At 64.8% G+C, this 226,166-nt stretch carries 213 protein-coding genes and 3 tRNA genes (2 of these 216 only partly in view); 141 read left to right on the top strand and 75 right to left on the bottom strand.

Features of this window, described 5'->3' with window-relative positions:
- A protein-coding gene (locus AXZ77_RS16295; protein ID WP_098411960.1) for a calcium-binding protein crosses the window boundary here: on the bottom strand, positions 1-601 show its 5' portion. Its footprint begins 338 nt before the window's first position; only the first 601 of its 939 coding nucleotides appear in the window; it begins with the start codon at positions 599-601; its stop codon lies off the left edge, out of view.
- Positions 602-734: 133 nt separating this feature from the next.
- A complete protein-coding gene (locus tag AXZ77_RS16290) occupies positions 735-1,481 on the bottom strand; it encodes an N-formylglutamate amidohydrolase (protein WP_098411959.1) in 747 nt (248 codons plus the stop codon).
- A gap of 136 nt (positions 1,482-1,617) precedes the next feature.
- On the opposite strand from AXZ77_RS16290, the gene pyk reads away from it, so the two are divergent.
- The 5 genes from pyk (at position 1,618) to pheS (ending at position 5,544) form a co-directional block, all read left to right on the top strand.
- Positions 1,618-3,063: a pyruvate kinase gene (gene pyk, locus AXZ77_RS16285; RefSeq protein WP_098411958.1), complete on the top strand. Its 1,446-nt coding sequence runs from the start codon at positions 1,618-1,620 to the stop codon at positions 3,061-3,063.
- Between the two features lie 37 nt (positions 3,064-3,100).
- Positions 3,101-3,343 (top strand): hypothetical protein, encoded by a 243-nt coding sequence (locus AXZ77_RS16280; RefSeq protein ID WP_255266520.1) that lies wholly within the window; start codon positions 3,101-3,103, stop codon positions 3,341-3,343.
- 143 nt (positions 3,344-3,486) lie between these two features.
- Complete coding sequence (rpmI, locus tag AXZ77_RS16275; RefSeq protein ID WP_078542184.1) at positions 3,487-3,687, top strand: 50S ribosomal protein L35; 201 nt, start codon at positions 3,487-3,489, stop codon at positions 3,685-3,687.
- Between the two features lie 18 nt (positions 3,688-3,705).
- Positions 3,706-4,071 carry a 50S ribosomal protein L20 gene (gene rplT / locus AXZ77_RS16270; RefSeq protein WP_078522551.1) on the top strand — a complete coding sequence of 122 codons (366 nt, stop codon included), beginning with the start codon at positions 3,706-3,708 and terminating at the stop codon, positions 4,069-4,071.
- A 399-nt stretch (positions 4,072-4,470) separates the two neighbouring features.
- A complete protein-coding gene (gene pheS, locus AXZ77_RS16265; protein ID WP_098411957.1) occupies positions 4,471-5,544 on the top strand; it encodes a phenylalanine--tRNA ligase subunit alpha in 1,074 nt (357 codons plus the stop codon).
- 119 nt (positions 5,545-5,663) lie between these two features.
- On the opposite strand, the gene AXZ77_RS16260 is transcribed toward pheS, so the two are convergent.
- Positions 5,664-6,458 carry a CatB-related O-acetyltransferase gene (locus AXZ77_RS16260; RefSeq protein ID WP_218000495.1) on the bottom strand — a complete coding sequence of 265 codons (795 nt, stop codon included), beginning with the start codon at positions 6,456-6,458 and terminating at the stop codon, positions 5,664-5,666.
- Between the two features lie 152 nt (positions 6,459-6,610).
- Here AXZ77_RS16260 and AXZ77_RS16255 point away from each other — a divergent pair, with 152 nt between their 5' ends.
- The 4 genes from AXZ77_RS16255 (at position 6,611) to AXZ77_RS16240 (ending at position 11,690) form a co-directional block, all read left to right on the top strand.
- Positions 6,611-7,018, top strand: coding sequence for an ASCH domain-containing protein (locus AXZ77_RS16255; protein ID WP_098411956.1), 408 nt, complete (start codon positions 6,611-6,613; stop codon positions 7,016-7,018).
- Positions 7,005-7,298 (top strand): YrhK family protein, encoded by a 294-nt coding sequence (locus tag AXZ77_RS16250; RefSeq protein ID WP_098411955.1) that lies wholly within the window; start codon positions 7,005-7,007, stop codon positions 7,296-7,298. Before AXZ77_RS16255 ends, AXZ77_RS16250 begins: the two co-directional genes overlap by 14 nt.
- A gap of 10 nt (positions 7,299-7,308) precedes the next feature.
- Positions 7,309-9,717, top strand: coding sequence for a phenylalanine--tRNA ligase subunit beta (gene pheT, locus AXZ77_RS16245; RefSeq protein WP_098411954.1), 2,409 nt, complete (start codon positions 7,309-7,311; stop codon positions 9,715-9,717).
- Positions 9,718-10,067: 350 nt separating this feature from the next.
- Positions 10,068-11,690 carry a GMC family oxidoreductase gene (locus tag AXZ77_RS16240; RefSeq protein WP_098411953.1) on the top strand — a complete coding sequence of 541 codons (1,623 nt, stop codon included), beginning with the start codon at positions 10,068-10,070 and terminating at the stop codon, positions 11,688-11,690.
- Here the strand turns inward: AXZ77_RS16240 and AXZ77_RS16235 are convergent.
- Genes AXZ77_RS16235 through AXZ77_RS16225 form a run of 3 tightly spaced genes read right to left on the bottom strand, consistent with a single transcriptional unit; the run spans position 11,666 to position 13,228 of the window.
- Complete coding sequence (locus tag AXZ77_RS16235; protein ID WP_078548890.1) at positions 11,666-12,052, bottom strand: GFA family protein; 387 nt, start codon at positions 12,050-12,052, stop codon at positions 11,666-11,668. The genes AXZ77_RS16240 and AXZ77_RS16235 overlap by 25 nt on opposite strands.
- Positions 12,052-12,780, bottom strand: a complete 729-nt coding sequence (locus AXZ77_RS16230; protein ID WP_098411952.1) for a rhomboid family intramembrane serine protease — start codon at positions 12,778-12,780, stop codon at positions 12,052-12,054. Before AXZ77_RS16230 ends, AXZ77_RS16235 begins: the two co-directional genes overlap by 1 nt.
- 40 nt (positions 12,781-12,820) lie before the next feature.
- Complete coding sequence (locus tag AXZ77_RS16225; RefSeq protein WP_165756996.1) at positions 12,821-13,228, bottom strand: META domain-containing protein; 408 nt, start codon at positions 13,226-13,228, stop codon at positions 12,821-12,823.
- 167 nt (positions 13,229-13,395) lie between these two features.
- On the opposite strand from AXZ77_RS16225, the gene AXZ77_RS16220 reads away from it, so the two are divergent.
- Both AXZ77_RS16220 and AXZ77_RS16215 read left to right on the top strand, forming a co-directional pair.
- Entirely contained in the window at positions 13,396-15,363 is a 1,968-nt protein-coding gene (locus tag AXZ77_RS16220) for a heme lyase CcmF/NrfE family subunit (RefSeq protein WP_098411951.1), read from the top strand.
- Between the two features lie 3 nt (positions 15,364-15,366).
- Positions 15,367-15,843, top strand: a complete 477-nt coding sequence (locus AXZ77_RS16215; RefSeq protein ID WP_078604793.1) for a cytochrome c-type biogenesis protein — start codon at positions 15,367-15,369, stop codon at positions 15,841-15,843.
- A 329-nt stretch (positions 15,844-16,172) separates the two neighbouring features.
- On the opposite strand, the gene AXZ77_RS16210 is transcribed toward AXZ77_RS16215, so the two are convergent.
- Positions 16,173-17,627 carry an NAD-dependent succinate-semialdehyde dehydrogenase gene (locus tag AXZ77_RS16210; protein ID WP_098411950.1) on the bottom strand — a complete coding sequence of 485 codons (1,455 nt, stop codon included), beginning with the start codon at positions 17,625-17,627 and terminating at the stop codon, positions 16,173-16,175.
- 1 nt (position 17,628) lies between these two features.
- A complete protein-coding gene (locus AXZ77_RS16205; protein WP_098411949.1) occupies positions 17,629-18,903 on the bottom strand; it encodes a 4-aminobutyrate--2-oxoglutarate transaminase in 1,275 nt (424 codons plus the stop codon).
- 158 nt (positions 18,904-19,061) lie between these two features.
- Between AXZ77_RS16205 and AXZ77_RS16200 the strand changes: the two genes are divergently transcribed.
- On the top strand, positions 19,062-19,646 hold the full coding sequence (locus AXZ77_RS16200) for a cupin domain-containing protein (RefSeq protein WP_078569857.1): 585 nt from the start codon (positions 19,062-19,064) through the stop codon (positions 19,644-19,646).
- 9 nt (positions 19,647-19,655) lie between these two features.
- Here AXZ77_RS16200 and AXZ77_RS16195 read toward each other — a convergent pair whose 3' ends face one another.
- The gene (locus tag AXZ77_RS16195) at positions 19,656-20,612 is read right to left on the bottom strand and encodes a LysR family transcriptional regulator (RefSeq protein ID WP_098411948.1); all 957 of its coding nucleotides are present in this window, start codon (positions 20,610-20,612) and stop codon (positions 19,656-19,658) included.
- A gap of 156 nt (positions 20,613-20,768) precedes the next feature.
- Between AXZ77_RS16195 and AXZ77_RS16190 the strand changes: the two genes are divergently transcribed.
- The 14 genes from AXZ77_RS16190 to AXZ77_RS16125 all read left to right on the top strand — a co-directional run bounded on the left by AXZ77_RS16190 (position 20,769) and on the right by AXZ77_RS16125 (position 34,885).
- Positions 20,769-21,557 (top strand): transporter substrate-binding domain-containing protein, encoded by a 789-nt coding sequence (locus tag AXZ77_RS16190; RefSeq protein ID WP_098411947.1) that lies wholly within the window; start codon positions 20,769-20,771, stop codon positions 21,555-21,557.
- Positions 21,558-21,686: 129 nt separating this feature from the next.
- Positions 21,687-22,334 carry an amino acid ABC transporter permease gene (locus AXZ77_RS16185; protein WP_098411946.1) on the top strand — a complete coding sequence of 216 codons (648 nt, stop codon included), beginning with the start codon at positions 21,687-21,689 and terminating at the stop codon, positions 22,332-22,334.
- Positions 22,335-22,381: 47 nt separating this feature from the next.
- Positions 22,382-23,038, top strand: coding sequence for an amino acid ABC transporter permease (locus AXZ77_RS16180; protein ID WP_098411945.1), 657 nt, complete (start codon positions 22,382-22,384; stop codon positions 23,036-23,038).
- 16 nt (positions 23,039-23,054) lie between these two features.
- Entirely contained in the window at positions 23,055-23,825 is a 771-nt protein-coding gene (locus tag AXZ77_RS16175; RefSeq protein ID WP_098411944.1) for an amino acid ABC transporter ATP-binding protein, read from the top strand.
- On the top strand, positions 23,822-25,180 hold the full coding sequence (locus AXZ77_RS16170; RefSeq protein WP_098411943.1) for an aspartate aminotransferase family protein: 1,359 nt from the start codon (positions 23,822-23,824) through the stop codon (positions 25,178-25,180). Before AXZ77_RS16175 ends, AXZ77_RS16170 begins: the two co-directional genes overlap by 4 nt.
- Entirely contained in the window at positions 25,177-25,869 is a 693-nt protein-coding gene (locus AXZ77_RS16165; protein ID WP_078542167.1) for a CoA transferase subunit A, read from the top strand. The genes AXZ77_RS16170 and AXZ77_RS16165 overlap by 4 nt, the downstream gene beginning before the upstream one ends.
- Positions 25,856-26,509, top strand: a complete 654-nt coding sequence (locus tag AXZ77_RS16160; RefSeq protein WP_218000494.1) for a 3-oxoacid CoA-transferase subunit B — start codon at positions 25,856-25,858, stop codon at positions 26,507-26,509. Before AXZ77_RS16165 ends, AXZ77_RS16160 begins: the two co-directional genes overlap by 14 nt.
- 8 nt (positions 26,510-26,517) lie before the next feature.
- Positions 26,518-27,810: an ArgE/DapE family deacylase gene (locus tag AXZ77_RS16155; RefSeq protein WP_098411941.1), complete on the top strand. Its 1,293-nt coding sequence runs from the start codon at positions 26,518-26,520 to the stop codon at positions 27,808-27,810.
- 8 nt (positions 27,811-27,818) lie between these two features.
- A complete protein-coding gene (locus AXZ77_RS16150) occupies positions 27,819-28,994 on the top strand; it encodes an acetyl-CoA C-acyltransferase (protein ID WP_098411940.1) in 1,176 nt (391 codons plus the stop codon).
- Positions 28,995-29,096: 102 nt separating this feature from the next.
- Positions 29,097-29,873: an enoyl-CoA hydratase-related protein gene (locus AXZ77_RS16145; protein WP_098411939.1), complete on the top strand. Its 777-nt coding sequence runs from the start codon at positions 29,097-29,099 to the stop codon at positions 29,871-29,873.
- Positions 29,874-29,924: 51 nt separating this feature from the next.
- Positions 29,925-30,006, top strand: a tRNA-Leu gene (locus AXZ77_RS16140).
- Between the two features lie 127 nt (positions 30,007-30,133).
- Positions 30,134-31,915, top strand: coding sequence for an ABC transporter transmembrane domain-containing protein (locus tag AXZ77_RS16135; protein WP_098411938.1), 1,782 nt, complete (start codon positions 30,134-30,136; stop codon positions 31,913-31,915).
- A 170-nt stretch (positions 31,916-32,085) separates the two neighbouring features.
- The gene (locus AXZ77_RS16130) at positions 32,086-33,975 is read left to right on the top strand and encodes an acyl-CoA synthetase (RefSeq protein ID WP_098411937.1); all 1,890 of its coding nucleotides are present in this window, start codon (positions 32,086-32,088) and stop codon (positions 33,973-33,975) included.
- 193 nt (positions 33,976-34,168) lie between these two features.
- Entirely contained in the window at positions 34,169-34,885 is a 717-nt protein-coding gene (locus AXZ77_RS16125) for a PEP-CTERM sorting domain-containing protein (protein WP_141536296.1), read from the top strand.
- A gap of 370 nt (positions 34,886-35,255) precedes the next feature.
- Here the strand turns inward: AXZ77_RS16125 and AXZ77_RS16120 are convergent, their stop codons facing one another.
- Positions 35,256-36,065, bottom strand: a complete 810-nt coding sequence (locus AXZ77_RS16120) for a division plane positioning ATPase MipZ (RefSeq protein WP_078522580.1) — start codon at positions 36,063-36,065, stop codon at positions 35,256-35,258.
- 581 nt (positions 36,066-36,646) lie between these two features.
- Entirely contained in the window at positions 36,647-38,302 is a 1,656-nt protein-coding gene (ettA, locus tag AXZ77_RS16115) for an energy-dependent translational throttle protein EttA (protein ID WP_098411935.1), read from the bottom strand.
- Between the two features lie 282 nt (positions 38,303-38,584).
- Between ettA and AXZ77_RS16110 the strand changes: the two genes are divergently transcribed.
- From AXZ77_RS16110 to AXZ77_RS16100, 3 genes are all read left to right on the top strand, one after another.
- Positions 38,585-38,917 (top strand): hypothetical protein, encoded by a 333-nt coding sequence (locus tag AXZ77_RS16110; protein WP_098411934.1) that lies wholly within the window; start codon positions 38,585-38,587, stop codon positions 38,915-38,917.
- 276 nt (positions 38,918-39,193) lie between these two features.
- Positions 39,194-39,745, top strand: coding sequence for a hypothetical protein (locus AXZ77_RS16105; protein WP_098411933.1), 552 nt, complete (start codon positions 39,194-39,196; stop codon positions 39,743-39,745).
- Positions 39,746-39,857: 112 nt separating this feature from the next.
- Positions 39,858-40,619, top strand: coding sequence for an ion channel (locus tag AXZ77_RS16100; RefSeq protein ID WP_083078451.1), 762 nt, complete (start codon positions 39,858-39,860; stop codon positions 40,617-40,619).
- A gap of 3 nt (positions 40,620-40,622) precedes the next feature.
- Here AXZ77_RS16100 and AXZ77_RS16095 read toward each other — a convergent pair whose 3' ends face one another.
- Both AXZ77_RS16095 and rimO read right to left on the bottom strand, forming a co-directional pair.
- A complete protein-coding gene (locus AXZ77_RS16095) occupies positions 40,623-41,093 on the bottom strand; it encodes a CAP domain-containing protein (protein ID WP_098411932.1) in 471 nt (156 codons plus the stop codon).
- Entirely contained in the window at positions 41,090-42,475 is a 1,386-nt protein-coding gene (rimO, locus tag AXZ77_RS16090; protein WP_098411931.1) for a 30S ribosomal protein S12 methylthiotransferase RimO, read from the bottom strand. The genes AXZ77_RS16095 and rimO overlap by 4 nt, the downstream gene beginning before the upstream one ends.
- A 234-nt stretch (positions 42,476-42,709) precedes the next feature.
- On the opposite strand from rimO, the gene AXZ77_RS16085 reads away from it, so the two are divergent.
- Positions 42,710-43,960, top strand: coding sequence for an OmpP1/FadL family transporter (locus AXZ77_RS16085; protein ID WP_098411930.1), 1,251 nt, complete (start codon positions 42,710-42,712; stop codon positions 43,958-43,960).
- Positions 43,961-44,030: 70 nt separating this feature from the next.
- Here AXZ77_RS16085 and AXZ77_RS16080 read toward each other — a convergent pair whose 3' ends face one another.
- Complete coding sequence (locus tag AXZ77_RS16080) at positions 44,031-44,633, bottom strand: GcrA family cell cycle regulator (protein WP_078542153.1); 603 nt, start codon at positions 44,631-44,633, stop codon at positions 44,031-44,033.
- Positions 44,634-44,853: 220 nt separating this feature from the next.
- On the opposite strand from AXZ77_RS16080, the gene AXZ77_RS16075 reads away from it, so the two are divergent.
- A complete protein-coding gene (locus tag AXZ77_RS16075) occupies positions 44,854-45,648 on the top strand; it encodes an ABC transporter permease (protein ID WP_098411929.1) in 795 nt (264 codons plus the stop codon).
- A gap of 26 nt (positions 45,649-45,674) precedes the next feature.
- Here the strand turns inward: AXZ77_RS16075 and trpA are convergent, their stop codons facing one another.
- Together trpA and AXZ77_RS16065 are read right to left on the bottom strand one after the other, a co-directional pair.
- Positions 45,675-46,466, bottom strand: coding sequence for a tryptophan synthase subunit alpha (gene trpA, locus AXZ77_RS16070; protein ID WP_078522591.1), 792 nt, complete (start codon positions 46,464-46,466; stop codon positions 45,675-45,677).
- 104 nt (positions 46,467-46,570) lie between these two features.
- Positions 46,571-46,987: a VOC family protein gene (locus AXZ77_RS16065; protein ID WP_098411928.1), complete on the bottom strand. Its 417-nt coding sequence runs from the start codon at positions 46,985-46,987 to the stop codon at positions 46,571-46,573.
- A 115-nt stretch (positions 46,988-47,102) separates the two neighbouring features.
- On the opposite strand from AXZ77_RS16065, the gene ychF reads away from it, so the two are divergent.
- Positions 47,103-48,200 carry a redox-regulated ATPase YchF gene (gene ychF / locus AXZ77_RS16060; protein ID WP_078600446.1) on the top strand — a complete coding sequence of 366 codons (1,098 nt, stop codon included), beginning with the start codon at positions 47,103-47,105 and terminating at the stop codon, positions 48,198-48,200.
- Positions 48,201-48,216: 16 nt separating this feature from the next.
- Here ychF and AXZ77_RS16055 read toward each other — a convergent pair whose 3' ends face one another.
- Together AXZ77_RS16055 and AXZ77_RS16050 are read right to left on the bottom strand one after the other, a co-directional pair.
- Positions 48,217-48,705, bottom strand: coding sequence for a cupin domain-containing protein (locus AXZ77_RS16055; protein ID WP_098411927.1), 489 nt, complete (start codon positions 48,703-48,705; stop codon positions 48,217-48,219).
- 53 nt (positions 48,706-48,758) lie between these two features.
- Positions 48,759-50,381 carry an acyl-CoA dehydrogenase family protein gene (locus AXZ77_RS16050; RefSeq protein WP_098411926.1) on the bottom strand — a complete coding sequence of 541 codons (1,623 nt, stop codon included), beginning with the start codon at positions 50,379-50,381 and terminating at the stop codon, positions 48,759-48,761.
- 120 nt (positions 50,382-50,501) lie between these two features.
- Between AXZ77_RS16050 and msrB the strand changes: the two genes are divergently transcribed.
- From msrB to AXZ77_RS16025, 5 genes are all read left to right on the top strand, one after another.
- Entirely contained in the window at positions 50,502-50,942 is a 441-nt protein-coding gene (gene msrB, locus AXZ77_RS16045; RefSeq protein ID WP_098411925.1) for a peptide-methionine (R)-S-oxide reductase MsrB, read from the top strand.
- Positions 50,943-51,039: 97 nt separating this feature from the next.
- The gene (locus AXZ77_RS16040) at positions 51,040-52,086 is read left to right on the top strand and encodes an aldo/keto reductase (protein WP_098411924.1); all 1,047 of its coding nucleotides are present in this window, start codon (positions 51,040-51,042) and stop codon (positions 52,084-52,086) included.
- Positions 52,086-52,436, top strand: a complete 351-nt coding sequence (locus AXZ77_RS16035; RefSeq protein ID WP_098411923.1) for a hypothetical protein — start codon at positions 52,086-52,088, stop codon at positions 52,434-52,436. Before AXZ77_RS16040 ends, AXZ77_RS16035 begins: the two co-directional genes overlap by 1 nt.
- A complete protein-coding gene (locus AXZ77_RS16030; RefSeq protein ID WP_176536061.1) occupies positions 52,424-52,939 on the top strand; it encodes a lipocalin family protein in 516 nt (171 codons plus the stop codon). The genes AXZ77_RS16035 and AXZ77_RS16030 overlap by 13 nt, the downstream gene beginning before the upstream one ends.
- Positions 52,936-53,838 (top strand): DMT family transporter, encoded by a 903-nt coding sequence (locus AXZ77_RS16025; RefSeq protein WP_255266519.1) that lies wholly within the window; start codon positions 52,936-52,938, stop codon positions 53,836-53,838. Before AXZ77_RS16030 ends, AXZ77_RS16025 begins: the two co-directional genes overlap by 4 nt.
- Here AXZ77_RS16025 and AXZ77_RS16020 read toward each other — a convergent pair.
- Complete coding sequence (locus AXZ77_RS16020) at positions 53,835-54,542, bottom strand: NUDIX hydrolase (RefSeq protein WP_098411921.1); 708 nt, start codon at positions 54,540-54,542, stop codon at positions 53,835-53,837. The genes AXZ77_RS16025 and AXZ77_RS16020 overlap by 4 nt on opposite strands.
- A complete protein-coding gene (locus AXZ77_RS16015) occupies positions 54,535-54,936 on the bottom strand; it encodes a DUF983 domain-containing protein (RefSeq protein WP_098411920.1) in 402 nt (133 codons plus the stop codon). Before AXZ77_RS16015 ends, AXZ77_RS16020 begins: the two co-directional genes overlap by 8 nt.
- 188 nt (positions 54,937-55,124) lie before the next feature.
- Between AXZ77_RS16015 and AXZ77_RS16010 the strand changes: the two genes are divergently transcribed.
- From AXZ77_RS16010 to AXZ77_RS15995, 4 genes are all read left to right on the top strand, one after another.
- Complete coding sequence (locus AXZ77_RS16010; RefSeq protein WP_098411919.1) at positions 55,125-55,967, top strand: EF-hand domain-containing protein; 843 nt, start codon at positions 55,125-55,127, stop codon at positions 55,965-55,967.
- 94 nt (positions 55,968-56,061) lie between these two features.
- Positions 56,062-56,646 carry an RNA polymerase sigma factor gene (locus AXZ77_RS16005; protein ID WP_075774043.1) on the top strand — a complete coding sequence of 195 codons (585 nt, stop codon included), beginning with the start codon at positions 56,062-56,064 and terminating at the stop codon, positions 56,644-56,646.
- Positions 56,639-57,061, top strand: a complete 423-nt coding sequence (locus AXZ77_RS16000) for a dihydroorotate dehydrogenase (protein ID WP_141536294.1) — start codon at positions 56,639-56,641, stop codon at positions 57,059-57,061. The genes AXZ77_RS16005 and AXZ77_RS16000 overlap by 8 nt, the downstream gene beginning before the upstream one ends.
- Positions 57,061-57,567, top strand: coding sequence for a periplasmic heavy metal sensor (locus tag AXZ77_RS15995; RefSeq protein ID WP_098411917.1), 507 nt, complete (start codon positions 57,061-57,063; stop codon positions 57,565-57,567). The genes AXZ77_RS16000 and AXZ77_RS15995 overlap by 1 nt, the downstream gene beginning before the upstream one ends.
- A 110-nt stretch (positions 57,568-57,677) precedes the next feature.
- Here the strand turns inward: AXZ77_RS15995 and AXZ77_RS15990 are convergent, their stop codons facing one another.
- The gene (locus AXZ77_RS15990) at positions 57,678-59,072 is read right to left on the bottom strand and encodes a diguanylate cyclase (RefSeq protein ID WP_098411916.1); all 1,395 of its coding nucleotides are present in this window, start codon (positions 59,070-59,072) and stop codon (positions 57,678-57,680) included.
- A 143-nt stretch (positions 59,073-59,215) separates the two neighbouring features.
- Between AXZ77_RS15990 and AXZ77_RS15985 the strand changes: the two genes are divergently transcribed.
- From AXZ77_RS15985 to dacB, 7 genes are read left to right on the top strand one after another with little or no spacing between them, the layout of a single operon-like run.
- Entirely contained in the window at positions 59,216-59,494 is a 279-nt protein-coding gene (locus tag AXZ77_RS15985; RefSeq protein ID WP_078542139.1) for a DUF3572 domain-containing protein, read from the top strand.
- A 45-nt stretch (positions 59,495-59,539) separates the two neighbouring features.
- A complete protein-coding gene (locus tag AXZ77_RS15980; RefSeq protein WP_098411915.1) occupies positions 59,540-60,244 on the top strand; it encodes an HAD family hydrolase in 705 nt (234 codons plus the stop codon).
- Between the two features lie 51 nt (positions 60,245-60,295).
- Positions 60,296-62,029: a DUF4153 domain-containing protein gene (locus tag AXZ77_RS15975; RefSeq protein WP_098411914.1), complete on the top strand. Its 1,734-nt coding sequence runs from the start codon at positions 60,296-60,298 to the stop codon at positions 62,027-62,029.
- A gap of 60 nt (positions 62,030-62,089) precedes the next feature.
- The gene (locus AXZ77_RS15970) at positions 62,090-62,701 is read left to right on the top strand and encodes a heme NO-binding domain-containing protein (protein ID WP_098411913.1); all 612 of its coding nucleotides are present in this window, start codon (positions 62,090-62,092) and stop codon (positions 62,699-62,701) included.
- Complete coding sequence (locus AXZ77_RS15965) at positions 62,701-63,924, top strand: GGDEF domain-containing protein (protein WP_098411912.1); 1,224 nt, start codon at positions 62,701-62,703, stop codon at positions 63,922-63,924. Before AXZ77_RS15970 ends, AXZ77_RS15965 begins: the two co-directional genes overlap by 1 nt.
- A 50-nt stretch (positions 63,925-63,974) precedes the next feature.
- Complete coding sequence (locus AXZ77_RS15960; RefSeq protein ID WP_098411911.1) at positions 63,975-64,592, top strand: nicotinate-nucleotide adenylyltransferase; 618 nt, start codon at positions 63,975-63,977, stop codon at positions 64,590-64,592.
- 51 nt (positions 64,593-64,643) lie between these two features.
- The gene (gene dacB / locus AXZ77_RS15955) at positions 64,644-66,071 is read left to right on the top strand and encodes a D-alanyl-D-alanine carboxypeptidase/D-alanyl-D-alanine-endopeptidase (RefSeq protein WP_098411910.1); all 1,428 of its coding nucleotides are present in this window, start codon (positions 64,644-64,646) and stop codon (positions 66,069-66,071) included.
- Between the two features lie 63 nt (positions 66,072-66,134).
- Here dacB and AXZ77_RS15950 read toward each other — a convergent pair whose 3' ends face one another.
- Complete coding sequence (locus tag AXZ77_RS15950) at positions 66,135-66,557, bottom strand: tellurite resistance TerB family protein (RefSeq protein WP_098411909.1); 423 nt, start codon at positions 66,555-66,557, stop codon at positions 66,135-66,137.
- A 105-nt stretch (positions 66,558-66,662) separates the two neighbouring features.
- Here AXZ77_RS15950 and AXZ77_RS15945 point away from each other — a divergent pair, with 105 nt between their 5' ends.
- Positions 66,663-68,309, top strand: a complete 1,647-nt coding sequence (locus tag AXZ77_RS15945; protein WP_098411908.1) for a lysine--tRNA ligase — start codon at positions 66,663-66,665, stop codon at positions 68,307-68,309.
- Here the strand turns inward: AXZ77_RS15945 and AXZ77_RS15940 are convergent.
- Positions 68,306-69,160, bottom strand: a complete 855-nt coding sequence (locus AXZ77_RS15940; RefSeq protein WP_098411907.1) for a CHAD domain-containing protein — start codon at positions 69,158-69,160, stop codon at positions 68,306-68,308. The two genes, AXZ77_RS15945 and AXZ77_RS15940, sit on opposite strands and share 4 nt — an antisense overlap.
- A gap of 253 nt (positions 69,161-69,413) precedes the next feature.
- Here AXZ77_RS15940 and AXZ77_RS15935 point away from each other — a divergent pair, with 253 nt between their 5' ends.
- Positions 69,414-71,705, top strand: a complete 2,292-nt coding sequence (locus tag AXZ77_RS15935) for a glycosyl hydrolase family 28-related protein (RefSeq protein ID WP_098411906.1) — start codon at positions 69,414-69,416, stop codon at positions 71,703-71,705.
- Positions 71,706-71,789: 84 nt separating this feature from the next.
- Here the strand turns inward: AXZ77_RS15935 and AXZ77_RS15930 are convergent, their stop codons facing one another.
- The gene (locus AXZ77_RS15930; protein WP_098411905.1) at positions 71,790-72,287 is read right to left on the bottom strand and encodes a HugZ family protein; all 498 of its coding nucleotides are present in this window, start codon (positions 72,285-72,287) and stop codon (positions 71,790-71,792) included.
- A 423-nt stretch (positions 72,288-72,710) separates the two neighbouring features.
- On the opposite strand from AXZ77_RS15930, the gene acs reads away from it, so the two are divergent.
- From acs to AXZ77_RS15890, 8 genes are all read left to right on the top strand, one after another.
- Positions 72,711-74,678, top strand: coding sequence for an acetate--CoA ligase (gene acs, locus AXZ77_RS15925; protein WP_078569896.1), 1,968 nt, complete (start codon positions 72,711-72,713; stop codon positions 74,676-74,678).
- On the top strand, positions 74,675-75,370 hold the full coding sequence (locus tag AXZ77_RS15920) for an adenylate kinase (RefSeq protein ID WP_078522620.1): 696 nt from the start codon (positions 74,675-74,677) through the stop codon (positions 75,368-75,370). The genes acs and AXZ77_RS15920 overlap by 4 nt, the downstream gene beginning before the upstream one ends.
- Before the next feature lie 63 nt (positions 75,371-75,433).
- On the top strand, positions 75,434-75,691 hold the full coding sequence (locus AXZ77_RS15915) for a DUF4212 domain-containing protein (RefSeq protein WP_075774060.1): 258 nt from the start codon (positions 75,434-75,436) through the stop codon (positions 75,689-75,691).
- 21 nt (positions 75,692-75,712) lie between these two features.
- Positions 75,713-77,452 carry a sodium:solute symporter family protein gene (locus AXZ77_RS15910; RefSeq protein ID WP_098411904.1) on the top strand — a complete coding sequence of 580 codons (1,740 nt, stop codon included), beginning with the start codon at positions 75,713-75,715 and terminating at the stop codon, positions 77,450-77,452.
- A 94-nt stretch (positions 77,453-77,546) separates the two neighbouring features.
- The gene (locus AXZ77_RS15905; RefSeq protein ID WP_098411903.1) at positions 77,547-79,376 is read left to right on the top strand and encodes a DUF294 nucleotidyltransferase-like domain-containing protein; all 1,830 of its coding nucleotides are present in this window, start codon (positions 77,547-77,549) and stop codon (positions 79,374-79,376) included.
- A gap of 9 nt (positions 79,377-79,385) precedes the next feature.
- Positions 79,386-79,922 carry a hypothetical protein gene (locus AXZ77_RS15900; protein WP_078548720.1) on the top strand — a complete coding sequence of 179 codons (537 nt, stop codon included), beginning with the start codon at positions 79,386-79,388 and terminating at the stop codon, positions 79,920-79,922.
- A 4-nt stretch (positions 79,923-79,926) separates the two neighbouring features.
- Entirely contained in the window at positions 79,927-80,316 is a 390-nt protein-coding gene (locus AXZ77_RS15895) for a response regulator transcription factor (protein WP_078522624.1), read from the top strand.
- Positions 80,316-82,412 carry an exonuclease domain-containing protein gene (locus AXZ77_RS15890; RefSeq protein WP_098411902.1) on the top strand — a complete coding sequence of 699 codons (2,097 nt, stop codon included), beginning with the start codon at positions 80,316-80,318 and terminating at the stop codon, positions 82,410-82,412. Before AXZ77_RS15895 ends, AXZ77_RS15890 begins: the two co-directional genes overlap by 1 nt.
- Positions 82,413-82,596: 184 nt before the next feature.
- Here AXZ77_RS15890 and arsC read toward each other — a convergent pair whose 3' ends face one another.
- Genes arsC through AXZ77_RS15875 form a run of 3 tightly spaced genes read right to left on the bottom strand, consistent with a single transcriptional unit; the run spans position 82,597 to position 84,313 of the window.
- Complete coding sequence (arsC, locus tag AXZ77_RS15885; RefSeq protein ID WP_098411901.1) at positions 82,597-82,926, bottom strand: arsenate reductase (glutaredoxin); 330 nt, start codon at positions 82,924-82,926, stop codon at positions 82,597-82,599.
- Positions 82,917-83,969 carry a quinone-dependent dihydroorotate dehydrogenase gene (locus tag AXZ77_RS15880; protein WP_098412584.1) on the bottom strand — a complete coding sequence of 351 codons (1,053 nt, stop codon included), beginning with the start codon at positions 83,967-83,969 and terminating at the stop codon, positions 82,917-82,919. Before AXZ77_RS15880 ends, arsC begins: the two co-directional genes overlap by 10 nt.
- Before the next feature lie 5 nt (positions 83,970-83,974).
- Entirely contained in the window at positions 83,975-84,313 is a 339-nt protein-coding gene (locus AXZ77_RS15875; protein WP_078600405.1) for a DUF952 domain-containing protein, read from the bottom strand.
- A 79-nt stretch (positions 84,314-84,392) separates the two neighbouring features.
- Between AXZ77_RS15875 and AXZ77_RS15870 the strand changes: the two genes are divergently transcribed.
- Together AXZ77_RS15870 and AXZ77_RS15865 are read left to right on the top strand one after the other, a co-directional pair.
- The gene (locus tag AXZ77_RS15870) at positions 84,393-85,061 is read left to right on the top strand and encodes an SOS response-associated peptidase (protein ID WP_098411900.1); all 669 of its coding nucleotides are present in this window, start codon (positions 84,393-84,395) and stop codon (positions 85,059-85,061) included.
- 36 nt (positions 85,062-85,097) lie between these two features.
- Positions 85,098-85,171: transfer RNA gene (locus AXZ77_RS15865), tRNA-Gly, on the top strand.
- A gap of 106 nt (positions 85,172-85,277) precedes the next feature.
- Here the strand turns inward: AXZ77_RS15865 and hemP are convergent.
- The 3 genes from hemP to AXZ77_RS15855 all read right to left on the bottom strand — a co-directional run bounded on the left by hemP (position 85,278) and on the right by AXZ77_RS15855 (position 86,652).
- Complete coding sequence (gene hemP, locus AXZ77_RS15860; protein ID WP_075774069.1) at positions 85,278-85,427, bottom strand: hemin uptake protein HemP; 150 nt, start codon at positions 85,425-85,427, stop codon at positions 85,278-85,280.
- The gene (locus AXZ77_RS19635) at positions 85,424-85,591 is read right to left on the bottom strand and encodes a hypothetical protein (RefSeq protein ID WP_158522126.1); all 168 of its coding nucleotides are present in this window, start codon (positions 85,589-85,591) and stop codon (positions 85,424-85,426) included. Before AXZ77_RS19635 ends, hemP begins: the two co-directional genes overlap by 4 nt.
- Before the next feature lie 176 nt (positions 85,592-85,767).
- On the bottom strand, positions 85,768-86,652 hold the full coding sequence (locus AXZ77_RS15855) for a glycosyltransferase family 2 protein (RefSeq protein WP_098411899.1): 885 nt from the start codon (positions 86,650-86,652) through the stop codon (positions 85,768-85,770).
- 151 nt (positions 86,653-86,803) lie between these two features.
- Between AXZ77_RS15855 and miaB the strand changes: the two genes are divergently transcribed.
- Positions 86,804-88,126 carry a tRNA (N6-isopentenyl adenosine(37)-C2)-methylthiotransferase MiaB gene (gene miaB, locus AXZ77_RS15850; protein WP_098411898.1) on the top strand — a complete coding sequence of 441 codons (1,323 nt, stop codon included), beginning with the start codon at positions 86,804-86,806 and terminating at the stop codon, positions 88,124-88,126.
- 76 nt (positions 88,127-88,202) lie between these two features.
- Here the strand turns inward: miaB and AXZ77_RS15845 are convergent, their stop codons facing one another.
- On the bottom strand, positions 88,203-88,571 hold the full coding sequence (locus AXZ77_RS15845; RefSeq protein ID WP_098411897.1) for a hypothetical protein: 369 nt from the start codon (positions 88,569-88,571) through the stop codon (positions 88,203-88,205).
- Positions 88,572-89,082: 511 nt separating this feature from the next.
- Between AXZ77_RS15845 and AXZ77_RS15840 the strand changes: the two genes are divergently transcribed.
- Entirely contained in the window at positions 89,083-90,093 is a 1,011-nt protein-coding gene (locus AXZ77_RS15840; RefSeq protein WP_176536060.1) for a PhoH family protein, read from the top strand.
- Positions 90,094-90,408: 315 nt separating this feature from the next.
- Here the strand turns inward: AXZ77_RS15840 and AXZ77_RS15835 are convergent, their stop codons facing one another.
- The gene (locus AXZ77_RS15835) at positions 90,409-90,657 is read right to left on the bottom strand and encodes an accessory factor UbiK family protein (protein ID WP_098412583.1); all 249 of its coding nucleotides are present in this window, start codon (positions 90,655-90,657) and stop codon (positions 90,409-90,411) included.
- Positions 90,658-90,780: 123 nt separating this feature from the next.
- Between AXZ77_RS15835 and lgt the strand changes: the two genes are divergently transcribed.
- The 5 genes from lgt (at position 90,781) to AXZ77_RS15815 (ending at position 94,994) form a co-directional block, all read left to right on the top strand.
- The gene (gene lgt, locus AXZ77_RS15830; protein WP_098411895.1) at positions 90,781-91,686 is read left to right on the top strand and encodes a prolipoprotein diacylglyceryl transferase; all 906 of its coding nucleotides are present in this window, start codon (positions 90,781-90,783) and stop codon (positions 91,684-91,686) included.
- Positions 91,683-92,765, top strand: a complete 1,083-nt coding sequence (locus AXZ77_RS15825; protein ID WP_098411894.1) for a class I SAM-dependent methyltransferase — start codon at positions 91,683-91,685, stop codon at positions 92,763-92,765. Before lgt ends, AXZ77_RS15825 begins: the two co-directional genes overlap by 4 nt.
- A 25-nt stretch (positions 92,766-92,790) precedes the next feature.
- A complete protein-coding gene (gene pgeF, locus AXZ77_RS15820) occupies positions 92,791-93,543 on the top strand; it encodes a peptidoglycan editing factor PgeF (RefSeq protein ID WP_098412582.1) in 753 nt (250 codons plus the stop codon).
- Between the two features lie 181 nt (positions 93,544-93,724).
- Positions 93,725-93,880, top strand: coding sequence for a hypothetical protein (locus tag AXZ77_RS19630; protein WP_176536059.1), 156 nt, complete (start codon positions 93,725-93,727; stop codon positions 93,878-93,880).
- Positions 93,881-94,319: 439 nt separating this feature from the next.
- Positions 94,320-94,994, top strand: a complete 675-nt coding sequence (locus tag AXZ77_RS15815) for a Hint domain-containing protein (RefSeq protein ID WP_176536058.1) — start codon at positions 94,320-94,322, stop codon at positions 94,992-94,994.
- Positions 94,995-95,120: 126 nt separating this feature from the next.
- Here AXZ77_RS15815 and AXZ77_RS15810 read toward each other — a convergent pair whose 3' ends face one another.
- On the bottom strand, positions 95,121-96,938 hold the full coding sequence (locus AXZ77_RS15810; protein ID WP_078542116.1) for a M3 family oligoendopeptidase: 1,818 nt from the start codon (positions 96,936-96,938) through the stop codon (positions 95,121-95,123).
- 218 nt (positions 96,939-97,156) lie between these two features.
- Here AXZ77_RS15810 and AXZ77_RS15805 point away from each other — a divergent pair, with 218 nt between their 5' ends.
- Genes AXZ77_RS15805 through AXZ77_RS15790 form a run of 4 tightly spaced genes read left to right on the top strand, consistent with a single transcriptional unit; the run spans position 97,157 to position 101,103 of the window.
- A complete protein-coding gene (locus AXZ77_RS15805) occupies positions 97,157-98,569 on the top strand; it encodes a circularly permuted type 2 ATP-grasp protein (protein ID WP_098411892.1) in 1,413 nt (470 codons plus the stop codon).
- Positions 98,570-98,573: 4 nt separating this feature from the next.
- Positions 98,574-99,536, top strand: coding sequence for an alpha-E domain-containing protein (locus tag AXZ77_RS15800; protein WP_098411891.1), 963 nt, complete (start codon positions 98,574-98,576; stop codon positions 99,534-99,536).
- Positions 99,533-100,345 (top strand): transglutaminase family protein, encoded by an 813-nt coding sequence (locus AXZ77_RS15795; RefSeq protein WP_098411890.1) that lies wholly within the window; start codon positions 99,533-99,535, stop codon positions 100,343-100,345. Before AXZ77_RS15800 ends, AXZ77_RS15795 begins: the two co-directional genes overlap by 4 nt.
- A gap of 32 nt (positions 100,346-100,377) precedes the next feature.
- Positions 100,378-101,103 carry a peptidase gene (locus AXZ77_RS15790; protein WP_098411889.1) on the top strand — a complete coding sequence of 242 codons (726 nt, stop codon included), beginning with the start codon at positions 100,378-100,380 and terminating at the stop codon, positions 101,101-101,103.
- Here AXZ77_RS15790 and AXZ77_RS15785 read toward each other — a convergent pair.
- Both AXZ77_RS15785 and AXZ77_RS15780 read right to left on the bottom strand, forming a co-directional pair.
- A complete protein-coding gene (locus AXZ77_RS15785) occupies positions 101,084-102,067 on the bottom strand; it encodes an alpha/beta hydrolase (protein ID WP_098411888.1) in 984 nt (327 codons plus the stop codon). The two genes, AXZ77_RS15790 and AXZ77_RS15785, sit on opposite strands and share 20 nt — an antisense overlap.
- Entirely contained in the window at positions 102,067-102,354 is a 288-nt protein-coding gene (locus AXZ77_RS15780) for an SCP2 sterol-binding domain-containing protein (RefSeq protein WP_098411887.1), read from the bottom strand. Before AXZ77_RS15780 ends, AXZ77_RS15785 begins: the two co-directional genes overlap by 1 nt.
- 134 nt (positions 102,355-102,488) lie before the next feature.
- On the opposite strand from AXZ77_RS15780, the gene AXZ77_RS15775 reads away from it, so the two are divergent.
- The 5 genes from AXZ77_RS15775 to AXZ77_RS15755 all read left to right on the top strand — a co-directional run bounded on the left by AXZ77_RS15775 (position 102,489) and on the right by AXZ77_RS15755 (position 107,416).
- Positions 102,489-102,992: a tetratricopeptide repeat protein gene (locus AXZ77_RS15775; protein ID WP_246831868.1), complete on the top strand. Its 504-nt coding sequence runs from the start codon at positions 102,489-102,491 to the stop codon at positions 102,990-102,992.
- A gap of 19 nt (positions 102,993-103,011) precedes the next feature.
- Positions 103,012-105,846, top strand: a complete 2,835-nt coding sequence (locus AXZ77_RS15770; protein WP_098411886.1) for a helicase-related protein — start codon at positions 103,012-103,014, stop codon at positions 105,844-105,846.
- A 9-nt stretch (positions 105,847-105,855) separates the two neighbouring features.
- Positions 105,856-106,146 carry an RNA-binding S4 domain-containing protein gene (locus tag AXZ77_RS15765; RefSeq protein ID WP_098411885.1) on the top strand — a complete coding sequence of 97 codons (291 nt, stop codon included), beginning with the start codon at positions 105,856-105,858 and terminating at the stop codon, positions 106,144-106,146.
- 101 nt (positions 106,147-106,247) lie between these two features.
- Positions 106,248-106,586: a ferredoxin FdxA gene (fdxA, locus tag AXZ77_RS15760; protein WP_078520521.1), complete on the top strand. Its 339-nt coding sequence runs from the start codon at positions 106,248-106,250 to the stop codon at positions 106,584-106,586.
- Positions 106,587-106,906: 320 nt separating this feature from the next.
- Positions 106,907-107,416, top strand: a complete 510-nt coding sequence (locus tag AXZ77_RS15755; RefSeq protein WP_075774088.1) for a CarD family transcriptional regulator — start codon at positions 106,907-106,909, stop codon at positions 107,414-107,416.
- 79 nt (positions 107,417-107,495) lie between these two features.
- On the opposite strand, the gene AXZ77_RS15750 is transcribed toward AXZ77_RS15755, so the two are convergent.
- The 4 genes from AXZ77_RS15750 to AXZ77_RS15735 all read right to left on the bottom strand — a co-directional run bounded on the left by AXZ77_RS15750 (position 107,496) and on the right by AXZ77_RS15735 (position 115,398).
- Positions 107,496-109,388: a monovalent cation:proton antiporter-2 (CPA2) family protein gene (locus tag AXZ77_RS15750; protein ID WP_098411884.1), complete on the bottom strand. Its 1,893-nt coding sequence runs from the start codon at positions 109,386-109,388 to the stop codon at positions 107,496-107,498.
- 121 nt (positions 109,389-109,509) lie between these two features.
- Positions 109,510-112,791 carry a hypothetical protein gene (locus AXZ77_RS15745; protein ID WP_098411883.1) on the bottom strand — a complete coding sequence of 1,094 codons (3,282 nt, stop codon included), beginning with the start codon at positions 112,789-112,791 and terminating at the stop codon, positions 109,510-109,512.
- Positions 112,792-113,011: 220 nt separating this feature from the next.
- Entirely contained in the window at positions 113,012-114,295 is a 1,284-nt protein-coding gene (locus tag AXZ77_RS15740) for an O-acetylhomoserine aminocarboxypropyltransferase/cysteine synthase family protein (protein ID WP_078520518.1), read from the bottom strand.
- A 98-nt stretch (positions 114,296-114,393) separates the two neighbouring features.
- On the bottom strand, positions 114,394-115,398 hold the full coding sequence (locus AXZ77_RS15735; protein WP_098411882.1) for a hypothetical protein: 1,005 nt from the start codon (positions 115,396-115,398) through the stop codon (positions 114,394-114,396).
- Between the two features lie 56 nt (positions 115,399-115,454).
- Between AXZ77_RS15735 and AXZ77_RS15730 the strand changes: the two genes are divergently transcribed.
- On the top strand, positions 115,455-115,871 hold the full coding sequence (locus AXZ77_RS15730; RefSeq protein ID WP_255266518.1) for a hypothetical protein: 417 nt from the start codon (positions 115,455-115,457) through the stop codon (positions 115,869-115,871).
- Positions 115,872-115,949: 78 nt separating this feature from the next.
- On the opposite strand, the gene AXZ77_RS15725 is transcribed toward AXZ77_RS15730, so the two are convergent.
- A tRNA-Tyr gene (locus AXZ77_RS15725) sits at positions 115,950-116,033 on the bottom strand.
- 128 nt (positions 116,034-116,161) lie between these two features.
- Between AXZ77_RS15725 and rlmB the strand changes: the two genes are divergently transcribed.
- From rlmB to AXZ77_RS15695, 6 genes are all read left to right on the top strand, one after another.
- Positions 116,162-116,935: a 23S rRNA (guanosine(2251)-2'-O)-methyltransferase RlmB gene (rlmB, locus tag AXZ77_RS15720; RefSeq protein WP_098411881.1), complete on the top strand. Its 774-nt coding sequence runs from the start codon at positions 116,162-116,164 to the stop codon at positions 116,933-116,935.
- A gap of 193 nt (positions 116,936-117,128) precedes the next feature.
- Positions 117,129-117,548 carry a CoA-binding protein gene (locus AXZ77_RS15715; protein ID WP_098411880.1) on the top strand — a complete coding sequence of 140 codons (420 nt, stop codon included), beginning with the start codon at positions 117,129-117,131 and terminating at the stop codon, positions 117,546-117,548.
- A 186-nt stretch (positions 117,549-117,734) separates the two neighbouring features.
- Positions 117,735-118,433, top strand: coding sequence for a type 1 glutamine amidotransferase (locus tag AXZ77_RS15710; protein WP_098411879.1), 699 nt, complete (start codon positions 117,735-117,737; stop codon positions 118,431-118,433).
- Between the two features lie 12 nt (positions 118,434-118,445).
- Positions 118,446-119,801 (top strand): glutamine synthetase family protein, encoded by a 1,356-nt coding sequence (locus AXZ77_RS15705; protein WP_098412580.1) that lies wholly within the window; start codon positions 118,446-118,448, stop codon positions 119,799-119,801.
- 4 nt (positions 119,802-119,805) lie between these two features.
- Positions 119,806-121,107: an FAD-binding oxidoreductase gene (locus tag AXZ77_RS15700; RefSeq protein WP_098411878.1), complete on the top strand. Its 1,302-nt coding sequence runs from the start codon at positions 119,806-119,808 to the stop codon at positions 121,105-121,107.
- Between the two features lie 91 nt (positions 121,108-121,198).
- The gene (locus AXZ77_RS15695) at positions 121,199-122,383 is read left to right on the top strand and encodes a DegT/DnrJ/EryC1/StrS aminotransferase family protein (RefSeq protein ID WP_098411877.1); all 1,185 of its coding nucleotides are present in this window, start codon (positions 121,199-121,201) and stop codon (positions 122,381-122,383) included.
- 180 nt (positions 122,384-122,563) lie between these two features.
- Here the strand turns inward: AXZ77_RS15695 and AXZ77_RS15690 are convergent, their stop codons facing one another.
- The 3 genes from AXZ77_RS15690 to trpS all read right to left on the bottom strand — a co-directional run bounded on the left by AXZ77_RS15690 (position 122,564) and on the right by trpS (position 126,656).
- The gene (locus tag AXZ77_RS15690) at positions 122,564-124,144 is read right to left on the bottom strand and encodes a glycosyltransferase family 39 protein (protein ID WP_176536057.1); all 1,581 of its coding nucleotides are present in this window, start codon (positions 124,142-124,144) and stop codon (positions 122,564-122,566) included.
- 20 nt (positions 124,145-124,164) lie between these two features.
- A complete protein-coding gene (locus AXZ77_RS15685; RefSeq protein ID WP_098411875.1) occupies positions 124,165-125,196 on the bottom strand; it encodes a glycosyltransferase family 2 protein in 1,032 nt (343 codons plus the stop codon).
- Positions 125,197-125,615: 419 nt separating this feature from the next.
- The gene (gene trpS / locus AXZ77_RS15680) at positions 125,616-126,656 is read right to left on the bottom strand and encodes a tryptophan--tRNA ligase (protein ID WP_098411874.1); all 1,041 of its coding nucleotides are present in this window, start codon (positions 126,654-126,656) and stop codon (positions 125,616-125,618) included.
- Between the two features lie 130 nt (positions 126,657-126,786).
- On the opposite strand from trpS, the gene AXZ77_RS15675 reads away from it, so the two are divergent.
- Entirely contained in the window at positions 126,787-127,473 is a 687-nt protein-coding gene (locus tag AXZ77_RS15675) for a rhomboid family intramembrane serine protease (protein ID WP_098411873.1), read from the top strand.
- Positions 127,474-127,646: 173 nt separating this feature from the next.
- On the opposite strand, the gene murJ is transcribed toward AXZ77_RS15675, so the two are convergent.
- From murJ to AXZ77_RS15660, 3 genes are read right to left on the bottom strand one after another with little or no spacing between them, the layout of a single operon-like run.
- Positions 127,647-129,200: a murein biosynthesis integral membrane protein MurJ gene (gene murJ, locus AXZ77_RS15670; RefSeq protein WP_098411872.1), complete on the bottom strand. Its 1,554-nt coding sequence runs from the start codon at positions 129,198-129,200 to the stop codon at positions 127,647-127,649.
- Between the two features lies 1 nt (position 129,201).
- A complete protein-coding gene (locus AXZ77_RS15665) occupies positions 129,202-131,964 on the bottom strand; it encodes a [protein-PII] uridylyltransferase (protein ID WP_098412579.1) in 2,763 nt (920 codons plus the stop codon).
- Between the two features lie 58 nt (positions 131,965-132,022).
- A complete protein-coding gene (locus AXZ77_RS15660; protein ID WP_098411871.1) occupies positions 132,023-133,198 on the bottom strand; it encodes a penicillin-binding protein activator in 1,176 nt (391 codons plus the stop codon).
- 200 nt (positions 133,199-133,398) lie between these two features.
- Here AXZ77_RS15660 and rsmI point away from each other — a divergent pair, with 200 nt between their 5' ends.
- From rsmI to AXZ77_RS15640, 4 genes are all read left to right on the top strand, one after another.
- Positions 133,399-134,238: a 16S rRNA (cytidine(1402)-2'-O)-methyltransferase gene (gene rsmI / locus AXZ77_RS15655; RefSeq protein WP_255266517.1), complete on the top strand. Its 840-nt coding sequence runs from the start codon at positions 133,399-133,401 to the stop codon at positions 134,236-134,238.
- Positions 134,235-134,600 carry a YraN family protein gene (locus AXZ77_RS15650; RefSeq protein ID WP_078548476.1) on the top strand — a complete coding sequence of 122 codons (366 nt, stop codon included), beginning with the start codon at positions 134,235-134,237 and terminating at the stop codon, positions 134,598-134,600. The genes rsmI and AXZ77_RS15650 overlap by 4 nt, the downstream gene beginning before the upstream one ends.
- A gap of 73 nt (positions 134,601-134,673) precedes the next feature.
- Positions 134,674-135,615 (top strand): glutathione synthase, encoded by a 942-nt coding sequence (gene gshB, locus AXZ77_RS15645; protein WP_078542069.1) that lies wholly within the window; start codon positions 134,674-134,676, stop codon positions 135,613-135,615.
- 1 nt (position 135,616) lies between these two features.
- On the top strand, positions 135,617-136,525 hold the full coding sequence (locus AXZ77_RS15640; RefSeq protein WP_098411869.1) for an alpha/beta hydrolase: 909 nt from the start codon (positions 135,617-135,619) through the stop codon (positions 136,523-136,525).
- Here the strand turns inward: AXZ77_RS15640 and AXZ77_RS15635 are convergent.
- A complete protein-coding gene (locus AXZ77_RS15635; RefSeq protein WP_098411868.1) occupies positions 136,506-138,017 on the bottom strand; it encodes a YifB family Mg chelatase-like AAA ATPase in 1,512 nt (503 codons plus the stop codon). The genes AXZ77_RS15640 and AXZ77_RS15635 overlap by 20 nt on opposite strands.
- Positions 138,018-138,486: 469 nt before the next feature.
- On the opposite strand from AXZ77_RS15635, the gene AXZ77_RS15630 reads away from it, so the two are divergent.
- From AXZ77_RS15630 to AXZ77_RS15605, 6 genes are all read left to right on the top strand, one after another.
- A complete protein-coding gene (locus tag AXZ77_RS15630; RefSeq protein ID WP_078520502.1) occupies positions 138,487-139,365 on the top strand; it encodes an RNA polymerase factor sigma-32 in 879 nt (292 codons plus the stop codon).
- The gene (locus AXZ77_RS15625; RefSeq protein ID WP_098411867.1) at positions 139,362-140,174 is read left to right on the top strand and encodes a ChaN family lipoprotein; all 813 of its coding nucleotides are present in this window, start codon (positions 139,362-139,364) and stop codon (positions 140,172-140,174) included. Before AXZ77_RS15630 ends, AXZ77_RS15625 begins: the two co-directional genes overlap by 4 nt.
- A gap of 59 nt (positions 140,175-140,233) precedes the next feature.
- Positions 140,234-141,442, top strand: coding sequence for a bifunctional phosphopantothenoylcysteine decarboxylase/phosphopantothenate--cysteine ligase CoaBC (gene coaBC / locus AXZ77_RS15620; RefSeq protein WP_098411866.1), 1,209 nt, complete (start codon positions 140,234-140,236; stop codon positions 141,440-141,442).
- A 127-nt stretch (positions 141,443-141,569) separates the two neighbouring features.
- Positions 141,570-142,040, top strand: coding sequence for a dUTP diphosphatase (gene dut, locus AXZ77_RS15615; protein ID WP_098411865.1), 471 nt, complete (start codon positions 141,570-141,572; stop codon positions 142,038-142,040).
- 3 nt (positions 142,041-142,043) lie between these two features.
- A complete protein-coding gene (locus AXZ77_RS15610) occupies positions 142,044-143,108 on the top strand; it encodes a HesA/MoeB/ThiF family protein (RefSeq protein ID WP_098411864.1) in 1,065 nt (354 codons plus the stop codon).
- A 37-nt stretch (positions 143,109-143,145) separates the two neighbouring features.
- Positions 143,146-145,167 carry a M3 family metallopeptidase gene (locus tag AXZ77_RS15605; protein WP_098411863.1) on the top strand — a complete coding sequence of 674 codons (2,022 nt, stop codon included), beginning with the start codon at positions 143,146-143,148 and terminating at the stop codon, positions 145,165-145,167.
- Between the two features lie 129 nt (positions 145,168-145,296).
- Here the strand turns inward: AXZ77_RS15605 and AXZ77_RS15600 are convergent, their stop codons facing one another.
- Entirely contained in the window at positions 145,297-146,181 is an 885-nt protein-coding gene (locus tag AXZ77_RS15600; RefSeq protein ID WP_098411862.1) for a cation diffusion facilitator family transporter, read from the bottom strand.
- Between the two features lie 48 nt (positions 146,182-146,229).
- Positions 146,230-146,871, bottom strand: coding sequence for an SH3 domain-containing protein (locus tag AXZ77_RS15595; RefSeq protein WP_098412578.1), 642 nt, complete (start codon positions 146,869-146,871; stop codon positions 146,230-146,232).
- Positions 146,872-147,055: 184 nt separating this feature from the next.
- On the opposite strand from AXZ77_RS15595, the gene AXZ77_RS15590 reads away from it, so the two are divergent.
- Entirely contained in the window at positions 147,056-148,042 is a 987-nt protein-coding gene (locus AXZ77_RS15590; RefSeq protein ID WP_078520495.1) for a D-glycerate dehydrogenase, read from the top strand.
- Between the two features lie 159 nt (positions 148,043-148,201).
- Here the strand turns inward: AXZ77_RS15590 and AXZ77_RS15585 are convergent, their stop codons facing one another.
- Positions 148,202-149,449, bottom strand: coding sequence for a PRC-barrel domain-containing protein (locus AXZ77_RS15585; RefSeq protein WP_098411861.1), 1,248 nt, complete (start codon positions 149,447-149,449; stop codon positions 148,202-148,204).
- 369 nt (positions 149,450-149,818) lie between these two features.
- Between AXZ77_RS15585 and AXZ77_RS15580 the strand changes: the two genes are divergently transcribed.
- From AXZ77_RS15580 to AXZ77_RS15565, 4 genes are all read left to right on the top strand, one after another.
- Positions 149,819-152,320, top strand: coding sequence for an FAD-dependent oxidoreductase (locus AXZ77_RS15580; RefSeq protein WP_098411860.1), 2,502 nt, complete (start codon positions 149,819-149,821; stop codon positions 152,318-152,320).
- Between the two features lie 279 nt (positions 152,321-152,599).
- Positions 152,600-152,944 (top strand): carboxymuconolactone decarboxylase family protein, encoded by a 345-nt coding sequence (locus tag AXZ77_RS15575; RefSeq protein WP_075774118.1) that lies wholly within the window; start codon positions 152,600-152,602, stop codon positions 152,942-152,944.
- Positions 152,945-153,037: 93 nt separating this feature from the next.
- Positions 153,038-153,553 carry a calcium-binding protein gene (locus tag AXZ77_RS15570; protein WP_098411859.1) on the top strand — a complete coding sequence of 172 codons (516 nt, stop codon included), beginning with the start codon at positions 153,038-153,040 and terminating at the stop codon, positions 153,551-153,553.
- Between the two features lie 109 nt (positions 153,554-153,662).
- Positions 153,663-154,493 (top strand): GH25 family lysozyme, encoded by an 831-nt coding sequence (locus AXZ77_RS15565; protein WP_098411858.1) that lies wholly within the window; start codon positions 153,663-153,665, stop codon positions 154,491-154,493.
- A gap of 80 nt (positions 154,494-154,573) precedes the next feature.
- On the opposite strand, the gene AXZ77_RS15560 is transcribed toward AXZ77_RS15565, so the two are convergent.
- From AXZ77_RS15560 to AXZ77_RS15550, 3 genes are all read right to left on the bottom strand, one after another.
- Positions 154,574-155,302 (bottom strand): hypothetical protein, encoded by a 729-nt coding sequence (locus AXZ77_RS15560; RefSeq protein ID WP_098411857.1) that lies wholly within the window; start codon positions 155,300-155,302, stop codon positions 154,574-154,576.
- 143 nt (positions 155,303-155,445) lie between these two features.
- Positions 155,446-158,775 (bottom strand): carbamoyl-phosphate synthase large subunit, encoded by a 3,330-nt coding sequence (carB, locus tag AXZ77_RS15555; protein ID WP_098411856.1) that lies wholly within the window; start codon positions 158,773-158,775, stop codon positions 155,446-155,448.
- Between the two features lie 182 nt (positions 158,776-158,957).
- On the bottom strand, positions 158,958-160,196 hold the full coding sequence (locus AXZ77_RS15550; protein ID WP_098411855.1) for a cyclopropane-fatty-acyl-phospholipid synthase family protein: 1,239 nt from the start codon (positions 160,194-160,196) through the stop codon (positions 158,958-158,960).
- Positions 160,197-160,439: 243 nt separating this feature from the next.
- Between AXZ77_RS15550 and aspS the strand changes: the two genes are divergently transcribed.
- Positions 160,440-162,218 carry an aspartate--tRNA ligase gene (gene aspS, locus AXZ77_RS15545; protein ID WP_098411854.1) on the top strand — a complete coding sequence of 593 codons (1,779 nt, stop codon included), beginning with the start codon at positions 160,440-160,442 and terminating at the stop codon, positions 162,216-162,218.
- 125 nt (positions 162,219-162,343) lie between these two features.
- Here aspS and AXZ77_RS15540 read toward each other — a convergent pair whose 3' ends face one another.
- Positions 162,344-162,820, bottom strand: a complete 477-nt coding sequence (locus AXZ77_RS15540; RefSeq protein ID WP_098411853.1) for a hemerythrin domain-containing protein — start codon at positions 162,818-162,820, stop codon at positions 162,344-162,346.
- A gap of 70 nt (positions 162,821-162,890) precedes the next feature.
- A complete protein-coding gene (locus AXZ77_RS15535) occupies positions 162,891-163,601 on the bottom strand; it encodes a response regulator (RefSeq protein WP_098411852.1) in 711 nt (236 codons plus the stop codon).
- Positions 163,602-163,770: 169 nt separating this feature from the next.
- Here AXZ77_RS15535 and mce point away from each other — a divergent pair, with 169 nt between their 5' ends.
- Genes mce through AXZ77_RS15520 form a run of 3 tightly spaced genes read left to right on the top strand, consistent with a single transcriptional unit; the run spans position 163,771 to position 165,180 of the window.
- A complete protein-coding gene (gene mce, locus AXZ77_RS15530; RefSeq protein WP_078548426.1) occupies positions 163,771-164,175 on the top strand; it encodes a methylmalonyl-CoA epimerase in 405 nt (134 codons plus the stop codon).
- Positions 164,175-164,444, top strand: coding sequence for a DUF1467 family protein (locus AXZ77_RS15525; RefSeq protein WP_083075783.1), 270 nt, complete (start codon positions 164,175-164,177; stop codon positions 164,442-164,444). Before mce ends, AXZ77_RS15525 begins: the two co-directional genes overlap by 1 nt.
- Positions 164,445-164,502: 58 nt before the next feature.
- Entirely contained in the window at positions 164,503-165,180 is a 678-nt protein-coding gene (locus AXZ77_RS15520; protein WP_098411851.1) for a DUF4396 domain-containing protein, read from the top strand.
- Positions 165,181-165,202: 22 nt separating this feature from the next.
- Here the strand turns inward: AXZ77_RS15520 and AXZ77_RS15515 are convergent, their stop codons facing one another.
- Both AXZ77_RS15515 and AXZ77_RS15510 read right to left on the bottom strand, forming a co-directional pair.
- Positions 165,203-165,898: an EI24 domain-containing protein gene (locus AXZ77_RS15515; protein ID WP_078520480.1), complete on the bottom strand. Its 696-nt coding sequence runs from the start codon at positions 165,896-165,898 to the stop codon at positions 165,203-165,205.
- Positions 165,895-166,497, bottom strand: coding sequence for a nitroreductase (locus tag AXZ77_RS15510; RefSeq protein WP_098411850.1), 603 nt, complete (start codon positions 166,495-166,497; stop codon positions 165,895-165,897). The genes AXZ77_RS15515 and AXZ77_RS15510 overlap by 4 nt, the downstream gene beginning before the upstream one ends.
- Positions 166,498-166,605: 108 nt before the next feature.
- Between AXZ77_RS15510 and AXZ77_RS15505 the strand changes: the two genes are divergently transcribed.
- Entirely contained in the window at positions 166,606-166,854 is a 249-nt protein-coding gene (locus AXZ77_RS15505) for a DUF167 domain-containing protein (RefSeq protein ID WP_098411849.1), read from the top strand.
- A gap of 27 nt (positions 166,855-166,881) precedes the next feature.
- On the opposite strand, the gene AXZ77_RS15500 is transcribed toward AXZ77_RS15505, so the two are convergent.
- Positions 166,882-167,148: a hypothetical protein gene (locus AXZ77_RS15500; protein ID WP_098411848.1), complete on the bottom strand. Its 267-nt coding sequence runs from the start codon at positions 167,146-167,148 to the stop codon at positions 166,882-166,884.
- A gap of 142 nt (positions 167,149-167,290) precedes the next feature.
- Here AXZ77_RS15500 and AXZ77_RS15495 point away from each other — a divergent pair, with 142 nt between their 5' ends.
- The 5 genes from AXZ77_RS15495 (at position 167,291) to cysK (ending at position 171,156) form a co-directional block, all read left to right on the top strand.
- Positions 167,291-168,037 (top strand): M48 family metallopeptidase, encoded by a 747-nt coding sequence (locus AXZ77_RS15495; protein WP_176536056.1) that lies wholly within the window; start codon positions 167,291-167,293, stop codon positions 168,035-168,037.
- A 99-nt stretch (positions 168,038-168,136) separates the two neighbouring features.
- Entirely contained in the window at positions 168,137-169,465 is a 1,329-nt protein-coding gene (locus AXZ77_RS15490) for a DUF2254 domain-containing protein (RefSeq protein ID WP_098411846.1), read from the top strand.
- Positions 169,466-169,542: 77 nt separating this feature from the next.
- Positions 169,543-169,836 carry a DUF6455 family protein gene (locus AXZ77_RS15485; RefSeq protein WP_098411845.1) on the top strand — a complete coding sequence of 98 codons (294 nt, stop codon included), beginning with the start codon at positions 169,543-169,545 and terminating at the stop codon, positions 169,834-169,836.
- Positions 169,836-170,096, top strand: a complete 261-nt coding sequence (locus AXZ77_RS15480; RefSeq protein ID WP_098411844.1) for a DUF6455 family protein — start codon at positions 169,836-169,838, stop codon at positions 170,094-170,096. Before AXZ77_RS15485 ends, AXZ77_RS15480 begins: the two co-directional genes overlap by 1 nt.
- Before the next feature lie 94 nt (positions 170,097-170,190).
- On the top strand, positions 170,191-171,156 hold the full coding sequence (gene cysK / locus AXZ77_RS15475) for a cysteine synthase A (RefSeq protein WP_098411843.1): 966 nt from the start codon (positions 170,191-170,193) through the stop codon (positions 171,154-171,156).
- Here cysK and AXZ77_RS15470 read toward each other — a convergent pair.
- Positions 171,111-172,529, bottom strand: coding sequence for a serine hydrolase (locus AXZ77_RS15470; RefSeq protein ID WP_098411842.1), 1,419 nt, complete (start codon positions 172,527-172,529; stop codon positions 171,111-171,113). The two genes, cysK and AXZ77_RS15470, sit on opposite strands and share 46 nt — an antisense overlap.
- Before the next feature lie 257 nt (positions 172,530-172,786).
- On the opposite strand from AXZ77_RS15470, the gene AXZ77_RS15465 reads away from it, so the two are divergent.
- The 20 genes from AXZ77_RS15465 (at position 172,787) to hypE (ending at position 192,582) form a co-directional block, all read left to right on the top strand.
- Positions 172,787-174,178 carry a sensor histidine kinase gene (locus AXZ77_RS15465; RefSeq protein ID WP_098411841.1) on the top strand — a complete coding sequence of 464 codons (1,392 nt, stop codon included), beginning with the start codon at positions 172,787-172,789 and terminating at the stop codon, positions 174,176-174,178.
- Positions 174,175-175,173, top strand: coding sequence for a HupU protein (locus AXZ77_RS15460; protein ID WP_078600169.1), 999 nt, complete (start codon positions 174,175-174,177; stop codon positions 175,171-175,173). Before AXZ77_RS15465 ends, AXZ77_RS15460 begins: the two co-directional genes overlap by 4 nt.
- Positions 175,170-176,597 (top strand): nickel-dependent hydrogenase large subunit, encoded by a 1,428-nt coding sequence (locus tag AXZ77_RS15455; RefSeq protein ID WP_098411840.1) that lies wholly within the window; start codon positions 175,170-175,172, stop codon positions 176,595-176,597. The genes AXZ77_RS15460 and AXZ77_RS15455 overlap by 4 nt, the downstream gene beginning before the upstream one ends.
- A gap of 103 nt (positions 176,598-176,700) precedes the next feature.
- Positions 176,701-178,965, top strand: a complete 2,265-nt coding sequence (gene hypF / locus AXZ77_RS15450) for a carbamoyltransferase HypF (RefSeq protein ID WP_098411839.1) — start codon at positions 176,701-176,703, stop codon at positions 178,963-178,965.
- 225 nt (positions 178,966-179,190) lie between these two features.
- Entirely contained in the window at positions 179,191-180,267 is a 1,077-nt protein-coding gene (locus tag AXZ77_RS15445; protein WP_078600163.1) for a hydrogenase small subunit, read from the top strand.
- Positions 180,268-180,270: 3 nt separating this feature from the next.
- Positions 180,271-182,067: a nickel-dependent hydrogenase large subunit gene (locus tag AXZ77_RS15440; protein WP_038145393.1), complete on the top strand. Its 1,797-nt coding sequence runs from the start codon at positions 180,271-180,273 to the stop codon at positions 182,065-182,067.
- A gap of 14 nt (positions 182,068-182,081) precedes the next feature.
- Positions 182,082-182,267: a hypothetical protein gene (locus AXZ77_RS15435; protein WP_098411838.1), complete on the top strand. Its 186-nt coding sequence runs from the start codon at positions 182,082-182,084 to the stop codon at positions 182,265-182,267.
- 5 nt (positions 182,268-182,272) lie between these two features.
- Entirely contained in the window at positions 182,273-183,049 is a 777-nt protein-coding gene (gene cybH, locus AXZ77_RS15430) for a Ni/Fe-hydrogenase, b-type cytochrome subunit (protein ID WP_078520441.1), read from the top strand.
- Positions 183,050-183,369: 320 nt separating this feature from the next.
- Positions 183,370-184,002: a HyaD/HybD family hydrogenase maturation endopeptidase gene (locus tag AXZ77_RS15425; RefSeq protein WP_098411837.1), complete on the top strand. Its 633-nt coding sequence runs from the start codon at positions 183,370-183,372 to the stop codon at positions 184,000-184,002.
- Complete coding sequence (locus AXZ77_RS15420) at positions 184,002-184,322, top strand: HypC/HybG/HupF family hydrogenase formation chaperone (protein ID WP_098411836.1); 321 nt, start codon at positions 184,002-184,004, stop codon at positions 184,320-184,322. Before AXZ77_RS15425 ends, AXZ77_RS15420 begins: the two co-directional genes overlap by 1 nt.
- 10 nt (positions 184,323-184,332) lie before the next feature.
- Positions 184,333-184,749 (top strand): hydrogenase accessory protein, encoded by a 417-nt coding sequence (locus AXZ77_RS15415; RefSeq protein ID WP_083075898.1) that lies wholly within the window; start codon positions 184,333-184,335, stop codon positions 184,747-184,749.
- A gap of 4 nt (positions 184,750-184,753) precedes the next feature.
- Positions 184,754-185,584 (top strand): hydrogenase expression/formation protein, encoded by an 831-nt coding sequence (locus tag AXZ77_RS15410; RefSeq protein ID WP_098411835.1) that lies wholly within the window; start codon positions 184,754-184,756, stop codon positions 185,582-185,584.
- Positions 185,581-186,420 (top strand): [NiFe]-hydrogenase assembly chaperone HybE, encoded by an 840-nt coding sequence (gene hybE, locus AXZ77_RS15405; RefSeq protein WP_098411834.1) that lies wholly within the window; start codon positions 185,581-185,583, stop codon positions 186,418-186,420. Before AXZ77_RS15410 ends, hybE begins: the two co-directional genes overlap by 4 nt.
- Positions 186,417-187,301 carry a hypothetical protein gene (locus AXZ77_RS15400; protein ID WP_098411833.1) on the top strand — a complete coding sequence of 295 codons (885 nt, stop codon included), beginning with the start codon at positions 186,417-186,419 and terminating at the stop codon, positions 187,299-187,301. The genes hybE and AXZ77_RS15400 overlap by 4 nt, the downstream gene beginning before the upstream one ends.
- The gene (gene hypA / locus AXZ77_RS15395) at positions 187,294-187,635 is read left to right on the top strand and encodes a hydrogenase maturation nickel metallochaperone HypA (RefSeq protein ID WP_078520435.1); all 342 of its coding nucleotides are present in this window, start codon (positions 187,294-187,296) and stop codon (positions 187,633-187,635) included. The genes AXZ77_RS15400 and hypA overlap by 8 nt, the downstream gene beginning before the upstream one ends.
- A complete protein-coding gene (gene hypB / locus AXZ77_RS15390) occupies positions 187,635-188,543 on the top strand; it encodes a hydrogenase nickel incorporation protein HypB (RefSeq protein WP_098411832.1) in 909 nt (302 codons plus the stop codon). The genes hypA and hypB overlap by 1 nt, the downstream gene beginning before the upstream one ends.
- Positions 188,540-190,015, top strand: a complete 1,476-nt coding sequence (locus tag AXZ77_RS15385; protein ID WP_098411831.1) for a sigma-54 dependent transcriptional regulator — start codon at positions 188,540-188,542, stop codon at positions 190,013-190,015. The genes hypB and AXZ77_RS15385 overlap by 4 nt, the downstream gene beginning before the upstream one ends.
- Positions 190,015-190,302: a HypC/HybG/HupF family hydrogenase formation chaperone gene (hypC, locus tag AXZ77_RS15380; RefSeq protein WP_078520432.1), complete on the top strand. Its 288-nt coding sequence runs from the start codon at positions 190,015-190,017 to the stop codon at positions 190,300-190,302. Before AXZ77_RS15385 ends, hypC begins: the two co-directional genes overlap by 1 nt.
- A gap of 5 nt (positions 190,303-190,307) precedes the next feature.
- The gene (gene hypD, locus AXZ77_RS15375; protein WP_098411830.1) at positions 190,308-191,450 is read left to right on the top strand and encodes a hydrogenase formation protein HypD; all 1,143 of its coding nucleotides are present in this window, start codon (positions 190,308-190,310) and stop codon (positions 191,448-191,450) included.
- 112 nt (positions 191,451-191,562) lie between these two features.
- Entirely contained in the window at positions 191,563-192,582 is a 1,020-nt protein-coding gene (hypE, locus tag AXZ77_RS15370) for a hydrogenase expression/formation protein HypE (RefSeq protein ID WP_098411829.1), read from the top strand.
- Here the strand turns inward: hypE and AXZ77_RS15365 are convergent.
- The gene (locus AXZ77_RS15365; RefSeq protein WP_098411828.1) at positions 192,579-194,015 is read right to left on the bottom strand and encodes a PLP-dependent aminotransferase family protein; all 1,437 of its coding nucleotides are present in this window, start codon (positions 194,013-194,015) and stop codon (positions 192,579-192,581) included. The genes hypE and AXZ77_RS15365 overlap by 4 nt on opposite strands.
- A gap of 66 nt (positions 194,016-194,081) precedes the next feature.
- Here AXZ77_RS15365 and AXZ77_RS15360 point away from each other — a divergent pair, with 66 nt between their 5' ends.
- Positions 194,082-194,738, top strand: a complete 657-nt coding sequence (locus tag AXZ77_RS15360) for a pyridoxamine 5'-phosphate oxidase family protein (protein ID WP_176536055.1) — start codon at positions 194,082-194,084, stop codon at positions 194,736-194,738.
- On the opposite strand, the gene AXZ77_RS15355 is transcribed toward AXZ77_RS15360, so the two are convergent.
- Positions 194,735-195,514, bottom strand: a complete 780-nt coding sequence (locus AXZ77_RS15355; RefSeq protein WP_141536293.1) for a lysozyme inhibitor LprI family protein — start codon at positions 195,512-195,514, stop codon at positions 194,735-194,737. The genes AXZ77_RS15360 and AXZ77_RS15355 overlap by 4 nt on opposite strands.
- 315 nt (positions 195,515-195,829) lie before the next feature.
- On the opposite strand from AXZ77_RS15355, the gene AXZ77_RS15350 reads away from it, so the two are divergent.
- Complete coding sequence (locus AXZ77_RS15350; RefSeq protein WP_098411826.1) at positions 195,830-196,816, top strand: hypothetical protein; 987 nt, start codon at positions 195,830-195,832, stop codon at positions 196,814-196,816.
- A 15-nt stretch (positions 196,817-196,831) separates the two neighbouring features.
- On the opposite strand, the gene AXZ77_RS15345 is transcribed toward AXZ77_RS15350, so the two are convergent.
- From AXZ77_RS15345 to AXZ77_RS15330, 4 genes are read right to left on the bottom strand one after another with little or no spacing between them, the layout of a single operon-like run.
- Positions 196,832-197,824 carry an IS1595 family transposase gene (locus AXZ77_RS15345; RefSeq protein WP_176536054.1) on the bottom strand — a complete coding sequence of 331 codons (993 nt, stop codon included), beginning with the start codon at positions 197,822-197,824 and terminating at the stop codon, positions 196,832-196,834.
- Positions 197,825-197,872: 48 nt separating this feature from the next.
- Positions 197,873-198,610 carry a hypothetical protein gene (locus AXZ77_RS15340; protein ID WP_098411824.1) on the bottom strand — a complete coding sequence of 246 codons (738 nt, stop codon included), beginning with the start codon at positions 198,608-198,610 and terminating at the stop codon, positions 197,873-197,875.
- Positions 198,598-199,233, bottom strand: a complete 636-nt coding sequence (locus tag AXZ77_RS15335; RefSeq protein ID WP_141536291.1) for a hypothetical protein — start codon at positions 199,231-199,233, stop codon at positions 198,598-198,600. Before AXZ77_RS15335 ends, AXZ77_RS15340 begins: the two co-directional genes overlap by 13 nt.
- Positions 199,230-199,700, bottom strand: a complete 471-nt coding sequence (locus AXZ77_RS15330; protein ID WP_141536290.1) for a hypothetical protein — start codon at positions 199,698-199,700, stop codon at positions 199,230-199,232. Before AXZ77_RS15330 ends, AXZ77_RS15335 begins: the two co-directional genes overlap by 4 nt.
- A 394-nt stretch (positions 199,701-200,094) precedes the next feature.
- Between AXZ77_RS15330 and ugpB the strand changes: the two genes are divergently transcribed.
- The 4 genes from ugpB (at position 200,095) to AXZ77_RS15310 (ending at position 204,289) form a co-directional block, all read left to right on the top strand.
- The gene (ugpB, locus tag AXZ77_RS15325) at positions 200,095-201,408 is read left to right on the top strand and encodes a sn-glycerol-3-phosphate ABC transporter substrate-binding protein UgpB (protein ID WP_098411821.1); all 1,314 of its coding nucleotides are present in this window, start codon (positions 200,095-200,097) and stop codon (positions 201,406-201,408) included.
- Positions 201,409-201,476: 68 nt separating this feature from the next.
- On the top strand, positions 201,477-202,358 hold the full coding sequence (gene ugpA, locus AXZ77_RS15320; protein ID WP_078520423.1) for a sn-glycerol-3-phosphate ABC transporter permease UgpA: 882 nt from the start codon (positions 201,477-201,479) through the stop codon (positions 202,356-202,358).
- Positions 202,359-202,390: 32 nt separating this feature from the next.
- The gene (gene ugpE, locus AXZ77_RS15315; RefSeq protein ID WP_078601076.1) at positions 202,391-203,227 is read left to right on the top strand and encodes a sn-glycerol-3-phosphate ABC transporter permease UgpE; all 837 of its coding nucleotides are present in this window, start codon (positions 202,391-202,393) and stop codon (positions 203,225-203,227) included.
- A gap of 9 nt (positions 203,228-203,236) precedes the next feature.
- The gene (locus AXZ77_RS15310) at positions 203,237-204,289 is read left to right on the top strand and encodes an ABC transporter ATP-binding protein (RefSeq protein ID WP_098411820.1); all 1,053 of its coding nucleotides are present in this window, start codon (positions 203,237-203,239) and stop codon (positions 204,287-204,289) included.
- Here AXZ77_RS15310 and bhcR read toward each other — a convergent pair.
- The gene (gene bhcR, locus AXZ77_RS15305; protein WP_098411819.1) at positions 204,286-205,086 is read right to left on the bottom strand and encodes an HTH-type transcriptional regulator BhcR; all 801 of its coding nucleotides are present in this window, start codon (positions 205,084-205,086) and stop codon (positions 204,286-204,288) included. The genes AXZ77_RS15310 and bhcR overlap by 4 nt on opposite strands.
- Positions 205,087-205,282: 196 nt before the next feature.
- Between bhcR and bhcA the strand changes: the two genes are divergently transcribed.
- Positions 205,283-206,476, top strand: a complete 1,194-nt coding sequence (gene bhcA / locus AXZ77_RS15300) for an L-aspartate--glyoxylate aminotransferase BhcA (protein WP_098411818.1) — start codon at positions 205,283-205,285, stop codon at positions 206,474-206,476.
- Between the two features lie 6 nt (positions 206,477-206,482).
- Here the strand turns inward: bhcA and argE are convergent, their stop codons facing one another.
- From argE to cysD, 4 genes are all read right to left on the bottom strand, one after another.
- Entirely contained in the window at positions 206,483-207,637 is a 1,155-nt protein-coding gene (gene argE, locus AXZ77_RS15295; RefSeq protein WP_098411817.1) for an acetylornithine deacetylase, read from the bottom strand.
- Positions 207,638-207,641: 4 nt separating this feature from the next.
- Positions 207,642-208,826, bottom strand: coding sequence for a M24 family metallopeptidase (locus AXZ77_RS15290; protein ID WP_098411816.1), 1,185 nt, complete (start codon positions 208,824-208,826; stop codon positions 207,642-207,644).
- Between the two features lie 134 nt (positions 208,827-208,960).
- A complete protein-coding gene (gene cysN / locus AXZ77_RS15285; protein WP_098411815.1) occupies positions 208,961-210,868 on the bottom strand; it encodes a sulfate adenylyltransferase subunit CysN in 1,908 nt (635 codons plus the stop codon).
- 58 nt (positions 210,869-210,926) lie between these two features.
- Positions 210,927-211,862 carry a sulfate adenylyltransferase subunit CysD gene (gene cysD, locus AXZ77_RS15280; RefSeq protein ID WP_255266516.1) on the bottom strand — a complete coding sequence of 312 codons (936 nt, stop codon included), beginning with the start codon at positions 211,860-211,862 and terminating at the stop codon, positions 210,927-210,929.
- A gap of 83 nt (positions 211,863-211,945) precedes the next feature.
- Here cysD and AXZ77_RS15275 point away from each other — a divergent pair, with 83 nt between their 5' ends.
- On the top strand, positions 211,946-212,923 hold the full coding sequence (locus AXZ77_RS15275; protein ID WP_141536289.1) for a helix-turn-helix transcriptional regulator: 978 nt from the start codon (positions 211,946-211,948) through the stop codon (positions 212,921-212,923).
- Here AXZ77_RS15275 and AXZ77_RS15270 read toward each other — a convergent pair.
- The 5 genes from AXZ77_RS15270 to AXZ77_RS15250 form a co-directional block, all read right to left on the bottom strand.
- Positions 212,920-213,669 (bottom strand): sulfite exporter TauE/SafE family protein, encoded by a 750-nt coding sequence (locus tag AXZ77_RS15270; RefSeq protein ID WP_098411812.1) that lies wholly within the window; start codon positions 213,667-213,669, stop codon positions 212,920-212,922. The two genes, AXZ77_RS15275 and AXZ77_RS15270, sit on opposite strands and share 4 nt — an antisense overlap.
- A 12-nt stretch (positions 213,670-213,681) precedes the next feature.
- Positions 213,682-214,674, bottom strand: a complete 993-nt coding sequence (locus tag AXZ77_RS15265; RefSeq protein ID WP_098411811.1) for an MDR family oxidoreductase — start codon at positions 214,672-214,674, stop codon at positions 213,682-213,684.
- 11 nt (positions 214,675-214,685) lie between these two features.
- Entirely contained in the window at positions 214,686-215,327 is a 642-nt protein-coding gene (locus AXZ77_RS15260; protein ID WP_098412576.1) for a TetR/AcrR family transcriptional regulator, read from the bottom strand.
- A gap of 174 nt (positions 215,328-215,501) precedes the next feature.
- Positions 215,502-217,868 carry a Tex family protein gene (locus AXZ77_RS15255; RefSeq protein WP_098411810.1) on the bottom strand — a complete coding sequence of 789 codons (2,367 nt, stop codon included), beginning with the start codon at positions 217,866-217,868 and terminating at the stop codon, positions 215,502-215,504.
- Between the two features lie 99 nt (positions 217,869-217,967).
- The gene (locus tag AXZ77_RS15250; protein ID WP_098411809.1) at positions 217,968-218,138 is read right to left on the bottom strand and encodes a DUF2256 domain-containing protein; all 171 of its coding nucleotides are present in this window, start codon (positions 218,136-218,138) and stop codon (positions 217,968-217,970) included.
- A 443-nt stretch (positions 218,139-218,581) separates the two neighbouring features.
- Here AXZ77_RS15250 and AXZ77_RS15245 point away from each other — a divergent pair, with 443 nt between their 5' ends.
- The 4 genes from AXZ77_RS15245 to AXZ77_RS15230 form a co-directional block, all read left to right on the top strand.
- A complete protein-coding gene (locus tag AXZ77_RS15245) occupies positions 218,582-219,061 on the top strand; it encodes an invasion associated locus B family protein (protein WP_098411808.1) in 480 nt (159 codons plus the stop codon).
- A complete protein-coding gene (locus tag AXZ77_RS15240) occupies positions 219,058-220,623 on the top strand; it encodes a ShlB/FhaC/HecB family hemolysin secretion/activation protein (RefSeq protein ID WP_176536053.1) in 1,566 nt (521 codons plus the stop codon). The genes AXZ77_RS15245 and AXZ77_RS15240 overlap by 4 nt, the downstream gene beginning before the upstream one ends.
- Positions 220,624-220,637: 14 nt before the next feature.
- On the top strand, positions 220,638-221,276 hold the full coding sequence (locus AXZ77_RS15235; RefSeq protein ID WP_098411806.1) for an invasion associated locus B family protein: 639 nt from the start codon (positions 220,638-220,640) through the stop codon (positions 221,274-221,276).
- 147 nt (positions 221,277-221,423) lie between these two features.
- Positions 221,424-226,166, top strand: partial view of a leukotoxin LktA family filamentous adhesin gene (locus AXZ77_RS15230; protein ID WP_176536052.1) — the beginning only. It continues 13,122 nt past the right edge of the window; only the first 4,743 of its 17,865 coding nucleotides appear in the window; it begins with the start codon at positions 221,424-221,426; the stop codon falls past the right edge of the window.

Raw genomic sequence — 226,166 nt, 5'->3', positions numbered from 1 at the left:
GGAGGTAGTCGTTATTCGCGCCGCCATCGAGCAGGTCGGGCGCGCCGTCCTGATCGACGGCATGGAGCTCGTCATCGCCATAGCCGCCATAGAGGTCGTTCGACCCTTCCGCATCGAAGATATAGTCCGCGCCGAGATTGCCGCGCAGCGTGTCGTCGCCCTGGCTGCCGGTGATCGAGTCGTTGCCTGCGCCTGCATCTATATAGTCGTTGCCCGAGCCGCCGACCGCGCCGAAGACGCCGGACGCCTCGAGGGCGTCGAGGAGGTCGCCAAGGCTCGTCGCCTGATCCATCGCCTGCTGGGCCTCCGGCGAGAGGTCGCCGCCGTCGTTGCCATCGCCGAGATAGATGGTGTCGTCGCCCGCGTTCCCCATAACGGAGTCGGTCCCATCGGTGCCACGGATCGTGTCGTCGCCCGACGTGCCTTCGGTCAGCTGATCGGGCTCCGAGATGTCGATCTCCTCGCCAGCGCCGGTGCCGTCTTCTTCCGGGCGCGTCTGGTCCTCTTCGTCACTGTGATCTTTATGGTCGTGGCCGCCGTCATGGCCGACGCCGACAAGCAGCGCCATCGGCAGGAAGGCGAGCAGAAGAGTCGCAAGCATAGGTAATATCCCCCTGAAATCAGGGCCAAATATCCGATGCTCTTAGGAGGTCGTCAATAGAATGTGGCCAGAATGTGGCGGAAGCTGCGCCGCCTGGAAACAATCGCGCGACCGGCGTAATCATTGTCGCCAATCAGAGGCCGCTCTGCTCCAGAACCCGCGTCAGAATCGGTGCGAGGCGGTCGGCCCATGCTGCTTGCTGCTCGGGTGTCGCGATCAGATCGTTGCGCAGCTCGAGCAGCACATTCGGGCGACCATCCGCCAGCGCGTGGCGATCGATCGAGTCGCCTTCCAGATGGCCCAGATAGGGTTGGTTGTCGCCCACGCAGAGATCGCCCTCGGCTTCGAGCGCTGCGATCATCTCATAGGCGAGGCGCGGATCGGCCGGGGCGTGCAGGATGCCGACGTCCCACGGCCGGGGCGGGCGCCCGCGCAGGCGCGGCGTAAAGGAGTGAACCGCGCAGATCACCGTGTCGTCGCGCCGCGCCGCGAGCCGGGCATATTCCGCATGATAGGGGCGATAGAGCCGGTCCAGCCGCCGCTCGACCTCTGCCGCGTCGGCATGGCGGTTCGCGGGGATGATCGTGCCGTCATAAAGCTTCATCACCAGAGTCGGATCGTCTTCGCCCCGGTTCGGGTCGATCACGAGGCGCGAAAAATCGCTCGCGATCATCGGCGAGTCGAGCCGTTCCGCCAGCGCCTCCGACAGCCCCAGTGCACCGACGTCATAGGCGATGTGGCGCGCCATATCCTCGGCGTCGATCCCCAGATCGCCACCACCCACCCAATCGGGCACGGTGTTGCGCGCATGATCGCACGTGACCAGCCAGCGTCCGGTCCGTGCCTCTCCGGTGATCGAAAGGGGCTGTTTTTCGTTCATAGTCTCTTCACGCTTACTCGATATGGCCCAGATAACGGGAAAGATTGCGCCACGCCAGTTGCGGCCCGAGACAAATTGCGCCATACGCTTACTTGGCCCACGAAATGACATCAATTTGAACGGAAAACGAGGACGCATGAGACGCCTTCGCAACGTGAAGATCGTGGCTACGCTGGGCCCTTCTTCCTCGGACTATGACAGCATCAAAGCTCTGTTCGTCGCAGGCGCGGACGTGTTCCGCCTGAACATGAGCCATGGCACCCACGAGGAGCATCGCGCCCGTCACGCCATCATTCGCCAACTCGAAGCCGAGTTCGGCCGCCCGATCGCGATCCTCGCGGATCTTCAGGGCCCGAAATTGCGCGTCGGCACCTTCGCGGCGCATGGGGCGGAGCTGGAGGACGGCGACAAGTTCCGCTTCGATCTCGAGGACAAGCCCGGTGCCACGCATCGCGTGTGCCTGCCGCATCCCGAGATTTTCCAGGCGCTCGAGCCGGGCTCGGAGCTGCTGGTCAATGACGGCAAGATCCGTCTGGTGGTCGACGACTGCGGCGACGATTTCGCGAATTGCACCGTCACCGTGGGCGGTACGATCTCGGACCGCAAGGGCGTGAACGTCCCCGACGTGGTGCTGCCGCTGGCCGCGCTGTCGGAAAAGGACCGCAAGGATCTGGAATTCGCCTGCGAGATGGGCGTCGACTGGCTCGCGCTGAGCTTCGTGCAGCGTCCCGAGGACGTCGAAGAAGCCCGCGAACTGGCCAAGGGGCGCGCGGCGATCCTGTCGAAGATCGAGAAACCCTCGGCGGTGCGCAGCTTCGACGAGATTCTTCAGGCTTCGGACGGGATCATGGTCGCCCGCGGCGATCTGGGCGTGGAGCTGCCCGTTCAGGCCGTCCCGCCGATCCAGAAGCAGCTGATCCGCAAATGCCGCACCTGGGCGAAGCCCGTGATCGTGGCGACGCAGATGCTGGAATCGATGATCGAGAGCCCGATGCCGACCCGCGCAGAGGTCTCCGATGTCGCGACCGCGATCTACGAGGGCGCCGATGCGGTCATGCTGTCCGCGGAATCTGCGGCCGGCAATTACCCGGTCGAAGCGGTCGAGACGATGAACAACGTCGCGATTTCGGTCGAGAAGGACCCGACCTATCGCGAAGTGATCGAAGCGTCGCGTTCCGCTGCGCGCCAGACCGTCGCCGACGGGATCGTGGCCGCTGCGCGCGAGATCGCCGAGACCACCGACATTGCAGCGATTTGCGCCTACACCCAATCGGGCAAGACGATCGCGCTCATCGCGCGCGAGCGTCCGCGCGTGCCGATCATTGCGCTCTCGCCGATCGAGGCGACGCTGCGCCGGGTCACGCTGACCTGGGGCGTGCATGCGGTGCCGTCCGGTGAGCTGGAGCGGTTCAAGCAGGCCGTCGTCAACGCCGCCCGCGCGGCGCGCGACTTCGGCTTTGCCGACGAGACGCAGCAGATCGTCGTCACCGCAGGTGTGCCGTTCAACGTGCAGGGCACCACGAACATCCTGCGCGTCGCACCTTGTGATGAGCGATTGATTTACCGCACTGACCCTGAGTAACCTTCCCTATCAGGGATGGTGAAACTGGGGGCAGGCGATGGATCTTTCTTCGATCGATACCGATCTCCTGCTGACGATCGGGCTGGGGATCGCGATCTTCGCGATCCCGGCCGCGATCTCCGCCTTCTCCGATGGCCGCCCGCCGCGGGCGGCCACCTTCGGGATCGTCGTGGCGGTGGCCTTGATCCTGCTGGCCTTTCTTGCCCGCCCAGGCGGCTACACGCTCGAGATGGTGCCCGAGGCGGTGGCGCGCGTATTGGCCCGCGTGATCAATTACTAGCGTCCCCCTCCGGAACTGCGGCTGATCCGGACTTTTCCCTTGCCAAACCGCCCTGCGGCGTCTAACAGGCCCACTCTGAACCCGCGCGGCCGGCCGAAGTGGCATGCCGAGTCGCGCTTCCACACCCTGCAAAGGAGCTGTAAATGCCCAAGATGAAGACGAAATCCGCTGCCAAGAAGCGGTTCAAGTTCACCGCGACCGGCAAGGTCAAGGTGGGTCCGGCCGGCAAGCGTCACGGCATGATCAAACGCTCGACGAAATTCATCCGCGAAACCTCGGGCACCATGGTGCTCTGCGAGGCGGATACGAAGATCGTCAAGAAATACATGCCCTACAACCGCTGAACTCGGGAGACTTGAACAATGGCACGCGTCAAATCCGGTAAGGTCACCCACGCCGCGCACAAGAAAGTGCTCAAGAAGGCGAAAGGGTATTATTCCTCGCGCTCGCGCAACTTCCGCACTGCGACCCAAGCGGTCGACAAGGCGAACCAATACGCGACCCGCGACCGTAAAGCCCGTAAGCGTAATTTCCGCGCGCTCTGGATCCAGCGTATCAACGCCGCCGTGCGCGCCGTCGATGCCGATCTGAGCTACTCGAAGTTCATCTTCGGCCTCAACCAGGCTGGCATCGAAGTGGACCGCAAGGTTCTCGCCGATCTCGCCGTGCACGAGCCCGAAGCCTTCGGCGCGATCGTCGAGCAGGCGAAAGCCGCCGCCGCCGCGTAATCGGCTTACGACAGAATTCGGGAAGGGCCGCTCCATCGGGGGCGGCCTTTTTCGTTTCGGGTGGCTGGCCGGGGAGGGGGCTCTGCCCCCGCTCGTTTCACGAGCCCCGCGGGATATTTCCACCAAGAGGAAGAAAAAACGCCCGGCTCGGGCCCATCGTCGGGCGGCAGACCGGGCGCTTCTCCTCGAGCGGTCATCGGCGTCCCCGCCTGTACCGCGTCTCCGAGACAATCCGATTCTGGTTAAGGATGTCTTGCGCTTCTTCTCGAGGGAAATATCCCGGGGGAGGCCGCAAGGCCGGGGGCAGCGCCCCCATCCGCCCTTTGCCTGCAAGCGCGAGGTTGCAAAGGCGCGCCGGCGCGGCTAACCCGTGGGCCAAGCAAATTCCCGGGGAATGATATGCAAGAGCTTCGCGATAAATACCTGAGCGCCGTGGCCGATGTGACCGACGAGGCCGCGCTGGAAGAGATCCGTCTGGCCGCCTTGGGCAAGAAGGGCGAGATCAGCCTGAAGATGCGTGAGCTGGGCAAGATGACCCCGGAGGAGCGCCAGACCACGGGCAAGGCGCTCAACGTCCTGAAAGACGAGATCGACGCGGCGCTGCGCGCGAAGAAGGCGGCGCTGGCGGATGCGGCGCTCGATGCGCGGCTGCGCGAGGAATGGCTCGATGTGACGCTGCCGGGCCGTCCGCGGCGTCAGGGCACGATCCACCCGGTCTCTCAGGTGATGGACGAGGTCACCGCGATCTTCGCCGATATGGGCTTTGCGGTCGCCGAAGGCCCGCAGATCGAAGACGACTGGCACAATTTCGACGCGCTCAACATTGCGCCCGAACACCCCGCGCGGCAGGAGCATGACACGTTCTTCATGCATCGCGACGAGGGCGACGACCGCCCGCCGCATGTGCTGCGCACCCATACCTCGCCGGTGCAGATCCGCGCGATGCTGGAGCAGGGCGCGCCGATCCGCGTGATCGCGCCGGGCCGCGTCTACCGCATGGATATGGACCAGACCCACACGCCGATGTTCCATCAGGTCGAAGGTCTGGCGATCGGCAAAGACATCTCGATGGCGAACCTGAAATGGGTGCTCGAAGAGTTCTGCAAGGCCTTCTTCGAGGTGGACGGCGTCGAGCTGCGCTTCCGCGCCTCGCATTTCCCCTTCACGGAGCCGTCCGCCGAGGTCGATATCCGCTGCTCGTGGGAGGGCGGCAGCCTGAAGATCGGCGAGGGCGACGACTGGATGGAGATCCTCGGCTCGGGGATGGTGCATCCCAAAGTGCTGCAATCGGCCGGGATCGACCCGAGCGAATGGCAGGGCTTTGCCTTCGGCATTGGGATCGACCGCCTCGCGATGCTGAAATACGGCATCCCCGACCTGCGGGCGTTCTTCGAGAGCGACCTGCGGTGGCTGAAGCATTACGGGTTTAGCGCGCTGGATCTGCCGACGGTGGCTGGTGGGCTTAGCCGGTGAATTGCACCGTTTCATCTTGAGAGAAACTTGCACCAGCAAGTTATACCCTACGATCTCTTAGAGACGAGAATAGGTTCGGGGCGCGCGAAAACGCGCGCGTCTCGATGGTGAAGTTTTGATTATTGGTTGAAAGCGTGACTGTTCACTGGAGGCCGGAACAGTGCTCCAAACGCATGCTTTGCTTTCTTAATTTTATACGTCGCGTAATGCACCGGAGCTTCCTTGTCGCTTTCGAAAGCTTCGAGAAAATCAAATACGTTAGCTGTAGGCTGTCTTTTCAGGAATGCATGCGGGTATTCCCACCACTTTGACTCGAGCAGTCGCTTAGCTAAATCATCCGAGAACCTCCGCCCCAATGTTTTAGCCGGAACGCCGCCAACGATTTCATATGCGGCTACATCTTTTGTCACTACGGCATTCGCGGCGATTACTGCGCCGTGAGCGATGTAGATACCCGGCATGATCACTGCCCCATCACCAATCCAAACATCAGAGCCGATCACCACCTTTCGGTCGGTATTCCGATACTGGCGAATGCTTTCCGCTTCTTCGCTCGAATACTCCCTCGCTTCGCGGAACAAGCGTGGTGACGTCGATAGCGCGCTTATCGTGTGCCTCCCGGCGCCTATGCTGACCCTTCGGCCCACCGAAGCATAGCGGCCAACAAAGACCTCATTTCTTAGGTAGCTCATATCGTTGATGTAAGAGTATGCACCTATGAACCCAACATGCGGGAGAACGCCTCCGTCCGAATGCCATTTCCCGCCGATACGGCTGCCGGGCTCAAAACTGTAGAATTTTGTACTCGCTTTTGTCTTGTGCCCGAACGTCTTTGCCTTGATGCGGGAGATCGCTTGCGTGTTTTCGATTTGCGTTCCGTTTAAGAAGCTCTCGAGTTTGTCTTGTAAAAGCATCGCCCTAACGCCTCATGAATTCAAATGGCACCTTGTTGCCAATGTTGAAAGCTATTTCAATAATTAAGTGGCTTCTGCAACGAGCTTGCAGGACGCCAGCGAACCGATTGGACTAAACGCTATCCGCTCATCCCGCCAGAACGAAAGACGCCATGCCCAACACCCCCATCACCTTCACCTTCGGCGATAGCCGCGAACTCTGCGACCAGCTCCTCGCCCTGATCCGCCAAGGCAAGAAGACCGCCACCTGTGGCGCGCTCACCTATTTCACCGAAGGGGGCGAGGATATGCCGGTGGTGGGGCGGCGCGATATTGCGCTCGACTGGGACGGCAAACCGGCGGTGATGATCGAGACCGTCGAGGTCACGATCCGGCGCTTTTGCGATGTCGACGCGGATTTCGCGCTGGCCGAGGGGGAGGACGAGACGCTGGAAGGCTGGCGGCAGGGCCATCAGGCCTATTTCGAGCGTAACGGAGGTTTTACTCCCGAGATGGAACTCGTTTGCGAGCGGTTTCGCTTGGTAAAGGATTATCAAGGAGAGACCGATGGCCAAAAGTAACTTCATCTTCGACACCCCATCGCATGAGCAGACCCCCGAGCAGCGCCGCTTCGTCGCCCTCACGGAGATCGCCTATACGGTGGTCGATTTCGGCGCCGCCTTCTGTTTCGTCATCGGCTCGATCTTCTTCTTCTACGAGAGCCTGATGATCCCGGGGACGTGGTTGTTCCTGATCGGGTCGCTCCTTTTCGCCGCAAAACCCTCGATCCGGCTTTGGCGGGAGTTGAAACTCCTTGAGATGGGGGATTACAAGGACCTCGCGCAGCGCAAGCAATCCTGAGGGAAGTCCGATGAAATTCACCCTGTCCTGGCTCAAGGATCATCTCGAGACCGAGGCCACCGTCGATCAGATCGCCGAGGCGCTCACCGATCTGGGTCTTGAAGTCGAGGAAGTCGTCGATCCGGCGGCGAAGCTGGAGACGTTTACGCTCGCGCGTGTGCAGTCCGCCGAGCAGCACCCCGACGCCGATCGTCTGCGGGTCTGCATGGTCGAGACGGATGAGGGTGTGACGCAGATCGTCTGCGGTGCGCCGAATGCGCGGGCCGGGATCACGGTCGTGCTGGCCAAGCCCGGCGATTACGTGCCGGGCATCGACGTGACGCTGTCGGTGGGCAATATCCGCGGGGTGGAGAGCCACGGGATGATGGCCTCCGAACGCGAGCTAGAGCTCTCGGACGAGCATAACGGGATCATCGAACTGCCGTCGGGCGAGGTCGGGCAGAAGTTCACCGACTGGCTGGCTGCGAACCGTCCCGAGGCGGTCGATCCGGTGATCGAGATCGCGATCACGCCGAACCGCCCCGATGCTCTGGGTGTGCGCGGCATCGCGCGCGATCTGGCGGCGCGGGGGCTGGGCAAGCTCAAGCCGCTGGAGATCCCGGCGGTCGAGGGGGCGTTCGATGCGCCCGTGTCCGTCACCATCGACCCGGCGTTGAAGGAAAAGGGCTGCCCGCTATTTGCTGGTCGCGTGATCCGGGGCGTGAAGAACGGGCCGAGCCCGGAATGGCTGCAAAAGCGGCTCAAGGCGATCGGTCTGCGTCCGATCTCGACGCTGGTCGATATCACGAACTACTTCACCTATGACCTGAACCGGCCGCTCCACGTCTTCGACATGAAGAAGGTGGCGGGCAATCTGGTGATCAAGCCGGCTGAGGGCGGCGAGGAATTCCTCGCGCTCGACGAGAAGACCTATACCGTGCGCGCAGGCGACATGGTGATCTGCGACGACAAGGGCGTCGAGAGCCTTGCCGGGATCATGGGTGGCGAGGAGTCCGGGGCCGACGAGGACACGGTCGATGTGTTCCTCGAGAGCGCCTATTGGGACCCGATCACCATCGCGGCGACCGGTCGCGCGCTGAAGATCAACTCGGATGCGCGCTACCGCTTCGAGCGCGGCGTCGATCCGGCCTTCACGCTGCCGGGGCTCGATTTGGCGGCGAAGATGGTCGTCGATCTCTGCGGTGGCGAAGTGTCGGAGCTGGTGATGGACGGCGCGGTGCCCGATGTCAGCCGCGCTTACAAGCTGGACCCGGCACGGGTGATCTCGCTCGTCGGCATGGACATTCCCGAGACCACCCAGCGCGAGACGCTGGAAGCTCTGGGCTTCACGCTCGACGGCGACATGGCGACGCCCCCGACCTGGCGCCCCGACGTGCTGGGCGCGGCCGATCTGGTCGAGGAAGTGGCGCGGATCGCCTCGCTGACGAAGCTGATCGGCAAGCCGATGGGCCGCGAGACGACCGGCGTGCCCGGCGCGATCCTCACCCCGATGCAGCAGCGCGAGCGGATGGCGCGGCGCACGACGGCGGCTTTGGGCTACAATGAATGCGTGACCTACAGCTTCATCGACGAGGCGTCCGCCAAGCTGTTCGGCGGTGGCGCGGATGCGACGAAGCTGGAGAACCCGATCAGCTCGGAGATGACGCATATGCGCCCCGATCTGCTGCCGGGTCTGCTGCAGGCGGCCGCCCGCAATCAGGCGCGCGGTCTGAACGATCTGGCGCTGTTCGAAGTGGGGCCCGCCTTCAACGGCGGCGAGCCGGGCGAGCAGGTTCTGCAGGCGACCGGGCTTCTGGTGGGGCACTCCGCGCCGCGCGATCCCTTCGGCTCGCGCCGTCCGGTGGACCTCTATGATGCGAAGGCCGATGCCGAGGCCGTGCTGGCCGCGGTCGGTGCCCCGGCGCGTGCGCAGATCAACCGCAAGCTCGATGCGTGGTGGCATCCGGGCCGGGCAGGCAATGTGGCGCTTGGTCCGAACCTGCTGGCGACCTTCGGCGAGGTGCATCCCAAGGTGCTGCGCGAACTGGGCGTGAAAGGCCCGGCGGTCGCCTTCACGATCCGGCTGGCAAACATCCCCTTCCCGAAGAAGAAGGGCGCAACGCGGCCCGCGCTGCAGATTTCCGACCTGCAGGCGGTCGAGCGCGATTTCGCCTTCGTCGTCGATGCGAATGTCGAGGCGCTGACGGCCGTGAATGCGGCGATGGGCGCCGACAAGAAGCTGATCGAGAGCGTCAATGTCTTCGACCAGTTCACCGGCGCCAAGGCCGAGGCTCAGATGGGCGCGGGCAAGAAGTCGATCGCGCTGACGGTGCGGATGCAGCCCGCCGACAAGACGCTGACCGATGCCGAGATCGAAGCGGTGAGCAAGAAGATCGTCGAGAAGGTGAGCAAGGCCACCGGCGGCACGCTGCGCAGCTAAGGTTGCCCGCGAGAGAGTTTGGAGCGCCCGGTCGGAGAGACCGGGCGTTTTCTTTTGTGTGCAGCGGAGGGCGGGCGCTGCCCGGGCCGCTTCGCGGCTGATCCGGGTATTCACTCTGGCACGGGCGACCAGCCCGGGCCGCGCCCGAGCCTCCCCACGGGAGGGCGCATTGGCGATGGCATCGTGAGACCGTATGTCTTCCGGGCTTCTCAGATAAACCGCCAAGCCACCTATCTCGCACAGCGCCCACCCGAGGCTCGGGCGCGGCCCTATGCTATCCGACCCAGCGTAATCCTTCCCTATCTTCCGAAACCCGTTAGGCTTTTCGCGAACGAGGGAAGGAGGAGCCCTTGCGTTTCGATTATCTCATTCTGGGCGGCGGCTCGGCGGGGTCGGTGCTGGCGGCGCGGCTGTCGGAGGACCCGACCGTGACCGTCTGTCTCGTCGAGGCGGGCCGCGAGGCGCGCGACATCTTCGTGCGTGCGCCTGCGCTGGTCGCCACGATGGTCGCGGGGCGACCGCCGATCCACAACTGGGCGCTGAGCACCGTGCCGCAGCCGGGGTTGAACGGGCGGCGCGGGTTCCAGCCGCGGGGCCGGGGGCTGGGCGGGTCGTCGGCGATCAACGCGATGCTCTATGCGCGCGGCCAGCCAGAGGATTACGACGGCTGGGCCGAGGCGGGCGCCGAGGGCTGGGACTGGGAGACTGTGAAGCCGTGGTTCCTCGCCTCCGAGCGCAATGCCCGTGGGGCGTCGGACTGGCATGGCGCGGCGGGACCGTTGCAGGTCGGCGACCAGCGGCGGCCACGGGCGATCAGCCGCGCTTTCATCGAGGCCTGCGCGGCCGTGCAATGCCCGCCGAACGAGGATTTCAACGGGCCGCGGCAGGAGGGGGCGGGGCTCTATCAGGTCACGCAGTTCTGGGACGGTCCGCGCAAGGGCGAACGCTGCTCGGCGGCGGCAGCCTATCTGCATCCGGTGATGGCGCGGCCCAATCTGACCGTGCTGACCCGCGCGCGCGCCGAAAAGATCGAGATCGCGGACGGGCGCGCGACGGGGGCAATCGTCCGGCAAGGCCGCAAGCGGATGAAGATCGAGGCGGCGCGCGAGGTGATCGTCTCGGCGGGGGCGTTCGGCTCACCGCAGCTGCTGATGCTGTCAGGGATCGGGCCTGCGGATCATCTGCGCGAGGTCGGGATCGAACCGCGTCTCGATCTGCCGGGCGTGGGGACGAACCTGCAGGATCATCTCGATTACGTCATCAGCTACACTTCGCCCCGGCGGGACGTGGTGGGGCTGAACCCGCGCGGGCTGATGCGGCTGGCGCGGGCGGCGGGCGCGTGGCGCAAGCATGGCGAGGGGCTGTTCGCCTCGCCCATGGCCGAGGGTGGAGCCTTCCTGCGGAGCGATCCGAGCCTCTCCCGGCCCGATCTGCAAATCCATTTCGTCGTGGGCATCGTCGATCAGCATATGCGCAAACCGCATCTGGCCGATGGCTGGTCCGCTCATATCTGTCCGCTGCGGCCTCAGTCACGCGGGACGCTGCGGCTGGCGTCCAACGATCCGCGCGCGGCGCCCTTGATCGACCCGGACTACCTGTCCGATCCGCGCGATGCTGAGCTGCTGCTGAAGGGCGCGCGGCTTCTGGACCGGATCGCCGAGGCGGAGCCGCTTCGCCCGTGGCGGGGGCGCAGGTTCTATCCGCATGACGGGACGGATGAGGGGCTGCTGGCCGATATCCGGGCGCGGGCCGATACGATCTACCATCCGGTCGGCACTTGCGCGATGGGGCAGGGCGACATGTCGGTGGTCGATCCTCAGCTGCGGCTGCGTGGGATCGACGGGCTGCGCGTTGTCGATGCCTCGGTGATGCCGCGGCTGATTTCGGGCAATACCAATGCGCCGACGATCATGATCGCCGAGCGCGCGGCCGCGTTCATTCGAGCGGATCAGTCGGCGCGATCGGTCGGGTGATTGACGCCGTCATTCCACGGCACCGGGTCCAGATCGCGCGGGTTCACCCCTTCCAGACAGGCGGCATTCACGCCGTATTGGTTCGGGTTCGAGCGGCGCTGGTGATGGGTGTAGATGCCGCAGGTTTTGCAGAAGTAATGCTTCGCGGTCATCGTGCCGAATTGGTAGAGCGTCAGGTTGTCCTCGCCCTTCACGATACGGATGCCCGAGAGCGGGGCCGAGACCGCCACCGCGCCGCGCCGACGGCAGAAAGAGCAATCGCAGCGTCGCTTGGTGTTCAGCCCGTCGGAGAGCGTCACCTCCATCTCCACCGCGCCGCAATGGCAGGTCAGGCGGTGGGGCGATTGAATCTCGGGCAGCATCAGCGTCTCCGTGTGACTGTGGGAATATTTGTCTGGCGCTCGCGCGCCTCGGGGAAGGGCGGGTGGCCATGGGTGAGACGCCAGAAGAGCGGCCCGCCAAGGCGATACCACAGCGGCAGCGTCAGAAGCGCGCCCGCCACGAAACCGCCGATATGGGCCATATGTGCCACCCCGCCTGCCGTGCCGCTAGTGACTTCATTGAACAGCTGAATCACGAACCAGAGACCGAGAACCAGCCAGGCAGGCGTGGCCCAGATCTTGAAGAAGACGAGGAAGTAGAACAGCACGTCGATCCGCGCTTTCGGATAGAGCAGCAGATATCCCCCCATCACACCTGCAATCGCCCCCGAGGCGCCCACCATCGGCACGGTCGCATTCGGGTTCGCGGCGATCTGCGCGAAAGCGGCGGCCAGCCCGCAGGCGAGATAGAAGATCAGGAAGAGGCCACGCCCCATCCGGTCTTCGAGATTGTCGCCGAAGACCCAGAGAAACAGCATGTTCCCCGCCAGATGCAGGATGCCCGCATGCAGGAACATATGGGTGAAAAGCCCGTGCCACGCGACGCCATGCGTGATCGCGGCGGGCCAGAGCGCGTTGTCGAGCCAGAGTTCGCGCATATCGCCGCCCCAGGGCGCGGTCATCACATAGACCACGATATTGATCGCGATCAGGGTCCATGTGACCCACGGGGTGCTGTAAGAGGGGTTGTGATCGCGGATCGGGAACATCGCCCGAGAGGGCCACGCCCCGCACCGCCGGTCAAGGCGCTTATTGCGTGGCTTCGATCACCGTGTCGCCCTGCGAGATCAGCTCCAGCCGGTCCTGCGACAGTTTCACCGTATCGACGCGGGCCATGGCCGAGTGGAAGGCCTTCTCGACCCCCATTGCGGGCTCGGGGCACATCATGCGCGTTCCGGCCAGCTCGCCGACGCGCACCCGGCCATCCTTCTCCGAGATCCGGCCGTTATAGTGATTGCAGCCCGCCTTGCCCGCGATAAGGCCCTTTTCGGGATGGGTCAGGGTGACTTCGACGCCGTCGGGCAGGGGCTTGCCGTCGATCGAGACGACTTCCCAGATCGCGTTCGGGGCAATCGCCTCGAGAGGGTCGCCCGGCTCCGACTGGCATCCTGCCACAAGCCCCAAGGCCAGCAGCGGCCCGATCACGATCGCACGCATTTTCAGCATCCCTTCTGGTCTCACGGGCCTTGCTTAGACCTTGAGAATGGGCTGTGCCATTCACGCCCCCGTGAGTGACTGTCGGAAAGTTGCGACATCGGCGCGCATCCTCCTTGGCCCGAAGGCCGTATATCTCTATGCTCTCGCCCCGCGACAGGAGGAGTCCCATGATCAACGAACTCGGGCATTTTGCCCTGATTCTCGCCTTTGCGGTGGCCATCGTGCAGGCCATCGTGCCCATCGTCGGCGCGCAAAAAGGCTGGCGCGGCTGGATGGCAGTGGGCGAACCCGCAGCGACAGCGCAGTTTCTGCTCATCGCGGTGAGCTTCGCGGCGCTGACCCACGCCTTCGTCGTATCGGACTTCTCGCTGAAGCTGGTTTGGGCGAATTCCCATACCGACAAGCCGATGCTCTACAAGATCACCGGCGTGTGGGGGAATCACGAAGGCTCGATGCTTCTGTGGGTGTTGATCCTGTCGCTCTTCGGGGCGGCGGCGGCTGTGTTCGGTGGCGCTTTGCCGCCGCGGCTGCGCGCCCGCGTGCTGAGCGTTCAGGCCTGGATCGGCGTGGCCTTCCTCGGCTTCATCATCTTCACCTCCAACCCGTTCCTGCGTCTCGCAGAGCCGCCGTTCAACGGCGAGGGGATGAACCCGCTCCTGCAGGACCCGGGCTTGGCTTTCCACCCGCCCTTCCTCTATCTAGGCTATGTCGGTCTCTCGATGTCGTTCTCCTTCGCGGTGGCGGCGCTGATCGAGGGCCGGGTCGATGCGACCTGGGCACGCTGGGTGCGCCCGTGGACGCTGGCGGCCTGGATCTTCCTGACCATCGGCATCGCGCTGGGCTCGTGGTGGGCCTATTACGAGCTTGGCTGGGGCGGTTTCTGGTTCTGGGACCCGGTGGAGAACGCCTCCTTCATGCCGTGGCTTCTGGCCGCCGCGCTGCTGCACTCGGCCATCGTGGTCGAGAAGCGCGAGGCGCTGAAGTCGTGGACCATCCTTCTGTCGATCATGGCCTTCGGTTTCTCGCTGATCGGCACTTTCATCGTGCGTTCGGGCGTGATCACCTCGGTGCATAGCTTCGCTTCCGACCCGCAGCGCGGCATCTTCATCCTCGGCATTCTCGCGCTCTTCGTGGGCGGGGCGCTGACGCTCTATGCGTTCCGAGCCACCTCGATGCAGGCCAAGGGCGTGTTCTCGATGCTCTCGCGGGAAACCGCGCTTGTGATCAACAACATCCTGCTGGCGGTCGCGGCGCTGGTGGTCTTCGTGGGCACGGTCTGGCCGCTGGTCGCGGAGATGTTCTTCGGCCGCAAGCTGTCTGTCGGCGCGCCGTTCTTCGATCAGGCTTTCACCCCGTTCATGGTGATCCTCGCCCTGATCCTGCCGATCGGCGCGATGATGCCGTGGAAACGTGCGCGTCTCGGTCGCGTGGTGAAGCCGCTGATCCCGGCCTTCGTGCTCGCGCTGGCTCTGGGCGGGCTCGCCTGGGCGGTCGAGAGCGGCAATTCGCTGCTCGCGCTTGTCGCGGTGTTCCTGGGCAGCTGGCTGGTCTTCGGGGCCATGACCGAGCTGTGGCAGCGTTCGGCGCGCAATTTCGGGCGCCTGACCCGTCTGCCGCGCGCCGATTGGGGCAAGGCTACGGCCCATGCGGGCCTCGGCATCACCTTCATCGGTATCGGTCTTCTGACCGCGGGCCAGATCGAGGATATCCGCGTCGCCAAGATCGGCGAGCCCTTCACCGTCGACGGCTACCAGATCACCTTGAGCGAAGTGCACAAGGAGAAAGGGCCGAACTATATCACGCAGATGGCGACGATGCTGGTCGAGAAGGACGGCAAGAAGATCGCGACGATGCATCCCGAGAAGCGCACCTACCCGGTGCAGCGGATGCCGACGACCGAGGCTGCGATCCACACCACGCCGATGCGCGACATCTACCTCGTGATCGGCGACCCGCAGGATCAGGGTGGCTACGCGGTGCGCACCTATATCAAGCCCTTCGCGGACTGGATCTGGGCGGGCGCGATCATCATGGCGTTGGGCGGGCTGCTGAGCCTGTCGGATCGCCGCTACCGTGTTGCAGCCGGGGCGCGCAAATCGCGTGCTTCCTCGGCGCAAGCGTCTCCGGCGGAGTAAACGATGCTCAGGAAAACCTTCTTTGCCTTGGCGTTGATGCTTTCGGCGCTCCTCTCGATCGGGCCTGCGCTTGCGGTGCAGCCCGACGAGATCCTGAAGGATCCGGCGCTGGAGGCGCGGGCGCGCGAAATCTCCAAGGTGCTGCGCTGCCCGGTCTGCCAGGGCGAGAATATCGACGACTCCAATGCCGAGGTGTCGCGGGATCTGCGGCTGCTGGTGCGCGAGCGCTTGCAGGCGGGCGATACCAATAGCCAGGTGATCGACTACATCACTGCCCGCTATGGCGAATATGTGCTGTTCGAGCCGGAGAAACGCGGGGCGAACCTGCTGCTGTGGTATCTCGGCCCGGGGGCTTTGATCGTCGCGCTGATCGGCGGGTTCTTCTATGTCCGCTCGCGCCGTGCCGCGTCCGAGGGGCCGGCTCAGCCCGATCTCTCCGAGGACGAGCGCAAGCGGCTGAATGAGCTGATGGGGGAGTAGGGGGCGGGGCACCGTTCTCTAGGTTCGGTCCAAGGCCATCCAACGGTCGTGCAGCGCGGCTGCGCCCGGAGCGCGGCGAAGCCGCAGGGCGCGCGCCGGCCCGTCCCGACGGGCTGGCGCATTGGACAGCTTCCGAGACGTTCGAGCGGCGACAGGGCTTGGCAGGCATAAAGCGCCTGCGTCCCGAGGTCTTGAGGCGCCACCCCACGGTCCGCCGCGCGCCCAGCTACTGTCGATGGCGCAGGCGCTCTTCAGGCCTCTGAAAATGAAAGAAGCGGCGGGAAAGCCCGCCGCTTCTTTATTTCGCCCTGATGTCTCAGGTTCAGCGCTTACTCGATCCCGCCGAGGCACATGTATTTCAGCTCGGTGAAATCCTCGATCCCGTATTTCGAGCCTTCGCGGCCGACACCGGATTGCTTGATGCCGCCGAACGGGGCTACCTCGGTCGAGATCAGGCCGGTGTTCACGCCGACGATCCCGGTCTCCATCGCTTCGGCCACACGCCAGACGCGGGCGAGGTCGTTGGCGTAGAAATAGCCCGCCAGCCCGAACTCGGTCGCGTTGGCCATCTCGATCGCCTCGGCCTCGGTCTCGAAACGGATCAGCGGAGCGAGCGGCCCGAAGGTCTCCTCGCGCGCGACCCGCATCTGCTGCGTCACGCCGGTCAGCAGCGTCGGCTCGAAGAAGGTGCGCCCGAGGTTCGAGCGATGCCCGCCCGCAGCGACCTGCGCGCCCTTTTCGGTCGCGTCCGAGATATGCGCCTCGACCTTGGCCAGCGCGTCCGCGTTGATGAGCGGCCCGGTGGTCACGCCCGGCTCGAAGCCGTTGCCCGGCTGCAGGGTCGCAAGCCGCGCGACCAGCTTCTCGGCGAAGGCGTCATAGACACCGGCCTGCACGTAGATCCGGTTCGCGCAGACGCAGGTCTGCCCGTTATTGCGGAACTTCGCGATCATCGCGCCTTCGACCGCCGCATCGAGATCGGCATCGTCGAAGACGAGGAACGGGGCGTTGCCGCCGAGTTCGAGGCTGATCTTCTTCACCGTCTCCGCCCCTTGGCGCATCAGGATCTTGCCCACGCGGGTCGAGCCCGTGAAGGTGATCTTGGCGACCTTGGGGTTGGCGCAAAGCTCTTCGCCCATGCCCGCCGCATCGACGCCGGGGATGATGTTGAAGACACCCGCCGGGATGCCCGCGCGCTCGGCCAGAACGGCCATCGCGAGGGCCGAGAGCGGCGTCAGCTCGGAGGGGCGCCCAACGAAGGTGCAGCCCGCGGCCAACGCCGGGGCCAGCTTGCGTGCGATCATCGCGTTGGGGAAGTTCCACGGCGTGATCGAGCCCACCACGCCCACGGGCTGGCGGATCACGAGGATGCGCTTATCGCGCTGGTGGCCGGGGATGACGTCGCCATAGACGCGCTTGGCCTCTTCGGCGAACCATTCGAGGAAGCTTGCGCCATAGGCGATCTCGCCCTTGGCCTCGGCCAGCGGCTTGCCCATCTCGGCGGTCAGGATCGCGGCGAGGTCGTCCTGATTTTCCATCATCAGGTCGTGGAAGCGGCGCAGGTAGCCCGCGCGCTCCTTGCCGGTGAGCGCGGCCCAGTCCGGTTTCGCGACATGGGCGGCCTCGATCGCGGCGCGCGTGGCGTCCACGTCGAGATCGGCCACCTCGGCGACGGTCTCGCCGGTCGCAGGATCCTGCACGGCGAAGCGTTTCGCGCCCTCGATCCACTCGCCGTTCACATAGGCGCGGGTCTCCAGCAGGCTCGGGTCGTTCAGCTTGAGCATATCAGCCCTCCTTCGCGGCGGTCATCGCCTCTTCGAGGATGTCGAGCGCCTTGGCCATCTGCTCGTCGGGGATGGTGATCGGCGCGAGGAAGCGGATCACGTTGCCATAGACGCCGCAGGTCAGCAGCAGCAGGCCGCGGTTGAGCGCTTCGACACGGATGCGCTGGGTGAGGGCCGCGTCGGGCTTGCCATCCGACATCAGCTCGACCGCGACCATGAAGCCGGGGCCGCGGATCTCGGCGATCTCCGGCATGTTGGCGCGGATCGCCTCCAGGCGCTGCTTGAGGCGCGAGCCGAGCTCGTTGGCGCGGGCGCAGAGGTCTTCCTCCTCGATCACGTCGAGCACCGCGTTCCCGGCTGCGATACCCAGCGGGTTGCCGCCATAGGTGCCGCCCAGACCGCCCGGGTTCGCCGCATCCATGATCTCGGCGCGACCGGTCACCGCCGCGATCGGAAGACCGCCGCCCAGACCCTTTGCCATCGTGGTGACGTCGGCCGCCACGTCGTAGGCGTCCATGGCGAACAGCGTGCCGGTGCGCGCGAAGCCGGTCTGGACCTCGTCGGCAATCATCACGATGCCATGCTCGTCGCAGAAGGCGCGCAGGCGCTTGACGAAATCATGCGGCGCCGGGTTGAAGCCGCCTTCGCCCTGCACCGGCTCGAAGATCACCGCGGCGAGGCGCGTGGGGTCGAGATCGGTTTTGAACAGGCTCTCCATCGCGGCGAAGCTGTCCTCGGTCGACACGCCATGCAGCGCGTTCGGGAAGGGGACGTGGAACACGTCGGGCATCATCGCACCGAAGCCCGCCTTGTAGGGCGCGACCTTGCCGGTGAGCGTCATCGTCATGAAGGTGCGGCCGTGGAAGCCGCCGCTGAACGCGATGACCGCGTTGCGGCCCGTGTAGGAGCGGGCGATCTTGATCGCGTTCTCGACCGACTCGGCACCGGTGGTGACGAAGATCGACTTCTTGTCGAAATCGCCCGGCACCTTTTCGTTGAGCCGCTCGGCGAGGCGCACATAGGGCTCGTAGGGCATCACCTGATGGCAGGTATGGGTGAAGGCGTCGAGCTGGGCTTTCACCGCCTCGATGACTTTCGGGTGGCGGTGGCCGGTGTTCACCACCGCGATCCCGGCGGCGAAATCGATCAGTTCGCGGCCATCGGCATCGGTGACGGTGGCGTTCTCGGCGGAGACGGCGAAGTTCTGGGTCTGCACACCCACGCCCCGGGCAAGGGCGGCGGCGCGGCGGGTCTCGAGGTCGGCATTGCTGGACATGGGCACTCCTCAGGGGCTGGAGAATCACGGAATGATGTGACGCTAGTGTTTAACGGATAACTGTGCAATGTTTAGTTTGTTAAACGCATGGTGAAAGCGCGCGTGCTGGAAATCCGCCCGGCCGCACTCTAGAACAGGCACAGGACAGGAGGCTTGCGGTGAGCGAATTCGACGTGGGCGGACGGCTTCGGGCGATCCGCGAGGACAAGGGATTGTCGCAGCGCGAGCTGGCGCAGCGGTCGGGCGTGACCAACGGGCTGGTCTCGCTGATCGAGCGTAACAAGACCTCTCCCTCGATCACCTCGCTGCGCAAGATTCTCGAAATCCTCGAGACGACGCTGGCGGAGTTCTTCGACAGCGACACGCCCGCCGAGCCAGGCAAGTTCGTCTTCCGGCATTCCGAGCTTACCGAGATCAACCCGGGCCGGATTTACCGCTCGGGTGGCGCGGCGCTCGATGCGCTTTCGCTCAAGCGGGCGGGCAAGTCGGGGCAGACCAATATTCTGCTGCTCTACGAGACCTATGAGCCCGGCGCCGATACCGGGGCGGAGGCCTATGCCCACGAGGGCGAGGAGGGCGGTTTCGTCATCGAGGGCGAGTTGCTGCTGACGGTGGGCGAGACCACCGAGCTGTTGCGCGCGGGCGATGCCTACCTGTTCGACAGCCGCCTGCCGCATCGGTTTCGCAACGTGGCCAAGGCGCGCTGCGTGGTGGTGTCGGCGGCGACCCCGCCAACCTTCTGAGACGCGCGCTCAGTAATAGGTACGCTCGGCCAGATCGCTCTCGGCCATCATCGCATCGCAGGCCGCGAGAAACGCGGCTTCCGCGCTCGACTGCTTCCGCTGCGGGTTGGTGAGCAGGTAGATATTCACCATCGGCAGCCCGTCATAGGGCGGCAACTGGCGCAGCCGACCCGACTCGACATCGCGATGCGCGACATGCAGCGGCAGCGCGCCGATCCCGACGCCGGCCACGATCATCCGGCGCAGCTCGTGCAGGTTCGACGACACCCCGCGCCAACTCGGCGCGAGCTTGGCCCGTGCGCGCAGCAGCGAGACCGGATGCAGCGGGCCGTGCTCGGTCTCGGTCTGGAACGACACCGACTCCTCGCCCTCGAGCTCGGGCAGCGTGATTTCCTCGCGCTCGAAAAGCGGATGGCGCGTGCCGCAGAACAGGCCGAAATATTCCCGGTAGAGCACCTGCGCGCGCAGGTTCTCGGGCGTCTTGTGCAGAAGGCAAATCCCCAGACTTGCCCGATTCTGCTGCACCCGGCTCACCACTTCCTCGCTCTCGGCCACCGAGATCGAGAAGGTCACCTTGGAATGTTCGGTCGCGAAATCATGCAGCACCGCGTCGTAATGATCGGAGATGACATGCGAGGTGGTGGTGATCGCGATATGGCCGCGCAGCTCCTCCGCGCCGGTCTCCAGCAGGGAGGGGATCTGCGATACCGCACCGAAGATCTGGGCGCATTCCTGATAGAGCAGGTTGCCCGCCCTAGTGACCTTGAATTCGTTGGGTTTTCGGATGATAAGCTCGTGGCCGGTGCGTTCCTCCAGCCGCTTGAGGGCAGCCGAAATCGTGGGCTGTTTGAGCCCCAGCAGATAGGCCGCGCGCGAGATGCCCCGCTGTTCCACCACCACCATGAAAGTGCGCAGCAGGTTCCAGTCGAGATGCCAGGGAAACCGTTGTTCGTAGGGCTTGACCATAATTTCAATCTATATTGAAGATTTCCATTATTTATTTGCGCAATACTCTGCGTCATGCAAGCGTTTCGTTCAACGAGGCTCCGGACGGGGCCCTCGCCGTGGCGGGACGTGCCGGTAAACAAGGCCGCCCGCAGTCATGACCAACAGGAGAGATCCATGACCAACCGCAGAACCGTTCTCAAAACCATCCTCGGGGCTGGCTCGCTCGCCGCGACCGGCATCTCGCTGCCCAGCCTCGCCGCGGCTGACGAGCTGGAGAGCCTCAAGGACAAGGGCGTGATCCGGATCGCCATGTCGGGCGCCTACCCGCCCTTCAACTTCATCAACGAAGAAAACCAGGTGGTCGGCTTCGACCCGGCGATCGGCGAAGAGATCGCCAAGCGCATGGGCCTCAAGACCGAGATCATCACCACCGCATGGGACGGGATCATCGGCGGTCTGCTGGCCAACAAATACGATGCGATCGTCGGCTCGATGTCGATCACGCCCGAGCGTGCCAAAGTCGTGGATTTCGTCGGCCCGTACTACCGGATGCGCCGCGGTATCTTCGTCGCGAAGGACAGCAAGATCACCTCGCTCGACGACCTGAAAACGGCGACCGTCGGCGTGACGCTGGGCGAGACGCACGAGCAATGGGCGCGTGATCAAGGCTACAACGTGCGGACCTACAAGGGTCTGCCCGAACTGATGTTGGAGCTCGAGAACAACCGCGTGGACGCGATCGTCAACGACGACATCCCCGTGCTGCTCGCGATCAAGAAGAAAGACTCGGGCATCAAGCAGCTCAAGGTCGATCTCGGCGGCACCGCCGATCAGGCCGGCATCGCGATCCGTCAGGGCAATCCCGAACTGCACAAGGCGATGCAGGACGCGCTCGACGCCATGATGGCGGACGGCACCTACGAGAAGATCGCGATGAAGTGGATCGGCTCGGACATCCGCTGATCCGACCCGCACATTCGCTGCACTCAGGCACGCGCGCCCAGTGACGACGCGCCCCCGCCGCACCTCCCCGCGGCGTGAGGGGCCTCGGCGCGCGTGCCATTTCCGGACCATCGAAGGAAGGGCCCATCTATGGATGTCGCACTGATCCTCAAGATCTACCCGTATTTCCTGCAGGCCGCCTGGGTCACCATCGAGCTTTCGGTGCTGACCACGATCCTCGGGTTGATCTGCGGGGCGCTGGGGGCCTCGGCACGCCTCTCGCGTTTCTCCGTCCTGCGCTTCATCGGGGCGGCCTATGTCAGCTTCTTTCGTGGCACGCCCGCGCTGATCCAGCTGTTCCTGCTCTATTTCGGCGGCCCGCAGATCGGCATCCAGCTCGATGCCTTCCAGGCCGGTGTGATCGGGCTGGGCGTCAATATCGGGGCCTACATGACCGAGACGATGCGCGGGGCTATCATCGCGGTCGACCGGGGCCAGACCGAGGCGGCGCGCACGCTGGGCCTGTCGAAGGCGCAGGCCTTCCGCAAGGTGACGCTGCCGCAGGCGCTGCGCCTGATGATCCGTCCGCTTGGCGTCAACATCAACGCGCAGATCAAGGGCACGGCGCTCGTCTCCGCGATCTCGGTGGTGGAGCTGACCTACACCGCGCAGCGCTACATCGGTTCGACCTACAAGCCGTTCGAGATGTTCCTGCTCGCAGGGGTGCTTTACCTCGTCATCATCACCGCGGTGGGCAAGGGCGTCTCGTTCCTCGACCGCAAGGTGCGCATCCAATGATCCGCGCATCCGCCCCCCTTTCCCGCCCGCATGAGAAGGAGTGAGCCATGGGTCTCGATTTCTCCGTCATCCCGCCTTTCTACGGCACGCTCGCGCTGGGTGTCCTGTGGACCATCGCCATCACCGCCGCGTCGGCTCTGCTGAGCTTCTTCGGGGGTATCCTGCTCGCGGTGATCGCGCTCTACGCGCCTGCCATCATTCGCCTGCCGGTGCGCTTCATCGCCTGGCTCTTCATGGGCACGCCGCTGCTGCTGCAACTCTTCCTGATCTATTTCGGGCTGGTGCAGATCGGCATCGACCTTCCGGCCTTCGTGGCAGGTGTGATCGGCCTTGGCTTCCACTTCGCCGTCTATAACTCCGAGCTGATCCAGACCGCGATGCTCGCGGTGGACAAAGGTCAGATGGAGGCCGCACGGACGCTGGGCCTGTCGCGCAAGCAGGCGCTCATCAAGGTGGTCGTGCCGCAAGCGGTGCGCGACGTGCTGCCGCCCATCGGCAACAACATGATCGCGCTTCTCAAGGACTCGGCGCTGGTCTCGGTGATCGGGGTGTCGGAACTGACGCTCTCGGCGCAGCGCGCCATCGGCCAGACCTACCGCGCCTTCGAGTTCTACGCGGCCGCTGCCGTCCTCTACTACATCATCAATCTCGGCATGGAGGCGGTGATCCGCTGGTTCGAGAACCGCAACCGCCTCTATCGCTGATCCGGGAGATATCGACATGACAGAGACAAAATCCTTCGTCGAAATCCGTCACGCCCAGAAATCCTACGGCACGCTGGAAGTGCTCAAGGACATCTCGCTCAACGTGGAACGCGGCCAGATCGTCGCCATCATCGGCCCCTCGGGCTCGGGGAAATCCACGCTGCTGCGCGCGATCAACGATCTCGATCCGCTCACCGGTGGCGAGGTCTGGCTCGACGGGGTGCAGGTCAACAAGAACCTGCCGCACAATCAATATGAGAAGCACATCAACGCGATGCGTCAGGAAATCGGGATGGTGTTCCAGCACTTCAATCTCTTCCCGCATCTGAGCGTTCGGGACAACGTCACGATGGCGCCGAAGCTGCTCAAGAAGATCTCCGACAAGGAGGCCGACAAGCTTGCCGAAGAGCAGCTCGATCACGTCGGCATGCTGGAGCGGATCGACTATTACCCGGCGCAGCTTTCGGGCGGTCAGAAGCAGCGTGTGGCGATCGCCCGTGCGCTCGCGATGAAGCCGAAGCTGATGCTGTTCGACGAAGCCACCTCGGCGCTCGATCCCGAGCTGGTGGAAGAGGTGAACCTGGTCATGAAGAAGCTCGCGCAAGAGCACATGACCATGATCATCGTCACCCACGAGATGGATTTCGCCGCCTCGGTCTGCGATCGCGTGCTGTTCATGGACAAGGGCGTCGTGGTCGAAGAGGGCCCGCCCGAGCAGGTCTTCAAGAACCCGACCCAGGAACGGACCCGGAATTTCCTGCGCAAACATCTCGAAGGTGCAAAATGACGACTGAAAAGTCTCACCTGTTCTACCAGTCGCGCCAGCCGCGGCCTTTCCTCGAACGCTCCGAGGGAATCTACCACTACGACGAGAACGGGAAACGCTACATCGACGGTTCCTCGGGGGCGATGGTCTCCAATATCGGCCATTCCAATCCGCGCGTGCTGGAGAAGATGAAGGCGCAGATGGACCGTTCGACCTTCGGCTACCGGCTGCATTTCCGCACGCACCCGTCCGAGGATCTCGCCGCACGGGTCGCCGCGCGGATGCCCGAAGGGCTCGACAAGGTGTTCTTCGTCTCCGGCGGCTCCGAGGCCGTCGAGACCGCGATCAAGCTCGCACGGCAATATGCGGTCACGCAGGGTGAGGAGAGCCGCTACAAGGTGATCTCGCGGCTGCCCTCCTATCACGGCGCGACGATGGGCGCGCTGGGCGTCACCGGCAGCCCGCTCTTCACCGGGAAATTCGCGCCGATGTTCACGGAGATGCCGAAAGTTCCGGCGCCGACCTGCTACCTCGACCGCGACAACCTCACCGAGGAAGAGCGCGGCATCAAATATGCCGAGATGCTGCGCGAGAAGATCGAGGCGGAGGGCCCCGAGACGGTGCTCGCCTTCCTGATGGAGCCGGTGGGCGGGGCCTCGACCGGCGCGCTCGTGGCGCCTGACAGCTACTATACCCGCGTGGCCGAGATCTGCCGCGAATACGGCATCCTGCTGATCTACGATGAGGTGATGACCGGGGCCGGGCGCACCGGCAAGTTCCTCGCGGCCGAGCATTGGGGGATCACCCCCGACATCGTCGCGCTCTCGAAAGGGTTCGGGGCGGGCTACGCGCCGCTGGGCGCGGTGGTCGCGCGCAACGACATGGTCGAGGCGCTGCTCGACGCGGGCGGCTTCCTGCACGGCTTCACCTATGCGGGCAACCCGCTGGCCTGCGCGGCCGGTCTCGCGGTGCTCGACGAGATGGAAGAACAGGACCTGATCGGCAATGCCGCGCGGATGGGCGATGTTCTCAAGGCTCGGCTGACCGGTCTGATGGACCGCTATCCCTTCATCGGCGATGTGCGCGGCAAGGGCTTGCTGCTGGCCTTCGAGCTGGTCTCGGACCGCGACACGATGGAGGTCCTGCCGAAAGAGTGGAACGCCCATACCGAGCTGGTCGAACTGGCCTATGAGCGCGGCCTCATCATCTATTCGCGTCGCACGCGGGGCGGCTACGAGGGCGACCATTTCCTCGTCTGCCCGCCGCTGATCGTGACCGAGGCGCAGATCGACGAGATCATGGCGATCCTCATCGACGCGCTCGATGCCTTCGCCGCCAATCACGACCTGCCGGTGGTCGAGGAGGTCAGCGCATGAAGCTGCCCGACAAATCCATCGCGATGGAAGAGGTGGTCGCGCAGATCCCCGATGGCGCCACGGTGCTGGTGGGCGGCTTCGGCGTGCCCGGCACCCCCTTCGCGCTGCTGCGCGAGCTGGCCCGTCAGGGGCAGCGCGACCTCGTTCTGGTCAAGAACGACGCCAACGAGGCGGGCATGGGCATCGACCACCTGATCGCAGGCGGTCAGGTGCGCAAGCTGATCGTCACCCATCTCGGCCTCAACGCCAACGCCATCGCGGCGATGAACGAGGGCCGTATGGAGGTTGAGTTCTGCGCGCAGGGCATCCTCGCCGAACGTATCCGTGCCGGTGGCGCGGGGCTTGGCGCGATCCTGACCGATATCGGCATCGACACCGAATTGGCGCAGGGCAAGCAGGTGGTCGAGATGAATGGCCGCCCGATGCTGGTCGAACCGGCTCTGCGTGGCGATGTGGCGCTGGTCCATGCCGCGCGCGCCGATTGCTTCGGCAACCTCGCCTATGCCGCCACCGCGCGCAATTTCAACCCGCTCATGGCGATGGCCGCGACCCGCGTGATCGCCGAGACCGAAGAGCTTCTGCCGCTGGGCGGGATCGACCCGGACGCGGCCGAGAGCCCCGGCGCTTTCATCGACCACGTCGTGAAACTCGACGAGATTTCCGAGGAGTATGGCATTGTCAGACGCTAGATCCCGCATGGTGGCCCGTGCCGCGCGCGAAATCGCGCCCGGCATGGTCGTGAACCTGGGCATCGGCCTGCCCACCAAGGTGGTCAACCATCTGCCCGCCGACTTCCCCGTCTGCCTGCATTCGGAAAACGGGCTGACCGGGATCGGGCCGACGCTGCCGCTCGAGCGCGCCGACCGCAACCTGATCGACGCGGGCGGGGCCTATGTCTCGACGATCCCCGGCTCGGCCTTTTTCGACAGCGCGGTGAGCTTCGCGCTGGTGCGCTCCGGGCGGCTCGACCTGACGCTGCTGGGCGCCTTCGAGGTCGCGCAGAACGGCGATCTGGCGAACTGGAAGATCCCGGGCAAGTTCTCCCCCGGCGCGGGCGGCGCGATCGAACTGGCGCAGAAGGCGCGCCGGGTCGTCGTGATGACCACCCATTGCGACCGCAAGGGCAATCCGAAGCTGCTCAAGACCTGCTCGCTGCCGCTGACCGCGAAGGCGCGGGTGGCGCGGATCTATACCGACATGGCGGTCGTGGACGTGACCGCGCAGGGCTTCGCGCTGGTCGAACTGGCCGAGGGCATCTCCGAGACGGAGATCCGCGAGGCGACCGGCGCCCCCCTTGCACTGCCGCAAGGCGACATTCCCAGATTCTGAGGCACCACATGGATACCGAGCTGAAAACCCGCATCCTCTCGGCGGTCGACGCCGCATTCGACGACGAGACCGCGTTTCTCTCCGAGCTGACCTCGCACCCGTCCACCCGTGGGCAGGAGCAGAGCGCGCAGGACTTCATGGCCGCCGCCCTCGATGAGCGCGGCTACGAGGTGGACCGCTGGCAGATCGACGTCGACAAGATTCGCGACATGCCCGGTTTCTCGCCGGTGATCGGCGATTACGAGGACGCGGTGAATGTGGTGGGCACCCATCGCAGCCAATCGCAAAAGGGCCGCTCGCTCATCCTCAACGGTCATATCGACGTGGTGCCCGCGGGCCCTCTGGATATGTGGGACGCGCCGCCGTTCGAGCCGCATGTCGCCGATGGCTGGCTTTACGGGCGCGGTGCGGGCGACATGAAGGCGGGGCTGGTGTCGAACCTCTTCGCGCTCGATGCGCTGCGCAAGGCAGGCTTCGCCCCCGGTGCGGACGTGTTCTTCCAATCCGTCGTGGAAGAGGAATGCACCGGCAACGGCGCGCTGGCCTGCCTTGAACGCGGCTACCGCGCCGACGCCGCGCTGATCCCCGAACCGTTCGAGGAAAAGCTGGTCGGCGCGCAACTCGGCGTGGTCTGGGCGCAGGTGCACCTGAAAGGCCTGCCCACGCATGTGGCCTATGCTGGCACTGGCGCCAATGCGATCGAGGCCGCGATCCCGCTGATCGAGGCGCTGCACGGGCTGGAAGAACGCTGGAACGAACCGGGCTGCCGGCATTCCGACTTCGGTCACGTGCATCACCCGATCAACCTCAATATCGGGAAGATCCAGGGCGGCGACTGGGCGTCCTCCGTCCCGGCCTGGTGCATCTTCGACATGCGCATCGCGATCTATCCGGGTCAGGATATCGCCGCCGCGCGCGCCGAGATCACCGAGACCATCATGGATGCCGCGCGCTCCAACGCTTTCCTGAAGAACTCGCTGCCCGAGATCGTCTGGCACGGGTTCATGGCCGAGGGCTACGCGCTTTCCGACGACCACTCCGCCACCGCGAAGGCCGCGATCGGTGCCCTCGAAGGGGCGCATCGCAGCGTCAACGAGAGCGATCTCGACCGCGTGGCGATCACCGCGACCACCGATGCCCGCTTCTTCGGGCTCTATGCCGACACGCCCGCGCTGGTCTACGGGCCGCGCGCCGAGGCGATCCACGGCTTCAACGAGCGCGTCGAGCTGGAAAGCATCCGTCGCATCACCCAGAGCACCGCCCTGTTCATCGCGGACTGGTGCGGGCTCGAAACCATCTGAGGATTCTCATGCGCGACGCTGTCATCGTCTCCACCGCCCGCACGCCTATCGGCAAGGCTTATCGCGGGGCGTTCAACAATCTCGAAGGTCCGGCGCTGGCCGCCCATGCCGTGCGCGCGGCCGTCTCCCGTGCCGGACTTGAGGGCGGCGAGATCGCCGATGCGATCTTCGGCTCCGCCCTCACGCAGGGCTCCACCGGCGTCAACGTCGCGCGTCATATCGCGCAGGCTTCGGGCCTGCCCGACTCCGTGGCGGGTGCCACGCTGGACCGGCAATGCGCCTCGGGCCTCAACGCCATCGCGGCGGCGGCCCATGGCGTGATGACGGGCGAGATGGACGTGGCGCTTGCGGGCGGGCTCGACTCGATCTCACTGGTGCAGAACGAGCATTGGAACGGCTATCGCTATCGCAGCCCCGGTGTGCCCGACGCCTATTACATGTCGATGATCGAGACTGCGGAGGTCGTAGCCGAGCGCTATGGCGTGACCCGCGAGGCGCAGGACATCTACGCGCTGCAAAGTCAGGCCCGCACCGTCGCCGCGCAGGAGGCGGGCCGCTTCGACGCCGAGATCGTTCCGGTCGAGGCGGTGAAACTGGTGAAGGACAAGGCCACGGGCGAGGTCTCGGAGCAGTCGGTGCGGCTCGAGCGCGACGAGTGCAACCGTCCGCAGACCACGCTGGAGGGGCTTCAAGGGCTCAAGCCGGTGCTGGGCCCCGACAAATGCGTGACCGCAGGCAATGCGAGCCAGCTCTCCGACGGCGCGTCCGCCTGCGTGGTGATGTCCGCCGAGGAAGCCGCGCGGCGTGGGCTGGAGCCGCTGGGCGCGTTCCGGGGCATGGCGGTTGCGGGCTGTGCGCCTGACGAGATGGGCATCGGCCCGGTCTTCGCGATCCCGCGCCTGCTGGAGCGCGCGGGGCTCTCCATCGACGATATCGATCTGTGGGAGATCAACGAGGCCTTCGCCTCGCAACTTCTCTATTGCCGCGACCGGTTGGGCATTCCCGACGACAAGCTCAACGTCAATGGCGGCGCGATCTCGATCGGCCACCCCTATGGCATGTCGGGTGCGCGCATGGCGGGCCATATCCTGCTGGAAGGCAAGCGCCGCGGCGCGCGCTACGGTGTCGTGTCGATGTGCATCGGCGGCGGGCAGGGGGCTGCGGGCCTGTTCGAGATCTTCTGAAGAAAACGAGGCGGGCGTCCTTCGTGACGCCCCGTTCCGCTTTCCCTTCGCGTGACCCGCGTTATCGTGGGCGCGCGACAAAGAGGGAGGCGCGTTTTCCAGATGGTGTTCAAGGTTATCCGGTACGAGGTCGAAGAGCAGGTCGCGGTGATCACGCTCAACCGACCCGATGTGATGAACGCGCTCAACGCGCAGATGCGCGCGGAAATCCTCGAGGCGGTGAAACGCGCCGAGGATGAGGCACGGGTGATCGTGCTGACCGGTGCGGGGCGGGCCTTCTGCTCGGGGCAGGATCTGGGCGACGGGGTCGCGGCGGCCGGGCTCGATCTGGAGCGCGTGCTGCGCGATGAATACGAGCCGATGCTCAAGGCGATCTACGAGAGCCCGCTGCCGGTGGTCTCCGCGGTGAACGGACCTGCGGCAGGGGCGGGGGCGAACCTCGCGCTGGCCGCCGACGTGGTCATCGCCTCGGAAGCGGCGAGCTTCATTCAGGCCTTCACGCGGATCGGGCTGATGCCGGATGCGGGCGGCACCTATTGGCTGCCGCGTCAGGTGGGCTTTGCCCGCGCGATGGGCATGGCGCTGTTCGCCGACAAGGTCTCGGCGCGGCAGGCGGCTGGCTGGGGCATGATCTGGGAAGCGATTGCCGAGGTCGATTTCGACCATCACTGGCGCGCCCGTGCGGCGCATCTGGCCAATGGCCCGACGGCGGCCTATCGCGCGGTGAAGCGGTCGCTGCGTGAGGGCTACAGCAATGATCTGTCGACCCAGCTGGAACTGGAAGCGGAGCTGCAGGGCAGCCTCGGCCAGAGCCATGATTTCCGCGAAGGCGTGACCGCGTTCCTCGAGAAGCGCGCGCCGAAATTCGAGGGGCGCTGAGCGCCTCGCGGCCTTGCCAAGTCGCCGCGCCCGCGCTAGCCAGAGCGCGCTGCGGGCGTGGCGAAATGGTAGACGCAGGGGACTTAAAATCCCTTGGGCATTGCCCGTGCCGGTTCGAGTCCGGCCGCCCGTAGCCTTTTCGGCGAAAATGTGAGCTATCGTGAGGCTGTCCGGGCATGGGCGTGCCACCGCTTTGCCAATCGAGGCTTGCCCGCTGACCTCCCGCCCCCTAAACCCTTGAACCAAGCAAGGGAGAATTCATGGCTCGCAGACCGACGGGACCGGCCGATGACCGGCCGAAGACGAAGAAGATCGGCGCGCTCAAGGGGCTCGGCCCCTTCATCGCACCTTACAAGGGACTTGCCTTCGGGGCGTTGCTGGCGCTGATCGCCACCGCTTCGATCTCGCTGATCCTGCCGCTCGCGGTGCGCCGCGTGGTGGACGGGTTCCAGCAAGGCGCGGCGCTGCTCGATCAGTATTTCTTCGCCGCTCTGGTCATCGCGGGGCTGCTCGCGCTCGGGACGGGGCTGCGCTACTACCTCGTGACGCGCTTCGGCGAACGGGTCGTGGCCGATATCCGCAAGGCGGTGTTCGACCGGGTGATCTCGATGAGCCCGGCCTTCTTCGAACGGATCCTGACCGGCGAGATCATCTCGCGCATCACGACCGACACGACGCTGATCCTGTCGGTGATCGGCTCCTCGGTCTCGGTGGCGCTGCGCAACGTGTTGATCCTGATCGGCGGCCTGATCATGCTGCTCTTTACCTCGGCAAAGCTGACCGGGCTGGTGCTTTTGGTCGTGCCGGTGGTCGTGGTCCCGATCGTGGTTCTGGGCCGTCGCCTGCGGGTGCTGGGCCGCGAGAACCAGGACTGGATCGCGAATTCGTCGGGCTCGGCTTCGGAGTCGCTTCTGGCCGCGCAGACCGTGCAGGCCTTCACCCATGAGGCGATCACCCGCGAGAAATTCTCCGACGTCACCGAGAAAGCTTACCAGTCCGCAAAGAAGCGGATCGGCACGCGCGCGGTGATGACCGTGATCGTGATCTTCCTTGTCTTCGCAGGCGTCGTGGGCGTCCTGTGGATCGGCGCGCGCGACGTGCGCGGTGGCGAAATGAGCGTGGGCGAATTGGTGCAATTCGTGATCTACGCGGTGATGGTGGCGGGCTCTGTCGGCGCGCTGTCGGAAATCTGGTCCGAATTGCAGCGGGCCGCAGGCGCGACCGAGCGTCTGGTGGAGCTGCTGCAAAGCGAGGATTCGGTGAAAGACCCCGAGCATCCGGTGCCGCTGCCGCTGCCCGCAACCGGCGCGATCCGGTTCGAGGATGTGAGCTTCCATTACCCGTCGCGGCCGCAGGCCTCGGCGCTCGATCATGTCGATCTCGACATCGCGCCGGGCGAGACGGTGGCGCTGGTCGGCCCTTCGGGCGCGGGCAAGACGACCGTCGTGCAGCTGATCCAGCGGTTCTGGGACCCCGAGACCGGCAAGGTGACGATCGACGGCTACGACCTGCGCGACATGGCGCGGCACGATTTCCGTCAGGCGATCGCGCTGGTGCCGCAGGACCCGGTCGTCTTCGCAGCCTCGGCGCGCGAAAACATCCGCTTCGGCCGTCCCGATGCGAGCGACCGCGAAGTCGAAGAGGCCGCGCGCGCGGCCCATGCCTATGACTTCCTCGAAGCGTTGCCCGAAGGGTTCGACACCTATGTCGGCGAGCGCGGCGTGATGCTTTCGGGCGGTCAGAAGCAGCGTATCGCGATTGCGCGGGCGATCCTGCGCGACGCGCCGATCCTGCTGCTGGACGAGGCGACTTCGGCGCTGGACGCAGCCTCCGAACGCGAAGTGCAGGCGGCCGTCGATCAGCTGGCCAAGACCCGCACCACGGTGATCGTGGCGCACCGTCTGGCCACCGTTAAGAAGGCCGACCGGATCGTCGTCTTCGAGGACGGCAAGATCGTCGCGCAGGGCACGCATGACAGCCTCGTCTCCGAGGGCGGTCTTTATGCCGAACTCGCGAGGCTGCAATTCACCGAAGGGGCGTGACGGGGCGTTCACGCCTTTGCACCTTGAACCCGGACGCTTGTTTCCCCACGTCAGAATTTGCGTGACGTGACGTTTTGGCGGCGGCGTAACTCTTGCCGTGGCGGGCGCTTTTGCCGCATCCTGCGCATGGCCCGTCAGTGGAGGAACGCGGCGGCCCCGGGAGGAGAATAATGCAGAAATTCGCGACAGTTGCCGACCGTGATGCGGTCGAGGCCGAGAAACCCTGGGAGGCGCGCAACCGCCCCGAAACGCTTTACGGCTTTCTGAGCGAGACCGCCAAGGCCCATGGCGATCGGCCGGCCCTGTCATTCCAGATCATGTCCGGCCCGACCGACAAGGCGGAGACGCTGAGCTGGTCGCAATTGCACGGCAAGGTCACGCAGGCGGCGAACCTGCTGCGCCATCTGGGCGTGGGGCCGACCGACACGGTGGCCTATCTGCTGCCGAACTCGCTCGAGACCGCGACGGTGCTTCTGGCGGGCGCGACGGCCGGGATCGTGAATCCGATCAACCCGCTTCTCGACGCCGAGCAGATCGGCGCGATCCTGCGCGAGACGAAGGCGAAGGTTCTGGTGACGCTGAAGGCGTTCCCGAAGACCGACGTGGCGCAGAAGGCGGCTGAAGCCGTGCGGCTTGCGCCCAATGTCGAGGCCGTGCTGGAGGTCGATCTCAATCGCTACCTCTCGCCGCCGAAAAGCTGGATCGTGCCCTTCATTCGCCCCAAGACCGAGGTGAAGCACAACGCGAAGGTGATGAGCTTCAACGGCGAAGCCAGCAAGATGCCCGGCGACCGGCTGATGTTCGACGATCCCAACGAGGATCGCGTCGCAGCCTATTTCCACACCGGCGGCACGACGGGGATGCCCAAGGTCGCGCAGCACAAGTATTCCGGCATGATCTATAACGGCTGGCTCGGCGGGCGGCTCTTGTTCAAGCAAGACGACGTGATGATGTGCCCGCTGCCGCTGTTCCATGTCTTCGCGGCCTATCCGATCCTGATGTCGGCCATCGCGAGTGGCGCGCATGTCATCTTCCCGACCCCTGCGGGCTATCGCGGGGAAGGGGTGTTCGACAATTTCTGGAAGCTGATCGAGCGCTGGCAGGTGACTTTCCTGATCACCGTGCCGACCGCTGTGTCCGCGATGGTGCAGCGCAAGGTCGATGCCGATATCTCCTCGCTGCGGATCGCGCTCTCGGGCTCGGCGCCGCTGCCGATCGAGCTTTACAACCGCTTCAAGGCGGCAACCGGGGTCGAGATCGCGGAAGGCTACGGCCTGACCGAGGCGACCTGTCTGGTGTCGGTCAACCCGGTGGACGGGATGAAGAAGGTGGGCTCCGTCGGGATCCCGATGCCCTATACCCATGTGCGCATTCTCAAGAAGCGCAACGGCACGTTCGACGAATGCGCGCGCGACGAGGTCGGCGAGATCTGCGTCGCCAATCCGGGTGTCTTCGAGGGCTCGACCTATACCGAACCGGACAAGAACCACGACCTGTTCGCCGAGGAGCGTTTCCTGCGTACCGGCGATCTGGGCCGTATCGACGAGGACGGCTATCTCTGGATCACGGGCCGCGCGAAGGACCTGATCATCCGCGGCGGGCACAATCTCGACCCGGCGGAGATCGAGGACGCGTTGCTGAGCCACCCGGCGGTGGCTTTCGCGGGCGCGATCGGCCAGCCTGACAGTTTCGCGGGCGAGCTGCCCTGCGCCTATGTCGAACTGGTGGCCGATGCCGAGGTCACCAACGAGGAGCTGATGGAGCATGCGCGCGCCAATATCCACGAGCGTGCCGCGGTTCCGAAACATCTCGAGGTGATGGACGAGCTGCCGAAGACGGCGGTGGGCAAGATCTTCAAGCCCGACCTGCGCAAGAAGGCGATCATTCGGGTGCTCAATGCCGAGCTGGAGACGGCGGGCATCAAGGCGCATGTCATCTCGGTCACCGAGGACAAGAAGCGCGGTCTGGTGGCGCATCTGGCGACCACGGGAGACTGCGATCAGGATGCGCTGACCCATAAGCTGGGCGAGTTTACCGTGCCGTGGGACTGGGCCCGGTAACCCATCCCCCACATTACTAGCAACAATCGCGCCGCCCTCCGGGGCGGCGTTTCGATTGTGGAGACATCATGGCGGCCCATCGTGAAATTGCCCCGGTGGAGCCCCAGTGCGTCCCGATTCCGATGGTTAATGAAAGGTATCGAAGTCGTCTCCGCATCAAGAACGGGGCGACGCCATCGAGATCGAGCGTGTCATGTTGTTACCGATTGCCAGTTTTGCGAAACGCTGTCTCGCCCTTGTGGTGGCGAGCGTCCTTTATGCCTCTGCCGCGCAGGCGGTGACGGTCGATCTGATCACCAACGGGGATTTCGAGACCGGCGACCTGTCGGGCTGGAGCACCAGCGCGAACAGCGGGGGCGAAACCTTCGAGATCGACCGGGGCAATCGCGGGCATCCGGCACTTGGCGGCGCCTACGACGTGTCCTTCGATCCGCGATATGCGGGCACGGCCTCGCTGACCCAGTATTTCGACGTGCCCGATCAGGTGCTGGCCGCGACGTTCTCGTTCACGGCGCAGATCGGTAACACGTTCTTTTCGACGAACTCGCCGCTGTTCCAGCTTTCGGTCTTCGATAGCCTGAACAATGTGATCTATGCGGCCTACTCGAACTCTTTCAATACGGTCGCGACGCCCGTCAGCCTGGACCTGTCCAGCTTGCTGCAGTCGAACCAGGGCGCGACGCTGGGGCTTCAATTCTCGTTCGAGCCTGCGAGCGGCTTCGTCGGGTTCAGCAGCGATGTGACGCTCGACGATATCGCGATGTTGGTGGAAACGCCCGCCACCGTGCCGCTGCCGGCCTCGGTCTGGATGATGCTGGCGGGGCTGGGACTTTTCGTAGCGCTTGGCTGGTCGCGCAAGACCCGTAATGGCGCGGATATCGCAAACTGCGATGGTCCTATCGCCGCGTAAGAGGCCGTGAAAGCGTCCCGACAACGCCACTGACATATCCACAGTGCGCCACGGAAGCGCCTCAATTGGCCGGAAATCTCGAAGGGTGACGCCAAAACGGCGTCGATACAAAGGAGACACGGAATGCGCTGTCTGACTGCCCTTTTTTGCCTCTTTAAGCGCCGCGAGGATCGGATCGACCTGCGGATGAAAGAACTCGGCTCGTTGCCCGCACCGTGCCGCAGACGCGTATCGCCTTTCGCTGAGATGCCGAAGCCTCAGTAAAAGCACGCGCTTTAGTCAGCCTACCGGTACCAGTAACGAAACGCCCGAGGGTCACTCCCAGCGGGCGTTTGTTTGTCTCAGGGGTCTGTCGCGCCGTGAGAGAGGCTCAGAAGTCGACCGCGACGCCGGGCAGGTCCAGCTCCTTCATCAGGTCGCGCACTTCCTGACGGGCTGCCACATTGGAGATATTGAGGCTCTCGACGCCGAGGTCCTTGAGGTCCAGAAGCGTCAGCCCGCGCGGGAACAGCTCGCGGAAGATCACCCGCTCGGAGAAGCCGGGCGAGACGCGGAAGCCGATGCGCTTCGAGAGCTGCTCCAGTGCCGCGCCCACCTTGCGCTTGTTATGCATTTGCTGAGCGCCCACGCGGTTGCGCAGCACGATCCAGTCGATCGGCTTCAGCCCCGCCTTTGCGCGCAGCTGCCGCGCCGACCAGACCATCTCGGAATAGATCGAGGGGCCGATTACCTTCGAGGTCACCGGATCGATCCGCGCCAGCAGGTCGAAATCGATGAAACTGTCATTGAGCGGCGTGACCAGCGTATCGGCCAGCGAATGCGCGACCTGAGACAGCCGCGTATGCGAGCCGGGGCAGTCGATCAGGATGAAGTCGCAGGACGGCTCCATCTCGGCCACGGCGGTCGACAGCCGGTGGTCATAGGGGTTCTCGCCCGGACCCAGCGTCGAGGCGTCCACCTCGGGCAGTTCGCGATAATCGGGGCAGGGCAGGTCGAGCCCCTCGCGATCCATATAGGCCAGCCGGTTCTCGACATAGCGCCCGAAACTGCGCTGCCGCAGATCGAGATCGAGCGCCCCCACCTTCCATCCCATCCGCGCCAAGGCGGTCGCCACATGCATCGAGGTGGTGGACTTCCCCGACCCACCCTTTTCGTTGCCCATCACGATGATATGCGCCAAGTCCCATCCCCGCTTTGTCTTGTGTCTTGTCCCTTACCAGACACTATAGATGGCAATGGGGAACTGGGGAAGGTGGCGCGCAAGGGGCGAGGTGAGATGAGGCTGGTGTGTGTGGTTTTGGTTGGGGGGTGCAATCAGGCGGCCGAAGCCGCCTGACGCTTACACCAGAAGTGCGATGATTGTCAGGGCGAGAGAAATGGTGCCGATTACATCAGCATATGAAACTCGTCCCTCAATCTTGAATGAAAATCGCATGGGGTATCCCTCGCGCGATGCTCACCCGGGTGAGCGTGAAAAACACGCTCTGCATTTTTATACCGCCCTTTATGGCGGTTTGGCGTGCGTTATGGCCACTCGGCTCGCCAGTTCGACCGCTCCCCGCTCGGATCGTTCACGGCATTGCCGTGAGTTCCGCCGGACGGCCTTAGCGCGGCGCTGCTAGCGCCCCACACAGCCCCGCTAAGGGCTAACCAAGACGGGCATCCACATCGTGTGCGCCACGGTATTGGGTGCCACTAGGTTTAGGCGGAAAATCGATTCGCGCAAGAACAAAAAGTGATCTTGCGCGAACCGTCATTCGCTTACCGGCTGAACTTCTTATACTTCACCCGTTTCGGCTCCACGGCATCCGGACCCAGGCGACGGATCTTGTCTTCCTCGTAATCCTCGAAGTTGCCCTCGAAGAATTCCACATGGGCGTCGCCCTCAAAGGCGAGGATGTGGGTGCAGAGGCGGTCGAGGAAGAAGCGGTCGTGCGAGATGATGATCGCGTTGCCGGCGAAGTCTTCGATCGCGGCTTCCAGCGCCTGCAGGGTTTCGACGTCCAGATCGTTGGTCGGTTCGTCGAGCAGCAGCACGTTGCCGCCTTCTTTCAGCAGCTTGGCCATGTGGACGCGGTTGCGCTCACCACCCGAGAGCAGACCCACCTTCTTCTGCTGGTCGCCGCCCTTGAAGTTGAACGCGCCGCAATAGGCACGGCTGTTGACCTGCGCATCGCCCAGTTCGATCAGCTCGGCCCCGCCGGAGATTTCCTCCCAGACGGTCTTGTTCGCATCCAGCGCGTCGCGCGACTGGTCGACATAGGCCAGCTTGACCGTGTCGCCGACGGTGATCTCGCCGGTGTCAGGCTTGTCCTGACCGGTGATCATGCGGAACAGCGTGGATTTACCGGCGCCGTTCGGGCCGATCACGCCGACGATGGCGCCCGGCGGGATCGAGAAGGACAGGTTCTCGATCAGTTGCTTGTCGCCGTAATGTTTCGAGATGCCCTCGACCTCGATCACCTTGCCCCCCAGACGCGGGCCGTTCGGGATGATGATCTGGGCCTTGCCGACGCGCTCGCGCTCGGACTGGTCCGCCATCTTCTCATAGGCCGAGATACGCGCTTTGGACTTCGCCTGACGCGCTTTGGCGCCGGCGCGGATCCACTGAAGTTCCTTCTCGAGGACTTTCTGCTTGGCCTTGTCCTCGCGGGCTTCCTGCTCGAGGCGCTTGGCTTTCTGCTCCAGCCATGCGGAGTAGTTGCCCTCATAGGGGATGCCGCGGCCGCGCTCGAGTTCGAGGATCCACGAGGTGATGTCGTCGAGGAAGTAACGGTCGTGCGTGACGCAGAGGATCGTGCCCTTGTATTCGATCAGGTGCTTTTGCAGCCAGGCGATGGTTTCCGCGTCGAGGTGGTTGGTCGGTTCGTCGAGCAGCAGCATGTCGGGCGCTTCGAGCAGCAGCTTGCACAGCGCGACCCGGCGGCGCTCACCGCCCGAGAGGGTTTCGACATCGGCCTCGTCGGGCGGGCAGCGCAGGGCTTCCATCGCGACGTCGACCTGGCTGTCCAGATCCCAGAGGTTTTCCGAGTCGATCTCGTCCTGCAGCTGGGCCATCTCCTCGGCGGTCTCGTCCGAGTAGTTCATCGCCAGCTCGTTGAAACGCTCCAGCTTGGCTTTCTTGGCGGCCACGCCTTCCATGACGTTGCCGCGCACGTTCAGCGCCGGGTCCAGATCGGGCTCCTGCGGGAGGTAGCCGACTTTCGCGCCTTTCGCGGCCCAGGCCTCGCCCGAGAAATCCTTGTCGATTCCCGCCATGATGCGCAGCAGCGTGGATTTACCCGCGCCGTTGACGCCCACGACGCCGATCTTCACGCCGGGCAGGAAGGACAGGCGGATGTTTTCGAAGCATTTCTTGCCACCCGGATAGGTCTTCGAGACACCATCCATGTGATAGACATATTGATAGGACGCCATGGTCGACCTCGTTTGGAATAAGGGGTTTGGGCGCCTTCTATGCGGAAAGCCGGCATAGGGAAAGGGGGCGTGGCGGGGGCCTACGGGCGAGCCTGCCGCTTCTGTCGTTTAACTGTCATTTTTCAACGTGCGCAAATGCGCAGAACTGTGTGTGAAAAGTGTGGTTTTCTGCGAATGCGAACGGTCCTAAATCCCCCTCATCGCCGAGGGCACAGACGCTTCCCCCTGTCGCTTCGCTCTCGGTGAGAAGCACAACACGCGTATTCGTATAGGAGAGTAACAATGAAAACGCTGATCACGACTTCGGTCCTCGCCCTCGCCCTGAGCACCTCGCTGGCCGCTGCTGGCGGTGACGGCTACGGCTCCATCGCACCGTCGATGTCGCAAAGCTCCTCGGCCAGCAAAGGCTCGGCTGTTGGTGAAGTGACCCCCGGCAAAGCGCAGATCGCAGCCCAGCTCGGCCTGAACCCGGCTGAATACACCACCGCTGAACTGTTCCGCATCCAGAACGCGCTGCGCAACGGTAACCGCGAAGAGGCGAAATACGTCATCGACCACACCAACCGTCAGCCGGTTGACGTGGCGCCGCAGCCCGTGATGGGCCGTGACGCGTAAGATCGACGCAGTCTTCTGACCGAAAACGGCCCCCTCAGGGGGCCGTTTCTATATCCGGCCCATCGTGCCGGTTTCTTTCGAGAAATACGGTTTCCTTTTGTATTCCAGTCACTTCACGGAATCCGGACTGGATGAGAGTTCCCTGTGTGTATGTGTTTGAGTGAACACGGGGCGGGGCCAAAACGGCCTTTTGTGCGACGGGTGAGGTCATATGTCGGGGTCATCGGCGCCAGATGGTGCCGCTGGAAATTAACCTGCTGATGAAAGGACTTCATCATGACCCGCAATCTTCTGACCACTGCTATCGCAGCCCTCGCACTGACCGCTGGCTCCGCCGGGATCGCCTCGGCCGCCACGACCCAAGCCGGGGCCGACAATGGTACGGATTTGGGTGTCATCGCCCCTTCGATGACGCCGCAACCCCAAGCGTCGTCGATGGTCGTCAACGCCACCAATCAGGGCAAGACCCAGATCGCGGCGCAGCTGCAAACCTTCGCCGGTCTGAACAATGTCGATCCCACGCAATATTCGGTGGGTGAGTTGCAGAAGATGTTGCACGCGGCCCGTAACGGCGATGTCGCCAAGCTCGCCTATTACCGCAGCCACGCGGACCGGCAGTTGGGCGGTCCCGGCCTTGGCGAGACCACGCCGGGCAAGACCCAGATGGCCGAGCAGCTTGGGCTCAACCCAGATGACTACACCGTGGCCCAGCTCCAGCGCATCCAGCATGACGTGCAGCGCGGACGTTACGGCGACGCCAATTACATCGTGACCCAAGGCGCCTCGTCGCAGCCCGCGATGATGCTGTTCGCGCCCAGTGCGCAATGAGCTGATATGAGCTGTCTCCACGAAAAGGGCGGTCCTCCGGGGCCGCCTTTTTCATGCGCTTTGACAGGGCGTTCAAAGCCTGTATCCCTGAGCGAAGACGATGGGAGAGACGATGCTCAAGACGCTGCACCATTACTACGAGGAGGATTCCCGCCGTGCCCATGCGTTTCGCTACGCGCTTCTGGCCTTCGATCTTGCCACGATCCTCTTCGTCATCGTCACCTCCTTCTTCCCGCACACGGTCACGATCGAAGTCATCGATGCGGTGATCGGCGTCGTGATCGTGGCGGATTTCCTCGCCCGCTACGCGATCTCGGACGAGAAGGTCCGCTTCTGGACCCGTGCGGCGACATGGGCGGACATCATCGCGATCGGGTCGTTCCTCGCGCCGATCGCAGGGGAGGGGCTGGGCTTCCTGCGGATCCTGCGGACGTTGCGACTGCTACATACCTATCAGCTCATGGCGCGGCTGCGTCACGACTTCAAATTCTTCCGCCATCATCAAGAAATCATCATCGCCGCCATCAATCTGGGCGTGTTCCTCTTCGTGATGACCGGGCTGATCTATGCCACGCAGGTGCGGATCAATCCGCAGATTTCGAACTATGCCGACGCGCTCTATTTCACCGTGACCACGCTAACCACGACGGGGTTCGGGGACATTACGCCCAAGGGCGAATGGGGGCGGATGATCTCGGTCGCCATCATGATCTTCGGCGTCACGCTGTTCTTGCGGCTCGCGCAGGTGCTGTTCCGACCCACGAAGGTGCGCCATGAATGCCCGACCTGCGGCCTGAGCCTGCACGACGCCGATGCGATCCACTGCAAGCATTGCGGCGAGGTCATCCACATCGACACCGAAGGGCTGACCTGAGCTTCAGCAGGGCTTCGCGAGCACCATCACATACCACGGACCCTTGCCGTCGCGCTGGGGCACGACCGCCACGCCGATATGGGTGATCCCACGCAGCAGGATGTTGCGGCGATGGCCGGGCGAGTGCATCCAGTCGTCGAAGGTGATACGCGGGTTGCGCTGGCCCATCGCGATATTCTCGGCGATCAGGCAGGCGCGGAAGCCTTCGCGTTTGGCCCGGGTCAGCACGTCCGAGCCGTCCGAGCCCTTATGGTCGAAGAAGCCCTTGCGCGCCATGTCGCAGGCCTGCGCCTCGGCAGTGGCGATCAGGCGCGGGTCCATCTCGACCGGGTTCAGCCCGTTCACCTGACGCTGCTGCGAGGCTGCTTTCGCGATCACCCAGCCCAGCCCGTCATTGATGTAGCACCCGTTGGCCTGCGCCGCGACGGGCAGCAGGCCGGCAAGCAATGCGAGCAGAGCGAGTATGCGGATCAAACGAGCCTTCCCCAGAGATCGTATTCCGAGGCCTCATCGACCTCGACCGTCACGATATCACCGGGGCTGAGATTCTCGAAATCCTCATCGATGAAGAGGTTGCCGTCGATCTCGGGCGCGTCCGCCTTAGTGCGGCAGGTGGCGCCTTCGGCATCGACCGCATCGACGATCACCTGCTGGACGCTGCCGACCTTGGCTTGCAGCTTCGCTTCGGAAATCGCCTGCGCCTTCTCCATGAAGCGGTTCCAGCGGTCCTGCTTCACCTCGTCGGGCACGTGATCGGGCAGGGTGTTGGAGCGCGCGCCCTCGACGTTTTCATATTGGAAGCAGCCGACGCGATCGAGCTGCGCCTCGTCCATCCAGTCGAGCAGGTACTGGAACTCGTCCTCGGTCTCGCCGGGATAGCCCACGATGAAGGTCGAGCGCAGCGTGATATCCGGGCAGGCCGCGCGCCATGCCGCGATCTCGTCGAGCGTCTTGGCCGAGGCCGCGGGCCGTGCCATCCGCTTGAGCACATCCGGGTGGGCGTGCTGGAACGGAATGTCGAGGTAGGGCAGTACGCCGCCGCCGTTTTCCTGAGCCTCCGCCATCAGCGGGATCAGGTTGCGCACATGCGGGTAGGGGTAGACGTAATGCAGCCGCACCCACGCGCCGAGCGATCCCAGATCACGCGCGAGATCGGTGATATGCGCGCGGTGGCCCCGCTCTTCGGCATGTTTGATATCGACGCCGTAAGCGGACGTGTCTTGGCTGATCACCAGCAATTCACGCACGCCCGCGCCGACGAGCTTCTCGGCCTCGCGCACGATCGCATGGGCCGGGCGGCTGACGAGGCGGCCGCGCATGTCGGGGATGATGCAGAACTTGCACTTGTGGTTACAGCCTTCGGAAATCTTCAGATAGCTGTAATGGCGTGGCGTCAGCTTCACGCCCGCCGCGGGCAGCAGATCGACGAAAGGATCGGGATCGGGCGGTACGGCGGCATGGACCGCGTCCAGCACCTGCTCGTATTGATGCGGTCCGGTCACGGCGAGCACGGAAGGGTGCGTGCCGGTGATATATTCGGGCTCCGCACCCAGGCAGCCGGTCACGATGACCCGGCCGTTTTCATTCAGCGCCTCGCCGATCGCCTCGAGGCTTTCCGCCTTGGCGCTGTCAAGAAACCCGCAGGTATTCACGATCACCGCATCCGCACCCGCGTAATCGGGCGAGATCGCGTAACCCTCGGCGCGCAGCCGCGTCAGGATGCGTTCGCTGTCGACCAGTGCCTTGGGGCAGCCAAGCGAGACCATCCCGATCAGCGGCTGACCGGGGCGGGGGGCATCCGAGATGCGCGCGCGGGGCGCGAGATCGGGACGCAGGTTCGGAGGGTTTGTGCTCATGGCGCGCGATATAGCCCTTGCAGAGCGTTCCGAAAAGCCCCCCGCGTGACGGACGGCATTCCCATGGCGTGAGGGGCGGATTTCGGCCCGACACACGGCAAACGAGAAAACGCTTGCCAGATCAGGTATATTTAAAGTTGAATATTTGAAGCTGTTTTCGAAACGGCACAGCCGAGGCGTAGGGGGGAAGGGAGAGCCTGCCTGCGCGACAACCGGCTCAGAGGGAGGAATATAATGCAGAAGTTTGGAATACCCCGTTTTGCGGGGGCGGTTTCGTTGTGCCTGGCGTTGGGCGTTCCGGGTGTCGCAAGCGCGACCGAGGGCTACTTCGCCCTTGCCTACGGGCCCGCGCAGCGCGGTGTCGCCGGGGCGGGGGTGGCCTATTCGGTCGACCCTATGTCGGCGGCGATCAACCCCGCGAATATCGCCGATATCGGCCACGCGATGACCTTCGGGCTCGAGGCCTTCTCGCCGCGGCGGGGGTTCGATGCGAACGAGTCCCCCCCTTTGCCCAATGGTGGGGCAGATTCGGGGCATGACTGGTTTGCGATCCCGAATTTCGGCTATAACCGCCCGCTGGAAGGCGGCGGCGCGCTGAACGTCATGGTCTATGGCAATGGCGGGATGAATACGAGCTACCCCGATGTCGCGAACCCGAACTGCGGGGTAGCAACCGGAATTTTCTGCGATGGCAAGGCGGGCGTCGATCTGATGCAGATGTTCGTCTCGGTCGGTTACGGGCGCAAGGACGGAAATCTCAGTTGGGGTGTCGCACCGACCTTTGCCGTGCAGCGCTTCGCGGCACGCGGTATTTCATCTCTCTCGGGAAGCTCGGTCGATCCAACGAATTTCTCGGGCAGAGGCTACGACATCTCCACCGGGTTCGGCCTGCGCGCCGGTCTGAAATACGAGATCTCGCCGCAGGTCACGGTAGGCCTCGCGGGGCAGACCCGCTTCAAGATGTCGAAATTCGACAAATATGCCGGGCTCTTCGAAGATGCGGGCAGCTTCGACATTCCCGCCTCGATCAGCGCGGGCGTCACCTTCAAGCCGCGCAGCGATGTGGCGTTGATGCTCGATTATCAGCGGATCTTCTACAGCAATATCGCTGCGGTCGGAAATTCCAATACCAACGGGCTTTTCGGGGCCAAGGGCGGCGCGGGCTTTGGCTGGGACGATGTGGATGTCGTCCGGATCGGCGCGGAATGGCAGCAGACGCCGGATATGACGTGGCGCGCGGGCTATGCCTACGCGACGAACCCGATCGGCAAGGAAGACGTGATGCTGGGCGTGCTCGCACCCGGTGTGGTCGAGCATCATTTCAGCTTCGGCGGGGCGAAGAAGCTCAACGAGCGCGACACGTTCGATTTCGCGATCAACTATGTCGCGCCGCATAAGGTCAAAGGGCCGGGCATGTTCAATGGCGATGTCGAATTGGACATGCACCAATTCTCGGCCTCGGTCGGCTGGACCCGGCGGTTCTGACCCTCCGGCCATCGACCAAAGAAAAAGGGCGCCTCGCGGGGCGCCCTTTGAAATTGGTATCGCGGTTGCCTCAGCGGCGACGGTCGCGGCGCGAGCTCATCGGCTGGAAGGCGACGCCGACATGGGCCTCGCAATAGGGCTTGCCGGATTGGCTCGGCAGGCCGCAGAACCAGAATTCTTCGGTCGCGGGGTCGCCGATCGGCCATTTGCAGGTGCGCTCGGTCAGTTCCATCAGGCCAAGCTTCTTGGCGTGTTTCTCGACCTCACCGACCTTGGCCAGCGCGGCCGGGTCGATCTCGTTGGCGGAGGGCTGCGGCGGCAGCGGCTGACCGGCGGGGATGATCGCCTTGCGCGCGGGCGCGGCCGACGGGGCTGCGGCCTGAGCGGGCGCGGGGCTTGCCGGTTTCGCGGCGGGCTTGGGCTCGGGCGCCTCGGCTGCGGGCTGCGCGGCGGGCTTCTCTGCCTTCGCCTCGACCTTCTCGGGCTTGGCTTTCGGCTCGGGTTTCGCGGGCTCTGCTGCGCCGCCGGTGCGGTTCGACAGGCCGAGGCGATGCACCTTGCCGATCACCGCGTTGCGCGTCACACCGCCCAGCTCTTTCGCGATCTGGCTGGCCGATTGGCCTTCGGTCCACATCTTCTTGAGCAATTCGACGCGTTCATCGGTCCAGGACATGGGCATCCTTCCTTGGTTTCCTGCAAGTCCGTCTTGCAGGCCATTCCAGTTTCTATCCCTATTTTAGCGGGAGAGCGCAGAGATACAATCGCGAGGCCCGCTTTTCAAGGCCCGCGAGGACGTCCGGAGCAGTGCGCAAGCGGGAAACCAGCTGTGCGCGGGCTGCGTTGAGCTGCGGGCCGCAAGCGTGTAGGGAGCGGGCAACAACGGGAGTATCAGGATGTACGAGATCGGCGTGCGCCGTTTTGGCGCGGTGAACTGGATGGGCCTGCGGATGCTGGGGTGGCGCGAGATTCGCCGCTTTCTCGCGGTCTGGCAGCAGACGGTGCTGGCGCCGCTGATCACCGCCGGTCTGTTCCTGACCGTCTTTGCGCTGGCTTTCGGGCGCAACCGCGCCGATGTTCTGGGCGTCGATTTCCTGCATTTCATCGCGCCGGGCATCCTGATGATGACGGTGATCCAGAACGCTTTCGCCAACACATCTAGCTCGATCGTGATCGCGAAGGTGCAGGGCAATATCGTCGACACGCTGATGCCGCCGCTTGCGCCGTGGGAAATCCTCGTGGGTTATCTAACCGGCGCGGTGGCGCGGGCGCTGATCGTGGCGGTCGTGATCTGGCTCGGGCTGTTTGCCGTGCTGGGGCAGGGGATTGCGCATCCGCTCTGGGCGATTGCGGCGGTTGTGCTCGGCGCGGCCTTCCTTGGCGGTCTGGGCATTCTGGCTGCGGTCTTCGCCGACAAGTTCGACCAGATGGCGGCGATCACCAACTTCATCATCACGCCGCTGTCGTTCCTGTCAGGCACGTTCTACTCGGCCAAGGCGCTGCCGCCGGCGTTCCAGATCCTGACCCATTACAACCCGGTCTTCTACCTGATCGACATGGCACGCTTCGGGTTCCTGGGCGTGTCCGACGCCTCGCCGTGGCACGGGTTGGCCGTGATCTGCGCCGCGCTGGTCGTGGTTCTGGGGCTTGGCTGGTACTGGCTGCGCATCGGCTATCGCATGAAGCCGTGAGCCGCGCTTAAGCGGCGCGTGGCCGTTCAGGCCGAATGCGCGCCGCCCGCGAGGCCCTTCACGAAGTCCAGCACCTCCGCCACCGGCTTGCCCTCCGCGATCTCTTTCACGATGGCCGAGCCCACGACGCAGCCATCGGCCACGCCCGCGATGGTCTTCGCGGCTTCGGGCGTCGTGATGCCGAAGCCCACGATCACCGGCAGATCGGTCTTCGCCTTGATCCGGGCGACTTCCGGGCCGACCTCGGTCGCCTGCGCGGCCTGAGAACCGGTAATCCCCGTCACCGAGACGTAATAGACGAAGCCCGAGGTGTTCTGCAGCACTTTCGGCAGACGCTTGTCATCGGTCGTCGGCGTCGCGAGGCGGATGAAGTTGATCCCGGCGGCCTGCGCGGGGATGCAAAGCTCGACATCTTCCTCGGGCGGCAGGTCGACCACGATCAGCCCGTCGATCCCGGCAGCCTTCGCATCCTCCAAGAAGCGATCGACGCCGCGCGAATAGATCGGGTTGTAATAGCCCATCAGCACGATCGGCGTGGTGTCGTCGGTCTTGCGGAACTCCGCCGCCATATCGAGCGTCTTCTGCAGCGTCTGCCCACCGTCGAGCGCGCGCTGGCCCGCCAGCTGGATCGTCGGACCGTCGGCCATCGGATCGGTGAAGGGCACGCCCAGTTCGATGATGTCGACGCCTGCCGCCGGCAGGCCCTTCATAACCTCGAGCGAGGTTTCCAGATCCGGGTCGCCCGCCATGATGTAGGAGACGAAGGCTTTCTTGCCCTCTTCCTTGAGGCTGGCGAATTTGGCGTCGATGCGAGTCATGGCGTCCCTCCGGCTGGTCCCGAAGCGGTTTGCGCGAAGAGGGCGGGAAAATCAATGCCTCGCGCGCGGTGTAGTGTTGTAGCGACGTCCCAGACGGCCTGCGCCTACATCTTCGAGGGGCCGTTGATCATCCACGCCGTGCCGAAACGGTCGCGCAGCATTCCGAACCCGTCGGCCCAGAACGTGTCGTCGAAAGGCATCATGACCTCCTCGGCCCCATCCATCAGCCGCTCGAAGATCGCCTTCGCGTCCTCCCGGCTGTCCGAGACATGCGAGATCGAGACCGAACTTTGCGGACGATCGCGCCCCTCGGGCCAATCCGAGGCCATCAGCGCGCCGTCGCCGAGCTTGATCAGCGCATGCATGATCCGCGCCTTGCCTGCCTCGCTCATGCCTTCGCTCGCCTCGGGCATGTCGCCATAGCGCATGATGAAGGGCGACTCGGTGCCGAAGAGCTCGGCATAGAAACGCATCGCCTCTTCGCAGTTTCCTTGAAAGTGAATGTAGGGTTCGAAACCCATCGCGGTCGCCTCCCTGAACAAGAAGGCCAGCCTATCACGATTCCGGCCCTCGCGCGCGCTTGCACCGGGGGCGGCCAATGAATAAGAAGCGCGCAGCCACAAACAGGAGGGCGAAATGGGTTTCAAGATGGGTATCGTGGGTCTGCCGAACGTGGGCAAATCCACCCTCTTCAACGCGCTGACCAAAACGGCGGCCGCGCAGGCGGCGAATTTCCCCTTCTGCACGATCGAGCCGAATGTCGGCGAAGTGGCCGTTCCCGATGAGCGGATCGACACGCTGGCGCAGATCGCCGGCTCGAAAGAGGTCATCCCGACCCGCATGACCTTCGTCGATATCGCGGGCCTCGTGAAAGGCGCCTCGAAAGGGGAAGGTCTGGGCAATCAGTTCCTCGCCAATATCCGCGAGGTCGATGCGATCGCCCATGTGCTGCGCTGCTTTGAGGACGGCGATGTGACCCATGTGGAGGGCCGCGTCGATCCGGTGGCAGATGCCGAGACCATCGAGACCGAGCTGATGATCGCCGATCTCGAAAGCCTCGAGAAGCGCATCGCGAACCTCGCCCGCAAGGTGAAATCCGGCGACAAGGAAGCGAAGGAGGCGATGCGTCTTCTCGAGCAGGCGAAGGAAGCACTGGAAGCTGGCCGCCCCGCGCGCACCGTCGAGGTGTCCGAGGACGACCGCAAGGCGTGGAACATGCTGCAGCTGCTGACCGCCAAGCCGGTTCTCTATGTCTGCAATGTCGAGGAAGGCTCCGCCGCGACCGGCAACTCGAAATCCGAGGCCGTGGCGAAGATGGCCGCCGAGCAAGGCGCCGGGACCGTCGTGATCTCGGCCAAGATCGAAGAGGAAATCTCGCAGCTCGACGCCGAGGAAGCCGAGATGTTCCTCGAAGAGATGGGTCTGGAAGAGGCCGGTCTCGACCGCCTGATCCGCGCGGGCTACGACCTGCTCGGCCTGCAGACCTATTTCACCGTCGGCCCGAAGGAGGCCCGCGCCTGGACGATCCGCAAGGGCACGCTGGCCCCGGCGGCGGCGGGCGTCATCCACGGCGATTTCGAGCGCGGCTTCATCCGCGCCGAGACGGTCTCCTACGATGACTACGTCGCCAACAAGGGCGAAGCGGGCGCGAAAGAGGCGGGCAAGTTCCGCGTCGAAGGCAAGACCTACGAAGTGAAAGACGGCGACGTCCTGCACTTCCTGTTCAACGCGTGAACCTCGGCTGGGGGCGTTACTTCTTCGCCCCCGCCGTGACCTCCGTGATCGCGTCGGCATCCACCATCTGCCACGCCATTCCCGCATTGCGGTAAAGCCGTTTACCCAAGTCGGGATAATCGCCGACGTCATGGGCCAAGCGCTGACCCATCACGAGAAGCCGCAACATCTCCGATCCGGTATTCTCGATCGTATGGGCCGCGCCGCCCGCCCGGTAGCCGATGAAATCGCCCGGACCGATCGCGTGACGCTCTTCGCCGATCCGCGCGGTCGCCTCGCCGCTGAGGACGAAGATCGCCTCGTCCTCATGGTGGTGGCGGTGAAACTCGGTACTCTCGCAGCCGGGCTCGACCTCGATGATATGCACCCCGATCCCGGTCAGCCCCGTCGCATCGCCAAGGCTCTTGTTGATCCGCCGCGCATTCGGGTTGAGAAAATGCGTCTTCGCCAGCCCTTCCATCGCCGCGATCTCATCGGCCCGGATCAAATACCGGTCTTCGCTCATCGCGCCCCTCCTTCTCCTTGATCCAAATATCCCCGCCGGAGGCTTCCGCCGTCTCAGCCAGCGATCCGATCCAGAATAGCAGAGACATCGCTGCCCGCCATCGCCCCCGTGGTCCGGCCCGCCTCGCCCGCGAGCCGCGTCGCGACGAAGGCGTCGCTCACCGCCGCAGGTGCATTTCGGATCAGCAGCGACGCGGTCAGGAGCAATGCCAGCCGTTCCGCGAACCAGCGCGCCTCGGCCTCGGGCGGCAGGGCGGGCCAGCGGGCGAGGTGATCGGCCAGCGCCGCGTCATAGCGCGGATCGGTGCCGCGCGCGGCGTCCAGTTCCGCGCGCAGCATCTCCGCCGCCAGCGGCTCCTTGGCCAAGGTCCGCAGGATGTCGAGACAGATCACATTGCCCGAGCCTTCCCAGATGCCGTTCAACGGGGCTTCGCGGTAGAGCATCGGCATCGGCGTGTCCTCGACATATCCAATGCCGCCCAGCACCTCCATCGCCTCGTAGGTCACGATGGGGCAGCGCTTGTTGCCGTAGTATTTCGCGAGCGCCACGCCGATCCGGGCGAAGGCGCGATCCTCGGGGCGCGTGCTGTCGAAGGCCTCCGCCACCCGCATCCCCAGCGTCAGCGCGCCTTCCCAATCCAGCGTCAGATCGGCCAGAACCGCGCGCATCAGCGGCTGATCGATCAGGCGGCGCTGGAAGGCGGAGCGATGTGTCGCCCAGTGATGCGCTCCGGAAATCGCGGCGCGCATCAGGCCCGCAGGGGCCAGCGCCGTGTCGAGCCGGGTGTGATGCACCATCTCGATGATCGTGGCGACGCCCCGACCTTCCTCGCCCAGAAGATCGGCCACAGCGCCCTCATATTCGATCTCGGAGGACGCGTTGGAGCGATTGCCCAGCTTGTCCTTCAGCCGCTGAATACGGATCGCGTTGCGCTCGCCTTCCAGCCATCGCGGCACGAGGAAGCAACTGAGCCCGTTGTCGGTCTGCGCCAGCGTCAGGAACCCGTCCGACATCGGCGCAGAGCAGAACCACTTATGCCCGGTCAGCCGCCAATGCCCGTCGGCGCGCTCGGTTCGCGTGCTGTTGGCACGCACGTCCGAGCCGCCCTGCTTCTCGGTCATCGCCATGCCGAGCGTCGCGCCGGTCTTCTCGCCCACCGGCAGCACGCGGGGGTCATAGCTGCGCGCGGTCAGTTTCGGGCGCCAGAGCGCGGCGGTCTCGGGCGTGGCGTCGAGCGCGGGCACGGCGGCATAGGTCATCGTCATCGGGCAGCAGCTGCCGGGTTCGATCTGGCTTGCGAGATAGACCATCGCGGCATGGGTGGCATGACCGCCCTTCGCGCCCTCCCACGGCAGCGCGGCGTAGCCTGCCCCGATACCTGCCTCCATGAAACGATGATAGGCAGGATGAAAGCGCACCTCGTCGAGCCGCCGCCCGCCCATATCGAAGAGGCGCAGCTCCGGCAGGTAGCGGTTCGCGTCGCGGCCCGCCTCGCGCATCTCCACGGTGCCGAGCGTCTGGCCGTAATCCGACAGCGCCTCGATCTGACCGCCCGCGCGCGAAACCGCCTCGCGCAGCGGCGCGTCCGTGGCGTAGAGATCGACGTCGCCACGTGCGGACGGCTGGTTCTCGACGCGGTGGGTGGGTAGATCGGCGCGGGGATCGGGTGTGGTCATGGTCGGCTCCTCCTGATCCGGATGGTAGGCTTGCGCCGTAGAACATGCGAGCGAAACGCGGCGGCAGGGGTTTTCTAAGCCCGCGCGCCGCCTAGATCAGGCGCGAAAGGGAGACCCATCATGAGCAACTGGCAGAAATCCGACGAGGCGATCGCGAAGCTCACCCCCGAGCAATATCGCGTCACCCAGCAAAACGGCACCGAACGGGCCTTCACCGGCGAATATGACAACCACGCCGCCAAGGGCATCTATGTCGACGTGGTCTCGGGCGAGCCGCTTTTCGCCTCATCGACCAAATACAACGCGGGCTGCGGCTGGCCGTCCTTCACCAAGCCGCTGATCGACGATCATGTCGTGGAATTGACCGATACCAGCCACGGGATGACCCGGGTCGAGGTGCGCTCGAAACATGGTGATAGCCATCTGGGCCATGTCTTCCCCGACGGGCCGCGCGATCAGGGCGGTCTGCGCTATTGCATCAACTCCGCCTCGCTGCGCTTCGTGCCTTACGAGGAGATGGAGGCCGAGGGCTACGGCGACTACATGGACCGGGTCGAGTAAGCACGACGTCAAGCGAAGCACCGGGTCAGGGGCCTTTACCTTCCCGCGGCCCGGTGGCAGGGTCCGCGCAACATCATATGACAAAGGGGGCGCGGGCATGCGCAAGCTGGAACTTGGTCAAAGCGGGATCATGGTGTCCGAGATTTGTCTCGGGACGATGACCTGGGGCAGCCAGAACACCGAGGCCGAGGGCCATGACCAGATAGATTTCGCGCTCGATCGCGGGGTCAATTTCCTCGACACGGCCGAGATGTACCCGGTGAACCCGGTGAAAGCCGAGACGATGGGCCGGACCGAGCAGATCGTGGGCACTTATCTGGCCAAGCGCGGCAAGCGCGACGATCTGGTGGTGGCCACCAAGATCACCGGCGAGGGCTCGAACGCGGTCGAAGGCGGCCCCGAAATCAGCCCGACCCGGATCCGCCAGGCGGTCACGGATTCGCTGACCCGTCTTCAGACGGATTACATCGATGTTTACCAGTTCCACTGGCCCAATCGCGGCTCGTATCACTTCCGCAAGACGTGGCGCTACGATCCGTCGAAGCAGCCCTCGAAGCAGGAGGTGCTCGACGATATGAGCGCCTGTCTCGAGACGCTCGAAGACCTGCGTAAAGAGGGCAAGATCCGCGAATTCGGCCTGTCGAACGAGACTGCATGGGGTACTGCGCAATGGCTGGCGCTGGCCGAGGCGGGCAAAGGGCCGCGCGTGCAGTCGATCCAAAACGAATATTCGCTGATGTGCCGCTACTACGACCTCGATCTGGGGGAGCTGGGCTATCACGAGAAGGTCACGCTGCTGGCCTATTCGCCGCTGGCCGCGGGTATCCTGACGGGCAAATATTCGGGCGACGTAATCCCCGACAACACCCGGCGCTCGCTGGTGAACAATCTCGGCGGGCGGGCCAATCCGCGGGCTTTCGAGATCGCGGATGGCTATGTCGCGCTCGCCAAGGAGTTCGACCTCGATCCGGTGACGATGGCGATTGCGTGGGTGATGAGCCGTCCGTTCCCGGTGATCCCGATCGTCGGCGCGACCTCGGTTGACCAGCTCAAGCCGAACCTCGACGCCGAAGGGGTGGAACTGCCGAAGGAGCTGCTCGACAAGATCGCGGAACTCCACAAGCATTCCCCGATGCCCTACTGATGCGCGGGGCGTCGATCCTTCTATGTGCGGTGCTCGCCTTGGCGGGCTGCCAGCCCTTCGGCCCTGCTGACGGGACCGATACGGCAGAGCAACTGCCGCTGGTCGGGCAGGAGAAGATCGATGCCGGGAAATTCGAATGCGTCGCGCGCGGCGGCAAATGGCTCGCGCGCGACGGGGCGTTCATCTGCGTTAAGATGACCTCCGATAGCGGAAAAAGCTGTCAGGCGGGCAGCGAATGCGAGGGCGAATGCCTCGCGCGCTCGAAAACCTGCGCGCCGGTGACGCCGCTTCTGGGCTGCAACGAGGTGATGAGCGAGGCGGGCTACCCGATGCAGCTATGCGTGCAATGAGCCGGGCGAAGATTGGCGTGCTGGGCGGGATGCTCGCGCTGACCCTCGCGGGCTGCGCGCTGCAACCGCAGACCCAGTCGCTGCTCAAGCCGGGCGCGCTGATTTCTTCGGCGTCGCTCTTCGATCCGCAGCGTTTCGGCGGCGAATGGCATGTCGTTGAAAGCGGCATTCCGGGATGTTCGGGCACGCAGAACTGGGCGTGGGACGGCAAGAGCGCCTACCGGCTGCGCGGCACCAACTGTGCGATCAAGCCTGCCGCCATCGACGAGACCGTGACGCTGACCGGACCGGGCGGGCGGCTGCTGGCGAAGGACGCCTTCGGTGGCGAGCCGATCTGGGTGCTCTGGGTCGATTTCGATTATCGGGTGGCGGTGCTCGGCACGCCTTCGGGCCGTTGGGGGATGATCCTGTCTCGGCAGACCTCGCCACGGCCCGATCTGATCAAGGCGGCGCGCGATGTCATGGATTTCAACGGCTATGACATGACGCGGGTCGGTAAGTGAGCGACGCGCCGGTGCATCTCTGGGTCTGGGTGACGCTGTTCGCGGCGGCCGTTCAGACCATCCGCTTCATGCTGCAAAAGCTGCTGGCGGGGGCGCAGCTCTCGGTGGGCGGCGCGACGTTTTCACGCTTTCTGTTTGGCTTCCCGCTCGCAGCGGTGACGGCGCTGGGCTTTCTGGCTGCGACCGGCACGCCATGGCCGCATCTGAGCGGCCCCTTCTGGGGCTTCGTTATCGCGGGCGGGGCGGCGCAGGTGGCGGCGACCTTCCTGACGGTGGCGCTGTTCGGCTTGCGCAATTTCGCGGTGGGCGTGGCCTTCACCAAGACCGAGACGGTGCAGGTCGCGCTGTTCTCCGCGATCATCCTTGGCGAATTCGTGGGCCCCATCGGCTGGATCGGGATCGCGATCGGACTGGCGGGGGTGCTGTTCCTGACCAAGCCGCCCGAAGGCGGCTTCAACCCGCGTGCGGCGCTCTACGGCGTCGGGGCGGGGGCGCTGTTCGGCCTGTCGTCGATCTTCTATCGCGGCGCGACGCTGGAGTTGGAACCGCTCGACTTCTTCGCCCGCGCCATCGTCGCGCTGGCTTGCGCGACATTCGCGCAATCGCTCGGCATGGGGCTTTACCTGCGACTGCGCGAGCCGGGCGAATTGACCCGCGTGTTCGGCGCGTGGCGGCGCACGGTGCTGGTGGGGATCACCGGCGTTCTGGGCTCGGCGGGCTGGTTCACCGCGTTTTCGCTGCAAAACGCGGCCTTCGTGCGCGCGCTGGGCCAGGTGGAGATCGTCTTCACGCTGCTCGCCTCGGCGCTGGTCTTCCACGAGCGGCTGCACAAGCGCGAAGGGGTGGGCATCGCGCTCGTCGTGGTGTCGCTGATCGTGATCGTGCTGGCCGGACGTTAAAGCCCGATCCGCCGGAACTCCGATCGCGGCCCACGATTGTCGAAGAACGGCACCGAATGCGGCGTGCCAAGCGCGTGTTTGGTGGTGATGAGGGCGGCGATTTCGGCCAGAACCACTTCGGTGATGAAGGGCAGGTTCAGCGCTCGCGCCTCGGGCAGGGGCACCCAATGCAGATGCGAAAGCTCGTCGCAGGCGCGCGAGAAATCGTCGAGATCGCCCTGGATCGCACCCGCATCGATCAGGAAGAACCGCGCATCGAAGCGGCGCGGGCGGCCCGGCGGCGTGATCGCGCGGAACACGAAATGCAGATTGGCCGCCGAGGGCAGAAAGCCCAGATCGGCAAAGCCCTGCCAATCGGTCGGCACCGCGCCGGGCCAGACGGATTTCTCGCCCAGCACCAGTCCGGTCTCTTCCCACAGCTCGCGAAGAGCGGCGGCGGCCAGAGCCGCGCCGATCCCCTCGGGCGCATCGGCCTCGAGCCGCGCGTGATCGGGCGCGGGCAGGGGAGAGGCGAAGGGCACCTCCCAATCCGTGGCGTCGAGCGCGCCGCCCGGAAAGACGTATTTCGACGGCATGAAGGCCGCCCCCGCACCGCGCTGGCCCATCAGCACGCTCGGGGTCGTATTCGCGTCACGGCGCAGGACGATCACGCTGGCCGCGTCACGTAGCGCGGTTTTGTCGGCCGGGGGGCTCGTGTCATTCATGGACGATTTCGCCTTCGCCAAAACCATGCATCCGGCGCGACCATTGGATGCCCACCAGCATCCCCTTCATCAGCGGCAAAAGCACCGCCGAGAGCACCATCGAGCCGATGCCGAAAATCCAGATCATCTCCCACGGGCCGGGGCGGAAGGCGATGAAATAGGCCGCCATCATCGGAATCGCGAGATGGCCGACGATCAGGATCGTCAGATAGGCCGGGCCGTCATCGGCGCGCTGATGCGAGAGGTCCTCGCCGCAGGACGGGCAGGTATCGCGCACTTTGAGATAACTGTGCAAAATCCGCCCCTTGCCGCAAGCCGGGCAGCGGCAGCGCAGGCCCCGCCCGATCGAGCGGCCCAGCGGGCGGTCATCGTGATACTCGTCATGCGACTGCATTGCGCTCTCCCTTGTGGCGGTCTCTCTCCGCCCGTTCGCGGGGCAGTATGGCGGCAGCCGGGGCGGATGGAAAGTCCGGCGGGTCTATCACGGATGCGTGAATTTAGCGACGGAATGCTGCGCATGCGCCGTTTGGACAGACATCGACGGCGCGAGACGTGCCGTGGCAGCGAGAACAGGAGTTTCGAATGAAAGTCATGAACAGGCAGACCCTCGTCGCGGCAATCCTCGCAGGCAGCGCGATCACCCTCGCGATGCCGGTGGTGGCGCAAAACCAGAACGGCAGCCAGATGCAGGGACAGCAGGTCATGCCCGGGAATGGGCCGGGCAACGGACCGGGCAACGGTGCTGGCAATGGCCCCGCCAATGGTATGGGGCAGAACATGCAGCCCGGCGCGATGCGCGATCAAGACGGGCGCGGCTTCGGCTTCGACATCAGCCGCTTCGACACCAATGGCGACGGTCAGGTGACGATGGACGAAATCCAGGCCAAGCGGGCCGCCGACGCTGAGGCGCTCGACGCCAATGGCGACGGGATGATCTCGCAGGAAGAGCTCGTCAATTCCGAGATGGCCAAGGTGAAAGCCCGCATCGAGGCCCGCGTGAAAGCGCGCTTCGCCGCGCAGGACAGCAATGGCGATGGCGAGCTGTCGGCCGCCGAACTGATGGCGCATCCGATGCCGACGCGCATGTTCGACCGGATGGATCGCAACAATGACGGGGCGATCAGTGCCGACGAGATGCAGATGGCCAAACGTTTCATGCAGCGGATGAGCGACCGCCGCGACCATGGCCGGATGGGCAAGGGCGATTACCACGGCCATGACCGCATGGGCAAAGGGGATCGCCATGGCCATGACCGTATGGGGTGGAACGGCGACCGCGACGGCTACGGGCGGATGATGCAAGGTGACGGCCCGATGGGTCAGGGTCCGATGGGCACGCCGCCGATGCAGCCGGGCACCGGGGCTGGCCAAGGTCAAGGTCCGGGCAACGGTCCGGCGGATGGCTCGGGCCGATCCACGAACTGAGTTTCGAGCAGTGAAAAGAGCCGGGGCGCGGCAAAGCGCCCCGGCTGCATGTCAAATTGCATGCGCAGGGAAAGCAGGCTAGGCCTTTGACGGAATGACGATGGCACTGGATGCGATGAACGAGGCTTCGGACGAGGCTCTGTTGGAGCTTTACGCGCAGGGCGACCCGGCGGCGGCGCGGGCATTGACGCTGCGCTTCGGGCCCTTGGCCTACCGGCTCGCCTATCGCTATCTGCGCGATGCGGCCGAGGCCGAGGATGTCGCGCAGGAAGGGCTTTTGCGGCTCTGGAAGATCGCGCCGGAGTGGCGCGCCGGCGAGGCGAAGGTCTCGACATGGCTTTACCGGGTGGTGGCCAACCTCGCGACGGACCGGCTGCGCAAGCGCCGCGGCGTGGGGCTGGATGAAGCGCCCGAGGTGGCCGATGACCGCGCGAGCGCGCTGGACGAGTTGATCGCGCGCGACCGTGTGGCCGCGCTGGAAGCGGCGCTGGAGCAATTGCCGGAACGGCAGCGGATCGCGGTGACACTGCGACATATCGACGGTTTGTCCAATCCCGAGATCGCTGCCGCGATGGAAACTGGCGTCGAGGCCGTAGAAAGTCTGACAGCGCGTGGAAAACGCGCTTTGAGCAAGCTGCTTCGGGGGCAGCGAGAGAAATTGGGGTTTGGCGATGACTGACAAACGCATGGATCGCGAGACGGACGCGTTGGACGACGCGGCGCTGGAGACGCTTTTCGGCGAGGCGCGCGCGGCGGGCGGGCCCGAGCCCGAGGCGGGGTTCCTCGCCCGGGTTCTGGCCGATGCGGAGGCGGAGCAAGCGGAATTTGCACGTTCCGCCCCGGCTGCAGCGCCCGACAGGCCTGACGTCTTGGCCGGTATCTGGGACGCGCTTCGCGGCGCGTTCGGCGGCTGGGCTCCGATGGGCGGTCTGGTCACGGCCGCTCTGGCCGGTGTCTGGATCGGCTTCGTGGGGGCCGACGAGATCGGCGCGCTCAGCCCGTTTTACGCCAGCAGCACGACCGAGAGCCTCGGCACGGTCAACCTGCTGCCCGAGGGCGAAACCTTCGCCTTCGCCGATGAAGGAGGGTTCTGATGTCGGCTGCCGAGACGCGAAATGGCCGGGGATTGCGCTGGGCGCTGATAGGGTCGGCGGTGCTGAACCTGCTTTTGCTGGGGTTCTTCATCGGCGGCTGGATTGCGCATGAGCGGCATCCGCCGCGCCCGGTCGTGGGCGATGTCAGCCTCGGCGCGTTCACCGGGGCGCTGAGTCCGGAAGATCGCGATGCGCTGCGCAAGGCGGCGCAGGCGCGCGGCTCGGAGTTCCGCGATATGCGGCGGCAGGCGCGCAGCGATATGACGGCGCTGATCGCTGCGATCGATGCGGAGCCATGGGACCGCGCGCAGGTGGCCGAGCTGCTCGAGCGGCACAAGGCGCGGACGGTGCAGCGGGTCGATATCGGCGAGCAGCTGATCCTCGACCGGCTCGACGCGATGAGCGCCGAGTCGCGGCACAGCTTTGCCGAGCGTCTTCGCGAGGGGGCTGCGCGGTTCGACAAGCGCAAGAAGGACCGCGAGGACGCCCCAAAGCCCAAGCCGTGAGGTCAGGTGGGTGGGCGCGCCCAAGGGGGCGCGGCCGTTTGCCGTTTGAAAATTCGCCAACCCTCAGTCTGATCACCTGCCCAAGCGCGGCGTGACCCTTCTATTTCGGGTCAGGCCGCGTTTGTGTGCTGGGCGAGGGAGACTTGGTTTCGACCGCTTCCCTTGGCGCAGAGAAGCGCTGCATCGGCTTCGTCGATAAGATGCTGAGGGTCGTCATGGCGTGTGCCGCCGAAGGCGAGGCCGATCGAAATGGTGACCTGCGTCATTTGTCCGTCGGGCAGCGTGATCTTGCTCTGTGCGATTTCGTGCCGGAGCCGTTCCGAGATTCGGCAGCTCTCGACCAGAGAGCTGTCGGGCAGCGCCACGAGAAACTCCTCGCCGCCGATGCGGCCGATGAGATCGACGTCGCGCAGGCTTTGGCGCAGATGGCGGGCGATACTCGCCAGCACTTCGTCGCCCGCGCCGTGGCCATAGGTGTCGTTCACTGATTTGAAACGGTCGAGGTCGAGCAGCATCACCGCATAGCCGTGGCCGGTGCGGCGCGCGCGGTCGGACATGCGCGACAGATGCGCATTCACGTAGCGACGATTATGCAGCCCGGTCAGCGGATCGACCAGCGCAAGACGCAGACCTTCATCGACCGAGAGACGCAACTGATCCGAGAGGCGCTTGCGGCGCAGCTGCGCGCCGATCCGAAGTGCGGCTTCCTTTGCTGCGAGCGGTGTGGACATCTCGGCGGGCAGCAGGTCATCCGCGCCCAGATCGAGCGCGCTGGCTTGCGTCTCGCGCGCGTCGGGTTGGCTGGCGATCAGGATTGCCGCATGGCGTGTTTCCGGATGCGAGCGCAATTCCGACATCAGCCTTAGCCCATCGCCGCGATGCGCGAGGTCCGCGCCGATCACGAATAGATCGGGGGCGCGACGCGTGGGATCGTCGCCGCAGGGCTGATCGTAACTGGTCAGCAGGATCCGATTTGTCGTCAGCAGGGGCGCAAGCGCGGATTTCCAGCGCAGTCCCTCGGACGGGTTGGGCGCGATCAGAGCGATCCGTGCGAGAGGGACGAAGTCGCTCGCGGCTTCTGCGAAGCCGAGTTCCCGGCAGGTCTGCTCGCGCAGCGCCGAATCCTCGTCGCCGACATGGGCGCGTATCAGGCTGCGCAAACGGGCGAGGAGCACAAGTTCGTCGAAGGGTTTGGCCAGCACCTCATTCGCCCCGGCCTGCAGCAGCGTCACGCGCAGCTCCGGCGTGTCGCGCCCCGTCATCGCGATGATCGGGATGCGCCGGGTCCGCGGGTCCGCCCGCAGCCGGGCGATAAGGCCCTCTCCGGTCATGTCGGGCAAGGTGACGTCGAGCAGGATCAGCCCGGGCCGTTGCGCGGCCGCGAGGGCGAGCGCCTCCGCCGCGCTTGCGGCTTGCAGAGTGTTGTAGCGCGCGCCGGTCAGCTTCGCCTTAAGCACAATGCGATTGGTCGCCACATCATCCACGATGAGGATCGATCCCGGCATATAACGCTACTCCTTCAACCTCCGACGCGGTGCGGCTTGCATCGGGCGGTTCCCGACTGCGCCAGCTTCTCATCGCGCCTTTTCTTGACCTTAGCGGTCGATAGGTTAACAAAGCGTTTCCCCCCGGCAGAGAAGGACCCGTCATGCGGCAAGAAAACGCTCATACGCTCGCGTTGCAGACCCTTGGCTGGCTTGCCGGTCGCGAAGATCTGATCGGCGCGTTCCTCGCCAATTCCGGGGCGAGCGTGGACGATTTGCGGGCGCAGGCGAGCGATCCGGACTTCCTCGCAGGGGTTCTCGACCATGTACTGCAGGACGATCAGGTGGTGCTGGATTGCGCGCAGGACCTTGGTGTGCAGCCCGAGGCGCTGATGCAGGCGCGCGCGGTTCTCGGGCGCGGCGATCTGCGCCACTGGACCTGACGCTCAGCTTTAGGCAATCTGCCCGCAAAGGGAGGCAGATCGCAGATGGCAGGCGGCAAGATACGGGCAGTGCTGTTCGACAAGGACGGTACGCTTTTCGACTTCGACGCGACATGGGGCGCGTGGGCGAAGCTGCAGATCGAGGCGTTGGCGAAGGATGCCGAGCAGGCCAGCAGGCTTGCCGCGGCGATCGGGTTCGACCTCGATCGGATAGAATTCGAGCCGCATTCGCCGGTGATCGCGGGCACGGTTCGGGAGGCGGCGGAACTGCTGTTGCCGCATCTTCCGGGACGGTCGCTCGACGATCTGGTGCTCGAACTGGAGCAGGCGGCGCATGACGTGCCACTGGTAGAGCCGGTGCCGCTTGCAGCGCTTCTGTCCGATCTGCGCGGCCGCGGATTGCAGCTGGGCATTTGCACGAACGATGCCGAGTCTTCGGCGCGGGCGCATGCCGCGCAGGCGGGCATCACCGATCTTTTCGACCGGATTATCGGCTATGACAGCGGGCATGGGGCGAAACCCACGGCGCGGCCGCTTCTGGCCTTCGCGGATTCGCTGGGGCTGGACCCGGCCGAGGTCGTGATGGTCGGCGACAGCCAGCATGACCTGCACGCGGCGCGCGCAGCGGGGATGATTGCGATCGGCGTGCTGAGCGGACCGGCGGAGCGGGCCGATCTGGCCCCGCTCGCCGATGCGGTGCTCGATCATATCGGGGGGCTTCCCGACTGGCTCGCACAGCGCGCGGGCTAGCAAGGCGCGTCAGACGCGCGAGGAGCCTCGCGCAAGACTGGAGAGGGACGCATGCAACTACGTTTGCAACATATTCTGCTTGGGCTGCTGGCGGGCATGTTCTTCTGGGCGCTCGATAACCAGTTGCAGCAACGGCTTCCGATTGACGCGCATGGGCAATTCGGCGTGTCGGTTCTGGGCACGGTGTTCTTCGCGACCGCGCTTGCGATGCTGGGCGAGATCGGCTGGCGCAGGGCCTTCGGGGCGGCGGCGCTGATTGCGGTTCCGGTCGCGCTGCTCGGATGGTGGGCGTCGCTTGGCTATGCTGCGAGCGAGACGCTGGCGGGATACATGCCTTACGAGCTGCTCGCGCTCTCCGTTCTGGCGTTGTTGCCGATGCCCTTCGCGATGGCCGTGGCGCAGGGCGGGACGCGCGCCTGGAACGACTATCCGGCGCTGTTCCTGCATGCGTGGAATATCGTGGTGCGCTATGCGGCTGCGTTTATTTTCCTCGGGATGGTCTGGCTCGTGCTGTACCTCTCGGCGCGCCTGCTCGAGAGCGTGGACCTCGATTTCCTGCGCCAGCTTCTGCGGGAGAAGCTGTTCGCCTTTGCCTTGTCGGGCGGCATTCTCGGGCTTGGGCTCGCCGTGGTGACCGAGCTGGAGGAGATGATCTCTCCGACCCTGATCCTGCGGCTTCTGAGGCTGTTGCTGCCCCCCGTTCTGCTGGTCGCGGTGATCTTCGTGGCCGGGTTCATTGCGCGCCGAGGGGAGGTCTCGCTGATCGGGTTCTCGCAGATCGAGACGCTGCTGGCGATGGCCGCGGCGGCGGTGACGCTGATCTCGATCGGCATTGAGCGCGACGATGAAAGTGCCGTCCGGGCGCGGGTCTTGCGCGTGTCGGCTCAAGGCTTGGCGCTGGTGCTGCCCGTGCTGGTCGGGGCGGCGGCCTGGACCGGATGGCAAAGCGTCACCGCGCAAGGCTGGACCCCGGGACGCGTGGCGCAGGCGGTGCTGATCGTGCTTCTGGCGGGCTATGCGCTGGGATATGCCGGGTCGGTGCTGCTGGGGCGCGGATGGATGGCGCGTCTGCGGCGGATCAATATCGCCATGGCGGGTGTCGTCCTGCTTGCCGCTTTGGCATGGCTGACGCCGGTGCTGGATGCGAACGGGGTGGCTGCGCGCTCGCAACTGGCGCTGTATCGCGAGGGGCGCATTACGGCGGGCGCCTTGCCGCTTTACGCTTTGAAGAACCACTGGGGGCTTGCCGGGCAGGCCGCCTTCGCGGAGTTGGAGACGCAAGCCGGTGATGACCGCGCGCTCGCAACGGCCTTGGCGCGTCTGAGCCCGTCTGCGGATGGGGCAGAGGGTGCCAGTGCCGCGCGCGCCCAGCTGCGCCGGGATCTCGTGCTGCCGCCCGGTGCGAAAGTGCCCGAGGATGCGTTGCTCGATGCGATCCGCGCGCGCGCGCCCGAGGTTGCGGCGGGGCTTTGCGCCTCGGCCGAGGGGGCGGCGGCGAATTGCGCCTTGATCGAGGCCGACTTCCTGTCGGATGTGCCCGGTGACGAGGCGATGGTGCTGCTGCATCTGCCTGACCGCGATGCGATCTATGTGCTGCGGCAGTCGAACGGCGCGTGGGATTCGATCGGTTGGGGCAGCGTCGTCGATGCGCAGGGCGAGCCGCGCTTCCGCGTCGATCTGGCCCCTGTCATCACCGCGATCAAGCGCGGTGAGATGCAGCTGGCCCCAAGCGGGATCATGGCGCTTGAGGCCGGTGGGCTGCGTCTTTTGCCGCTGTCGCGCTGAGCCGGGCGAATTTGGAGCTTTGTTAACTTCTGACCGCTAGCGTGGCGGTCAGGAGGACACATGCTCGGCTTGATCAACCGCTCTATCGAGACGTTTTTGACCGACACCCACGGGGCGGCGCTCTGTGCGCGTGTGCGGCGGCGCGCGGATTTGCCGGGCGAGAGCTATGAGCCCCTGCTGCAATATGACGATGCGCAGACCTTGCGGCTGATCGATGCCGCCTGCGACGAGTTGGGGCGGGCACGATCCGAGTTTCTGGAAGACCTTGGGGCGCATCTGTGCAGCCGCGAAGCGGTGCGCCGCCTGTTGCGTTACGGCGGCTGCGATTATCGCGGTTTTCTGAACTCGCTCAACGAGTTGAATGACCGCGCGCGCATGGCGGTTCCCGATCTCAAGCTGCCAGACCTGCATCTGGTCGCAACCCAGCCGGGGCAGTTCCGTCTGCGTGTCGCTGCGGATCTGCCGGGCTGGGGGGCGGTGCTGGCGGGGATCCTGCGTGCGATGGCGGATGACTATGGCAGCCTCGCGCTGATCGACGTGCCGCCGCGTGTCGCCGAGTGCGATCTGCGCGACCCCGACCCGATGGCGGAGACCGTGACGATCCAGCTGCTCGACGCCACCCACGCCGAGGCGCGCCAGTTCGCCCTCGCGCGCATGATTGGTGAGGTGTGATGAGCATGCCGGGCGAGAACACTGTCACGAGACTGGCCGCACAGCCTCCCCCTGATCGGGGCGCGCAAGCCTATTGGCTGACGCTGTTGACCGGGCTCTTGCCGATGTTTCTCTGGCTCGACGAGCGGGCCTGCATCCTTGGGGTCGGGCGCACGTTGCGCAAGGTTCTGGGGGTGCCGGAAGCCCAGATCGTCGGCGCGCCGTTCTCGCGGTTTTTCTCGGTCGCGCGGCGCGGCGGGGCGGTGCGGATGTGCCCGAAAGAGCTGCGCTCAAGTTGCGGGGCTGTTGATTGCGATAGCCAGATCGGGCGCTGCGGGCGCTCCCTCGGGGCTATGACGGCGGAGGAGATGCTGCATGTCACCCTTCGCATGCGCCCACAGGTAAGCCTGCGCGGCGCGCTGGTGAGCCTGCGCGGCGCGCTGGTGAGCCACGCCGGTCCGCCACTTCAGGGAGGGACGCCGACGCTGGCGGGGGGCGATATGCTCCTCAATTTCAGCTTCGGTATTCACCTGCGCGAACTCGTGGCGGAATTCGACCTGACCGAACATGATTTTTCCGCCGCCGATCTCGCGATGGAAATGCTCTATCTGCAGGAAGCGAAATCGCTCGTGCTGGAGGAGTTGCGGGCTCTGACCGGGCGCCTTGATCAGGCGCGCAAAGCGGCGGAAGATCAGGCGTTGAGCGATCCGCTGACGAAACTCGCCAACCGCCGGGCAATGGCGCAGGCGCTTGCGCGGGCCGTCGACCACGCGACAAACGGGCTGGCGAATTTCGCTTTGCTGCAGATCGACCTCGATCACTTCAAGACGATCAATGATACGCAAGGCCATGCGGCGGGCGATTACGTGTTGCAACTGGTGGCCCGCAATCTGTGCGAGAGCGTGCGCGGCGGTGATCTGGTTGCGCGCATAGGTGGCGACGAGTTCCTCGTTCTCTTGCGTGGCGACCCGAGCCGCGCGGAGATCGGTGCGCTCGCCGCACGCATCATCGAACAGCTCGAAGCGCCGAAATGGTATCGGGGGCAGGAATGTCTGGTGTCCGGATCGCTCGGCGCCGTGTCGTCGCGCGACTACGAGAACCTCGAGATCGAGGCGCTGCAGAATGATGTCGACCGGGCGACCTATGCCGCGAAGACCGCAGGGCGCGGATGCCTTCGTTTCGGCTCCGGGCCTGTCGAAAACGTCGAGGATGGGCCGGGGGCCTCACCCGGCTCCGCGCCTTAGCCGCACAAACGCTCTTTTCCTGACCGGTCGCCTTCGGGTAAGGGCAGCGCATGAGACAAGGATTTCCCTACGCCCGCGCCGCACAGCGCATCGGACTTCTGGGCGGGTCGTTCGATCCGGCGCATGAAGGTCACGTCCTGATCACGCGCGAGGCGCTGCGCCGTTTCAATCTCGATCGGGTCTGGTGGATCGTGAGCCCCGGCAACCCGCTCAAGGCGCATGGCCCCGCACCGCTCGATCAGCGGATCGCGAGTGCGCGGGCGAGCCTTGGGGGCGATCCGCGCGTGGTGGTGACTGACCTCGAAGCGCGGCTCGGCACGCGGTACACCGCGGACACGATAACGCGTCTGCGCGCGCTCTATCCCGGCGTGGATTTTGCGTGGCTGATGGGGGCCGATAACCTCGTGCAATTCGACCGCTGGGATCATTGGCGCACGATCGTGGAGAGCGTGCCGGTCGGTGTGCTGGCGCGTCCGGGCTGGCGGATGCCGGGGCGCTGGGCGCGCGCGGCGCGCATTTATGCGGGGGCCGAATTGCCCGCGGTCGCCTCGCAGCGCCTCCTCGACGGTCCTGCGCCGCGCTGGTGCTTCGTCAACATTCCGATGTCCTCTCTTTCCTCCACGGAAATTCGCGAGAAAGGTGACTGGCGAGCATCGACACCCGTTTGAAGACGGTGCGGGGCGCGCTACGCTCGGGGTGACGCCGAGGGAGGAATCGCCATGCCGCTATCGATATCGCGCCGCTTCGCATTGCTGGGTGGCGCCGCGCTTTTCGCCACTCCGAAAACGGGCTTCGGCCAGACGGCTGCGGCAGCCGAATTGGTCCGGATGGCCGGGCTCAGCGGCGATGTGGGCTATGTCGTCGCGGACCTGAAGAGCGGCCAGATCCTCGAACAGCGCAATGCGGGCAAAGCGATGCCGCCCGCCTCCGCGCTCAAGTCGATCACCTCGCTCTATGCGATGGAGCAGCTCGGCGGCGATTTCCGTTTTGGCACGCAGTTGATCGCGACCGGCCCGATCTCTGGCGGGCGCATTCAGGGGGATCTGATCCTCGCGGGCGGGGGCGATCCGACGCTGACGACCGACGATTTGAACGCGATGGCGAAGTCGTTGGCGGCGAAGGGCGTGCAGGGCATCACGGGGCGTTTCCTGACTTGGGCCGGGGCGCTGCCCTACAAGAACGAGATCGCGAATGATCAGCCGATCTTCGCGGGCTACAACCCGTCGATCTCGGGGCTGATGCTGAATTTCAATCGCGTGCATTTCCAATGGCGCCGCTCCGGGGGCGGTTGGGCGCTGAGCATGGATGCGCGCGGGCGCGACGTGCAGCCGCGCGCCTACACCGCGAAAGCCTCGATTGCGAAGCGGTCCTCGCCGACGTTTACCTATTCCGATCGCGGTGGGGTCGAGCATTGGACGGTCGCCTCGGCGGCCTTGGGGCGGGGCGGAAGCCGGTGGTTGCCGGTGCGCCATCCCGCAGCCTATGCAGGCGACGTGTTCCAGACCCTGGCCCGCGCACAGGGCACGCCACTGCCCGCGCCGGAAGAGGTGCGCAACCTGCCCGGCGGCACGGTTCTGGTAAGCCATGGCAGCGATCCGCTGGTGCCTGTTCTGCGCGCGATGATGAAATATTCGACGAATATCACCGCCGAGGCGGTGGGCATGACGGTCAGCAAGCGGTTGGGTGCAGGCAATTCCCTGAAGCAGTCGGGGCAGACGATGACCCAATGGCTGCAGCAGCGCACGGGCGCGCGCTCGGCCCAGTTCACCGACCATTCCGGGCTGCGGGCCGATGCCGAGCTTTCGCCACAGGACATGGTGGCGGCGCTGCGCAATCTTGGCGCGCCGATGGGGCTGCGCGGTTTGATGAAGCCTTTCAAGCTGCGGGATGCGACGGGCAAGCACATGCAAGCCCAGCCATTCCGCGTCGATGCCAAGACCGGGACGCTGAATTTCGTCTCAACTCTGGCGGGCTACATGACCGCGCCGGATGGCACCGAGCTTGTCTTCGCGATCTTCACCGCCGATCTAAACCGGCGTCGTCGTGCGGGTTCCGCGCCACGCCCGCCGCGGCAGGTCCAATGGGTGCGGGCGTCGAAAATCCTGCAAAGCCAGCTGTTGGAGCGTTGGGCCGGGATTTACGGCTGAGGGGTGGCTCCGCCCGGACGGCGGGGCGATCGTCAGGTTTTTCGCCGGGACTCTGGCGTCCGATCAGAGCGTGGCGTGGCGCACCTTCGCACCCCATTCGATGGCGACGGCGTGCAGCCGGTCGATCGCCAACTCGCCGCGGATCTCTTCCAAAAGGCGCAGTTCGGTCTGGCGGATCGTACCGTCGGCGGAGGCCACGTCGCAGGCCAGCGCATAAGCGGTTTCGAAAAGATGCTCGGGCAGCGCGTCGCGGATCAGGCCAAACAGCGCCTCGAGCCCGTCTTCCTCTTCGAACAAAGTGAAGACCGAGCGGGAGACCCGCGAGACGCGGTCGAAATCGTAGCCCGCGAAGATCGGCATGTGGTTCACTATCCGCTCGATTGCGACGAGTTCGGAGGTCGGCACGTCCTCATCGGCGGCGGAAATCGCGACCATCACGGCGACGAGCGCGTCTTGGGGCGAAAGCGAGGCGAGAACGTCGGGCAAGTCGGAGCTCCTTGATAGTGTTCGAGTGCTAATTATTGACTGTCCCCCTCCGCTTCAATAGGTCAGGCGCGACTGGGCGCACGGGGCGCCTTCATGAGGTATGCAATGACGAGCTTGCGTGACGCTGCGATGAAATCCAAGGCCTGGCCCTTCGAGGAAGCCCGCCGGGTGCTCAAGCGTTACGAGAAACGGGACCCGGAGAAGGGTTACGTCCTGTTCGAGACGGGCTATGGGCCGTCGGGTCTGCCGCATATCGGCACGTTTGGCGAAGTTGCGCGCACGACGATGATCCGCCGCGCTTTCGAGGTGATCTCGGATATTCCGACGAAACTTCTGTGCTTCTCGGACGATATGGACGGGATGCGGAAGGTGCCGAGCAACGTCCCCAATCAGGACATGCTGCGCCAGCATGAGCAGAAGCCGCTAACCTCGGTGCCCGATCCGTTCGGCGAGTTCGACAGCTTCGGCAACCACAACAACGCGATGCTGCGCCGCTTCCTCGACACGTTCGGGTTCGAGTATGAATTCGCGAGCGCGACCGATTACTACAAGTCGGGTCGGTTCGACGAGATGCTGATCAAATCGGCTTACGAATACGATCAGATCATGGAAATCATGCTGAAGTCGCTGCGCGAAGAGCGTCAGCAGACCTATTCGTGCTTCCTGCCGATCCATCCCGAGACGGGCCGCGTGCTGTATGTCCCGATGAAGGAGGTCAATGCGCGCGACGGCACCGTGACCTTCGACGACGATGACGGGCGCGAATGGACACTGCCGGTCACGGGCGGCAATGTGAAGCTGCAGTGGAAACCCGATTTCGGGATGCGTTGGGCCGCGCTCGGCGTCGATTTCGAGATGTATGGCAAGGACCATTCGACCAACACGCCGATCTATGACGGCATCTGCCGCGTGCTGGGTGGGCGTGCTCCGGAGCATTTCACCTACGAGCTGTTCCTCGACGCGAATGGCGAGAAGATCTCGAAGTCGAAGGGCAATGGCCTGTCGATCGACGAGTGGCTGACCTATGCGGCGACGGAATCCTTGAGCTACTTCATGTACCTCAAGCCGAAGACCGCGAAGCGGATGCATTTCGACGTGATCCCGAAGGCGGTGGACGAGTATCACCAGCAGCTGCGCGCCTATCCCGATCAGCCGATCGAGCAGCAAGTGAACAACCCGGTCTGGCACATCCACGGCGGCAATCCGCCCGAGAGCCGGATGGTGGTGCCTTTCGCGATGCTGCTCAATCTCGCGAGCGTCGCGGGCGCGACCGAGAAGGAAGGGCTGTGGGGTTTCATCAAGCGCTACGCACCCGAGGCGAGCCCGGAAGGCAATCCCGATCTCGATCAGGCGGCAGGCTTCGCGCTGAAGTATTTCGAGGATTTCGTGAAGCCCACGCTGGTCTTCCGCGCGCCCGACGCGTCCGAACGCGCCGCGCTGGAAGATCTGGCCAAGGCGCTGAAATCGGAAGAGGCTGCGCTCGATCAGATCGCGCGCAAGAACGCGGCGGCAGGCAACGAAGAGCCGCTGCCGGAGGCCGATTTCCACAGCGACGAGTTCCTGCAATCGGTCGTTTTCGCGGTGGGCAAGAACCACGAATTCGCCAACCTGCGCGACTGGTTCAAGGCGCTCTACGAGGTGCTGCTGGGCCAGAGCCAAGGGCCGCGTTTCGGCGGGTTCATCGCGCTTTACGGTGTCGATGAAACGGTCGCCCTGATCGAGCGGGCGCTGGCTGGCGAACTGGTCGACTAAGCTCTCCAGAGATCGAACCAAGCCCCCCAGCGGTCGCAGAGCGGCTCGGGGGGCTCGGCGAATATTCTGGCGCCGAGGGTGAAGGCTTCGGCCTCCAGCCGGGCGGATTCGGTGCGGATCAGTGCAAGCAAAGCCTCGGTCCTTTCGGGGTCGAGATGCTCAGGCACCTTCGTCTCGAGCACATGCAGATCGTGATGGTCGCCGATCAACTCCCCCAAAGTGTCGAGCGCGTCTTCACGCGGATGCAGCATCTCGGGCCAGATCGGGGCGAGCAGGCGGGTGTGATACCAGTGCTGCTTCACCCGCGTCCGCCAATGGTGCAGGTCTAAGCCAGCCCTTGATTTCTGAGCGGTTTTCAGACGCTTGCGGCAATCTTTCAGCGTCGCGTGCAACCCTGCCTCATAGGCGGGCCAGCCCTTTTCGGTGACCTCCCAATCCTTCGCGCGTTTGCGGATTTCCGTGACGCGTTTCGCGAATGTCGAGATGTCGCCTTCCTTTGGGGGCGGGGTCGCGGGCAGCGGGTCGAGCATGGCACGGGCGGCAGACGCACCGTCGAGATCGGGCCCTTCGCGCCCGAGCCGAATTAACGAGGCGCGCATCACCTCGTCGTCGCGCAGGCCGGAAATGCCCCGGGCCGCTTCGGCCAAAGCATCGTTTTCCTTGTGAAAATCGGAGAAATGCGGCGCGAAGAGACGGATCAGGCCGCGGGTCTTCTTGATCGCCTTGCGCAGGGCGTGAACCGAAGGGTCGGATTTTCCGGCCAGTTTGACGGCCGTTCCAAGCTCGCTGCGCGCGATGCGGCGCAGGGCTTTCGTCGGGGTCTTGTCGTCGGGGGATATGGCGTAAACCATCTGCGGCTCCTCTTGGCTGCACACCCGATGTGGCGCGAGGATATGTCAGGCGCATGACGCTGTCACCTGCGAAGCGGGACGGGCACCGGGAAAGCAGGCCGTGACCGGAGGCTGCGCACGGCCCTCTCAGGTCTTCTTTAGCCTTTCCTTCTAGCTCTGTTCGGGCCGAAGCGCGGGCGCTTTCGGTCGGTCCCGGCGCGCAATTGGCACGGCAAGGGGCGCGCGGGTGGGAACATGGACAAGAGGATTGCAGATGAACGTCGCGATTACCGAAGGGCTGGTGCTGACCCCGCCCGCATTCGCCGAAGGGCTGGATCAATGGTCGAGCGAGGATGGCACGCCGGGCTCCACGACCTATGAGAGCACGGGCAATGCCGTGCTGGTTCCGGCGGATGCGGATTTCGGCGGTTGTCTGGAGATGCTCAAGACGCAGACAGTGCAGAAGCTGCGCTACATGGGCGACACGCCGATCCTGCCGGGCACCTATCTGCGCATCCGGGCGCGGGTGAAGGCGGTCAGCGGCAACCTGCCGGAGGTGCGCGTCGCGGGCTATGCGGTAACGGGGTCGGGTGCCCATGTGACCGGTGTGGTCGAAGTCGGCCCGACGGTCGCGCTGCAAAGCTATGGCGCGGTGGTCGAAGTGTCGGCGATCATCGGGACCGGTTCGCGCGACGGTGTCGATATGCCGTGGGGGCTGGATGCGGCTTATGGGCATTTCGGGCTGGACCTGACCGGCGCCAATGGCGGCGTGGTGCGCATCGACGATATCGAGATCGAGGATGTGACCGAGGCCTTCCTGCGCGACCTGATGGGCTGGGTCGATGTGCGCGATTACGGCGCGGTCGGGGATGGCGTCACCGACAATGTCGCGGCGTTCAACGCGGCCGATCAGGCGGCGAACGGGCGCAAGGTTCTCGTCTCGGAGGGGGTGTATTACCTGGGCAGCACGATCTCGATCTCGTCGCCGGTCGAGTTCGTGGGCACGCTTGTGATGCCGGTCGCGGCGAAGCTGGCGCTGATGTCGTCCTTCGACTTTCCGACCTATGCGGCGGCTTTCGGCGATGAGCTGGCGGGCTTCAAGAAGGCGCTGCAGGCGCTGTTCGGCTATACCGATCATAATGTGCTCGACCTGAAAGGGCGCCGCGTCGAGGTGACCGAACCGATCCGCATCGAGGAGATCGCGCCGGACCTTACGAGCTTTTCCAACCGCCGGGTTCTCCAAAACGGGCAGATCAATGTGATCGCGGGCTCTGCCTGGGACGATGAGGTGGTGACGTCGCAGGCGACCTATTCGGTGAGCCAGTCGATGCAGCTGACCTCGGTCGCCAATATCGCGAACATCCCGGTGGGCGCGCGGATCACCGGCACTGGGGTCGGGCGCGAGGTCTATGTGAAGTCGAAGAATATCGGGGCACAGACGCTTTACCTGTCGCAGCCGCTTTACGGTGGGTCTGGCACGCGAACCTACACGTTCACGCGTCATCAATATGTGCTGGATTTTTCCGGGATGGAGAAGCTCGACCGGTTCAACATTGCCAATGTGGAATTCCTCTGCAACGGCGCGGCGAGCTGCATCATGCTGGCGCCTGACGGGCAGATGTTCCAGATCCGCGACAGCTATGTGGTGCGGCCCAAGGATCGGGTGATCACCTCGATCGGGCGCGGCTGTCAGGATCTGCTGATCGACGGTTGTCAGTTCCTGTCGGACGAGATGCTGGTGCCCGCGCAGGATCGCAAGTCTATGGTGCTCAACGTCAATGCCAATGACAGCAAGATCCGCGACTCGCGCTTTGTGCGCTTCGGGACGAGCTTCGTGCTGAATGGCTCGAGGCACCTGATCGTCGGCAATCACTGGTTTCAGGGCGATGAGGAAAGCAACGGCGTGCGCGTGGCGGGGCTGGTCTTCACCCAGACCAATGTGCAGTCGGCGGTGACGGGTAATTACATCGACAACTCGGTGATCGAGTGGACCAACGAGCATGACGCCGAGCCGGATTTCGCGAGCGAATACAGCTTTGGCGGGCTGACGGTGACGGGCAATACCTGTGTGTGCATCAATGTCGCGCCGTGGTTCACGTGGCTCTCGATCAAGCCCTACGGGCCGGGCCATTTCATCCAAGGGCTGAGCGTGACGAATAACGTGTTCAAGTCGCTCAACGGCAGTGTCGACCGGATCGAGAAGATCGACACGAGTTTCGCGGATATCGACCGCTCGCGGGTGCGCAACGTGGTCTTCGAGGCGAATATGTTCAACGCGATCAACGACATCTCGCAGAATCCGGTGATGGTCGAGGTGAACCAGTCCACGGCGCAATCGGTCTGGACGGTGGATGCGAGCGAATACCTGCCGTTCGGGGGCTGGGCGCGCAATGTCCAGAGCCTGATCGCCGAGGGCATGGTGCGCGACGGCTCGGGGGCGCGGATCGAGGCGATGCCCTATGTCGCGGTGGAACAGGGCGCGGCCAAGAACCAGATTACGGTGAACTGGCCGGAGGCGGCGAAGGGCCGGCTGCAGGTCACGCTGCGGATGGATAATCCGATCTGACGGGATGCAAGGGCGGGGTCGATCCGGGCCGGGGCGGGCGGATCGGCAAGGCGGCGCGTGGGGCGAAAGTCCCGCGCGCTGTTTTTATGTCAGGTCTGCGGGCGTCAGGCGAAAGGCGCGGCCGAAGCCGCCATTGAGAGTCGCCGAGGTCGCGCGGAGATCGAAGAAGAAGAAATCGGGCAGGTCGATATAGAGCTTCGATTTCGGATGATCCGAGAGCCAGCGCTCGCGCATCGCCGGGAAGGCGGGGGCGTCGCGGTGGATGGCATGCGCCTCTACCTGCAGCGAGAGGCGGGGATGAGTGAGCGGGTCGCCTTTCGCGCCGGGCTCGCCCAGCAGCAACCCGGCCCGGCGGTCCCGGAGCAGGGCTGTCGTGTGCGCCGCGAGGCTGGAAACGAAGGTTAACAGCTCTCCCTGAGGGCCGGGGCCGAGGGCGACGCGCGTTACGACCGGCGCGCCTGTATCCGGGTCGAGCGTGCCAAGCGCCCCGAACCGGGCTTCACGGATCAGGCTTTGCGCCAAGGCACGGGCCTCGGCATCCGTGGGGCGGATCGGGTTGGTGGTTGGCGTCGGCTGCGGCATGGGTGGCTCCTTCAAGGCGGCGCGATGGTAGGGCGCGGGCCTGCGGGCGACAATCGCCGAAGTTATCCACAGGATGCCGTTACGGCAGGCCGCGCGCCGAATCATTCGGAGCCTCCGATTCGCCTCATCGCGGTTGCGGCATGATTTTAACCGTGCGGTCGATTTTCAAATTCAGTTGGGTCCGAGCGGAAACGCTACAGGCAAGCACTTGAATTAGCTCGCCTATTTTCTGCCTCATTTCCGTGCATTTACAGCGTTAGCGCAATCGGTGTCAAAAAATTTACAGAAATATGTAGTGTATAAAGGGGGTTACATGAATCTTAACCTTTGAGTTACAGTGGCGCGGGGTAGAGGGCCTGCACTATCACGCGGGCGACATGCGGACACGCCGTGCCGCAATGCGAAATTGCTGGGAGGAAGCTCATGACTGCGCAAGACAAGGTGACTCAGGTTCCAGAGGTCAAAGAGGTCCCGCCGGGCTTCGAGAACGCCCATGCCGACGCCGCGAAATATCGCGAGATGTATCAGGAATCGATCACCGATCCGGAGAAGTTCTGGGGCCGCGAGGGCAAGCGCCTCGACTGGATCACGCCGTATACCAAGGTGAAGAACACCGATTTCACCTTCGGCCATGTCGATATCAAATGGTTCGAGGACGGCGTGCTGAACGCCAGCGTGAACTGTATCGACCGTCACCTCGCCACGCGCGGCGACCAGACCGCGATCATCTTCGAGCCCGACGATCCGGAAACCCCGGCGCAGCACATCACCTATAAGGAGCTGTCCGAGAAGGTGAACCGCTTCGCCAACGTGCTTTCGAGCCAGGGCGTGATGCGCGGCGACCGCGTCGTGATCTATCTGCCGATGATCCCGGAAGCGGCTTACGCGATGCTCGCCTGTGCGCGTATCGGCGCGATCCACTCGATCGTCTTCGCGGGCTTCTCGCCCGACGCGCTGGCCAACCGGGTCAACGACTCGGGCGCCAAGGTCGTCATCACCGCCGACACCGCCCCGCGCGGTGGCCGCCGCACGCCGCTCAAGGCGAATGCCGACGCCGCGCTGCTGCACTGCTCGGACAAGGTGCGTTGCCTCGTCGTGAAGCACACTGGCGACCAGACCTCGTGGATCGACGGTCGCGATGTCGACGTGAAGGCGATGATGGAGAACGTCTCGCCCGAATGTCCGCCGCGTCCGATGAATGCGGAAGATCCGCTGTTCATCCTTTACACCTCGGGCTCGACCGGCAAGCCGAAGGGCGTCGTGCATACCACCGGCGGCTATCTCGTCTACGCCGCGATGACGATGCAATACACGTTCGACTACCACGATGGCGACGTGTTCTGGTGCACCGCCGATGTGGGCTGGGTCACCGGCCACAGCTACATCGTCTACGGGCCGCTCGCGAATGGCGCGACCACGATCATGTTCGAAGGCGTGCCGACCTATCCGGATGCGGGCCGGTTCTGGGCCGTATGCGAAAAGCACAAGGTCAACCAGTTCTACACCGCGCCCACCGCGATCCGCTCGCTGATGGGCCAAGGGCCGGAATGGGTCGAGAAATACGATCTGTCCGATCTCAAGGTGCTGGGCTCGGTCGGTGAGCCGATCAACCCCGAAGCCTGGGCCTGGTACGACAAATACGTCGGAAAGGGCAAATGCCCGATCGTCGACACGTTCTGGCAGACCGAGACCGGCGGCCACATGCTGACCCCGCTTCCGGGGGCGACGCCCACGAAGCCCGGCTCGGCGACCCGTCCATTCTTCGGCGTGAAGCCGGTCGTGCTCGATCCGCAGACCGCGGTGAAGCAGGACGAGACCGAGACCGAAGGCGTACTCTGCATCTCGGACAGCTGGCCGGGCCAGATGCGCACCATCTGGGGCGACCACGAGCGTTTCCAGGAGACCTATTTCAGCCAGTACAAGGGCTATTACTTCACCGGTGACGGCTGCCGCCGCGACAGCGATGGCTACTACTGGATCACCGGCCGCGTCGATGACGTGATCAACGTCTCGGGTCACCGCATGGGCACGGCGGAAGTCGAATCCGCGCTGGTCGCGCATCAGGCCGTGGCCGAGGCTGCCGTGGTGGGCTACCCGCACGAGCTGAAGGGTCAGGGCATCTATGCCTATGTCACGCTGATGAACGATGTCGAACCGTCCGATGAGCTTCGCAAGGAGCTCGAGAAGTGGGTCCGCACCGAGATCGGTCCGATCGCCAAGCCCGATATCATCCAATGGGCGCCGGGCCTGCCGAAGACCCGTTCGGGCAAGATCATGCGCCGCATCCTGCGCAAGATCGCCGAGAACGATTTCGGCAGCCTTGGGGACACCTCGACGCTGGCCGATCCGTCGGTCGTCGATGATCTGATCGAAAATCGCGGGAACAAATGATGTCGGACAGCACGACGATGACGCAGACCAAGCCTGCCGTTCTTATCCTTCTCGGCCCTCCGGGTGCGGGCAAGGGCACGCAGGCGCGGATGCTCGAAGAGACCTTCGGCCTCGTGCAGCTCTCGACGGGCGATCTTCTGCGGGCCGCGGTGTCTCAGGGCACCGAGGCCGGTCTCGCCGCGAAAGCGGTGATGGAGGAGGGCGGTCTCGTCTCGGACGAGATCGTTCTGGCGATCCTGCAAGATCGCATGGCTGAACCGGATGTTGCGAAAGGGGTGATCCTCGACGGGTTCCCGCGCACCGCCGGTCAGGCTGCGGCGCTCGACGGTCTTCTGGAGGAGAATGGCCAGTCGGTGACCGCAGCGATCAGTCTGGAGGTCGATGACGAGGCGATGATCGCCCGCGTCGCCGGCCGATACACCTGCGCCAAATGCGGCGAGGGGTATCACGACGAGTTCAAACAGCCCGAAGTTGCGGGTGTTTGCGACAAATGCGGCGGCACGGAATTCAAACGCCGGGCCGACGACAATGCCGAGACGGCGCGCGCGAGGCTGGAGGCCTACCACGCGCAAACGGCACCGCTGATCGCCCATTACAAGGCGCTCGGTGTTCTCGAGGAGATCGACGCGATGGGCTCCATCGACGAGATCGCCTCGGGCCTTGGGTCGATCGTAAAGCGCGTCTCGGCCTGAATTTTGGGGAGGGGCGGGCCCATGAGGGGCCCGTCTGGAGAGAAACTAAAGGGAGTTAGTCTCATGGCGGACAAATCCTCGTCCAACGCCTATTGGAAGGCGAATATCCGGACCATCCAGATTTCTCTGGTGATCTGGTTCATCGTGTCCTTCGGCTTCGGCATCCTGCTGCGCCCGATGCTGGCAGGCATCAAAATTGGTGGCACTGATCTTGGCTTCTGGTTCGCCCAGCAAGGTTCGATCCTCGTGTTCCTGGTGCTCATCTTCACCTATGCGTGGCGGATGAACAAACTGGACCGCGAGCACGGCGTCGAAGAATAATCTCAGGGAGGAGAGAGGGACATGGATCAGTTTACCCTCAACCTGCTGGTGGTCGGCGCGACTTTCGTGCTCTACATCGGCATCGCGATCTGGGCCCGTGCGGGTTCCACGTCGGAATTCTACGCCGCGGGTCGCGGCGTTCACCCGGTCGTCAACGGTATGGCTACGGGCGCTGACTGGATGTCGGCCGCGTCGTTCATCTCGATGGCTGGCCTCATCGCCTTCGGCGGCTACGACACCTCGGTCTACCTGATGGGCTGGACCGGTGGCTACGTGCTTCTGGCCATGCTGCTTGCGCCCTATCTGCGCAAGTTTGGCAAGTTCACCGTGCCGGAATTCATCGGCGACCGTTTCTATTCGCAAACCGCGCGCACCGTGGCCGTTATCTGCCTCATCGTTGCGTCGATCACCTACGTTATCGGTCAGATGACCGGTGTGGGCGTTGCGTTCTCGCGCTTCCTCGAAGTGGACAACACCACCGGCCTGTTCATCGGCGCGGCGATCGTGTTCCTCTACGCGGTTCTGGGCGGCATGAAGGGCATCACCTACACGCAGGTGGCTCAGTACGTCGTGCTGATCATCGCCTACACCATCCCGGCGATCTTCATCTCGCTGCAGCTGACCGGCAACCCGATCCCGGGTCTTGGCCTGTTCTCGAACGACGTCAACACCGGCGCGCCGATCCTGTCGACGCTGAACGACACCGTCGAGGCACTGGGCTTCAAGTCCTACACGGGTCAGCATGACACCACGCTGAACATGTTCCTGTTCACCATGACGCTGATGATCGGTACCGCCGGTCTGCCGCACGTCATCGTGCGCTTCTTCACCGTTCCGAAGGTCGCCGACGCGCGTTCCTCGGCGGGCTGGGCGCTGGTGTTCATCGCGCTTCTCTACCTGACCGCTCCGGCTGTGGGTGCAATGGCGCGTCTGAACCTCGTTTCGACCTTCTACCCGAATGGCGTGACCGAGCCGGCCGTGGAAATGACCGCGATCGAGAACGACCAGAACCTCGCTTGGGTGCGTAACTGGGCCCAGACCGGTCTTCTGTCCTTCGACGACAAGAACGGCGACGGCCGCATCGAGTACAATGCGAGCGACGCAAACGAACTGACCGTGAACCGCGACATCATCACGCTCGCCAACCCCGAGATCGCCAACCTGCCGGGTTGGGTGATCGCGCTGGTGGCGGCCGGTGGTCTGGCTGCGGCTCTGTCGACGGCGGCTGGTCTTCTGATGGCGATCTCGTCGGCGGTCTCGCACGACCTGATCAAGTCGCAGATCAACCCGGGCATCTCGGAAAAAGGCGAGCTTCTGGCCGCCCGTATCTCGATGGCCGTGGCGATCGTCGTGGCGACCTATCTGGGTCTGAACCCGCCCGGCTTCGCGGCACAGACGGTGGCTCTGGCCTTCGGTCTGGCAGCGTCGTCGATCTTCCCGGCACTGATGATGGGCATCTTCACGAAGCGCATCAACAACACCGGGGCTGTTGCAGGTATGCTCACGGGTCTCGCGACCACGCTGATCTACATCTTCCTGCACAAGGGCTGGTTCTTCATCCCGGGCACCAACACGTTCACGGATGCCCAGCCGATGATCCTCTCGATCAAGTCGACCTCCTTCGGGGTGATCGGCGCGGTCCTGAACTTCATCGTGGCCTACTTCGTGTCGAACGCGACCAAGGAGACCCCGGAAGATATCCAGGAACTCGTCGAGTCGATCCGCGTGCCGAAAGGCGCCGGTGCGGCAGTCGACCACTAAGACAGCGGCGCGGGACGGGGGGTAACCTCGTCCCGACCTCTGAATCTTCGGCAGGCGCCCCTCGGGGCGCCGCCACCACCCAAAGGACAAGATCATGGCCGCCGATCTGACCCCGATCCTCGCATTTCTCGAAGGCGTCCACCCTTACGACAATCTGTCGCGCAACGAGCTGGAGCATGTCGCCAGTTCCTTCCGCCGCAGAGAATTGCCCGCAGGCGAAACCGTCTATTCCTATCGCGAGCCGCTCAAGGGCATCTACCTGATCAAGCGCGGAGCGGTCGAAGTCACCGATCAGAACGGGGCGCTGGTCTCGATCCTCGGCGCGCGCAACACCTTTGGCGAGCGCGGGCTGATGCGCGACGGTCTGGCCGCGACCACCGCGCGCACGACCGCCGAGACCGTGCTGCTGGAGCTGCCGGTCGAAGAGTTCCGCGAGCTGTCGCAAAACACCCCCGCCTTCGCGCGCTTCTTCAACCGGGTGCGCGGTGGCGAGACCCGCACCAATTCCATCGCGACGATGAAGATCGCTGACCTGCTGGCGCAGGAGCCGATGGGCTGCGCGCCCGAGACCACCGTGACCGAGGCTGCGCGGCAGATGCGCGATGCGCATATTTCCTCGCTCGGCGTGACCGATGGCGAGGGTGGGCTGTTGGGCATCGTCACGGTGCGCGATCTGTCGAACAAGGTTCTGGCCGAAGGCCGCGCGCCCGATACGCCCGTGGGCGAGGTGATGACGCCCGATCCGGTGACGCTGACCCCCGAGGGGCTGGGCACGGACCTTCTGCATGTCATGCTGGAAAAGCGCGTCGGTCACCTGCCGATCACCGATCGCGGGCGCTTCGTAGGCATGATCACCCAGACCGATCTGACCCGCTTTCAGGCGGTCAGCTCGGCCGTGCTGATCCGCGATGTGGCGGGCGCCGAGACCGTGCCGGAAATGGCCGCCGTCACCGCGCGCATCCCGCAGCTTCTGGTGCAGCTCGTGGGCGGGCATCACGCGCATGAGGTCATCACCCGTCTGATCACCGATATCGCCGATGCGGTCACGCGCCGCCTGCTGAAGATGGCCGAGGAGGCGCTGGGGCCGCCGCCGGTGCCCTATCTGTGGCTGGCCTGCGGCTCGCAGGGGCGCCAAGAGCAGACCGGGGTCTCCGATCAGGACAATTGCCTGATCCTCGATGATGCCGTGACCGAGGCGGATATGGAGTATTTCCGCCAGCTCGCGAAGATCGTCTCGGACGGGCTGGATGCCTGCGGCTACGTCTATTGCCCGGGCGACATGATGGCGACGAACCCGCGCTGGTGTCAGCCGGTCCGCGTCTGGCGGGACTATTTCAACGGCTGGATCGCCAAGCCCAACCCCGAGGCGCAGATGCTCGCCTCGGTGATGTTCGATCTGCGCGCGATCGGCGGCAACGGGGCGGGGCTGTTCCAGCAGTTGCAGGAAGAGACCCTGGCGAAGGCGTCGAAGAACTCGATCTTCGTGGCCCATATGATTGCCAACAGCCTCAAGCATCATCCGCCGCTGGGCCTGATCCGGGGCTTCGCCACGATCCGCTCGGGCGAGCATCGCAACCATATCGACATGAAGCATAACGGCGTGGTCCCGGTGACCGATCTGGCCCGCATCTATGCGCTTCAGGGCCGCTTGCCCGAAGTGAACACCCGCGCCCGTCTGATCGAGGCCGAGCATGCCGGCGTGCTGAGCCATTCCGGCGCGCGCGATCTGGTCGAGGCCTATGACCTGATCGCGTCGATGCGGCTGGAGAACCAGGCGCATCTGGCCCGTTCGGGGCGCAAACCTGACAATTATCTCGCACCGTCGGACCTGTCCGACTTCGAACGCTCCCACCTGCGGGACGCGTTCGTCGTGGTGCGGACCATGCAATCGGCCGCCGGACATGGCAAAGGCGCGATGAGCTGAGGAGAGCTTATGACGAACGATTACATCTCGACCCTTGCTGCCGGCGCGCTTGCCGCTCTCGTGGTCTTCCTGCTCTCTCATCTGAGCAAGAAGTTCCGCGGCGAGAAGCTGCCGAAATGGGTGATGCCCGCAGCGGTCGGGGCGGCGCTTATCGGCTACACGGTCTGGAGCGAGTATTCGTGGTATCCCAAGATGCGCGCGGACATGCCCGACACGGTCGTCGTCTTGCAGAAGATCGACGAAAGCGTCGGCTGGCGGCCCTGGACCTATCTTGTGCCGATGGTCACCCGCTTCATGGCGGTCGATGCGGGCAAAGTGGAGCATCCGGTGGCGGGCAAGCCGGAGCTGGCCGAGACCGATCTGCTGCTGATCGGCCGCTGGCAGAATTTGCAGACGGTGCCGACGGTCTATGACTGCAAGACCGACAGCCGCGCCGATCTGGTGAACGGGGCCACGCTGACGAAAGACGGAGAGCTGTCGGGCGGCGGTTGGCTGAAACTCACGCCCGACGACCCGGGGCTGAAAGCGGTATGCGCAGGAGGATGAGACCATGCCGGGGGGGAGGAAACATCGCGTCCTGATCGTGGAGGATGAGGACAATATCGCCATCGCGCTCGACTATCTGATGAGCCGCGAGGGGTTCGAGCATGACCGGATCGATACCGGGCGCGGCGCGCTGGAGAAAATCCGCGAGACCCGCCCCGATCTGGTGCTCCTTGACGTGATGCTGCCCGAGGTCTCGGGCTACGAGATCTGCGAAGGCGTGCGCGCCGACAAGGGCCTTGGCGATGTGAAGATCCTGATGATGACCGCGCGCGGCTCCGCGATGGAGCGCCGCAAGGGCCTCGCGCTCGGTGCCGACGGTTTCATCGCCAAACCCTTCGAGCTGCGCGAATTGCGCGAGGAGGTCCACCGCATCCTCGACGGGGAGACGGCCTGATGGATCTCACCCGGCTTTCCCTGCGCACCCGGGTGTTTCTGTTCTTCGCCGCCTTGGCGCTCGGCAATCTGGTGGCGCTGGTGGCGGGGCTGTGGTTCGGCTTCTCCCGTCTGGGCGACCCTGAGCTTCTGAATGCTATGGTGATCGGCGGCGCGGTCGCGGGCTTCGTGATCCTCGGGCTGATCGCCTGGATCTGGTTTCTCTTCGACGAGAACGTGGCCAAGCCGATCGAGCGGCTCTCGGGGATGTTGCGCGCCCGCACGACGGCCGAGATCGAGGGCGATATGGACGCCGATATCGCGCGCTATCTGGGCGATCTGGCGCCTGCCGCCGCCTCGGTTACGCGCCACCTGTCGGAGACCCGCAACGCCCTGACCGAAGCCGTGCAGCGCGAGACGACGCGGCTCGCGCAGGAGAAGGAAAGGCTCGAGGCGCTCTTGTCGGATGTGCCGGTGGGCGTGCTGCTCTGCACCGCCGATCATCAGCTGGCTTTCTATAACGGGCAGGCGGTGGAGCTCTTGGGCTCGGCCCATGCGCCGGGGCTGGATCGGCGCGTCTTCGACTATCTCAACCAGCCGCCCATCGCCCATGCCTATGATCGCCTTCTGGCGACGGAAGATCCCGACGCCGCCTCCGACCTGCTCTGCTCGACCAAGGCGGAGGGCCGGGTGCTCGCCGCGCGGATGCGTCTGCTGTCGGAGGGCGAAGATCATCATCTGAGCGCGCGCCCGGGCTATGTGCTGACGCTGCGCGATGTCTCGGGCGACATGGCCTCTCATGCGCAGCGCGAACAGTTGATGGACGAGCTGTTCGACCGCATCCGCCGCCCTGCCGCAGCCCTGCAATCGCTGATCGGGGTGCTGACCGCCGATGACGGCCCCGCGCCGGGCCCCGAGCGGGACCGGGTGCGCGAGGCCGCCAATTCCGAGGCGCATCACCTCTCCGCCGCGATCCATGAATTCTTCGAGCGCCACGAGGCCAACCGCGCCGATTGGTGGCCGCTCGCGATGATCCGCGCCTCCGATCTGGGGCAGGCGGTGGCCGCGCGGGTGGCCGCCGAGGGCGGGGCGATCCTGCCGGTGACCGCAGGGCTGATGCTGCGCTGCGAGGGCTTCGAGATGGTGGCCCTGCTGGCGGGGCTGGTGCGCAAGCTGACGGGGCGCCGCGACTTCCGGCTGGAGATCACCGAGGACGGCCCCGGCGCGCTGATCGCGCTGGAATGGGAAGGCGCGCCGGTGCCTATCGCGGAGCTGGAGGGCTGGCTCGAGCAGCCGCTCGATGTGGGGCTGGAGGACGTCACCGGGCATCGCGTGCTGACCACCCATGCCGCCGAAATCTGGCCCGAGAAGCTGGGCGACACGCGGGCGCGGCTCTGCATCCCGCTGCGCGAGGCGCGCCATGTCACCAAGCGCCCGAAACCGGTGCCGCGCGCGGTGGTCTATGATTTCGACCTGCTCTCGCGCGAGCGCGTGGCCGAGATCGCCGACACGCCGCTGACCGATCTGACCTATGTGGTCTTCGATACCGAGACGACGGGCCTGCTGCCCACCGAGGGCGACGAGATCGTGCAGATCGCCGCCGTGCGCATCGTCAACGGTCGGCGGATCGATACCGAGGTCTTCGACACGCTTGTCGATCCCAAACGCCCGATCCCGCCCGGCTCGACCGAGGTGCATGGCATCTCGAACGCGATGGTCGAAGGCGCGCCTGACATTGCTCAGGTGGGGCGCGATTTCCACCGCTTCGCCGAGGGCGCGGTGCTGATCGCGCATAACGCGCCTTTCGACATGGAATTCCTGCATCGCAAGGAGGTGGCAATCGGCGAACGTTTCGACCATCCGATCCTCGATACGGTGCTGCTGTCGGCGGTGGTGTTTGGGCAATCCGAGAGCCACACGCTCGACGCGCTGACCCATCGCCTCGGTATCACCATCCCCGAGGAAGCGCGCCACACCGCGATCGGAGACACGGTCGCGACGGCGGATGCCTTCCTGAAAATGCTCCCGGCGCTTCAGGCGCGGGGCTTGCGCACCTTCGGCGAATTGGTGGCCGAGCTGCGCAAACACGGGCGGCTGATCAAGGATCTGAACGGGTAGGGGGCGCTGCCTCCCCGTCGCCGTAGGGCGACAAGACTTAAGGGAGAGGGGGCGCTGCCCCCATCTCCTCCGGAGATTCCCCCGTGATATTTTGGCCAAGGCGAAGAAGCTGTTTTGCTTCTCCTTGATTGAAATATCCCGGGGTGAACTCGGCGGAGCCGGAGAGGGGCAGCGCCCCTCAACCTTAAAGGATTTCGAGAACCGTCTCCGGCGGGCGACCGATGCGGGCCGCCGTCTCCGTCAGCACGAGCGGGCGTTCGATCAGTTTCGGATTGGCGCTCAGCGCCGCGAGGATTTCATTCTCATCGGCGTCTTTCGGCAGATCCGTATCCTTCCAGCGGATCATCGCGGCGGCGGGCTGTCCGAGTTTCATCAGCGCGTCCTGCAGCTCGGCCATGGTTGGCGGCGCTTTCTGGTAGTCGCGCACTTCGGGCGTGATCCCGCGCGCTTCGAGCAGCTTCAGCGTCTCGCGCGACTTCGAGCAGCGCGGATTGTGCCAGATCGTTACAGCCATTTGTCCCTCCCGGTGCCGATTGCCTCGGAAGCGCTGGCGAAGCCGTCGCGTTCCAGAAGCCGATCGAGGCCGCGCGCGATATCTGCCGCGAGCGAGAGGCCCGCGAAGACCATTGCGGTATAGAGCTGCACCGCCGAGGCGCCTGCGCGGATTTTCTCGTAGGCCTGCTCGGCAGAGCCCACGCCGCCCACGCCGATCAGCGGCAGCGCACCTGCGGTATGCTGCGACAGCTGCGCCAGAACGCGGGTCGATTTCTCGAACAAAGGCGCGCCTGAGAGGCCGCCCTGATCGGAGGGGTTGGGCGAGGTCAGGCCCTCGCGCGAGAGCGTCGTATTGGTCGCGATGATCCCGTCGATCCCGCTTTCCAGCGCGACTTCGGCGATCTCGGCCAGCTCCTCGGCGCTCAGATCGGGGGCGATTTTCAGGAAGACCGGAATGCGCCGTGCGAGGGTGTCGCGGGTCTCGATCACGCCTGCCAGCAGCGCCGAGAGCGCGGCTTTGCCCTGCAGGTCGCGCAGTTTCTCTGTGTTGGGCGAGGAGACGTTGACCGTCGCGAAATCCAGATGCGGACCGGCATGGGCCAGCACGGTCGCGAAATCTTTCGCGCGGTCGGCGGCATCCTTGTTGGCCCCGAGATTGAGGCCCACCGGAATGCCTTGCGGGCGCTTTGCCAGCCGCTCGGTGATCGGTCCCATGCCCTGATTGTTGAAACCAAAGCGATTGATCGCGGCGCGGTCGGCGGGCAGACGCCAGAGGCGCGGCGGAAGGTTGCCTTCCTGTGCGCGGGGCGTCGCGGCGCCCACTTCGAGAAAGCCGAAGCCTGCGCGCATCAGCTGCGGCACGGCCTCTGCGTTCTTGTCGAAACCTGCGGCGAGACCCACCGGATTGAGAAGCGACATCCCCGCCAGATCGGTCTTCAGCCGCGGCGAAGTGATCGGGCCGGGCAGCGGCGCGAGCCCCATCCGCAATGCGCGCAGCGACAGCCCATGCGCCTTTTCCGGGTCGATCTTGTGAAAAACCGCGAGGCCCGCGCGCTCGATCAGGGTGGTCACGACATTTCCTTCGGGAAGATATGGCCCGCAGCGCCGAGGGGCAGGGCGTGGTCCCAGACGACTTCGCTGAGATGCAGCGGGCGGTAGAGATGCGGGAAGAGCTGATCGCGGCGCGAGGGCTCCCATTTCAGATCTGCGCCCATCGCGGTGGAATCGAAGGCGACCAGCACCAGATCGGATTCGCCCGCGAAATGTTTCGCAGCCGTTTCGACGACCTGATCGGCGGTGGAGAAATGGATATAGCCGTCCGCGAGGTCGACCGGCGCGCCGAGCGTGTGCCCGGCTTCGCGAAATGCATCCCATTCGGGGCGGCGGAGGATTTTGTAAATCAACATGGCTTTCCCTTGCCCGAAAACGCGCCGTCCGGTCAAGCGTGGGGCTTGTGCTGCGCGCGTGGCGGCATAGCTTTGTGCCATGTGCGGACGTATGGCCAACACTCTTCCCGTCGATGCGATGGCGCGTCTGTTCAAGGCGGTGCCGGGCAATGACGTGCCGGGTGGCGAGCGGTTCAACATCTGCCCGACCCAGAGCCTGCCGGTCTGTGTCTCCGGTGAGGGGCAGCGGCAGTTGCGGGCGATGCGCTGGGGCTTCATCCCACATTGGTACAAGACGCCGACGGACGGGCCTTTGCTGATCAATGCGCGGTCCGAGACGGTGGCGGAGAAACCCGCATTCCGCGCGGCGATCCGGTCGCGGCGCTGCCTGATCCCGGCGGACGGGTTTTATGAATGGCATCGCGAGGAGGAGGCGAAGCTACCTTTCTACGTCTCACGCAAGGACGGCGCGCCGATGGTGTTTGGCGGGCTCTGGCAGGATTGGGAGAAGGGCGGCGAGTTGCTGACCACCTGCGCCATCGTGACCTTGCCGGCGGGGCCAACGCTCGCTCCGATTCATCACCGCGAGCCGCTGGTTCTCGAGCAAGCCGATTGGGCGAAATGGCTGGGCGAGGAAGGCCATGGCGCGGCGACCCTGATGCAGCCGAGGCCCGAGGGCATATTGCAGGCGTGGCGCGTGGGGCAGGAGGTCAATTCGAACCGCGCCTCGGGGCCGGGTTTGCGCGAACCGCTTGCCGATCCCGCTTGAATGGTGCGGCGTGGACCGCTAAGGAGAGGCCAGAGCGCGGGTGTAGCTCAATGGTAGAGCCGCAGCCTTCCAAGCTGAAGACGTGGGTTCGATTCCCATCACCCGCTCCATTCCCCCAAGATCACAGCGATACGCGTCTTCGAGACGAAAAATCCGCCCGAGGGGCGATCGGGCGGCTTCAGACGTTCGGGATATGTGGGTGGCGCAGGACTGCGCTCATTTGGTCAGGATCAGCTTGCCCGCCTTGGTGATGCGCAGCGTATAGACCTGACCGTCCAGCACGATATGGGCGAGGTTGCCCTTGCCGGTCAGCACCTCTGCGTCATGGACGGGCAGGGCGTTGGCGAAGCTCTCATTGATGCTCATCTGCGGCCTCCCTCGATCCGGTCGAGCGTCGCTTCGAGCGCGCTCTGGCCCGGGGGGAAGCCGCTGCACAGCGCCTCGACGATGTCGCGCAGGCTCAGCGGCGGATCGATATCAACATGCGTGTCGGCCCGGTATCGGGGGCCGGGGGAAGAGGGGCGTTTCATCTCCGGTCTCCATCTCGCGAAAACGGCTCGTCGGGGATCGACTGGCTGATGAAAATAACCTGAGTGAAATGATCGGAATTGTAAAGGCGATTCTTTTACTAAGGAATTGCACAGGTGACCCTGCACCTGTGCAGACATAGTTCGGGAACCGAAGGGGGATCAGTTGGCGGTGTGGATCAGAACCACTGGCCGGGTTCGATGAGGCCCAGATCCATGAGCTGCTGGCTCGACCAGTTGAAGCGTTCGGAATTGACCCAGGTGAAGCTGTGCACGTCATAGGTCGATCCGGGATTGAACTTCAGCGCTTTCGCGACCCGGAACGAGGCGGTGGCACAGGTCAGGTTATGGTGCCACGGGCAGGAATAGGTGTTGTATTCCTCGTCGTTGAACGTGTGGTCGGGGCGCAGCTTCAGGCCGGGCTTGGCGCGGAACAGGGCGATCCGGTCGATCTTGCGACGCTGGGCGGGGACATGCTCCTCGAAGCGCCACCGCAGCCCGCCGAAGAAATCCAGCTGCCGCTCTTTCGGGTGGTCGTGGTTCTCGGGATCGAGCCGGGCCAGCGCGTAATAGCCTGCCTTGTCGAACATCGCGTTCTCGGTATCGACGCCGTTCGGATGCGCCTCCAGATCGCCGGTATAGAGGTCGATCACATAGCTCAGCATCGAGGCGCGGCGTTCTTCGGTATGAAAGCTCAGAACCTCGCCGATCGAGCGGCTCTCGCAGAAGGGGAAGAACAGGTACTCGGCGTTGAAGCAGTAATAGAGCCACGTTCCCGCAGGCACGGCCGCGATGATCGGGTTGATCGCGAGGGGGGCGGCGTCGCGGCGATTCAGCTCGAAATCGATGCGGTAGATTTTCGTCGGGCTGTCGGCGGCCAGATCGTCCGGCAGGTCCATCGCGGCATGACCCAGAACCAGCAGCACCGGAAACCCGAGGTCGACATGGTGGCGGATCGTGCTCTCCAGCTCGACCCCGTCTTCCGCGAGGATCACGCCGACCGGGCCTTTGGACAGCGCCGCGCTCTTGCGGGTGAGAAAATCGATCAGCGAGGAATATTTCATGCCCGATGCGGCCCTTTCGCGGGGTCTTCGGGCGCAGGATCGGGGAAGGCCCGCATGAAATCAAGCCTTTACGGCCCGCGCCATGCGCGACCTTGCGGGAAAGGGTGATTTGGCTGTATCAGGCCCGCTGGAAAGACGCGCGAGGATTGGCATGAGCGACGCTCCGAAAAAGCTGCATATCAAAACCTATGGCTGTCAGATGAATGTCTATGACAGTGAGCGCATGGCCGAGGCCATGGGCGCCAAGGGCTATGAGCTGACCGACGATGTGGGCGCGGCGGATATGGTGCTGCTCAACACCTGCCATATCCGCGAGAAGGCGGCCGAGAAGGTCTATTCCGATTTGGGCCGTCTGCGTCCTTTCAAGGAGGCCAAGCCCGATCTGAAAATCGGTGTCGCGGGCTGTGTCGCGCAGGCCGAGGGGGACGAGATACTGCGGCGCTCGGATCTGGTGGATCTGGTCGTGGGCTCGCAAAGCTATCACAAGCTGCCCGAACTGGTCGCGCGGACCGATAATGGCGCGCGCCCCGTCGAGACCGAGTTTCCTCTGGAAGACAAGTTCGACCATCTGCCCGCACGCCCCGTGCAGGCGCGCCCGACCGCCTTCCTGACGGTGCAGGAAGGCTGCGACAAGTTCTGCGCCTTCTGCGTGGTGCCTTACACGCGCGGGGCCGAGGTTTCGCGCCCGGCGGACAAGATCCTGCGCGAGGCGCGGGCGCTGGTCGAGAAAGGCGTGCGCGAGATCACGCTGCTGGGTCAGAACGTCAACGCCTATCACGGGGAAGGTGAGGGGGGTGACTGGTCGCTCGCGCGGCTGGCCCGGTCGCTCGCCAAGATCGATGGGCTTGAGCGCATCCGCTACACCACCTCGCACCCGAACGACATGGAAGACGATCTGATCGCGGCCCATGGCGACGAGCCGAAGCTGATGCCCTATCTGCATCTGCCGGTGCAATCGGGCTCGGACAAGATCCTCAAGGCGATGAACCGCAAGCATACGGCGGAGAGCTATATCCGCCTGATCGAGCGCATTCGCGCCGCGCGCCCCGACATCGTGATCTCGGGCGATTTCATCGTGGGCTTCCCCGGCGAGACCGTTCAGGATTTCGAGGACACGATGGCGCTAATCCGCGAGGTCAATTACGGCATGGCCTATTCGTTCAAATACTCGCCGCGCCCGGGCACGCCCGCGGCTGGCGCGAAAGGCGCGGTGCCTGCAGAGGTCGCCGATGCGCGGCTGCAAGAGCTTCAGGCGCTTCTGACCTCGCAACAGCGGGCCTGTCAGGAGAGCATGATCGGGCGCGAAGTGAACGTGCTTTTTGAGAAGCCCGGGCGGCTGGACGGCCAGTGGGTCGGCAAGTCCGATTACCTGCAGGCGGTCCATGTCTCGGGCGAAGGGCTTAGCCCCGGCGTTCTGGCGAAGGTGCGGATCACCGGGACGGCGCCGAATTCGCTGGCGGGCGAGTTGATCTGACCTCTCGTCGCGTTGACGCCTCAAATGAAAAGGGCCGCGTGATCCGCGGCCCTTTTTGATTGGGAAAGCTGGCCGATCAGTTCGGGCCGGGCGGATCGTTCGCGATCGCTTTCAGAAGCTCCTTACGCAGGCCTTCCGGGTTGCCCACGAGGCTCTCGTTCTTGCAGATCTGAGTCGCGAGGCCGTTCGCATCGCCGTAATCGTAGCCGAACGCCACCAGATCATCGACGAAGCTGCCCTGCGGGTGATCCCAGATCGTCTCACGCCACGGACCGCGGAAGCAGTCGATATGAATCTGTTGCTTGCGGGTCGGGCCACAGACGGTCTTGTTGTTGACGTGATCACGCCCGACCGGGCCGGTGTAGCAGCTCGTACCGGCCTGGGCGGCGCCAGCGAATGCCATACCGGTGAGCAGCGCGGCGGCGGTGATTGCAATGGTCTTCATCTCTCGAGACTCTCCTGATCGGGCAGCGGGATTACATACGGCGCTCAGAATCTCTCCGATCCTGGCTCCGTCTGTGCGCAGTTTGCCCTGAACGAACCCAAATTGGCGAGAGTTTGTCGATATTTGCCGGGTTTGTGGGAACAATAGCCAAAAAAGTCGGCGGGTGTTCCGCTTGCTGCGACAGTTCTCGCGCTAGGGTTGTGGGGCGTTTGGCTTTTGCCGCGCGATTCTGCGCCACGGAGGCCCTTTTTTGCAGCCAGCGATTCGGCGGTCATGATGCGGTGCGGCGAAGAGGTGGCATTCTCGATCGGCGTATCGGTGCGCAGCCCCTTGCGAAACCGACTTCGCCTAATAAATAGGCAATGCGGCCAAGCGGAACCGCGCCTGCGTTTTTTGGTTTCAGTTTGATGAAATTCGCCGCCGCGCCTAGGAGGGCGGGAAACCAGTGCTTGCGTGAATCCCCCGAGGCAGGCACCATATCTTTACCAAACCAGCTAAGGAGACTCTGTATTTGGGCTTCAGCGCGATCACACCCCCGCCTCGCTCTCAGGATGCTCACGAGACGCTTCTTGAGTTCCCCAACAACCGGCTGCTGATCGATCTTTGCGGTGAATTCGACCGCAATCTGGCCCAGATAGAGCACAAACTTCAGGTTCATATCCTGCGGCGTGGCAACCAACTGGCCGTGGTGGGCGAGCCCGAAGCGCAATCGCAAGCCGCCGCCGTGCTGCATCAGCTGTATCAACGCCTCGAACAGAACAAGCAGATCGACGCCGAAGAAGTCGATGCGGCGCTGCGCATGGCCGATCTGGGCGGCACCGGGACCACGGTCGACGAGCAGCTCGAGATGTTCGAGGCGGGCAAGTTCGAGATCCGCACCCGCAAGAAGCAGGTCGAGCCGCGCACCGAGGCGCAGAAAGCCTATGTGAAGCATCTCTTCGAGCACGAGCTGGCCTTCGGGATCGGGCCTGCGGGCACCGGCAAGACCTATCTCGCGGTGGCCGTGGGTGTGACCATGCTGATCGGTGGTCATGTCGACAAGATCATCCTGTCGCGTCCGGCCGTCGAGGCGGGCGAGCGTCTGGGCTTCCTGCCCGGCGACATGAAGGACAAGGTCGATCCCTATATGCAGCCGCTCTATGACGCGCTGAACGACTTCCTGCCAGCCAAGCAGCTCGCAAAACTGCTGGAGGAGAAGCGGATCGAGATCGCGCCGCTCGCCTTCATGCGCGGCCGCACGCTGTCGAACGCCTTCGTGGTGCTGGACGAGGCTCAGAACGCCTCGACCATGCAGATGAAGATGTTCCTGACCCGTCTGGGGCAGGGCTCGCGGATGGTCATCACCGGCGACCGCTCTCAGGTAGACCTGCCGCGCGGGATGCCCTCGGGCCTTCAGGATGCGGAGCGCATCCTCGGCCATGTCGAGGGGATCAGCTTCAACTACTTCACCGCGAAAGACGTGGTGCGTCACCCGATGGTCGCGAAGATCATCGACGCCTACGACAAGGCGGAAGGCGAGTAAGGCCGCGAGGCTTTCGACGGAGATTCAATCTGCCCGCGCCTCGGCGCGGGCATTTTGGTTTGTGGTGATGTGTCTGGAAGTCTGACAGAGGGACGCGCCCGAGCCTCGGGTGGGCGCCTTACTCCGCATTGTGGCCGGGCAGTTTATCCCGCAAGCCCGTAAGTCGGATGTGCCCGCGCTGACATCGCCAATGCGCCCTCCCGGGGGGAGGGTCGGGCGCGGCCCGGGGCTGGTCGCCCCGTGCTAAGAGGGCGGCTTTAACGAAAAACGCCCGGCCATTCGGACCGGGCGTTTTCAAATTCCATCGCGAAGAGTTCAGCTCTCGGACTTGCCTTCGAGCGCCTTGATGCGGGCCTTCAGCGCCTCGTTTTCCTCGCGCGCTTTCTGCGCCATCGCACGCACCGCGTCGAATTCCTCGCGGGTCACGAGGTCGCGGTCGGCCAGCCAGCGGTCCATCCAGCTTTTCATCGCCGTCTCGGCCTCGTCCTTCGCGCCTTGGGCCACGCCCATCGCGTTGGTCATCAGCTTGGACATTTCGTCGAACATCTTGTTGGGCGGCTGCATCGGCATCCCCTTGCGGTCAATTTTTGCTTCCCTGTCTATATGGGCCCCGGCGGTCCCGCTGGCAAGGTTGACTTCCCGGCCTGCGCAGGGCTTTCTCGCGGCGATTTCTGACAGGAGACCGCCTTGCTGCCTCTCGCCATTCCCTTCCCCGATTTCGATCCGGTCGCCATCACGATCCCCGGTCTCGGCCTGCCGATCCGCTGGTATGCGCTGGCCTACATCGCGGGGCTGATCGCGGGCTGGCAGATCATCGTGGCGCTTATGAAGCGCGATACGCTCTGGCCTCAGAACCGCTCGCCGATGGAGCACGGCAAGGTCGAGGACCTGCTGACGGCGGTGATCATCGGCGTGGTTCTGGGCGGGCGGCTTGGCTTCATCCTGTTCTATGAACCGGCTTGGTATCTGGCCCATCCGCTCGACATCGTGAAGGTCTGGCAGGGCGGCATGTCCTTCCACGGTGGTTTCTTGGGCACTCTGCTCGCGGGTTGGTGGTTCGCGCGACGGCATGACGTGCCCAAGCTGAAACTGGCCGATGCGATGGCGCTGGTCGCGCCGATCGGGTTGTTCCTCGGGCGGATCGCGAATTTCATCAAGCCGGAGCTTTGGGGGCGTCCCACGGACGTGCCGTGGGGCGTGATCTTCCCCGGTGAGCTGGCGCAGACCTGCCTCGGGATCGCGGGGCAGGTGGATGGCACCTGCGCGCGCCATCCTTCGCAGCTCTATGAGGCGGGGCTGGAAGGGCTGCTGCTCGGGCTGATCCTGTGGAGCATGGTTTGGTTCGGCCGCTCGCTGAAGCGCCCAGGCCTGAGCCTCGGCGTGTTCCTGATGGGCTATGGTGCCGCGCGCGCCTTTGTCGAGCTGTTCCGGCAGGGCGATCCGCAATTTGTGACCCTCGGCAATCCCTACGGCCATGTGATCCGCTTCACCGATGGCTGGGGGCTGACGATGGGGCAGGTGCTGTCGCTGCCGATGATCGCGGTGGGGCTGTATTTCGTGATCCGCGCGCTTCGGGCGCCGAAAGCCTCGTGACCCCGCTGGGCGACATCCTTGCCGCGCAGATCGCGGCGGAGGGGCCGATGCGGCTCGACCGTTATATGAGCGCCTGCCTGCTGCATCCCGAGCATGGCTATTACGCCACCCGCGATCCGTTCGGGCGCGCAGGCGATTTCATCACTGCGCCGGAGATTTCCCAGATGTTCGGCGAAATGCTGGGGCTGTGTCTGGCGCAGGCGTGGCTCGATCAGGGCCGGCCCGCGCCCTTCGTGCTGGCCGAGGCAGGGCCGGGGCGTGGCACGCTGATGGCCGATATGCTGCGTGCGATGAAGGCCGTGCCGGGGATGGTGGAGGCCGCACAGGTCCATCTGATCGAGGCCTCGCCCACCTTGCGCGAGATCCAGCGCGCGACGCTCGCGCCGCATCAGATCACGTGGCACGAGACGATCGACGGCCTGCCCGAGAGGCCGATTTTCGTCGTCGCGAACGAGTTTCTCGACGCGCTGCCGATCCGGCAGTTCCAGCGGGACGGCGACGGCTGGGCCGAGCGGCAGGTAGGGCTGTCCGACGACGGCACGCTGACGCCCGGCCTCGCGCCGCCGTCGCGCCTCGAGGCGTTGGAGCCGCGCATGGCCGACACCGCACCGGGCGACGTGGTCGAGACCTGTGCGGCTGCGGTGAACTTCACCGAGACGCTGGCTGCGCGGATTGCAAACCAAGGCGGCACGGCGCTGCTGATCGACTATGGCAACTGGCATTCCAAGGGTGACACGTTTCAGGCGCTCAAGGGCCATGAGCCTGTCGATCCGTTTGCGGAGCCCGGCGAGGCGGACCTGACCGCCCATGTCGATTTCGAGCCTCTGGCGCAGGCCGCGCAAGACGCGGGGGCCGCCGTCTCGGGCATGACCGCGCAGGGCGTTCTGCTGGAGCGGCTGGGCATCACGGCACGGGCGCAGCGCCTCGCGGAAGCGTTATCGGGGGCCGCGCGCGAGACCCATATCGCCGCGCATCGCCGCTTGACCCATCCCGAGGAAATGGGTCACCTGTTCCAAGCTCTGGCGATTGTCGCACCCGCTGCGCCGCTGCCGCCGGGGTTCGATCCGAAGACCATCTGAGCTATTGAGGAACGCGATGTCGACGATGCTCGAAATTCTGACCTCACCCGCCTTGGGAACCGTGAAGCACGGGTTCTTCACACGCAAAGGCGGCGCGTCCTCGGGCATTTTCGCGGGGCTCAACTGCGGTCCCGGCTCGTCGGATCAAAGCGAGGCGGTGCGCACCAATCGCGCCCGCGCGGCCGATGCGATGGGCGTGGAGCTGAACGCGCTGCAAGGCGTCAATCAGGTGCATTCGCCCGATGTCGCCGTGATCGAAGAGATTACCGATCCGCCGCCGCGCGCCGATGCGGCCGTGACCAAGGTGCCGGGCATCGCGATTTCGATCCTGACCGCCGATTGCCAGCCGGTGCTGTTCTCCGACCCGAAAGCGGGCGTTATCGGCGCGGCCCATGCGGGCTGGCGCGGCGCGATGGAGGGGGTGCTGGAGAACACGCTCGACGCGATGGAGCGCTTGGGCGCGCATCGCGAGGACATTACGGCGGTGATCGGGCCGTGCATCTCGGTCCATTCCTACGAGGTCGGCGAAGACTTCATGGAGCAGTTCCTGATGGAGGACATGGACTACAGCCGCTTCTTCTCGCCCGGCCCCTCGGGCAAGCCGCATTTCGACCTGCCGAGCTTCTCGCTGCACCGGCTGCGCGAGGCGGGCGTCGGCGAGGCGGAATGGATGCGCCGCTGCACTTATCAGGAGCCTGAGCGTTTCTATTCCTACCGCCGCACGACCCATGCGGGCGAGGCCGATTACGGGCGTCTGCTCTCGGCGATCCGGCTCTGATCTGGGCGCGCGGGCGGCGCTCTGCGCGGGGCCGACAGGTTCGCTGAAACAATCGACCTTGCCGCATTCTTTCGTTTCCTTGCGCGAAAAAATCCAACTCCCGCCCCATGCTGGCCCCATTGCGCGGGCAAAACAGTCCCGAACCGGATCGAAAACGATCTCGAGACGAGGGGACAAAGACATGAACAAAACTCAACCGACCCGCCGCTGGATGAAAGCCGCCGTGGCTTCCGCACGCGACTGCGACACGCGGATGCCCTGGGCCCGCAAGGCGCGCCCTTCGCAGGCCAGCCGCGCTGTGGCGTCTGCCTCGCGCCGGGTCAGCGCCGCACAGTGAGCTCCCTTCTCGCGCGGCGATCGTAATTGGTCATGCTGATCGCCGCGCGAGACCTGGCCGGGCGCTGCCACGCCCGGCCATTTTCATCACCCGTCTCCAGTGTCTCTGGGGGCGGGTGATTCGCTTTGAATGTGGTGAGATTGTGGCGGTTTGTGCGCGGTGGAGAAACGTGCCGTTGGGGCAGGGGCTGACTGCTTGGCGATCACGCGACAATCGCTTCAATAATTTGACGCCTGTGCAGGTTTTAGCCATGTTGTGAGCGTCTCTCTGCAACCGGTGGGGGCCGATGCAGCCGTGAGAAGACCGAAAGGCCTATCGCATGAATCTACCCCACCGGACGGCAGCTGCCGCGCTACGTCCCACCGAAACCGAACCGCCTTTGCCGCGCCCTTTGCGTGCGAGTCCGAACGCGCCGAAACGCGCCCTACGCGCCTCCGCGATGACCCGCCGCTACGCCGCGTGGTGGCTGGAGGCGAACGGCTTCATCGAAGAAACATCCCGCGTCGCCCCGGCGATCCCGCTGTTCGAAGAGGCGTTTTCGGCCTTGGCGCGCGGTGCCGTGATCGCGACCGAGGAAGGCCCGATCTCGGTTGAGGATCTGGTGCCCGGGATGCGGGTTCTGACCGCCGATGAGCGGGTCGAGACCGTCACCTGGAAAGGCTCGATGACAATGTTCCCGGCGGCGAAGGACGTGGCCGCGCGGATGATCCGCGTGACCGCCGAAGCCTTCGGACATGGCCGTCCGTCGCAGGATCTGGTGCTGGGCCCGCATGCGCGGATCTGCCTGCGCGATGCCCGGCTGCGCGGACGCTTGGGCATCGAGGCGGCCTATGCGCCGATCGCGGCCTTCGTCGATGGGGTGAGCGTCATCGAGGTTACGCCGATCTCGCCGGTCTCCGCCTATCATCTGGTGCTGGAGCAGCACGGCTCGCTCAAGGTCGGCGGCATGGAGGTCGAGAGCTTCCACCCCGGCGAAGGGTTCGAGCGGACGATCGACCCGCGGATGGCCGAGCTGTTCCTCGCGCTGTTTCCGCAGATGGACAAGCTGCGCGAATTCGGCCCGATCGCCGCGCCGCGGCTGACCCGTTTCGAGGTCGAAGAAATGCTGATCTGACCGGGGCCTGTAAGGGGTAAAGGTTCCGGTTGGCGATGACTGTGCTTGTGGGGAGACAGTCACGGAAACGCCGCGCGTTGAGAACCTCGCGCGGCGTTTTTTCGTCTTGAGACAGGCGAGGGAGGATTACTCCTCCATCGCCTCCAGCTCGTCGATGAAGCCTTCGATCATCGACAGGCCCTTGTCCCAGAAGGCCGGGTCGGACGCGTCGAGGCCGAAGGGCGCGAGCAGTTCCTTGTGGTGCATCGAGCCGCCCGCTTCGAGCATCGCGAAATACTTGTCCTGGAAGCCCTCGGGCGCGGCCTCGTAGGCGGCGTAGAGCGCGTTCACCAGGCCGTCGCCGAAGGCGTATGCATAGACGTAGAAGGGCGAGTGGACGAAGTGCGGGATGTAGGACCAGAAGGTCTCATAGCCCTCCATGAACTCGAATGCCGGGCCGAGGCTTTCGCCCTGCACCGACATCCACAGCGCGTTGATATCCTCGGGCGTCAGCTCCCCTTCGGCGCGGGCCGCATGCAGCTTGCACTCAAAATCATAGAAGGCGATCTGGCGGACGACCGTGTTGATCATGTCCTCGACCTTGCCGGCCAGAAGCGTCTTGCGCTCTTCCTTGGTTTTCGCGGCAGCCAGCAGCTTGCGGAAGGTCAGCATCTCGCCGAACACCGAGGCCGTCTCGGCCAGCGTCAGCGGCGTGTTGGCCAGCATCTCGCCCTGTTTCGCGGCCAGCACCTGATGGACGCCGTGGCCCAGCTCATGCGCCAGCGTCATCACGTCGCGCGGTTTACCGAGGTAGTTGAGCATCACATAGGGGTGGACGGTCGTCACGGTCGGATGCGCAAAGGCACCCGGCGCCTTGCCCGGTTTCACGCCCGCATCGATCCAGCCTTTGTCGAAGAAGGGCTGCGCGATGTCGGCCATGCGCGGATCGAAGCCGGAATAGGCGTCCAGCACGGTGTCCTTCGCCTCGTCCCACATGATGTCGCGCGGGGCCTCGGTGGGCAGCGGCGCGTTGCGGTCCCAGATCTGCAGCTTGTCGAGGCCGAGCCATTTCGCCTTCAGCTTGTAGTAGCGATGCGACAGGCGCGGGTAGGCGGCGACCACGGCGTCGCGCAGCGCCTGCACGACTTCCGGCTCCACGTCGTTCGACAGGTGGCGACCGGTCTGCGGCGTCGGCATCTTGCGCCAGCGATCCTCGATTTCCTTTTCCTTCGCCAGCGTGTTGTGGATGCGCGAGAAGGTGCGGATGTTCTCGCCGAACACATTCGCCAGCTCTTTCGCCGCCGCTTCGCGCTTTTCGCGGTTGTGGTCGGAGAGAAGGGTGGTGGTGGCCTCGAGGCTCAGCTTTTCGCCCTGCACCTCGAATTCCAGCGCGGCGGTGGTCTCGTCGAACAGACGGTTCCACGCGGCGGCGCCGACGACCGACTGGTCGTGCAGGAATTTCTCCAGCTCGTCGGAGAGCTGATAGGGCTTCATCGCGCGCATCCGGTCAAACACCGGCTTGTAGCGGGCGACCTTCGAATCGGCGAAGACGGCCTCGTAGGTCTCGTCCGGGATGCGGTTGAATTCGAGGCTGAAGAAGACGAGCGGCGTGGTGTAGGTGGTGATCTTGTCCTGCGCGTCGGACAGCAGCTTCACCCGCGCCGGGTCGGTCGTGTTCTGGTAATAGCGCAGGCCCGTATAGGACATCACGCGGCCCGCTTTCTCGTCGATCTCCTCGTAGCGCTTGATGCACTCTGCCATGCCCGCGGCATCGAGATCGGCCAGTTTGCCTTCGTAATCGGCGGCGAACTCGGCGCAGGCTTTTTCCAGCCACGCCATGTCCTTGGTCAGTTCCGGCGCGTCGGGCGCGGGATAGAGATCGCTCAGATCCCATTCGGGCAGATCGCCGAACGCCCCTGCATTTGAATTCGCATCGAAAACTGGGCGGCGGGGTGTGAGCGTCATGAGGTTCCTCGTGTCTGATCGGTTGCTTTCCAGATAGGGTCAGGGGCGCCATCCTGACAAGGGCGCGGGGCTGCTCGGCACTGCACAATTTTGCGGCAGATGCTATGAAATGAACTTTTCCCTGACGCGGCGCGTTGCATAACATCGGCCATCGCCTTTTACTCGGGGGGTACAGGGCCTAGACATAAATAAAAGACTAGGGGGACTTAACCGGCGCGATGACAGAGTATTTCAACGAGATGTTCGACGGCGGCCAAGTGCGTCAGCCCTATACCGGGCTCGACGGCTGGATGCGCGAAATGCCGTCCGAGCTGCGCGCGATGAAGCAAGCCGAAGCCGAGGCGCTGTTTCGCAGGATCGGCATCACTTTCGCCGTCTATGGCGAGGGTGGGGATCCCGACCGTCTGATTCCTTTCGACATGTTTCCGCGCGTTTTCACCCAACCCGAATGGCGCAAGCTGGAGCGTGGCATCAAGCAGCGCGCCCGGGCGCTGAACGCCTTTCTGCTCGACGTCTACGGGCGCGGCGAGATCGTGCGGGCGGGGCGAATCCCGGCGCGGCTGGTCTATCAGAACGACGCTTACGAGCGCGCGGTCTCGGGCTTCATTCCGCCGCGCGGGATCTACAGCCATATCGTTGGGGTCGATCTGGTGCGCACCGGGCCCGATCAGTTCTATGTGCTCGAAGATAACTGCCGCACCCCGTCGGGCGTCTCCTACATGCTGGAGAATCGCGAGATCATGATGCGCATGTTCCCGCAGCTGTTCCGCGAGAACCGGATCGAGCCGGTGGATGGCTATTCGGATGCGCTCCGCCGCACCTTGGCCTCGGTCGCGCCGACGAAATGCGAGGGCGAGCCGACGGTCGCGATCCTCACGCCGGGCCATTTCAACTCGGCCTATTACGAGCATTCCTTCCTCGCTGACCTGATGGGTGTCGAATTGGTGGAGGGGCCGGACCTGTTCTGCGAGGGCGGCTTCTGCTGGATGCGCACGACGGAAGGCCCGAAGAAACTCGATGTGATCTATCGCCGGATCGACGACGCTTTCCTCGACCCGCTCTGCTTCCGCCCGGATTCAATGCTGGGCATTCCGGGGCTGATGGATGTCTACCGCTCGGGCGGCGTTTCGATCTGCTCGGCACCCGGTGCGGGCGTGGCCGACGACAAGGCGATCTATACGTTCGTGCCGGAAATGGTGCGCTTCTATCTGGGCGAAGAGCCGCTTTTGGAAAACGTGCCGACCTGGCAATGCGCCAAGAAGGACGATTGCAAATACGTTCTCGAAAACCTCTCCGAACTGGTGGTGAAGGAAGTTCACGGCTCGGGCGGTTACGGGATGCTCGTCGGTCCGAAATCGACCAAGGAGCAGATCGAGAATTTCCGCCACAAGATCGAGGACAACCCGGAGAACTACATCGCCCAGCCGACGCTGGCGCTGTCGACCACGCCGACCTTCGTGGAAGAGGGCGTGGCGCCGCGTCACGTCGATCTGCGGCCCTATTGTCTCGTGGGCGAGAAGGTCGAGCTGGTCCCCGGCGGGCTGACCCGCGTCGCGCTGACCGAAGGGTCGCTCGTCGTGAACTCCTCGCAGGGCGGGGGCGTGAAAGACACCTGGGTTTTGGCGGAGTGATCGGATGCTGAGTAGAACCGCTGAAAACCTGTTCTGGGTCGCGCGCTACATGGAGCGCGCGGAAACGATGGCACGGCTTCTGGAGGTCGGCGCGCGGATCGCGCTGACGCCCTCGACCGGGCATGGCTACCGCTCGGAATGGGAGAGCCTGCTGCAAGCCTCGGGCACTGCCGACGGTTTTTCCGAGAAATACGGCGACCCGGTGCAGCGCAATATAGAGAGCTACCTTTTCTTCGATCGCGACAACCCGTCCTCGGTGATTTCCTGCATCGAACGGGCACGGGAAAACGCCCGCATCGTGCGCACGGCGATCACCGGTCAGGTCTGGGACACGCTCAACACGGCGTTTCAGGAGATCCGCCAGATCGAGCGTCAGCCGCGTTCGGAATGGGAGATTACCGAGCTCTGCGAGTGGGTGACCCGGCAATCCGCGCTCCTGCGGGGCGCTATGGACGGCTCGATGCTGCGCAATGACGGGTTCTTCTTCATGAATCTCGGCTATGCGCTGGAGCGGGCCGACAACACCGCGCGCCTGATCGACGTGAAGTATTTCGTGCTGCTGCCTTCGGTGGAGATGGTGGGCTCTGGCCTCGACAATTACCAATGGCAGGTGCTGTTGCGCGCGCTGCAATCCTACCGCGCCTTCCACTGGGCCTATGGCGGTGAGTTGACGGCGTCGAAGATCATGCACTTCCTGATCCTCAACCCGGCCAGCCCGCGCTCGCTGATGTCGGCGACGCGCAAGGCGATGCACCATCTCGACAATCTCGAAAGTTTCTACGAGGTCGCGCCGGGCACCGGCCTGCCGCAGATGCGCGCCAAGGCGCTGATGACCGAGCTGAACCAGACCAAGGTCGCCGAAATTGTCGACGAGGGGCTGCACGAGTTCCTCACCCGCTTCATCGGCGAGATCGGGCAGCTCACCGCGCTCGTTCAGCAAACCTACCTGTCGGGAGATGCGCGATGATCCTCACCGTCAACCATGTCACCACCTATGATTACGACGCGCCGATGGGCGCTGCGGTGCAATCTTTGCGCATGTTCCCCTCGCGCTTCGAGGGCCAGCGCGTGATCGAATGGGATGTCGCGGTCGAAGGCGGTCTCCGCGGTGGGTCGTTCCGTGATGGCGCGGGCGACCGTGTCGAAGGCTGGTCGATCCGTCCGCCGGTCGACGAGGTCGCGATCACCGTGAAAGGGCAGGTCGAGACGTTCGATACCTCGGGCGTGCTGCGCGGCCATCGCGAGCTGGTGCATCCGATGGCATACCTGCGCGAGACCGTCGCGACCTGGATCGACGACAGTCTGGCGGCGCTGGCGGAAGAGGCCATTTCGGGGGCGACGGAAGATCTCAACCGGGCGCATCGCCTGAGCGCCGCGATCTCCGAGGCGATCGAGTACAAGCCGGGGGCCACCCATTCCCACACCACCGCCGCCGAGGCGCTGGCACAAGGCGAGGGCGTCTGTCAGGACCATGCCCACGCGCTTGTCGCCGTGGCCCGCTCGGTCGATCTACCAGCGCGCTATGTCTCGGGCTATCTGTTCGCGACAGATGACGGCACGCCGCACGAGGCCGCCCATGCCTGGGGCGAGATCTGGGTCGCGGGGATCGGCTGGATCGGCTTCGATCCGGCGAACAAATGCTGCCCCGATGAGCGCTACATCCGCCTCGGCTCCGGGTTGGATGCGCGCGAAGCCGCGCCGATCCGTGGCATCACCCAAGGCTCGGGTGAGGAGCGACTGCACGTCACAGTTGCCTTGGACCAAGTCCAGCAATAGATTGCGCGCTTGTCACGGATCAGGGAACGAACATGACCTATTGCGTAGGCCTCTTGCTGAACGAGGGGATGGTGCTGCTGTCGGACACGCGGACGAATGGCGGGCTCGATAACATCGCGACCTATCGCAAGATGTTCACCTTCGAGGAGCCCGGCGAACGGGTGATCGCGATCATGACCGCGGGCTCGCTCTCGGTCACGCAAACGACGCTGGCGCGGCTGCGCGAAGCGGCCGATGCGAGCGACGCGACGGGCGACAGTTCAATCATGGAAGCGCCGACGATGCTGAAAGTGGCCGAGATCATCGGCAACACGATGGCGGGCGTGCGCAAGGACATCACGAGCCGCATGGATGCCGAGCGGGTCTCGACCTCGGCTTCGATGATCGTCGCGGGCCAACGCGCGGGCGGCGAGATGCGGATGTTCCTGATCTACCCGGAAGGCAACTTCATCGAGGCGACCGAGGACACGCCCTTCCTGCAGATCGGCGAGCATAAATACGGCAAGCCGATCCTCGATCGCGTCGTGCGTCCCGACACCAACCTGATCGACGCTCAGAAGGCGGTGCTTCTGTCGATGGATTCGACGCTGCGCTCGAACCTCTCGGTGGGCATGCCGCTCGATCTGGCGGTGATCAAGAAGGACGACTGCCGGATTTCCAGCCAGCGCCGCATCGAGGCGGGCGACAGCGATTTCGCGGAAATGTCGGAAGCCTGGTCGAACGCGCTGCGCGACAGCTTCACGCAGATTCAGCTTTGACCGGCTCGCGGGCCTCCAGCCCGCCCGCCGCGTCGAACAGTGCGGCGCAGCCGTCGTAGAAGCGTTTCCGCGTCGCGGGGATTTCCATCATCAATTCGTGCTCGGCGTCCGGGATCACGTCCAGCGTGCCTTTCGGCCAGCGTCCCATCCGGTCATGGACCGCGGGCGTGTGCACGATCTTCTCCACCCCGCCCAAGCCGCAATAGCAGGGCAGATCGGGGGAGGGCAGCGCCGCCAGCGCCTCGCATTCCAGCAGGCTTTCGGCGACCCAGTGGATCGTCGGGCCGGCCAGCGTCAGTTCGGGATGTTTCGCGGCGTGTTCGACCAGCCAGGCCCACATCTCGGGATCGCGGGTCAGACGGTTCGCCTCGAAGCTGTCGCGATAAACGTAAGTGGTGCCGTTCATGCCGGGCGGATAGCTGTTCGCAAGGAAACCGTCGCCCAGCAGGTTCGCGAGCACGATCCGGAACGGGTGCAGCACCGGCGAGGTGGCGATCCCCCACATCGGCGCAGAGAAAGCGACCGCGTTGAAGCGGTGGTGCTCGTGCATCACCGCGCGCAGCGCGATCGCGCCGCCCATCGAGTGACCCACGATGTAATAGGGTTGCGGCAGGCCCAGCTCGTCCGCGGCGGCGATCACCGCGTGCAGATCCCACTGGTAGTCCTGCAAGCCGCCGACATGGCCCTTTTCGGGCGCGTCGGGCAAAAGCCGGTCGGCCAAGCCTTGCCCGCGCCAGTCGATGGCGAGCATGGCATAGCCCCGGGCCGCGAATTCCGCGGCCGCAGGGCCGTATTTCTCGACATATTCGGTGCGTCCGCATCCCAGAAAGACCGTGCCGCGTGGTTGGGGAGGTGCTGGCCAATGTGCGAAACGTATCCGCACACCATCTTCCGCCGTGAGCCAGTAGGCCGCGCCCCCCTCGGGGCCGCGCGCGATCTCTTCGAAAAGCGGGGCGCGTTCCATCAGGCGAGCGCCGCACCCAGCTGCATGGCGAGGCCCATCGAGCCGTCGACCGAAAGCTTGCCGGACATGAAGGCCGCGGTGGGGTTCACATCGCCGTTGAGCATGCCTTCGAAGGTCTCGCGATCTGCGGTCAGAACGACTTCCGCGTCGTCGTCGCCTGCGCGCACGCCGTTCTCGTCGGCAATGATCGAGCCTTCATCCTCGATCACGAATTTTGCAGTCGAAGAAAACCCATCGGGCAGTTTCGCCCGCAGCGCCTCAACGGCCTTGTCGATAACCTCGCTCATCGCGTCCTCCAATTTTGATGGCCGGGCTCTCGCATTCTCCGGCAATTGCATTACAGTCATGATTTATGTGGCAGCGATTTGACAGATACAAATGTGTCGTCACGGCATTTTGCTTTTCGGCGATGCTGGGAACAATGGCGGCATTCCCCGCCAGCGCCGAAACTGCGGGGCTCGAGCCGTATTTCAAAGAGTTGGCCGATCCGAACGATCCGGGCTGGTCGCGGGCCGAGGCGGACATCCGCAGGGCGTGGTCGCGCTCGGGATCGGCGGCGATGGATTTGCTGTTCAAACGCGGCGAGGACGCGCTGGACGCGGGCGACACCGAGGCCGCGATCGAGCATTTCACGGCGCTGACCGATCATGCCCCCGATTTTGCCGCTGGCTGGAACGGGCGGGCGACGGCCTATTTCATGGCCGGGCTCTACGGACCCTCGGCGGCGGATATCGCGCGCACCCTGAAGCTGGAGCCGCGTCATTGGGGCGCGCTTGCCGGGCTGGGGGCGATCCTCGAAGAGATGGGCGACGACAAGCGTGCGCTTGAGGCCTATCAGAAGTCTTTTGCCTTGAATCCGCATCAACAGGATGTGAAAGACGCCATTGCGCGCCTCGATAAGGCGCATCAGGGCACGGCTCTTTAAGGGCTGGAACGGAGCTGCGATGCAAGGCGGGCGGATCACGGCCGTTCTGGGGCCGACCAATACAGGCAAAACCCATTACGCAATCGAGAGGATGCTGGCGCATCGCACCGGCGTCATCGGGCTGCCGCTGCGGCTCTTGGCACGCGAGGTCTATGACCGGATCGTGGCGCAGCGTGGGCCTTCGGTCGTGGCGCTGGTCACCGGCGAAGAGCGCATCGTGCCCGAGCGCACGCAATATTGGGTCTGCACGGTCGAGGCGATGCCGACGGGGATCGGGGCCGATTTCCTTGCCATCGACGAGATCCAGCTCTGTGGCGACCCCGAGCGGGGGCATGTCTTCACCGATCGGCTGCTGCATGCGCGCGGGCTGCACGAGACGCTGTTCCTCGGCTCCGAGACGATGCGCGGGGCAATCGCGGCGCTGGTGCCGAAGGTGCAGTTCACGAAGCGCGAGCGGTTTTCCGAGCTGACCTATTCCGGCTCGAAGAAAATCTCGCGGATGAAGCCGCGCTCGGCCATCGTGGGGTTCTCGGTCGAGAATACCTATGCGATCGCGGAACTGATCCGCCGCCAGAAGGGTGGCTGCGCGGTGGTGATGGGGGCGCTGTCGCCCCGCACCCGCAATGCGCAGGTCGAGATGTATCAAAATGGCGACGTAGATTATCTGGTCGCCACCGATGCGATCGGGATGGGGCTCAACCTCGATATCGACCATGTCGCGTTTTCGGCGACGTCGAAATTCGACGGGCGGCGGATGCGTCCGCTCTTCCCGCATGAACTTGCGCAGATCGCAGGCCGGGCAGGGCGCCACACCACCGATGGCACGTTCGGCGTGACGGGCGAGGCGCGCCCGCTGCAGCCCGAGGTGATCGACGCGATCGAGAACCACCGCTTCGCACCGCTGCAGCGTCTGCAATGGCGCAATGCGCGGCTCGAATTCGGCACCGTGGACCGGCTGATCCAATCGCTCGACGCGCGGCCAGAGGGCGAATGGCTGACGAAGGGGCGCGAGGCCGACGATGCGCGCGCGCTCAAGGTGCTGTCTGACGATCCGGCGATCCGCGACCGCATCACCAGCCCAAAGGATGTGCAACTCCTCTGGGATGTCTGCCGAATCCCCGATTTTCGTTCGATTTCCGAGGCCGAACATGCAACGCTTCTGGCGCGCATCTTCGAGTTCCTGCAATCGGGCAAGGGCGTGCCCTCGGACTGGCTTGCACGTCAGATCGAGCGTATCGACAGGACGGGCGGCGATATCGACACGCTCTCGCGTCGTCTCGCCTTCATCCGCACATGGACCTATGTTGCGCAACGCAAAGGGTGGGTCGATGATGAAAGCCATTGGCGCGAGGCGACCCGCGCTGTAGAAGACCGCCTGTCGGACGCGCTGCATGGCGCGCTGACGCAAAGATTTGTGGACCGGCGCACCTCTGTGTTGATGCGCCGGCTCAAGCAGAAGGAGACCCTCGTGGCCGAGGTGAACGACAAGGGCGAAGTGACGGTTGAAGGCGAATTCGCGGGCCGTTTGGAAGGATTCCGGTTCAAGCAGGACGAGACCGGCTCGCCCGACGAGGCGAAGATGCTTGCCCGCGCGGCCTACGAGGCGCTTGCGCCCGAGTTCAGCCTGCGCGCGGACCGCTTCTACAATGCCCCCGATACGGAGATGGATTTCACCGAGCAGGGCGGGCTGATGTGGGGCGAGACCGCTGTCGGCAAGCTGGTGAAGGGGCCCGATCTGCTGAAGCCGACCGTGCAGGCGTTCGTCGATGACGAGGCGGGCGCGGATGTGGCCGAGAAGGTCACGCGCCGTCTGCAGCATTTCATCGACCGCAAGGTCGCGGCCCTGTTCGAGCCGCTTCTGGCGATGAGCCGCGACGAAGAGCTGACGGGCCTCGCCCGTGGCTTCGCGTTCCGCATGGTGGAATCGCTGGGCATCATCCCGCGCGAGCAGGTCGCCGCCGAGGTGAAGGATCTCGATCAGGATGCGCGTGGCAGCCTGCGCAAGCACGGCGTGCGCTTCGGTCAGTATACGATTTTCATGCCCGCGCTTCTCAAACCCGCGCCGACGCGGCTGCGGCTGGTGCTGGCCTCGCTGTGGTCGGGCGCGGATGAATTCCCCGAAAGCCCGCCTCCGGGCCTCGTGACGATCCCGAATATCGACGCGTTCGATGCCGAGACCTACCGCCTGTCGGGCTACCGTCCCTCGGGCGCGCGGGCGATCCGGATCGACATGCTCGAACGTCTCGCCGATCTGCTGCGCACGCAGGACAGCCGCGGCGGGTTCGAAGCCAATCCGGACATGCTCTCGATCACCGGCATGACGCTGGACCAGTTCGCCGATCTGATGGGCGGTCTGGGCTACAAGGCCGAGAAGGGCGAGCGCGCGAAGGTGAAAGCCGCCGATCTCGAGAAGGCCGAAGAGCAAGCCGGTGCCGAGGCGCTCAAGACCGAGCAGGCCGATGAGGCGAAAGCCGAGGCCGGCGGCGGCGAGCAGCCTGCCGAGACCCATCCCGAGGCGGAGGCTGCGGCCGAGGCCGGCGGCGACATGGTGGCGGCCGGTGACGTGGCCAGCGACGAGGTCGAGGTGTTCTACACCTTCACCTGGGCGCCGCGTCCGCGTGGCAACCGTCCGCCGCGCCGCGAACAGGGGCAGGGTGGCAAGCCCGGTGGCGACCGTGGCGAGCGCAAGGGTGGCGGCGGCAAGCCGCATGGCAAGCGCGACGGTCACAAGGGCAAGAAGGGTGGCAAGCCGCAAGGTGCGCGCAACTTCGAGGCCCGTCCGCCGAAGAAGGATAAGCCGGTCGATCCGGACAACCCCTTCGCGGTTCTGGCAGCCCTCAAGGACAAGAAGTAACGACCCGCCATGGCTGACGCGCCCGAGCGCATCCGCATCGACAAATGGCTCTGGCAGGCGCGGTTCTGTAAGACCCGCGGCCTCGCGCAGGAGCTGGTGCAGGGTGGCAAGGCGCGCGTCAACGGTCAGCGCATCGACAAGCCCGGCCGAGCGATCGGTCCGGGCGACGTGCTGACGCTCAGGCTTGGCAAAGGGCAGGACGCGCGGATCTGCGTTTTGCGGGTGCTGGACTGCGGCACGCGGCGCGGTCCGGCGGTCGAGGCGCAGGCGCTTTACGCATTGCTCGAACCGGACGGGTAGGCTGTGCGGAATGCCGCAGCGAAAAGCTCGGGCTCTCTCTTGAAAGAGGGGGCATCCCCCGCTAGGACGGGTCAGGAAGCTGTTCAATCGGGGTTTCACCAATGACCTACGTCGTCATCGATAACTGCATCAACTGCAAATATACCGACTGCGTCGAGGTCTGCCCGGTGGATTGCTTCTACGAGGGGGAGAACACCTTGGTGATCCATCCTGACGAATGCATCGACTGCGGCGTCTGCGAGCCGGAATGCCCCGCCGATGCGATCCGTCCGGATACCGAGCCGGGAATGGAATCCTGGGTCGAACTCAACCGGAAATATTCCGAACTCTGGCCGGTGATCACCCAGAAGAAAGATCCGATGCCGGACGCCGAGAAGCATGACGGCGAGAGTGGCAAGCTGGAGAAGTATTTCTCCGAGGCCCCCGGCGAAGGCGACTGACGGGTCGGTGATTCTGACCAATTTGCCCGATTCTGAGCGAATTGGGGCGGTTTACGCTGCGGCAATCTGTCAAAATGCGCCGCATAACCCACTGAAATCGTATGATATTACCCATGCGCGACAGTAAGGCGCTTTGAAATGCGCGCGATTTTTGCTATATTACTGTTACAAAATGAGTTCGACCCCACCTTCTGCGGTGCCTGCTCGCCCGCAAAAGAGATCTCGTGACTGACTGACGAACGCGGAGCTATTCAGCTCCGTGGGCGTCCTATGCTCGCTGGATACCGGGGTTCGTGACCGGCTGCAAGGAAACGAACCGCATGACCAAGACCAAGAAGACCGAATTCCGCCCCAACGATTTCGTCGTCTACCCGGCGCATGGCGTGGGGAAAATCATGTCCATCGAAGAACAGGAAATCGCCGGGCTCAAGCTCGAGCTTTTCGTGATCTCCTTCGAGAAGGACAAGATGACCCTGCGTGTGCCGACGCATAAGGCGACCGAAGTCGGGATGCGCAGCCTCTCCTCGCCCGACATGGTGACCAAGGCGCTTGAGACCCTCAAGGGCAAGGCGAAGGTCAAGCGGGCGATGTGGTCGCGCCGCGCGCAGGAATACGAACAGAAGATCAACTCGGGCGACCTGCTCGCGATCGCTGAAGTGGTGCGCGACCTGCACCGCAGCGACGATCAGCGCGAGCAGTCCTACTCGGAGCGTCAGCTCTATGAAGCCGCGCTCGAGCGTCTGACCCGCGAAGTCGCCGCCGTTTCGGGCACCGACGAAGAGCGTGCCGCGAAGACCGTCGACGAGGTTCTGGTCGGCCGCGCCGCCTGATCCCGACAATAGCGGAACTTTTCCAACGCGAGGCTTGCGGGCCTCGCGTTTTTTCATGCGCGCAGGGCAGGGGGGAGGGTCAGGCTTCGGGGCCGGTCTTCTCGTTGCCCGGCGTCTCGCGGTCGCTCTCGTCGCGCTCGCCGCGGCGGCGGAACTGCTCCATCATCGCGGCTTCCAGCTCGGCATTGAGCTCCTTCGTGCGCGCGATGTAGTCGGGATTCTGCTCGACCGGGACGCCCGGCTTCCAGACCTGCGCCAGATCGCGCACCGCGGCCCGGTCGAGCTTGAAGAAAAGCTTCTCCAGCTCGGAGGCCTCGAAGGCCGAGAGCCCCGCATTCTCCAGCACGTAGCGCCCGGCGCGCAGCGAGCTGTCGAACATTTCGCGCACGATGTCATTCGCGCCCGCCCGATACAGGTCGAACACATGCGTCCGGTCGCGGGCGCGCGCGACGATATGCAGATCGGGCCGGATCCGGCGCGCATAGGCCACCAGCTTCGTCGTCTGCTCGCGCCCGTCCAGCGCCACCACCAGCACCCGCGCCTGATTGATCCCGGCAGCGGCGAGCAGATCGGGCCGCGTCGGGTCCCCGAAATAGCCCTTGAAGCCGAAGGTCCGCATCAGCTGGATCGTCTTGAGATCGGAGTCGAGAACCGTCGTGCGCATCCCCGACATCGTCACCAGCCGGTTCACCACCTGACCGAAACGGCCGACGCCCGCGATGATGATCGTCTGTTGCTCGTCGATCGCGTCCGGGTCCGGGCCGGGAGGCTTGCGCAGCCGCAACCCGATCTGCTCGTGCAGGATGAATAGGAGCGGCGTGATCAGCATCGACAGTGCGATCACCACAAGAAGCTTCTCGGCCAGGGCATTCGGCAGGATGCGTTGCCCCACCGCGAAGGAGACCAGCACGAAGCCGAATTCTCCCGCCTGTGCGAGGCTCAGTGTGAATAGCGAGCGATCCGGCCCGCGGATCTTGAACAGCACCGAAAGGCCGTAAAGCACCGCCGATTTCAGCGCGACCAGCAGGAAGACCAGCGCGAAGATATTGGCGGGTTGCGCGGTGATGACGTCGAAATTGATGCCCGCGCCCACGGTGATGAAGAACAGCCCCATCAGCAGCCCTTTGAAGGGCTCGATGTCGGATTCCATCTCGTGCTTGAACTCGCTATCGGCCAGCACGACCCCGGCGAGGAAGGTGCCGAGCGCGGGCGAGAGGCCCACGAGGTTCATCAGGCTCGCGATGCCGACCACGATCAGCAGCGCCATCGCCGTATTCACCTCGCGCAGCCGCGCCCCTTGCACGAAGCGGAACAATGGGCGCACGACGTAGTGGCCGATCAGCACGGTGAAGACGACGGCGGCCAGCGTGATCACCGTGACGCCCCAGGCGGGCAGCGAGTCGATCAGACGCGCCACGACATGATCGCCGTGCCCCGCCTTGGCCACCGCGCGCGCGCCGGGCAGCGCCAGAAGCGGCATCAGCGCCAGCATCGGGATTACCGCGATATCCTGCGTCAGCAGCACCGCAAACGAGGAGCGCCCACCCGCCGTCTGCATCAGCCGCTTCTCGTTGAGCGTCTGCAGCACGATTGCGGTCGATGACAGCGACAGCGTCATCCCGATCGCCAGCGAGACGCGGAAATCCTCGCCCATCGCCATGACGATCACGGTGACGAGGACCATCGTGACCAGCACTTGCAACCCGCCAAGGCCGATCAGCTTGTCGCGCATCGCCCAAAGCGCGCGCGGCTCCAGTTCCAGCCCGATCAGGAACAGCATCATCACCACGCCGAACTCCGCGAAATGCTGGAGATCGGTCATTTCCGCACCCGAGAGGCCCGTGGCGGGGCCGATCAGGATGCCCGCGATCAGGTAGCCAAGCACCGAGCCGAGGCCCGCACGGGTGGCCAGTGGCACCGCGATGACCATCGCGAGCAGGTAGAAGGTGGCTTGAAAGAGAAAGCTTTCCATTGGTGGCTTGCATCCTTGGGCGGGTGCGCGGGGAAGGCGCGCGACGCGGCTTCTTACCAGCGTAGTTCAGCGCGGGCCGTACGCAAGAGCGCAGGGGGAAGAATGGTTGCGCCGGGCGCGTTTAGCCGCCTTGCAGCAGCTTCAACGTCAGGTTGCGCGACCCTTTCTTGTAGGTCAGCGCGTTGGAGCCGATCTGCGTCACGCGCCCGCCATCCAGCCGGTCGCCCACCCCCACTTTCACGAAACGCCCATTCGACAGCCGCACCAGTGCGCGCCGGTTCGAGGACGAGCCGTAAAGCCCGATCAGGTTGATCTTGCGCAGGTTGATCACGTTCTCCTCGGTCGCCTGCCGGGCCACGGAGGCCGAAGTCGGCAGGCGCGGCGGCGCGGCGGTGGGCTCGGGCTCGTCGAGATCGGCGGGCCTCGGGTCGGGCACGGGTGTCGCGACCGGGGCGCGCGCGGCGGCTGCGGCGACCGACGGGGCGGGTTCGGCGGCAATCGCGGCGGCCAGCGCCTTCTCGACCGAGCGCGAGAAATTGCGCGGCTTCGTCGGCGGGGTGGCAGAGCGCGCCACGGCCAGAGCGGTCGCGCCCGCGAAGGGATCGGTGTTCTCGGCGACGGCGTCGTCTTGCGCCTGCACCGCTGCCGCGACCGCGTCCTGGATCGAGGTCGGGCGACGTTCCGGGCGGAGCGCGGCGAGGTCGGGGTTCGCGACCGCAGCGGATTCCGAAGCGGGGGCCTGCGTCGCGGCGAGTTTGGTCACGGCGTCGGGCCGGGCCGTCGGGCGCGTGGTCTGAAGTTCGGGATTGGGCTGCAGCGCCGGGTCGAGCGCGCCTTGATCGTTCGGATCGGCCTGCGCGGCGGGATCGGTCTGCTCCGGCGCGGGGGCCGCACCGGTGAGGTCCTCGGGGCGGCTGGCCGGACGGAAGCCCGAGAGCGACGGGATCGCGCCCAGCGTGCCTTCCGGCGTGACCGGCTGCGTCGCGGCATAGGCCTGCGCGACCGCTTCGGGGCGGGAGCCCGGTGTGACGTCGGGCTCACCCGCGAAAAGCGTGAAGCCGCCCGGCATCTCGACCCCGTCCTCCGTCGGCGTGACGGGCGGGGTGTCCGGCGTCAGCGTTTCGGCGCTTGGCGGATCGAGTGGCGTCGCGGTGAAGGCCGGCAGGTCGGAGGGCTGCGTCTCGGTGGTCGCGGTTTGCGCCTCGGTCGCGGGGGGCTCGGTTGCGTCGCTCTGCGGGGCGTCGCTGGTCACCGTGTCTGCTTGGGTGTCAGGCGTGCTCTCCGTTGCCGCTGCCTGCGCATTCGGTGCGGTGTCAGCGGTCGTGTCTGCCGCGGCGTCGGGAGCGGTCGGCTGCGTATCTGCGGGCTGGTCTGCCATGGCCGTGTCGGCTGGCTGCGCATCGGTAGGCTGCTCAGTTGCCGCCGTCTCGGTGCCGGTCTCGGCGGGAGTCGCCTCGTCCGCCGGGGCGGTGTCGTCCGTTGCGGCCGTGGAGCCTTCGTCGCTTTGCGCGGCTGGAGCGGGCTGCTCATCGGCAGGGGCGAGCGTCGCGACCTGATCGCTCTCGGCGGCAGGCTGTTCGGCCTCAGCGTCGGCTTGCGCCTGCAAGTCCGGCTCTGCGGCCTCGGGCGCCGCACTCGTGTCGGGCGTGGCCGGTGCGAGTGCAGTCTGCTCGGGCGCGGCATCAGCATCCGGGGCGGGCGCTTCGGCGATGGCGTCCATCGGCGCATCGGCGGGTGCGGGATCGTCGAGCAGGGTGGTCCAGAGCGCGATAATCGCCAGAACCAGCACCAGCGCACCGGTGAGCATCAGCCCGAGATGGCGCGGCTTGCCGCCGGTCATGGGCCGCTTGGTGCCGCCGAAAACGGTCTTGTCCTGCGCGCTCTCGACGATGGGGGCCGGGGTCGCGGTGCTCGGATCCGGCCCGTCCTTCGCCTCCTTGCGCAGCAGCGATGTCGCGGGTTTCGCGCCAAGCGCGCCCACGCCGCCGATGCCCTTGCGTGCCGCGGCGCCCACGGGTTTGGCCCCTTTCGCTCCGGCTTTCGGAGCCGCTTTCGGCTCAAAACGCGGATCGGGCTCGTCGAAATCGAGGCTCGGCGCCGTGATCTTGGCGCTGCCCGCGGCGATCTCGCTGCGATCGGGCTGAGGGTGGAGCCGGGTGGCTCCGCCGAGGCGCGGGGACGTCTCGTTCACGCTCACGGTGGTCGTGTGATCCCGGCGCGAGGCGAAAGCGGCGGCGATCACGCTGGCATCGGATTTCGGCAGATCGTCGTCGTCATCCTCGGCTGTATCGTGGCCTTCGTCCTTCGCGCTGGAATTCGCCTCCTCGGGCTTTGCGTCGGGCTCTGCGGTGTCGGGCACGGCGGGGGTGGCGGCAAGGCCCGCCGCGGCCAGCGACGCGTCCGAGGGCTCAACGCCAGCCTCGGCGTCATCAATGGCCGTATCGTTCGGCTCGGTCGCGGCGAGCTCGACCGCCTCCGTCGCCTCGGTTTCCTCGGGGGCGACTTCGCCAGTCGCGACCGCTTCGGCAGCCTTGGCGGCGGGGCTTTCCGCGCCGGGCGTGTCGTCGCTTGGGGTTTCGGGCGCACCCGTATCTTGCGCATCCGTTTCAGCCTCAGAGGCCGCGAGCAGATCGGAGAATTCGCCCGGCTCTTCCGGCAGCGTGGCCTCGGGCTCCTCCGTCGAAGCTGCTTCCGTCGGCTGGTCCAAGGCGCTCAATTCGGCCAGTTCGGTTTCCGAGACCGCGCTATCGTCGGCAAGCTCCGCCATGTCGCTTTGCGTGTCGGCGGGGTCCGCCTCAGCGGGGGAGGCCTCCGGCATCACGGCCTCCGCCGACGCCTCGGTCGCGTCCTCGGACAGATCGACGGCCACGATCAGCGCGGATTTGTCGGGCTCGACATGCGCGCCTTCGGGGATGTGCTGCGCGACCGAAGAGGTGAGACCGAAATGCGGCTCGCCGGGAAAATCGCCGGGCTCGGGGGCGGCCACGAAGCTGACCGGGTTGAAGCCGTTCTCCTGCGCGAAGTTCTCGGCTTCCTTCAGCGTCTCGCGCGCGATCACGGCGACCTGCACGGTCTGGCCGGGGCCCGCGAAATCGTAGACCAGCTCGCTGACCGGGTAGGGCGTCATGCCCTCCAGCGCCGTCTCGATCTGGGTCTTGCGCTGCGCCGGGCTGGGGCCGGGGGCATAGATCGCGGTGTAGAGGATCTGCGTATCCGGCAGCACGAGCTTCGAGGTGAAGCCGCGCGGCGCCTGCGCCCGTGCCTTGTCGCGCAGGGCTGTGACCTCGGCCATGGGGTCATCGCCTTCGAGCGCGGCCTCGCCCAGAAGCGTCCAGCCCTCTTTCGCGCGGTGCACCAGAGCGATGCCATCATGCGAGAGGATCAATGCAAAATCGGGTTTCATGGGTACTGCGCGCGCCTCGGGGCGGTCCGGTCCAAGTCTTCACATCTTCGTAAAGGAGATTCGATCTTCTGAAAAGCGCCGCGACTGATGCGAAGCGGGCAATTGCCGGTTTTCCACCGTTTTGACGGCGCAGCCGCAGGCAGCGCCGGAAGAAATGTTCGAAATGCAATGAGAGGCGATTTGAATGGCGCGCCGGTATCGCGGCGCGCCATGTTTGTTATCAGCTGGTTGCGGCGCTCAGCGCCTGATCGAGATCGGCGATCAGATCGTCCACGTTCTCGATCCCGATCGACAGGCGCACCACGTTCGGCGCGGCCCCTGCGGCGATTTGCTGCGCCTCGGTCAGTTGGCGGTGCGTGGTCGAGGCCGAATGGATGATCAGCGAGCGCGCATCGCCCAGGTTCGCGACATGGCTGAACAGCTTGAGATTGTTCACCAGCTTCACGCAGGCGTCGTAGCCGCCCTTCACCGCGACGGTGAACAGCCCGCCTGCACCTTTCGGCGAGATGGTCTTCATCCGCTCGTGCCAGGGCGAGCTTTCCAGCCCGGCATAGGTCACGTAGTCGATGCGCGGATCCTTCTCGAGCCATTCGGCCACGGCCTTGGCATTGGCGTTGTGCTTGTCCATCCGCAGGCTCAGCGTCTCGATCCCCATCAGCGTGTAATGCGCGCCTTGCGGGTTCATTGTCATGCCGAGATCGCGCAGCCCCACCGCGATCGAGTGGAAGGTAAAGGCCATCGGCCCCAGCGCCTCGTGGAACTTCAGCCCGTGATAGGCGGGTTCGGGTTCGCTCAGCGAGGGGAACTTGCCGCTCGCCGACCAGTCGAACTTGCCGCTATCGACGACGCAGCCGCCGGTGACGGTGCCGTTGCCGGTCATGTATTTCGTCAGCGAGTGGACGACGAGCGTCGCGCCATGCTCGATCGGGCGGCACAGGTAGGGGGTGGCCAGCGTGTTGTCGACGATCAGCGGCAGGCCGACCTTGTCGGCCAGTTTCGCCACCGCCGGAAGGTCGGTGATGTAGCCGCCCGGATTCGAGATCGACTCGCAGAAGATCGCGCGGGTGTTCTCGTCCACCGCCGCTTCTAGCGCGTCGAGATCGTCGAAATCGACGAAGGTGCAGGACCAGCCGAAGCGCTTGATCGTGTGGCTGAACTGGGTGATCGAGCCGCCATAGAGCCGCGTCGAGGCCACGATGTTCAGCCCCGGTCCCATCAGCGGGAAGAGCGCCATGATCTGCGCCGCATGACCCGAGGAGCAGGTGACCCCGCCCGCAGCACCTTCCAGCGCCGCGACGCGCTCGGCCAGTTTCATCACCGTCGGGTTGGTCAAGCGCGAATAGATGAAGCCCACTTCTTCGAGGTTGAACAGCCGCGCCGCGTGGTCGGCGTCTTTGAAGGCGTAGGATGTGGTCTGGTAAATCGGCACCTGCACCGCGCCGGTCGCGGGATCGGGCTCGGCGGCCGCATGAATTTGCAAGGTGTCGAAAGCGTAGTCGGACATGGTTTGGGGCTCCTCTTCTCTCGCCGAGACGTTAGCGGGACCGGGGGAGGCCGACAAACACATTCGTTTTCGGTGATGGGAGGGGCAGCTCGCGCGGCTCAGCGCATCCAGAGCTTCGCGCGCTTGATCCGGTTGCGCAGGGCCTTCTCGTGGCGCGGCATCCCTTCTTCGGCGATGATCGTGCGGAGTTTGCGGCCCTTGCCCTGATAGATCAGCTTTTTCGCAGGCTCGTAGGCCTTCAGCACCTTCTTGACCTTGTTCGGGGCGGTCAGCTCTTCGACCGTGTCGATCACGGTGTCGCTTTCGCGCGCATACATCAGCGGCAGGGCGCGGTAATGGCAGGTGATCTCGCCGTCGAGCCCATCGAGCTCCGGCCCCGGACGCCCGCCGCCGAAGCTGTGGATCACCAGCGGCAGGGCCACCTGATCGAGCCACGGGTCGAGCGACTGGCAGGCCAGTTCATCGGGGGCATCGTCGCGGATCTCGCTTGCATAGCGCAGGAAGCGCGCGCCGAATTCGACCGGGTCGGCGCCGAAGAACCAGCCCGCGTTGAAATACATGTAGCGCCGCCAATATTCGTCCGGCTGGCTCTGATCGAGCGTCTCGTCGAACCCGTCGAGCCCGAACTTGTCGTAGAGCGATTTCCAGATGCCCGCGTAGCCCGGACCATATAGCGGCGGTTCGGGCCATGTGCCGGTGCGGCGCATCGACGCCGAGGGGCGGTCGAAATCGAAGCCCACCTGCGACAGCGGTCCAGTGAAGACCGTATCGGTGTCGAAAAAGACGAAGGGCTCGCCTTCGGGCAGGGCGGCCAGCGCCTCGATCTTGTTGCCATAGGGATAGGATTGGCCGAAAACCTTCGACTCGAAGGGCACGATCTCTGCACCCGCATTTTCCAGCAGCGCCCGGACCGGCCCGGAGATCCGCGTTTCGTCGGACCAGCGCGGCCCGGGCTGCGGTTCGGCCACCAGAAGGCGCCCTTTGAAATCCGGATTGGCCGCGCGAAAGCTCAGCGCGAAAAGAATTGCCTCGAATTCCAGCCGTCCCGCCTGTGCAACACAGAAGACGTTGAAGGGTTGTGAAGTCCGGGGGTTCGCCGCCATACTGCTGCCTGTCGGAGGGTTTGGTGCAGTATAGCGAGAAAGCTCAGGGGTAAAAGGTGATACGGATAAGCAAGTTAGCAGCGCTGGCGCTGTGTGGCCTCGCGTTGAGCGGCCCGGCGAGCGCGCAGAATTTCACCACCGCCGCCGAAGTGCGCCCGATTCTCGGCATGACCCGCGATTCCTGGGTCGCGATCCGGGAATATGGCGGGAAGGATCTGGTCTATTTCACCCATCTTCTGGCGTGGCGCTGTGGGTTGAGCGAGATTCGCTATGGTTTCAACGGCGCGCCGCCGAGCAAGTCGTTCAAGATGGAGAAGTGCCACGAGGGCACGGCCCAGCCCAACGCGATCTCGGGCGATAATGTCTATGTCAGCCAGCCGCAGGGCTCGGTCTCCGAGGTGCGGGTGAAGCTGATCTACGACGACGGAAGTTCGGAAGAAGCGCGGTTCAAACGTAAAGCGGTGCTGCAGTAAACGGCGCAGCGAATGCGCGTTATTCGACGCAGCGGCCCCCGTGGGAGCCGCGTGTCACCAGTTCCTGAGAGGGGGAAGTGGTGGGTGACCCTGGAATCGAACCAGGCGTGGGTCGCCCCGGCGGAGTTACAGTCCGCTGCCGCACCTTGCAGCACGTCACCCGACGCTGGGCGGGAGATACAAAAGGGGGCGGGAGGCGTCAAGAGAGAGTTTGCCGAAAAATTGCTCCCCGGATCAGAGCTTGCCAAACGAGGCCATTCCGCGCAGGTAGGGGCCAAAGGAGACCCGCAATGAAAAAGCCAGTCTGGGTGATCGAAAAGGAACGTGCCAAGCGCGCTGCGGCCGCCGAGACCGTGTGGCTCTTCGGCCTCCATGCGGTGCGCGACGCGCTGCAAAACCCGATGCGCGAGCGGCTTCGGCTGGTCTGCTCCAAGAACGCCGCCGACAAGCTGGCCGAGGCGATCGCGGTGTCCGGCATGGAGCCCGAGATCGTCGATGTGCGGAAGTTCGACAAATTCGTGCCGATCTCGACCGATTCCGTCCACCAGGGTGCGGCGCTCGAGGTGAAACCGCTCGATTGGGGCGCGCTGAAGGATGTCTGCTACGATGCGCGCCGCGTGGTGCTGCTCGACCGGGTGACCGATCCCCATAACGTGGGCGCGATCCTGCGCTCGGCCGAGGTCTTCGGCGCGGCTGCCGTGATCGCGCCGCATCGCCATTCCGCGCCCGAGACCGGGGCGCTGGCGAAAACCGCGTCCGGCGCGCTGGAGCGTCAGCCCTATCTGCGGGTGAAGAACCTCTCCGACGCGATGGAGGAGTTGCGCGGTATGGGCTTCCGGCTGATCGGGCTTGCGGGTGAAGCCACGATGTCGCTCGAAGACGGGCTGTCCGAGGCGGGAATGGAGCCGGTGGCGCTGGTTCTGGGGGCCGAAGGGCCGGGCCTGCGCGAGAAGACCCGCGAGACCTGCGACCGTCTGGTGCGAATCCCCTTCGCGGGCGAATTCGGGTCGCTCAACGTGTCGAACGCCGCCGCAGTGTCTCTTTACGCATCCGCAAGCCGCTGACGGTCACAAAATCGCGATCATGAGGGTATGGACCTTAAAACCTGTGAGATGCGTTCCTATGTCACTGTCAGAGGCGCAGCTTCGGAACCGCCGCGTCTCTAGTTCACTGTCCCTCGTTCCGCCACTGTTGCGCCCAGCCTTTAAGGCTCGGGCGCATTTTTCTTAGAGGGCTGCGAAAAAGAAGAGGTTTCAGATGCAAGACGAGATTCGCGACATCCTTGGCAATGCGAAGGTGATCGCCGTGGTCGGCATGTCGCACAAGCCCGAGCGCCCCTCTTACGATGTGGCGCGGTTTCTGCAGTCCAAGGGCTACCGTGTGATCCCGGTCAATCCCGGCCTTGCCGGGCAGGAGTTGCTGGGCGAGCCGGTCTATGCCGATCTCGGCGCGATCCCCGACGAGATTGCTGTGGACATGGTCGACGTGTTCCGTCGCTCCGAGGCGGTGCCGGAGGTCGTGGACGAGGCCTTGGCGCATCTGCCGCATCTCAAGACGATCTGGATGCAGCTTGGCGTATCGCATGACGCCGCCGCCGAGAAAGCCCGCGGGCAGGGCGTGAAGGTCGTGATGAACCGCTGCCCGAAGATCGACTATCCGCGCGTGATGGCGGGCTGAGAAGGGGGCTCTGCCCCCTCGGGCTTTCGCCCTCCCCCGGGATATTTCGACCAAGCCGAAACGCATCTTCCTCTTGGCGCAAATATCCCGGGGGAGGCGCAGCACGCGCCTGGGGGCGGCGCCCCCTTGCCGCCGCCCACGGCCCGCACTACGCTTCGGCAACAAGAGCTTACGAGCGGACCTCCCATGCGTATCGGCATCCTCCAAACCGGCCAATCCCCCGACGTTCTGCGCGACAAGGCGGGCGACTATCCTGACATGTTCGAAGCGCTGCTCGCCGGGCGCGGCCTCGAATTCCAACGCTACGACGTCGAGCATATGCACTTCCCGAAAGACGTGCATGACTGCGACGGCTGGCTGATCACCGGCTCGCGTCACGGCGCCTATGAGGATCATCCTTTCATCAAGCCGCTCGAGGCGTTCATTCGCGACGCCCATGCCGAGGCCGTGCCGATGGTGGGCATCTGTTTCGGCCATCAGATCATCGCGCAGGCGCTTGGCGGCAAGGTCGAGAAATTCTCCGGCGGCTGGGCCGTGGGCCCGCAGGATTACGATTTCGGCGGCGAGGTGATCGCGCTCAACGCATGGCATCAGGATCAGGTGACCGAGCTGCCGCCGGGCGCGACCACGATCGCCGAAAATGATTTCTGCGCCTACCCCGCGCTTGCCTATGGCGACACGATCTTCACCGTCCAGCCCCACCCCGAATTTCCCGACGCATTCGTCGAAGGGCTGATGGATACACGCGGGCGCGGCGTCGTGCCCGATGACCTGATGCAGGCCGCCCGCAAGCGGCTCGGGCAGCCCAACGGCGCGTCCCGGATCGCCGAGCGCATCGCCGATTTCTTCCTCAAGACAAGGGTGCCCGCGCACCCGGAAAGCTGACCGATGAGCGACATGAAGGACTGGACCGACCGTATCCCGCAGGCCGCACGCGATTACATCGAGGGTCGGCGTCTCGACGAAGTGGAGTGCATTGTCGCCGATATTGCAGGGGTCGCGCGGGGCAAGGCGATGCCCGCGTCGAAATTCAAGTTTCAGGATCGCTTTTTCCTGCCGAACTCGATCTTCCTGCAGACGATCACCGGCGAATGGACGGACAACCCCTCGGGCGCTTTCACCGAACCGGACATGATCCTGACGCCCGATTTCTCGACCGCGACGGCCGCGCCATGGACGGCGGACTGGACCTTGCAGATCATCCATGACGTCGAGGACCAGCAGGGCAACCCGGTGCCGATCGCGCCGCGCAATGTCCTCAAGCGCGTGCTCGCGCTCTATGAGGCCGAGGGCTGGGTGCCGGTCGTCGCCCCCGAGATGGAATTCTTCCTCGTTGCGCGCAATACCGACCCGAACCAGCCGATCATCCCGCCGATGGGGCGCTCGGGTCGTCGGGCGGCGGCGAAACAGGCCTATTCGATGTCGGCGGTCGATGAATACGGCAAGGTCATCGACGACATCTACGATTTCGCCGAGCTTCAGGGCTTCGAGATCGACGGCATCCTGCAGGAAGGCGGCGCCGGGCAGATCGAGATCAACCTCGCCCATGGCGACCCGGTCGAACTGGCCGATCAGATTTTCTACTTCAAGCGGCTGATCCGCGAGGCCGCCCTGCGTCAGGATTGTTTCGCCACCTTCATGGCGAAACCGATCGAGGGCGAGCCGGGCTCGGCCATGCATATCCACCAGTCGGTGATCGACACCAAGACCGGCCAGAACATCTTCTCGGACAAGAATGGCGGCGAGACGGAAGCCTTCCTGCATTGCATCGCGGGGCTGCAGACGCACCTGCCCGCAGTGATCGCGCTGTTGGCGCCCTACGTGAACAGCTATCGCCGCTATGTGCCGGATTTCGCCGCGCCCATAAATCTCGAATGGGGGCGCGACAACCGCACGACAGGCCTGCGGGTGCCGATCTCCGGCCCGGCGGCGCGACGGATCGAGAACCGTCTGGCGGGGATGGATTGCAACCCATATCTCGGGCTCGCCGCCTCGCTCGCCTGCGCCTATCTGGGCCTCAAGGAAAAGCAGATGCCGAAGCCCGAATGCCTGGGCGACGCCTATATGTCCGCCGAGGACGTGCCGGTAAATCTGGGCGATGCGCTCGATCTGTTCTCGGAAAGCGCGCCGATCCGCGACGTGCTGGGGCCGGAATTCTGCGCAGTCTACGAGGCGGTCAAGCGCAACGAATACAAGGAATTCCTCCAGGTGATCTCGCCCTGGGAGCGCGAGCATCTGCTGATGAACGTGTGATGCGATGAACCTGCTCTTCGCCAATGACCGCAAGGGCGAGCACGCGCCGAGCTATTACGCCGCGACCGCGCTGACCGACCGGCGCTGGCCCGAATTGAAGGGCCGCCACCGGGCGGATGTTTGCGTGGTGGGCGGCGGCTTCACCGGCCTCTCGGCAGCGCTGCATCTGGCGGAGAAGGGCTACTCGGTGCGGCTTCTCGAGGCCCATCGTGTGGGTTTCGGGGCCTCGGGCCGCAATGGCGGACAGGTGGGCTCGGGCCAGCGGCTGGAGCAGGACGATCTGGAGAAAGCCCATGGCCCCGAGATGGCGCGCAGGCTCTGGGATATCGGCGAAGACGCGAAGGCGCTGATCCGCGACCTGATCGCGCGCCACGAGATGGACGTAACCTTCCATCCCGGCATCGCCCATGCCTGCCGGACGCAATCCGAGGTCGCGCACTCCCATCACATGGCGGAGAAACTGGCCCGCGATTACGGCTACGATCATGTGGAGCCGCTCTCGCGCGACGCGTTGCACGCGATCCTGCCGTCGGAGGCCTATCTGGGTGGCGATATCGACCGGGGCGCGGGGCACCTGCATCCGCTGAATTTCGCCCAAGCCTTGGCGCTCGCTTGCGAGAAGTTGGGCGTGACGATCCACGAGGGCTCGCTCGTCCATCACATCCGCCCCGGCGAGCCGGTGCGCGTGCAGACCGAGCATGGCCATATCGATGCCGACCACCTGATCTTCGCGGCCAACGGTTATCTGGGAAACCTCGCCCCGCGTGTGGCCTCGCATGTCATGCCGATCAACAATTTCATCGTCGCGACAGAGCCGCTGGGGCCGCGCGTCGCCGAAGTGCTGCGCGAGAATATCGCCGTGGCGGACACGAAGTTCGTGGTGAATTACTGGCGGCTCTCTGACGATAACCGCCTGCTGTTCGGAGGCGGCGAAAGCTACGGCTACAAGTTCCCCGACATCGTGCAGACCGTGCGCAAGCCGATGCTGGAGGTCTACCCTTCCCTTGCGGATGTGAAGATCGACTACGCTTGGGGCGGCACGCTCGCGATCACCCGCACCCGGATGCCCTATTTCGCGCGGCCTTTGAAAAACGCGCTCTCGGCCAGCGGCTTTTCCGGCCATGGCGTCGCGATGGGCACGATGGCGGGCAAGATCATGGCCGAGGCCGTCGCGGGCCAGGCAGAGCGCTTCGACCTGATGGCCAGCCTTGACGTGCCGGGCTTCCCGGGCGGCTCGCTCCTGCGCAGCCCGCTTCTGGTCGCCGCGATGACGTGGTTCTCGATGCGCGACAAGCTGGGGATTTAAGCCGGTCTCGATTTCGTCATGAAAAGGTCACTGGAGAAGTGGCGCTCGACGGTGTAAGTTTTCCTAAATATCAGTTTCAGGATATCTTGCCATGCCGCGTGACGGACAAACCGCCCCGAATTGCTACGACGCCGAGGCCATCCCCGAGGCCGCCCGAGCCGAGATCGAACGTCTCCTGACCAGCGGGGACCTGTTCCGCTACACCTCCGCAGACGCGCCGGTCGCCAAGCTGGAAGCCGAATTCGCCGAATTCATGGGTGTGAAATACGCGGTCGCCGTGTCCTCCTGCTCGCAGGCGCTGTTCCTGTCGATGAAGGCGCTCGACCTGCCGCGCGGGGCACGCGTGCTGGTCCCGGCCTTCACCTTCGCTGCCGTCCCCTCCGCCATCGTCCATGCCGATTGCGTGCCGGTGCTGGTCGAAGTCGCCTCCAATTTCCGCATCGACCTCGACGATTTCCGCGCGAAATTCGACGACAGCATCGACGCGGTGATGATCAGCCACATGCGCGGCCACACCTCCGACATGGACGCGATCATGGAACTGGCCGCCGAGAAGGACGTGCCGGTCATCGAAGACGCCGCGCATTCGCTCGGCACGCTCTGGAATGGCAAGAAGATCGGCACGATCGGCAAAATCGGCTGCCTCTCCTTCCAGTCCTACAAGCTGATTAACGCGGGCGAAGGCGGCATCCTTCTGACCGACGATCCGGAACTCGCCGCGCGTGCGGTGATCATGTCGGGCGCCTACGAGCATAACTGGAAGAAGCATCCGGGGCTGCAGAATTCCTTCGTGCAGTGGCAGAACAAGCTGCCGCTTTATAACTGCCGGATGCAGAATCTCTCCGCCGCCGTCATCCGCCCGCAGATCGCGGAAGTGGAGCGCCGCGTGAATGATGGTCGCGCGAACCACGACTATGTCGCCGAACGGCTGAACACGAGCGACTGGCTCGACGTGCCGCCGCCCCTCGGGCCCGAAACTCGCGCCCCGGATTCGCTGCAGTTCAACCTCGCGGGCGAATGGTCCGACGACGAGGCCCGCAAGCTGCAATCGGAGGCGAAAGCCCACGGTGTCAGCGTGCAGGTCTTCGGTCTCAGCCAAGACAATGCGCGCGCCTTCTGGAACTGGCAGTTCCTCGGCGACGTGCCGGAGCTGCCGAAAACCCGCGCCATGCTAATGCGCGCCTGCGATACCCGCCTGCCGGCGCGGCTCAAGCAGCCCGATCTGGATTACATCGCCGATGCGATCCTCGAAGCGGTCTCGGTGGTGAAGGGGTAGGAGGCCTAGCCCGACCGATAGTTGTCAGCGAGATGCCTTCAATTTCGTTGTCGTTCGTAGTGCACGGGCGACACCGTTCCCCTGCGTCACTGCGCGCGCTCCAAATAGTGGAGCGGCTCGAAGTCGTCGATCCCATCGCAGCGCGCGTCTTCGCGCCTCCCATGGCCCCCGCTGTTCGCGTCAAGGTAGATGGAAAATCAAGAAATCCGATGTCTCCAGGGCGCGCTCCGCAGTCTGGTCCAGATAGGCGACAACCCCGGCATGATGGTCCAGGAAGGGACGCCCCTTGCGATCCTTGGAGACTTTGGTCACTCCGAACCAGCGCGCGCCCTGCTTCTTCATCTTCTCAAGCTGGGCGATCGGTGTCGCATCGTCCTCGGCGAAGATCGACCAGTCCTCGTCGCCGCCGCCTGGCGGCAGGGTCCAGCCATTCCGGCGACTGTAATAGATGGCAATCGGGTCACCGACCTGCGGGCTGATCGCGACGACGAGATCATCTGGCCCGGCCAGGCGGTCGAGGGCCTGCCCCATCAGGCGAGCTTCTTCCGCTTGCGGGTCTTTCAGGCGCGGCACGGTCTGAAACTGCGCCAGGGCCGCCAGTATCACCCCGATAAAGCCCAAGCGAACCACGCCAGTGAGAGAGGCGAAGGCGCTCCCGCCCAATTCGACAAGGAGAATGAGACCGCGCCCGGCGAAGATCGCTAGGGGGACATGGAAGACGTGCAGGTTCCACGGATTGTTACTGATCTCCTTGGCGGCACAGAGATAGACGATGATCGCGGCCAGCAACCACACATAGGGAATCCCGGTCAGGCCCGGATCCCGTCGCTTTTCTTTAGCGAAGTCGGGCGGCACCCAAAGGCCGAGTGCGATCAGCCCCATGAACCAATAGCCGTAGAACCCCCAGACCGAGATGACCCAGAGTTTATGCGCGTAGAAGGCTTCGGAGACGAAAGTCCAGAACTTGTGGTCCCAGATGTAGCCGCTGCCGGCGACATGGTAGGGAGGTGTGGAGCGGCCTAGGTAGATCGCCCAGGCGTAATAACCAGCGATGGCTCCGAGGCCGATGGCAAGGGGGAGTAGCGTCCTCAGGAAGGTCGTGCGATCCCCACGCCGGAGCGAGAGCAGCATCAGCCACAGCACGACGAGACCGACGCCGAGCCCCGGCAGTTTCGACAGCGCGCCCAGCGTGAAGATCGCGGCGGCCAGGAACGGATAGCCTTCGCGCTGCGTGATCCAGTAGCGCGCGTAGAGCCATATGCCCATGGTGATCAGCGCCAGCATCGCCGGATCGGGCAGGGCCGAGGTTTCGATGATGATCGTGCCCGGCATCACGGCATAGGCGAGCGCCGCCGCATGCGCGTGGCGCTCGTCCCAGATCAACGCGACGAGCCGGTGCAGTGCGAAGACCGTCAGCATTCCGAACGCCGTCGCGACCATCCGGCCGAACCAGTCATGCCACCCGAAAAGCGCGTTCAGGATCGCGACGATATAGGCGTAGAGCCCGAATTCCCGGCCCTGGTAACTCGGGCCGGGCCCTGACCAGTTCACCTCTGGAAGGAAGATGTTCCAGCCGTGTCGCCAGTAATTCTCCGCGATCATCGCCGTGCTGGCCTCGCGCCAGCTGAAGACATCGACGAGCGGTTGCGTCATATAGGGAAGCCGGAGGCAGAGGGCCACGGCGAGCAGCGCGAAGAGGGCGAGCCGGTCGAATGTCGCCGCTGGCAGCGTGCCGGGCGTCGGTGCGACGGCAGCGGGCATCCGTCCCATCCCGACCGCGGTCACCGGGCTGCCCCCGCCGCGACGGGATCGTCTTCGAAATTCAGGAATTGGCGCACGGTGTAGGGTTTGCGTCCGCGCTGGTTGAAATAGACCCGCGCGAGAACTTCTCCGATCAGGCCGATGCTCAGAAGCTGGAAGCCCGCTAGAGCAGACAGGACCGACAGCAAGAGAAACGGGTTGCCCGTCATGTCGACGCCGCCCCAGATTTTCATGATGACGGTGATCACGGTCGCGACGAAAGACAGCGCGAAGCTGAAGATGCCGAGCCCGCCGAACACCATCATCGGGTGCCCGGCATTGCCCAGAAAGAAGCGCACCGTCAGCAGGTCGAGGATCACCACGAAGGTGCGGCCGATCCCGTATTTCGTCTCGCCATGGAGCCGCGGCCGGTGATGGGTCTCCATCTCGACACAGCGCGCGCCGCGTTCGAACAGCAGGAGCGGGATGAACCGGTGCATGTCGCCGTAGAGCTCGATCTCCGAGACGAGCTCTCGCCGCATCACCTTTAGGGTGCAGCCCAGATCGTGGATCGGGAAGCCCGTGCTCCACGAGATCAGCCGGTTCGCGATCATTGAGGGCAACTTGCGGTTCAGCATCGCGTCCTGCCGATGCCGCCGCCAGCCATGGACGAGATCATATCCCTGCTCCAGCTTGGCCAGCATCGGCGCGATATCCGCCGGATCGTTCTGCAGGTCGCCGTCGATGGTGACGATGGCGTCCTGCGAGGCGAAATCCAGCCCGGCCTTCATCGCGGCGGTTTGACCATAGTTGCGGCGGAACCGGATCACCCGCAGGTGCTGGTCCTGCCGAGCTTTTTCGGCGAGCGCCTCGCCGCTACCGTCGATCGAGCCGTCATCCACGAGGACAATCTCGTAGGGTTTGCCGATCGGCTCGAGGGCTGTGGTGAGTTCTTTGCAGAGGAGATCGATGTTCTCGATTTCGTTGTAAATCGGTACGACGACGGAGATGCCTGAGACAGGTTCCGGTCCCGTTTGGTCCGACTTTACAGTCGATGTCGAAAATTCCGACATGTTTCTCTCCCCAATCCTCTCCTGCCACGTAGTAAGGAAAATTTAAGGAAGACCCACATTCAAGAATTTTCTTACAAATATAACGCCGTTTTGGGTAAATCGATAAACAATCCATGCAAAGCGCACCTCTGTTCGTCAATCTTGGAAACAAGCGCGACTTCGCCGCTACTGAAGCGCGCTGTGTCCGAAGGTGGCTCGGATGGAAGCCTCACGCGATGCACCAGACGCACCGTTAGGCGAGTTTGTCATCAAATTTGGCGACTGGGCGATGACCTGGCCTGACAGGGGGCGCTGCCCCCTCAGGCCTTGCGGCCTGTCCCTCCCGGGATATTTCGAAAGAGCGAAGACGGTAGGCGCACAGCCTCGTCTTCGCTCTCGGAAAATATTCCCGGCGACGGGGGCAGCCCCCCGTGCCGCGCTCAACGCGAGCGGACCATACCCATGATCTCGAGCGTCTTGCCCAGGATCGGTTGCGCGATCTCGTCGGCCCGGTTCGCGCCGTCGCCGAGGATATTGTCGATCTCGGAGGGGTCGTTCATCAGCCGGGTCATCTCGTCCGAGATCGGAGCAAGCTTCGCGACCGCCAGTTCCGCCAGCGCCGGTTTGAACTTGCCGAAGCCTTCGCCGCCATATTCGCCCAGCACCTGCGTCGGCGTCATGTCGGCCAGCGCGGCGTAGATGTTCACGAGGTTGCGCGCCTCGGCCCGGTCCTTGAGCCCGTCGAGATCCGAAGGCAGGGGCTCGGGGTCGGTCACGGCCTTGCGGATCTTCTTGGCGATCGTGTCGGCATCGTCGGTCAGGTTGATGCGGCTCGCATCCGACGGGTCGGATTTCGACATCTTCTTGGTGCCGTCGCGCAGGGACATAACGCGGGTGGCGGCGCCTTCGATCAGCGGCTCGGGGGCGGGGAAGAACTCGGTCTTGTAGTCATGGTTGAACTTGGCCGCGATGTCGCGGGTCAGCTCCACATGCTGCTTCTGATCCTCGCCCACCGGCACCATCGTCGCGTGATAGAGTAGGATATCCGCGGCCATCAGCGCGGGGTAGGCGTAGAGGCCGAGGCTGGCCTTCTCGGCATTCTTGCCCGCCTTGTCCTTGAACTGGGTCATCCGGTTCATCCAGCCCAGACGCGCGACGCAATTGAACGCCCAGGCCAGTTCGGCATGGGCCGAGACCTGGCTCTGGTTGAACAGGATCGAGCGTTTCGGATCGACGCCCGAGGCGAGGAAGGCGGCAGCCGCCTCGCGGGTGTTGCGGCGCAATGCCTCGGGCTCTTGCCAGACCGTGATCGCGTGCATGTCGACGAGGCAGTAGATCGTCTCGATCCCTTCGTCCTGCTTCTGGGCAAAGCGCTTGAGCGCGCCCAGATAGTTTCCCAGCGTCAGCCCGCCAGAGGGCTGGATGCCGGAGAAGATCCGCGGTTTGAAATTGGCGTTGAGGGGTTGCGCTTGCTCGCTCATCTGATGCTCCTGATCTGCGGGGGGTGGAAGCCCGCCATTGAGGATCTCCCGGGGTGGAAATCCGCTCTCCGCTCGCTTATCGCTAAAGCGCAAAGGGCGCAACTGAGCCCGTGAGCAGGAGAGGCGAGACATGCGCGACGGTTATGACGAACACCCGGTGAACCCGCTGCCGCCCGTGGTCTGGCTGCTGGCGCTGCCGATCATAGCGACGGAGCTGTTCTTCGCGATGGGCCAGTCGGGTCTGATCGGCGGGGCGCAGGCGGCGGGCTGGCGGCTCGACGCACTGCAGAAATTCGCCTTCTCGCCGCAGGTGATGCGCGCGATGATCGATACCGGGCAATATCCGCCCGAGCAGATGATGCGCATTCTGACCTATCCGTTCGTGAACGCCTCGGTGACGCAGGCGATCTTCGTGCTCGTGTTCCTCTTGGCGCTGGGCAAGATGGTGGGAGAGATCTTCTCGGGGCTCGCCGTGGCGGTCGTGTTCTTCGGCGCGACGATCCTTGGCGCGCTGGTCTATGCGGCGCTGCCGTTTACGCAGATCGGGCTCTATGGCGGCTATCCAGGCGATTACGGGCTGATCGGGGCCTTCACGTGGATCTTGTGGACGCGGCTCGGGCAGGAGAATGCGAACCAGCTGCGGGCGTTTTCGTTGATCGGGGCGCTGATGGGCATCCAGCTGATCTTCGCGATGATCTTCGGCGCGCGGCCCGACTGGATCGCGGATATCGTCGGGTTCGTCGCGGGCTTCGTGCTGAGCTTCTTCGTGGCACCCGGCGGGATGCAGCGGACCTTGCAGCGGCTGCGGCGGCGGTGAGAACTTAGGGGCGCGCCCGAGCCTCGGGTGGGCGCCTCGGGTCGCTAGTGGCTTGGCGCTTTATCTCTCAAGCCCGAAAGTCGTCTGAAACCGCGATGTCATCGCCAATGCGCCCTCCCGTGGGGAGGGTCGGGCGCGGCCCGGGGCTGGTCGCCCCGTGCCAAAGTAGCCCCTCACGCCCCGCCCGGACCGCGGCGCATCGCACCTTTCAGATCGGCCATATGCATCGCGCCAATGGCGATAGCCGTGCCGAAATAGACGAGCATCCCGAACAGCACGAGCCCCAGCAGTGCCAGCGCGCGCAGGCCCGGCACGGCGAACGCGCCCGGCACCGCCCAGGTCACCGCCCAGATTGCAGCCCCCATCACCAGCGCCGCGATCACGATGCGGGGCAGGCGGCGGTAGAAACGGTGATCGAAGCTCGCGGCCTCGCCCATCGGACGCGCGCCGAGCCAGAGCTGCGCGACCATCGCCCAGGCGGCGAGCGTCGTGCCGACAGCCGCTGCGAGATAGCCGATCACGAAGGACAGCCCGATCGCCAGTACCGCGTTCACCACCATCGCGACCAGCGCGTAGTTGAACGGCGTGCGGGTGTTCTCGCGGGCGAAATACAAGGGCTGCAGAACCTTTTGCAGCACGAAGGCGGGCAGGCCGAGCCCGTAGATCGCGGTGGCCCATGCGGTGGCGATCGTGTCCTCGTGGGAGAACTGGCCGCGCTCGAACAGGACCGAGACGATGGGCTGGGCTGCTACCAGAAGTGCTATGGCAGGGCCGACGGTGAAGAGGAGCGCGAATTCGCCCGCACGCGAGAAGGAATAGCGGCTGCCTGCCGTATCGCCGCCGCGCAAACGGCGCGACAGATCGGGCAGCAGCACCACGCCGATCGCGATGCCCACCACGCCCAGCGGCAGCTGATAGAGCCGGTCGGCATAGTTCAGCCATGCGATTGCACCGTCGAAATGCGAGGCGACCTGACGGCCCACCAGCAGGTTGATCTGGACCACGCCGCCCGCGAGCATCGCCGGGATCGCGATGCGGACAAGGCGTTTCATGTCGGGCGACAGGCGCGGGCGCTTCGGGACGATCTTGAAACCCGCGCGCCATGCGGCGACCCAGACGAGCGCAAGCTGCGCCACGCCCGCGACCGGCACGGCCCAAGCCAGCGCATCGCCCACCGGCCAGCCCGCCTGATCGGCCATGAGCATCGCGATCACGAAGGTCACGTTCAGCAGCACGGGTGCTGCGGCCGCGGCAGCGAAATGCCCCGCCGCGTTCAGCACGCCCGACAGAAGCGCGCTCAGCGAGATGAAGAGGATGTAAGGGAAGGCGATCCGGCCATAAGTTGTGGCGATCGTGAACCGCTCATCGCCCGCGAAACCCGAGGCCATCGCCAGCACCAGCCACGGCATCGCCGCCGAGGCCACCAGCGTCAACAAGATCAGCACAGAGGCCAATCCCCCCATCGCCTCGCGTGCAAAACCCTTCGCGTTCTCGCCGCCCTCCAGCTTCTTCGAGAAGATCGGGATGAAGGCGGTGTTGAACGCGCCCTCCGCGAAGAAGCGCCGGAACAGGTTGGGCAGCGAGAAGGCCACGAGGAAGGCCTCGGCCACCGGGCCTGCGCCGAGGAAGGCCGCGATCATCATGTCGCGCGCAAACCCGAGGATGCGGCTCGCCATGGTCCAGCCGCCCACCGTGAGGAAGCCGCGCACCAGCCGGATTGGTTTCATGTCAGTTGCCCGCCCGTTTCGCGCCCGACGCGATGGCGTCCATCAACTTCTTCTCGAGCGCTTCCTGGCGGGGTTTGGAATGCAGTTTCAGGCCGAACATGTCTTTCACATAGAAGCTGTCCACGACCTGCGCGCCATAGGTGGCGATCACCGCCGAGGAGATCGAGATGTTGTTCGACGCCAGCGCCCGGGTCAGGTCGTAGAGAAGGCCCGGCCGGTCGCGGGTATCGACTTCGATGATCGTGTAGATATCCGATCCTTCGTTGTCGATGGTGATATGGGTCGGGAATTTGAACTCGCGCTCACGCTTCTTGAGCTTGTCGCGATCCTTGAGTGCCTCGCGGGCGACGACCTCGCCTTTCAGCGTCTTCTCGATCATGCCGCGCAGCCGGGTCAGCTTCGACGCCTCATAGGGGTGACCCTCGGCATCCTGCACCCAGAAGACGGCGGTCGCATAGCCGTCCTTCGAGGTATAGGTGCGCGCGTCGACCACATTCGCGCCGACCAGTGCCAGCGCGCCGGAGAGCCGCGAGAAGATGCCGGGGTGATCGGCCAGCGCGAAGCTCACGCGGGTCGCGTCGTGATCGTCATCGGGATGCAGGTCGATGCGGATCTCGTCATCGCCCAGATCGCGCAGGAGCCGCGCGAAGATCTCGTGATTGACCGTGGCGAGCGCCTGCCAGTAGGGCGCGTAGTGCCGGGCCAGCTCGGCGCGGATTTGTGCCTTGTCCCAGCTGTCATCCGCCTCCAGAACTTCGCGCAAGGCACGCTTGGCCTCATCGGTGCGCTGCTCGCGATTGACCGCTTCCAGCCCGTGCTCCAGCGCCATCGCGGTCTCGGAATGCAGCTTGCGCAGCAGGGTGGCTTTCCAGTTGTTCCAGACATTCGGGCCGACGCCGCGAATGTCGCAGACGGTCAGAACGGTCAGCAGGTCGAGCCGCTTGCGCGACTTCACGCGCTTGGCGAAATCGCGGATCGTGCGCGGGTCCGAGAGGTCGCGCTTCTGCGCCACGTCGGACATCAGCAGGTGGTGGCGCACAAGCCATTCGACGGTCTCGGAATCCTCCTGGTTCAGCCCCAGCCGCGGCGCGACCTTGCGGGCGATCTTCGCGCCGAGGATCGAATGATCCTCGGGTCGCCCCTTGCCGATGTCGTGCACCAGCAGCGCGACATAGAGGACCTTGCGATTGATGCCTTCTTCGAGGATGTGCGACGACAGCGGCAGATCCTCGACCAGCTCGCCGCGCTCGATCTGCGCCAGCGTGGAGACGACCTGAATCGTGTGCTCGTCCACCGTGTAGCTGTGATACATGTTGAACTGCATCATCGCGACGATCGGTTCGAATTCCGGGATGAAGGCCGCCAGCACGCCCAGTTCGTTCATCCGCCGCAGCGCGCGTTCCGGGTTGCCGTGCTTGAGCAGCAGATCGAGGAAGATGCGCTGCGCTTCGCGATTGGTGCGCACCTTGTCGTCGATCAGGTCGAGATTGGCCGAGACGAGCCGCATCGCGTCGGGGTGGATCAGCATCCCCGAGCGCAGCCCTTCCTCGAACAGCCGCAGCAGGTTTACCGGATCGGAGAGGAACGCCTGCTCGTCGGCGACATTTATCCGCCCGTTCTCTTCGCAATAGGGGGCTTTCAGCTTGCGCCGCCTGCGGAAAATCCGCTGCAGCATCGGCGCGCTTTTCACATGCTGCGCTTCGAGCTTGGTCAGGAAGATGCGGGTCACGTCGCCCACGGCGGTCGCGTGGCGGAAGTAATCCTGCATGAAGACCTCGACCGCGCGGCGGCCCGCCAGATCGCGATAGCCCATGCGCTCGGCCACTTCGACCTGCATGTCGAAGGTCAGCTGATCCGAGGCGCGGCCCGAGATCAGATGCAGGTGGCAGCGCACCGCCCAGAGGTAATTCTCGGCCTCGTGGAAGGTCTCGTATTCCTCGGGCGAGAAGGCGCCGATCTTCATCAATTCGCGGGCGCGGCCGACGTGATGGATATATTTGCCGATCCAGTAGAGAGTCTGCAGGTCGCGCAACCCGCCCTTGCCCTCTTTCACATTGGGTTCGAGCACGTAACGCTGCCCGCCCTGACGGCGGTGGCGCTGCGAGCGTTCCTCCAGCTTGGCCTCGATGAACTCGGCCTCGCTGCCCTCGAAGAGATCGTGACGAAGGCGTAGCGACAGCGCCTCGGCCAGCTTCTCGTCGCCGCCCACGCAGCGATGTTCGAGAAGAGCGGTGCGGATCGTGATGTCTTCGCGCCCGAGCCGGATGCAGTCGTCGAGCGTGCGGGACGAGTGACCGACCTTCAGCTTCAGATCCCAGAGCATGTAGAGCATCGACTCGATGACGCTCTCGGCCCACGGGGTGACCTTGTATGGGGTGAGAAACAGCAGATCGACATCGGAATGCGGCGCCATCTCGGCACGGCCATAGCCGCCCACGGCGAGCACTGCGAAGCGCTCCGCCTCGGTGCGGATGCCGCTGGGGTGCAGGCGCTCCGTCGCGATGCGGAGCACCGAGCGGACGATGCCGTCGGTCATCTGCGCATAGGCTTCGACCGTGTCGCGCGCGGCGCGCGGATGGGTCTCGAAATCGGCCTCGATCGCGGCGGCGGCGGCGCGGCGTTCCTCGGAGAGGAATGTCACCGTCGCGGCCCGGATGTCTTTCGGGTCGCTGGCGTCGGAGGTCGCTGCATCGAGCGCGTCGAACAGACGCTGCTGATCCAGAAGGAGGGGCGCCCCGGTCGCTGCCGGGGCGGTGTCTGTCATGCGGGTCACTGCGCGATCTTGTCCCTTACCGGGCCCTTTCGTTTGGGGGCGGTCCGGATCAGGATCCGAAGCCGCCGAAGTTGCGCGGCGCCGGGTCGATCACGACCGCCTGGCCGTTGCGGACCTGTGCCACGGCGAGGCCGCGCTCGTTGGTGCCGTCGGGCAGGAAGCGGAAGACGCCGTTGACGCCCACGAAGCCCGAACGCTGGGTCAGGCCCTGCTTGGTCAGCGCATCCGGGTTGCCGGACTTCACCAGCGCGCCGATTGCTGCAATCCCGTCATAGGCGAGGCCTGCGATCGGGTGGGGCGCTTGCCCGTAAGCGGCACCATAGCGCGAGACGAACTGCTGTTGCAGCGCCGGATCGGGCTCGGCGAACCAGCCGCTCTGGGTGCCCGGCAGCGACAGCGTCGCCGGCGGAATATCCCAGCGGGTCAGGCCGATATATTGCGTGGTCTGCGGGGTCACGCCCTGCTCGCCCATCAGCTGCGTGAGCAGCGGGAGCGCGCCTGCGGTATCGGCCGTCAGGAACAGCGCATCGACGTCACCGGACTTCACGCGGCTTGCGATCTGCGGCGTCGCATCGACCACGCCCTGCTGCGAGAACGGGTAGGAGGCCACGCCTGCGAGCGAAGCGCCCGAGCGTGCGACCGCGGTCTGGATCGCCTGTGCGCCGATCTCGCCCGCCGTGGTCTGCTCATGCACGACCATGATCCGCTTCTTGCCCTGACGTGCGGCGAAGCTCACGAGGCGGTTGGCGGTGTTCTGGAAGGTCGGGCCGAGCACGAAGACGTTGCCGCCCGCGACGTTGGTGTTGTTCGAAAACGCCAGCACGTTGATGTTGCGCGAGGCGACCGCGAGACCTGCGGCATTCGCCGATTGCGCATAGACCGGGCCGAGGATGACCTTGGCGCCCTCGTCGGCGGCCTTGGTGGCCATCGCGGCCGCTTGCTGCGGATTGCCGGCGGTGTTGTAGACCTGCAGGTCGATCCGTGCGCCTTGCAGATCCTGAATCGCGAGATTTGCCGCATTCTGCAGCGCCCGCGCGAGAGTCTCATCGCCAGCGTTGCCGGACCCGGCCGGAACCAGAAGTGCCACCTTGACCGGTGCGCTGGTGTCGATCTTCTGACCGGAATTGCCCATCGGCCCCGGCTGACAGGCCGCAAGCCAGACCAATGCGAGGAGGGCTGCGATTCGCGCGGCGAGGGCGCGGGGGTTACGAATGAGATTAAACATGATACGTCCTTTTGGGCGTTGGCGTCCGGTCCGGGCACTGAAGCAACGCCTGCGAACCGCGAGGAAATGACGCGGCTGAGACTACGCACAAGCAGGCGTGAAGTAAACGTTCCACACAAGTGATGAGGCGGGCGATGGGCGAGGGTGTTGTATCTGATGCAAACACGGAAAATAAGGGAACCAAGGGCGCTCCGGCGCCGTTGAGCCCGGGGCTTCATTTCATTGCCACACCCATCGGAGCCGCCCGCGACATCACCCTGCGCGCCCTCGACATGCTGCGCGCAGCCGACGTTCTGGCGGCCGAGGATACGCGCAGCCTGCGGCACCTGATGGAGATCCACGGCGTGCCGCTGAACGGGCGTCAGGTGCTCGCCTATCACGACCATAACGGCGCCGCGATGCGCCCGAAAATCCTCGCAGCCTTGGAGGCGGGGAAGTCGGTGGTCTACGCCTCCGAGGCAGGTACGCCACTGGTCGCCGATCCGGGCTATCAGCTCGGCCGCGCGGTGATCGAGGCTGGGCTGCCGCTCTATAGCGCGCCGGGCCCCTCGGCAGTGCTGACGGCGCTGACCCTGTCGGGCCTGCCGACGGATCGCTTCCTCTTCGCGGGGTTCGCGCCAAACAGTAAAGGGGCGCGGCGAAACTGGCTCGCGGAGTTCAAGGAAATTCCGGCGACGCTGGTTTTCTATGAAAGCCCCAAACGCGTTAGGGAAATGTTAGCTGACGCGGCCCATAGTCTGGGAAAAGAGAGACAAGCGGCGCTGTGCCGGGAGTTGACGAAACGCTTCGAAGAGGTCCGCCGGGGAACGCTGGAAGAGCTTGCGGAGAGCGTGGCCGAGGCGCCGATCAAGGGCGAGATCGTCGTCGTCGTCGACAGGCCGCACGCGGTCGAGATCGACGACGCGGAGCTGGAGCGGCGGTTGAGCGCCGCGCTTGATCGGGAGTCGCTTCGCGATGCGGTCGATGCCGTCGCAGGCGCGACCGGGTTGCCGCGTCGCAAGGTCTATCAGGCCGCTCTGGCCATGGAGAAAAAGAGATGAGTGGATCGCTGTCGTATCATTCGGGTCTCGCCGCCGAAGAGCAGGTGATGCTGCATTACGAGCGGGCAGGGCGCGCGGTCTCGGAACATCGCTGGCGGGGCAAATATGGCGGCGAGATCGATCTGATCGCACGGGAGGGCGACACCCTAATCTTCGTCGAGGTGAAGAAATCGCGCAGCCATGCCCGCGCCGCGGAACGTCTCTCGCAGCGTCAGATGCGCCGGATATGCATTTCGGTCGAAGAATATCTGATGCGCCATCCCGCTCCGGCAAACTGCAATCGCAAGGTCCGGTTCGATCTCGCATTGGTCAATGAGATCGGGGAGATCAAGGTCCTGGAGAACGCCTATTTCGGAATGTGACCGGCCCGTGGGTTGAGGTTGCATCCAGACGCGCCACATTGCATCAAGATTGCAGTCTAAAGAGGGGGCGCGGATGGGATTGAAAGTTGCGATCCAGATGGATCCGATCGAAGCGGTCAATATCGAGGCTGACAGCACGTTTAGGATCGCCGAAGAGGCGCAGGCGCGTGGGCACGAGCTATTCTACTACACGCCGGATCGCCTGATCTACCGCGAGGGGCACGTCTATGCGCGTGGCTGGCCTCTGGTGGTGCGGCGTGAGAAGGGCAACCACTTCACGCTGGGCGAAGAGACCGAGGTCGATCTGGGCGACTGGGATGTGGTTTGGCTGCGGCAGGACCCGCCCTTCGATATGGGCTATATCACGACGACCCATCTGCTGGAGCGGATCCATCCCGAGACGCTGGTCGTCAACGATCCTTTCTGGGTCCGCAACTCGCCCGAGAAGCTTCTCGTTCTGGATTTCCCTGACCTGACGCCGCCGACACTGATCGCGCGCGATCTGGAGGCCATTCGGGCTTTCAAGGCGGAGCATGGCGATATCATTCTCAAGCCGCTCTACGGCAATGGCGGGGCGGGGGTCTTCCGGCTCGATCCGAACGATCGCAACCTGTCGTCGCTGCACGAGCTGTTCATCGGCATCAACAACGAGCCTCTCATTGCGCAGAAGTTCCTGCCCGCCGTTTCGAAGGGCGACAAGCGGATCATTCTCGTCGATGGCGAGCCGGTGGGCGCGATCAACCGGGTGCCGGCGGCGGGCGAGACGCGGTCGAACATGCATGTCGGCGGACGGCCCGAGAAAGTCGAGCTGACCGCGCGCGACCGCGAAATCTGCGAGCGGATCGGCCCGTATCTGCGTGAGAAGGGGCAGATCTTCGTCGGCATCGACGTGATCGGCGACTGGCTGACCGAGATTAACGTCACCTCGCCGACGGGCATTCAGGAGCTTGAGCGTTTCGACGGCGTGAATATCACCGCCCGCATCTGGGAGGCGATCGAAGCGAAACGGAGCTGATATGTCGATCCGGCTGGTCTTTCTCAATCTTTGGCTGCGCAGCATCGCGAAACCGATGGTGCGCCGGTTCCACGGGGCTGCGCAAACGCGGCGCGCGACGGAGAGATTGGCCAGTTGGGTCGTGCGCGAGCCGACCGGGCTCTGCCGTCTGCCGACGAAGCTGGCCGGGCGCAATGCGCTGTCGCTGCGCGCGGGGCGGTCCTCGGTGGGGCGCATCATTCTCTATCTTCATGGCGGCGGTTACGTCACCGGCTCCCCGTGGATGTATCGCGGGCTCGCGGGGCGTTTGGCGAAGCTGAGCGGTCTCGAGGTGGTCGTGCCGGATTACCGCCTCGCGCCCGAGGCGCCGGTGGGCGCGGCGCTCGAGGATGCGACCGCAGCTTTCGATGCGCTGGTGGACATGGGTTACGACCCGAGCGCGATCGTGATCGCGGGCGACAGCGCGGGGGGCGGTCTGACACTGGCGCTTCTGAGCGTGCTGTGCCAGCGCGGCACGCCGCCTGCCGGGGCGATTACCTTCTGCCCGTGGACGGACCTGACCTGTTCGGGGGAGAGCCTCCGCGTCAATGCCGCGAAAGATGCGATGCTGCCGGTCGAACGGCTTGGCGATACCTGCGAGATGGTTCTGCGCGGACACGACGCGGCCGATCCGCGCTTCTCGCCGCTTTTCGCGGAGTTCCCCGATCCGCCGCCGGTGCTGATCCAGCATTCGATGGGGGAAATTCTCAGCGATGACTCGCTGCGTATGGCCGAGCGGCTGCGCAGCTTCGACGCGGATGTCACGGTGCAAAGCTGGCCCGATGCGCCGCATGTCTGGCATTTCTTCGACGGGCGGGTGCCCGAGGCGCGCGCGGCGCTGGAGGATGCTGCTGCGGCGGCGCGCCGGATGCTCACCCTGCCACCGCGCTGAGCCGATAGCTCAACGCCTCGGCGATATGGGGCTGGCGCACGTGCTCGGCATGGTCGAGATCGGCGATGGTGCGCGCGACCCGCAGAACCCGGTGGTACCCGCGCGCCGACAATCCGACCCGCTCGGCCATCCGGGCCAGCAGATCGCGCCCCTGCGCATCCGGCGTCGCGATGTCTTCCAGTAACTGTCCTTCGGCTTCGGCATTGACGCGGATCGCGGGGTGATCCGCGAAGCGCTGGGCCTGCCGCTCGCGCGCGGCCGCAACGCGGGCCGCGACCTCGGCGGAGCTGTCGCCGGAGGCTGGCAGGTCAAGATCGGCATAGCGCACCGGCGGCACTTCGATGCGCAGGTCGAACCGATCCATCAGAGGCCCCGAAATCCGCCCTAGATAATCGTCGCCGCAGCCGGGCGCGCGGGCGCAGGCGCGCTCTGCATCGCCGAGATATCCGCATTTGCAGGGGTTCGCCGCCGCGATCAGCAGGAAGCGGCAGGGATAGCGGGTATGGGCGTTGGCGCGCGAGACGACGACTTCGCCGGTCTCGATCGGCTGGCGCAGGGTCTCCAGCACGGCGCGGGGGAATTCGGGAAACTCGTCCATGAACAGCACGCCATTATGGGCGAGGCTGACTTCGCCGGGCCGCGCGCCACGCCCGCCGCCGATCATCGCGGCCATTGAGGCGGTGTGATGCGGTTCGCGGAAGGGTCGGGTGCGCGAGATGCCGCCCTCGGCCAGCAGCCCCGACAGCGACTGGATCATCGAGGTTTCCAGCATCTCCTCGGGGCGCATCTCGGGCAGGATCGAGGGCAGGCGCGCGGCCAGCATGGATTTACCCGAGCCGGGCGTGCCGATCATCATCAGGTGGTGGCGACCGGCAGCGGCGATCTCCAGCGCGCGTTTGGCTCGTTCCTGACCCTTCACATCACGCAGGTCGCGCGGGTGCGTCGTGTCGCGAACGAGACCCGGGAGCGCGGGCTCCAGCGGCAGGCGACCGCTGAGATGGTCGATCGCGGCGCCAAGCGTCGCCGGGGCCGTCACCTCGGCCGCACCGACCCAGGCCGCCTCTGCGCCCGAGCCCTTCGGGCAGATCAGCCCCTTGTCCTGCGCGGCGGCCGCCATCGCGGCGGGCAGGGCACCCGCGACCGGCAGGAGCCGCCCGTCGAGCGACAGCTCCCCCACGGCGACCAGCGCCTCGATCCTGTCGCGGGGCACGACCCCGATCGCGCCCAGCAGCGCCAGTGCGATCGGCAGGTCGAAATGCGAGCCCTCTTTCGGCAGATCGGCAGGCGAGAGGTTCACGGTGATCTTCTGCATCGGCAGTGCAATTCCCAGCGCACCAAGTGCCGCGCGCACTCGCTCGCGCGCCTCGGACACCGCCTTGTCGGGCAGACCCACGACCGCGAAGCCGGGCATCCCTTCGGAGAGCGCGCATTGCACCTCCACGAGGCGGGCCTCGCCCCCCTCGAACGCGACCGTGTAGCTCTGGCTGACCATCGGCTCTCCTGCGCCTCTTCGTCGAGGGGTAGCGCGGGCATGGTTTAGGAATGGTTAACAGGCGGCGGGACGGGCAAGGCGCGGTTCAAAACTGCGACTCGAGCAGGGGGTGCGTCGCTCGACCCGACCGCCGAGATATTCGCGAAAACCTGCGTTTCCTGCATATCTGCACAGCCCAGGCTTCAATTTCGCGCAGCAGATCAAGATGTTGCGTTACAGTCCCTCAAGTGTTCGTGAGCAGGCTTATGATATGGGATGCTCAAGAAGGAGTGATGCCTTCAGCATAGCGGTATGAATTTATTTCGTTTTTCGCTTTAAAACCTCGTCAAGTGCGCGTTGCGCACAAAGTTTCAGGCAAAATTCAACATTTCCGTGAGGAACCAATTCATGTCATTCGCATTGGGTGGGCAAAGCAACCGCCACTGCAAAGTTGCGCCGGTTTGGGCTGGACACCCCAGGGAGATTGTAAATGGCACTCGATGGTATGACCGATGAAACCCTGCCACGCCAAGCAATGCGGGCAGAGTTCCTGGATGCAGAAACCGAAGCGGAACTGGCGCGAGCGTGGCGCGACAATCGGGACGAGCAGGCGCTGCATCGGCTTGTGACAGCCTATATGCGTCTAGCGATCTCGATGGCTTCGAAGTTCCGCCGCTACGGCGCCCCGATGAACGATCTGATCCAGGAAGCCTCACTCGGTCTGATGAAAGCCGCCGACAAGTTCGACCCGGAACGCGGCGTGCGGTTCTCGACCTATGCTGTCTGGTGGATAAAAGCCTCGATCCAGGAATTCGTGATGCGCAACTGGTCGATGGTGCGCACCGGGTCCACCTCTTCGCAAAAGGCGCTGTTCTTCAACATGCGCCGCGTTCAAGCCCAGCTGACCCGCGAAGCGCAGCAAGAGGGCGAGCAGCTCGACGCAATGCAGCTGCGTCAGCGCGTGGCCGAAGTGATCGGCGTGCCGCTCTCGGATGTCGAGATGATGGAAGGCCGCCTGTCCGGCTCCGACTTCTCGCTCAACGCCACGCAGTCCAGCGAAGACGAAGGCCGCGAATGGGTCGATACGCTGGAAGATGACGGCGCGAGCCCCGAGGAAACCGTGGCCGACAGCCATGACGGTCAGACGATGAAAGTCTGGCTGGGCGAGGCGATGGGCCGCCTGACCGACCGCGAAGCCTATATCGTCCGCGAACGTCGTCTGATCGAAGATCCGCGCACTTTGGAAAGCCTCGGTGAAGAGTTGGGGCTTTCGAAAGAGCGTATCCGTCAGCTCGAAGCGCAGGCTTTCGGCAAGATGCGCAAATCGCTTGAAACCCATCAGGGCGAGGTGCAAAGCTTCTTCGTATGAGGAAGTTTCTTGCCGCGCTCTGCCTGCTGTCTCTGACCGGTCCCGCCTTTGGCGCGGAAATATCGCCCGCCCAGCTGGATACGCTGTCGGGCGATATTGTCGTTCTGGGAGAGATACATGACAACCCGACCCATCACCTCAATCAGGCGCGTGCGATCAAGGCGCTGAAGCCCGCCGCCGTGGTGTTCGAGCAATTGACGCCCGAGCAGGCGGCGAAGATTACGCCCGCGCTTTTGAAGGATGAAGGCGCGCTCGCAAAGGCGCTGGACTGGGACAATTCGGGCTGGCCCGATTTCGCGATCTATTATCCGATTTTCGCCGCTTTGGGCGATGCGAAAGTCTATGGCGCCGCGCAGCCGCGCGAGACCGTACGCGCCGCGATGACCAAGCCGCTGCCGGAGGTGTTCGGGCCGAATGCGGCACGTTACGGGCTCGATCAAGCCTATCCGGAAGACCTGCAGGCCAAGCTGGAAGCGGAGTCGCAAGAGGATCATTGCAACGCATTGCCGCCCGATCTGCTGCCCGGCATGGTCGCGGCGCAACGCTTCCGCGATGCGGCGTTTGCGCGGGTGGCGCTCGACGCGCTGAAGGAGACCGGCGGGCCGGTCGCGGTCATCACTGGGTCAGGCCATGCGAAGACCGACCTCGCCGTGCCCGCGCTTCTGCGCAAGGCGGACCCGCAGGCGAAGGTCGTGGCGATCGGTCAGATCGAGGCGGAGCCGGGCACCGATCCCGGCGCGCAGCCCTTTGACGACTGGATCATTACGCCGCCGACCGAACGCGCCGATCCCTGCGCCGCGTTCAAGTGATCCTTGCGCCAATGCGCCCCGGCGCTTAGACCATCTGAGAGAGTTTCACGGAGAGGCAAATGCTTGCGGGCAAACGCATCCTGTTGATCATCGGCGGCGGTATCGCGGCCTTCAAGGCGCCCGAGCTGATCCGTCTGCTGCGCGGGGCGGGGGCCTCGGTGAGCCCGGTCCTGACCAAGGCCGGGGCCGAGTTCGTGACGCCGCTGACCGTCTCCTCGCTTGCGGGCGAGGCGGTTCATTCCGACCTCTTCGATCTGACGCATGAATCCGAGATCGGTCATATTCAGCTGTCGCGCGCGGCCGATCTGGTGGTCGTCGTGGCCGCCACCGCCGATCTGATGGCGAAGATGGCGAACGGTCTGGCCAATGATCTCGCCTCGACCCTGTTGCTTGCCACCGACAAGCGCGTGCTGATCGCGCCCGCGATGAATGTGCGGATGTGGGAGCACCCCGCAACGCAGCGCAATATCGCGACGCTCAAATCCGATGGCGTGATCTTCGCAGGCCCGACCGAGGGCGACATGGCCTGTGGCGAGTTCGGCGAGGGCCGGATGGTCGAACCCGAGGCGATCCTGGCTGCGATCGATACCGCGCTGTCGGACGGTCCGCTGAAGGGCCGCCATATCCTCGTGACTTCGGGGCCCACCCACGAGCCGATCGACCCGGTGCGCTATATCGCGAACCGCTCCTCGGGCGCGCAGGGCACGGCCCTTGCCGCCGCGCTGCGGGACCTCGGTGCTAATGTCACCTTCGTCACCGGCCCCGCGACGGTCGCGCCGCCTGCGGGCGTGCGGGTGGTCAAGGTCGAGACCGCGCGCGAGATGCTGGACGCAGTGCAGACCGCGCTGCCCGCCGAGGCGGCGATCTTCGCTGCCGCCGTGGCCGATTGGCGCGTGGCGAACGCGGCCGAGCGGAAGATGAAGAAGGACGGCACCGGCGCACCGCCCGCGCTCGAATTCGCCGAGAACCCCGACATCCTCGCCACCGTCTCGAAAATGGGCGAAGGGCGCCCGGGCCTCGTGGTGGGCTTCGCGGCCGAGACCCATGACGTCGCGCGGTTTGCGGCCGACAAACGCGCCCGCAAGGGCTGCGACTGGATCGTCGCCAATGACGTGAGCCCCGCGACCGGGATCATGGGCGGGACCGAGAACGCGGTGACGATCATCGACGAGACCGGCGCGGAAAGCTGGGACCGGATGGGCAAGCAAGAGGTCGCGCGGCGGTTGGCTGCGCGCATCGCAGAAAGCTTGGGCGCGGCTGGCGCCTGAGGGACGCTCCGCGGCGGATATTTATGCCAAGCCGAAACGAAGCGCGCCTGTTTCGGCTTGGTCCAAATATCCCCGCCGGAGGCATCCGCATTTGACGCCCGCGCGACATCGGGCAGGAGAGAGACACGTGAGCACACCGATCATCAAGGTTCTGCGCGAGGACTGGGCCGATCCCGAGATCGCGCTGCCGCGCTATGAGACCCACGGCGCCGCCGGGGCCGATCTGCGCGCCAATCTTGCCGCAGAGGATCGCGCGCGCGGGATCACGCTCGCACCAATGCAGCGCGCGATCATCCCGACCGGGCTGCGCGTCGAGATCCCCGAAGGGTTCGAGATGCAGATCCGGCCGCGCTCGGGGTTGGCGCTGAAACACGGGATCAGCCTGCCCAACACGCCCGGCACGATCGACGCCGATTATCGCGGGCCGCTGGGGGTGCTGCTGATCAATCTCGGCCATGAGCCCTATCTGATCGAGCATGGTGCCCGCATCGCGCAGGCGATCGTCGCCCCGGTGGTGCAGGCGCGCTTCGAGGTCGCGGATGCCTTGGGCGACACCGCACGGGGCGTAGGCGGGTTCGGCTCGACCGGGAAGGTCTGAGCGATGCTCGGGCTGGTTCTGATGGCGGCGATCGTGGGGCTCGGGCTGGTGCTCAAGGCCTCCGTGCGTGCGATCTTCGGGATGCTCGTGCTGATCTGGGCGGCCTTGGTGATCGCGCATCTGCCCATCCCCGGGTTTGGTCCGCTCGGGCGCGTTCTGGGCGGCTCGCTTGCGGGTTGGATTGGCCTCGGCGTCGTCGTCGCGCTGGTGTTGATCTATCGCCGGATGCTCGGGGCGATCCGGACGAGGGCCGAGGCGAAAGAGGCTGAGGCGCCCGCGCCCAAACCGGGCAGCTTTTCCGAGGCCGAACTGGACCGCTATGCGCGCCACATCATGTTGCGCGAGATCGGCGGGCCGGGGCAGAAGCGGCTCAAGCAGGCCAAGGTTCTGGTGGTTGGGGCCGGGGGGCTCGGTTCGCCCGCGCTTTTGTATCTCGCCGCGGCCGGGGTGGGGCGGATCGGGGTCGTGGATGACGATGTCGTCTCGAATTCCAACCTGCAGCGGCAGGTGATCCATCGCGATGCCGATCTCGGGATGCCCAAGGTCTTCTCCGCGCAAAAGGCGATGCTGGCGCTCAACCCGCATATCGAGGTGCTGCCCTATAACCGTCGCCTGAGCGCCGAGGATGCCGAAGGGCTGATCGCCGAATATGACCTCGTCCTCGACGGGACCGACAATTTCGACACGCGCTATCTGGTGAATGCAGCCTGCGTGGCGACCGGAACGCCGCTGATCTCCGGCGCGATCACGCAATGGGAAGGGCAGCTGTCGCTCTACGATCCGGCGAAGGGTGCGCCCTGCTATGCCTGCGTCTTCCCCGAAGCGCCTGCCGCCGGGCTCGCGCCGAGCTGTGCCGAAGCGGGCGTGGTGGGCGCGCTGCCGGGCGTGGTGGGCTCGATGATGGCAACCGAGGCGATCAAGGAGATCACCGGCGCGGGCCAATCCGCGCGCGGGCGGCTGATGATCTATGATGCGCTTTGGGGCGAGAGCCGTCAGTTCGGCGTCAAACGGCGTGCCGATTGCGCGGTTTGCGGCGAAGGGCGCGGCGCGGGGGATGGTCAATCCTGAGCACGCGCCCTAGCTTGCGATGCAAAGGAGACCCGCCATGACCAACCCGCTTCTCGCCGACTGGACCGGCCCCTACGAACTGCCGCCCTTCGCGCAGATTTCCGATGCCGATTTTGCGCCTGCGTTCGACGCGGCGCTGGCCGAGGCGCGCGCCAATATCGCGGCGATCGCGGACTCGCCCGAGGCCCCGACATTCGCCAATACGATCGAGGCGATGGAGCTTGCGGAAGAGGCGCTCGAGAAGGTCGCGGGCGTGTTCTACAACCTCGCCGGGGCCGATGCGATGCCTGCGCGGCAGGAGCTGATGCGCGATCTGGCGCCGAAGCTCGCGGCGTTTTCCTCCGAGATCACGATGAACACCGCGCTGTTCGCGCGGATCGACCAGCTGTGGCAGAGCCGCGAGAGCCTCGGACTTGGCCCGGAGCAGGCGCGGCTTCTGGAGCAATATTATCAGATGTTCACCCGGTCGGGCGCGGCGCTGGAAGGGGACGCGGCCGAGCGGATGCGCGAGATCAAGCAGCGCTTCGCCTCGATCACCACGCAGTTCAGTCAGAACCTGCTGGCCGATGAGAGCGGCTGGTTCCGCCTGCTGGCCGAGGAAGACCTCGAAGGGCTGCCCGATTTCGTCGTGGACACCGCCCGCGCGGCAGGCAAGGAGCGCGGGCAGGACGGCCCGGTGCTGACGCTCTCGCGCTCGCTGATCGTGCCTTTCCTGCAATTCTCGCCCAATCGCGAATTGCGGCGCATCGCCTATGAGGCCTGGACGTCGCGCGGCGCGAACGGCGGCGAAACCGACAATCGCGAGATCGCCGCCGAGGTGCTGAAGCTGCGCGAGGAGCGTGCGAAGCTTCTGGGGTACGAGAGCTTCGCCGCCTACAAGCTGGAGCCCGAAATGGCCAAGACGCCGGAGGCCGTGCGCGGTCTTCTGATGCGGGTCTGGGAGCCTGCGAAGGCTGCCGCAGAGGCGGATGCCACGAAGCTGGCCGAGATGATGCATGCCGACGGGATCAACGGCGATCTCGAGCCGTGGGATTGGCGCTACTATGCCGAGAAGCGCCGCGTGGCCGAGCATGATTTCGACGAGGGGCAGATCAAGCCCTATCTCTCGCTCGACGCGATGATCGGCGCGGCTTTTGATACTGCGAACCGCCTCTTCGGGCTGGAGTTCAAGGAGATCGACGGGCCGTTCTATCACCCCGACGTGCGCGGCTGGGAGGTCTCGCGGGGAGGCAAAGTGCTGGCCGTGTTCCTCGGCGATTATTTCGCGCGCGGCTCGAAACGCTCGGGCGCGTGGTGCTCGGCGATGCGCTCGCAGCGCAAGCTGGGCGGCGCGCCGGTGCCGATCGTGGTCAACGTGTGCAACTTCGCGAAGGGCGATCCGGCGCTTCTGAGCCATGACGACGCGCGCACGCTGTTCCATGAATTCGGCCATGCGCTGCACCAGATGCTGTCGGATGTGACCTATCAGTTCCTGTCGGGCACCTCGGTCGCGCGCGATTTCGTGGAGCTGCCGAGCCAGCTTTACGAGCATTGGCTCGACGTGCCCGAGACGCTGGAAAAGCACGCGCGCCATTACAAGACCGGCGAGCCGATGCCGATGGAGCTGCGCGAGAAGCTGAAAGGGGCTGCCACCTTCGATCAGGGTTTCTCGACGGTGGAATATCTCGGCTCGGCGCTGGTCGATCTGGCCTTCCACGAGGGCGCGGCCCCGGAAGATCCGATGGCGAAGCAGGCCGAGGTGCTGCGCGAGATCGGCATGCCGCATGCGATCCGGATGCGCCACGCGACGCCGCATTTCGCCCATGTCTTCTCGGGCGACGGCTACTCGTCTGGCTATTACAGCTACATGTGGTCCGAGGTGATGGATGCCGATGCGTTCGAGGCTTTCGAGGAAGCAGGCGACGTGTTCGATCCGGAAACGGCGGCGAAGCTCGAACGCTTCGTGCTGTCGGCGGGCAATTCGCGGCCGCCGGAGCAGCTTTACACCGAGTTCCGGGGCAAGATGCCGGGGGTGGAACCTCTGCTGAAGGGCCGCGGGCTGCTCGATCCTGCCGCTTGAGCGGGTGGCGATGCCGGAGCCTCCGGCGGGGATATTTAAGGCAGTTGGAAGCAGGACAATCTGCTTTCCAACTGCTCGAAATATCCCGGGGGGCGGCGTAAGCCGCGGGGGCAGAGCCCCCTGTTGCGCTCAGCCCCGATAGACATCCTTGTGGATGATGACGTCGGCCTGCGGATAGGCCTCGACGATGGCGCGTTTGAGCGCGGCGCCGATGTCATGGGCCTCTTCCAGCGTCTGGTCGCCGTCGAGTTCGATATGCAGGTTCACGAAGATCTGTGCGCCTGCGGTGCGGGTCTTGAGATCGTGGAAGCCGCGCACGCCGGGCCAGTCGCGGGCGATCTTTGTGATGCCGTCGATGACCTCATCCGGGGCCGCGCGGTCCATCAGGGCGTTCCAGGCGCCGAGGAAGATTTTCGCCGCGCCGCCAAACATGATCGCGGCGGCGATCAGCGCGACGACGCTGTCCACGTCGCCCCAACCGAAAGCGTGCGAGAGCCAGAGCGCGAGGATCGCGCCCAGTGTCGGCAGCAGGTCGCCCACATAGTGCAGCCGGTCGGCGGCGACGACCTTGTTGCCGGTCTTGCGCGCCACGCGGCCCTGCCACCAGATCAGGCCGAAGGTGATCGCCGCAGAAGCGACCATGACCGCGATCCCAATACCTTCGGCGGCAAGCGGGGGCGGGGTCGGGGCCAGCAGGCGCTGAACGCCGGTGATGCCGATCGTGATGCCCGCGCCCAGCACGATCAGTGCCTGACCGAGGGCCGCGAGGTCTTCGGCGGAGCTATGCCCGAAGGCGTGATCGTCATCGGCGGGTTTCGCGGCATAGAGGATCGCCAGCAGCCCCGCGCCCGAGATCAACAGGTCCACCGAGCTGTCTGCGAGCGACGCGCCCACGGAGAGCGCGCCGGTCTGCCACAGCGCCCAGGCCTTGATCGCCACGAGCAGCGCGGCGGTGCCGACCGAGGCCAGACCCGCCGAGGTGTTCATCCGGTGTTCGTTTTCGCTATAGGCCATCGCCGCCGTCTCTACCTTTGCGCCGATGCTCTAGCGCAGGTGAGCGTCTCAGTCACGGGTCTCGTCGGGGTCGACGCCCCAGATTTCTGTCTTGGGCAGCCAGCCATCCGCGCCCGAGCCCTCGATTTCGCACCAATCATGGGTGCAGGCGCCGAGGCCCGCGATCGCTCCGGCCTGCGCCTTGGCGGTGACTGCGGATTTCGGATCGGGACGGGCGTGGAGCGAGACCATGTCCTGCAGGACGATCACGTTGCGCACGCCCGAGATCAGCGTGTAGTGAATCCATCCGCCCTGACCCTCGTTATCCTCGACCCGCCGCCAATGACCGAATTCCGCGGTGACTTTCAGCGGCATGCCGGGATGGGTGAAGACCCAGTCGATCCGGTGCGAGAGCGAGGGTCCGCGACGCACATTGCCCTTCGAGCCTTTGAGCGAGACATAGCGCGGGATCGGCAGGTGGGTGACGGGGCCGCGGCGCTGGGGTTTCGCCAGTTGCACGTCGGGGCCGTTGGGGGCGGGCTTGGCCACAGGCTTCGCTTGCGGCTTGGTGGTCTGGCTGGTTGCAGCGGGCTGAGCGGCGGGGGCGTTCGATTTCGACTGCGCGCCCGAGGCATTGCCCGACACGCTCCAGATTGCGCCGACCAGAATCGCAATTGAGGATACCGCCGCGAGGATTTTGCTGCCCGTCATCATCCGCCTCATATCCCGGCCCGCCCGCTGGCTGATCCGCGGGTCTGCAACATCCGGCGCGCAATAAAATTGCGCGCCCATGTCGATTTCGGCCATTACTGCTCTTGCCGGGCCTTGTGCCTGCCCGCGTTGAGGGGCAGTTTGCATCCAACCGCCCCGCGATGGAAGAGAGGAGAGGACCGAGATGCCTGCACCGCGCCTGAGTGTTGTCGTGACGCGACGCCTGCCCGAGGTCGTCGAGACCCGGATGAAGGAATTGTTCGAGGTCGAGCTCAATCACGACGATCGCAAGATGAGCCGGGAGGAGCTGGTCGAAGCGATGAAACGTGCCGACGTCCTCGTGCCTTGCGTGACCGACCGGATCGATGCGTCGATGATCTCGCAGGCCGGCGAGCGTCTGAAACTGATCGCGAATTACGGCGCCGGGGTCGATCATATCGACGTCTCCTCGGCGCGTCAGCGCGGGGTGCTGGTGTCGAACACGCCGGGCGTCGTCACCGACGATACGGCGGATATGACCATCGCGCTGATGCTGGCGGTGACGCGGCGCATTCCCGAGGGGCTCGCGCATATGCAGGCGGGCAATTGGGAGGGTTGGGCGCCCACCGCCTTCATGGGCCATCGCATCGGCGGTAAGCGGCTGGGCATTCTCGGTATGGGCCGGATCGGTCAGGCGGTGGCGCGGCGCGCCAAGGCCTTCGGGATGCAGATCCACTATCACAACCGCACCAAGGTTCACCCCGATATCGAGGAGGAGCTGGAGGCGACCTACTGGGACAGTCTCGACCAGATGGTGAGCCGGATGGACGTGATCTCGGTGAACTGCCCGCACACGCCCTCGACCTTCCATCTGCTCAATGCGCGGCGGCTGAAGATGCTCAAGCCCGAGGCGGTGATCGTGAACACGTCGCGCGGCGAGGTGATCGACGAGAATGCGCTGACGCGGGCGCTGCGCGCGGGCGAGCTGGCCGGGGCCGGGCTCGACGTGTTCGAGCATGGCGCGGAGGTCAATCCGCGGCTGCGCGAGCTGTCGAATGTGGTGCTGCTGCCGCATATGGGTTCGGCCACTGTCGAGGGGCGCGTCGAGATGGGCGAAAAAGTTCTGGTCAACATCAAGACCTTCGCCGACGGGCACCGCCCGCCGGATCTGGTCGTGCCGTCGATGACCTGATCCGCTCGAAAACAGCTTCGAGGCCCCGGCGTGATCCGGGGCCTTTTCATTTGGGCTTCGGTTGAGTTGGGTCACACGATGACGAAAGGCCCCGGGACGCGCCCGGGGCCTTCGCTGGGAGCAGGGCTGCCCCCGGCTCTCCGTCACATCATCCGAAGATTACTTCGCTTCGTATTTCGGAAGCTTCTTCAGTTGGTCTTCGGTCAGACCGGTATGCACGGTGATCGAGGTGTCGTTCTGCAGAACGGTCAGCTCGCTCGCCTTGATTTCGACCGGCTTGGCGCCAATGCCGAGGAAGCCACCCACGTCGATCACGACGCCCGAGACTTTACCGTCATTGCCCTGAACCAGCTCGGACACGTCGCCGACCTTGTCGTCGTTCGGGCCATAGACGCCTTCACCACGCAGCGTGTCGGGAGCGACCGAAGCGATATCGACCTTCTGGCCGTCTTCCTGGTCAGCTTGACCCATGGTGCCCACGGCAGCGGCGGTGCTGTCGACGGCGTCGTCGATGGCGTTGCCGGTCTCATTAGCGGCTTCCTTGGTCGCTTCGCCAGCGTTCTCGGCCGCGTTCTCGACGGCTTGGCCGGTCGCGTTCGCAGCTTCCTTGGTGTTCTGAGCGGCGTCTTTCGCCATCTCTTCGGTCTTGTCGCCAGCGTTATTCATCGCCTGCTCAGTTTCCTGCGCGGCGTTCTGAGCGGCGTCGGCAGTGTTCTCGGCGGCGTTGTCGATCGCTTCGCCTGCGTTATCGGCAGCCTGAGCGGTCTCGTTCGCAGCTTCGTTCGCAGCGGCGCCTGCAGCGGTGGCGGTCGCCTTGGCTGCGGCTTCGGCGTGGTCGCCGGCCTCATCCATCTGCTGCGACGCATCGGCGTTTTGCATGTCTTCGCCGTTACCGTTCTTGTCGCCATTGGCCTCCGCGCTGAACGCGGTCTGCATTTCGGCGTCATATTTCGGCGCTTGGTCCAACTGGTCCTTGCTGCCCTGAGCGACGACGAAATAGGAATTGTCGGTGTCGCCATCGGGGATCAGGTTGAGCGAATCCATCGAGATCGCGACGGTTTTCTCGCCAATACCGAGGAAACCACCCACGTCGACGAGCACGGCATCGACTTCGCCGTTGGTGCCGATCACGACGTCGCTGACTTCGCCAACGTCATCCCAGTTGTCCTGCGCTTCATTGATCGCGGTCTTCGCGTCGACCTTGTCCTTCGAGATGTAAACCCGCTTGCCCATGAGGCCCGAGGCGTTGAAGGAATCCGGAATCGACTTCATGAACATGTCGCCCGACATGTTGGCCGAAGCGTTCGCGTTGGCTTCAGCCGTCGCGTTTGCATTTGCTTTGTCTTCGGCATGTGCGGGCAGGGCAAGCATCAGGCCGATGGCGGTAGTGGTGATGAGCTTTTTCATATCTCGTCTCCCTTTCGTTTTAAGTGAGGCGCGTCGGTCCCGGTTTCCGGTTTCCCCGGCCTCTGATGGTCTGAGAACTGGTGAAACGGCGCACAGTTCCTGTGCAAACGGGGGAAAAATTTTTACAAATCGTGGGAACTAAACACGGATTCGCGACTCGCCTCACGGAAGCGTCATCGCCGGGTTCGGGCGCATCCAATGGGGCTTGAGCTTTCATAAGCGGGCCCCACAGGGCGGGCGCCGCGCCCCCGAAGCGCCGCGCGTGCGCTTTTGTCGTTTTTGTCGCGCGAATGTCGCCCGGATCGGATTGCGTTTGCGAATATGAGGGTCAATCTGCCCCTACGTCCGTATCGGCAAGGAGGCCCCGCGATGAAAACCCATGTGAAAGCTTTGGTCGTCGGTGGCGGCGCGGTCGGGTGCGGTGTCGCCTATCACCTTGCCAAGGCGGGCTGGGAGACGCTGCTGATCGAGCGCGACGAGCTGACCTCGGGCTCGACCTGGCACGCGGCGGGTCTGCTGCCGCTGTTCAACATGAGCTACGCGACGACCCATATCCACAAATACTCGGTCGATTTCTACAAGACGCTGGAAGCCGAGACCGGGCTGAATGCGGGCTTCGCGATCGTGGGCAACCTGCGCATGGCGCAGACGCAGGAGCGGATGGACGAGTACAAGCTCTATTCCTCCGTCGCCGAGACCGCGGATGTCTATCACGAGTTCCTCACGCCCGCGCAGATGAAGGAGCGCTGGCCGCTTCTGAACACCGAAGACCTCAAGGGCGCGCTGTTCCACCCGCAGGACGGCTATATCAACCCCGCCGACGTGACGCAGGCGATGGCCAAGGGCGCGCGCCAGCACGGTGCCGAGATCGCGCGCAAGCTGCAGGTCAACGCCTATCGCTGGACCGGCTCGGAATGGGTCGTCACGCTCGAGAAGATGGTCGAGAAGGGCGGCAACCTTGTCGGCTCGGGCGAAGAGATCGAGATCCGCGCCGAACATGTCGTGACCTGCACCGGCAACCACGCGCAGCGCACCGCGCGCCTGCTGGGCATCAAGATCCCCGCGATCCCGGTCGAGCACCAGTTCATCGTCACCGATGCCGACCCGGCGCTGGTGAAATGGCGCGCCGAGGGTAACCCCGAGCACCCGGTGCTGCGCGATGCCGATGCGAAATGGTATGTCCGCGAAGAGCGCGGCGGCTGGATCCTCGGCCCCTATGAGCGCAACGCCCCCGCGCGCTTCCTCTATGACGTGCCGGAGAGTTTCCGCGCCGATCTGTTCCAGCTCGATCTGGAGCGTATCGAAGAAGAATACATGTCGATGATCCATCGTCTGCCGACCTCCGAGGAAGTTGGTCTGAAGGACGATTTCAACGGCCCGATCTGCTACACCCCCGACGGCAACCCGCTGGTCGGCCCCGCGCCGGGGCTGCGCAACATGTGGCTGGCGGAAGGCTTCTCCTTCGGCATCACCGCCGCGGGCGGCACCGGTTATTACCTCGCGCAGATGATGGTCGAAGGCGAAGCCGAGATCGACATGGCTTCGCTCGATCCCAAGCGCTACGGCAGCTGGATGACCACCGAATACGCGGCGCGCAAGAACGAAGAGGCCTATGAGCACGTCTTCATCCTGCACCACCCCGATGAAGAGCGCGAAGCCTGCCGTCCGCTGCGCACTGCCCCCGCCTATGATCGCCAGATCGCGGCGGGCGCGCAGATGGGCCAGACCAATGGCTGGGAACGCCCGAACTATTATGGGCCCAAGGATGCGCCCTCGAGCTTCGACCATGACAGCCGCTCGTTCCGTCGCGGGGAATGGTGGCAATATGCCAAGGCCGAGGCCGAGGCTTTGCGCGACACGGCCGGTCTGATCGACGCCTCCGCCTTCACCAAACATATGGTGCGCGGCCCCGGCGCGACCGCCTTCCTCGATGCCTTCACCTGCAACAAGCTGCCGAAAGTGGGCCGGATCAACCTGACCTACGCGCTGACCGAAGCCGGCACGACCCGCACCGAATACACGATCGTGCGTCTGGCCGAGGATGAGTACTACCTGATCTCGGCGGGCGCCTGGACCGATTACGACGGCGACTTCCTGCGTAAATCGATCGAGGATTTCCGCGCCGCGGGCGGCGACTATGTCGATTGCCACGACGTGACCACCCAATGGGGCGTCTTCGCGCTGGCGGGTCCCAATGCGCGCAAGATCCTGCAGGAGGTGGTCAAGGACGCCTATCCGGAGACGGTGCTGTCGAACAAACGCTTCCCGTGGCTCTCGATGCGCAATATCGAGCTGGGCATGTGCCCGGTCCGCGCCGTGCGCGTGGCCTATACGGGCGAGCTGGGCTGGGAACTGCATCACCCGGTCGAATTCGGCCGCTACCTCTGGGATCTGCTGGTCGAAGCGGGCGAGAAGCACGGGATGAAGCTGGTGGGCGCGCGCGCGCAGAACTGGCTGCGTCAGGAGAAGAGCTACCGCGCTTTCGGCAACGAACTGGGCCGCGACGCGACCCCGCAGGAAGCCGGTCTCGACCGCTTCATCGACCTCGAGAAGGAGTTCACCGGCAAGCAGGCGATGCTCGACACCGGCATCCGCTCGAAATGCGTGACGCTTCTGATCGACGGGCCGGACGATGCCGATCCCTGGGGCAAGGAAGTCATCAAACAGGATGGCGAGCGCGTCGGGCGTCTGACCTCGGGCGGCTGGTCGGTGGCCTTCGGCAAGCAGATCGGCATGGGCTATGTGCGCCCCGATCTGGCCGAGCCGGGCACCAAGCTTTCCGTGCGCATCCTCGGGGCCGACTATCCGGCGGAAGTGACCGAGGACAGCCCGCACGATCCGAGCAACGCGCGAATCCGCGTCGACGGCTGAGCCTGTCTATCGATTGAGACCGGAGAAGGGGGGCGCTGCCCCCCTTTTCGCTGCGCGAATTCACCCCCCGGGATATTTGCGCCAAGGCGAAGGGGGAAACTCTGCTGTCTTCGGCTTGGTGAAAATATCCCGAGGGAGGCGCGCGTCTCGCGCCGGGGGCGGAGCCCCCTCAACTTTGGTCACATCACGCAGCGCCTTCCCGTTGGCTTGACGCAGGTCAAGGATTTCGCCCGCGCCCCGTGTCACGCCGCGAGGGACGAAATGCGAAGGAGACCTGCGATGAGCTACAAGGCGAAAATCGACGAGATGCGCAACGAGCTACGCGTGATGAACAAGACGATCCCCGACGCTGTCGGCGGCTTCGGTGTGCTGTCGAAAGCGGTGAAGGAGAACGGGCCGCTCGATGTGAAAACCAAGGAATTCATCGCGCTCGGCATGGCGGTCGTGCTGCGTTGCGAGCCCTGCATCATGTTCCATGTCGAGGCGCTGATGAAGGCGGGCGGCACGCGCGAGGAGCTGGGCGACGTGCTCGCCATGGCGATCCAGATGGGCGGTGGCCCGGGCGTGATGTATGCCGGTCACGCGCTGGCCTGCTGGGACGAGCTGGCCGCCGCGAAAGGCTGAGCGGCCCCGCTCTGCGACATGTTGTCAGGCCCGCGCCGGAAAGGCGCGGGCCGTTTCGTTTCATTAGCGACATGAGTAATGAAGGACAGACAGATGAAACGCATCGCTTCTCTCGCCGCCCCGTTTGCCGCCGCATTGCTGCTCGGTGCCGCTCCGGGCCTCGCGCAAACCGCCCCGGTGCCGGGGCAGGAATTCCTCCTGCAATGGGATCTCGATGGCGATGGTGGCGTCACGCTGTCCGAAGCCCGCGAGCGCCGCGGCGACATTTTCACGATGTTCGACGCGAACGAGGATGACACCTACTCCGTCGCGGAAATCGCGATGATCGACGAGCATAAGGAAATGGAACGCGCGGCCGGCAAAGGTCCGGGGCATCAGATGCCCGAGGGCATGGGGCAGGGGCCCGGCAAGCGACAGGGTCAGGGCCGCAACGCGATGCGCGCGGGCCACGATATCCCGACCGCCGAGGGGCTGCGGGCCTTCGATGCGAATGGCGACGGGGTGATCTCGCGCGCGGAATTCGTGGGCGGCACCGATCGGTGGTTCGCGATGCGCGATCGCAACGGTGATGGCATGCTGACCAAGGCCGATTTCGGCCCCCGGAGTTAAGCGAGCCCTCCTAGGCGAAGCCTCGCCGATGTCAAATGACGCCCGTCTGTCAGCGATGACAGGCGGGCGTTTGCATGAGAGGCTGGGAAAAAATCACGGGGGAGTGAGCATGGGGATTTCGCGCAGGTTATTCGTCTCGGGCGCAGCCTTGACCTTGGCGGGCTGCGGCGGCGCGCCCAGCGGCAAGCAGGCCAAGCTGATGCGTCCGGCGGTGTTGTCGGCGTCGAACTACCGGGCGAGCGGCATCCCTGCGCGCTTCGGCGATACCGACCCGCATGATTGGGAAGGTCTGGCGCCGGCGCGGTTGCCGGTGCACGGGATCGACGCGGCGCGCTATCAGGGCGAGATCGACTGGCGCCGGGCGCGCGCGGCGGGAGTGTCCTTTGCGTGGCTCAAGGCGACCGAGGGCGGCGATCACTCCGATCCCGGTTTCCACATCAACGCGACCCGTGCGCGGGCGGCGGGCGTGCCGGTCGGGGCCTATCACTTCTACTATTTCTGCCGCTCCCCCGAAGAGCAGGCGGATTGGTATATCCGCAACGTCCCGCGCCGCCGGGGCGATCTGCCGCCCGTGCTGGATATCGAGTGGAACCACACCTCGCGCACCTGCCAGCGTCGTCCCGCGGCCCATGTCACCCGCGCCGAGATGCACCGCTTCCTCGCGGCCCTGACGCGGCATTACGGCACGCGCCCGGTGATCTACACGACGATCGATTTCTGGCGGGACAACGACCTGTCGCGCTTCTCGGGCTATGAGATGTGGCTGCGCTCGGTCACCGCGCACCCGATGGAGCGCTACCCCGGCGCCGATTGGAGCTTCTGGCAATATAGCGGCACGGGTGTCGTGCCCGGCGTACCCGGAACGGTGGACATGAACGCGTTCGGGGGCTCTCCGGCGGCGTGGCAAAGCTGGCTCGCCCGGCGGGCGCAGCGGGCTTGACAGCTTGCGTCGCGCGCAGCGGGTATGAAAAAGGGCGGCCTTGGAGCCGCCCTTGTCGTCATCATAAGCCCTGCGGATGATCAGGCCGCGAAGCCGCCTTGTCCCGGCAGGTAGTGCAAAAGATCGCGCTGCTGGAAGGTCGCGCCTTTGTTCGGGCCGAAGGTGAATTTCGCACCGATGGAGATGAAATCCGAAGACCCGCCATAGCCCATGTCGAGATGGCCGACAGTGCCGTTCAGCGTGAGGGCGTCGTTCACACGGTAATCCATCCCGAAGGAGGCGCGGTTGGTGTTCAGGAACGAGACGTTGAAGTTGGCGAGGTCCGCTTTGAACTCGATGTGGTCATTGAGCGTGTAGCGCCCCGAGACGCCGTAGAGGTCGCCTTTCGTGCTCAGTTCCTTGACCCGCGTGAAGTAGGCTTCACCCCAGAAGGCCCCGATGCTGTGGCCGACTTCAACGCCGTGGTAGTTCGTGCCCTCGCCGTTGATCGTGTCGCGCCCGAAGAAGACGCCAAGAGCGGTCGCTTCGTTCGGATGATAGATCGTGTGCAGAGCGACATTGTTGGAATCGATGTCGAAACCGGCGCCGTTGCCGAAATTCGCATAGGCGAGGTCGCCTTGCACGGAGAAGGCCGGGCCGAAGCCGACTTCCGCGGAGCCCGTGATCGAACGTTTGCCGAGCGCGAAATAGAAATCGTTGTTCACGAGATCCGAATAGCCAAGCTCGATCGAGCCGCCTTTCAGATCCGCCGCGTTCGAAACGGTCGGTGCGAGCGCGAGCAGTGCTGCCGCGATAAGAGAGACTTTCATGATGTGTCCTGCCTATTCAAAGCGTTAAGGCGACACTCATAGGCAAGGGGCGTGCGCGAACAACGTTTGGTGTGGTGAAAAATGAATGTCCTCCGAAGCTTGTGCTTCGGAGGACACATGTTCTTTCGCCGTGGTGTGATCGCTTACTGCAGCGAACGCACGTTCACCTCGCCCTCTTTGCGGCTCTTGATCGCCGAGACGGCGGCGATGGAGGCGGCGGCGGTGGTGAAGTAGGGGATCTTGTCATAGAGCGCGACCGCGCGGATGTCACGGCTGTCCGAGATCGCCTGGCTGCCGTCGGTGGTGTTGAAGACGAGGTCGATCTCGTCATTCTTCAGCCGGTCGACGATGTTCGGGCGGCCCTCATAGACCTTCAGAACCTTCTCGCTTTCCACGCCATGCTCGGCGAGCCATGCGGCGGTGCCGCCGGTCGCGACGATGGTGAAGCCCATCGAGACCAGCGAGGCGGCGGCTTCGGCCAGATCGTCGGTCTTGTTCGAGTCCTTGATCGAGAAGAACACGCGGCCGCTTTCGGGCAGCACGGTGCCCGCGCCGAGCTGGGCTTTCCAGAAGGCCGAGGGGAAGTCGCGATCCCAGCCCATCACTTCGCCGGTGGAGCGCATTTCCGGGCCGAGCAGCGTGTCGACGCCCGGGAAACGGGCGAAGGGCAGCACGGCTTCCTTGACCGAGAACCACGGCGTTTGCGGATCGGCCAGCGTCAGCGGATCGGCGAAGGGCAGCGGCGTGTCGGGGCCGACGCCTTCGGGGTAGGGCGGGCGCGCCGGGAAGGCCGACAGCTTCTCGCCCGCCATCAGGCGCGCCGCGATCGACGCGATGGCCGAGTCGGTGGCTTTCGCGACGAAGGGCACGGTGCGCGAGGCGCGCGGGTTGACCTCGAGGACGTAGATGTCGCCGTCCTTGATCGCGAACTGCACGTTCATCAGGCCGACCACGTTGAGGCCCTTGGCCATCTTCTCGGTCTGCACCTTCAGTTCGGCCACGATCTCGGGGCTCAGCGAATAGGGCGGCAGCGAGCAGGCCGAGTCGCCCGAGTGGACGCCCGCTTCCTCGATATGCTGCATGATGCCCGCGACATGGACGCTTTCGCCGTCGCAGAGCGCGTCCACGTCGACCTCGATGGCGCCCGCCAGATAGCTGTCGAGCAGCACCGGGTTGTCGCCCGAGACTACCACGGCTTCCTTGATGTAGCGCTTGAGGTGATCGAGGTCGCGCACGATCTCCATCGCGCGGCCGCCCAGCACGTAGGACGGGCGGATCACCAGCGGATAGCCGACGCGGCCCGCGATCTCGAAGGCCTGCTCGTCCGAGCTTGCGATGCCGTTGACGGGCTGCTTCAGGTCCAGGCGGTTGAGCAGGTCCTGGAACCGTTCGCGGTCTTCGGCGAGGTCGATCGCGTCGGGCGTGGTGCCGAGGATCGGAATGCCTTCGGCTTCCAGCGCGTTCGCGAGTTTCAGCGGCGTCTGGCCGCCGAACTGCACGATCACACCGTGCAGCGTGCCGTTATCCTGCTCCACCCGCAGGATTTCGAGGACATGCTCCAGCGTGAGCGGCTCGAAATAGAGGCGATCCGAGGTGTCGTAGTCGGTCGACACGGTCTCGGGGTTACAGTTGACCATGATGGTCTCGTAACCCGCATCGGTCAGCGCGAAACAGGCGTGACAGCAGCAATAGTCGAACTCGATCCCCTGGCCGATCCGGTTCGGACCGCCGCCAAGGATGACGACTTTCTTGTTGTCGGAGGGCCGTGCCTCGCATTCGACCTCGCCCATCGCGGGGGCTTCATAGGTCGAGTACATGTAGGGTGTCTGCGCCTCGAATTCGGCGGCGCAGGTGTCGATGCGCTTGAAGACCGCGGTGACGCCGAGGTTGCGGCGGGCGCGGCGGACCTGCGCTTCGTCGCGGCCGGTCAGCGTGGCCAGACGTGCATCCGAGAAGCCCATCATCTTGAGATTGCGCAGACCCTTCTCGTCGAGCGGCAGGCCTTTCTTGCGGATCTCGTTCTCGGCCTCGACGATTTCGCGGATCCGGTCGAGGAACCACGGATCGAAGGAGGTCGCGTGCTGGATCTCGTCATTGCTCAGACCGTGGCGCATCGCCTGTGCGATCAGGCGCATCCGGTCGGGCGTCTGCTGCGAGATCGCCTTGATGACGGCGGCCTTCTCGGGCGCGCCTTCGATCTCGATTTCGTCGAAGCCGCTGAGGCCCGTTTCCATCGAGGCCAGCGCTTTCTGCACGGATTCGTGGAAGGTCCGGCCGATCGCCATCGCCTCGCCCACCGATTTCATCGCGGTGGTCAGTTCCGGCTTGGAGCCTGCGAATTTCTCGAAGGCGAAGCGCGGGATCTTGGTGACGACATAGTCGATGGTCGGCTCGAAGGAGGCGGGCGTGACCTTGGTGATGTCGTTGTCCAGCTCGTCGAGCGTGTAGCCCACGGCCAGCTTCGCCGCGATCTTCGCGATCGGGAAGCCGGTGGCCTTCGAGGCCAGCGCCGAGGAACGCGACACGCGCGGGTTCATCTCGATCACGACCATGCGGCCATCTTCGGGGTTGATCGCCCATTGCACGTTCGACCCGCCGGTCTCCACGCCGATCTCGCGCAGCACGGCGATCGAGCCGTTGCGCATGATCTGGTATTCCTTGTCGGTCAGCGTCAGCGCGGGCGCCACGGTGATCGAGTCGCCGGTATGGACGCCCATCGGATCGACGTTCTCGATGGCGCAGACGATGATGGCGTTGTCGGCCTTGTCGCGCACGACCTCCATCTCGAATTCTTTCCAGCCCAGCAGCGACTCGTCGACGAGGATCTGGCTCATCGGGGAGGCGTCGAGGCCCGAGCGGCAGATGCGCTCGTAATCTTCGCGGTTATAGGCGACGCCGCCGCCGGTGCCGCCCAGCGTGAAGGCGGGGCGGATGATCGCGGGCAGGCCGATGTGCTCCAGCTCGAGCAGCGCCTGACGCACGCCCTCGTTGACGTCATAGGTGCCGTTCTCGCGCTTGGGCGAGGACACGATGGTCGCTTTCGGGTTCTCGAGGCCGATCCGGTCCATCGCTTCGCGGAAGAGCTTCCGGTCTTCGGCCATCTCGATCGCGTCGCGGTTCGCGCCGATCAGCTCGACGCCGAATTTCTCCAGCACGCCCATATCGGCGAGCGACAGCGCGGTGTTGAGGCCGGTCTGGCCGCCCATCGTCGGCAGCACCGCGTCCGGGCGCTCGGCCTCGATGATCTTGGCGACGACTTCCGGGGTGATCGGTTCGATATAGGTGGCGTCGGCGAGCCCTGGATCGGTCATGATCGTCGCGGGGTTCGAGTTCACGAGGATGACGCGGTAGCCTTCTTCGCGAAGGGCTTTGCAGGCCTGTGCGCCCGAATAGTCGAACTCGCAGGCTTGCCCGATCACAATGGGCCCGGCGCCGATGATGAGGATTGACGTGATGTCTGTTCTCTTCGGCATGGGAATCCCCTCTGGTCACTGCGCAAATTGAGGCGCTTTATACGCAAAGGGTCAGGCGTCGCAAGAGGGTCAGGACGCGATAGCCGGGTTGCAGGGTGACGCGAGGGCGCGCGCCCAAGCCTGTCGGGCGCTGCGCCGGGGGCCGCGCGGCGTAAATTCGGCCCGGTGAGGGAGAGGCTGGCCTATTCGGCGGCCAGCCGATGTTCCTGTTCGTCTTCGTCGCGATAGAGGTAGTCGCGCGTCAGCGGCACGTCGCCCACCTCATGGGCCAGCTGATACTGGAACACGACCTGCCCGCCGTGGCGGAAGGCCATCTCCGAGGCCACGAGGTAGAAGCGCCACATCCGGCAGAACCGCTCGTCGTAAAGTTCGCAGGCCTTTTCGATATTCGCCTCGAACCGGTCGCACCAATGTCTGAGCGTTTCGGCGTAATGCAGCCGCCAGACCTCGAGATCGGTGGTAATGAGCCCTTCATGCTCGAGCGCGTTCGACGCTTCGGACATGGCCGGGCAATAGCCGCCGGGGAAGATGTATTTCGTGATGAAATCGGCGGTCGCGCCACCGGGGCCCGAGCGTCCGATGAAATGGATCAGCGAGACGCCGCCCGGTTTCAACAGCTCGCGCACCTTCGAGAAATACTCGCGGTAATGCGGTACGCCCACATGTTCGAACATGCCGACCGAGACGATCCGGTCGAACTTGTCGGTCACATCGCGGTAATCGGTCAGGCGGATGTCGATCTTGTCTTCGAGGCCGGCCTCCTTCACCCGTTTGCGGGCCAGCGCGTGCTGTTCGGTGGACAGCGTCACCCCCACCACGTTCGCGCCGAAATCGCGCGCCAGCGTCAGCGCCATGCCGCCCCAGCCGCAGCCGATATCGAGAACGGTCATGCCCGGCTCGATCAGCAGCTTCTTGGCGATATGGTGTTTCTTGGCCTCCTGCGCCTCTTCCAGCGTCATGTCGGGGCGCTCGAAATAGGCGCAGCTATATTGCCGGTCCTCATCGAGGAAGAGGTCATAAAGCTCGCCCGACAGGTCATAGTGATGCGCGACGTTGGTGCGCGCCTTGTTCACCGGGTTGAACTGGGCGAAGCGGCGTCCGAAGAAGCGGCTCGCCTCGCGGGGCTTCTCGAACCACGGCATGCCCGAGCCGGTCTGATTGCGGATCGCAAGCGCGAGGAAGCCACGCAGATCGTCATTCGCGATCGTGTAGTCGCCATTCATATATCCTTCGCCGACACCGAGATCGGGCCGCAGTACGATCCTGCGCGTCACGTCGGGGTTTTCGATGGTGACGCGGACCGGCTCTCCGGTGCCGTCGCCATAGCGTCTGAGCGTCTCGTCCGAATAGACGAGTTCGAGCGTGCCCCTGCGGATCAGGTGGCGCAACATACGGTCGAGAAGCGAGTCCCAAGCTCTCATGCGGTCTCTCCGGATCTTGCCGGGGCTTGGCAGGCTCCAGCGTTGGCCTTCACGACGGCAACCTTTGTGAAATTACCAAAGTTCCCGTTGTCTCTGAAGTTAACCGAAAATTTACATTTTTTCGAGCCACGCGCGCGTGAACAGCTCGAGACGGGTCTGTGTGCCTCCGCACAGCTTGACTTTTGCGCGCTCAACGGGTGTATCGGCGCGACTATACGCAATTCTCGATCCGGGGAGCCTCCCATGCATGCCTTTCGCAGCCATACCTGCGCCGATCTGAGCGCCGCCAACGCCGGTGAGACCGTCCGCCTTGCGGGCTGGGTCCATCGCGTGCGCGATCACGGGGGGGTGCTCTTCATCGATCTTCGCGATCATTACGGTATGACGCAGGTGCTCTGTGACGGCGACAGCCCCGCCTTCAAGACGATGGAGAAGACGCGCTCCGAATGGGTGATCCGCATCGACGGCACCGTGAAGCTGCGCGACGAGAGCCTGATCAACCCGAAGATCCCGACCGGAGAGATCGAGGTCTATGTCCGTGACATCGAAATTCTGGGCGAGTCCGAGGAACTGCCGCTGCCGGTCTTCGGCGAGCTGGAATATCCCGAAGAGACCCGTCTGGCCTATCGCTTCCTCGACCTGCGCCGCGAGAGCCTGCATGACAAGATGATCCTGCGCTCCAACGTCGTGAAATCCATGCGCAAGCGCATGTGGGACGCCGATTTCAACGAGTTCCAGACGCCGATCATCACCGCGTCGTCGCCCGAAGGCGCGCGCGACTTCCTCGTGCCCTCGCGCCTGCATCCGGGCAAGTTCTACGCGCTCCCGCAGGCGCCGCAGCAGTTCAAGCAGCTGATCATGGTCGGCGGCTTCGACAAGTATTTCCAGATCGCGCCGTGCTTCCGTGACGAAGACCCGCGCGCCGACCGCTCGCCCACCGACTTCTATCAGCTGGACGTCGAGATGAGCTTCGTCGAGCAGGAAGACATCTTCAACACGATGCAGCCGGTGATCCAGGGCGTGTTCGAGGAATTCGCCGATGACCGCACCGTCGATCCGGTCTGGCCGCGCATTCCCTACGCCGAGGCGATGCTGAAATACGGCTCGGACAAGCCCGACCTGCGCAACCCGATCGAGATGCAGGTGGTCTCCGATCACTTCCGCGACTCGGGCTTCGCGATCTTCGCCAAGCTGCTCGAGCAGGACGGCACCGAGATTCGTGCGATCCCGGCCCCCACGGGCGGCTCGCGCAAGTTCTGCGACCGGATGAACAAGTTCGCGCAGGAGCAAGGCCTGCCGGGCATGGGCTACATCTTCTGGCGCAAGGGCGAGGATGGCTCGCTCGAAGGCGCAGGCCCGCTGGCCAAGAACATCGGCCCCGAGCGGACCGAGGCGGTCCGCGCGCAGCTGGGTCTGGGCGAGGGCGATGCGGCCTTCTTCCTCGGCGGCGCGCCGTCGAGTTTTGAGGGCGTCGCAGGCCGTGCGCGCAACGTGATCGGCGAAGAGCTGGGCCTGACCGACAAGACCAAGTTCAAGTTCGCCTGGGTCGTCGACTTCCCGATGTACGAGGCCGATGACGAGGGCAAGATCGACTTCTCGCACAACCCGTTCTCGATGCCGCAAGGCGGGATGGAGGCGCTGGAGGGCGACCCGCTGCAGGTCAAAGGCTACCAGTACGACCTCGCCTGCAACGGTTACGAGATTCTCTCGGGCGCGATCCGGAACCACAAGCTCGAGACCATGTACAAGGCGTTCGAGATCGCGGGCTACCCGGCATCCGAAGTCGAGAAGCGCTTCGGCGGCATGGTCAAGGCGTTCAAATACGGCGCTCCGCCGCACGGTGGTTGCGCCGCCGGCATCGACCGGATCGTGATGATCCTCGCCGATACCGCGAATATCCGCGAAGTCATCATGTTCCCGATGAACCAGCGCGCCGAAGACCTGATGATGGGCGCGCCGTCGGAGCCGATGAACGAACAGCTGCGCGAGCTGCGCCTGCGGGTTCTGCCGCAAGAGGACTGATCCCGGCGATCGCTTGAAATCAAGAAGGCCCCGCTCCGGATCGAGCGGGGCCTTTCTTTTCGGCTTGGCGGAAATATCCCGGGGGGCTGGCGGAGCCAGCGGGGGCAGCGCCCCCTGCGCCGCGATCAGTCTTCGAGGTGATCGTTGAGCTTGTCGTCGACCAGCGTCAGTTCCTTTTTCTTGCGGCTCAGGAAGCGCTCGCCGTAGCCGTCGATCTCGGAGCTGTCGATCACCTCTTTCGCGCGCTTGAAGATGTCTTCTTCTTCCTCGTCGATATGGTGATTGTAGTCATGCGCCAGGGTGTTGAACTTGTTCAGCCAGCCGGGGCTCGACATGTCCATGCCGTTGAGCTCTTCGAGCAGGTCGTCGATCTCGGCATGTTCCTCGACCGAATGGCGCGCCGCATCCTGCCCCCAGGTCTTGGTCATCAGCTTCGAGTAGAAGGTCTCTTCCTCGGCGGCGCCGTGGGCCTTCACGTCGTTGTAGAATTCGGCCCAGGCTTTCTTGCGCGCGTCGCTCGCACCGGTGGTGTCGGCGATGGTCTTGAGAAGGGCGCGATGGTGGTCGTGGTCCTTTTTGATTTCGTCATAGATCGAGGGCATCGGGGTTCCTCCGTTGGATCGATTTTCAGTCGGAGCAACGCGATGTCGGAGAGGCGGTTCCGCAGCTGCGTCAGAACGCCCCGGCGGCCGCGATCCGCGCGTCCAGGATCTGCGTGACGCGGGTCATATCCTCGCGGGAGGGGCCGCCGGATCGTCTCAGGCGCTGCGCCGCATCGTCCAGCGCCGCATCATGGGCCGAGCGCGCGATGCTATGAAGGAAATGCGCGGCATAGGGCAGGGCGCGCGCATCCGCCCCCTTAGTGTCGCGCAGCAGTTCCGAGAGGTGCTGCAGGTCGTCGCGCAGCGCGAGCGGGTCCGGTGCGATCACAAGATCGGCAAGCGCGCGCAGGCCGAGCGGTCGCATCTCTTCGGGCAGGGTCGACAGGATCGCTTCCTGAAACACGGCGAGGCTTTCGATCGGCTTTTCCAGAAACCCGTCCGCGCCCGCAGCGAGGGCCGCGCTTTTCAGGTCGGGGTCGCCCGAGGTCCCAAGGACCACCGGATGCGGCCCGCGCGTCCCGCGTATCTCGGCGATCAGGTCGCTTCCCGAGCCATCGGGCAGGCCCATATCCACGATCACGATCGAGGGCCGATAGGTCTTGAGATGCCGATCTGCCGAGGCGAGGCAATCGGCGCGCCGGATTCGCGCCCCCGAGCGCAGGCACAGCAGCGGCACGGCTTCCGAGGCAAAGCGGCTGTCTTCCACCAGAAGTACCGTCAGCCCGGTCAGGGGGCGTTCGGGTGTCGGCATGCGGGTCAGGGTCGGGATCGTGTCGCTCATGTCATGGCCCCTTCGGCTGCGATCGGATTCGGCTTGTCCGATCAGTAGGGCGCAGATTGCCTAACACTGGGTTAATCCGAACCGGGTTCACAACTGCCACCGCAAGGCTTGCGCGAAGCCGCGCGCCCGGCTACCCCTTTTAACGCCCGCGTTACCGGAGGAGACCCAAATGATCGGACGCCTGAACCATGTCGCCATTGCCGTGCCCGACCTCGAGGCGGCCTCGGCCAAGTATCGCGACACGCTGGGTGCCAATGTCGGCGCGCCGCAGGACGAGCCCGATCACGGCGTCACGGTCGTCTTCATCGAGCTGCCCAACACCAAGATCGAACTGCTCTATCCGCTGGGCGAGGACAGCCCGATCAACGGCTTTCTGGAAAAGAACCCCGCGGGCGGCATCCATCACATGTGCTTCGAGGTGGAGGACATCCTTGAGGCGCGCGACAAGCTGAAAGCGGATGGCGCGCGGGTTCTGGGCAGCGGCGAGCCGAAGATCGGTGCGCATGGCAAGCCCGTGCTGTTCCTGCACCCGAAGGACTTCAATGGCTGCCTGGTCGAACTGGAGCAGGTCTGATGAGCCTCACCGGCGGCATCATCCTCTTCGCAGTCATCTGGTTCATGATCTTCTTCATGGTCTTGCCGGTGCGGTTGAAGACGCAAGGCGATGTGGACGAGGTCGTGCCGGGCACCCCCGCAGGCGCGCCGCATGAGGCGCATCTGGGCGCGAAGGTGAAGATCACCACCATTGTCACCATCGTGCTCTGGGCGATCATCGCGGCGGTGCTGCTGTCGGGGATCATCACCTTGGAAGATATCGACTTCTTCGGGCAGCTGCGCCGCTAGGCACGCAGGGAACCCAGTAAAGCGGAGCGAGTTGGGAGGTTATTGAAAGGAGCCTCCCATGACACCAAACTGGTTTACCGTTCTGAGCTGGTTATCGCTTGCTGTAGGCGTTCTCTCATTTCTCTATCTTCTCGTTCAGATGCGTCGGAATCCGCCACATATGGCGATCATGGCATGGGTCTGGCCGATTTGCGGGTTGTTCGGCGGACCGCTGGTCATCTGGCTGCATGGCCGCTTTCCGGGCCATGGCAATGCGCCCTTCCCGGTCTCGGTCGCGAAGGGAACGCTCCATTGCGGCGCAGGCTGCACTCTCGGCGATATTCTGGCCGAGAACCTCGCGCTCGCCGTCCCCGCGGTTCTGATCGCATTCGGCTGGCCGGGTTTTTGGGAAGACAAGATCTTTGCGGTTTGGGGGCTCGATTATGTCTTCGCCCTCGCGATCGGGATCGTGTTCCAATATTTCTCGATTGCGCCGATGCGCGGGCTTGGCCTTGTCAAAGGGCTCAAAGAGGCGGCGAAAGCCGATGTCGCTTCGCTCACCTCCTGGCAGGTCGGCATGTACGGGATGATGGCGATCTTCCAGTTCGCCGTGTTCAAAGGGCTTTGGGGCGCCGAGATCAACGCCGCCGACCCGGAATTCTGGTTCGCCATGCAGATCGCGATGATGGCCGGTTTTGTGACCGCCTATCCGGTGAACTGGCTGCTGATCCGCAAGGGCATCAAGGAAGAGATGTGAGCGGCGCCTCGGCGCCGCCCCGTCACCCGCGGCGACCGGTGATCGCGTGGAACAGGTGGGTGAAGCCCGCAGCGCCCAGAACCGGCACGAAGAGGTTCACCAGCGGGATCGAAAGCGGCACCGCCATCAGCGCGCCCGCGGCCCAGATCGTGACTTTGTTGCGCTCGTAAAGTTCGAGTGCCGCTTCGCGCTCCATCCGCCGGAAGGCCGCCATCTGGAAATATTCACGCCCCAGGAGGTAGCCGTTCAGCCCGAAGAACAGAAACGGAGCCAGCGGGATCACGAAGGGGTAGATCATCAGGGCGATGATGTTGGCCGCGAGGATCACCCCGAAAAACCGCACCGTGTCGCGCATGCCTTCGGCGAAGGTCAGTTTGCGCACCGGCGGCAGGGTCGGGTAATGGACGTCCTCCACCATCTCGGCCACGTCTTCGAGGAAGAAGCCGGTGAAGGCGGAGGCCACGGGCACCATCAGGAAGATCGAGGCAAAGAGGATCACCCCTGCCGAGACGATCGACAGCGCTGTATCGATATGGCCGACCTCGCCGATGAAGGGCAGCGAGAAGCTGTCCGGCACCAGCCAGCCGATCAGCATCACCATCGCCACATAGATCGCGACCAGAAGGCCCAGCGAGAGGGCCACGCCGAAGCCCACGACTTTCATCGCACCGGGCCGCAGCAGGTCGGCCCAGGCTTTCACATAGCTTGAGATGATCATTCCGAGATCCGCGTGGTGATCGCGTCGAGGTCGGGGCGCGGGCGTTCGGGAGGCGCGATGCCCTCGGTGCCCAGATGGATGAAGCCCGCGACGCTTTCGCCGTCCTCGAGGCCCAGCATCTCGCGCCCGAAGGCTTCGTCATGCGCGGCCCAGCCGGTGAGCCAGTTCGCGCCCCAGCCCGCGGCGAGAGCCGCATTCAGCAGCGACAGGCAGACCGCGCCCGCCGAATAGACCTGCTCGACCTGCGGCACCTTCTCGCTTTCCTTGGGCGAGAACACCACTGCCACGCAAAGCTGGCTGTCATGGAATTGCTTGCCCGCCTTGGCGATCTTCTCGTCAGTCAGGCCCTGCGCCTTCGCGCGGCTCTCGGCCTCGGCGCCCAGACGCTGCGCGGCCTCGCGGGCGATGGTGATGAAGCGCCACGGCTCCAGCTTCCCGTGATCGGGCGTGCGCGCGGCGGCGGTCAGGATCTCGCGCAGCGCGGCCGCGTCGGGGGCAGGGGCCTTCAGGGTCTTGGCCGGGCGCGACCGGCGGGTCAGAAGGAAAGCCATCGCCGCATCGTTGCGCTCGGCCGGGTTCACTTCGGGCAGTTCAGTCATGAAAATCTCCGTCTGTTGCGCCAGATATCGGGCGCTCGGCGCGCGATTGCAACCGCAGCATTGGCAACTGGCTTGTGCGCCATTGAGCAGGGTCTATGCTGCGCGGCGATGACGGATCTCAGCCACCTTGCCATTCCGGGCAGCGAAATCGCGCTGCGCGTGACGCCGAAAGCGTCGCGTAATGAGATTCGGGAAAGCGAAGAGGGGCTTCGGGCCTATGTCACGGTCGTGCCGGAGAACGGCAAGGCCAATGCGGCGGTCGTCAAATTGCTGGCGAAGGCGCTGGGCGTCGCGAAATCGCGGCTGACGCTGATCCGGGGCCAGACCGCGCGCGACAAGGTGTTCCGCCTCGATTGAGCGGGCGCTGTGGCGCGGGCAGAGGCCTCAGCCATCCTCGCTGGAGGCGCTGCCGGTCTGCTTCAGGCGATAGACGCCTTCGGGCAGGTTGAGCGCCGCCGCGAGTTCGCGCAGCTGGGCATGGCTGAAGGTGATCGTCTGCACCTGCTCGGTCTGCTCGTCGAGCTGTTCGACCACGACGCAATCCTCGAAGGAACTGATCGTGATGTCTTCCTGCAGATAATCAAGCGGATCCGCCCCCTCGTCGACAAGGGTGATCACGGTCGCGTCGAATTCGTGTTCGATGGTAAACATGCTCTCATGCTAGCGCGGCTTTTCGATCCGAAAAAGCGAAATCACGCCGGCGCTTGCAGGCGATCACGTGCAGGAGGCTATGCTGCTGCGGGCCAAGTCGTTAAGCTGGGGGAAATCCTCTTTCAGGGGCGCTTTCCCGCCGATGCCTTCCTTCCGTTTTCTCCTCGTGATCCTGTCGCTCGCCGTGACGCTGCTTTCGGGCTGCGTGCCGACGATGACGCCTATGCAGCGCGTTCCGGAGACCGAGATCTCGCCCGAAGACAGGCAACGCGCCGAAGTGGCCGTAGCGCGGCTGGTCGATGTGGGCGAGCGGATGGAGCCGCAGATCGAGCAGGAATGCCGAAAGCGCACGCGCAAGCTCAACTGCGACTACCTCTTCGTGGTCGATGACCGGCTCGATCTGGATGCGAACGCGTTTCAGACCACCGATCGCTCGGGCCGCCCGGTGATCGGGGTGACGCTCGCGATGATCGCCGAGGTGCGCAATGCCGACGAGCTGGCCTTCGTGATCGGCCACGAGGCCGCCCATCACATCGCCGGTCATATCGCTCAGCGCGAACGCGATGCGGCGGTGGGGGCGGCCTACATGGGCCGCGCGGTGCAGGCGCAGGGGGCCGATCCCCTGACCGTGCAGCGCGCGCGCAGGATCGGGGCCGAGATCGGCTCGCGGCTCTATTCCAAGGATTACGAGCTGGAGGCCGACCGGCTCGGCACGATCATCACATGGGATGCGGGCTACGATCCGCTCAAGGGCGCACAGTTCTTCCTGCGCCTGCCCGATCCGGGCGACAAGATGCTGGGCACCCATCCGCCCAATCAGCTGCGCTTCGACGTGGTGCGCGACACCGTCGCCCAGTTGCGTGCGGGCAAAATCCCGGCGGGCAGCTGAGGGAACCCGTTCAGGGCCTGCGCACTTGAGATTTGACATAGAGGCCCCCGGCAAAGGCGGGTCCGGGACGCGGGAACTGGGGACGGGAACACAGAACCAATGGCAATCTTTTCGCGACTGCGCTGGCGGCTGAAGGTCATCCTGCGCGAGATATGGGTGCGGGTGACGGCCTTCGGTGTGCTGGGGGTCCTGACCGCGCTGGGGTCGGCGGGCTTCGGCTATCTCGTGCCGGCGGATCTCGGCTACAAGATGGGGGCGGGCTCGGTGGAGCCGATCCTGAAGATCATCGCGACCGCGATGCTGACGGTCACCACCTTCTCGCTGCAGATCATGATCACCGCGTTCAGTTCGGCTCAGACGGGGGCGACGCCGCGCGCGATCAAGCTGATGCAGACTGACCGCGTCACGCAGAACGTGCTGGCGAGCTTCATCGGCTCTTTCGTCTTCTCTCTGGTCGGGATCATCGCGCTCGAGACGGATGTCTATGACGACTCGGGGCGGTTCATCCTGCTGCTGGTGACGCTTGGCGTGGTGGCGATGGTGGTGATCTCGCTGTTGCGCTGGGTGCAGCATCTGAGCGAATTCGGACGCTTGGGCGACGTGATCAGCCGCGTCGAGAGTGCCGCGAGCACGGCGCTGAAGGCACGCTGCGCGCGGCCGTGGATCGGTGGCAAGGAATGGGAAGACCCGCCCGTGGGTGTCTTCGGGATCACCTCGACGCGGACCGGCCATGTGCAGCATGTCGATATGGGCGCGCTGCAAAAGGTCGCCGAGGCGCATGACTGCCGGATCTGGCTTTGCGCGCGGCCCGGCGAATTCGTCCATGGGGCGTCTCATCTGGTCCAATGCGATGCGCTGCCGGGCGATACCGAGACCCGCGAGGAGATCGAAGAGGCCGCGCGCGACGCCTTCACCATCGACCATGCCCGCGACTATGATCAGGACCCGCAATTCGGGTTGATCGCGCTGGCCGAAATCGCCTCTCGTGCGCTTTCGCCTGCGATCAACGACCCCGGCACTGGTATCGACATTCTCGGGCGACTGGCGAGGGTTCTGGCCGAATGGCACCCGCCGAACAGCCCCGAATGCGTGTTCGACCGCGTCTATGTGCGCGCGGTGACGCCCGAGCAATATACCGAGGACGCTTTCGCTGCGATCGGACGCGACGGTGCGGGGCATCTGGAGGTCGCGCTGCGCCAGCAGGAAGTGCTGGAAGCCCTGGCCGAGATGCATCCCGCTCATTTCGGTCGTTCCGCTGCGCATCAGGCTCTGCGCGCCGCCGCCCATTCGCAATCCGCGATGACGCTGAAATCCGACCGCGCCGCGATTGCGCAGGAAGCGCAGGCGCTGGCGGCGCGTTTCGCCCCCGAAATCGACTGCAATGTCGGGCATGAAATCGACGGCGACAGTTCGGATCGCAACGCTTGATCTGAATCATGTCGAACCAACGGCCCCTGCGGCAGAGTCACCCCATCACCGGGATGACTGTTTCGAGGGAGGCTGCCATGACTGCTGCCAAACATCTCAATCGCCACGCGGCGATGATGAATCGGATGGCCCAGCAGATGGGGGGCGACCTCAGCACGGAAATGGCTGCCGGTCGGCTCAGTGCCGAAGGCTGGAGAGACGCGCTGATCCGCTGCACCAAGTGCCGCGAGGCCGGGGCCTGCCTGCTCTGGCTGGCCGAGCATGACCCTCAAAGCAACCCCGCGAAGGCCCCTCCCGCCTATTGCGAAAACCGCCTGATGATGTCGCGGCTGCGCGCCACCATCGGCGCCGAACCCCAAGGAGTGGAATGATGGGAATGCAAAGCGAAATCGATCTGAACTTCTGGGTGACGCGCGGCATGGCGCGGCGTCTTGGAGTGAATATTACCGAAGCGATGCATGACGGCTTTCTCACGCAAGCCGACTTCGCCGAGATGATCACCACCTGCCGCACCTGCGGGCGCACCGAATTCTGCCTCGCCGTTCTGGCGGAGAAGGGCGAAGGCCCGCAGGCCATCCCCACGGATTGCCCGAATTACGAAGTTCTGACCTCCCTGCGCGCCCTGCAGTAACAGGGCGCGTCGCCGTCGCGCGTCGCTTTTGCCTTTCCCTCGCTCCGCCTATGGCTATCTGATGGGCTGCAGCAGACTGAAAGGGAGCGCGCGCATGGCACATATTTACGAAGACAATTCGCTCAGCATCGGAAACACGCCGCTGGTGCGGCTCAACCGCATGACCGAGGGCGCGGGCGCGACCGTTCTGGCCAAGATCGAGGGGCGCAACCCGGCGTGGTCGGTGAAGTGCCGCGTCGGTGCGAACATGATCTGGGACGCGGAGGAGCGCGGTGTGCTCGGCCCCGGCAAGGAGATCGTCGAGCCGACCTCGGGCAATACCGGGATCGCGCTGGCCTTCGTCGCCGCCTCGCGCGGCATCCCGATCACGCTGACCATGCCCGACACGATGAGCATCGAACGGCGCAAGCTGCTTCTGGCCTATGGCGCGAAGCTCGTGCTGACCGAAGGCGCGCAGGGCATGAAGGGCGCGATTGCCAAGGCTGAGGAGATCGCGGCCTCCGATCCCGACCGCTACGTGTTGCTGCAGCAGTTCAACAACCCCGCGAACCCCGAGATTCACGCGAAGACCACCGGTCCGGAGATTTTTGAGGATACCGATGGCGTGGTCGATATCTTCGTCGCGGGCGTCGGCACGGGCGGCACGATCACCGGCGTTTCGCGCTATCTGAAAAAGGAAAAGGGCCTGTCGGTGATCTCGGTCGCGGTCGAGCCCGAGGCCAGCGCGGTTCTGTCGCAGGCCCGCGCAGGCGAGGCGCTGCAGCCCGGTCCGCACAAAATCCAAGGCATCGGGGCGGGCTTCGTGCCGCAGGTGCTCGACATGGATCTCGTGGACCGGATCGAGCAGGTCAGCAATGACGAGGCGATCGAGACCGCCCGGCGGCTGGCGCGCGAAGAGGGCATCTTGGCCGGGATCTCCTGCGGCGCGGCTGCTGCTGCGGCCCTGCGCCTCGCGCGTGAACCGGAGAACGCGGGCAAGACCATCGTCGTCGTGCTGCCGGATTCGGGCGAGCGTTACCTGTCTTCGGCGCTGTTCGAAGGGATGTTCGACGAGGCGTGAGCCGTGGCCTTCGCCGCGTCCAGCAATGCCGCCACCAGTTTCTGCGGGCGGTAGTTCAGGTCCGACGGCGTCAGCCCCATCCGCACCACGACCATATCGGCCGAGGGGATCACCGTGACGGTCTGCCCGTCATGCCCCTCGAGCCAATAGGTGTCGGCAGGCAGCCCGAACCGCGCATCATCGCCCGCTTTCTGCTGATTGCTCGGCCCCGCGAGCCAGGTCATGCCCTGCCCATAGACCCTGTCGGTCGGTGCGGGCGTATGCATCCGCTGCACGAATTCGGCGGGCAGCAATTGCCGGCCGTCCCATTTGCCATCCTGTAGCAGGAACTGGCCGAAGCGCGCCCAGTCCCGCGCGGTGGCGTAGAGGTAGGAACTGCCCACAAAGGTCCCGGAGGCATCGGTCTCGAGCGTGGCGGAGCTCATCCCGAGCGGGTCGAACAGCTTGCGGCGCGGCCAGGCGAGCGCGGTGGAGGTGTCGCCCACCGCATTTTGCCAGATGCGCGACAGCAGCACGGCGGTGCCGCTGGAATAGCTGAAATGCGTGCCGGGCGGATGATCGAGCGGCTGCGAGGCTGCGAATTTCGCCATGTCCGGCTGGAGATAGAGCATCCGCGTCACGTCCGAGACGTCGCCGTAATCCTCGTTGAAGTGCAGCCCGCTCGACATCGACATCAGCTGCGCAACGGTGATCTTCGCGCGGTCGTCGCCACGCCATTCGGGCAGCAGGTCGCTTTGGTCCATCCGCAGCTTGCCCGCCTCGATCGCGGTGCCGACAAGGGCCGCGGTGACGGTCTTCGTCATCGACCAGCCCAGAAGCGGCGTCGTCGCATCGAAGCCATCGCCGTAGCGTTCGGCGACCAGCTTGCCATCCCTGATCACCACCACCGCGCGCATCCCCGGCCCGGTCAGCGCATCGTCGCGCAAGACGGCTTCGAAGCGGCCTTGCCCGGTCAGGTCGGTCTGCGCACCGGTGGGCCAGAGAGCGGCGCTCGTGCTGGGTCCCGGCGCCGACGGGGCGCTTTGATCGCGGGCGGCGGCCAGATTGCCATCGGGGAAGGTTGCACAGCCGAGGCCCACGCGCTCTTCGGCGGTCGTGGGTGCGATGATCCCGGCGAAGGCGGACCGGACCCGGCCTGCCTGGCGGTCGGCGCTGACCCAGAAGGCGCGCAGCAACGGATTGCCCGGCGCCTGCACATCGGTTTCGAGAACCTCGTCGGGGTCGCGGCCCTGCAGCACCTGCGCCGAGCAGGTGATCTTCGCGCTATAGCCAGCGCCCACGCGCAGCAGTTCCGGCGGCACGATCACCGCGTAGAGCACCGCCACCACGACAAGCCCGCCGATCCCGGCAAGCACCGCTTTCCATCCCCGCATCTCGTCCTCCCTCGGGTTCCCGCCGCGCCGGACGCGCCAAGTCACCCGCCTGTTTGCGCTCGTGCTGTAGTTTTGGCAAAGCGCGCGGCCTTGCCAAGAGGGCGAGGCGCGGACTGACGGAAGGTCATCTTGGGGTATGGTGCGTCTTTTGACACGAAATGCGCCCCTCGATGCGGGAGCCGAGATCATGGACTGAGCGCCGCGAATGGGCTAGCGATAAGGGATGGGCGCCCTTTGCGCCCGGCTTTGAGAGTGTCATGTCGCGCGAGTCCGCACCCGATAGCCAGCACCCCTTGGACCCGACCTTGGCCGGGCTGCTGCGCCACGCGCCGGGCGCGGATGAGGGAGAGGGCGAAGACGTCTGGTTCGATGTGCTCTCGGCGGTCGACCGGACCTATGCCGATCTGGTGGACTATCAGGAGCGGCTGGAGCAGCAGAACCACGAGCTGGAGGATCTGCGGTCTTTCCTCGGGTCGATCCTCGCCTCGGTCTCGGATGCGCTGATCGTGATTTCGCGCTCGGGCGAGGTGCTGGAAACCTCGGCCTCGGTCGCGAGCCTGACGGGCGAGCCGCCCGGCGCTTGGCACGGTCGCAAGCTCGCAGGCATGTTCGATGCGCGCTCGGTCGAGGCCTTGGATCGCGGGTTGGCGGAGGCTGCGAATACCCGCAAGCCGGTAACGATCGAAGCGGCGCTGAGCGGGCCGGAAGGCCCCGCGCCGCTGGAACTGTCGATCAGCCCGCGCATGGACGAACGCTCCCGCATCGCGGGCTATGTGCTGACCGGGCGGCCCTTGGGCGAGCTGCGGCAGGCCTATTCCGAGCTGGAGCGCAGCCACGAAGAACTCAAATCGACGCAGGCGCAGCTGGTGCGCAACGAGAAGCTGGCCTCGCTGGGCCGTCTGCTTGCTGGCGTCGCGCATGAGCTGAACAACCCGATTTCTTTCGTCTACGCGAATACCCATGCGCTGGAGCGCTATGCGGGCAAGTTCGAGGCCTATTTCGAGAAAGTGCAGGCCGGAGCGGATCGCGAGGCGCTGATTGCCTTGCGCGAGGAGCTGAAGCTCGACCGTGAAATCCGCAACCTGCGTTCGGCCATCGAGGGTGCGCGCGACGGGGCCGAACGGGTGCGCGACATCGTCGAGGATCTGCGGCGGCTGAGTGCCGAAGGCTCGGGCGAGATGGTCGTCTTCGATCTGGTCGAGACCGCGCGGGTGGCGGCGAACTGGGTGCAGCGCGGCTCCAAGGCCGGGGTCGAGATCGCCTTCACCGGCGCGGAGACGCTGCAGGTTCGCGGTCGGCAGGGGCATATCCAGCAGGTCGTGATGAACCTGGTGCAAAATGCGATCGACGCGCTCTCGGGGCTGGAAGAGGGCACCGGTCGGATCGAGGTCGACGCGCGGGTGATGGAGGGGCGCGGGACATTGTCGGTTGGCGACAATGGTCCTGGCGTGACCGAGGAGCTGGCGCAGGCGATCTTTGATCCGTTCTTCACCACCAAGGCGGTGGGTGCGGGCACGGGGCTGGGCCTCGCGATCAGCCATAAGATCATCGAGGAACATGGCGGGCGTCTGCGGCTTTGCCCGAAAGGGTCGGCGCTGGGCGGGGCCTGTTTCTCCTTCGATCTGGAACTGGGCGAGGGGGCGGAATGAAGGTTCTCTGGCTGCAAGCGGCAGGCTGCGGCGGCTGCACCATGTCGCTCCTTTGCGCGGAATCCCCGAATGTCTTCGATACGCTGGGCGGCGCGGGGATCGAGTTCCTCTGGCACCCGACCGTCAGCCTCGAGACCGGCGCGGAGGTGCGCGCGATTTTCGAGGCGGTCGAGAGCGGCGAGATCGCGCTGGACGTGCTGGCCGTCGAGGGCTCCATCGCCCGCGGGCCGCGCGGGACGGGCAAGTTCCAGATGGTGTCCGGCACCGGGCGCTCGATGCTCGACTGGGTGGTGAGCCTCGCGCCAAAAGCCCGCCATGTGGTCGCGGTGGGCACCTGCGCGACCTATGGCGGCGTGACCTCGGCGGGCGGCAACCCCTCCGATGCGGTCGGCGTGCAATATGACGGGGCGCTGCCGGGCGGCGCGCTGCCGGTGGAGTTCCGCTCCGGCTCGGGGCTGCCGGTGATCAATGTGGCGGGCTGCCCGACCCATCCCGACTGGGTGACCGAGACGCTTTTGCTGCTGAATGAAGGCGCGCTCGGGGCGGAAGATCTCGACGCCTTCGGGCGGCCTTTGTTCTATGCGAAGCACCTCGTCCATCACGGCTGCTCGAAAAACGAGTTCTACGAATACAAGGCCTCGGCGGTCGAGCTGTCCGATATCGGCTGCATGATGGAGAATTTGGGCTGCATCGGCACGCAGGCCGTGGGCGATTGCAATATCCGGCCGTGGAACGGCGACGGGTCGTGTACCTCGGGCGGATACCCCTGCATCAACTGCACCGCGCCCGAATTCGAGGAGCCGCGCCATTCCTTCACCGAGACGCCGAAGATCGCGGGCATCCCGGTGGGGCTTCCGACCGATATGCCCAAAGCGTGGTTCATGGCGCTCGCCTCGCTGTCAAAGGCGGCGACGCCCGAGCGGATCGCGAAGAACGCGGTTGCCGACCGGGTCGAGGTGACGCCGACGATCCGCAAGCCGAAAGGACGCAGATGACTGAGACGCCGCGCCTCGTCGTGGGCCCGTTCAACCGGGTCGAGGGCGATCTGGAAGTGCATCTCGATCTCGCCGGTGGAGCGGTGGGCGCGGCGCGCGTGAACTCGCCGCTCTATCGCGGGTTCGAGCGGATGCTGGAAGGCAAAGACCCGCGCGACGCGCTCACGATCACGCCGCGGATCTGCGGCATCTGCTCGATCAGCCAGTCGGCGGCGGCGGCGCGCGCGCTGGGCGCAGCGATGGGGCTGGAGCCGACGCCGCAGGGCGCGGGTATGGCGGCGCTGATCCATGCGGTCGAGAATGTCTCGGACCACCTGTTTCATTTCAACCTGTTCTTCATGCCCGATTTCATCCGCCCCGTGTATGCGGACAGGCCGTGGTTCGACCGGGCCGTGGCGCGCTTTACCCCCGCCGAGGGCGGCGCGCAGCGCGCGGCGGTCGCGGCACGCGCCGAGCTGATGCATATCCTCGGGCTGATGGCGGGCAAATGGCCCCATACGCTCGCGATCCAGCCCGGCGGCGTTACCCGCGCGCCGGGACCGCGCGACAAGGTGCGCATCGAGACGACGTTGCGCGCTTTCCGGCGCTATCTGGAGGAGGTGGTTTTCGGCGGGTCGCTGGAAACCTTCTGTGCGATCGAGACCGTCGATCAGCTGATGGCGTGGGAGACGGGCGATGCGGGGTTGTTCCTGCGTATCGCGGCCGATCTGGATCTGGACCGGCTCGGGCGCGGCTCGGGGCGGTATATGAGCTTCGGAGCCTATCCGCTGACCGAAGGGTTCGGCTTTGCGCGCGGGCTGTGGGACGGGGCCTTGGGCGCGGTCGATTTCGGCGCGATCACGGAAGACCTCAGCCATGCGTGGATGCTGGGGGCGCAGGCCCATCCCTGGCAGGGCGAGACACGGCCCGACGAGGCGATGCGCGACGCCGCCTATAGCTGGTGCAAGGCGCCGCGGCTGAACGGGCAGACGGTGGAAACCGGCGCGCTCGCGCGGCAGGTCGTGGACGGGCATCCGCTGGCGCGTGCGCTGGCGGGCGGCGGCGTTCTGGCGCGGGTCGCGGGGCGGCTGTTGGAGCTGGCGCGGACGCAAGCCTTCATGGAGGGGCTTGCGAAAGGGATCGATCCGGGGGCTGCGTTCATGGAGCAGGGCGATTTGCCAGAGGCAGGGCAGGGCGCGGGGTTGGTCGAGGCGGCGCGCGGCGCGCTGGGCCATTGGCTGCGTATCGAGGACGGGCGCATCGCCTCCTATCAGATCATCGCGCCGACGACGTGGAATTTCAGCCCGCGCGACGCGGAGGGCGTGCCGGGACCGCTGGAGGCCGCGCTGGTCGGCGCGCCGGTCGGGGCGGGCGAGACCACGCCGGTCTCGGTGCAGCATATCGTGCGCAGTTTCGATCCCTGCATGGTCTGCACGGTGCATTGAGTGAGTTGGGGCTCTGTCCCTGCCGTCGCCGGAAGGCGGCAAACTTTAGATGAAAATGGGGGCTCCGCCCCCAAACCCCCGGGATATTTGAGCCAAGAGGAAGATGAAGGGTTTCGAGATCAGGGTGCGCGGGCAGGTGCAGGGGGTGGGCTTCCGCCCCTTCATCTGGCGGCTTGCGCAGGAGCGCGGGCTTTCGGGCCATGTGCTCAACGATCCCGAGGGGGTGCTGATCCGGGTGGCGGGGGCGCTGGACGGTTTGGCCGAGGCGATCTCGGATGAGGCACCGCCGCTTGCGCGGGTCGATGCGGTGGAGGTTTCGGAGTTTGTGTTCGACACCGCGCCTGAGAGTTTTGATATCGTTGCCTCGCAGGGGGCGGGGGCCGAGACGCGGGTGACGCCGGATGCGGCGACCTGCCCGGACTGTCTGGCTGAAATCCGGGGCGACGGGCGCAGGCGGCACTACGCTTTCACGAACTGCACCCATTGCGGGCCGCGTTTCACGATCCTGCACGCGCTGCCCTATGACCGGGCGCAAACGACGATGGCACCGTTTGAGATGTGCTCGGCCTGTCGCGCGGAATATGAGAACCCGGCGGATCGACGTTTTCACGCGCAGCCGATCGCCTGCCCAGACTGCGGGCCGCGGGTGTGGCTGGAGATGGGCGGGGAAGAGCGTCCTGCCGAAGAGGTCGGAGCGGTTTTGCAGGGCGGGGGCATCGTCGGGGTGAAGGGCTTGGGCGGGTTTTATCTCGCCTGCGATGCGACCAGTGCCGAGGCGGTCGCGCTGTTGCGGGCGCGCAAGCGCAGGCCCGCCAAGCCCTTCGCGCTGATGGGTGAGATCGAGACGATCCGGCGCTACGCCAAGGTCTCGGAAGCCGAGGCGGAATTGCTGTGCGATCCCGCGGCGCCGATCGTGTTGCTGCAAAAGGCGGGGGAGGTGTTGCCGGAGGCGGTGGCGCCCGGGCAGGACAGCCTCGGCTGGATGCTGCCCTATACGCCGCTCCATCATCTTCTGTTGCGCGAATGGGCGCGGGGGGAAGAGGGGCGGCCCTTGGTGATGACTTCGGGCAATCTCTCGGGCGAGCCGCAGGTGATCGGCAACGGTGAGGCGCGCGAGAAGCTGGCTGGCTTCGTCGATGCCTTCCTGATGCATGACCGCGACATTGCGCGGCGGCTCGATGACAGCGTCGTGCGGGCCGATCCGCCGATGGTGCTGCGCCGCGCGCGGGGGCAGGTGCCGGGCACCTTGCCGCTGCCCGAAGGGTTCGAAGGCGTGCCGCAGGTCGTTGGCTATGGCGGGCAGATGAAGGCCGCGATCTGCCTGATCAAGAATGGGCAGGCGCTGCTGGGCCATCACCTGGGCGAGCTGGACGAGGCGCTGACATGGGAGGCGTTCGAGCAGGCCGATGCGGATTATGCGGCGCTGTTCGATCATCGCCCCGAGGTCGTGGCGGTCGATCTGCACCCCGATTTCCGCGCCTCGCGCCACGGGGCTGAACGGGCCGCGCGCGACGGGTTGCGGCTGGTCGAGGTGCAGCATCACCATGCGCATCTCGCCGCCTGCATGGCCGAGAATGGCTGGCCGTTGGAGGGCGGCAAGGTCGCGGGGATCGTGCTCGATGGGCTTGGCTTGGGCCCCGATGGCACGGTCTGGGGCGGCGAGCTGCTGCTGGGCGATTATCATGGGTTCGCGCGATGCGGCTGGCTTGAGCCCGCGCCGCTGATCGGTGGCGACCGGGCGCAGGCAGAGCCGTGGCGCAACGCGCTGGTGCGGCTCGATGCGGCGGGGCTGGAGGGGCTGGCCGACAGTCTGTTCCCCGAGGCCCCGCGCGATCTGGCGCGTCAGGCGGCGGCGAAGGGGATCAACGCGCCGCTGTCCTCGTCGGCGGGGCGGCTCTTCGATGCGGTGGCGGCCTGCCTCGGGATTTGCCCGATGCGGCAGAGTTATGAGGGCGAGGCCGCGATGCGGCTTGAGGCGCTGGCCGCGCACGCGTTGGCTCACGGCGCCCCAGCGGAGGCCGGGGCCTATGCGTTCTCGGATGCGGGCGACGTGCTCGAGACCGGACCGCTTTTTCAGGCGCTCGCCGCCGATCTTGCTGCCGGGGTCGCGCCCGAGACCATCGCGCTACGGTTCCATGCGGCGCTGGCGCAGGGCTTTGCCCGCCGGGCGCGGTCGCTGATCGAAAGCGGAGACGCGAAAGCCGTGGCGCTAACGGGTGGCGTGTATCAGAACGCGCTGTTGCATCGGCTGACCTGCGCGGCACTGGGCGATCTGCCGGTGCTGAGCCATCGCACGCTGCCGGCGAATGACGGATCGCTGGCGCTGGGGCAGGCGGTGATTGCTGCGGCGCAGTCGGAAAGAGACTGACCGGAATCCCGGAAAGCTGGTCACTGACGTACCAGTGCGGTCCCGCGCCGCACCGGGGTTTTGACGGGCAACATATCGGAAACAAACAGGAATTCGCGCCTGCGACATCCTGTCATTATTTCGTTCTGTTCGCGGATCCGACCTGCCAATCCTGAGATCACACATGCGTATTCCCCTCGGGAGGAGGGAGAATCCGGTCATCGGGATCACAGAGGGAGGGACACTTTGCCTGCGATCGAAACCTTTTACGACGTGATGCGTCGGCAGGGGATTACCCGCCGCAGCTTCATGAAATATTGCTCGCTGACGGCGGCGGCGCTGGGTCTCGGCCCGGCCTATGTGCCTAAGATCGCCCATGCGATGGAAACCAAGCCGCGTACCCCGGTGATCTGGGTGCACGGGCTCGAATGTACCTGTTGTTCGGAAAGCTTCATCCGCTCGGCACACCCGCTGGCCAAGGATGTCGTGCTCTCGATGATCTCGCTCGACTATGACGACACGCTGATGGCGGCGGCGGGCGCGCAGGCGGAAGCCGCGCTGCAGGATACGATCGACAAGTATAAAGGGAATTACATCCTCGCCGTGGAGGGCAATCCGCCGCTCAACGAAGACGGGATGTACTGCATCGTGGGCGGCAAGCCCTTCGTGGACCAACTCCGCCACGCTGCCGAGCACGCGAAAGCCATTATCTCCTGGGGCGCCTGCGCTTCCTATGGCTGCGTGCAAGCTGCCGCCCCGAACCCGACGCGCGCCACCCCGGTGCACAAGGTCATCACCGACAAGCCGATCATCAAGGTGCCGGGCTGCCCGCCCATCGCCGAGGTGATGACCGGCGTGATCACCTACATGCTGACCTTCGACCGGATGCCCGAGCTGGACCGGCAGGGCCGGCCGCAGATGTTCTATTCGCAGCGCATCCACGACAAGTGCTACCGCCGTCCGCATTTCGACGCCGGTCAGTTCGTCGAGACGTGGGACGACGAGAACGCGCGCAAGGGCTATTGCCTCTACAAGATGGGCTGCAAAGGGCCGACCACTTACAACGCGTGCTCGACCGTGCGCTGGAATGACGGGGTCAGCTTCCCGATCCAGTCGGGTCACGGCTGTATCGGCTGTTCCGAGGACGGGTTCTGGGACCAGGGCTCCTTCTACGACCGGCTCACCAACATCAAGCAATTCGGGATCGAAGCGAATGCCGATGTGGTCGGCGGCACCACGGCGGCCGTCGTCGGCGGTGCGGTGGCAGTTCACGCTGCCGTCTCCGCGCTCAAACGCGCCCAGAAGAAGAACGAGGAGGCGTAATCCATGTCGGTTCTCAACACGCCGAACGGCTACACGATGGACAATTCGGGCAAGCGGGTCGTCGTCGACCCGGTGACCCGGATCGAAGGTCACATGCGCTGCGAAGTGAATGTGGACGAAAACAACATGATCACCAACGCGGTCTCGACCGGCACGATGTGGCGCGGGCTCGAGGTGATCCTGAAGGGTCGCGATCCGCGCGACGCCTGGGCCTTCACCGAGCGGATCTGCGGCGTCTGCACCGGCACCCACGCGCTGACCTCGGTCCGTGCGGTGGAAGACGCGCTGGGGATTCAGATCCCTGATAATGCGAACTCGATCCGGAACATGATGCAGCTCGCGCTGCAGATCCATGACCACATCGTGCATTTCTATCACCTGCATGCACTCGACTGGGTCAACCCGGTCAACGCTCTGCGCGCGGACCCGAAGGCGACTTCGGAGCTGCAGCAGAAGGTCAGCCCGAGCCACCCGCTCTCCTCCCCAGGCTATTTCCGGGACGTGCAGAACCGTCTCAAGAAATTCGTCGAAAGCGGGCAGCTCGGGCTGTTCAAAAACGGCTATTGGGACAACCCGGCCTATCTGCTGCCGCCGGAAGCGGACCTGATGGCGACGACGCACTATCTGGAGGCGCTCGATCTTCAGAAGGAGATCGTGAAGGTTCACACCATCTTCGGGGGCAAGAACCCGCACCCGAACTGGCTGGTGGGCGGCGTGCCGTGCCCGATCAATATCGACGGCGTCGGCTCGGTCGGTGCGATCAATATGGAGCGGCTGAACCTCGTCTCGTCGATCATCGACAAGTGTCAGGAGTTCAACGAGAACGTCTATATCCCCGACGTGATCGCGATCGGCGGCTTCTACAAGAACTGGCTCTATGGCGGTGGTCTGTCGTCGCAGGCCTGCCTCGCCTATGGCGACATCCCGGAGAACCCGAACGACTTCTCGCCCGAGCAGCTTCACCTGCCGCGTGGCGCGATCATCAACGGCAATCTCAACGAGGTGCATGACGTCGATCCGCGCGACCCCGAGCAGGTTCAGGAATTCGTCGATCACTCCTGGTACACCTATGGCGAACCCGGCAAGGGCCTGCACCCGTGGGATGGCGTGACCGAGCCGCAATACGAGCTCGGGCCGAACGCCAAGGGCACGCGGACCAATATCATCGAGCTTGACGAGGCTGCGAAATACAGCTGGATCAAGGCCCCGCGCTGGAAGGGGCACGCGATGGAGGTCGGACCGCTCGCGCGTTACGTCGTGGGCTACGCCAAGGGTCACGAGGACATCAAGAACCAGGTCGACGGTCTGCTGCGCAAGATGGACCTGCCGTTCAATGCGGTCTTCTCGACGCTGGGCCGGACCGCGGCGCGGGCGCTGGAATCCGAGTATTGCTCGCGTCTGCAGCGGCATTTCTTCGACAAGATGATGACCAACATCAAGAATGGCGACGAAAGCACCGCCAATGTCGAGAAATGGGATCCGTCGAGCTGGCCGAAAGAGGCCAAGGGCGTCGGCATGACCGAGGCTCCGCGCGGCGCACTGGGGCATTGGGTCAAGATCAAGGACGGGCGCATCGAGAATTACCAATGCGTCGTGCCCACCACCTGGAACGGTTCGCCCCGTGACACGCAGGGCAATATCGGTGCCTTCGAGGCCTCGCTGATGAACACCAAGGTGGAGCGTCCCGAAGAGCCGGTCGAGATCCTGCGCACCCTGCACAGCTTCGATCCGTGCCTTGCCTGTTCGACCCATGTGATGTCGCCCGACGGCGAAGAGCTCACCACCGTCAAGGTGCGCTGAGGGAGGAGGAAATCATGAAGAAACTCGCACTCGCTTTCAGCATGATCGCAGGTCCCGCGCTGGCCCATCCGGGTCACGCGGTGGCCCCCGGCGCGGAAGGGCACACCATCGCCCATGTCGCAATGGCGGCCGGCGCGATCGCCCTGGCCTATGTGGCCGTCGAGATCGCCCGCGCCGTCAAGCGCGTCCGCAAGGAGTAAGGGCGATGGAGGACACGATCCACACGCCAAACCCCAAGGCGACAGGGGCCTTCGAGGCCTCCCGCCTGACCGGCGACGCGACCGAGGAAGATCTCGACTCGATCCGCCGCCGGACCTCCGTCTATGTCTACGAGGCGCCCGTGCGCCTCTGGCACTGGCTCAACGCGCTGATGATCACGGTGCTGATCGTCACTGGCTATTTCATCGGCGCGCCCCTGCCGTCGATGCAGATCGGCGAGGCGACCGAGCAATTCGTCATGGGCTATATCCGCTTCGGCCATTTCGCGGCGGCGCAGGTCCTGACGGTGATCTTCTTCGGGCGCATCTACTGGGCCTTCGTGGGCAATCACCACGCCCGCCAGCTGTTCTACGTGCCGGTCTGGCGCAAGCGCTGGTGGAAAGAACTGGGGCACGAGCTGCGCTGGTATGCTTTCCTCGAGAAGACGCCGAAGAAATACGTGGGCCACAACCCGCTGGCACAGCTTGCGATGTTCTTTTTCATGACGCTCGGGATCACCTTCATGCTGATCACCGGCTGGGCGCTCTATGCGGAAGGCGCGGGGCAGGGCTCTTTGCCCGATACGGCCATGGGCTGGGTGCTGGGTCTCGTGCAGAATTCCCAGAGGCTGCACACGCTGCACCATCTGGGAATGTGGGCCATCGTGATCTTCATGATCGTGCACATCTACGCGGCGATCCGCGAGGACATCATGAGCCGTCAGTCGATGGTCTCCACAATGATCTCCGGCCACCGGACGTTTAAGGACGATCGTATCGAGTAACGGTTCGTGCGGTGGTAGGGCGAACGGGCGCGGGTCAATCCGCGCCCGTTCTGCATTTGGGTGCGGATTCGAGCTGTTTCCAGCGTTGCGCTGCCGGTGGAAGGCTTTATTGCGAAAGGTCTGCTTAAGTGGAAATATAGTTTCCACATTGGCGGCTTTGATAGCGACGCATTTTCCAAGAAAATTTCGTAAAAACAAATACTAGACAGATTGTCGCAGTTTCGTGCGATTTCCGTGAAATCCGCCCCTCTGCAAAGCCTATTGTCGGTTCGAGGCGAGGATGGCAACGCGCTTGCCGCCTCGGGGAGAGGGAGGAAATCATGTCGGATTTTGCACCGGACCGGGTGCTCGTTCTGGGTATCGGGAACGTTCTTTGGGCGGATGAGGGCTTCGGTGTGCGCTGCGTCGAGGTGATGGCCGAGACCCGCGCCGTGCCGGACAACGTCAAGCTCCTGGATGGCGGCACGCAGGGGCTCTATCTGCTGCCGTTTCTCGAAGAGGCCGATGCGCTGATCGTCTTCGATGCGATCGATTTCGGGCTGGAGCCGGGCGAGATGCGGGTGCTGCGCGACGACGACGTCCCCGCCTTCATGGGCGCCAAGAAAATGAGCCTGCACCAGACCGGTTTTCAGGACGTGATCGCCACCGCGCAGCTGATGAACCGCTGCCCGGCGAAGCTGACGCTGATCGGCTGCCAGCCGGTCGAGCTGGAGGATTACGGTGGAGGTTTGCGCCCCGCGGTCGCCGCCCAGATCGAGCCCGCGATCCGCGAATGCGAGGCCGAACTGGCGCGCTGGGGTATCTCGATCGCGGCAGGCGTGACGCAGGCCGATGACCTCGCCGATGCCTCGATCCGCCGCGGGGCTTACGAAGGGGGCCGCCCGACCGAGGGCGAGGCCTGCCGGATGGGCGATCACCGCTTCTTCCCCGGCGCCGAGAAGGTCCGCGCCTGATGTGCGTCGGAATCCCGGTTCAACTGGTGGCGGTCGATGGCATCCGCGGCGAGGTTCTCGAAGAGGGACAGCCCGGCATCATCGACCTGTCGCTGACGCCCGACGCCAAGCCCGGCGACTGGCTTCTGGCCTTTCTCGGGGCTTCTCGCGAGGTGATCACCGAGGACGAGGCGACCAAGATCGCGGCCGCGCTTGGCGGGCTGCGGGCTCTGATGCAGGGCGGCGATCTGGGCGATGCTTTCGCCGATCTCGACGCCCGCGAGCCGCAACTGCCGGCCCATCTGCAAGCCGCGCGCGATGCCGGCAAAACGACTGCCTGAGGAGAGACACATGCACGATTTCGCAATGCCCGATACGGCTGCGCCCTCGGGCGCGATGCACCCGCTGGTGACCCGCCTGATCGACGAGATGGGCTATCCGCTTCTGGCGAACATGTCCGATGTGGCCGAGTTCACCGCGCGTCCCGGGGCGCATTGCCTGTTCATTCCGGGCGACGCCAAGCGCAACCTCGAGACCCCCGACGCCGCCGTTGTGCTGCCGGAAATCCGCATGGCCTTTCAGCACGCCTTCGACTGCGCCGTGGTGGGCGATGCGATCGAGACCGAGCTGCGCCAGCAGACCCGCGCGCTGAAAGCCCCCGGTTTCCTGTTCTACCGCGAGGGTGAGTTTCTCGGCGCGATCGAGAAGATCCGCGACTGGGACGATTACGTCGCCCGCACCTCCCATATCCTGACCGCGAAAGGCTGAGACGATGGTTTCCAATTTCCACCTTCCGCCCATGGGCTTCGGTCCCGGCTCGCAACCCGAAGACGAGGATGCACAGCTCGAATATATGAAGCTTCCCTCCGGTATGCGCACCTATTCGGCGCATATGCCCGACATCGACGACCCTTCCAGCGTCACGCCCGCGCTCAAGACGCTCGCCGATGTGGCGAAGGCCTGCGCGGCGGCGGCGCAAGGCGGCATGGCGAGCTTCGATCTGAGCCATCTCGACGCCGAGAACCGCGCGCTCATCGCCGAGACGATGGGGCAGGGCGAGGTCGCGATGAAGATCCGCGGCATCCCGGCGCTGGCGGTGCAGGAGTCGGTCTTCGCGGGCGTCTGGATGATCGCCGGTTCGGGCGTCGACAAGATCGAGGTCGGTCCGGTCCCTTCGGCGGCGCTGAGCCGCGCCTTCGAGCCGTTCCGCAAGGCCGAAGGCAAGACCCATCCGCGCGGTCCGGGCGTCGTGAACGCGCCGGCGCTGATGGCCGAACTGGAGGATAAATCGGGCAGCTTCATGGGCGGCGAGCCGCATGTGGTGAACCTGACCCTGCTGCCCCATACCGAGGAAGACCTCGCCTGGCTCGACGCGGCGACGGGCGAAGGCGCGGTGACGATCCTGTCGCGTGGCTACGGCAATTGCCGCGTCACCGCGACCGGGCTACCCCATGTCTGGCGGGTGCAGTTCTTCAACTCGATGGACACGCTGATCCTCGACACGTTCGAAGTGACCACGATGCCCGAAGTGGCGATCGCCGCGAAAGAGGACCTCGCCGACTCCGCCGAGCGGATCGTCGAAGTGCTGGAGGCGATCCGATGAGCGTTGCGGGGTTCGAGGGAAGCTACATGGGCGCCAATGATCGGATTTCCGATCAGGCGATCATGGAATGCAAGATCTGCTGGACGCCTTACGATCCGGCGGAGGGCGACGATTTCCGTCAGGTCCTGCCCGGCACGCCGTTCTCAATGCTGCCCGAGGACTGGCATTGCCCCAATTGCGATGCGCCGAAAGAGCAGTTCATGGTGCAGACCGATCCGGGCGCGCCCGCGATGCTGGAGGCGCGCCGGATCGAGGAACAGGTGGCCAAGCTCACCGCCGATTTCCGCGAGGTCTGGCATTCGAAAATGCGCGACGTGCCCTTGGTGAACAAGGCGCTCTCGGTCGAGCCGGTGGGGTTCGTCTCCCATGAGGGGCGCGGGCTCGGTGTCCTTGTCAGCCCGTGGTTCATGAACCTGATCATGTTGCCGCGCGAGGGCGAGGATTGGTCGGCGCTGGTCCCCGGCGCCAAGGAAAACATCGATTTCCCGTCCGGCACCTATGAGTTCATCCATAACGTCCGCGAGATGGGCGGCGGCTACAAGGCGTGCTCGCTCTTCTCGCCGATGGGCGATTTCCAGACGCAGATGCAAGCGACCGATGTCGCCCGCGCGATCATGATGGAGCTGTTCAAGGACGAGAACCGCGCCGAGACGGATCGCAAATCCGAAATCCGCGCCGGTCGCGAGGCCGAGCTTGCCGCGGTCGAGGAGGCGGAGGCTGCGCAGGCGGCGGAAGATGCGCGCGTCGAGGAGATGGCGCAGCCGACCCGGCGCAAGCTGATCTCGGCCGGTCTGGCCGAGGATGCGCCGTGCGACGCGGCGGATGACGCGGAATGAACCAGACGCTCGGCATAACCATTGCGCGTGACGGCGCTCGGCTGAAGGCGGTGCTTGCGCTGCCCGCGCCGAGCCCGGTCGAGGCGATGATGCTGGGCAAGACGCCCGAAGAGGTCGCGGAACTGATGCCTCGCCTGTTCAACCTGTGCGGCATGGCGCAGGGCCTCGCGGTGCGGCTCGCGACGGGGCTGGAGACCGCCGGATGCGACCCGCGGCGCGAGATTTTGCGCGACCATCTATCCAAGCTATGCCTGCGCTGGCCTGCGCTGATCGGTCACGACCCGATGCCGCTGCCTGCGGAGTGGTCGAAGGGCGGCGCGGCGTTGCAGCGCTGGATCTGGGGCGGTGCGCGGCCCTTACAGCTCGCGGACTGGCTGAGTTCCGGCGCGGGGATTAGCCCGCTTCTGGCCGCGATCGCGGAGCGCTTCGCGCCGGGCGAAGCGGTGGCCGATCTGCCCGACCTGTCGCAGCCTTTGTCGCTGGTGCCGCAGGAAAATTCCGCCGCCGGACGGGTGCGCGACGCCGATCTGATGCGTCAGGCCGAAGCGCGCTACGGCCGCGGGCCGCTCTGGCGGTCGCTGGGGCGCGTTGTCGATCTGGATCGGCTGTGCTTCGATCGGCCACCCGCAAGCCGGATCGCGCCGGGCGTGGCCTCGGTCGCGGCGGCGCGTGGCGCTTATACCTTGCAGGTCAGACTGAGCGCCGGTCGTGTGAGCGCGCTCACGCGGATCACGCCGACCGATCATCTGACCGTGCCCGGCGGGATGTTGCAGCTCAGCTTGGAGACCCTGCCTGCAGAGAAAGCGTCTTTGGCGAGCTTGGTGGTGGACATACTCGATCCCTGCGTGCCAGTTCTGATGCGGGAGGTCGCCGATGCATGAGATGTCGATCGCCGAAGGCATCCGCGGCGTGATCGAGGATGCGGCCAAGGCCAACAGCTTTTCGCGCGTGACCACGCTGCGGCTCGAAATCGGACGCTTCGCGGGCGTCGAGAAACACGCGCTGGAATTCGCCTTCGACGTGGTGATGCGCGGCTCGCCCGCGGAAGGCGCGGAATTGCAGATTATCGACATTCCCGGCAAAGCGCTCTGCTATGATTGCGCGGAGACTGTGGAAATCGAACATCGACTGGACCCTTGCCCGAACTGCGGCGGCGGCAAATTGCTGGCGCAGGGCGGCGAGGAGATGCGGATCAAGGATATGGAGGTGCTCTGATGTGCACGGTGTGCGGATGCAGCGGACATAGCGTGGAAGATCAGTTCCGCGCCCATCTGGAAAAGAGCGGTCAGGCTGTGCCGAAAGCGACGCCTCTGGCGGTACTCGCGCAAGGAGCCCCGGCGGCCCCGGCACCCACGCAGAGCCATCATTCTCACGATCACGCCCCCCACCATCACCACCACGACCACGGCGATATCCATATCGGCCTTGGGGCGGCAGGCACCGAAGTGCCGGGCATGAGCCAGGAACGTCTGATCGAGATCGAGACCGATATCCTGTCGAAAAACAATGATTTCGCCGGGAAGAACCGGGCGCGACTGGCGCAGAAGGCTATCTTCGCGACCAATCTCGTCTCCTCTCCCGGCTCGGGCAAAACCACGCTCCTGTGCCGCACGATCGAGATGCTGGGAGATACGCCGCTCGCGGTGATCGAGGGCGACCAGCAGACGACGAACGACGCGGACCGCATCCGCGCGACAGGCGCGAAGGCCATTCAGGTGAACACCGGCAAGGGCTGTCACCTCGACGGGCGCATGGTCGAGACCGCGCTCGACCGGCTCGCGCTGCCCGAAGGGTCGCTTCTGTTCATCGAGAATGTCGGCAACCTCGTCTGCCCCGCCGCCTTCGATCTGGGCGAGGATGCGAAGGTCGCGATCCTGTCGGTCACCGAGGGCGAGGACAAGCCGCTGAAATACCCGGACATGTTCGCCGCCGCCGGTCTCGCGATCCTCAACAAGACCGATCTGGCCCCCTATTGCGATGTCGATCTCGATCTCTACGAGGCCAATATCAAGCGCGTGAATCCGGAGATCGAGGTGCTGCGCGTCTCCGCCCGCACGGGCGAGGGGATGCAGGCCTGGCTCGATTGGCTCAAGCGCGGGCTCGACCGGAAGGCCGCGTCATGACTGGCTCGACCCCGGCCATCCTCCTCGTCGATGACGAGCCCCATTCGCTTCAGGCCATGAAAATGGCGCTCGAGGACGAGTTCGAGATCCTCACCGCGCCGAGGGCTGAAGAGGCGATGGCGGTGCTCGAAGAGGAATGGGTGCAGGTGATCTTTTGCGATCAGCGCATGCCCGGCCGCTCGGGGGTCGATTTCCTCACCGAGGTGCGCGAGCGTTGGCCGGAAACCGTGCGTATCGTCATCACCGGCTATACCGACAGCGCCTCGATGGTGGCCGCGATCAACGATGCGGGCATTCACCAGTTTATCGCCAAACCCTGGCATCCCGAGCAGCTTCTGGCGGTGGCGCGCAATGCCGCGCGGATGTTCCAGCTGTCGCGCGAGAACGAACGGCTGACGCTGGAGATGCGCTTTCTCAACTCGACCACCGAGACGCGGGTCGAGAAGCGGCGGCGGTCCTTGCGCGAGGGCATGGGGTTCGAGACGATCCTGCGCTCGCCCAATTCCGCGATGAACGCGGCGGTCACGCTCGCGCGGCAATATGCCAGCTTCGACGTGCCGGTGCTGATGACGGGCGAGCCGGGTACGGGCAAGACGCAGATGGCGCGGGCGATGCATTACGGCTCGCTGCGTTCGGAGAAGCCGTTCTACGAATTGAACATTTCCGGGATGCCGGAAGATCTCGCGATGGTCGAGCTGTTCGGCGCCAAGCGCGGCGTGCTGCCCGGCGGCGTGGCCAAGATCGGGCTCGCGCAGAAGGCCGATCGCGGCACGCTCTATCTGGCGGGGATCGAGGGCGCGAGCCCGGCGTTGCAACTCGCGCTGCATCGGATGCTGCGCGACGGGACCGTGACGCCGGTGGGCGGGCAGGAGGCGGTCTCGACCAACCTGCGGCTGATCGCGGGCGCGTCGGGCGACCTGCGTGCAGGCGTCGCCGAGGGGCGGTTCCGCACCGATCTTTACTACGCGCTGAGCCTTGGCGAGATCGCGATCCCGCCGCTGCGCGCGCGGCGCGGCGACGTTGCGATGCTGGCGCAGGCGATCCTGTCCGAGGTCGCGACGAGCCATGGCAAGCCGGTGATGGGTTTCGAGGCGGCGGCGCTGGAATTTCTGGAGAATTACGACTGGCCCGGCAATCTGCGCGAACTGACCAACGAGGTCACGCGGATGCTGATCTTTGCGCAGGACAATGTGCTCGGCGCCGAGCTGATCTCGCGTCACATCCTGCAGGCCGATCCGTCGGATGAGGGCGCCGACCGCGCCGCCGAGGACGTGATGACCGCCGAGGGCACGCTCAAGGACCGGATCGAGCTGATGGAAATGCGCATCTTGCGCGAGACGCTCACTCGCAACCGCTGGAACAAGAGCCGGGCGGCGGCCGAGCTGGGCCTGTCGCGCGTGGGCCTGCGGGCGAAACTGGATCGTTACGGCATCGCCGACCCGTCGGTGGCCACTGAGGAGGAGAGTGACTGATGTGTTTGGGTATTCCGGGCCAGATCGTGGCGATCACCGATGAGACGCGCCAGATGGCGATGGCCGAGGTGTCGGGCGTGCGCCGCGAGGTGAACGTGGCCTGCGTGGCCGAGGGCGCGCTGGAGGGGCTCGTGGGGCAATGGGCGCTGATCCATGTCGGCTTCGCGATGAGCCTGATCGACGAGGACGAGGCCGAAAAGACGCTGATCGCGCTGCGCGATCTTGGCGAGGCGCAAGAGGCGCTGGAACAGATGGCCGCGGGCGACGCCGCGCTGGCAGGGGAGTGAGACAGATGAAATTCGCATCCGAATTCCGCGATCCGAAAGCCGCCAAGGTGCTGCTGGCCGAGATCGCCAAGGTGGCCGATCAGATCGGCGCGATGAAGGACAAGCCCGTCCACATCATGGAGGTCTGCGGCGGGCATACCCATTCGATCTTCCGCTACGGGCTCGACAAGCTGGTCCATGAAGGCATCGAGTTCATCCACGGCCCCGGCTGCCCGGTCTGCGTGCTGCCGCGTGCGCGGGTCGATGAATGCATCGAGATCGCCGAGCGAGAGGGCGTGATCTTCACCACTTTCGGCGATGCGATGCGTGTGCCGGGCACGAAGAAATCGCTTCTGCAGGCGAAGGCCGATGGCGCGGATATTCGCATGGTCTATTCGCCGCTCGACGCGCTGGAACTGGCGCGCCGCAACCCGGAACGCGAGGTGGTGTTCTTTGGCTTGGGCTTCGAGACCACGACCCCCTCCACGGCGCTCGCGATCCAGCAGGCCGCGCGCGAGGGGCTGGGCAATTTCAGCGTGTTCTGTAACCACATCACCGTGCCCGAGCCGATCAAGGCGCTGCTCGACGATCCGCATATGTGCCTCGACGGGTTCATCGGGCCCGGCCATGTCTCGATGGTGATCGGGATCCATCCCTACGATTTCATCGCGCAGGATTACGGCAAGCCGATCGCGGTGGCCGGGTTCGAACCGCTCGATCTGCTGCAATCGGTGCTGATGGTGCTGCGTCAGATTGCCGAAGGCCGCGCCGAGGTCGAGAACCAATATGCCCGCGTCGTGCCCGAGTATGGCAATCCGGTCAGCCTTGCCGCGATCGACGATGTCTACGAGACGCGGCCGTCTTTTGAATGGCGCGGCTTGGGCGAGATCGACAAGTCCGGCCTGCGCATCCGTACGCAATACGAGGCCTATGACGCCGAGGAGAAATTCGGCATCGGCTATGCCGCCGGTCGGCGCGAGGTCGAAGAGGCCGAGGGTTGCGCTTGCGGGCAGGTGATGACGGGGCGGATGAAGCCGGTGGAGTGCCCGCAATTCGGGCGCGGCTGCACGCCGGAAATGCCGCTTGGCGCGCTGATGGTGAGTTCCGAAGGGGCCTGTGCGGCCTATTGGCAATATGGCGGCGCGCGCGCTGTCGAGCCGGCGGAGTAGGGGGGCTCTGCCCCCGTCGCCGGAGGGCGACAGTGATTGAGGGAAGAGGGGGCTCTGCCCCCGCGCTTGCGCGCTCCCCCGGGATATTTGAACCAAGGCGAAGGTGTTTAGAATGGCTCTGCGCGACGAGCGGGTGACGCTGGCCCATGGCGGCGGCGGCAAGGCGATGCGGGATCTGATCGAGGAAGTGTTCACCTCGGTCTTCGCGCCGCCCGGCATGGAGGATCAGGCGCGGCTGCAGGCTGAGGCGCTGGCCGAGCCCGGCGCGCGGCTGGCCTTTACGACCGATAGCTATGTCGTCACGCCGATCGAGTTTCCGGGCGGTGATATCGGCAAGATCGCGGTTTGCGGTACGGTGAACGATCTGGCGGTGGGGGGCGCGAAGCCGCTCTGGCTCTCGGCGGCTTTCATCATCGAGGAAGGCACCGAGATCGCGCTTCTGCGCCGGATCGTCGCGACGATGGCGCGCGAGGCGGAGGCTGCCGGTGTGAAGATCGTCACCGGCGATACCAAAGTGGTCGGGCGCGGGGCCTGCGACGGGGTGTTCGTCACCACAGCGGGCGTCGGCGTGATCCCCGGCGGCGTCGAGATGGCCGCCGGGTTGGTCGCGCCCGGCGATGTGGCGATCGTGAACGGGGTGCTGGGCGATCACGGTGCGACGATCCTCGCTGCGCGCGGCGATCTGGCGCTGTCGAGCGCGATCGAGAGTGATTGCGCCGCTCTGGGGCATCTGATGGCGGATGTGCTGGCGGTGGCGCCGGGCGCGAAAGCCGCGCGCGATCTGACGCGGGGCGGGCTGGCCTCGGCGCTCAACGAGATTGCGGAGGCTGCGGGCTGCGGGATCGAGATCGCCGAAGATGCGTTGCCGCTGCGCACTGAGGTCGTCGGGATGTGCGAGATCCTCGGGCTCGATCCACTGTATCTGGCCAATGAGGGGCGGCTGGTGGTTTTCGTGCCCGAGGCCGAGGCGGAGGCGGCGCTGGCCGCGATGCGCGCGCGGCCCGAAGGGGCCGGCGCGGTAATCGTGGGCTGTGCGGTCGAGGGGCATAAGCAGGTGCGAATGACGACGGCGTTCGGCGGTCAGCGCATCGTCGATATGCTGGTGGGCGAGCAGTTGCCGCGTATCTGCTAAAGCGTCCTCAGCAGGGTGCGCAGCGTATTTGCGGCGGTGCTCAGCACCGGTTCGTCGAAGGCGGCATAGCCCATGAGCAGGCCTTGCGGCGGGTCGGGCAGGCGGGCATGGGCGGAGAGCGCGCGCAGCGTGAGGCCAGCCTCTTTGGCGCGCTCGGATATCGCACGGTCGCCCAGAGGGGCGAGGGCCGGGCCGAGGCCTGAGCAGAGATGCATTCCCGACGGGTCGGGCTGAAGTTGGAGATAGTCCTCCAGCCCCGCCAGTTCGCTCAGAAGGTGACGCTGGCGCTTGGCGTAATGGCGGCGCATCCGCCGCAGATGGGTCGCGAATTCGCCGCTCTCCATGAAACTCGCCAGCGCCGGTTGCGGAACCATCGAGACCCGCGATCCGGTCGTCGCAATCGCGTCGCGCATCGGGGTTAGCAGCCGCTCGGGCAACACCAGATAGCCGATCCGCAGCGCCGGGCTGAGCAGTTTCGAGAAGCTGCCCATATAGATCACGCGCTGCAACCCATCGAGCCCCGCGAGCGCCGGCAGCGGCTGGCCGCGATAGCGAAACTCGCTGTCGTAGTCATCCTCGACGATCAGCGCATCGTGCTCGCGCGCCCAGTCAAGCAGCGCCAGCCTACGCGTCAGTGGCATTGCGATCCCGGTCGGGAAATGGCGCGAGGGGGTGATGGTGATCGCGCGGGTCTCGGCCGGCAGATCGGCGGGATCGAGCCCCTCGGCGTCGATGCGTACCGGGCGCTCGGTGATCCCGCTTGCGGTCAGCACATGGCCCATCGTCGCCCAGCCGGGATCTTCGGTCGCCATCAGCGCGCCGGGGGGCAGCGCCGCCCGCGCGATCAAGTCGAACCCATCCCACGCACCACCGGTGATCACCACCTGTTCGGTCGCGCAGTCGAGGCCGCGCCATGCCGCGAGGTGGTCGCGGATCGCCTGCCGCAAAGGGTGCCAGCCGAACGGGTCGGGCCGGTCGAGAAGCGCGGGATCGGGGTTGCGCCATGCCCGTTCGAGGTGGCGCGCCCAGAGCCGGTGCGGGAACAGCGCCTGATCGGGCAGGCCGGGCTGAAAGGGCAGCCACGTCTGTGCCGCGTGCGGCTGTGAATGTGGTGCGTCCCGCGGCGCGGGCGGTGCGAGATGGGGCAGGTCCTCGGCCACATAGGTTCCGCCGCCGGGACGCGTGACCAGATAGCCCTCGGCGATCAGCTGGTCATAGGCGGTGGTCACCGTCATGCGCGAGACCGACAGCTCCTCGGCCAGAGCGCGACTTGGCGGCAGGCGCTCTCCGGCCGCGGCGGGATCGGCGCGCAGCATCTCGCGCAGCGCTTGCGTCAGCTGCGCGTGCAGCGGCAAGCCGGAGCGGCGATCCAGCGACAGGCCGAAAAGGGCGGCGTTCAGATTGGACTGGTACATTTTGGCGAAACTGGACATGTTTTCCTATCCAATAGGGCGGTATCGCTGCCGGGACAAGAGAGACCCGCTTTGATTGAGAGCCCCATGACCGAGACCCTTCCCGTGACCGACCGTTCCCGTCTGCGCCGCCTGCATGAGCGCGGCCATTTCGACCGCGAGACGATCAACGCGATCCTCGATGCGCAGCCGATGTGCCATGTGGGCTATGTGCGCGACGGCAAGCCTTACGTGACGCCGACCATGCAATGGCGCGAGGGCAATCACGTCTATTGGCATGGCTCTTCCGCGAGCCGTGCTCTGCGCAGCGAGACGCAGGCCGAGGTCTGCCTGACGGTCTCGATCCTCGACGGGTTGGTGCTGGCGCGCTCGGGGATGCATCATTCGCTGAACACGCGGTCGGTGATGCTCTACGGGACTGCGTTCAAGGTGGAGGATCCGGCGGAGAAGCTGCAGAAGCTCGGGGCGTTCGTGAACCATCTCTATCCGGGGCGCTACGAGATGCTGCGCCCCGATCACGCGCAGGATCTGAAAGCGACGACCGTGCTGGGGATGGAGATCACCGAGGGTGCCGCGAAGATCCGCACCGGCGGGCCGAGTGACGACGAGGAGGATTACGCGCTTCCGATCTGGGCCGGGGTGATCCCGGTCCGTATGGAGATGGGCGACCCGATCCCCGATCCGCGCAACCTCGAGGGCGTCGAGATGCCCGCGCATGTGCGCAATTTCCGCTATGGCGGTTAATTCGAGGCGATCTGCTCGAGCTCTCTCAGGCGTATCTCGTAGAAGTAGGTGAGGCAGTCGATCAGGCTGCGGAATTGCAGCGGATCGTTCGTGTCGATCCCGCCCGGACGACAGGCGCGGTCGCGGATCTTGAGCCAATGCCGCTGGCTCTGCTTCGTGCCGTCTGCGTCCTTCGCGACGGCGCGGGGGTAGAGCTTGCCCAGCACGCCGTCGAGCTGGCCGAGCGGGCGGATCAGGCAGATCACCTCCGCCGCCGGATCGAGCTTGCCGGTGCAGTCGAAGCTGGGGCCGGTGACATCGGGGAATTGGGCGAGGATCGGGGCGAGCTCTTCGGAGGGCTCGATGGCGGGGAAGTTGTTCCAGACGCCGTCGGGGCCGAGGATGGTGAAATCGTTGATCGGGTAAGGGCCCTTGTAGTCGAGCACATCGCGCTGCGTGGCTGTCGTCCCGTCCATCGTGAGAAACGTATCGTTGGCATGGATGTCGATATTGTAGGTTTTGACATACCAGCGCCCGTCAGCGTCCTTGAACACGTTGCAGTCGACGCGGCCGGGACCTGCGAGCTTCGCCTGCAGGTAATAGGAGTCGTCGCCCGCCGCGGGCAAAAGGACGTTCGACGTGAGCGGGCCGATCTTGGATCTCAGCAGCCGAGGGCGGGAGCCGCCGGAGGTTTTCAGGCCTTCTTCTGTCGCCTGTCCGAAGCTTGAGTAACGTGACCACAAGCGGATCAGGCCGCGCTCCGGGATGGTCTCTGAAGATACGGGCGGGCCAGTCATCACCCGGCGGCCGGTATTTGCGAATACCACGAATTCGCAGACGTTTATGGCACCCAGAATGTCCACATTGGCCGGGTTCGGGGCGCGGTCGGCAAGGACAGTCGTTTTGGTCTGATCGAGCCGGTTATAGGAATTGATCAGCAGGTACTGCTCGCCCAGCGGCCTGTCGTCGTCCTTTTGATATTGGGGGTGTCCGCAAACCGTGTTGGCGCCCGCTCGACTCCAGCACTCTTTCCGGTAACCGAGTATCTTCTTTCGCCCTTGTTGAAATAGCCCCACATTCACTCAAACGGAATGATGCAGGAGAAATCTGTCATGGACTGGAAGAAGAGGAGTCTTCGTGAGCTCGCTCGCATGATCTGCGGGGACGAGGAGGCGGGTCCGTATTTCCCTTACCGTTCCAGCTCCTTCCTTACCGAATTTTTCGAGGACTGCGACCTTGAGTATGTCCATGACGGCAGCACACGTTGGCGCTGGGTGGCGGATCGGCTTGAAGAGGTCATGGCGCTTCCTCAGCAGTCGCCACAACTTCCTCCCGACCCGTTTATTCGCATCATTCAAACACTGCTCGACAGCGGGGAAGCGCAGACAGGAGACGACGACCGCGCCAGTGCGCTGTCTGCCGTGAATACGGTGCTGCGGCGAGAAGGTTGGGAAGTTTTCTACGATGATGGCGCCATCGCCCAGATGCGGCACATCAAGACGAACACGATCGCCCAACTCGTAAATCCTCATCGTCCCTTGTCGTCAGTGGAGATCGCGCGTGGGAAGCATCTTTCCGACTATCTGGACCGGTGCTCCGAAGATGAACTGATCGAGGAAGTGCTCTTACCCCTGTTCCGACAGTTGGGTTTCCACCGCATTACTGCGGCGGGTCACAAAGATAAGGCCCTGGAATACGGCAAGGATGTCTGGATGAAATATACGCTCCCGACACTGCACGTGCTTTACTTTGGCATCCAGGCAAAGAAGGGAAAGCTGGACTCCGCTGGAGTGGGCAAGTCTGGAAATGCAAACGTCGCAGAGATTCATAACCAGGTCAGTATGATGCTGGGCCACGAAATATTCGATCCAGAGCTGAACCGGAGGGTCTTGGTTGACCATGCGTTCATCGTAGCCGGGGGCGAGATCACGAAGCAGGCCAGGAACTGGCTGGGCGGAAAGCTCGACGCTTCAAAACGATCACAGGTGATGTTCATGGATCGAGGCGATATTCTCAATCTCTTCATCACGACGAACCTTCCACTTCCTGCCGGCGCACTCCCTGAGCAACCTGCTGAGGATGATGAGATCCCTTTCTGATACTTGGGCCGTCGCTCAGGCTATCCGGAGTATGTCAGCGGGCTTCACCCCTGCAAGCCTGGCCTCCAGCCATCGTATGTAGCCGCAGAGGTTCTTCGTGGCCGGTCCACAGAAGGGCTTGATGAACCTTTTGTAGCGGGCGTGCAGGGAGTTCACATTCTGGATGTGATAGCAGCCTGAAGCCACGCGCGTGCCTGGCTTGCTGCCGACTACGAAGTGCTCCAAGCCGACCGCTGCCGCCAGGTTCATGTAGCCATTCGCGCCATCCGAACAGAGCACGGCATCGCCGGGCACCAGCGGCTTCATTGCGCGCTGGAGTGTCACGCCCTTGCGGTTGGGAAGGCGCCTGAAAAGGCGCGCCCCACCTCGGTCAGCGACCGTAAGAATCGGGAGTTGCCATCTGGAGAGCCCTCGCATCATCTTCAGCCCTTTGGTCGTGTAATCTTCCCACCTGGGACGGGGCGGCGCCGCGACATTCTTTGGATCTGCGAAGTGACGAACCCATTCGCGAGAACCCTTGCGCGACTCCCGCTGGTAGGTTTCATCCGCCTCGATGATTCCCGAGAAACTCGCCGCCACGCTGCTGTTCGCGATGATCAAGAATACGAGCATCCGCCAGCGCCAGACCGTGTATTTGTTGACGTCGAGCTGCGTGGCGAGCTTGCGCACCGACTTCGGTGCGGAGGTGCCCAGCATATCCCGCAGCGCCACCATGAACAGGTCCGGGCGATGAATGCGGCCGATGGCGCTGCCGGTGCGGCCGGAATAGGTCTTCTTGCAACCGGAGCATCGGTAGCGTTGGATCTTGGTGCGGGTGCGCCCCCACTTCTGGCGCCGTTCGTCACCGCAGAACGGACACTTGTGTTCTTGGTTTGTCCGTGCTTCGATCTCCGAGATTGCTTCCGTCTTTCTCCGGAGATCTCGGATCTTCGTTTGGGTATCCTCGATCTGGGCCGGGTTCAGGCGGTTGAGGGCGTTGAGAAAACGGCGAAAGTCGTGGTGTAGCAAGGGCATCCTCCGCGGGCAAAGCGGAGAGATATAAGCCATTTCAAAAGATCACGAAGCACACCAACACAGTTTGCGGACACCCCCTTGATATTTCTTGCCGATCATTTCGAAGACGAAGCCCGGAGCGATATTCCATGTCCCCATCCGCTTCGTGAGTTCGTTGATGGCGTCCTGAGCCTGCGCGTAGAATTGCGTGGCGATCTGATTGCCGAGCGTGCCCGAAAACGGCGTGCCATCGGGGATCATCAGCGTATTCGAGAGGCTCGAGAATGGCGCGTGAAATCCGACGACGCCCTCGGTGTGAACGTATCGCGCGTTCCACATCGGGTAGCCGCGCAGCATCCGTTCTGAGCCGCCCAGAAATGCGATCGCACAGGCAGAGAGGCACCGGTCGCCCTTTCCGACGAATGTAGCGAAGCCGCGGATCGAGTCTGAGAGTTTGAGGCCCTCATAGAAATCGCCGCCGTCACTGTCGAGAGAGACGACGACAGCGCGCATATTCACCCCGCCCGAAATCGGATCGAAGATCTCGCTGGCCTTGTCGGTGATCAGGTTTCTGAATGTTTCTGCGTCGCCGGGCGTGATTTCGCCTCTGATTTGAATGTGCAACGCGTTCTTGAAATCGAAGCTGTCGCCCGGCTTGGTCCCGGTGGCCATATCCACGCCGATATAAGGCAACACGAACTCATCCGTGATCGGCGGTGCCCAGTCTATATCGGCGGCGGGGGCCGGTGGGGCGATGCCGAGGACGCTCAGCGCGGCGAGGGCTGGGATCAGTCGTCGCATCTGGCCTCCACGAAATTCTGCAGGCCGGTCCCGAGACCCGCCGTGCCGAAGGTCTCACGGACTTGGGTGAGCGGGCCTTGGTAGAGGTCGGCGAAGTTGGCGGCGTAGCCGCAGAAGTAATCCGTGGCGATCTGCGCGTCGCAACGCTTGGTCGCGATGCACAACTCGACCTGATCGAAGAAATTCGCCATTTCCGACACGGCGGCGAATTGCATCTGGCGTTGCGGCGCCGGTTGTCTTTGGAACAGCAGATCGAGGAAGTTCCGCCGCTGCGCCGGGGGGATGCCGCCATCGACGGCCGTCACCTTCGCCAGATCGTCGGAATTCTCCCACCAGAATTGCGCGAGCTGGCGGCGCGCGCGGCCCGCATATTCGAGGTCGGAAAACCGCGCGACCATTTCGAGCGAGAGATCAGCCTTCCGGTCCTCGCGCCATTGGAAGATTTGCCAGCCGGTGAAGCCGAGGGCGATGATCGTGGCGGCCCACGACCCCGCTTCGATGATCCGTAGCAGGCTTATGCGCTCCCGGGACGCGACTTCGGGCGGGGCGGTATCCGTTTCAGGCGCGTCTCTGGGCACATTGGGGGCGTCTGCGGCAGGGGGCGGCGTCTGCCCCGCGCTCACTGCGGGCATCCCGAGAAATCAAGCTCGGCCACCGGAATTTCGGTTGTCTCGTCGAGCTTCGCGACCTGCTTGCGCGCGACGCGGTCAAACTCGTCATGTAGGCATTCGAGTTGTGCGCGCGTCAGCACCAGCACCGCCGCCTTGGGATTGGCGGGGATGACGGCGCCGGATTTCAGCCGCGGCAGGCCTTCGGAGTCGATGGCGGAATTGCGGCTCGTCCCCTTTGCGATCTCTGCGGCGGAGGGGTCGAAAATCCCGTCCTCGCAAAAGCCCACGAAGAGGATCGACGGGAAGTCATGGCGTTCGAAGTAATCGGTCGCATGATCGCGCAGGCATTCGGCCTGATCCCAGCGCAGGGCGGGGTTCTCAGCGGAGCTTTGGGCGAATGCTGCACCCGTCGATGCGAGGGCGATCCCTGCCGCGGCAAGGATCGGAAAGGCAGGAAACTGATACGACGCAACGAACATGACGATGATCCGAACCGAGTTGAACCATTTCAACAGGCTAACAAATCGGAGGGATTCGGCAAAGCGCGGCGGGGGCGGGGAGAAACATGCTCGGGCATTGCGCGGAGCTGTCGGTTTTTGTTCGGTTCTCGTCGAATCGCGCAAAAAAGCGCTTCACAAAATCGTGAGCGCTGGATCGGCCTATCTTCGAGAAACTTCGAAATTCCTATGAAAAATAGGGATTGAGGAGGCACGGCTCCGCATCGGGTAACGCGACCGAGCGTCAAAGCGAAAACGAAATCACTCTCTTGTTTTGTTCCTGTTACATCCGCACACTACGCCGCGTAGCGCGGAGGCTTCGCTTGGGGCCTCAGATCCATCCAACAATGAATCCCGCTACATATGGGAGGAAGACATGAAGAATTTTGCACTCGGTGCGGCGCTTGCGTCGGCCTCGCTCATTGCGCCCTTCACGGCCAATGCAGCGACGGAAATCCAATTCTGGCACGCCTTCACCGGCCGTCTCGGCGAGCTCGTCGATCAGCAGGTCAAGGACTTCAATGCCAGCCAGGACCAGTATGAGGTCGTGGCGACCAACAAGGGTAACTACTCGGAAACGCTGAACGCCGGGATCGCCGCGTTCCGCGCCGGTGAGCAGCCCGACATCCTGATGGTGTTCGAGGTCGGCACGGCGACGATGATGGCCGCCAAGGGCGCGATCAAGCCGGTCTATCAGGTGATGGCCGACGCGGGCGTCGACTTCAATCCCGACGATTATATCGGCGCGGTGAAGGGCTATTACACCACCACCGACGGCAAGATGCTGTCGCTGCCCTTCAACTCCTCGACGCCGGTTCTCTGGGTCAACCGCGACATGCTCGACGAGGCAGGCGTGGCCAAGGATGCGCCGCTGACCACCTGGGAAGATGTCGGCAAGGTGCTCGACCAGCTGAAGGCCTCGGGCGTCGATTGCCCGATGACCACCGCGTGGCAGAGCTGGATCCAGCTCGAGAACCTCTCGGCCTATCACAACGTGCCGTTCGCCAGCCAAGAGAACGGCTTCGCCGGTCTCGACGCGAAGCTGGAATTCAACGGCCCCGTTCAGGTCAAGCATATCCAGACGCTGGGTGACTGGGCCAAGAAGGGCGAGTTCATCTACAAGGGCCGCCGCAACGAAGGTGGCGCCGACTTCCGCGCCGGCACCTGCGCGCTCTTCACCGAGAGCTCGGCCGGCTACGCGGGCATCAAGTCCGAAGCCAAGTTCAACTTCGAAGTGCACCCGCTGCCCTATTGGGGTGACGTGGACGGTGCGCCGCAGAACACCATCATCGGGGGCGCTTCGCTCTGGGTGATGTCGGGCAAGGATGACGACCACTACAAGGGGGTCGCCGAGTTCCTGAGCTATCTCTCCTCGCCGGAAGTGCAGGCGAAGTGGCACCAGGACACCGGCTATCTGCCGATCACCAAGGCTGCGGCTGATCTGACCCGCGAGCAGGGCTTCTATGACGCGAACCCCGGCACCGATGTGGCCGTGAAGCAGATGACCGCGAATGCGCCGACCGAGAACTCGAAGGGCATCCGTCTGGGCAACTTCGACCAGATCCGCGGCATCATCGACGAGGAACTGGAAGCTGTCTGGGCCGGTGACAAGACCGCTCAGGACGCGCTCGACAACGCGGTGGAGCGTGGCAACCAGCTGCTGCGCCGCTTCGAGCAAGCCAACCGCTAACCCAAATCCGGCCGCGGGCAGGCGAGACCTGCCCGCGGCTATTTCTATTCGAAGGCCCCGATCCCGATATGGAAAAACGCGTAACCTTCAAGGGCTGGCTCTTGCCGATGCTGCTGCTTGCGCCGCAGTTGATCGTCTCGGGCGTGTTCTTCTTCTACCCGGCGGGCGAGGCGGTGTGGCAATCGCTGTTCATCCCCGATCCGTTCGGCCTGTCGATGCAATATGTGGGCCTCGGCAATTTCGAATATCTCTTCAACGACCCCTATTACCGCGCGTCCTTCGTGACGACGGCGGTGTTCTCGACCCTCGTGACACTGGTCTCGATGATCCCGGCGCTGTTCCTCGCGGTGCTGGCGGATCGGCTGGTGAAAGGGGCGGGGACCTATCGCACGCTCTTGATCTGGCCCTATGCGGTCGCGCCCGCGGTGGCCGGTGTGCTGTGGCTGTTCATGTTCAACACGCGGATCGGTGTGGTCGCCTTCTATCTCAACCAGATGGGTTACGACTGGAACCATGTGCTCAACGAGCATGAGGCGATGGGGCTCGTTGTCGTGGCGTCGGCTTGGGGGCGGATCAGCTACAACTTCCTGTTCTATTTCGCGGCGCTGCAAGCGGTGCCGAAATCGGTGATCGAGGCGGCGGCGATCGACGGGGCGCGGTTCTGGCGGCGCTTCTTCACGATCGTGCTGCCGCTCCTGTCGCCCACGACCTTCTTCCTGCTGGTCGTCAACATCGTCTACGCCTTCTTCGAGACTTTCGGCGTGATCCACACGATCACCTCCGGCGGGCCGCAACAGGCCACCACGATCCTCGTCTACAAGGTCTATGCGGACGGGTTCGTCGGTCAGGATCTCGGAAGCTCCGCCGCGCAATCCGTGGTGCTACTGGTCGTCGTGGGCTTCCTGACGGTGCTGCAATTCAAATTCGTCGAGAAGCGGGTGCATTACTGATGGCTGACATGCACAACGAACCGCCCCCGGGCATGGTGGAGAAGCGCGGCTCCGGTCTTTGGCTGACCCATGTGCTGATGATCGCGGGCGTGCTGGTGATCTTCTTCCCGATCTGGCTGGCCTTCGTGGCCTCGACGCACACGCAGCAAGAGATCGCGCAGGCGCCGATGCCGGTGATGCCGGGCTCGCACCTGATCCAGAACTACTCGGATGCGCTGTTCTCCGGTGTGAACGTGCCGGTGGCCACGATGCTGGTGAACTCGCTGGTCATGGCGCTGGGGATCGCGCTCGGCAAGATCGCGATCTCGCTCTTGTCGGCCTTCGCGATCGTCTATTTCCGCTTTCCGGGGCGGCGCTTCTTCTTCTGGATGATCTTCATCACGCTGATGCTGCCGGTCGAGGTGCGGATCGTGCCGACCTACGAGGTGGTCGCGGGATTCGGGATGCTCAACAGCTATTCCGGCCTGATCCTGCCATTGATCGCGTCGGCCACGGCGACCTTCCTGTTCCGGCAGTTCTTCCTGACGGTGCCGGACGAGCTGGCCGAGGCCGCTCGCGTCGATGGCGCGCGTCCGATGCGCTTCTTCTTCGATATCCTGCTGCCGATGAGCCGCACGAATATCGCGGCGCTCTTCGTGATCCTCTTCATCTATGGCTGGAACCAGTATCTCTGGCCGCTCCTGATCACCACCAATCCCGAGATGAACACCATCGTCATGGGGCTCAAGCAGATGTTCCCGTCGGGCGACGATATCGCCGATTGGCCGGTCATCATGGCGACCTCGATCCTCGCGATGATCCCGCCGGTGATCGTGGTGATCTCGATGCAGAAACTCTTCATTCGCGGCCTCGTGGACAGCGAGAAATAAGGGCAGACAATGGCGACCGTTGAACTCGAAAACATCAAGAAACGCTTTGGCAAGACCGAGGTTCTGCACGGGGTCTCGATCGACATTCAGGATGGCGAATTCATCGTCATCGTCGGTCCGTCGGGCTGCGGGAAATCGACGCTTCTGCGCATGGTCGCGGGGCTGGAGAGCATCTCCGAGGGCGAAATCCGCATCGGCGAAGCCCGCGTGAACGAGCGCGAGCCGATGGACCGCGACATCGCGATGGTGTTCCAGAACTACGCGCTCTACCCGCATATGTCGGTGCGCCAGAACATGGGCTACGGGCTGAAGATCGCGGGCATGGCGAAGTCCGAGATCAAGCGCCGCGTCGATGAGGCGGCGAAGCTGTTGCAGCTGTCGGACTATCTCGAGCGCAAGCCGCGCGAACTGTCCGGCGGGCAGCGGCAGCGGGTGGCGATGGGCCGCGCCATCGTGCGCGAGCCGTCGGTCTTCCTGTTCGACGAGCCGCTGTCGAACCTCGACGCCAAGCTGCGGGTGCAGATGCGCGTCGAGATCCGCGAGCTGCAGCGCAAGCTGGGCGTGACCGCGCTTTATGTGACCCACGATCAGGTCGAGGCGATGACCATGGCCGACCGGATGATCGTGATGAATGGCGGCGTGGCCGAGCAGATCGGCACGCCGCTCGAAGTCTATGAGCGCCCCGTGACGATCTTCGCCGCGCAATTCATCGGCAGCCCGTCGATGAACATTCTCGATGCCGAGGTGCGCGGCGGTCAGGTGATGCTGGGCCATGTCACGCTCGGCCCGACCGATCTGCCCGATCGCCCCGTCAGTCTCGGGATTCGGCCCGAACACCTGCATCCCGACGGTAACGGGCCGCTGACGCTGAATGTTACCCTGTCCGAGCCGCTGGGGGCGAATACGCTCCTGCACGGCACGCTCGAAGGGCGCGGCGAGGCAATGACGGCGGCGCTGCCGGGCGTGCATATGGAGAAGCAGGCGGCGGGGCAGGTGCGGCTCTCGGTGAATGCCGAGGACCTGCATCTCTTCGATCCGAAAACCGGTCAGCGGCTGAATTAAGCCGCCCCGATCCGGTGGCTGATCGCTTTCGCCGCCTGAGCGACCGCGTGCCCGAGGGCGGGCAGGCGGCTATCGGGAATTCGCTGCACGGGACCGGAGACCGAAATCCCCGCCACCGCGTCGCCATGCGCGTCGAAAATCGGCGCGGCGATGCAGCGCATGCCCAGCGTACGTTCTTCATCGTCCACCGCGTAGCCCCGCGCCGTGACCCGCGCCAGTTCGGCACGCAGCGTCGGCGCATCGCCGATCGTGCGGTCATTGAACCGCGTGAAGTCGTACTCTGCGAGGAGTTGGTCGAGCCGATCCGGGGCATAGGTGCTCAGAAGCGCCTTGCCGATGCCCGACGCGTGCAGCGGAGCGACCGTGCCTGGCGGGAAGAACGCCCGGATCGGATCATGCGTCTCCACCTGCCCGGTGAACAGCACCTGTCCCGCGCGCTCCACGCCCAGATTTGACGTCTCCCCGGTCGAGCGCATCAGATCCTGCATCAGCGGCCGCGCGCGCTCGAACACATTGGTGCGGCGCAGGAAGGCCGAGCCGATGCGGAAGGCTGCCGGGCCGATATGCCAGTCCTGCGCATCGGGCTCCACGAAATCGCGGGCATGCAACGTGGCCAGAACCCGGTGCATCGTCGCCGGAGACTGGTCCAGCTCGCGCGCGATGGCGCTCAGAGACAGCCCGCCATGCCGCGCCAGCAGGTCCAGCACGTCGAGCGCCCGGTCCAGCGCGAGGATCGTGCCCTGCGCGGGGTCCGTGTTGAAGCCTTTCGGGCGGCCCTTCCGGCGGGGCATGGTCATCGGGCGCACCTCTGAGTGGCAAAAAGAAATATCTTACACAGTATAAAACAAAATCTAATTTCACTGTATGAAAAACTCAAAGCCCTGAATTCCCTCCGAATTCTTGGCTGATGCGGCGCAAACGCCCACGATCCGTAAAAATTTCTGCGTCAGCCCCGCCATGGTAGAAACGCTTCCGACACATGGAGGAGGCGTCATGATCCATCTCAATCCCGTTTTCATTCCGGGCCCGACCAACATCCCCGAGACGTTGCGCAAAGCCGTCGATATTCCGACGATGGATCACCGCAGCCCCGGTTTCGCCGATATCATCCACCCGGCGCTGGACGGTGTGAAGAAGGTGCTCAAGACGACCACGGGCGAGGCCTTCGTCTTCCCCGCGACCGGCAGCGGGGGCTGGGAGACGGCGATCACCAATACGCTCTCGCCCGGCGACAAGGTTCTGGCCTGCCGCAATGGGATGTTCAGCCATAAATGGATCGACATGTGCCAGCGCTACGGGCTGGAGGTCGAGGTGGTCAGTGTGGCCTGGGGCGAGGGCATCCCGGTCGAGCGCTTCGCAGACATCCTCGGCGCCGATACGGGCCACCAGATCAAGGCGGTGCTCGCCACTCATAACGAGACCGCAACCGGCGTGACCTCGGATGTCGCGGGCATCCGGCGCGCGATGGATGCGGCGGGGCATCCGGCGCTGTTCTTCGTGGATGGCGTCAGCTCGATCGGGTCGATGGAGTTCCGGATGGATGACTGGGGCGTCGATGTGGCCGTCACCGGCAGCCAGAAAGGCTTCATGCTGCCGCCGGGCCTCGCCATCACCGGGTTCTCGCAAAAGGCGCTGGAGGCGGTCGAGGGCGCGAAGCTGCCGCGTTGCTTCTTCGACATTCGCGACATGCGCACGGGCTACGCGGCCAACGGTTATCCCTACACGCCGCCGGTGGGGATGCTGAACGGGTTGAAAGCGTCCTGCGACATGCTGCTGGAGGAAGGGCTGGGCAATGTCTTCGCCCGCCATGCCCGGATCGCGGAAGGCGTGCGCCGTTCGGTGGCGGCCTGGGGGATGGAGCTTTGCGCCGTCTCGCCCGATCTCTACTCCAACAGCGTCAGCGCGGTGCGTGCGCCGGACGGGTTCGACGCGAGCCGGATCGTGGCGCAGGCGCTCAACACCTATGGCGTGGCCTTCGGGGGCGGGCTGGGCGATGTCGCGGGCAAGGTCTTCCGCATCGGGCATCTGGGTCTGATGACCGATGTGATGGCGCTCTCGGGGCTGGCCACGGCCGAGATGGCGATGGTCGATCTCGGCCTGCCGGTGGAGCTGGGCAGCGGGGTTGCCGCAGCCCAGGCGCATTACCGCGAGACCGCCGCCACCCCTGTGCGACAAGCCGCCGCGTAAGAGCGGTCAGGTTCGGGCGCTGGCGAGCCTTCCCAGCATCGTCAGCGCCTGATCCATCTGCTCGAGCGAGACGAATTCGTCGGCCTTGTGGGCCTGCTCGATCGAGCCGGGCCCGCAGATCACCGCATCCATCCCGAGCGACTGGAACAGCCCGGCCTCGGTGTTGAAGGCGACGCAGCCTGCATGGTTCTGACCCGTCAGAGCGAAGACCAGATCGCGCGCGGCATTGTCGTCCATCGGCTCGAGCCCCACGACCTCGCCGATGGTCTCGGTAGCGATCCCGGCCTCTGGCGCGATGGCACGCATCTCGGGCAGCAGCGTGTCTTCGACGTAGCTCGCGATCTCGCCTTTGACGAACTCCATGTCGGCGGCGTTGATCGGGCGCATTTCCCAGGCCAGTTCGGCACGGGGCGCGATCACGTTATGCGAGATGCCGCCTTTCAGCGCGCCCACGTTGAGCGTCGTCTGCGGCGGGTCGAAGCGCGAGCCTTCGGGGCAGCGTTTGACAAGTTCGGCGCGCAGCTCGAACAGGCGGTTGATGTAGCGCACCGCGTATTCGACCGCGTTCACGCCCTTCTCGGGGGCGGAGCTGTGACCCGGCAGACCCTCGAAGCGCACGGTATATTCGCAGCAGCCCTTGTTGCCGTCGAAGACCTGCATCGAGGTCGGCTCGCCGATGATGCAAAGCGCGGGTTTGACCGGGCGTTTCGCGAGCAGCTTCACCAGTTCCTGCGCGCCCAGACAGCCGACCTCCTCGTCATGGGTGAAGGCGAAATGGATCGGGCGGGTTTTCGCGGCCTCGGCCAAGAGGTCGAGCGAGCCGAGACAGGCCGCGATGAACCCTTTCATGTCGCAGGCACCGCGCCCGTAGAGCTTGCCGTCGCGCTCGGTCATGTCGAACGGATCGCCGGTCCAGTCCTGATCGGTGACCGGCACCACGTCCGAATGGCCCGACAGCACCAGCCCGCCGTCGCGCGGCGCGCCCAGTGTCGCGAAGAGGTTCGCCTTGTGGCCGCTCTCGTCGATCATCACCTCCACTGCCGCGCCGACGGTTTCCAGCCGGTCCGCGATATAGTGGATGATCGGCAGATTGCTGTCGGTCGAAATCGTCGGGTAGGCGATCAGGTCCGAGAGGATCGCGCGGGTGGTGTCGATCCGCATGGGCTCAGTCCTTGATGAACAGTTTGCGCTCGACATTGCACAGGGGCAGGGCGGGGCCGTCCTCGGTGATCACGATGGTTTCCGTCGTCTCCATCCCCCAATGATCCATCCAGAGGCCGGGCATGAAGTGGAAGGTCATGCCGGGCTCCAGGATCGTCTCGTCGGTGTCGCGGATCGAGACGGTGTGCTCGCCCCAATCCGGCGGGTAGGAGCAGCCCACCGCATAGCCCGCGCGGTTGGGCCGTTCGATGCCGACCTTGGCGAGTTCTACATTCAGCGCGCGCGCGATGTCGCAGGCGCGGTTGCCGGCGCGGGCGACCTCGATCCCTGCGTTCAGCCCTTCGGTCAGGGCCTCGGACGCGTCGATCATGTGTTGCGGCGGTTTGCCGAGGAACACGGTGCGGCAGAGCGGCGCGTGATAGCGGCGGTAGCAGCCCGATTGTTCGACGAAGGTCGCCTCGCCCGCCTTCAGCGCCTCGCCGTTCCATGTCAGGTGCGGCGCGGAGGCGTCGGGGCCCGAGGGCAGCATCGGCACGATGGCCGGGTAATCGCCCCAGCTGTCTTCCTCGCCCTGCACGGCGGTACGATAGAGCTCGCCCACTAGATCGTGCTTGCGCAGCCCCGGCTCGGCCAGTTCCATCGCGCGTTCGATCACCAGTTCGGAAATCCGCGCGGCGCGGCGCATGAAGCGCAGCTCCTCGTCGGATTTGATCAGGCGCTGCCAGTTCACCAGCACCGAGGCGTCGAGCAGTGTGGCCTCGGGCAGCCCTTCATAGAGCGTCGCATGCGCCTTCGCGGTGTAGAAATAGGTCTCCATCTCGACACCGATCCGGGCCTTGCCGTAGCCCATGATCCGCAGGTGCGAGGCGAGGTCTTCCATCGGGTGCATGATGTCGGATTGCACCATCGCGTCGTTGTAATGAAGGATGTTCTCCTCCTCCATCCAGACGGTGCGGCGCGCGCCATTGGCATCCATGAAGCGCCCCCACCAGTAGGGCGCGCCTTCCATCGGCAGGATCACCCCCTGATGGGTGTAGAAGGACCAGCCGTCATAGCCCGTCAGCCAGAACTGGTTCGAGGGGTTGGTGATGAAGAGAATGTCGATCTCGCGTTGCGCCATCGCCGCACGCACGAGCGCGATCCGGCGGGAGTATTCGAGTTCGCTGAAGTGCACGTTTTCGATCGGCATTCGGGCTTCTTTCTGCTGGCGTTATCTCGCGCAGGTTGGGGCGCGCCCCCGAGCGAGGTCAAGGCCAAAACGAAAACGTGCGGCCCCCGGGAGGGCCGCACGTTCGTGTGATTTGGGGCGGTGGATGTAACCGCTTACGGAATGAGCCGCTCGATGATCAGATCGGCCGCTTCCTCGGGGCTGATCGCGGTGGTGTCGATCCGCATCTCGGCGTTCTCGGGCGCCTCATAGGGCGAGTCGATGCCGGTGAAGTTCTTCAGCTGACCGGCGCGTGCCTTGGCATAAAGCCCTTTCACGTCGCGCGCCTCGGCCACTTCCAGCGGCGTGTCCACGAAGACTTCGAGGAATTCGCCCGGCTGCATCATCGCGCGGACCATGTCGCGCTCGGAGCGGAAGGGCGAGATGAAGGCCGTGACCACGATCAGGCCCGCATCGGTCATCAGCTTCGCGACCTCGCCGACGCGGCGGATGTTCTCCACGCGGTCGGCCTCGGTGAAGCCCAGATCCTTGTTCAGGCCATGGCGCACGTTGTCGCCATCGAGCAGGAAGGTGTGGCGGTTCATCCGCGCCAGCTTCTTCTCGACGATATTGGCGATCGTGGATTTGCCCGAGCCCGAGAGACCCGTCAGCCAGACCACGGCGGGTTTCTGGTGCTTCATGTTGGCATGATGCTCGCGCCCGATATCGGTCGCCTGCCAGTGGATGTTCTGAGCCCGGCGCAGCGCGAAGTTGATCATCCCCGCAGCCGCCGTCTGGTTGGTCATCTTGTCGATCAGGATGAACCCGCCCAGATCGCGGTTCTCGCCATAGGGCGCGAAGGGGATCTCGCGGTCGGTGGTGATGTTGGCCACGCCGATCGCGTTCAGGTCCAGCGTTTTCGTCGCCAGATGCTCCTGCGTGTTGACGTTCACCTCGTATTTCGGCTCGTGGACGGTCGCCGAAACCGTCTGCGTGCCGATCTTCAGCCAATAGGCGCGGCCCGGCACCAGTTCGGTCTCGTCCATCCAGACGATTGTGGATTCGAACTGATCGGCGACCTCCAGCGGCTCTTTCGCGGCGACGATGACCTGACCGCGCGAGCAGTCGATCTCGTCGGCGAGCGTGATCGTCGTGGATTCGCCTGCCACCGCCATGTCGCGGTCGCCTTCGAGGCTGACGATCCGCGCGACCGTCGAGGTTTTTCCCGAGGGCAGCACACGGACCTCGTCGCCCGGTTTCACGGTGCCCGAGGCGATCAGCCCGGAGAAGCCGCGGAAATCGAGGTTCGGGCGGTTCACCCATTGCACCGGCATCCGGAAGGGGCGCTCCTGATCGGAGGTCACGTCCACTTCGACCGCTTCGAGGTAGGGCAGCAGCGAGGGGCCCTTGTACCAAGGGGTGTTCTCGCTCGGGCCGGTGATGTTGTCGCCCTTGAAACCCGAGATCGGGATCGGGGTGAAGCCTTCGATACCGATGCTGTCGGCGAAGGTTTTGTAATCGGCCACGATCTCGTCGAAGGTCGCCTGATCGTAATCGACGAGGTCCATCTTGTTCACGGCCAGCACGATATGGCGGATGCCAAGCTGGTGGACGAGATAGGAGTGGCGCCGCGTCTGGGTCAGCACGCCTTTGCGCGCGTCGATCAGGATCACGGCCAGATCGGCGGTCGAGGCACCGGTGACCATGTTGCGGGTATATTGCTCGTGGCCGGGGGTGTCCGCGACGATGAACTTGCGCTTCTCGGTTGCGAAGAAGCGGTAGGCCACGTCGATGGTGATGCCCTGTTCGCGCTCGGCGGCGAGACCGTCGACCAGCAGCGCGAAGTCGATCTCCTGGCCTTGGGTGCCGACGCGCTTGCTATCGGCCTCAAGGGCTGCCAGCTGATCCTCGAAGATCATCTTGCTGTCATAGAGCAGCCGCCCGATCAGCGTCGATTTCCCGTCATCGACCGAGCCGCAGGTGATGAAGCGCAGCATGGTCTTGTGTTGATGCGCCTCGAGATAGGCGTCGATATCCTGCGCGATCAGCGCGTCGGTCTTGTAGATCGGATCGTTGGTCGTCATGTCGGCTCACCTGATAGGGTGGAAATGAGGGCGCGCGTGCGGCTCGGGAGGGGAAGGCTCAGAAGTAGCCTTCCTGTTTCTTCTTCTCCATCGAGGCGCTCTGATCGTGGTCGATCGCGCGGCCCTGACGCTCGGAGGTGGTGGTCAGCAGCATTTCCTGAATGACTTCCGGCAGGGTCTGCGCGTCGCTCTCGACGGCCCCGGTCAGCGGGTAGCAGCCCAGCGTGCGGAAGCGGACCGAGCGCGTCACCGGCTTCTCGCCGTCGCGCAGCGGGAAACGGTCGTCGTCCACCATCAGGATCAGTCCGTCGCGTTCCACCGTCGGGCGCGGGGCCGAGAAATAGAGCGGGACGATCTCGATCCCTTCAAGGTGGATGTATTGCCAGATGTCCAGCTCGGTCCAGTTCGAGATCGGGAAGACGCGGACGCTCTCGCCCTTGGCCTTCTTGGCGTTGTAGAGACGCCAAAGCTCGGGGCGCTGGTTCTTCGGATCCCAGCGGTGATTGGCCGAGCGGAACGAGAAGACGCGTTCCTTCGCGCGGGATTTCTCCTCGTCGCGGCGCGCACCGCCGAAGGCCACGTCGAAGCCGTGCTTGTCCAGCGCCTGTTTCAGCCCTTCGGTCTTCCACATGTCGGTATGCAGCGAGCCGTGATCGAACGGGTTGATCCCCTTGGCCTTCGCCTCGGGGTTCTGATGCACGATCAGCTCCATGCCCGCATCCTTCGCGGCCTTGTCGCGCAGGTTATACATCGCCTGGAATTTCCACGTCGTGTCGACATGCATCAGCGGGAAGGGCGGCGGCGACGGGTAGAAGGCTTTTTTCGCGAGATGCAGCATCACCGCGCTGTCCTTGCCGACGGAATAGAGCATGACCGGATTATCGGCTTCGGCCACGACTTCGCGCAGGATGTGAATGCTCTCGGCTTCGAGCCGCTGCAGGTGAGTCAGGGTCTTGTTCATGAGGGAGGTCTCTGTCTGAACGCGGTTTTCCAAGATATAGGCCTCGGGTTTTGCTGGATAACCCCCCAAATGGGGGGTAAATACGGCTTATGTTGGGTCAGTCCGAGAACACACTGTTGATCAACGCGCTCTTCGCGGCGGCGAGTGAGGCGGGAAAGGCTGGCTGGGTGCGCTTTCTCGAGCGGCTGTGTGCGGTCGCTCATGCCGAGGGCGCTGCGGTGCAGATTCTCGCGAACGAGGGGGAGGGCGCGGGCTGGCAGGTTGGCAGGATTGCTTTGCCCGATGCTGCGCACCTGCACCCTATGCGTCTGGACCGCGTCTATTCGCAGATCGATCTGCCGGGCGAGCTCGAATGGCCCGGACCGCTCCGCGCGCTGAAAGTTGCGGCGGGGGCGGCGGGGCAGGCTGTGTTGATGATCGCGCGCCCGCATCGGGATTTTCGTGCGGCAGAGGCGCTGGCGCTCTCGACCCTCGCGCCGCATCTGGGGCAGGCGATGATGATCCGCGAGGCGCTCGGTGGCGAGCGAGCCCGTGCTGCGCGTGATACTGAGGCTGCCGAAGCGCTCGGCGCTGGCTGGGTGGTGCTGACGCCTGCGGGCACGGTGCTCGCATTCGATCCGCGCGTGGCGGCGAAGTTCGACGCGCAGGGCTGGTTGCGGCTGCGGATGGGCGCGCGCCCGGAATTCGTCGATCCCGACGCCGCGCTGCGCTTTCGTCAGACATTGGCGAGGCTCGGGGAGGGGCGGGAGGTCGCCCGGCCGATCCCGCTTGGCCCTGACGGGCGGGGCGTGCTGCGGCTCGCGTCGGGGCAGTGGCGGGGTAGCCCCGCGCTGATCGGCCATCTGCGTGACATGCCGCGGGCCGAAGCTTTGCCGGTTGCGCGGATCGCCGGGGCGCTCGATCTCAACCGCTCCGAGGCGCGGCTTGCGGCGCTTCTGTGCGACGGGGCGAGCCTGCGCGAGGCAGCCGAGCGGCTGGGTTGGACGCTGGAGACCGCGCGCTCGACCTCGAAGCAGATCTACGCCCGCGCCGGGGTCAGCGGCCAGACGGAGCTGTTGCGCAAGATGTTCGGCTCGGCGCTCTGGCTGGGTTAGCCGCGTGCGAAGAAGACCGCCGCCATCACCAGCCCGACCGCGATGATGAAGCCGCGCAGCAGCGCCATATTCGTGATCCGCTTCGACAGATGCGCGCCCAGATAGCCGCCGACGGCGCTTGCGACGCCCAGCACCAGCACCGCCTGCCAGTCGATCAGCCCGGCCACCGCATAGGTCACGACCGAGACCAGCGACAGCACCGCCGAGACGAGGTTCTTCAACCCGTTCATCGCGTGCAGATCGGTAAAGCCGATCAGCCCGAGCGCGGCCAGCAGCATGATCCCAAGCCCGCCGTTGAAATAGCCGCCGTAAATCGTCACCGCCATCAGCAGGGCAAAGGCCGACACCGCGCCCATCGTGCGGCCCGAGCGCTGGAGCGCTTTCAGCAGCAGCGGCCCGAAAGCGAAGGCCGCCGTCGCCAGCAACAACAGCCACGGCACCACGCCTGCGAACAGTTTCTCGGGGGTGATCAGCAGCAGGAGAGCGCCGAGGAAGCCGCCTGCGACTGCCGCGATCAGGATCGTGCGCAGCGCCATCGGGCCCTTGTGGCGCAGCTCGTGGCGGAAGGCCCATGCGCTCGACAGATAGCCGGGCAGGGCCGCCAGCGTCGCGGTCGCATTCGCGGTGATCGGCGGCACGCCGGTCCAGACGAGCGCGGGGAAGGACAGGAACGTCCCGCCGCCCGCGACCGCATTCAAAGCGCCCGCCGCGAGACCGGCGAGCGCGAGGATCAGAAAAGACAGCATTCTCTACCGTAATCAGCCAAGCTCAGGTGCGACCGGAACGACGATCCGCCCGCGGATCTTTCCTTCGAGGAATTTCGGCGCGGTTGCAATCACGTCTTCCAAGGCGACCTCGGTCTCCATCGCGGCGAGCTTGTGCATGTCGAGATCGGCGGCCAGGCGGCGCCATGCCTCGACGCGGTCGTTGATCGGGCACATCACGCTGTCGACGCCTGCGAGCGTCACGCCGCGCAGGATGAAGGGGGCCACGGAGGTCGGCAGGTTCATCGAGCCCGCCAGACCGCAGGCCGCGACGGTGCCGCGATAGGTCATCATCGACAGGACATTGGCGAGCACTTCGCCGCCGACCACGTCGACCGCACCGGCCCAGCGTTCCTTGTTCAGCGGGCGCGGTTTGCCCGAGACCTCATCGCGCGCGACGATCGAGGAAGCGCCAAGCGATTTGAGATAGGCTTCCTCTTCGGGGCGTCCGGTGACGGCGGCCACGGTGTAGCCCAGCTTGCCCAGAAGCGCGGTCGCCACGCTGCCCACGCCGCCGGTCGCGCCGGTCACGACGACCTCGCCGCTCTCGGGCGTCACGCCATGCGCCTCGAGCGCCATCACGCAGAGCATTGCCGTGTAGCCTGCAGTGCCGATCGCCATCGCCTGACGCAAGGAGATCCCGTCGGGCAACTTCACAAGCCAGTCGCCCTTCAGGTGGGCGCGCTCGGCCAGCCCGCCCCAGTGCTTCTCGCCCACGCCCCAGCCGTTGAGCACGACCCGGTCGCCCTTGGCGAAATCGGGATGCTTGCTGTCGGCCACGATGCCCGAGCAGTCGATGCCCGGCACCATCGGGAAGCTGCGCACCACGGGGCCCGCGCCGGTGATCGCCAGCGCGTCCTTGTAGTTCAGCGTCGAGTAGGCGACGTCGACGGCCACCTGTCCCTCGGCCAGATCGGGCAGGTCGATCTCCTTGAGCGCGGCGCTCTGGGTCTCTTCGGGTTTCTCGATCAGAATGGCTTTGACCATGGGGTATCCTTTCAGCTTCGGGCGAGCCGCAGGAAGCCGTCGGTAAAACGGCGCAGCGGCTCGGGGTTGCGTTGAAGTTTGGTGCGCAGGACCGCGCCTTCCCAGCCGGTCCAGAAGATTTCGGCGAGTATCTCGGGGTCTTGGGTGGCGGGCACTTCGCCCGTTGCTTGACCCGCACGCAGGCAGTCCGCGACCAGCGCCTGCCATCTTTCCAACACGGCGATGAGGCGGGCGCGATACTCCTCGGGCAGCCTGCTCATCTCCTGTCCGAGATTGCCGATCAGGCAGCCGCGGCGGAAATCGTATTTCGCCATGCCCGCCTCGGCGTCGCGGGTGAAGGCTTGCAGTCGAGCGAGTGGCGTCAGGTCGGCGCGGTCGAGCGAGCGGGAAATCTTGTCGCGGAAAAAAGCGCCGTAGGCTTCGATCAGCTCGGCGCCGAACGCGGCCTTGTTCGGGAAATAGTGGTAGAAGCTGCCCTTCGTGACACCGGCGGCCGCGGTGATCTCGTCGAGGCCGACATTGGCGTAGCCACTCTCGGTCAGCTGTGCGAGCCCCGCCCGGATCAGTGCCTTGCGTGCGGCCTGATCGTCCGGCTTGCGCGGCGGACGACCTCGGCGGCGGGGGGCGTTGGAATCGGGGGCAGTGGCGCTCATGGCCATTTAATATACCAATCGGTATGATAAATAAAGTGCCGCGACGACGGTTGTCCCTCAGCCGTCCGAGCGCAGCGCGACCGGCGAGCCGTTTTCCAACGTCACCTCGCGCAGAGCCCGTACGGAGCCTGCGTGTCAGTCAAAATCCGAAAGGATGGAGCCGCTTGGCCCGACTTATCGCCGGTTCATCGCATCGCGCAGCGCCGCGCCGAACGCGCCATTGCCGCTGTCTTTTTCCGGCGCCTTGCCTTGGCCCTTGCCGGGCCCTTTGCCACGGGGGCCTTGCGGGCCGGGTTTGCCCCGGTCCTGACCCTTGTCCTGCCGCGCCGGACCTTTGCCCCGGGCAGGAGCGCCGCCCTCGGATTGCTTGCGCATCGACAGGCCGATCCGTTTGCGCGGGATGTCGACCTCGGTCACGCGCACGCGCACCACATCGCCCGCTTTCACCACCTCATGCGGATCCTTCACGAAGCGATCCGCGAGCTGGCTGACATGCACGAGCCCGTCCTGATGCACGCCGATATCCACGAAGGCGCCGAAGGCGGCCACGTTGGTCACGGTGCCCTCGAGGCTCATCCCCGGCTTGAGGTCCTTGATATCCTCGACCCCATCGGTGAATTGCGCCGTCTTGAACGTGGGACGCGGGTCGCGGCCGGGTTTTTCCAGTTCCGCGAATATGTCGCGGATCGTCGGCAGGCCGAAATCGCCGGTCACGAATTGCTCGGCGCGCAGGTCTTTCAGCGCGGTCGGCTGGCCCATGATCTCGCGGATGTCGCGACCGCAGCTTTGCACGATCTTGCGCGCGACCGCATAGGCTTCGGGGTGAACCGAGGAGGCGTCGAGCGGCTCTTCGCCGTCACGGATACGCAGGAAACCCGCGCATTGCTCGAAGGCTTTGGGGCCGAGCCCCGCCACCTCCATCAGCGCGCGGCGCGAGGGGAAGGCGCCATGCGCGTCACGATGCGCGACGATGGCTTGCGCCAGCGCGGGCCCGAGCCCCGCCACCTGCGCCAGAAGCGGTGCGGAGGCCATGTTGAGATCGACGCCCACCGCGTTCACCGCATCTTCGACGACAGCCTCCAGTGCCTGCGACAGACGGCGCTGATCCACGTCGTGCTGATACTGGCCGACGCCGATGCTCTGCGGTTCGATCTTCACCAGTTCCGCCAGCGGGTCCTGCAGGCGCCGCGCGATCGAGACCGCCCCGCGCAGGCTCACATCCAGATCGGGGAATTCGCGCGCGGCCAGTTCCGAAGCCGAATAGACCGAGGCGCCCGCTTCCGAGACGACCACTTTCGTCGGCGCGCGCACCCCCGGCGGCAGCAGCTTCAGCGTGTCGGCGACCATGCGTTCGGTCTCGCGGCTGGCGGTGCCGTTGCCGATGGCGATCAGCTCGACCCCGTGGCGTTTGACCATGTCGATGATCTTCGCCTCCGCGCCGCGCAGATCCATTTTCGGCTGGAACGGGTAGAGCGTCGCGGTCTCCAGAACTTTGCCGGTCGCATCGACCACTGCCGCTTTCACCCCGGTGCGGATGCCGGGATCGAGGCCCAGCGTCGTGCGCGGACCGGCGGGCGCTGCCAGCAGCAGGTCATGCAGGTTGCGCGCGAAGACCTTGATCGCCTCGTCATGGGCGCGCTGGCGCAGCTCGCCCAGCAGATCGACATAGAGCGAGACCGAGAATTTCACCCGCCAGGCCCACCGCGCCACGTCGCGCAGCCACAGATCGCCGGGACGCCCGGCTTGGGTGTCAAGGGTCGCGGCGATCTTGCCGATCGCGCGGTCTTCACCGGTCTCGGGATCGGGCGCGATTTCCATCGTCACGATCTCTTCCTTCGCGGCGCGCAGAATGGCGAGCGCGCGGTGGCCGGGAATGTCGGCCCATTTCTCGCGATGGTCGAAATAGTCCGAGAACTTCGCGCCCGCCTCTTCCTTGCCGGGCACCACGCGCGCGGCGATGAAGGCCTCGGCGCGCATGAAGTCGCGCAGGGTGCCAAGCAGCTCGGCGTTTTCCGACAGTTCCTCGGTCAGGATGTCGCGTGCGCCGTTCAGGGCGTCCTTCGCCGTGGGCACGGCCTCGGTCACGTAACCCTCGGCCAGCGCCTCGGGCGCAGCGTTCCGGTCCTCCTGAATCGCGCGCAAAAGCGGCTCCAGCCCGTTCTCGCGCGCGATCATCGCCTTGGTGCGGCGCTTGGGTTTGAACGGCAGGTAGATGTCTTCGAGCGTGGCCTTGCTTTCGGCCCGCGCGATCGAGCGTGCCAGGTCGTCGGTCAGCTTGCCCTGCTCACGGATCGAATTGAGGATCGTCTCGCGCCGCGCCTCCATCTCGCGCAGATAGCCCAGCCGATCCGAGAGCTGTCGCAGCTGCGTATCGTCGAGCCCGCCCGTGACCTCTTTGCGGTAGCGCGCCACGAACGGCACGGTCGCGCCGCCATCGAGAAGCCCGATCGCCGCGGTCACCTGTGCGGGCTTCGCCGCGATATCCGTGGCGATGGTCTGCGCGATGCGGGCTTGGACGGGGGCGGAATCGGTTTGGGCCAAGGCTGTCTCCTGATGCGGTCGGGTTGCCAGCAATAGCCGCCTGCTCGGGCGGGGAAAAGGGGCAAGACCGGGGGGCGGGCGCTGCGCGCGACGACTCGCTCAAGCGGACGGATCGCGGCGCGTAGGCGTAGTGCCATGCCGTGCAGAGCGTCGACAACGTTCCGAACAATAGCGCACCGACTCCCAATCGCGGGCCCATTTCCGGCGCCAGGAAAATGGCTTTGTGCAGAATGCGCAGGTTTTCGTCGGGAGATCGGATTTCTGTCGCATTTTCATTTCTATAGCCCCTTTGCATTTTGCATTTGGGGTACGCGGGTGGTGCTTCGAGGGATCGAAACTATTATCAGAGATTTGCGTTTTGCAATCACGTGGGCGTGATGATCGCATCAAGATGAGGCGAGTTTCGAAAAGTGAATCAACTATGGGTTGATTTCACAACTTGTTGTAATTGAACGGAAAAACTATTCGTTGACATAACGTCACGTGCTTTACTAAACGTAAATCGCCTGAAGACGCATGGTGTCGGTCATCGCCGTGGATATGCCGAAAGTTCGGTCCGGGCGTTATGGCCATTTGGTTCAGTATCGGTGCTGATTTCAAATGGGTGACGCGTGCGTATTCTATCTCGATCAAAGCGATTTATTCTGCTGGGACGGTCTCGCCATTCGGCGGATTTCGTATTTCGTCGGGACGTATTTTCCATTTTGAGATTAGTGCTATTTCTCGTCCTGTCACTCGGCGGGGTCGCGGCGATGGCCGAAGCTGCGCCGCAAAGCTGGACGTTTCGCGACTGGAAGGTGAGCTGCCCGCAGGCGGCCGGGCCTTGCATCGCCGCGACCACGACCCTCGCGGCGGATCGTACCTGGCTCGCGACCCTGCGAATGCAGCCCGAACGCGACGGCGGCGCGCGTTTGCAGGTGCTTTTGCCACAGCAGATCCATATCGGCTCCGGCGCTTTCGCGAAGCTTTCGGGTGGCGCCGAGCAACGTCTGCGGCTTATCCGCTGTGTGCGCGGCGCCTGCGAGGCGCGCCTCGACCTGCCTTCGCCTGCGCTTGATGCGTGGAAGGCCGCCCGCGCAGCCCAATTGACCTATCGACCTGCCCCCAACGCACCGCCGATCCGCTTCGACGTGTCGTTGATGGGGCTGACCAATGCCCTGGCGCAGGCCCGGGACGAGGAGACGCAAAAGTGAAGTCCCTGCTGCTGACGATCCTTCTGGCTGGCGCGACGCTTACGGCGCCGCTGACGGCGGCCCATGCCGAAGCGCAGGCGAAACAGAACGCCAGCCCCGGCTCTGTCAGTGTGCAGACCTTCACCTTGTCGAAGATCGAGTTCGATCAGTCGAGCTATCTCAAGCCCGAACAGCTGCAAAAGGTCGCCGATCAATATACGGGCCGTCCGATTAGCTTCGACGATCTGACGACGATGATCAAAGAGATCAAGCGGCTCTACATCGTCGCGGGGGTGCCGACCGCAGAGCCCGTCTTGCCGCCGCAAGAAATCCGCAACGGGGTGCTGCATGTCGCGTTGATCGAGGCGAAGGTCGAGTCGGTGAAGATCGACGGCTTCCCGCGCACCAACCCGTCCTTTCTGCGAGACCGGCTCGCGCTGCCGCTCAACGAAAAGCCCGATTTCGAAGAGATCGCCCGCGATCTGCGCGTCTTCGATCTGTCCTACGATATCCAGCCCTCGCTGAAGTTTTCGCCGGGCACCGCGCCCGGGACGACCGTCGCGACGATCTATGGCGAGTCTCCCAAGCGCTTCACCGCGACCCTGTCGGCCGATAATTACGGCCGCCCCGAGACGGGTCGCGCCCGGGGCTCGCTCTTCGTGCGTTGGTCGAGCGTGACGGGCGTGCGCGATGCGCTCTCCTTCCAGGCGCAGAAGTCGAAAGGCGCTTCGGCCTATTCGCTGGGCTATTCGCGCCCGATCGGGCCGAAAGGCGGGGTCGCGACGGCAGCGATCAGCCGGTCGACCAGTTCGATCATCGGCGGCGAGTTCGTGCCGGTTCAGATCACCTCGGATTCCACCAATTTCACCGTGAATTACCGCCGCCCGTTCAAGATCGGACCGGATCGCTATTTCACCTTCGAGGGCGGCTTCGATACCGGGCGAGACAAATCCAAAGCGGGCTCGCTCGGGTTCTCGGATATCACGCTGCGCGAGATCTATGCGATCGGGCATTTCTACCGGCAATGGCCGAAAGCGCGGGCGAGCCTCGGGCTTGGAGTGCGGCTCGGGCGGGCGGATGCGAAGGCCACCTCTCAGACCGAGGGCTCGTATCAGTTGCTCTATGGCGACGCGAGCTTCAGCACGCCGCTGGGCAAGGCGCTGCAGTTCGACGCGACCGCGAATTTCCAGTTCGCGCCGGGGCAGAACCTTCCGGTGTCGCGTCTGATTACCGCAGGCGGTGTGGGCAGCGTCCGCGGCTATCCGAGCGAGGTGCGCGGCGGCGATTCCGGGGTCGTGCTGAACCTGCAGGTCTCCAAGCGCGAACCCTTCTCGTGGATGAAGGGGCGGCTGAACGTGCGGCCCTTCGCCTTCGTCGATGCGGCGGTCGTCGTGCCTTACCGCGCCTCGGGTGGCTTCGATTCCAGTCAGGACGTGCTGGCCTCCATCGGGATCGGGGCGGCGACGGCCCTGCACAAGAAAGTGGCGCTGCTGACGAGCGTCGGCGTGCCGCTGAAAAAGACACTTGGCTTCACTGATGTGGGCAACCCGACGGTCTATGTCGGACTGGATTACAAATTCTGAGGAGAAATGAGGGAATGACCAAGATGAACGAGACGGCAGGGCTGGGCGCACGGATCACGAAGGGAGCGGCCGTGGCCGTTTTCGCACTGGGCTGCCTCGCGCCTGCGGCCTTTGCCCAGACCTCCACGGCGGACGGCAAGGCCAAACCGGTGGCGAAGCCCGCCGAAGTCGCGCAGAAGGCAGCCCCCGCCCAGAGCGGAGCACAGGCCGATATCGCCAATAACACCGCCTTTGGCGACTGGGTCGTGTCCTGTCAGGCGGCGACGGTGAAGAAGACGGTCTGCCGCCTCGTGCAGGAGCAGCGCACCAAATCGTCGAACCAGCTTCTGGCTCGGTTCATTGCGATGCCAGCCAAGGATGGCGCGGTTCTGATCGCGCAGGTGCCGATGGGCGCTTACCTGCCCGGCGGCGCCGTCTATCGCTTCGAGGGCAAGGACAATGTCAAGCAGCGCGACATGGTCTGGCAGACCTGCATGAACGGCGTGTGCGAGGCCGCGGCGCCGCTCTCGACGGACGAGCTGAAGCTGTTCGCTGAAAACAAGGCGATCCTGTTCGGCTACAAGCCGACCGCCACCGGCAAGCCGGTGGTTCTGCGCGTGAGCGTGGAGCAATTCAACAAGGCGCTCGACGTGCTGAAAAAAGCGGAAGGCTGATACGCGGCCTGACGCAAAGGCGGTCGTAGGGGGCCGCCGAAAAGCGGCAGTGGGGGCCGCTTCGAAGATGGGGACACAGCGATGACGTATCGCCGGAATGACAGAACGACGACCACCTTTCGCCGCATGATGCGGAGGTTGGGGTGGTTGAGCAGCGTTTCTTCGGCGGCGATCTTCGCCGTGCTCCCCGCCTTCGCCGATGTCGTCGCGGATGGCACGACCAATACGACCATCGTCAACGCAACTGGTGCGACCAACGTCACCACCAAGACCATCCAGAACGGCACGGCGTTCAACACGTTCAGCCAGTTCAATGTGAATCCTGGCTCGACGGTCAATGTCTATCAACCGGCCAATGCAAATGCGCTGGTCAATATCATCAATGGCGGCCAGAGCACGATCGCCGGCACGCTGAATACGGGCTTCGAGGTTCCCGGAGCCGCGCCTGTCGCGACAGGCAGCAATGTGTTCTTCGTGAACTCGGACGGGTTCGTGGTCAGCGCGACCGGCACGATCAATGCAGGCCAACTGACGATGAGCGCGCCCACGCCGGGCTTCGTCAATGATCTGACGAGCGAGGCGCAAGGCAATTTCACCGCCAGCGTCGATACCCCCACGGCGCAGCTTTTCGCAGGCTCGGAACCGCTGAGCGACAGCGGTCAGATCACTGTGGATGGTCAGATCAACGCAACCCGGCTCGCGCTGAGATCGGGGGGGCTGGGGATGATGCTGAACGGGCGGATCAAGGTGGAGGACCCGACCTCCGTCGATCCGATCTCGGTCGGGGTGAATACCGATGGCACGCCGCAGGCGGCAGGGCTGGTCACGCAGGGCGGGGTGATCCGGCTCGTGTCCAAGGGTACGCTGGAGACGACGGCGAGCAGCGATATCACGGCCAAGCGGGGCACCACGGTCCTGAATGCGCAAGGCGGTGGTGTGGTGCTGGGTCAGGCCCAGAAAACGGTGACTCTCGACGGCAAGATCGACGTCTCGGCCAGCGGCACGCAGCTCGGTGCGGGCGGCACGGTCTTCCTGTTCACCCAAGGCTCTGCGGTGATGGGCAGCAGCCTCGACGTGAAAGCGACCTCCGTGGCGGGGGATGGCGGCGCCTTCGTGCTGCGCGCAGGCGGTGTGACGAGCCCGCTGCAGGCGGCGAAAGGCGATCTGAGCGCGCAGGGCGCGTTCGACATGTCCACCACCAGCGCGACGGGCCAGGCGGGGTCCGTTTTCCTGCGCGGGTTGAATATCTCGACCACCGGGCAGCTGACCACCACGGGCAGCGATCTGGTCTTTGCCGCCGACAAGACCGTGACGCTGAGCCACGATATCTCGACGCGTGCGGGCGATGCGGCCGATCCCTTCACGGGCGGCCCCGGAGCGGGCACGGCGGGCTCGATCCTCGTGGCGGCGCAGGACATCAATGTCGAGTCCGGCACGACCCTGCGCGCGGACAGCTCGGCGGCCGATGGCGGCGGGCTGATCCTGCTTTCGGCGCGCTCGTTCAACACCGGCATCGCCTGGGCGATCAACCCCGATAGCGAGACCGCTTCGATCACCATCGACAATGCGGATCTGAAATCGGGCTCGATCGTGGTGAACTCGGTCGCGACCGTGTCGAACGCGCTGGGCAGCGCCGATCCGACCGTGGAAGAGCAGCAGGTTGACGGTCTCGAAGGCGGCACGACCGAACAGAAGATGACCGATCAGATCAACAACGGTCTGACGGTGATGAGCAACCTGATCCAGCAGGGCGCCACGACGATCAACAGCCTGATCCCGCTGCAGGTGCAGCTTCTCGATGCGCAGTCGCATGTGAAGATCACCAACAGCACCCTGACGGCCGATGGCAACTGGAAGAACAAGGCGATCACGCCGACGGCCTTCTCGGATGGCACGCCCTCGAAAAACGGTCAACTCGGCGCGACGGGGTTGCTGGAGGATACCTACAGCTTCCTCTCGACCCCGCAGCTGAACTTCAACAGCAGCGTGCAGGATGTGGTCGATAACATCACCGGCAGCCTGATCGGCGGCGGTGCGCCCTATAGCCTGACGCTGAAACTGCCCTCCGCCTGGGATCCCTCGAGCGATGCGCTCGTGGTGCAGTCCCACGCCCAGACCACCTATTCGATCGCGCCCAAGGCTTATGCGCTGGGCGTCGTGATGGCCAACAGCCACATCGAGAGCCAGGTTCTGCTCGATGGTAGCGACCTGACGACCAAGGCGGGCGATATGCGCCTCGCCAGCACGGCATCCGAAGATCACACGGTGTCGATTTCGGCCAGCAAGGTGAAGGATTACGCGGGCGCGCTCGTGGTCACGACGCGCGAGCTGAAGAACCAGCTTCTGGTGAAGGGCGGCTCGCTGACCTCGGCGGGCGCGCTCAACGCGGGCGCCTTCACGGGCAAGTCGCATTCGATCACCACCGGCGCGAATGCCGGCACCGAGGGGATCGGCGCCGTGGCGATCAGCGTCGATGTCTCGCAATCGACGACCGAGGCGGCGCTGGGTGGTACGATCAATACCGGTGGGGCGCTCAACCTCGATGCCGAGACGCTTTTCTTCAACAAGGTTCACGCGACCACTGCGACGATGGGCGTGACCGCCCCGCAAAAGAAGATCGGCAAGAAGCGCGCGGCGAACAACCCGATGGTGCAGGCGATCCCGGGGGCGCAGGACAAGATTCAGGGCAAACCCGTCGATCCGAACCGCGACCCCCATATCGGGTTCGGCGTGGCCATCGACGTGCAGGTCGATAACGACAACACCTTCGCGACGCTGGGCGGCGATTACCACGACTTCAGCAATGCCGATGCGCTGACCGCGCTGGGTACGACCGTGGTTGCCGCGACCGGCCAGCCGGTCTCGGTCAACTCGGCCTATCGCTTCGCGGGCCCGACCGAGGGCGGCAGCTCGCTCTCGCGCTCGGTCTCGGCGGCGTTCGGCAAGCTGAACTTCGCGGCCAAGAAGGCGCTCGACAAGTACAACGCCGCGCATCCGAACGATCAGATCACCCAAGACGAGCTGATGGGGAAATATTCCCAGGCGCTGATGCTGACCGGCTCGGTCTCGACGATGGGCGGCACGACGCAGGCCGAGATCGGCAAGGATGCCACGGTGAATGCGGCGGCCGCGACCGTGCAATCCGTGACGCGTTTTCCCCATGCCGATCCGCTGGGCGATATCCGTGACAAGTGGAGCCAGTTCGTCGGCCAGATCACCGATTACACCGAACTGCCCAGCAACCCGAGCGATCCGACCCAGTTGACCCCGCCCGACGCGCCGGGCCTGATCGACACGATCAACCCGCTGAACTTCATCACCACGGATGTGAAATCGAAAGCGACGGCGCCGGTGCCGAAAGACGGCTCGCGCCCGGTCGTGCCCGAGGATCAACAGAAGCTCGCGATCGGGATCACAGCCAATGTCTTCAACACCGACAACACGACCGATGCGGTGGTCCGCAACGGCGCGGTGCTGAACCTCACCGGCGATCTCAATGTGCTGTCGAGCCAGGAGGGCCTGTTCCTCCATCTCGCGAACCTGCCCAAGTCGAACCCGATCAAGGGCGATGCGGAAGGCGCGATCGGGGTCGGGATCAATATCGACCGGATCGGCAGCAAGGTGTCGTCCGTCATCGAGTCCGGCGCGACGGTGAATGCCGGAACGAATGGCGTCAAAGTCGATGCCTATACCCGCAACATCGCGGGCATCCTGAGCTTCTCGGGCGGGCAGGGTAAGAGGACGGCGGTCAACGCGACGGTCGCCACCAATATCGCCCATGCCGAAACCGTGGCGCGGATCGGCGACGATGCCTCGGTCACCGGTGGCGCGGTCACGGTCTCGGCCAAGGACGAGTCCGTCGAATGGGCGGCAGCGGGCGCGATCTCGGCGTCTGAAAACGTGGGCGTCGGGGTCTCGGCGGGGCTGAATATCTCGGGTCGGAAGGTCTGGGCCGGGATCGGTCCCGCAGATGAAACCGCCACGCCGGTCGGCACTGGCAATACGATCATCGATGCCGACAGCCTGACGATCACCGCCGAGAACGCCGCGACCGATGTCGTCGTCGGCGTCGCGGGCTCGAAAGTGCAGGGCAAACCCCAGCAACAGAGCGATCCGCAATCGACCGGCGGCACGACGGACGCGAATGGCACGAATGAGGATGACATGATCATCCCTTCCTGGCTGTTTGCCGAAGACGAAAACAATGCGGTCAATGACGAGCAGAACGTTCAGACGCCGCCCGACAGCGATGGCAACACGCAACAAAGCGGCTGGGCGGTCACCGGTGTCGCCACGCTCAACCTTTCGCTCGGCAATGAGACGGTGGCGGCGCTCAATACCCAAGGAAAGATCAAACTGGGCTCGACCCTGACCCAGACGGCGAAGAACACCGCGCTGCAGATCGCGGGCGGCGGGGCTGTCTCGGCGGGGCTGGGACAGGCGCAGGATACCAACGCGCTGGCGGGCGCCTTCTCGGTCATGGTCGATACGCGCGAACTGCGCTCCGAAGTGACCGGCGCCACGATCAACGCGGGCGGTGCGGTCACCATCGGCGCCGAGGATCACGCGACGGTCGTCAACGTGGCCGTGGGCGGCGCAGGAACGTCGCGCGGCGATATCGCGCTGGCGGGGTCGGTCGCGGTGGCGGTGCTCGACGGCGGCACCACGGCGACGGTCAAGGACGCATCCATCACCTCGGATGCGCTGAGCGTGAACGCGACCGATGGCTCGACCACGGTGTCTGTCGGCGGCGCGGTCGGCATCAATATGGACAAGACCAAGGGCTCGGGCGTCGGGATCGGCATTGCCGTCAACACCGTGACCCGCAGCGCGGGCGCTTCGATCACCGGGGCGAGCACCATCGACACCGGCGTCTTCGGCATCACCGCT

Source organism: Thioclava sp. ES.031, assembly GCF_002563775.1.
In the GTDB taxonomy this organism is placed as follows: domain Bacteria; phylum Pseudomonadota; class Alphaproteobacteria; order Rhodobacterales; family Rhodobacteraceae; genus Thioclava.
The sequence above is the reverse complement of the archived record's forward strand: the minus strand, read 5'-3'. Positions and strand labels throughout refer to the sequence as shown.

Coding starts and splice junctions, on each gene's coding strand:
- AXZ77_RS16290 (WP_098411959.1), bottom strand. CDS start 1,481: ATGAACGAAAAACAGCCCCTTTCGATCACCGGAGAGGCACGGACCGGA.
- pyk (WP_098411958.1), top strand. CDS start 1,618: ATGAGACGCCTTCGCAACGTGAAGATCGTGGCTACGCTGGGCCCTTCT.
- AXZ77_RS16280 (WP_255266520.1), top strand. CDS start 3,101: ATGGATCTTTCTTCGATCGATACCGATCTCCTGCTGACGATCGGGCTG.
- rpmI (WP_078542184.1), top strand. CDS start 3,487: ATGCCCAAGATGAAGACGAAATCCGCTGCCAAGAAGCGGTTCAAGTTC.
- rplT (WP_078522551.1), top strand. CDS start 3,706: ATGGCACGCGTCAAATCCGGTAAGGTCACCCACGCCGCGCACAAGAAA.
- pheS (WP_098411957.1), top strand. CDS start 4,471: ATGCAAGAGCTTCGCGATAAATACCTGAGCGCCGTGGCCGATGTGACC.
- AXZ77_RS16260 (WP_218000495.1), bottom strand. CDS start 6,458: ATGCTTTTACAAGACAAACTCGAGAGCTTCTTAAACGGAACGCAAATC.
- AXZ77_RS16255 (WP_098411956.1), top strand. CDS start 6,611: ATGCCCAACACCCCCATCACCTTCACCTTCGGCGATAGCCGCGAACTC.
- AXZ77_RS16250 (WP_098411955.1), top strand. CDS start 7,005: ATGGCCAAAAGTAACTTCATCTTCGACACCCCATCGCATGAGCAGACC.
- pheT (WP_098411954.1), top strand. CDS start 7,309: ATGAAATTCACCCTGTCCTGGCTCAAGGATCATCTCGAGACCGAGGCC.
- AXZ77_RS16235 (WP_078548890.1), bottom strand. CDS start 12,052: ATGCTGCCCGAGATTCAATCGCCCCACCGCCTGACCTGCCATTGCGGC.
- AXZ77_RS16230 (WP_098411952.1), bottom strand. CDS start 12,780: ATGTTCCCGATCCGCGATCACAACCCCTCTTACAGCACCCCGTGGGTC.
- AXZ77_RS16225 (WP_165756996.1), bottom strand. CDS start 13,228: ATGCGTGCGATCGTGATCGGGCCGCTGCTGGCCTTGGGGCTTGTGGCA.
- AXZ77_RS16220 (WP_098411951.1), top strand. CDS start 13,396: ATGATCAACGAACTCGGGCATTTTGCCCTGATTCTCGCCTTTGCGGTG.
- AXZ77_RS16215 (WP_078604793.1), top strand. CDS start 15,367: ATGCTCAGGAAAACCTTCTTTGCCTTGGCGTTGATGCTTTCGGCGCTC.
- AXZ77_RS16210 (WP_098411950.1), bottom strand. CDS start 17,627: ATGCTCAAGCTGAACGACCCGAGCCTGCTGGAGACCCGCGCCTATGTG.
- AXZ77_RS16205 (WP_098411949.1), bottom strand. CDS start 18,903: ATGTCCAGCAATGCCGACCTCGAGACCCGCCGCGCCGCCGCCCTTGCC.
- AXZ77_RS16195 (WP_098411948.1), bottom strand. CDS start 20,612: ATGGTCAAGCCCTACGAACAACGGTTTCCCTGGCATCTCGACTGGAAC.
- AXZ77_RS16190 (WP_098411947.1), top strand. CDS start 20,769: ATGACCAACCGCAGAACCGTTCTCAAAACCATCCTCGGGGCTGGCTCG.
- AXZ77_RS16185 (WP_098411946.1), top strand. CDS start 21,687: ATGGATGTCGCACTGATCCTCAAGATCTACCCGTATTTCCTGCAGGCC.
- AXZ77_RS16180 (WP_098411945.1), top strand. CDS start 22,382: ATGGGTCTCGATTTCTCCGTCATCCCGCCTTTCTACGGCACGCTCGCG.
- AXZ77_RS16175 (WP_098411944.1), top strand. CDS start 23,055: ATGACAGAGACAAAATCCTTCGTCGAAATCCGTCACGCCCAGAAATCC.
- AXZ77_RS16170 (WP_098411943.1), top strand. CDS start 23,822: ATGACGACTGAAAAGTCTCACCTGTTCTACCAGTCGCGCCAGCCGCGG.
- AXZ77_RS16165 (WP_078542167.1), top strand. CDS start 25,177: ATGAAGCTGCCCGACAAATCCATCGCGATGGAAGAGGTGGTCGCGCAG.
- AXZ77_RS16155 (WP_098411941.1), top strand. CDS start 26,518: ATGGATACCGAGCTGAAAACCCGCATCCTCTCGGCGGTCGACGCCGCA.
- AXZ77_RS16150 (WP_098411940.1), top strand. CDS start 27,819: ATGCGCGACGCTGTCATCGTCTCCACCGCCCGCACGCCTATCGGCAAG.
- AXZ77_RS16145 (WP_098411939.1), top strand. CDS start 29,097: ATGGTGTTCAAGGTTATCCGGTACGAGGTCGAAGAGCAGGTCGCGGTG.
- AXZ77_RS16135 (WP_098411938.1), top strand. CDS start 30,134: ATGGCTCGCAGACCGACGGGACCGGCCGATGACCGGCCGAAGACGAAG.
- AXZ77_RS16130 (WP_098411937.1), top strand. CDS start 32,086: ATGCAGAAATTCGCGACAGTTGCCGACCGTGATGCGGTCGAGGCCGAG.
- AXZ77_RS16125 (WP_141536296.1), top strand. CDS start 34,169: ATGTTGTTACCGATTGCCAGTTTTGCGAAACGCTGTCTCGCCCTTGTG.
- ettA (WP_098411935.1), bottom strand. CDS start 38,302: ATGGCGTCCTATCAATATGTCTATCACATGGATGGTGTCTCGAAGACC.
- AXZ77_RS16110 (WP_098411934.1), top strand. CDS start 38,585: ATGAAAACGCTGATCACGACTTCGGTCCTCGCCCTCGCCCTGAGCACC.
- AXZ77_RS16105 (WP_098411933.1), top strand. CDS start 39,194: ATGACCCGCAATCTTCTGACCACTGCTATCGCAGCCCTCGCACTGACC.
- AXZ77_RS16100 (WP_083078451.1), top strand. CDS start 39,858: ATGCTCAAGACGCTGCACCATTACTACGAGGAGGATTCCCGCCGTGCC.
- rimO (WP_098411931.1), bottom strand. CDS start 42,475: ATGAGCACAAACCCTCCGAACCTGCGTCCCGATCTCGCGCCCCGCGCG.
- AXZ77_RS16085 (WP_098411930.1), top strand. CDS start 42,710: ATGCAGAAGTTTGGAATACCCCGTTTTGCGGGGGCGGTTTCGTTGTGC.
- AXZ77_RS16080 (WP_078542153.1), bottom strand. CDS start 44,633: ATGTCCTGGACCGATGAACGCGTCGAATTGCTCAAGAAGATGTGGACC.
- AXZ77_RS16075 (WP_098411929.1), top strand. CDS start 44,854: ATGTACGAGATCGGCGTGCGCCGTTTTGGCGCGGTGAACTGGATGGGC.
- trpA (WP_078522591.1), bottom strand. CDS start 46,466: ATGACTCGCATCGACGCCAAATTCGCCAGCCTCAAGGAAGAGGGCAAG.
- AXZ77_RS16065 (WP_098411928.1), bottom strand. CDS start 46,987: ATGGGTTTCGAACCCTACATTCACTTTCAAGGAAACTGCGAAGAGGCG.
- ychF (WP_078600446.1), top strand. CDS start 47,103: ATGGGTTTCAAGATGGGTATCGTGGGTCTGCCGAACGTGGGCAAATCC.
- AXZ77_RS16055 (WP_098411927.1), bottom strand. CDS start 48,705: ATGAGCGAAGACCGGTATTTGATCCGGGCCGATGAGATCGCGGCGATG.
- AXZ77_RS16050 (WP_098411926.1), bottom strand. CDS start 50,381: ATGACCACACCCGATCCCCGCGCCGATCTACCCACCCACCGCGTCGAG.
- msrB (WP_098411925.1), top strand. CDS start 50,502: ATGAGCAACTGGCAGAAATCCGACGAGGCGATCGCGAAGCTCACCCCC.
- AXZ77_RS16040 (WP_098411924.1), top strand. CDS start 51,040: ATGCGCAAGCTGGAACTTGGTCAAAGCGGGATCATGGTGTCCGAGATT.
- AXZ77_RS16035 (WP_098411923.1), top strand. CDS start 52,086: ATGCGCGGGGCGTCGATCCTTCTATGTGCGGTGCTCGCCTTGGCGGGC.
- AXZ77_RS16030 (WP_176536061.1), top strand. CDS start 52,424: ATGCGTGCAATGAGCCGGGCGAAGATTGGCGTGCTGGGCGGGATGCTC.
- AXZ77_RS16020 (WP_098411921.1), bottom strand. CDS start 54,542: ATGAATGACACGAGCCCCCCGGCCGACAAAACCGCGCTACGTGACGCG.
- AXZ77_RS16015 (WP_098411920.1), bottom strand. CDS start 54,936: ATGCAGTCGCATGACGAGTATCACGATGACCGCCCGCTGGGCCGCTCG.
- AXZ77_RS16010 (WP_098411919.1), top strand. CDS start 55,125: ATGAAAGTCATGAACAGGCAGACCCTCGTCGCGGCAATCCTCGCAGGC.
- AXZ77_RS16005 (WP_075774043.1), top strand. CDS start 56,062: ATGACGATGGCACTGGATGCGATGAACGAGGCTTCGGACGAGGCTCTG.
- AXZ77_RS16000 (WP_141536294.1), top strand. CDS start 56,639: ATGACTGACAAACGCATGGATCGCGAGACGGACGCGTTGGACGACGCG.
- AXZ77_RS15995 (WP_098411917.1), top strand. CDS start 57,061: ATGTCGGCTGCCGAGACGCGAAATGGCCGGGGATTGCGCTGGGCGCTG.
- AXZ77_RS15990 (WP_098411916.1), bottom strand. CDS start 59,072: ATGCCGGGATCGATCCTCATCGTGGATGATGTGGCGACCAATCGCATT.
- AXZ77_RS15985 (WP_078542139.1), top strand. CDS start 59,216: ATGCGGCAAGAAAACGCTCATACGCTCGCGTTGCAGACCCTTGGCTGG.
- AXZ77_RS15980 (WP_098411915.1), top strand. CDS start 59,540: ATGGCAGGCGGCAAGATACGGGCAGTGCTGTTCGACAAGGACGGTACG.
- AXZ77_RS15975 (WP_098411914.1), top strand. CDS start 60,296: ATGCAACTACGTTTGCAACATATTCTGCTTGGGCTGCTGGCGGGCATG.
- AXZ77_RS15970 (WP_098411913.1), top strand. CDS start 62,090: ATGCTCGGCTTGATCAACCGCTCTATCGAGACGTTTTTGACCGACACC.
- AXZ77_RS15965 (WP_098411912.1), top strand. CDS start 62,701: ATGAGCATGCCGGGCGAGAACACTGTCACGAGACTGGCCGCACAGCCT.
- AXZ77_RS15960 (WP_098411911.1), top strand. CDS start 63,975: ATGAGACAAGGATTTCCCTACGCCCGCGCCGCACAGCGCATCGGACTT.
- dacB (WP_098411910.1), top strand. CDS start 64,644: ATGCCGCTATCGATATCGCGCCGCTTCGCATTGCTGGGTGGCGCCGCG.
- AXZ77_RS15945 (WP_098411908.1), top strand. CDS start 66,663: ATGACGAGCTTGCGTGACGCTGCGATGAAATCCAAGGCCTGGCCCTTC.
- AXZ77_RS15940 (WP_098411907.1), bottom strand. CDS start 69,160: ATGGTTTACGCCATATCCCCCGACGACAAGACCCCGACGAAAGCCCTG.
- AXZ77_RS15935 (WP_098411906.1), top strand. CDS start 69,414: ATGAACGTCGCGATTACCGAAGGGCTGGTGCTGACCCCGCCCGCATTC.
- AXZ77_RS15930 (WP_098411905.1), bottom strand. CDS start 72,287: ATGCCGCAGCCGACGCCAACCACCAACCCGATCCGCCCCACGGATGCC.
- acs (WP_078569896.1), top strand. CDS start 72,711: ATGACTGCGCAAGACAAGGTGACTCAGGTTCCAGAGGTCAAAGAGGTC.
- AXZ77_RS15920 (WP_078522620.1), top strand. CDS start 74,675: ATGATGTCGGACAGCACGACGATGACGCAGACCAAGCCTGCCGTTCTT.
- AXZ77_RS15915 (WP_075774060.1), top strand. CDS start 75,434: ATGGCGGACAAATCCTCGTCCAACGCCTATTGGAAGGCGAATATCCGG.
- AXZ77_RS15910 (WP_098411904.1), top strand. CDS start 75,713: ATGGATCAGTTTACCCTCAACCTGCTGGTGGTCGGCGCGACTTTCGTG.
- AXZ77_RS15905 (WP_098411903.1), top strand. CDS start 77,547: ATGGCCGCCGATCTGACCCCGATCCTCGCATTTCTCGAAGGCGTCCAC.
- AXZ77_RS15900 (WP_078548720.1), top strand. CDS start 79,386: ATGACGAACGATTACATCTCGACCCTTGCTGCCGGCGCGCTTGCCGCT.
- AXZ77_RS15895 (WP_078522624.1), top strand. CDS start 79,927: ATGCCGGGGGGGAGGAAACATCGCGTCCTGATCGTGGAGGATGAGGAC.
- AXZ77_RS15890 (WP_098411902.1), top strand. CDS start 80,316: ATGGATCTCACCCGGCTTTCCCTGCGCACCCGGGTGTTTCTGTTCTTC.
- arsC (WP_098411901.1), bottom strand. CDS start 82,926: ATGGCTGTAACGATCTGGCACAATCCGCGCTGCTCGAAGTCGCGCGAG.
- AXZ77_RS15875 (WP_078600405.1), bottom strand. CDS start 84,313: ATGTTGATTTACAAAATCCTCCGCCGCCCCGAATGGGATGCATTTCGC.
- AXZ77_RS15870 (WP_098411900.1), top strand. CDS start 84,393: ATGTGCGGACGTATGGCCAACACTCTTCCCGTCGATGCGATGGCGCGT.
- hemP (WP_075774069.1), bottom strand. CDS start 85,427: ATGAGCATCAATGAGAGCTTCGCCAACGCCCTGCCCGTCCATGACGCA.
- AXZ77_RS19635 (WP_158522126.1), bottom strand. CDS start 85,591: ATGAAACGCCCCTCTTCCCCCGGCCCCCGATACCGGGCCGACACGCAT.
- AXZ77_RS15855 (WP_098411899.1), bottom strand. CDS start 86,652: ATGAAATATTCCTCGCTGATCGATTTTCTCACCCGCAAGAGCGCGGCG.
- miaB (WP_098411898.1), top strand. CDS start 86,804: ATGAGCGACGCTCCGAAAAAGCTGCATATCAAAACCTATGGCTGTCAG.
- AXZ77_RS15845 (WP_098411897.1), bottom strand. CDS start 88,571: ATGAAGACCATTGCAATCACCGCCGCCGCGCTGCTCACCGGTATGGCA.
- AXZ77_RS15835 (WP_098412583.1), bottom strand. CDS start 90,657: ATGCAGCCGCCCAACAAGATGTTCGACGAAATGTCCAAGCTGATGACC.
- pgeF (WP_098412582.1), top strand. CDS start 92,791: ATGCTCGAAATTCTGACCTCACCCGCCTTGGGAACCGTGAAGCACGGG.
- AXZ77_RS19630 (WP_176536059.1), top strand. CDS start 93,725: ATGAACAAAACTCAACCGACCCGCCGCTGGATGAAAGCCGCCGTGGCT.
- AXZ77_RS15815 (WP_176536058.1), top strand. CDS start 94,320: ATGACCCGCCGCTACGCCGCGTGGTGGCTGGAGGCGAACGGCTTCATC.
- AXZ77_RS15810 (WP_078542116.1), bottom strand. CDS start 96,938: ATGACGCTCACACCCCGCCGCCCAGTTTTCGATGCGAATTCAAATGCA.
- AXZ77_RS15805 (WP_098411892.1), top strand. CDS start 97,157: ATGACAGAGTATTTCAACGAGATGTTCGACGGCGGCCAAGTGCGTCAG.
- AXZ77_RS15800 (WP_098411891.1), top strand. CDS start 98,574: ATGCTGAGTAGAACCGCTGAAAACCTGTTCTGGGTCGCGCGCTACATG.
- AXZ77_RS15795 (WP_098411890.1), top strand. CDS start 99,533: ATGATCCTCACCGTCAACCATGTCACCACCTATGATTACGACGCGCCG.
- AXZ77_RS15790 (WP_098411889.1), top strand. CDS start 100,378: ATGACCTATTGCGTAGGCCTCTTGCTGAACGAGGGGATGGTGCTGCTG.
- AXZ77_RS15785 (WP_098411888.1), bottom strand. CDS start 102,067: ATGGAACGCGCCCCGCTTTTCGAAGAGATCGCGCGCGGCCCCGAGGGG.
- AXZ77_RS15780 (WP_098411887.1), bottom strand. CDS start 102,354: ATGAGCGAGGTTATCGACAAGGCCGTTGAGGCGCTGCGGGCGAAACTG.
- AXZ77_RS15775 (WP_246831868.1), top strand. CDS start 102,489: ATGGCGGCATTCCCCGCCAGCGCCGAAACTGCGGGGCTCGAGCCGTAT.
- AXZ77_RS15770 (WP_098411886.1), top strand. CDS start 103,012: ATGCAAGGCGGGCGGATCACGGCCGTTCTGGGGCCGACCAATACAGGC.
- AXZ77_RS15765 (WP_098411885.1), top strand. CDS start 105,856: ATGGCTGACGCGCCCGAGCGCATCCGCATCGACAAATGGCTCTGGCAG.
- fdxA (WP_078520521.1), top strand. CDS start 106,248: ATGACCTACGTCGTCATCGATAACTGCATCAACTGCAAATATACCGAC.
- AXZ77_RS15755 (WP_075774088.1), top strand. CDS start 106,907: ATGACCAAGACCAAGAAGACCGAATTCCGCCCCAACGATTTCGTCGTC.
- AXZ77_RS15750 (WP_098411884.1), bottom strand. CDS start 109,388: ATGGAAAGCTTTCTCTTTCAAGCCACCTTCTACCTGCTCGCGATGGTC.
- AXZ77_RS15745 (WP_098411883.1), bottom strand. CDS start 112,791: ATGAAACCCGATTTTGCATTGATCCTCTCGCATGATGGCATCGCTCTG.
- AXZ77_RS15740 (WP_078520518.1), bottom strand. CDS start 114,295: ATGTCCGACTACGCTTTCGACACCTTGCAAATTCATGCGGCCGCCGAG.
- AXZ77_RS15735 (WP_098411882.1), bottom strand. CDS start 115,398: ATGGCGGCGAACCCCCGGACTTCACAACCCTTCAACGTCTTCTGTGTT.
- rlmB (WP_098411881.1), top strand. CDS start 116,162: ATGAAAAAGCCAGTCTGGGTGATCGAAAAGGAACGTGCCAAGCGCGCT.
- AXZ77_RS15715 (WP_098411880.1), top strand. CDS start 117,129: ATGCAAGACGAGATTCGCGACATCCTTGGCAATGCGAAGGTGATCGCC.
- AXZ77_RS15710 (WP_098411879.1), top strand. CDS start 117,735: ATGCGTATCGGCATCCTCCAAACCGGCCAATCCCCCGACGTTCTGCGC.
- AXZ77_RS15705 (WP_098412580.1), top strand. CDS start 118,446: ATGAAGGACTGGACCGACCGTATCCCGCAGGCCGCACGCGATTACATC.
- AXZ77_RS15700 (WP_098411878.1), top strand. CDS start 119,806: ATGAACCTGCTCTTCGCCAATGACCGCAAGGGCGAGCACGCGCCGAGC.
- AXZ77_RS15695 (WP_098411877.1), top strand. CDS start 121,199: ATGCCGCGTGACGGACAAACCGCCCCGAATTGCTACGACGCCGAGGCC.
- AXZ77_RS15690 (WP_176536057.1), bottom strand. CDS start 124,144: ATGCCCGCTGCCGTCGCACCGACGCCCGGCACGCTGCCAGCGGCGACA.
- AXZ77_RS15685 (WP_098411875.1), bottom strand. CDS start 125,196: ATGTCGGAATTTTCGACATCGACTGTAAAGTCGGACCAAACGGGACCG.
- trpS (WP_098411874.1), bottom strand. CDS start 126,656: ATGAGCGAGCAAGCGCAACCCCTCAACGCCAATTTCAAACCGCGGATC.
- AXZ77_RS15675 (WP_098411873.1), top strand. CDS start 126,787: ATGCGCGACGGTTATGACGAACACCCGGTGAACCCGCTGCCGCCCGTG.
- murJ (WP_098411872.1), bottom strand. CDS start 129,200: ATGAAACCAATCCGGCTGGTGCGCGGCTTCCTCACGGTGGGCGGCTGG.
- AXZ77_RS15665 (WP_098412579.1), bottom strand. CDS start 131,964: ATGACAGACACCGCCCCGGCAGCGACCGGGGCGCCCCTCCTTCTGGAT.
- AXZ77_RS15660 (WP_098411871.1), bottom strand. CDS start 133,198: ATGTTTAATCTCATTCGTAACCCCCGCGCCCTCGCCGCGCGAATCGCA.
- AXZ77_RS15650 (WP_078548476.1), top strand. CDS start 134,235: ATGAGTGGATCGCTGTCGTATCATTCGGGTCTCGCCGCCGAAGAGCAG.
- gshB (WP_078542069.1), top strand. CDS start 134,674: ATGGGATTGAAAGTTGCGATCCAGATGGATCCGATCGAAGCGGTCAAT.
- AXZ77_RS15640 (WP_098411869.1), top strand. CDS start 135,617: ATGTCGATCCGGCTGGTCTTTCTCAATCTTTGGCTGCGCAGCATCGCG.
- AXZ77_RS15635 (WP_098411868.1), bottom strand. CDS start 138,017: ATGGTCAGCCAGAGCTACACGGTCGCGTTCGAGGGGGGCGAGGCCCGC.
- AXZ77_RS15630 (WP_078520502.1), top strand. CDS start 138,487: ATGGCACTCGATGGTATGACCGATGAAACCCTGCCACGCCAAGCAATG.
- AXZ77_RS15625 (WP_098411867.1), top strand. CDS start 139,362: ATGAGGAAGTTTCTTGCCGCGCTCTGCCTGCTGTCTCTGACCGGTCCC.
- coaBC (WP_098411866.1), top strand. CDS start 140,234: ATGCTTGCGGGCAAACGCATCCTGTTGATCATCGGCGGCGGTATCGCG.
- AXZ77_RS15610 (WP_098411864.1), top strand. CDS start 142,044: ATGCTCGGGCTGGTTCTGATGGCGGCGATCGTGGGGCTCGGGCTGGTG.
- AXZ77_RS15605 (WP_098411863.1), top strand. CDS start 143,146: ATGACCAACCCGCTTCTCGCCGACTGGACCGGCCCCTACGAACTGCCG.
- AXZ77_RS15600 (WP_098411862.1), bottom strand. CDS start 146,181: ATGGCCTATAGCGAAAACGAACACCGGATGAACACCTCGGCGGGTCTG.
- AXZ77_RS15595 (WP_098412578.1), bottom strand. CDS start 146,871: ATGACGGGCAGCAAAATCCTCGCGGCGGTATCCTCAATTGCGATTCTG.
- AXZ77_RS15590 (WP_078520495.1), top strand. CDS start 147,056: ATGCCTGCACCGCGCCTGAGTGTTGTCGTGACGCGACGCCTGCCCGAG.
- AXZ77_RS15585 (WP_098411861.1), bottom strand. CDS start 149,449: ATGAAAAAGCTCATCACCACTACCGCCATCGGCCTGATGCTTGCCCTG.
- AXZ77_RS15580 (WP_098411860.1), top strand. CDS start 149,819: ATGAAAACCCATGTGAAAGCTTTGGTCGTCGGTGGCGGCGCGGTCGGG.
- AXZ77_RS15575 (WP_075774118.1), top strand. CDS start 152,600: ATGAGCTACAAGGCGAAAATCGACGAGATGCGCAACGAGCTACGCGTG.
- AXZ77_RS15570 (WP_098411859.1), top strand. CDS start 153,038: ATGAAACGCATCGCTTCTCTCGCCGCCCCGTTTGCCGCCGCATTGCTG.
- AXZ77_RS15565 (WP_098411858.1), top strand. CDS start 153,663: ATGGGGATTTCGCGCAGGTTATTCGTCTCGGGCGCAGCCTTGACCTTG.
- AXZ77_RS15560 (WP_098411857.1), bottom strand. CDS start 155,302: ATGAAAGTCTCTCTTATCGCGGCAGCACTGCTCGCGCTCGCACCGACC.
- carB (WP_098411856.1), bottom strand. CDS start 158,775: ATGCCGAAGAGAACAGACATCACGTCAATCCTCATCATCGGCGCCGGG.
- AXZ77_RS15550 (WP_098411855.1), bottom strand. CDS start 160,196: ATGAGAGCTTGGGACTCGCTTCTCGACCGTATGTTGCGCCACCTGATC.
- aspS (WP_098411854.1), top strand. CDS start 160,440: ATGCATGCCTTTCGCAGCCATACCTGCGCCGATCTGAGCGCCGCCAAC.
- AXZ77_RS15540 (WP_098411853.1), bottom strand. CDS start 162,820: ATGCCCTCGATCTATGACGAAATCAAAAAGGACCACGACCACCATCGC.
- AXZ77_RS15535 (WP_098411852.1), bottom strand. CDS start 163,601: ATGAGCGACACGATCCCGACCCTGACCCGCATGCCGACACCCGAACGC.
- mce (WP_078548426.1), top strand. CDS start 163,771: ATGATCGGACGCCTGAACCATGTCGCCATTGCCGTGCCCGACCTCGAG.
- AXZ77_RS15525 (WP_083075783.1), top strand. CDS start 164,175: ATGAGCCTCACCGGCGGCATCATCCTCTTCGCAGTCATCTGGTTCATG.
- AXZ77_RS15520 (WP_098411851.1), top strand. CDS start 164,503: ATGACACCAAACTGGTTTACCGTTCTGAGCTGGTTATCGCTTGCTGTA.
- AXZ77_RS15515 (WP_078520480.1), bottom strand. CDS start 165,898: ATGATCATCTCAAGCTATGTGAAAGCCTGGGCCGACCTGCTGCGGCCC.
- AXZ77_RS15510 (WP_098411850.1), bottom strand. CDS start 166,497: ATGACTGAACTGCCCGAAGTGAACCCGGCCGAGCGCAACGATGCGGCG.
- AXZ77_RS15505 (WP_098411849.1), top strand. CDS start 166,606: ATGACGGATCTCAGCCACCTTGCCATTCCGGGCAGCGAAATCGCGCTG.
- AXZ77_RS15500 (WP_098411848.1), bottom strand. CDS start 167,148: ATGTTTACCATCGAACACGAATTCGACGCGACCGTGATCACCCTTGTC.
- AXZ77_RS15495 (WP_176536056.1), top strand. CDS start 167,291: ATGCCTTCCTTCCGTTTTCTCCTCGTGATCCTGTCGCTCGCCGTGACG.
- AXZ77_RS15490 (WP_098411846.1), top strand. CDS start 168,137: ATGGCAATCTTTTCGCGACTGCGCTGGCGGCTGAAGGTCATCCTGCGC.
- AXZ77_RS15485 (WP_098411845.1), top strand. CDS start 169,543: ATGACTGCTGCCAAACATCTCAATCGCCACGCGGCGATGATGAATCGG.
- AXZ77_RS15480 (WP_098411844.1), top strand. CDS start 169,836: ATGGGAATGCAAAGCGAAATCGATCTGAACTTCTGGGTGACGCGCGGC.
- cysK (WP_098411843.1), top strand. CDS start 170,191: ATGGCACATATTTACGAAGACAATTCGCTCAGCATCGGAAACACGCCG.
- AXZ77_RS15470 (WP_098411842.1), bottom strand. CDS start 172,529: ATGCGGGGATGGAAAGCGGTGCTTGCCGGGATCGGCGGGCTTGTCGTG.
- AXZ77_RS15465 (WP_098411841.1), top strand. CDS start 172,787: ATGTCGCGCGAGTCCGCACCCGATAGCCAGCACCCCTTGGACCCGACC.
- AXZ77_RS15460 (WP_078600169.1), top strand. CDS start 174,175: ATGAAGGTTCTCTGGCTGCAAGCGGCAGGCTGCGGCGGCTGCACCATG.
- AXZ77_RS15455 (WP_098411840.1), top strand. CDS start 175,170: ATGACTGAGACGCCGCGCCTCGTCGTGGGCCCGTTCAACCGGGTCGAG.
- hypF (WP_098411839.1), top strand. CDS start 176,701: ATGAAGGGTTTCGAGATCAGGGTGCGCGGGCAGGTGCAGGGGGTGGGC.
- AXZ77_RS15440 (WP_038145393.1), top strand. CDS start 180,271: ATGTCGGTTCTCAACACGCCGAACGGCTACACGATGGACAATTCGGGC.
- AXZ77_RS15435 (WP_098411838.1), top strand. CDS start 182,082: ATGAAGAAACTCGCACTCGCTTTCAGCATGATCGCAGGTCCCGCGCTG.
- cybH (WP_078520441.1), top strand. CDS start 182,273: ATGGAGGACACGATCCACACGCCAAACCCCAAGGCGACAGGGGCCTTC.
- AXZ77_RS15425 (WP_098411837.1), top strand. CDS start 183,370: ATGTCGGATTTTGCACCGGACCGGGTGCTCGTTCTGGGTATCGGGAAC.
- AXZ77_RS15420 (WP_098411836.1), top strand. CDS start 184,002: ATGTGCGTCGGAATCCCGGTTCAACTGGTGGCGGTCGATGGCATCCGC.
- AXZ77_RS15415 (WP_083075898.1), top strand. CDS start 184,333: ATGCACGATTTCGCAATGCCCGATACGGCTGCGCCCTCGGGCGCGATG.
- AXZ77_RS15410 (WP_098411835.1), top strand. CDS start 184,754: ATGGTTTCCAATTTCCACCTTCCGCCCATGGGCTTCGGTCCCGGCTCG.
- hybE (WP_098411834.1), top strand. CDS start 185,581: ATGAGCGTTGCGGGGTTCGAGGGAAGCTACATGGGCGCCAATGATCGG.
- AXZ77_RS15400 (WP_098411833.1), top strand. CDS start 186,417: ATGAACCAGACGCTCGGCATAACCATTGCGCGTGACGGCGCTCGGCTG.
- hypA (WP_078520435.1), top strand. CDS start 187,294: ATGCATGAGATGTCGATCGCCGAAGGCATCCGCGGCGTGATCGAGGAT.
- hypB (WP_098411832.1), top strand. CDS start 187,635: ATGTGCACGGTGTGCGGATGCAGCGGACATAGCGTGGAAGATCAGTTC.
- AXZ77_RS15385 (WP_098411831.1), top strand. CDS start 188,540: ATGACTGGCTCGACCCCGGCCATCCTCCTCGTCGATGACGAGCCCCAT.
- hypC (WP_078520432.1), top strand. CDS start 190,015: ATGTGTTTGGGTATTCCGGGCCAGATCGTGGCGATCACCGATGAGACG.
- hypD (WP_098411830.1), top strand. CDS start 190,308: ATGAAATTCGCATCCGAATTCCGCGATCCGAAAGCCGCCAAGGTGCTG.
- hypE (WP_098411829.1), top strand. CDS start 191,563: ATGGCTCTGCGCGACGAGCGGGTGACGCTGGCCCATGGCGGCGGCGGC.
- AXZ77_RS15365 (WP_098411828.1), bottom strand. CDS start 194,015: ATGTCCAGTTTCGCCAAAATGTACCAGTCCAATCTGAACGCCGCCCTT.
- AXZ77_RS15360 (WP_176536055.1), top strand. CDS start 194,082: ATGACCGAGACCCTTCCCGTGACCGACCGTTCCCGTCTGCGCCGCCTG.
- AXZ77_RS15355 (WP_141536293.1), bottom strand. CDS start 195,514: ATGACTGGCCCGCCCGTATCTTCAGAGACCATCCCGGAGCGCGGCCTG.
- AXZ77_RS15350 (WP_098411826.1), top strand. CDS start 195,830: ATGGACTGGAAGAAGAGGAGTCTTCGTGAGCTCGCTCGCATGATCTGC.
- AXZ77_RS15340 (WP_098411824.1), bottom strand. CDS start 198,610: ATGCGACGACTGATCCCAGCCCTCGCCGCGCTGAGCGTCCTCGGCATC.
- AXZ77_RS15330 (WP_141536290.1), bottom strand. CDS start 199,700: ATGTTCGTTGCGTCGTATCAGTTTCCTGCCTTTCCGATCCTTGCCGCG.
- ugpB (WP_098411821.1), top strand. CDS start 200,095: ATGAAGAATTTTGCACTCGGTGCGGCGCTTGCGTCGGCCTCGCTCATT.
- ugpA (WP_078520423.1), top strand. CDS start 201,477: ATGGAAAAACGCGTAACCTTCAAGGGCTGGCTCTTGCCGATGCTGCTG.
- ugpE (WP_078601076.1), top strand. CDS start 202,391: ATGGTGGAGAAGCGCGGCTCCGGTCTTTGGCTGACCCATGTGCTGATG.
- AXZ77_RS15310 (WP_098411820.1), top strand. CDS start 203,237: ATGGCGACCGTTGAACTCGAAAACATCAAGAAACGCTTTGGCAAGACC.
- bhcR (WP_098411819.1), bottom strand. CDS start 205,086: ATGACCATGCCCCGCCGGAAGGGCCGCCCGAAAGGCTTCAACACGGAC.
- bhcA (WP_098411818.1), top strand. CDS start 205,283: ATGATCCATCTCAATCCCGTTTTCATTCCGGGCCCGACCAACATCCCC.
- argE (WP_098411817.1), bottom strand. CDS start 207,637: ATGCGGATCGACACCACCCGCGCGATCCTCTCGGACCTGATCGCCTAC.
- AXZ77_RS15290 (WP_098411816.1), bottom strand. CDS start 208,826: ATGCCGATCGAAAACGTGCACTTCAGCGAACTCGAATACTCCCGCCGG.
- cysN (WP_098411815.1), bottom strand. CDS start 210,868: ATGACGACCAACGATCCGATCTACAAGACCGACGCGCTGATCGCGCAG.
- AXZ77_RS15270 (WP_098411812.1), bottom strand. CDS start 213,669: ATGCTGTCTTTTCTGATCCTCGCGCTCGCCGGTCTCGCGGCGGGCGCT.
- AXZ77_RS15265 (WP_098411811.1), bottom strand. CDS start 214,674: ATGGTCAAAGCCATTCTGATCGAGAAACCCGAAGAGACCCAGAGCGCC.
- AXZ77_RS15260 (WP_098412576.1), bottom strand. CDS start 215,327: ATGAGCGCCACTGCCCCCGATTCCAACGCCCCCCGCCGCCGAGGTCGT.
- AXZ77_RS15250 (WP_098411809.1), bottom strand. CDS start 218,138: ATGCGACAGAAATCCGATCTCCCGACGAAAACCTGCGCATTCTGCACA.
- AXZ77_RS15235 (WP_098411806.1), top strand. CDS start 220,638: ATGACCAAGATGAACGAGACGGCAGGGCTGGGCGCACGGATCACGAAG.